The sequence below is a fragment of the Nocardioides sp. Z38_18 genome, assembly GCF_058215695.1.
The window spans coordinates 169,991-394,083 of the sequence record NZ_JBZAJE010000001.1 but is presented as its reverse complement, the minus strand read 5'-3'; the positions used below and the strand labels follow the sequence as shown (position 1 = coordinate 394,083).

Here is a 224,093-nt window from a genome sequence, read left to right as displayed (position 1 = left end):
CGCCGCACTGGCCTACGGCGGTGGCGGGGCCTCGGTGCTGGGCGCCTCGGTCTACGGCCTGCTGCGGGCCGAGGCGAAGCTCGCCCGACGCACGATCGGCAACGCCGTGGGCCGGACGCCGGACGCCACCGGGTGGTACGGCCGCGGCCGTCCCGGCCCCGCGATCAGGATCGCCCTGCTGGGCGACTCCAGTGCCGCCGGGTACGGCGTGGACACGGTGGAGCAGACCCCCGGCGCCTGGCTGGGCTCCGGGGTGGCCGAGCGCGCCGACCAGCGCGTGCACCTGCGGGAGTTCGCTGCGGTCGGCGCCCAGTCCAAGGACCTCGAGCAGCAGGTCACCCGCGCCCTGCTCACCGACCCGCACGTGGCAGTGATCCTGATCGGCGCCAACGACGTCACGAACACCGTGCTCCCCTCCGCGTCGGTGCGCTTCCTCTCCGCCGAGGTACGCCGCCTGCGGGAGGCCGGCGTCGCGGTGGTGGTCGGCACCTGTCCCGACCTCGGCACCGTCTCGCCGATCCCGTTCCCGCTCCGTCAGGTGGCCAGGACCTGGTCACGACAGCTGGCGGCCGCGCAGACGGTCGCCGTGGTCGAGGCCGGTGGGCGAACCGTCTCGCTGAGCTCCATCCTCGGACCGGAGTTCGCGGCCGCCCCGGCGCTGCTGTTCGGACCCGACCAGTTCCACCCCTCGGCCGCGGGCTACGAGTCCCTCGCCCGGGTGCTGGTGCCCTCGGTGCTCTCCGCCCTCGGCAAGGGCGAGGCCGAGGAGGAGACCCCGCGGGTAGGCCGGGGCGAGGCCGTGCTGCCGATCGGGTACGCCGCGGTCAAGGCGAGCCGCAACCCCGGCACCGAGATCGACGGCACCGAGGTCGGTGGCGCGAAGCGGGGCATGGGTGGTCGCTGGGTGACGCTGATGCGGCGCCGCCTGCTGCCCACCGGCGAGGCGGAGACCCCCGAGGACGGCGTCGCCGACGCCGCAGATGGCCCGGAAAGCCCAGACGCCCCGGCCGACGAATCGACCGAGGCGCCTGCGTAGCTGGCTGGGTGACCCGAGGGTCAGTCGCCGCGCATGATCGCGAGCAGCCGGAGCAGCTCGATGTAGATCCACACGATGGTGACGGTCAGGCCGAAGGCCGCACGCCACGACTCGCGCTCGGGGAGCCCGGCAGCGATGCCGCGCTCCACGTAGTCGAAGTCCAGGATCAGCATCAGCACACCGAGGCCCAGGCCGATCAGGCTGGAGACGAAGCCCATGGGGCCGAAGCCGTTGAAGCCGAAGCTGCTGCCGAAGAAGCCCAGCACCATGTCGAGCAGGCTGACCGCGACGAAGCCGAACAGCGCGCCGATCACCCACATGCGGAACTTGGCGCCGACCTTGATGTTGAAGAACTTGTAGGCGGCGAGGGTGCCCGCGACGGCGGCCATCGTGCCGACGACCGCACCGATCACCAGGCCACCCTGGCTGGAGTCGGGGCTGGCGAACATCGCCTCGATCGCCTTGCTGAACGCACCGATGAAGATGCCCTCGACGGCGGCGTAGGCCAGCACCAGCGCGGGGCTGACGACCTTCTTGAACGAGTTGACCATCGCCAGGACGAAGCCGACCAGCGCGCCCACCAGGGCGAGGCTGTAGAGCGAGCCGAGCGAGGTCTCGCTGGTCACCTCAGGGGTCATGAACCAGGTGATCGCGGCCGTCAGGACCACGACACCCAGCGTGAGGCCGGTCTTCTGCACCACCGAGTCGATGGTCATCCGGCCCTGGTCGACCTGCGGCGCGGGCTGTCCGGGCGCCCCGATCCCCCACTGGGAGGGGTCGTTGCCGTAGCCGGCGTACTGCTGCCCGCCGCCCGGGTAGGCGGCCGCGCCGTTGCCGCGACTGTTGAAGCCCTCGGCTCGGGTGAAGATCGGGTTCTTGCTCTGCATGCTGTGTGTCCTCCTCGGAGGCTGTTGCGAAGCTCCCACCCTGGGGTTCGCGTGACGGGCCCGACCCTACCGGGGCGTCACCTGTGAAACGTCCGGGACCGGGGTGATGTTCCCGGCGCGTTCGTCCGGGTTCCTCACCAGTTGCGCCCCCGAGGCGTCCTGTGGTGCCCCGGGTGGGACTCGAACCCACACTGAGCGGTGTTTAAGACCGTTTCCTCTGCCGATTGGGACACCGGGGCTGGTCTCGCAGTGCTCGACCACCCCGTGATCATAGGGAGGCGCGACCGAGCTCCGCGGCCCGTCCGAGAACGGCGTCGATCATCGGCTCGGTGAGCCGGCCGGTGAAGGTGTTCTGCTGCGAGGGGTGGTAGCAGCCCAGCAGGGTGAGCGGGCCGGGGCCCGAGGACCCGTCCGAGAGCCGCACCTCGGCCGCATGGCCGAACTTCGGCCGAGGGCGCGGGATCGGCACCCCCGCCGACCCCAGGGCCCGCAGGGCGGCGTCCCAGCCGATGCCGCCCAGGCAGACCACCGCGCGCAGCCGGGGCAGCAGCAGCTCGATCTCGCGGGCCAGCCAGGGGGCGCAGGTGTCCCGCTCCTGCGTCGTGGGGAGGTTCTGCGGCGGCGCGCACTTCACCGCGGCGGCCATCCGGGCGCCGATCAGCCGCTGCCCGTCCCCTGCGTGGACCGAGGTGGGCAGGCTCGCGAGACCGACGCGGTGGAGCGAGGCAAACAGCCAGTCGCCGGACCGGTCACCGGTGAAGATCCGGCCGGTGCGGTTGCCGCCGTGGGCGGCCGGAGCCAGCCCGACGATCAGGATCGTGGCCTCCGGGTCGCCCCAGCTCGCGATCGGGCGGCCCCAGTAGCTCTCCCCGGCGTACGACGCCCGCTTCTCGTGCGCCACCTTCTCGCGCCACGCGACCAGCCGCGGGCACGCCGCGCACACGGAGCTGCGTGCCTCCAGGACCGGCAGCGAGGCTCGCGAGGACAGCCGCACCACGCCGGCGGCCGACCGCGCCACCGACGGCACCGGGTCACCGGGACCGACCGGGTCGTCGGGCCAGCCCGAGCCCGGGGGCACCGGGCTGGGGAAGCCCGCGGGCATCGGCGAGGCGCCGTCCGGCTCAGGCACGACCCTGGTCGCCGGCCGCGTCGGGCCCGGTCAGGGACCACGCGATCCCGTCGAGGATGTCGTGCTCGGAGACCAGCATGGAGCCGACGCCGGTGCGTCGCAGGATGCGGTCCAGGATCAGCCCGCCCGCGCCGATGACGTCGGCCCGGCCGGGGTGCATGTAGGGCAGCGCCTTGCGCTGGTCGACGCTCATCGTGAGCAGCCTGGTGACCAGTCCCTGGATCGCGTCGGGACGCAGCACGCTGTGGTGGATCACGGTGCTGTCGTAGAAGGACAGGTCGAGCACGCCCGCCGCCAGCGTGGTCACCGTGCCTGCGACCCCGATGACCGCGCCCGCGTCGGCGGGGTCCACCGAGCACCGGTCGAGCGCCTCGTCGATGTCCGCGATCGCCGAGGCGATCTGGTCCCGACCGGGCGGGTCGTCGTGGAGGTGGCGCTCGTTGAGCCGCACGGAGCCGATGTCGAGGGACTCCTGGGCGACGATGGTGCCGTCGGCCCGCCCGAGGACCAGCTCCGTGGACCCGCCGCCGATGTCCAGGACCAGGATCGGCTCGCCCAGCGGGGGCAGGTCGCGGGTCGCGCCCGCGAAGCTCATCGAGGCCTCGGCGTCACCGTCGAGGACCTCGGGATCGACCCCGGTGCGCTCGCGGATGCCGGTCAGGAAGTCCTCGGAGTTCTCCGCGTCCCGGGCCGCAGAGGTCGCGCAGAAGCGGATCGCCCGCACGTCGTGCTCCTCGACGACCGCCATGAACTCCTCGACCGCGCCGAACACGCGCGCCAGCGAGGCGTCAGCGATCCGCCCGGTGCGGTCCACCCCCTGGCCGAGGCGTACGACGCGCATCTCGCGGACCAGGTCCGTGATCGTGCCCGCCTCGGCGTCGATGTCGGCGACGAGCAGCCGCAGCGAGTTGGTGCCGCAGTCGAAGGCGGCGACCCGGGTCACTTGCCCTCCTCCTCGGGGACCGAGACGCAGGGTCCGCTGCGCCACCACTCCCCCAGCTCGGCCAGCACCTCGTCACCCAGCGGGTTGGTCCCCGGTCCCTGGGCCAGGGACTGCGCGGCGAGCACGTGCAGGCACTTCACCCGGTCGGGCATCCCGCCGGCGGAGACCCCCGCGATCTCGGGGACCTCGCCGATCTCCGCCCGGGCAGCGAGATAGGCCTCGTGCGCACGCCGGTACCCCGCGGCGAGCTCCTCGTTGTCCTGGAGCCGCTGGCTCATCTCGCGCATCAGCCCACTCGCCTCCAGCGTGCCGATCATCGACGCGGCCCGCGGGCAGGTGAGGTAGAAGGTCGTCGGGAACGGGGTGCCGTCGTCGAGGCGGGGCTCGGTGGTCACCACGTCGGGGTTGCCGCACGGGCACCGGTGGCCGACGGCGTGGATCGCGCGCGGAGGGCGCCCGAGCTGGGCCCGGACCACGGCGACGTCCCGGTTCGAGATGTGCCCCTCGTCCTGGCTCACTGGCCGGGAGTGGGGCTGGGGGTGGGCAGGGGCGCGGGGGTGATCTTGGCGACCGGGGTGGGCGCCTTCTTCGGGTGGTCGGCGGCCTCGAGGGAGCTGTAGACCTTGTCCCACCAGGGGTCGGGCACCGGACGCGCCACCGAGTCGGGGTCGGTCAGCGCGTCGTCGCGCTCCAGCGGCTTCCCGTCACGGTCGATCACCTGGTAGCTGGTCTCCCCGGGCATCACCCAGCCGAACCGCTCCCGGGCCTGGGCCTCGACGTAGGCGTCATCCTTCCAGCGCCGCTTCTCACGCTCCAGCGCGGAGATGTCCCGTTCGGAGGTGACGATCTTCGCGCGCAGGTCGGCGATGTGGGAGCGCTGCTGGAGGTAGGCGCGCATGGAGGAGGCGTAGGACACGACGAGCACCGCGAGGACGACGACCAGGATCGCCATCCGGTTGGTGAACCGGGGTCGCGGGGCGGGCTGGGCCGTCGTACGTGCGCGTTCGCTGCCCCGGGCGCCTGGCCGGTTGTTGCCCGGCAGCCGTCCGGGGCGGCTCCCCTTGCGGGGACCGCTCTGGGTACGACGGGTGGCCATGGCTCAGTCGCCCGGCTCAGGCCTGGTATCTGGGGAACGCGCCCCGGCCGGCGTAGCGCGCCGCCTCGTCGAGCTCCTCCTCGATACGCAGCAGCTGGTTGTACTTCGCGACCCGCTCGGAGCGCGCGGGGGCGCCGGTCTTGATCTGGCCGCAGTTCGTGGCAACGGCGAGGTCGGCGATCGTGGTGTCCTCGGTCTCGCCGGAACGGTGGCTCATCATGCAGCGGAACCCGCTGCGGTGGGCCAGGTCGACGGAGTCGAGGGTCTCGGTCAGGGAGCCGATCTGGTTGACCTTGACGAGCAGCGCGTTGGCCTGCCCGCCTGCGATGCCGCGAGCCAGCCGCTCCACGTTGGTGACGAACAGGTCGTCGCCGACGATCTGGATCTGGCCGCCGAGCCGGTCGGTCATCGCCTTCCAGCCGTCCCAGTCCTCCTCGTCGAGCGGGTCCTCGATCGAGACGATGGGGTAGGCGGAGACGAGGTCAGCGTAGTAGTCGACCATCTGCTCCGAGGTCTTCTGCGCACCCTCGAAGCCGTAGGCCTTGTCCTCGAAGAACTCGCTGGCCGCGACGTCGAGCGCCAGGGCGAAATCGGTGCCGAGCTTGAACCCGGCCGACTCCACGGCCTGCGCGATCAGGTCCAGGGCCGCCCGGTTGCTGGCCAGCTCGGGGGCGAAGCCGCCCTCGTCGCCCACCCCGGTCGCCAACCCCTGCTTCTTCAGCACGGCCTTGAGCGCGTGGTAGACCTCGGCGCCCTGCTGGAGCGCCTCGCGGAAGGAGGAGGCGCCGATCGGCGCGATCATGAACTCCTGGACGTCGACGTTGGTGTCCGCGTGGGCGCCGCCGTTGAGGATGTTCATCATCGGCACCGGGAGCACGTGGGCGTTGGGCCCGCCGACGTAGCGGAACAGCGGCAGCCCCGCGCTCTCCGCGGCGGCCCGGGCCACGGCCAGGGAGACGCCGAGGATCGCGTTGGCGCCGAGGTTGGCCTTGTTGGGGGTGCCGTCGAGGTCGAGCATCGCCTGGTCGACGAGGCGCTGGTCGCTGGCGTCGAGGCCGATGATCTCGGGCTCGATCTGGTCCTGCACGGCGCTGACGGCCTTCTCGGTGCCCTTGCCGCCGTAGCGGGAGCCTCCGTCACGGAGCTCGACTGCCTCGAAGGCGCCGGTCGAGGCACCCGAGGGGACGGCTGCGCGGCCCAGCGAGTCGTCGTCGAGGAGCACCTCGACCTCGACCGTGGGGTTGCCGCGGGAATCCAGGATCTCCCGGGCGATGACGGTGTCGATGGAAGCCAAGACGTTTGCTCCTGGGTCGAAGGATCGGCCGTTCGATCGGGCCTGCTGCGCAATCCACCCTAGCGCCGAGCGCCGGTGATCCCGGGCAGCACCCGCGCTCGGTCGGCGGCCGGTCGCACCTTCCGCGCGACCCCTCGGCGCGGCTGCCGCTCAGGTGCCGGTGCCGAAGCGGACCGGGAGCTCGGAGTCGACGGTGGCCACGGGCTCGCAGGAGCGCGTCGTCACCTCGCAGGCCACCAGCTCCGCGGGTCCCTCCCCCGCGCGGGCGAGTCCGTAGAAGGTGTCCGGGCCGGACCAGCCGGCCAGCTCGAAACCGACGGGGACCCGCACCCCGCTGCGGTCCGGGCCCCGGAGCCGGTCCCGGGCGGTGGCGGCGTCCACGTCCTCGGCGGGTACGGCGCGCCCGTCGCCGGTGTCGAAGGCGTGCACCGTCGGCGTGCCGGAGCCGGTCACGGTGACCTTGATCCGGCTGCCGTCGAGGGTGGACTCCAGGGCGGTCACGCCGGTGATCCCGGTGCCCTTGAGGCGCGAGAGGTCGGTGAACCAGAGCTCGCCCTGGTGGAGGAGGTAGATCCCGCCCGGCGCCGCGACGAACGCGTCCACCCCGACCGGCGAGAGGTCGACCTTGCGCCCCGAGACGTGCAGGACGTTGCCCTGGGCCCACACGACGTCCCCGGGCCGCACCACGTCCCGGCCCGCCGGCACCGAGTCCGGCACGGCGGTGGTGGGCGCTGCGGGCGAGGCGGTCACGGTGCGCGTGGGGGCCACCATCTCGTCGTCGTCACCGATCTCACAGCCACTGGTGAGCGCAGCGAGGGCACCGAGCAGGACCGTGGCGAGCACGAGCCTCGGTCGCGAGGTCATGCAGTGGCCCGGCGTACGGCGTCGCGCAGGGCCTGCTCGGGGTCCTGCCCCGTCTCACGGGCCTCCGCCACCAGGGCGAGGAGCCGGTCACCGAGGTCCGGGGAGCCCTGCGGCGCCGGCAGCGACCCGGCGCGCTCGAGCCGGTCCAGGACCTTCGCGGCCAGGGTGAGTGCGGGCAGCTCGAGCGGGATGCCGTCGAGCAGGCCGGGACGCTGCTTCTCGGTGGCCTTGAGCCGCTCCCAGTTCGCGTTGATCCGGTCCGGGTCGGTCTCCTGCACGTCGCCGAAGACGTGCGGGTTGCGGGTGATCATCTTGTGCACCAGACCGCGGGCGACGTCCTCGATGTCGAACTCGCCCGCCTCCGCGGCGATCGCCGCGTGCAGGTAGACCTGCAGCAGCACGTCACCGAGCTCCTCGCGGAGGTGGTCGGGGCTGCCGCCGGTCTCCAGCGCCTCGATGGCCTCGATGGCCTCGTAGGTCTCCTCCAGCAGGTGCTTGACCAGCGAGCGGTGGGTCTGCGCGGCCTTCCAGGCGCACTCGGCGCGGAGTCGGGCCATGATCTCGACAAGCTCGATCAACGGGGACTCGCCGTTCAACGGGGACTCATCGTTCGACGGGGACTCGCCGTTCAGCGGGGACTCGCCGTTCAGCGAGCCGACCACAGCGTCATCCGCACTTCTGGCTGGCCGGGAGGCCGGCCACCCACTCGGCGTCGGGCTGCTCGATGCTGGAGCCCTTGGCGAAGGCGGAGACCGGCTTGGACACCGAGCCGTCGCTGCCCGGGGTCGGGAAGCCTCGCGAGTCGGGGCCGTAGACCGGGTTGGTCTCGATCTTCGCCTCCTTCAGCCAGGCATCACGGGCCTGGAGGCCGGCGTTGAGCAGCTGCTCGAGGTTCTCCAGCGACGTCGGCTGACCGGTCTCCTTGCTGCCGACGGCGACCAGGGTCGCGCGGCCCTCGGACCACTTCTGGAACACGTCGGTGAACTCCGTGCGCGCCTTCTCGGGCAGCTGCTCGAAGACCGGCTCGACCTGGCCGAAGAACGCCTGCGCGAGCGCCTTGTCGCCCTTGACCTTCTCGTGCTCGCCGAACTGCTCGCTCAGCTCGGCGTCCATCAGCAGGCTCAGGGACTCCTGGTTGACGCGCGCGACCGAGGTCGCGGGAGCCGTGCCGTCCTTGGCCAGCGTGCCGCGGAGCTCGCACTGCGCGTCAGCAAGGTCGGTCACGTCCCCAGTGGTGATCCGGGTGCCGTTGACCACCGAGGCGGTGCCCGGTTGGATCTCGCCGCACCCGCTCAGCAGCAGCAGTGCGACCACCGCAGCCGGAGCTGCCCATCCCCTGGGGGTGGTTCGGCCTCGGAGCTTCACGATCCGGTCTCCTCACTGCCGCTGGTCGCGGCCCTACGCTGCTGCGTGTCCGGTTCGATCACGCTGTCGATCACCTGACGCGCCCAGTCGAGCAGCTCTTCGTCCCGGGGTGCCTGGGCGCCGAAGCCGGCCGGCTGTGGTCGCGGCACCAGCATCGTACGCACGGGGACCTTGTACAGGCTCTTGGGGTAGAGCCGGTTCAGGCGGATGACGCGTGACTCGGGCAGGTCGACCGGGTGGAACCGGATGAACTTGCCCTGCGCGGTGACCTCGGAGATCCCCGCGTCGCGGCAGCGGGCCCGGAAGCTGGCCACCGACAGCAGCCGCGTGACCGGGGCCGGCGGGGTGCCGTAGCGGTCGACCAGCTCGGCGCGCAGGAGCGCGACGTCCTCGTCGGAGCGGACCTCGGCCATCCGCTTGTAGATCTCGAGCCGCAGCCGCTCGCTCTGGATGTAGTCGTGCGGAAGGTGCGCATCGATCGGCAGCTCGATCTTGACCTCGATCGGCTGCTCGACCTCGGTGCCGTCCTGGCGGAACTCACTGACCGCCTCGCCGACGAGGCGCACGTAGAGGTCGAAGCCCACGTCGGCGATGTGGCCCGACTGCTCGCCGCCGAGCAGGTTGCCGGCGCCCCGGATCTCGAGGTCCTTCATGGCGATCGCCATGCCGCCGCCGAGGTCGGAGTGCTGGGCCAGCGTGGCGAGCCGCTCGTGGGCGGTCTCGGTGAGCGGCTTGTCCGCGGGGTAGAGGAAGTAGGCGTAGGCGCGCTCGCGGCTCCGGCCCACCCGCCCGCGCAGCTGGTGCAGCTGGGAGAGGCCGAGGGTGTCGGAGCGCTCGATGATCATCGTGTTCGCGTTGGAGACGTCGAGGCCGGACTCCACGATCGTCGTGCACACGAGCACGTCGAAGCGCTTCTCCCAGAAGTCGAGCATCACCTGCTCGAGCTGGTGCTCCCCCATCTGGCCGTGCGCGGTGGCCACGCGGGCCTCCGGGACGAGCTCCCTGATCCTCGCGGCGGCCTTGTCGATCGACTGCACCCGGTTGTGGATGTAGAAGACCTGTCCGTCGCGCAGCAGCTCGCGGCGTACGGCGGCGGTCACCTGGCGGTCCTCGTAGGCGCCGACGTAGGTGAGCACCGGGTGCCGCTCCTCGGGCGGGGTGGCGATGGTGGACATCTCCCGGATCCCGGTGATCGCCATCTCCAGGGTGCGCGGGATCGGGGTCGCGGACATGGAGAGGACGTCGACGCTGGTGCGCAGCCGCTTCATCTGCTCCTTGTGCTCGACACCGAAGCGCTGCTCCTCGTCGACGACGATCAGCCCGAGGTCCTTCATCCTGATGTCGGGGTTGAGCAGCCGGTGGGTGCCGATGACGATGTCGACGCTGCCGTCCTGGAGGCCGTCGATGACCTCGCGGGCCTCCTTGTCGGTCTGGAACCGGCTGAGCGCCTTCAGGGTCACCGGGAAGCCGCTCATCCGCTCGCTGAACGTCGCGAAGTGCTGGGTGACGAGCAGCGTCGTGGGGACGAGCACCGCGACCTGCTTGCCGTCCTGGACTGCCTTGAACGCGGCGCGTACGGCGATCTCGGTCTTGCCGTAGCCGACGTCACCGCACACGAGGCGGTCCATCGGTACGACGCGACGCATGTCGGCCTTGACCTCCTCGACCGTGCTCAGCTGGTCGGGGGTCTCGTGGAACGGGAAGGCGTCCTCGAGCTCGGTCTGCCACGGGGTGTCCGGCCCGAAGGCGTGGCCCTTGGTGGCCTGCCGGGCGGCGTACAGCTTGATCAGCTCGGCCGCGATCTGGCGCACGGCCTTCTTCGCGCGCCCCTTGCGCTTGGCCCAGTCGCCGCCGCCGAGCCGGTCCAGGCTGGGGGCCTCGCCACCGACGTAGCGGGTCACCTGGTCCAGCGCGTCGGCAGGCACGTAGAGCCGGTCCGGCGGCGCGCCGCGCTTGGAGGCGCCGTACTCCAGGACGAGGTACTCGCGGACGGCGCCCTGCACCTCGCGCTGCTTCATCTCCACGAAACGGCCGACACCGTGCTGCTCGTGCACCACGTAGTCGCCGGCCTTGAGCTCGAGCGGGTCGATCTGCTTCTTGCGCCGCGCCGGCATCTTGCGCATGTCGCGGGTGGTGGCCTTCTGGCCGGCGATGTCCTCACCGGTGAGGAGCACCAGGCCGGGCCGCTGGCCGTCGCCCTCGATGACCAGGCCGTGGTTGATGCAGCCCTGGGTGACCAGGACGAGGCCCGGGTCGAGGTCGGCCGGGTCGGTCGCGCTGATCTCGTCGACCAGGCGCGCGGGTACGTCGCGCTCCCCCAGCACCTCGACCATCCGCTGCGCGGGTCCGTGGCCCTGGTGGAGGGTGACCACGCGCCTGCCCTCGGCGAGGTGGGCCCGGATGTCGGTGACCACGGCCTCGATGTCGGCCCGGTAGGCCTCGGCGGGCTGCGCGGCGACGGTGCGGGTCTCCGGGGCCCGGGGGTCGACCTCGGCGAGCGCGTCGTCGCTCTCGATCCCGAACGGGCTGATCCCCCACCAGCCCAGGCCCTGTTCCAGGACCTGGGTGCGTACCTCGCCGATCGCTCGCAGGGACGCCTTGCCGAGGTCGATCGGCGCGGTCCCGCCCGAGGCGGCCGCGGCCCAGCTGGCCTCCAGGAACTCGTCGCTGGTGGCGACCAGGTCGTGGGCGCGGGTGCGGACGCGTTCGGGGTCGAGCACCAGGACGTGGCTCTGCTCGGGCAGCAGCTCGACCAGCAGCTCCATCTCGTCGACCAGCGCCGGGGAGAGCGACTCCATCCCCTCGACCGCGACGCCCTGGGCCAGCTTGTCGGTGAGCTCGGCGAGCTGGGGGTGCGCGGCGCCGAGCTCGGCGGCGCGGCGGCGTACGTCGTCGGTGAGGAGCAGCTCGCGGCACGGGGGCGCCCACAGTCGCGGCACCGGCTCGAGGGTGCGCTGGTCGGCCACGGCGAAGGCGCGGATCTCCTCGATCTCGTCGCCGAAGAACTCCACCCGCAGGGGGTGCTCCTCGGTCGGCGGGAACACGTCGACGATGCCACCGCGGACGGCGAACTCGCCGCGCTTCTCGACGAGGTCCACCCGGGAGTACGCAGCACCGGCCAGCCGGCGTACGACGTCGTCGAGCTCAACCTCCTGGCCCGGGGTCAGCTCGACGGGCTCGAGGTCCGCGAGGCCCTTGACCTGCGGCTGGAGCACCGACCGCACTGGCGCCACGATCACCTTCAGGGGGCCGTTGTTGGCCTCGGTGCCGGGGTGCTTCATCCGGCGCAGGACCGCGAGGCGACGGCCCACGGTGTCGCTGCGCGGGCTGAGCCGCTCGTGGGGCAGGGTCTCCCACGCGGGGTAGAACGCGACCGCCTCGGGGTCCAGGACGTCCTGCAGTTCCTCGGTGAGGTCCTCGGCCTCGCGCACCGTCGCGGCCACCACCAGCACCGTGCGCCCGGCGTCGACGAGCCCCTTGACCACGAACGGCCGCAGCGCCGCCGGCCCGGTCAGGTCGAGCGTCGCCAGACCGGCCCCGGCATCCTTCATCGACGCCGCGAGCGCGGGCTCGCGCAGGACGAGGTCGGCGAGGGACACGGCGTCTCCTTGGGATGGATCGAGGCAGCGCGCAGGCACGCATGCAGGCCCCCAGCCAGGCAGGACAGGGGGTTGCCCCCAGTCTACGAGGTGCGGCGAGTGCCGCCGCACGACGGCAACCGAGCAGGCAGCAGCCGGCCACACGGTGGTCGAGCAGCGAACGAAGTGAGCGGACAGTCGAGACCACACCGGGCGAGGCCGGAGCCAGACGTACGACGGATCGGGCCAGGCGTACGACGGCAGGGGCGCCTGCACGTGGCGCGTACGACGACCAGGCGACCCCAAGGTGGTCGAGCAGCGAGCGCCAGCGAGCGGCTAGTCGAGACCACACCTGGGTGAGGCCGGAGGCAGACGTACGACGGATCGGGCCAGGCGTACGACGGCAGGGGCGCCTGCACGTGGGGCGTACGACGGCCAGGCGACCACAAGGTGGTCGCGTGACCCCGGCGTACCCCCGGCCCACCACCCGGCGTACTTCTGCTTCCCGGCCCACTCAAGTGGTCTCGGCTATCCGCTCGTCTCGACTGACCACTCGCTGACGCTCGCTGCTCGACGCAAGGCTCCGCTCGCTGCTCGACCACCATGGGGTCGCGCTCACCGGCGTACCCCCAACCACCGCCGGCGTACTTCTGCCTTCCACCTCACCCAACGTGGTCTCGACTATCCGCTCGTCTCGACTGTCCACTCGCTGGCGCTCGCTGCTCGACCACCATGACGTCGAGACCGCCTCGGGTCAGACGGCCCAAGGGCCTTCCGGGGCCTGGACGCGGGCTTCGTCGGCTTCCTGGTCGGTGAGCTTCTCCTGGCTCTGTCGTTCGGCCTCGACGCGGCGGAGGTAGTGGTCGACCTCCTCGTCCAGGCGGGTCTGGTCCCAGCCGAGCTCGGCTGCCATCAGCTCCGCGGCGGGGCGGGCGGCGGCGGTGCCGCGGTCGAAGGACTCCACCGACAATCGCGTACGACGGGCCAGGACGTCGTCGAGGTGCCTGGCTCCCTCGTGGGTGACCGCATAGACGACCTCGGCCGCGAGGTAGTCCTCCGAGCCGGGCAGGAGCTCGGCCAGCTCGGGGCGAGCCCGCACCAGGTCGAGGACCTCGTCGACGAGACCGCCGTAGCGGCCCAGCAGGTGGTCGACCCGGACCAGGTCGAGGCCACTGGACCGGGCCAGCGCCACCCGCTGGTTCGTGCGGGCCTCGAACCCCGCAGCCCCCAGCAGCGGCACCCGCTCGGTGATGCTCGGGCCCGCGTTGTTGTCGAGGAACTCCTCGGCCGCGTCCACGGCGTCACGAGCCATCACCCGGTAGGTGGTCAGCTTGCCGCCCGCGATGATCACCATGCCCGGCGCCGGGGTGGCCACGGTGTGCTCGCGAGAGATCTTCGAGGTGGGCTCGGTGGCGCCCTTGAGCAGGGGTCGCAGACCGGCGTACACGCCCTGGACGTCGGTGTGGTCCAGCGGCGTCCGCAACAACCTGTTCACGTGCTCGAGCACGTAGTCGATGTCGCTGCGCGAAGCCGCCGGGTGGGCGAGGTCGAGGTCCCACGGGGTGTCGGTGGTGCCGATGATCCAGTGGCGGCCCCACGGGATCACGAAGAGCACTGACTTCTCGGTCTTGGTGATGAAGCCGGCCTCGCTACGGATCCGGTCCCGCGGAACAACGAGGTGGATCCCCTTGCTGGCCTCGACGTCGAGCGCCCCGCGCCCCCCGAGCATCTCCTGGACCTGGTTGGTCCAGACGCCGCCGGCGTTGACGACCACCTTGGCGCGCACGTCGAACTCCCGGTCGTTCTCGAGGTCCACGGCGCGTACGCCGACGACCCGGTCGCCCTCGCGCAGGAAGTCGATGACCTTGGTCCGCGAGGCAACGTGGGCGCCGTACGCCGCTGCCGTCCTCGCGATGGTCAGCACCAGGCGCGCGTCGTCGACCTGGCAGTCGTAGTACTGGATCGCGCCGGTCAGGTCCTCGCTGCGCAGGTCCGGGGCGATCCGCGCCAGCTGCTTGCGGAACAGGTGCCGGTGTCGCGGCACCCCCATCTCGTGCCTGCCCGCGCGGGCGCCGGCCAGCGCCATCCCGTCGTAGAGCACCAGCCCGGCGCCGACGTACGGGCGCTCCCAGGTGTGGTGCAGCGGGTAGAGGAACGGCACCGGCCGCACCAGGTGCGGCGCCAGCCGGGTCAGCAGCAGCCCGCGCTCCTCGAGGGCCTCCTTGACCAGGGGGAAGTCGAACATCTCCAGGTAGCGCAGCCCGCCGTGCACCAGCTTGGAGGAGCGCGAGGAGGTCCCGCTGGCGAAGTCGCGCTGCTCCACCAGCGCGGTGGAGCGTCCCCGCGAGACGGCGTCCAGCGCGGTGCCGGCACCCACGACACCGGCGCCGACCACGAGCACGTCGAGCTCGCCCGCCTGCATCGACTCCAGCGCCTTCGCGCGCGAACCCGGACCGAGATCAGCCGTCAGCGTCATGCATCCAGTCTGTCAGCGGGGTGTTCCTGCCTCGTGGATCAGGAGGTCTTGCGCTTCGCGGCCGGCTTCCGCGGCGTCGGGCGTACGACGAGCACCGGGCACGGCGCGTACTGCTGCACCCGCTGGGCCGTGCTTCCCATCAGCACGTGCTCGCTGATCCCGCGACCACCGCTGGCCACCACCACCAGCCCGGCGTTGAGCTGCTTGGCGGCCTTGATGATCTCGTTGGCCGGCGACCCGCTGCGCAGCCGGCGGTGCACCTTGGGGCCCCAGCCGTCGAACTCCTCCGCGACCTTCGCCACGGCTGCCTCCGCGGCCTCGCGGAAGGTGCGCATGTCGGGGTCGTCGGCGCTCTTCGACGTGCTGATCTCGTCGGCGAAGGAGACGGCAGCCAGTGGCCGGACGACCGCCAGGATGGAGATGTCGGAGATCTTCGCTGGGTCGGCGAACGACTTGAGGTGGCGAGCCGCGCTCAGCGACTGCCGTGATCCGTCGATCGCGATGATCACGTGCATCTCAGATCTCCTTCGGTGCGTTCGAGGTTTCCTTGGGTTCCGGCCTGCCGAAGAAGTACTCCGCCAGGTAGAGCGCACCGCCCAGGGCGAGGAGCCCAGCGCACCACACCAGCGAGAACGGGTCGTCTACGACGACGTAGATCAGCAGCAGGAAGTTGCCCACGATACCCAGATAGAGCAGCGGGCGGGACGCACGGAAGGAGTCGTCGTGGTTGTCCTGGTCGCCGAGCTTGAGGCAGGCCAGGATCACCATCACGTAGATCGCCAGGGTCAGCACGACGGTGACCAGCGAGAGCCGCTCCACCACGTCGACTCCCACGCCCGCCTTGTTCAGCGCGGCCCCCACCAGCAGCAGGCCGATGACGACGATCGCCGAGAAGATCAGCGCCACCCACGGGCTGCGGCGCGAGGCGTGGATCTTGGAGAACATGCCGGGCACCACGTCCTCGCGGGCCATCCCGTAGAGGATCCGCGACTGGGTGACCACGGCCACCAGCGTGGTGTTGGTGATCGCGACCATCGCGATCACCGCGAACAGCATCGTCATCACGCCCACCGGCACGGGCAGGATGCCCTCCTTGACCACCTCGAGCAGCGCGGCGTCGGAGTCGGCGAGCGTCCTGGTGGGCACGGTCAGCGCGGCGGTGACCGCCACGATCACGTAGATGACACCGGCGGCGATCATGCCGCCGATGAGCGCACGCGGGAAGTTCTTGGAGGGGTTGATCGTCTCCTCGGCGACGTTGGCGGCGTTCTCGAAGCCGGTCATCGCGAAGAACGCGAGCGCGACGCCGGCGACCAGAGCGAAGACCGGGTTCCCCTCGGCCTCGAACTCCACCAGGCTGCCGAAGTCCGCGTTCCCCTCGGCGACGTAGATGATCCCGATGATCATGATGATGATCAGCCCGGCGATCTCCACGAACGTCATCAGCATGTTGGCCACCACCGACTCGGTGATGCCGATGAAGTTCACCACCGCCAGCAGCAGGATGAACACCAGGCTGATCAGCAGTGCCGGCGGCAGGTCCCACACCTGGGAGAAGTACGCGGAGAAACCGGTCGCCAGGGAGCCCGCGGCAGCGAAGCTGGCGGACAGGAACGTGACGGTGACCAGGAAGGTCAGCGCCTTGTTCTTGAAGGCCTTGTTGACGTAGAGCGCCGCACCGGCGGCCTGGGGGTACTTCGTGACCAGCTCTGCGTAGGCGAGCCCGGTGATCGTGGCGATCGAGACACCGACCGCGAACGCCATCCAGAAGGCCCCGCCGATGGCACCGGCGACCGCGCCGATGAGCACGTAGATCCCCGAGCCGAGGACGTCGCCGAGGACGTAGAAGAACAGCAGTCGACCGGTGATGGACCGTTTCAGCTCACTGTCGGAGCCTGAGTCGGCGGGGTCCGCCCGCTCTGCGGTGGTGTCGGACATGAGCGCCTCGCATCCAGGAGTGGTGCAGCGTGTTTCGCTGACCGTTCCCGAGGAGCCCGAGGAGGAAACCTCCCCGGATCACCCATCTCGTCGCGTGCCGATCAGCTGACGACGACCTCGATGCGCTGGAACTCCTTGAGGTCGGTGTAGCCGGTCGTCGCCATCGCCCGGCGCAGCGCGCCCATCAGGTTCATCGTGCCGTCGGCAACCCGGGAGGGACCGAACAGGATCTCCTCCAGCGTCCCGACCGTCTCGAACCCGACGCGCTCGCCCCGGGGCAGCTCGGCGTGGTGCGCCTCCGCGCCCCAGTGGAAGCCACGGCCGGGAGCATCCGTTGCACGTGCCAGCGGCGAGCCGATCATCACCGCGTCGGCGCCACAGGCCACGGCCTTGGCGATGTCGCCGCTCTTGCCGATCGACCCGTCGGCGATCACGTGGGCGTAGCGGCCGCCGGACTCGTCGAGGTAGTCACGCCGCGCGGCCGCGACGTCGGCCACGGCACTCGCCATCGGTACGGCGACACCGAGCACCTGCCGCGTGGTGTGCGCGGCACCTCCGCCGAAGCCGACGAGGACACCCGCCGCGCCGGTGCGCATCAGGTGCAGGGCGGCCTGGTACGTCGCACAGCCACCGACGATCACGGGGACGTCGAGCTCGTAGATGAAGTCCTTGAGGTTCAGCGGCTCGGAGTGGGCGCTGACGTGCTCCGCGCTCACCGTGGTGCCGCGGATGACGAACATGTCGACCCCGGCGTCGACCACGGTCTTGGCGAACTCCTTGGTCCGCTGCGGGCTCAGGCTGCCGGCGACGGTCACGCCGGCGTCGCGCACCTGTCGGATCCGCTCGGTGATCAGCTCGGCCCGGATCGGCTCGGTGTAGATCTCCTGCATCCGGCGTACGGCGTCGGGACCGGTCAGCCCGGAGACCTCCTCGAGCAGGTCGGTGGGGTCGTCGTACCTGGTCCAGAGGCCCTCGAGGTTGAGCACGCCGAGCCCGCCGAAGGTGCCGAACGCGATCGCGGTCTCCGGCGACATCACGGAGTCCATCGGGGCCGCGAGGATGGGCAGCTCGAACCGGTAGGCGTCGATCTGCCAGGCGGTGGACACCTCCTCGGGGTCACGCGTGCGCCGGCTCGGCACGATCGCGATGTCGTCGAAGGCATAGGCGCGGCGGCCGCGCTTGGCCCGGCCGATCTCGATCTCAGTCACCCCGTGAGTCTTTCACGCCGCTGGTCCACCGAGGATCACCGAGCCTCGCGCGGGCGGACGATGAGCACGTCGCAGGTCGCACGGCGGACCACTTCGGCGACCACGGTGCCCAGGAGCCGGTCGGCGATCGAGGTGGCCTGGTGGGCTCCGAGCACGATCATCACCGCGTCGTAGAAGGTGCCGGTCCGCAGCAGCGCCTCGGCCGGGGTGGAGTCGAGCATCACCGCCGCCATCACGGTCGCCTTCTGCGACCGGGCGATCTCGACCGCCTCCGCCAGGGCCTGCTCGGCCCGCCCCTTCCCGAAGACGTGCCCGATCCTGCTGTCGCCCCCGCTGGTGGCGACCATCCGCGCGTCGTCGCGGCGCGACAGGTCGGAGTAGGCGCACACGATCACCAGGTAGGCCCCGTCCCGGTTCGCCAGCCAGGCCGCCCGGTCCACTGTCGGCCCTGCCAGGGGACCTCCGTCGGTCCCGACCACGATCGTGCGATCGCCGCTCCCCGCGGTCCCCACCTCGGCCCCGGCCGCGGTCATCGCTGCTTGGCCACGAAGACGTCGGGGTCGAAGAACTCGGTGAACACCTCGTCGGTCGTCACCCGCACCTGCGGATCGTCGTCGCGGACCTTCACGTGGTGGTACCGCCCACCCAGCCGCAGCTCGGAGGTGTAGCTCCCGGGCTCGACGTGCCGGCCGGGGCTCCGCGCTAGGGGACCGCCTGCTCAGGGTCGGTCCAGGCCTTGAACGACACTGCCCGCGGGACGTCGAACTGTCGTTCCACGACGACGATGACGTTGGTGGTCATGGCCTGCTCCCGCCGGTCGACCGCTGTTCCCCCGTCCTTGTCCAGAGTCGCGCGGGGACAAAGGGGTGCAGGCCGGTCCGAGTGGGCGCGGGTCAGCGGCCGCCGTTGACCGCGTGGTCGAGAGCGTCACGCAGCCAGTCGCGGTAGCGCTCCGGGCTCCAGCCAAGCGCCCGGAAGGCCAGGAACGTCTCCGCCGAGGTGAGCATCTGCACCACCGGCACCGCGTCGGGTGAGGGCGTGCCGTCGCGGACCAGGAGGGAGACCACGGCGCGTGAGGACCCCAGGCGCCGGAGCTCGGCGCCGTGACGCACGGCCAGCGCGGTGGCGTCGCTGCCGGCGGCCTCGTTGAGTACGGCGACCAGCGGCGCCATCTGCCCCAGCACGTCGCACGCGAACCCGGCCGCCCGCTCCAGGCGCTCCTCGACCCCCTCGACCTCGTCGAGCCGCAGGGCCGAGAGAGCAGCCTGCAGGTCGGGGTGCTTCCCGAAGCTCACCCGCCGGATCGCCGCGATCAGCAGCTCGGCGCGGGACCCGAAGGAGCGCGTGACGGTCTCCTCCGGGACCCCGGCGTCACGGGCCACGTCGGCGAACGTGGTGCGCCCCCAGCCGCGTGCGGCGAACTGCCTCGCCGCGGCCCCCAGGATGCGGTCCCGGTGCACGCCGGCGGGTTGAGCGGGAGTCGGGGGCAGCGGTGGCCGCAGGTCCAGGTGCATCACGTGCAGGTCGGCATGCTCGGTGTCGTGGCCCGGGGGCAGCCGGTAGGCGTCCGGGACGGTGCCCACGACGCGGAAGCCCAGCGACTGCCACAGCCGCACGGCGGCGACGTTGGTGGAGACGACCGCGTTGAACTGGATCCCGGCGTACCCGGCCTCCCGCAGCCACGCCACGGCGTACTCCCCCAACAGCCGGCCGATGCCTCGGCCGCGTGCCGCCTCGGTGACCATGAAGCTCGCGGTGCCGACGTGGGCTCCCTGGGCGGGCCGGTTGGGGCCCATCTTGGCGCTGCCGAGGATCTCGTCGCCGTCCACGGCGACGACCACGTGCTGGCCGGACCAGAACTGCTCCGTCTGCTCCTGCGAGGCGGGCACCTCCATCGCGTAGGTCTCCCCCGCCGTGGCGACCTCGACCACCAGGTCGTGCACGCTCGGCCAGTCCGAATCGCGGAGGGGGCGGAGGATCACGTCGTTCACGGGAGCAGTCTCACAGCCCGAAGAGCTCGCCGAGCACTGTTGCCACACCGTCGTCGTCATTGGTGGGCGCCACGTGGCTCGCGACCTCGAGGACGCTGGGGTGCGCGTTGCCCATCGCGTACGCCGTCCCGGCCCACGTCAGCATCGCCAGGTCGTTCGGCATGTCCCCGAACGCGACCACCTCATGCGCCTCGACGCCGAGCTCGGTGCTCACCCGCTCCAGGGTGGCGGCCTTGGTGATCCCCGCGGCACTGATCTCCACCAGGCCCTCCATCGACCACGACGGGGTCGCGAGGTCACCGACGGCGGCCGTCACGGCGTCACGGAGCTCCTCGAAGGGCACGTGCGGGTGCCGGACGAGCACCTTGACCGCGGCCTGGTCCCACACGTCCTCGAGCCGGCCGCTCGGGGTGTCGGGTGGGAAGGGACGCCGCCCGGCGAACCCGTCGCCCAGACGCGGTCCGTCGACGGTCTCGATCGCGAACGCCGAGCCCGCCAGCTCGGCGGTGATCGCCTCGACCAGCTCGAGCCCGGCCTCACGCTCGATGCCGGTGACGTCGCGGACCTTCTGGGCGGTCACGTCGTAGACCACTGCACCGTTGGCCACGATCGCCAGCCCGTGGGCGCCGACCGAGCCCCACAGCTCCTCCATCCACCGCAGCGGCCGCCCGGTCACGAACACGACGGGGACACCCGCGCTGTCCAGCTCGACCAGGAGGTCGCGCGTCCGCGGCGAGACGGTGCCGTCACTGCGCAGCAGGGTGCCGTCGAGGTCGGTGGCGACCAGGCGCGGGCGCCTCACCGCCACGAGTAGTTGGGCGCCTCGGCCGTGATCTGGACGTCGTGCGGGTGGCTCTCCTTGAGGCCCGCCGAGGTGATCCGCACGAATCGGCCCTTCTCGCGCAGCTCGGGGATGGTCCGGGCACCGACGTAGAACATCGACTGGTGCAGGCCGCCGAGCAGCTGGTGGGCCACCGCGGCGAGCGGCCCGCGGTAGGCGACCTGGCCCTCGATGCCCTCGGGGACGATCTTGTCGTCGCTGGTCACGTCGGCCTGGAAGTAGCGGTCCTTGGAGTAGGACTTCTTCCCGCGGCTCGACATCGCGGCGAGCGAGCCCATCCCTCGGTAGGACTTGTACTGCTTGCCGTTGACGAACACCAGCTCTCCGGGGCTCTCCTCGCACCCGGCCAGCAGGGAGCCGAACATCACCGACTCCGCACCGGCCACGAGGGCCTTGGCGATGTCACCGGAGTACTGCAGCCCGCCGTCGGCGATCAGCGGCACGTCGGAGGGCCCACAGGCCAGCGAGGCCTCGTAGACCGCGGTCACCTGGGGTACGCCGACCCCGGCGACCACGCGGGTGGTGCAGATCGAGCCCGGCCCGACGCCGACCTTGACCGCGTCCGCACCCGCATCGATCAGGGCCTGCGCCCCGCCTCGGGTGGCGACGTTGCCGCCGACGATCTGGACGTGCCGGGTCGCCGGGTCGCTCTTGAGCCGGCCGATCATGTCGAGCAGCAGCCGGGCGTGGCCGTGCGCGGTGTCCACCACGAGCACGTCGACGCCGGCCTCGACCAGGGTGGTGGCGCGCTGCCAGGCCTCGCCGAAGTAGCCGACGGCCGCACCGACGAGCAGCCGCCCGTCGGCGTCGTTGGAGGCGTTGGGGAACTGCTCGGACTTCACGAAGTCCTTGACCGTGATCAGGCCGGCAAGGCGGCCCTGGTCGTCGACGATCGGCAGCCGCTCGCGCTTGTGCTGGCGCAGCAGCGCGGTGGCGTCCTCGCGGCTGATCCCGATCGGTGCGGTGATCAGCGGCATCGGGGTCATCACCTCGTCGACCTTGGTGGTCGCCCACTCGGCCAGCGGGGTGAAGCGCAGGTCGCGGTTGGTGATGATGCCGAGAAGCCGGTTGTCGGTGTCGACCACGGGCAGTCCGGAGACGCGGTACTCACCGCAGATCTGGTCGAGCTCCTCCAGGGTCTTGTCCGGGGTGATCGTGACCGGGTTGGAGATCATGCCGGTCTGGGTGCGCTTGACCAGGTCGACCTGGTAGGCCTGGTCCTCGATGGACAGGTTGCGGTGCAGGATGCCGATGCCGCCCTCGCGGGCCATCGCGATCGCCATCCGCGACTCGGTGACCGTGTCCATGGCGCTGGAGATCAACGGCGTGCGCAGCGAGATCTCGCGCGTGAGCCTCGTGCTGGTGTCGACCTCGCTCGGGATCACGTCCGTCTCACCCGGCAGGAGCAGCACGTCGTCGTAGGTCAGTCCGAGCGGTGCGAACTTGCTGGGGACTTCTGAGGGGACACCTGGTGTCATCGGATCCGGGGCCCTTCCCGTGGAAACGTCTGGACCCTGAGTCTAACGACCGGAAGGGCTGCGATCTTCCCCCGGGACCGGTGCAGCGGTCGTGGAACGGTGCACTCCGGTCACCACGATCCGTGCCCGCAGCAGCCCGTCGCCGGCCTTGATCCTCGCCCGGAGGCCGACCTTGCTGAGCATGGAGACGAAGCCGGAGTCCTCGGGCAGCGCCAGCAGCACGATCTCGTCGGCTCCGGCGGCCGCCGCCTTCGACGCCGCCCGGGTGAGCAGCTGGGTGCCGATGCCGAGCCGGCGCCAGGACGGAGCCACCTCGATGGTCAGGTCGTGGTCCTCGGTGGGGCCGAACGTGGCGACGCCGACGACGTGTCCGCCGATCCGGGCGACCACGCCGCGGGGAGTCTCGTCGTACTCCACGGGGGTGGCGTTCCTGCGGGTCACGGGACGTCCCGCCGAGGAGGCGAGCGCGGTGAGCGCCGCGGCGCGGGAGTGCTCGGTGGCGCTCCACTTCTCCCGGTGCGGACCGAGCAGCTTCTCCAGCAGGGTCGGGAGCAGGTCGGGGTCCGCGACCACGTCGTGCGCCGCGGTCAGCCACCGGGTCGGCTGGTCGATCAGGTCGTGAGTGGTGCAGGGTTCGACGCTCACCTCGTCCCCGCCTGCACCACTCACGAGTTCGGCGACCGCTTTCGCGGTCCAGGTGTCGGGCGCACTGATCACCAGCTCGTCGGTGACGCGACCCAGGTCGGGAAAGATCTGCAGTCCGAGGATGTTCAGGCCGGCGTCTCCGCAGCGCGTGGACAGCAGCGCCAGCGCGCCGGGCCGCTCGGTGAGCGAGGCCCGAACTCGGAAGAACATGTGGCCACAGTGGCGGGAGTGTGTTGCGCGCTCGCTGCGCTTGTGTTGCAGGCATGTCAACAAGTTCGGCAACTCGGGCGGGGCCGGGTGGTTCAGTGGTGGGCATGGATCCGGTCACGGCCGCGTTCGACGCCGTCCCCCGAGCGGACTTCCTGCCGCGCCTGGCACGGCTCCGCTCCGGCCTCGACGCGCCCATCTCGATCGGTCACGGGCAGACCAACTCCCAGCCGCGCACGGTCGAGGCGATGCTGCGCCTGCTGGAGGTGCGACCGGGGCACCGGGTCCTCGAGGTCGGCGCCGGGTCGGGCTGGGTCACCGCCCTGCTGGCCCACCTCACCGGGGCCACCGGCTCGGTGGTCGGGGTCGAGCTGGTGCCGCAGCTGAGCGCGTGGGGCGCGCGCAACCTGGGGCGCCGGGACCAGCCGTGGGCCACGATCCGGCCCGCGGTCCCCTCGGTGCTGGGTCACCCCGAGGGGGCGCCGTACGACCGGATCCTGGTCTCCGCCGAGGCCGCCACCCTGCCCGAGGAGCTGCTCGACCAGCTCGGCGACGGCGGGCGCATCGTGGTCCCGGTCGCCGGCACGATGACCCTGGGAGTACGGCGAGGGGACGCCGTGGAGACCAGCGAGCACGGCAGGTACCGCTTCGTGCCGCTGCTGTGACGCCCGAACCCTCACAAATGTTGGGTTGTGAGGTCCCAAACTGCCGTTTCGACATCCCGACCCAACATTTGTGGGGTTGCGGCGAGCGGCTAGACGACCAGGCCGAGCAGGAGCACGAACACCAGGCCGGTGACCGACAGGGTGGTCTCCATCAGCGACCAGGACTTGATCGTCTGGCCGACCGAGAGCCCGAAGTACTCCTTGACCAGCCAGAAGCCGGCGTCGTTGACGTGGGAGAAGAACACCGATCCCGACCCGATCGCGAGCACCACCAGCGAGACCTCGCCCTGGCTGAGCCCCTCGACCAGGCCGAGCATCAGGGCCGAGGCCGTGATCGTGGCGACGGTGGCCGAGCCGGTCGCCAGGCGGATCAGCACCGCGAGGAACCAGGCCAGCAGCAGCACCGAGACGTTCGCGCCCTTGGCCCAGTCGGCCAGCAGGGTGCCGACGCCCGTGTCGACCAGCACCTGCTTGAACCCGCCGCCGGCCGAGACGATGAGCAGGATCCCGGCGATGGCCGGCAGCGAGCTCTCCACCGACTTGGTGATCGCGGCGCGGTCCATCCCGGACCCGCGGCCGAAGGTGAACATCGCCACGACGACCGCGATCAGCAGCGCCATGAACGGGTCGCCGATCACGTCGAAGACCTGCTGCACCCGGTTGTCCTCGTCGTCGATGGCGATGTCGGCGACCGCCTTGGCCATCATCAGCGCGACCGGCAGCAGGACGGTGGCCACGGTGACACCGAACCCGGGCCGGTCGCCCACATCGGTCTCCTCGCGGCCCGAGAACATCTCGGGGGCGGGTACGTCGACCCAGCGGGCGGCCACCCGGCCGAAGAGCGGCCCGGCGACCACGACGGTGGGGACGGCGACGATGATGCCGAGCATCAGGGTCGTGCCCAGGTCGGCGCCGAGGGAGTCGATCGCGACCAGCGGGCCGGGGTGCGGGGGCACCAGCCCGTGCATCGCGGAGAGCCCCGCGAGCGTGGGGATGCCGATCGCGATCACCGAGAGCTGGGCCCGCCTCGCCACCAGGTAGATCACCGGCATCAGCAGCACGAGGCCGATCTCGAAGAACATCGGCAGCCCGATCAGGGCGCCCACCCCGGCCATCGCCCAGGGCAGTCCCGCCTTCGAGGACCGCCCCACGATGGTGTCGACGATCTGGTCGGCGCCGCCGGAGTCGGCGAGCAGCTTGGCGAACATCGCGCCCAGGGCGATCAGGGCGCCGACGCCGGCGGCCGTCGTACCGAAGCCGGTGGAGAAGCTGCCGATCACGTCGCTGAGGTTCTGGCCGGCCACGATGCCCACCGTGAGCCCGCCGAAGATCAGCGCCAGGAACGGGTGCAGCTTGAGCCAGGTGATCAGCAAGACGATCAGCGCGATCGCCAGCAGCGTGGCGGTGACGAGCTGCCACCCCGCGGCGACGGGCTCGATGATCGGTGCGGCGTCGGCGAGGGGAACCATCACGCCTCCCGGCGGTGCTGGGCGAGGTAGGACTCCACGATCGCGTCGACGCCCTGGTCCACCTCGATCACGATCCCGTGCTCATCGGGCTCCAGCGGCTCCAGCGTCGCGAACTGCGAGCTGAGCAGCGAGGCCGGCATGAAGTGCCCCGGCCGGCTCGCCTGGCGACGGGTGATCACCTCGGGGCTTCCGTGCAGGTGCACGAACTCGACGGCGGAGGTGTGGCTGCGCAACTGGTCGCGGTAACGGCGCCGCAGCGCGGAGCAGCTGATCACTCCCCCGGTGGCCTCGTGCTCGTGCAGCCAGCGGCCGATCTCCTCGAGCCAGGGCCAGCGGTCGTGGTCGTCGAGCGCCTCCCCGGCGCTCATCTTCGCGATGTTGGCTGGCGGGTGGAAGTCATCCGCGTCGGCGTACGGCGCCCGCACCCGCTGAGCCAGCGCCGCCCCCACGGTGGACTTCCCCGAACCGGAGACGCCCATGACCACGACCAGCGGTGGCGGCACGCTGACTCCTCGCAGATCAGACGGTGGTGGCGCTCAGTCTGCTGGATGTGGGGCTCCAGGGCGAGGGTGTGCGGCGTCCGGTTTCCCAGGTGATGAACCAAAACTGCCTCTTCACACACCGGGTGAGGCGTGTGAAGAGGCAGTTCGGGTTCATCACCTGGGAAACCGTCAGGTCCCCCGGGTCAGTCGATCAGTGGCCGTGCCCGTGGCCGTGACCCGCGGCGGCGGGCTCTTCCTCTTCGGGCTTGTCCACGATCAGGGTCTCGGTCGTGAGCAGCATGCCCGCGATCGAGGTGGCGTTGGTCAGCGCGGACTTGGTCACCTTGACCGGGTCGAGCACGCCCTGGGAGACGAGGTCGCCGTACTCGCGGGTGGCGGCGTTGTAGCCGTTGCCCACACCGAGCTCGCGGACCTTGGCGACCACGACGTAGCCCTCCTGGCCACCGTTCTCGGCGATCCAGCGGAGGGGCTCGTCGGCGGCCTTGCGCACGATGCGCACGCCCATCGCCTCGTCACCGGTGAGGCCGAGGTCGTCCTCGAGCACGCTGACCGCGTGGATCAGGGCCGAGCCACCGCCGGGGACGATGCCCTCCTCGATCGCGGCGCGCGTCGCGGAGACGGCGTCCTCGATGCGGTGCTTCTTCTCCTTCAGCTCCACCTCGGTGGCGGCACCGACCTTGACGACGCACACGCCGCCGGCGAGCTTCGCGAGCCGCTCCTGCAGCTTCTCGCGGTCCCAGTCGGAGTCGCTGGCCTCGATCTCGGCCTTGATCTGGTTGACGCGGCCGTTGACCTCCTCGGCGTTGCCACCACCCTCGACGATCGTGGTGTTGTCCTTGGTGACCACGACGCGGCGGGCGGTGCCGAGCACGTCGAGACCGACCTGGTCGAGCTTGAGGCCGACCTCGGGGGCGATGACCTGGCCACCGGTGAGGGTGGCGATGTCCTGCATCATCGCCTTGCGGCGGTCACCGAAGGCGGGAGCCTTGACCGCGACGGCGTTGAACGTGCCACGGATCTTGTTGACCACCAGGGTCGAGAGCGCCTCACCCTCGACGTCCTCGGCGAGGATGAACAGCGGCTTGCCGGCCTGGATGACCTTCTCCAGCAGGGGCAGCATCTCGGCGATCGCGGAGATCTTGCCCTGGTGCAGCAGGATGTAGGGGTCGTCGAGGACGGCCTCCATCGACTCCTGGTCGGTGACGAAGTACGGCGAGAGGTAGCCCTTGTCGAACTGCATGCCCTCGGTGAACTCCAGCTCGGTGCCCATGGTGTTGGACTCCTCGACGGTGATCACGCCGTCCTTGCCGACCTTGTCGAAGGCCTGCGCGAGCAGGTCGCCGATGTGCTCGTCACGGCTGGAGACGGTGGCGACGGCCTCCATGTCCTTGCGGTCGTCCACGTCGCGGGCGGCCTTGCTCAGCGCCTCGTTGACCGCAGCGGTCGCCTGGTCCATGCCGCGCTTGAGGCCCATCGGGTTGATGCCGGCCGCGACGAAGCGCAGGCCCTCGTGCACCATCGACTGGGCGAGCACGGTCGCGGTCGTCGTACCGTCACCGGCGACGTCGTTGGTCTTGGTCGCGACCTCCTTGGCGAGCTGGGCGCCGAGGTTCTCGAACGGGTCGTCGAGCTCCACCTCACGGGCGACGGTCACACCGTCGTTGGTGATGGTGGGCGCGCCCCACTTCTTGTCCAGCACGACATAGCGGCCGCGCGGGCCGAGCGTCACCTTGACGGCGTTGGCGAGCTTGTCGACGCCACGCTCGAGCGAGCGGCGTGCGTCCTCGTCGAACTCGAGAATCTTGGGCATGTGTGCCTCCTACGAAAAAAGTTGAAGGCCCGAGCCGGGCAGGACGGGCCTGCGAGCTCTGGACCGGGGGACGTGCGGACTCAGGAGGCTGGGGCACACCGACGGCGTACGTCGGGTGCCCCAGCCGTCCGAGAAATCAGGAGACGACTGCGAGCACGTCGCGCGCGGAGAGGATGAGGTACTCCTCGCCGGCGTACTTGACCTCGGTGCCGCCGTACTTGCTGTAGATCACCTTGTCGCCGACAGCGACGTCCACCGGGATGCGCTCGTCGCCGTCCTCGTTCCACCGGCCGGCGCCGACTGCGATGACCTCGCCCTCCTGGGGCTTCTCCTTGGCGGTGTCCGGGATGACGAGTCCGGATGCCGTGGTCTGCTCAGCCTCGAGGGCCTTGACTACGATTCGGTCCTCGAGGGGCTTGATGTTGACCGACACTCTGATCAACCTCCATTTTCCACACAGTCGTTGGGATGTTAAAAGTTCTCGGCCTGCACTGACGGACGCCGTCGCGGGGCTCGTACGCCGGTACAAACGCAAACACTCACCGGGTGAGTGCCAGTTCAAAAACTAGCACTCGCACCCGATGAGTGCCAGAGCGGGGGCCTCAGACGGTTGTCGTCGAGGCGGCCCGGCGTGCGTGACGCAGACCCAGCAGGCCCAGCAGCAGCATCCCTGCGGCTCCCACGAAGGAGGCGATCGCGGCGTAGCCGGCGATGGTGCCCATCGTGGCGAAGGCGTAGCCGTAGAGGAGCAGGCCGCGGAGCGTGTTGCCCTGCAGGAGGCTCTCGCGCAGCGCGCCGGCCTCCTGGCCCTCCGGGGATGCCTTCTGCTCGTCGGTCATGGCCTGGAACTCGCTGCTGACCTCGGAGTAGGAGCGTCCTTCGCTGGAGTGGTTCATGTGGGTCAGGATGTAGTGGTCGGCGAAGGCACGCGCCTCGGGACCGGTGTCCATCTTGCTGCCCGCGAACTCCTTGAGGACCTTGGCGTCAGCGGGGGTGACGCTCTTCAGCGCATCGCCCTCGGGCATCGTGATGTCCTGCATGGTGAGCTGGTCATGCACCTGGTCAGCGATGAACGTGTTGGCCCAGGTGAGGAGCCCACCGGCTGCGAGGAGGACTGCGGCCAGGGCGAGCCCGGTCCACGAGATCAACTTGTCAAGTACAGAACGCATCGGTGACTCCTTGTCATGGCGGTTTCTCCGCCGGTTGTTCTTGTTTGATAAGCCTAGAAGTACGGATATCTACCGCCCAGAGGCGAAATCCCCCTGTTTATAGGGACCTATGGTTCCACCCGATGGGACCTTCACCGCGGTCCAGGACGGCCGTGGCGAGTCGCCCTCGGGGTCGGGTGACAGACTCCGCGCGTGGACCTCGACTCCTTCCGCTGGCTCCTGACCGGGGCCGGTCAACGCCTGCTCGAGCAGGCCGACGAGGTGACCCGCGGTGCGGCGCCCGGTGGCGCGGACAGCCTCCGCGCCCAGTCGGCGCTGCGGCGTGAGGCGTCCCCGGAGCACGTCGGCGCGGCGCTGACCCAGGTGGAGCTGCGCCGCCGTGCGGAGGCGAAGTTCGGTGACCTCTCCGCGCGGATGTACTTCACTCCCGAAGGCCTCGAGCAGGCCACCCGGCTCCCGGTCGCCACCCACCGCGCGGCCCGGGCACACGCCTCCGGGGCGGGCACGGTGATCGACCTCGGCTGCGGGATCGGCGGGGACCTCATCGCCTTCGCCGGCGCGGGCCTGACCGCTGCCGGGGTCGACCTCGACCCGGTCCGCGTGGCCGTCGCCGAGACCAACCTGCAGGTGCTCGGGCTCGGCGGCGCGGTGACCGTGGCTGACGCCACGACGATCGACACCTCCCCCTTCGCCGTCGCGTACGCCGACCCGGCCCGGCGCTCGGCCTCAGGCCGTAGCTTCAACGTCGACGAGTGGACGCCGCCGTGGTCGTTCGTGGAGACCCTGTTCGCCCGCGACTCGTGCGTGAAGCTCGCGCCCGGCATCCCCCACCACCTCGTCCCCGAGGGAGTCGAGGCCGAGTGGGTCAGCGACAACCGCGAGGTCAAGGAGGCCGTGCTCTGGTCGGGCCGCCTGGCCACCACCCGGCGCCGCGCCACGTTGATCACCGGCGGGGGCCTGGCGACGCTCACCGACGAGGACGACCCCGGTGCGGGGACCGGCCCGGTGGCCCGGTTCGTCTACGAGCCCGACGGCGCGGTGATCCGGGCGGGCCTGGTCACCGCGGTTGCGGCCGCGATCGAGGGACACCTCCTCGACGAGCACATCGCCTACGTGGCCTCGGACCTGGAGCGGCGTACGCCGTTCGCGCGGGGCTACCGGGTGGCGGAGGAGCTCCCCTACCGTGAGAAGCCGCTCAAGGCCGCCCTGCGCGCTCGTGGGGTCGGGCGCCTGACGATCAAGAAGCGCGGCGTCTCCGTGGTGCCCGAGGAGCTGCGCAAGCGGCTCTCGCTGCGTGGGGACCAGGAGGCAACGCTGGTGCTGACCCGCGTCGCAGGCAAGGGCACGGCGCTGCTCGTCGAGCCGCTGCCCTGAGCCGGCGGCTCAGGCGCCCAGCGACTCCTTCTCGGCGCCGATCGTGGTGTCGTCGCCGTGCCCCGTGTGCACGACTGTCTCGTCGGGCAGCGCGAACAGCTTGGTGCGGATCGACTCGACGATCAGGTCCTCGTCGCTGAACGAGCGGCCGGTGGCGCCCGGGCCGCCCTGGAACAGGGTGTCGCCGGTGAACACGCAGCCGAGGTCGTGCACGTAGAGGCAGATCGCACCGGGCGCGTGGCCCGGGGTGTGCAGCACCTTGAGCGCGGCTCCCCCCACCTTGATCGTCTGGCCGTCCTCGAGGTCGACGTCCCACAGCTGGTCGGGGTGGGTGAGCTCCCAGACCGGCTTGTCCGCGGGGTGCATCAGGATCGGCGCGGTGACGCGCTCCCGCAGCTGCGGCGCGACCCGCACGTGGTCGTCGTGGGCGTGCGTGCAGATGATGGCCTTGACCTGCCGGCCGCCGACCAGCGCCAGGATCTCGTCCACGTCGTGGGGCGCGTCGATGACCACGCACTCGTCGTCGTCGCCGATCACCCAGATGTTGTTGTCCACCTCGAAGGTCTCGCCGTCGAGGGAGAACGTGCCGCTGGAGACGGCGTGGTCGATGCGTACGGAGCTCATGGGTCGACCCTACGGCGCGTGCGAGCGGCGCCGGCACGGCCGGGTCGCCGGGCGTGAGTCAGGCCAGCGCGATGTTGACGGCCGATCCCTTGGTCGCCTGGTAGCCGGCCGACAGCTCGTCGTACGTCGTCGCGATCCGGGCCATCCGGCTCGCCAGCTCGGGTGAACCGGAGTCACGCACCTGTGCCGCGAGATCGGTGGAGGTGAAGAACTCGTTCACCCGGTTGTAGCGGTCGCGACCGGACGCCGGCTCGTCACGGTCCGGGTCGGGCACCGCAAAGACCGCACTCAGGATGGCCAGGTCGTGCGGGATCGCGAACGACTCGGCGGAGTCCTCGTGGCTGAACAGGTAGCTGAAGTTGTCGAAGCCCGACCACGTGATCCCCGACAGGCACAGCGAGCACGGCTCGTGCGTGGCGAGGAAGACGCAGTCCTTGACGTCGGGCCGACTCGGCAGGGCGAAGAACTCGCGCAGCGCGACGATCTCGCCGTGCCACAGAGGGTTTGCGGTCTCCTCGTTGGTGGCGGCCACCACCACCGACAGGTCGCTGGCGTCGAGGATCGCTGCACCGAAGAGCTTGTTCCCGGTCGCCACCCCCGCGCGGGTCAGCGGGACGATCGCCTGTTCGATCACCTCCAGGAGCCTCCCGACCTCCGCCTCGGACACCGGTGCGCGATCCGTCACGTGCTGCTCCCGTCGTCGGTGGTCCTCGGCCCGCCGCGGAGCGGGTCGGGCGACCTTACGGTGCGGCGCAGCAACGCCGCCAGGCCCAGCGCCACCAGCACCCCGGCGGCGTCCGCGAGGGCGTCGCGCACGTCGCCGTGGCGGTTGATCGGCAGCACGGACTGGAGCACCTCGGAGAGGCCGGCGTACGCCAGCAGGCCGAGCGCCAGCCACCGGACCGGCAGGCCGGCGAGGCGACCCGTGGCCGCCAGCGCCGCGAACAGGCAGAAGTGCACCAGCTTGTCGTTGACCTCGATGCCGCTCGGCACGTCGTCCGCCGGGGAGAACAGCATCACCAGGCTGAGCGCGCAGACCGCCGCGAAGACGAGCCTGCTCGTCCTCACCAGGCTCAGAGGATGACCACGGAGCGGAGCACGTCGCCGTGGTGCATCTTCTCGAACGCGGCCTCCACGTCGTCGAGGGCGATCTCCTCGGTGACGAACGCGTCGAGGTCCAGGCGGCCCTGCTGGTAGAGGTCGACCAGCATCGGGAAGTCGCGGCTGGGCAGGCAGTCGCCGTACCAGCTGGACTTCAGCGAGCCGCCCCGGCCGAACACGTCGATGAGCGGGATCTCGGGGATCTTCATGTCCGGGGTCGGTACGCCGACGAGGACGACGGTGCCGGCGAGGTCGCGGGCGTAGAACGCCTGCTTCCAGGTCTCGGGCCGGCCGACCGCCTCGATGACGACGTCGGCGCCGTTGCCGTCGGTGAGCGCCTGGATCGCCTCGACCGCGTCGTTGTCCTTGCTGTTCACGGTGTGCGTCGCGCCCATCTTGGTGGCGGCCTCGAGCTTCTTCTCGTCGATGTCGACGGCGATGATCTTGGCGGCGCCCGCCAGTGCGGACCCGGCGATCGCGGCGACGCCGACGCCACCGCAGCCGATCACTGCGACGCTCATCCCCCGGCCCACGTTGCCGGTGTTGATCGCCGCGCCGATGCCGGCCATCACGCCGCAGCCCAGCAGGCCCACCGCAGCGGGGCGGGCGTTCTCGTCGACCTTGGTGCACTGGCCGGCGGCGACGAGGGTCTTCTCGGCGAACGCGCCGATGCCCAGCGCCGCGGACAGCTCGGTGCCGTCCTCGAGGGTCATCTTCTGGGTGGCGTTGTGGGTGTTGAAGCAGTACCAGGGCTCGCCGCGCTTGCAGGCGCGGCACTCGCCGCAGACCGCGCGCCAGTTCAGCACCACGAAGTCGCCGGGGGCCACCTCGGTGACGCCCTCGCCGACGGACTCCACGACACCGGCCGCCTCGTGCCCGAGCAGGAACGGGAACTCGTCGTTGATCCCGCCCTCGCGGTAGTGCAGGTCGGTGTGGCACACCCCGCACGCCTGGATCTTCACCACGGCCTCGCCCGGACCGGGGTCGGGGACGTTGATCGTCTCGATGGAGACGGGCTCGCCCTTGGCGCGAGCGACGACGGCCTTGACCTGCTGCATGGTGGTCCTCCTGGGGAAACGCGGCATGTAAATCGGGGTTATGGACGCTCATCAAGGCTCGGGCCACGGCTTGGGTGTCCACGGGCCTTGCGAAGTCGTACGACGGGTCAGGGGGCCGTGAGCGACTGACGGCGATCCCTCGTCGCAAGGTACTCCCGTGCCAAACGCTCGAGAGCAGCGCGTCGCGCAGTACCGAAGAAGTCCGCCCAGATGATCCGCGAAACGCCGAAGCCCAGCGAGCGCAGCCAGTCCTCGCGCTGCTTCTCCTGCCACAGTGCCTCGACAGGATCAGCGGCCAGCCCTCCCCGGTCGGTCCCGATGAACTTCACCTTGCCGTCGACCTCGAAGACGTGCCCGTGCAGCAGCATGTCCACCCGGGCTCGACGTCCGCCGTCCTCGATCCACACCTGGGTGGCGGGAACGCCGAACCCCAGCTCACGCACCAGCATGCGACCGAGGCTCTCGGCCATGTTCTCGGCGCCCGGATCAGCCAGCTCGACCGCTTCCCGCGCCGTGGTGACGTAGGGCCAGGACCACATCTGTTTGAGCACCAGGCGCATCTGTGGCCGCGATCCGCCCAGCCGCAGCACCTCGTCACAGGCGATAACCCCGTCCTCGAGCCCGTGCTCCCTGGCGATGTCCACCGCGGTGCGCTCGCGACTCGTGACCAGGAGCCCGTGCACCGTCTCAGCCTGGGCCTCGGGGACGTGCGCCGGGTGGTGCTTGACTCCACCCTCGGTGCGACCGCCCTGCACCCGGGGGTGGGACACGTGCACCAGCTCGCGCCACCACGGCCGACAGCTCAGCCCGTGCACCACGGCAGCCGAGCTGTGGCTGAGCACGCTGGGCTCTCTCGCGCACAGGGTTGCCGCCGCTACGCGCATCAGGTGCTGTCGTGCCGGGTCGGCGGCCTCCCACTCCCAGCGCTCGGCGTACACCCCACGCCGTACGACGACCCAGGTCCCGTTCGGCCGAAGCGCGGTCTTCATCTGCCGTTCGCGAATCAGGGCATTGCGGGCCTGCTCGCGGGTGAAGACACCCAGCTGTGAGTTGGCAACGGCACGGAGATCGGGATTCACCCGACCGAGCGTGGCCCGAGCTGCGGAGCCCGCCCTCCGGTGCTGCGGAGTCTGGGGACGGAGCCTCGCCCCCGAGGTCCTGTGCACACGAACTGGTCCCGCGACTTCGCAAGGCCTGTGGACGCTGAAGCCCCGGCCCGGGCCTTGATGAGCGTCCATAACCCCGATTTACATGGGGTTCGCCAGGCTTACACCAGTATCTCGGTCACCGGCATCGAGGAGTCGGCGGGGAGGTCGAGCGCCGAGGGGGTCCGGCCGCGTGCGACCATCTCGGCCCCCAGGGCGGCCACCATCGCGCCGTTGTCGGTGCACAGGCCCGGGCGGGGGACGCGCACGCGGATGCCGTGTACGGCGGCACGCTCCTCGGCGAGCACACGCAGCCGGGAGTTCGCGGCCACGCCACCGCCGATCAGGATGTCCTCGACGCCCTCGGAGACGGCCGCGGCGACCGCCTTGCGGGTGAGCACGTCACACACCGCCTCCTGGAAGGAGGCTGCGACGTCGGCGACCGGGACGGGGTCCCCGGAGGCCTCGCGCGCCTGCACCCACCGAGCGACGGCGGTCTTGAGCCCGGAGAAGGAGAAGTCGAAGCGGTGCCGCTCGAGGTCGCGGTTGGTGGAGAGCCCGCGCGGGAAGTCGATGGCGACCGAGGACCCGGAGGCGGCGGCCCGGTCGATGTGCGGGCCGCCCGGGAACGGGAGGCCCAGGAGCCGGGCGACCTTGTCGAAGGCCTCTCCGGCGGCGTCGTCGATCGTGGCGCCCAGCGGCTCCACGGACGCGGTCACGTCGCCCACCCGGAGCAGCGAGGAGTGACCACCGGAGACCAGGAGCGCCAGGCAGGGCTCGGGCAGCGGACCGTGCTCGAGCTGGTCGACGGCCACGTGGGCCGCGAGATGGTTCACGCCGTACAGCGGCTTCTCCAGCGCCAGCGCCAGCGACTTGGCCGCCGCGACCCCGACCAGCAGCGCCCCGGCCAGTCCCGGCCCCGCGGTCACCGCGATCGCGTCGACGTCGCGCAGGGACACGCCCGCGGTGGCGCAGGCGCGGTCGAGGGTGGGCACCATCGCCTCGAGGTGCGCACGCGAGGCGACCTCGGGGACGACGCCGCCGAACCGCGCGTGCTCCTCGACCGAGGACGCCACCGCGTCCGCGAGCAGGGTGTGCCCGGAGACGATGCCGACACCGGTCTCGTCGCAGGAGGTCTCGATGCCGAGGACGAGGGGTGCGGAGGCCGAGAGCGAGGTCACGGCGCCATTGTGCCCGCTGCCCCGCAGCCGCGGCCCAGGCCCAGCCGCAGCACGACCGCGGTGGCCCCGTCGGCGTAGTACCGCGGACGCCGGTCGATCTCCACGAACCCGCTCCTGGCATAGAACGCGAGGGCGCCTCGGTTGTCCTCGCGGACCTCGAGCAGCAGCCGGTCGGCTTCGGTGCGCGCTGCGGCCGCCACCACCGCTGCCAGGAGGGCCGAGGCGACGCCGGTACGCCGGTGAGCCGGGTCGACGGCGATCCGCTGGAGCTCGGCGATGTCGCCCGCCGCCGAGGTGACCGCGTGGCCCACCACGACGCCGTCGGCCTCGGCCACGAGGTAGCTGACGGTGGGCAGCGTCCCGGCGATGCCCTCGGCGACCAGCCCCCGGCTCCAGGCGTCGGCGCCCAGGCACTCCGCCTCCAGGCGCGCGACCGCCTCCACGTCCTCGGGCTGCGCGGGCCGGACCGGGACGGGCGGAGTCACGGCGGGGGCGGGCACGCGCCCATCCTGCCTCGCCGCCGCGGGTCGGCTCACCCCGGCCGCCGGGCCGTCCCGAAATCTCCGGTCCGTCACCAATCCGCGGGAGGCGGCACTCCGAATCACCTGCGTGACCAGGCCTGCACATGTTGAGAAAGTGAGTCCGTGAACCCGATCAGTCCCGATCCCGCCGACCCCCCGCCCCGGGGTCGACCGGGTTCGCCCCCGGGAAGCACCGGGGACGCCGGCGAGCTCGCCGCCCTGCTCAGGCTCTCGGGCCGCGGCGACGAGCAGGCCTTCGCCCGGCTCTACGACGCGACCGCGGCACGTGCCTACGGGTTGGCGTTGCGAGTCGTCCGGGACCCGAGCCAGGCCGAGGAGGTCACCCAGGAGGCGTTCCTCGAGATCTGGAGGACTGCCGGGAGGTACGACGCGGGCCGCGGCAGTGCGGTCTCCTGGATCCTGACGCTGGTCCACCGCAAGGCAGTGGACCGGGTCCGGTCCGCGGAGGCCAGCACCCGTCGCGACACCAGGTACCACGCGGGAAACCAGTCCGTTGAGCACGACTCGACGGCCGAGGCGGCCCAGGCCTCGCTCGAGGCACGACGGGTCCGGCAGGCGCTGGACTCGTTGACCCAGGTCCAGCGCGAGGCGCTGGAGCTGGCCTATTTCAGGGGCTACACCCACACGGAGGTGGCGACGATGCTCGACCTACCGGTTGGGACGGCCAAGACAAGGATTCGAGACGGCCTGATCCGTCTCCGCGACACGATGGGAGTAGGACAGTGAACGAGTCCCTGCACGCGCTGTCCGGCGCCTACGTCGTCGACGCGCTCGACGACGCCGAACGCGCCGCCTTCGAGCAGCACCTTCCCGATTGCCTGGACTGCCAGCGCGAGGTCGCCAGCCTCCGTGAGGCGACCGCCCTGCTGGCCGACGGCGCCGCGACCACCCCGCCCCCGTCCCTGCGCGACTCGGTGCTGGCGGGGATCACCACGATCCGTCCCCTGGCCCCGGAAACCGGGTCCGGGACAGATTCGGCGACTGACCCGGCGACGGGCTCCGCGCCCGGTGCCGGCCCGGCCGAGGAGGACACGAGCCCGGACCGGCGCGCCAAGGTGCTGCCGTTTCGGCCGCGTGGTCCCCGGGTGGCGAAGCTGCTGGTCGCCGCCGCGGCCGTGGTGGCGATCGCGGGTGGGGCGATCTACCAGCCCTGGCAGGACGCGAACCCGCCCACCCAGACGCTGAGCGCCGCAGACCGGGTGCTGGCCGCGTCCGACGCCAAGCACTACTCGATCGACTTCAAGGACGGCTCCAGCGCCACCGTGGTCCGTTCCATGAGGGAGGGACGCGCGGTGCTGCTCACCCGGGACATGGCCGCTCCCCCGGCCGGCAAGGCGTTCGAGATCTGGTTGCAGGACGACAAGGGGACGATGCTGCCCGCCGGGATGATGAAGACCGAGGGCGACCACAAGGTGCTCCTGGAAGGTGCTGCCGACAAGGCGACCGGCGTGGGCATCACCGTGGAGCCCGCGTCCGGATCCAAGGAGCCGACCAGCCCGCCGATCGCGCTCTTCGAGCTCGACAAGGGCAGCGCATGACCCTTCCCCCGACGCGACGCGTTGCCGTGATCGGCAGCGGGGTCGCCGGACTGGCGGCTGCCCACGTGCTCAGCGGCGAGGCCCGGGTGACGCTCTACGAGGCGGACGCTCGGCTTGGCGGCCACGCCGACACCCACGTGGTCGACGGCCCGGGAGACACGTCCTGGGCGGTCGACACCGGCTTCATCGTGCACAACACCCGCACCTACCCCCACCTGGTCCGGCTCTTCGACGAGCTCGGCGTGCAGACCCAGGAGTCCGACATGTCGATGTCGGTGCGCTCGGACGCCGACGGCCTGGAGTGGGCCGGGGCGCTCGGGCTGCCGGGGCTGTTCCCCACGTGGCGCAACCTGCTGCGTCCGGCGTACCTGCGGATGCTCACCGAGATCCCCCGCTTCCACCGGATGGCACGGCGGGTGCTGGCGGAGGTTTCGACAGGCTCAACCACCGACGGAGCAAGCTCGACCACCGGTGCCGACGAGACGCTGCGGTCGGTGCTCGAGCGGGGCCGGTTCTCGCCCGCGTTCCGCACCCACTTCATGGAGCCGCTGGTCGCGTGCGTGTGGTCCTGCGACCCGGCACTGGCCCTGGAGTACCCCGCGCGCTACCTGTTCACCTTCCTGCAGCACCACGGCATGCTGCAGGTCTTCGGCTCCCCGCGGTGGCGCACCGTCACCGGCGGGTCACAGGAGTACGTCGGGAAGGTGGCCGCCCGCCTTCCCGACGTGCGCACCTCCACCAAGGTGACCACCGTCCTCGAAACGCCGACCGGGGTGCAGGTCACCGACGGCAACGGCCACGTGGACACCTTCGACGCCGTGGTCATCGCGACCCACCCCGGACAGGTTCTCGCGATGCTCGCGCAGCCGACCGCCGTGCAGCGCGAGCTGCTCGGCGCGATGCCGTACTCCGCGAACATCGCACAGCTGCACACCGACCAGGGCGTGCTCCCCCGCAACCCTCGAGCGCGCGCCTCGTGGAACTACCTGCGGCGGGGCTCGAGCGACGGAGGGGTCTCGACCGACGGCCCGCAGGCGGTGACGGTCAGCTACGACATGACCCGGCTGATGCGCCTGCCCGTGCCCGAGGACGGGCGGCGGTTCATCGTGACGCTGGGTGGCGCCGACCTCGTGGACCAGTCCCGGGTGATCGCGACGATGGAGTACGAGCACCCGATCTACACCCCCACCTCGGTGGCCGCCCAGCGACGCCTGCCGGAGTGCGACACCGACCGGGTGGTGCTCGCCGGCGCCTGGCACGGCTGGGGCTTCCACGAGGACGGCGCCCGCTCCGGTGTCGAGGCGGCCGCGAAGCTGGGCGTGGAGTGGAGCAGGAGTACGCCGCCGCCGACCGAGCCCACGACGTACGCCACCACGATCCGGCACCTGCGCCGCCGGCCGTTCCGTCGCAGCTTCACGCACCGTTCCCGGACGATGCTCGTCGACCTCGACCACCTGCCCGACGACGGGGTGCTGGGGCGCTTCGAGGCGCGCGACCACCTCGGCCACCCGGGCTCGACGATCAGGGCCAACGTCGAGAACTTCCTTTCCCTCAACGGGGTCGAGCCAGACGGCGGCCGCATCCTGATGGCCGCCAACGCCCGTGCCCTGGGCCACTGCTTCAACCCGATCAGCGTCTTCTGGTGCCACCGGGTCGACGGCGAGCTGGCCGGGGTGGTGGTCGAGGTGCACAACACCTACGGCGACCGGCACGCCTACCTGGTGAACCCCGACGAACAGGGCCGGGCGCGGACCGAGAAGCAGATGTACGTCTCCCCGTTCCACGGCACCGACGGCCACTACGAGATCGCCGTGCCGCGACCGGGAAACCGCCTGCACGTCACGGTGTCGCTGCACACCGACGACGGCGCCGTCTTCACGGCCTCGCTGGACGGCCAGCCCACCCGCACCTCCGCACTGCGCAGCGCGCCCTCCGCCCTGCGCGGCACCGTGCTGATCCATGCCCACGGCATCTGGCTGTGGGCCCGGCGACTCGGGATCCGGGCACGACCCGACCATCCCCGACAGGAAGGCGTCTGAGAGATGACGACGACTCCCCTCCACCGGCCCAGCACCCGCTGGGCCGGGCTCGACGACCCGCCCACCGGGCTGGTGTCCGACGTCTCCACGCGGGTCGCCCGGCGGCTGTTCCGGGCCGCAGTGAACCGGCTCCCGGTCACCGTGCGCGTTGGCAGCGACTCCGCCACGACCTGGGGCACCGGTGGACCCGAGATGACGATCCAACGCCCCACCGAGTTCTTCGCCCGGCTGGGCCGCGACGGCCTGATCGGCTTCGGCGAGGCCTACCTCACCGGCGCCTGGGACGCCGAGGACCTCGGCGGCTTCCTCACGGTGCTCGCGGCACGGATGCCGACGCTGGTGCCGGCACCGCTGCAGAAGCTGCGCTCTGCCTACGTACGCCGCCCGCCGCGCGCCCAGAGGAACACCCGGGGCAACACCCGCGGCAACATCGCGCACCACTACGACCTGTCCAACGAGCTCTTCCAGGAGTTCCTCGACGAGACGCTGAGCTACTCCGCGGCGCTGTTCGACACCTCGGTGGTCGACCGCGGCGACCGGCTCCAGGCCTCGCCGCCCGACCTCGACCACCCCGAGCCGCTGGCACAGGCGCAGGCCCGCAAGATCGAGCGCCTGCTGGACGAGGCCGGTGTCGGTGCGGGCAGCCGGGTGCTCGAGATCGGCACCGGCTGGGGCGAGCTGGCTGTCCGTGCAGCGCGCCGCGGCGCCAGCGTCCACTCCGTCACCTTGTCCAGCGAGCAGCTCGAGCTCGCCCAGGATCGCGTCGCGGCCGAGGGTCTCGCCGACCTGGTCACGCTCGAGCTGTGCGACTACCGCGACGTCCGGGGCAGCTACGACGCGATCGTCTCGGTGGAGATGATCGAGGCGGTCGGGCACGAGTTCTGGTCGACGTACTTCTGCGCTATCGACCGGTTGCTCGCCCCGGGCGGGCGCGTCGGGATCCAGGCGATCACGATGCCGCACGACCGGATGCTCGCGACCCGGAACACGTGGACGTGGATCAACAAGTACATCTTCCCCGGCGGGTTCCTGCCCTCGGTCACCGCGATCGACGAGATCACCAGGGCGGACACCACCCTGCGGCTCACCGGCCGGCTGTCCTTCGGCCAGCACTACGCCGCGACGCTGCGTCGGTGGGACCGGGCGTTCGGGCAGGCCGGGGACAGGGTGCACGAGCTCGGCTTCGACGCGACCTTCCGGCGGATGTGGCACTTCTACCTGGAGTACTCCCGGGCCGGGTTCGCGTCCGGCTACCTCGACGTGCAGCAGCTGACGTTCTCCAGGGAGGGCTGAGATGACCACCACCGTGTCCCGCCCCGCCGAGGCGCCGAGCCGCGCGGGCGGGGTCGCTGCCCGGCTGGAGGACGCGTTGCGCCCGTTCGTGGGAGGCGACCTCCCCGTCCGGCTGCGTGCCTGGGACGGCTCGGAGGCAGGTCCGGCGGAGGCTCCGCTCGTCGAGCTGCGCTCCCCCGACGCCGTACGCCGACTGCTGCTCCATCCCGGTGAGCTCGGCGCCGCCCAGGCCTACGTCACCGGCGAGATCGAGGTGCACCACGACCTGGACCGAGCACTGACCCACGTCTGGTCGGTCGCCGAGCAGCGGGGGCTCAGCGGCGTCCGACCCTCGCCCACGGCCTTCGCCCGGGCCCTGCGCACGGCGATGGCCGTCGGCGCGCTCGGCAGACCGCCGGCGACCCCGGCCTCACAGGCGCGGGTGAAGGGACGGCTGCACAGCAAGCTGCGGGACCGGAGCGCGATCAGCCACCACTACGACCTCTCCAACGAGTTCTACTCATTGATCCTCGACCCGCAGATGGCGTACTCGTCGGGCTACTGGCGGTCCGCGGAGCCGTCGTACACCGTGGAGGACGCGCAGCGCGACAAGCTCGACCTCGTCTGCCGCAAGCTCGGGCTGGGCCCGGGCATGCGCTTCCTCGACGTCGGCAGCGGCTGGGGCGCCCTGTCGCTGCACGCGGCCCAGCACTACGGGGCGCGGGTCACCGGCGTCACGATCGCCGCGGAGCAGAAGCGGTTCATCGACGAGCGGATCCGCGAGCGCGGGCTCGAGGGGCAGGTCGAGATCCGGCTGCAGGACTACCGCGAGATCCCCGAGGTGTCGGGGTCGGGTCTCAGCGCGGGACCCTTCGACGCCGTCGGCTCCCTGGAGATGGGCGAGCACGTCGGTGAGCAGAACTACGGCACCTACGCGCAGGTGCTGCACGACGCGGTCCGGCCCGGAGGTCGGGTGCTGGTGCAGCAGATGTCCCGTGCCGGCGGTCGTCGCTCGCACCCTGCTGGCGGTCCGTTCATCGAGTCGTTCATCGCACCCGACATGCACATGCGGCCCGTCGGCGAGACCGTGGCGTTCCTCGAGCGTGCCGGGCTGGAGGTGCGCGACGTCCACGGAATGCGTGAGCACTACGTGCGCACGGTCGAGGGGTGGCTGGCGAACTTCGAGGCCAACCTCGGCCGGCTCACCGAGCTGGTGGGCGAGGAGGTCGTGCGGGTGTGGCGGCTCTACCTGGTCGGGGGCTCGATGGCCTTCCGGGACGGCCGGATGGGCGTGGACCAGCTGCTGATGGTCAGGCCGGACGCCGGCCACTCGCTGCCCCCGGTGAGGAGCTGGTGAGCCTGCTGGCCGTGCTCCTCGCGAACGCGCTGGCCGTCACCGCACTGATGACGGTGACCGCGCTGGTCGCCCACCGCATCGGACGTGTCGCGGTGGTCGACCTGGCGTGGGGCCTGGGCTTCGTGCTGGTCGCGGTGGTCAGCGCACTGCTCGGCGTGGGTTCGCTGCGGTGGCTGCTGCTCGCGATGGTGGCGCTGTGGGGCGGCCGGCTGGCCTGGCACGTGGGCCGCCGGGTGCTCGCCACCGACGAGGAGGACCCGCGCTACGCGAAGATGCTCGACGGCAAGCCGTTCTCCTTCGCGGTGACCCGGGTCTTCGCGACCCAGGGCGCGGCGATGTGGTTCGTGTCGCTGCCGGTGCAGGTGGCCTCAGTCGCCGAGCAGGAGCCGTGGCCCTGGCTGGTCGCGGCCGGTGTGCTCGTCTGGGCGGTCGGGCTGGTGTTCGAGGCGGTCGGCGACCAGCAGCTGGCGGCGTACAAGCAGGATCCGGACCGCCGCCCGGTGATGGACCGCGGACTGTGGCGCTACACCCGGCACCCGAACTACTTCGGCGACGCCTGCGTGTGGTGGGGCATCTTCCTGGTCGCCGTCGGGGACAGTCGCCTCGCGCTCACCACGGTGCTCTCGCCGGTGGTGATGACCTACTTCCTGGTGTTCGCGACCGGCGCCAGGCTGCTGGAGCAGACGATGATGAAGCGCCGCGGCTACCCGGAGTACGCTGAGCGCACCTCGATGTTCTTCCCGCTGCCGCCGCGCAACCGGGTCAGCTGACCCGCTTCGGCTTCCCGGGCTCGACCGCGTCGGGGCGGCGCAGGTAGAGCGGGTTCGGCTCGGTGAGCTCGAACCGCTGGTTGACCACGACGTCGCACAGCACAGCGGCCGAGGGGTGCTCGGGGCCGGTGGCGTGCGGGAAGGCCTCGGGGTAGAGCACCGCGCCCCGACCCACCGTCGGCTGGTCGGTCGCAGCGTCGACGGGCTTGAGCACCTCCGGGCCCGAGACGCGTCGCCCTGCGGCGTACGACGCGATGTAGACCTCCTTGCGGCGAGCGTCCGTGGCCACCGCGAACTCTGTGAGGCCCTGGTCGATCGCCTCCGCCGCGAGGATGTCGAGCGAGCACACGCCGTGGACCGGGATCCCGCGCGCATGGGCGAGCGTCCGCGCGGTGACCAGCCCGACGCGGAGCCCGGTGTAGGGCCCCGGCCCGACCCCGACCGCGATCGCGGTGAGGTCCGCCGCCTTGGCGCCGGCCTCGTTGAGCACGTGCTCGATCCCCGGCGCCAGCATCTCGCCGTGCCGCATGGACTCGGTCGAGACGAACCTCGCCACCACCGACGTCCCGTCGTGCAGGGCGACAGTGACGTGAGGCGTAGCGGTGTCGAAGGCAAGCAGCACCCCCCGACCCTAAGCCGCCCCCCTCCCCACGCTCGGCAGGTGGTCGAGCAGCGAGCGCAGCCGTGCGTCGAGCAGCCCACCCCAAGGTGGTCGAGCAGCGAGCGCTAGCGAGCGGACAGTCGAGACCACGCAAGGCGAGGCGGGAGGCAGACGTACGACGACACTCCCCGCCCACGCAGACCTACCGGCACGCGACCCGCGGCCACGGCATGACGGCCCCAGCGGCTGATCGCCAGGACCGTCACCTGAGAACCGTTACCCGCCTCATTGGCGGCTCACCGTTCGCCTCCACGCTGACCAGACGGCCAGCACGCGGCAACCTCGCCATCCCCACGTTCGAGACGGTTACCGGTCAGGGCTGGGTAGCCGAAGGTGCCGACCTGCCCGACATCTCCTTGACCACCGGCTCGGAGATCGTGGAGGTGAAGAAGCTTGGCGGCATCGTTGGGCTGACCAACGAGTCCATCGAGGACACCGGCCTCAACCTCACCGACGAGGTCCGCCGCGTCGTGCAGGACGCGTTCTCAGCCGACCTCCATGACGGGCTTATCAACGGCAGCGGCCTGCTGAACACCCCGACCGGGGTGCTGTCTCGCGCCGAGGAGGTCACGGGCGAGACGTTGACCGAGGCCGTGGGAGTGGCCATGGCTGAGATGGGCGAGGCCGGCGGCACACCCACCCACCTCGCGATCAGCCCCACCGCCGCCGTGGCCGAGGCAACCCGCACCGATGGCCAGGACCGACCCCTCTACACCGGAGGAGTCCTGCCCAACCTCTGTGGTCTCACCGTGGTCCGGGTGCCTGGATGACCTAGCCGATGGTCTACGACAAGGCCCCGGTCTACCTGGTGGTCGCCCGCGACTTCGCGGTGCGGATTAGTCAGGACTACGCCCCTGCGTTCAAGTTCGACATGACCGCGCTACGGCTCACTGGGCGGTTCGGGGTTGGCATCCTCACGCTGACGAAATCAGTCCGCAAGGTGGCGGTGACGCCGTGACGCAGACACCTCCTGGCAGGGAGGTCACCTGGTCATGAGGTCGACAATCAACCGGACCAGGTTGACCACGAGGTTGCTCACCCCCACCACATCGCGCCAAGCATTCCTCGGGGTGGGGTCGTTCTTCTTCGGCACTTCCGGCACCATGGGAGGTGTCCTCTCGTTTCGCAGCGGGTCGGACATTGGGCGGCTCCGTTCCAGCGGGGCCGCCCATCCTCAATCCACCGCACCCGGCGAACAGATCGATTGGGGCGACCAGCCCTCGAGAGAAAACGCTACTTGCCCGCGTTGACAACCTCAGTGCAGTTCGCGCCTAGATGGGGACGGGGAAGCCGTCAGTAGCCGCTCCATGCCGGACCATGCCGGACTACGTGCCCCGTACAGCACGCCTAAATTGACGCGGAGATGGGCGTGTCGGAGCGCCTGTATGTTGATCTCCTTCGCGTCGATCTCATAGTCGGCGTCGTAGCCGATCTCCTCGGTGCCGTTGAGGTAGTAGTCGCGCACGATGGAGAAAATGGCCCACTGGTGCCGCCTGGGTGCGGGAAGGCCTTCTCGCTCATCCTTCGGGGGCAGATATGACGACGGGACGGCGACCGGCACCGACAAACGTCAAGAAGCTCCACGGCGTCCGAGCGAGCAGAATCCATCATGATGGGCCTGAGCCCCACGAGATCGACCCGGAGCCGCCTACGTGGGCCGAGGGCGAGTGGCTGGTCATCTGGCAGCGCACCTGCGATGTCTTGCGCGGCATGGGCATCCTCTACGCCGCCGACCGCGAGGCCCTGACCTGTTTCATGACTGCCGTCCACGAGCACGACCGGCTGGCGCGAGTGCTGGTGAAGGCTCCAGCGGTGGTGCGCGAAGGCAACGGGATGCCGATGGCCAACCCGTTGGGTCGGGCCCTGCGGCAGTGCTCCGGGGAGGTCTCCCGGTGGGCCTCCACTTCGGCTCACTCCAGCCGAGCGCAGCCGGGTCAGCAGGACCGCCACCACGTCCGGGCAGGCTGGCGAGACCGACGACCTGGCCGGGACGTACTACCGGTAGTAATCCCCGGGATTGAAGCGATACTGGGTCGGCCTGCCCCTCAATTCGAACTCGCCGTCTTTCAGGATCTCCGAGACTTTTTGCATGCTCTGCTTCACGACAGGATTGCCTTCCTGGTCGCTGCCCAGGATCAGGCCTCGGCCCCCATACCGGTCAGTCGCGTGTCCCCAAAAATCCATACTGTCGATCTCGGCGTCAGTCAGGCGACATACATCCTTGGTCTTGTGCCTGCGGAGAGTGAGCGCCGAGTCGATCTTCTTGATGCTTCGCCAGGCCTCGTAGCGCTCGAAGTCGTGCGTCAGAGAGGCGGGCGCCATGACCCGGTAGGGGGTATAGCGGACGATGAGGATCCATTTCCCGAGCCCGAAGATGTGCTGAATCGCAAACATCTCTTGGGTAGACAGTTCGGCGCCAAGGGCCGTCTCGGCCACGGGTCGAGACCCCTGAGCCACATTGGAGGCGCACACAAGAAACGTCCCGCTGCCAGGTGCTCGCGCCAGACCGAAGTACCAGGTTCCGGGAACATCGACGTTCCGGAAGACCGCTGACCTCATCGCATCCGTATTCACGCGGCGATCTGGCGGCAGGTAAGACTCGTGGGTGATGCATGTCTTCCTGCACCAACGGGCGAGCGTCGCGACCTCCTCCGTTGTCAACCGCCAGGTGCGCTCGCTCACCATGCGCCTGATTACGGCCTGCGTCGCGACCTCAAGTTCCGACATCCAACCGTTGTTGCATGTTCGACACACCGCTCGAACTTTGATGGCCGTTGACCGGATAGATGGGCGGCTGCCGACTGGCGCCATTGCCACAGTCGGTCCCATGGGGTCGTCCATCAGGAGGCGCTCTTCGAAGAAGGGTGGGACTTCTCGGTCCATGATTGGGGAAGACTTGTCGTCCGATCCGTGCGCATCTCGCCAAACCCACTTCGGCAGGACGTGTTCGTTCGACAAGTCGCCAGATGCTCCGCAGAACACGCAGCGCCTGGCGGACACCTCGGTGACACCTTCTGGATCGGATGTCTCCACAGACCAAGATTGCCATCGACAGTGGGCAAGCGTTAGCCAGCGTTCGTATGACGGTTTCCTAGTTTCTGGCAGTGCGCGAAAATCCCTGGCCGGGCGTTCTCCACGGTCGGTCCCGCCGCAGGGCCTCCCCTCCCCCTACGTGAGCGGTGCTGCTCTCCGACCACGGCATACTGAGTCATCGCGGTCGGGCACTCTGCCAGGACTCGCCCATCGACTCCTTGGCCCTAATGGGTACCCCGGTCAGTCTCCGGTCTTGAGCCGGTGATGCTTCCGGCACATCGGCGCCACACATTGCAATTGCACGTGGTTCTGCCCCGATCGTGCGGCACGCAGTGCTCGGAGTCGCACTTCCGCGCAGGCCGGGTGCACCACGGGAACACGCAGTTGTGGTCGCGCAACTGGGTTTGCTCGGCCAACCGGTCCGGGCCTCGTAGGCGTTCACACCGATGTGGTCGTTCAGATCGATCACCGGCTTCACGGTCACCGCCGTGTCCGGGTTGGCGCACCAGGTGCGGACCCGCTCGGCAGTGACCCCGGTGCGGGTGTTCTCCACCCGCACCAGGTGCAAGCCGTCGTCGCCTCGGAGTGCGGCGTCGGAGAGGTGGACGTAGAGGACCACCTGGCGGGGCTTGGGTGCCACGCCCGGCTTGCGTTGTGTGGTCTCGACTATCCGCTCGCTGGCGCTCACTGCTCGACCACCTCGTGGGTCGCGGGCCACCGTGCCTGGGTCGCGTGCCACGGCGTACCCCGGCCCACCACCACCCGGCGTACTTCTGCTTCCCGGGTCACCTTGCGTGGTCTCGACTATCCGCTCGCTTCGCTCGCTGCTCGACCACCTTGTGGTCGCACGGCCCGGCCGTACGCCTCGGTCGAACACCTTCAAGCTCACCCGCTGGTGAGTGATCCCACCGGCCCGAGGTCGAACTCTCGCCAGCGGGGGCCGACGGGGGTGAGGGTGATGGTGCGCTGGTCGTCGGGGGCCTGCTTGAGGCTGAGCTCGAGGCGGTCGACCGAGAGGGCCTCGGCCAGGCCCTCGCCCCACTCCACGACGGTGACGGCCTCGTCGAGGTCGGTGTCGAGGTCGAGGTCGTCGAGCTCGGCGGTGCCGCCGAGGCGGTAGGCGTCGACGTGAACCAGCGCCGGGCCGTCGGTGAGCGAGGGGTGCACGCGCGCGATCACGAACGTGGGCGAGGTGATGTCGCCGCGGACCCCCAGGCCCGCGCCGATCCCCTGGGTCAGGGTGGTCTTGCCGGCGCCGAGGTCGCCGGTCAGGATCACCAGGTCACCGGGGCCGAGGCGAGTGGCGAGGTGCTCGCCGAACTCACGGGTCTCCTCCGGCGTGTGCAGGGTCGCGGTGATCGGCAGCATCCGCAGCATGGTGAGGCGGTTGCCGTTGCGGTCCGCCTCCACGTAGCCGAGGTTGCGCCAGAAGTTGATCGTCCCCGGCAGCTCCACCCGCGCCTCGAGCTCGAGGCCGGTGAACCCGAGGTCCTGGGCGATCTCGCGGGCCCGGGAAGCCATCTGGGCGGCGACGCCGAGCCCCCTCACCTGGGGCAGTACGCCGACCCGGCGCAGCCCGAGCAGCCGCCCGCGCGGCTCGAACAGCAGCGCTCCCACGGGCGATCCGTCGTGCTCGACGAGCAGGCCACCGTGGGCGTCGAGCGCCTCGCCGATGGACTCGACCGACTCCTGCAGCGCGGTCGCGGGCGGGTCCAGCGGCGGACGGTTCGCGAACGCCTGGTGCACGATCTCGAGCACGTCTGCTGCCCGGGAGCCGTCCACGGTCTCGATCGTGGTCTCGTCACTCATCGCCGCTCCCCCGCTAGCTCCTGGAGTGCCGAGCTGATCGTCTCGTGGGCCTCGAAGATCACCATGTGTCCCGCGCCCTCGCACTCCACCAGCCGCGCCTCCGGCATCCGGGCAGCCATCTTGCGGCTGTGCCCGATCGAGGTGAGCTTGTCCCTGGTGCCGCAGATGATGGTCGTCGGGATCCCCGCGAACGCGGTGAGGTGCTCGAACTTGTCGAGGACCGAGAAGTTCGGGAAGAACTCGGCCAGCACGTCGAAGGACGTGCCCGCCAGCATCTCGTCGAGGAACTCCACCTGCGCGGCCGGGACGTCCTTGCTGCCGAACGCGAACAGGTCCGCCACGATGAAGCCGATGTTGGAGCCCGAGCGGCGCGCGGAGTCGACGAGCTCGGGTGCGCGCGCGAGCGCCGCGATCACCCGCGGGGCGAGCACCTCCCCCAGGCGGTCGGGGATCCAGCGGCCGAGCGTGCGGTGCGGCCGCAGGCCGCCGGCAGTGGTCGCGATCAGGGCCACGCCGCGCACCCGTCCCGCGAACAGGTCCGGGTGCCGCTCCGCGAACGCGATGATCGACATCCCGCCCATCGAGTGGCCCACCAGGATCACGTCGCCCTCGGGCGCGAGCGTCGAGATCACGCTCTCCAGGTCGTCGCCGAGCTGGTCGATGGTGGCGTGCTCCCGGTCGGAGCGCTGGGACCTGCCGTGGGAACGCTGGTCGTAGAACGCCATCCGGTACTTCCCGCGCAGGGCCTCGCGCTGGAAGTGCCAGCAGTCCAGGTTGAGTGCGTACCCATGCACGAAGACCAGGGTCACGTCGGCGAGCGGCGACCGGTTGCCCCCGGCGTACGGCGCGATCTCGTCGACCTCGGCGTACAGCACCGTGCCGTCGCTGCAGGTGACCTCCACCGGCGGCGAGCGCAGCGTGCCGAGCCGGTCGGCCTCCGCCGCACCGGCACGGCGGGCCTGCACCACCCGGCGCTCGAAGGCGACCCCCGTCGCGGTGGCGGCCAGGACCGCGGCGCCGAGGCCACCGGCTGCGTAGGCGAGGGAGCGTCGCTTGCTCATGCCTCTCCGATCCAGATCCGGTCGTGGCGACCGCCCATCCGGGTCACGATCTCGTAGTTGATGGTGCCGCACCATCGGGCCCAGTCGGTCGCGGTCGGCTCCCCCTCGGTGCCGGGGCCGAGCAGCACCACGTCGTCGCCGGGCTCGACATCCGCACCCTCGACGACGAACTGGTCCATGCAGATGGTGCCGAGCACGCTCCTCCTGCGCCCGCCGATCCAGACCTCCGCGGTCGAGGAGGCCGCACGAGGGACGCCGTCGCCGTACCCCATCGGGACGAGCGCGACCTGCATCGGCTCCGGGGCCACGAACCTGTGCCCGTAGGAGACGCCGTCGCCGGTGTCGAGCTCCTTGGTGAGTACGACGGAACCGCGCACCGTCATCGCGGGGACCAGCCCGAGCTCGTGGGCGGTGCTGATGTCCGGGGCGGGACTGAGCCCGTAGACCGCGATCCCGAGGCGGACGAGGTCGTAACGGGCGCCTGGGTGGAACAGCGCCCCGGCCGAGTTGGCCAGGTGCCGCAGCCGCGGGTCCAGCCCGACCTTCTCGCAGACCGCCAGGGCGTCGTCGAAGGCAGCCAGCTGGGCCGCGTTGGCGGGGTGGTCGGGATCGTCGGAGCAGGCCAGGTGGGACCACACCCCGGTGACCACGAGCGAGCCATCCTCCTCGGCGGCACGGGCCGCCTCGACCAGCGCCGGCCACTGCGCACTCGTCGCACCGCCACGGGAGAGGCCGGTGTCTATCTTCAGCTGCACCCGGGCGACCACGCCGGTGGCCCGGGCGGCGTGGAGGATCTCCTCCAGCTGGGACACGGAGTAGGCGGTGATGTCGACGCCCGTCGCGACGAGCCCGGTGTAGTCGGCATCGGGAGCGGCGAGCCAGCACAGGATCCGCCCGGTGTCGCCGGCGACGCGCAGGGAGAGGGCTTCGGCACCCGTCGCCACGCCGAGCCACTCGGCACCTGCGGCCCGAGCCGCCCGGGCGACCTGGATCATCCCGTGCCCGTAGGCGTCGGCCTTGACGACCACCATCACCGCGGGACCTGCCCCGGGCTCGGCGCCCTCGGAGACCAGCTCTCGCAGCCGCGTCACGTTGTGCCGGATGGCGCCGAGGTCGACGACGACCTGGGCGTGCGCGCTCGGCGGGGAGTTCATGGCAACGTCATCATCCCATTCTCACCGGAGCAGGCTGCGCACGACCTGCGGCACGGCCTCGGCCACGCCGCTCGCGGTGAGTGGTCCCCCGCCTCCGGCGACGGCTGCGGCAGCGCCGTGCAGCCAGGAGCCCACGGCCGCTGCGTCCCACGGCTCGAGCCCCGAGGCGAGCAGGGCGCCGATCACCCCGGACAGCACGTCACCCGCTCCTGCCACGGCCAGCCACGGGACGCCGCTGGTGGTGACGCGGACGCGTCCGTCGGGGCGCGCGACGAGGGTACGGCGACCCTTCAGCAGCACCACCGCGTCGTACTCGGCCGCGGCCCGCCGGGCGAAGCCGAGCGGGTCGGCCTCGATCTCCTCGCGCTCCACCGAGAGCATCCGGGCCAGCTCCCCGGCGTGCGGCGTCAGCACGAGGCCGGGGGTGCCCGCCTCGACGTGGACCAGAGCGTCGGCGTCCACCACGGTGGGGACGCCGTCCTCGAGCGCGTCGGCCAGCGCCTGCCGGGCGTCCGAGTCACCGCCGGAGCCGACGACCCACGCCTGGACGCGGCCCGCGGAGGCCACGATCTCGGGGTGCCGGGCCCGGACCGCGTCCGCGGCGGACCCGAGGTAGCGCACCATCCCGGCGAGGCCGCTGACGGCGCCCGACGTGCACAGCACCGCCGCCCCGGGGTAGGTCTCCGAGCCGGCGCGGACGCCCACGACCCCCCGGGTGTACTTGTGCTCGAAGGGACCCGGCACGCGCAGCAGGACGGCTACGTCCGCGGGCTGCAGCGCCTCGACGGGGGCCTCCGGCAGGTCGAGACCGATGTCCACGAGGTGTACGACGCCGCTCGCCTCGGCAGCCGGGTCCACGAGGTGGGCGACCTTGTGGGTGCCGAAGGTGACCGTCACGTCGGCGCGCACGTGCGCCCCCTCGAGACGGCCGGTGTCGACGTCCACGCCCGAGGGCACGTCCACGGCGACCACGGCGGCCTCCGGGAACGCCGCCAGGGCTGCCTCGGCCTCCGGGCGAAGGCCCGGCTGCCCCCCGATCCCGACGATGCCGTCGACGACCACGTCCGGCCGGTGGGCCTCGTCGATCGAGACGACGCGGCCGCCGCTGCTCAGCAGCGCCTCCAGGCCGTCCGGGCGGGCCTTCTCCGAGAGCAGCACCGCCTCCACGGCCACGCCGCGCCGGGCAAGGCGGGCCCCGGCCCACAGCGCGTCGCCGCCGTTGTCCCCCGCTCCGACCAGCAGCAGCACCCGGGCGGCGTACGACGAGCCCAGCAGGTCGGTGACCGCGACCGCCAGCCCCGTCGCGGCCCGCTGCATCAGCGTGCCCTCCGGGAGCTGCGCCATCAGCTCGGCCTCCACCGCCCGCACCTGCTCGACCGTGTGTGCGCTCCGCATGACCTCAAGTTATCTCGCGCCGCCCTCGCGGGCGGGTCTCAGCGGCCCGACTCGAGCACCACGAACGCCAGTGCGGTCCCTCCGTCATGGGACAGGGACAGGTGCACCCGCTCCACGCCGAGCTCGGCAGCCCGGGCGGCCACGGTGCCGCTGAGCTCGAGTCTCGGGCGGCCGTCCTCGTCCACGACGACCTCGGCGTCACGCCAGGACAGCCCTCCGGGGGCTCCGAGCGCCTTGGCCAGCGCCTCCTTGGCGGCGAAGCGTGCCGCCAGGGACTCGGCGGGGTGGTCCGCCTCGGCCGGGGTGAACAGCCGCTCGCGCAGCGTCGGTGTGCGATCCAGGGCCGCGCTCAACCGGGCGACCTCGACCAGGTCGGTCCCGACGCCCAGGATCAACGCGTGGTCACTCGACCGTGACCGACTTGGCCAGGTTGCGCGGCTGGTCGACGTCGTGGCCCATGGCCGTGGCCATCTCGCAGGCGAACAGCTGGAGCGGGACGGTGGCGAGGATCGGCTGCAGCAACGTCGGCACGACGGGCAGGGTGATCATGAAGTCGGCGTACGGCGCGACCTCGTCGTCGCCCTCCTCGGCGAGCACCAGGGTGTTCGCTCCACGGGCCCGGATCTCCTGGATCGCGCTGATCATCTTGTCGTGGAGCTGGTCGCGTCCCCGGGGCGGCACGATGCAGAACACCGGCAGCCCGGGCTCGACCAGGGCGATCGGGCCGTGCTTGAGCTCGCCGGCGGCGAACCCCTCGGCGTGGATGTAGGCCAGCTCCTTGAGCTTGAGCGCGCCCTCGAGCGCGACCGGGTACCCGGCGTGCCGGCCCAGGAACAGCACCGACCTGGCGCCCGCCAGCTCTCGTGCGAGTCCGTAGACCCTCTCGGCGTCGTCGAGGACTGCCTGCACGTGGTCGGGCATCCTCTCCAGCTCGCGGAGCACGTCGGAGATCTCGTCGCCGTACTTCGTGCCGCGCACCTGCGCCAGGTAGAGGCCCAGGATGTAGCAGGCGACCAGCTGGGTCAGGAAGCCCTTGGTGGAGGCGACCCCGATCTCCGGGCCGGCGTGCGTGTAGAGGACCGCGTCGGACTCACGCGGGATCGTGGAGCCGTTGGTGTTGCAGATCGCCAGCACCTTGGCCCGTTGCTGGCGCGCGTAGCGGATCGCCATCAACGTGTCCGCGGTCTCACCGGACTGGCTGATCGCGACCACGAGCGTGTGCCGGGTCAGGATCGGGTCGCGGTAGCGGAACTCGTGGGCGAGCTCGACCTCGCAGGGGATCCGGGTCCAGTGCTCGATGGCGTACTTGGCGACGAGGCCGGCGTAGTGCGCCGTGCCGCAGCCGATGATGATGATCTTGTCGACGTCGCGCAGCTCGTCCTCGTTGATCCGGGCCTCATCGAGCTGGAGCTGACCGGCCCCGTCGTGACGACCGAGCAGCGCGTCCGCCAGGGCCCGCGGCTGCTCGAAGATCTCCTTGCGCATGAACCAGTCGAAGCCGTCCTTCTCCGCCGCGGCGAGGTCCCAGTCGACGTGGAACGGCTTGCCCTGCGCCTCGACACCGTCGAAGTCGGTCACGCGTACGTCGTCACGGGTGATCGTGACGACCTGGTCCTGGCCGAGCTCCAGTGCGTCGCGGGTGTGCTCGATGAACGCGGCGACGTCGGAGCCGAGGAAGTTCTCCCCCTCACCGAGCCCGACCACGAGGGGCGAGTTGCGCCGCGAGGCGACCACCCGGTCGGGGTCCAGGGCGTCCACGGCGACCAGGGTGAACGCGCCCTGGAGGCGGCGACAGACCGCCTGCATCGCCGAGGTCAGGTCGCCCCTCTCCTCCAGCTCGATCTCCAGCAGGTGCGCCGCGATCTCCGTGTCGGTCTCCGAGGTGAACTCGTGCCCGGTCCGCTCGAGCTCCTCACGGAGCCGGGCGAAGTTCTCGATGATCCCGTTGTGCACCACCGCGACCCGTGCGTGCTGGCCGAGGTGGGGGTGGGCGTTGGTGTCGTTGGGCGCGCCGTGCGTGGCCCAGCGTGTGTGCCCGATGCCGGTCGTGGACGCAGGCAGCGGATTCTCCAGCAGCGCCTTCTCCAGGTTGGCGAGCTTGCCGGCCCGCTTGTCGCAGGCAAGGGCCCCGTCGGTGACCACCGCGATGCCCGCGGAGTCGTATCCGCGGTACTCGAGGCGTCGCAAGCCCTCCACGACCACGTCCTGGGCCTGCCGCTGACCGACGTACCCCACGATTCCGCACATGCGCGCCAGTCTAGGGTGGCGCGCATGTCCAACGGACAACCGAGCGAGAGCTCGCCGTACGTCGAGCTCGACCGGGATGCCTGGGCAGCCCTGGGCCGCGCGACCGAGCAGCCCCTGTCACCCGAGGAGATCGACCGTGTCCGCGGCCTCGGGGACGAGCTGGACCTCCAGGAGGTCCAGCAGGTCTATCTGCCGCTGTCTCGCCTGTTGAGCCTCTACGTGGGAGCGGCGAGCCAGCTGCACCGCAGCCAGGAGGAGTTCCTCCACCAGCGGCAGCCACCGCGTACGCCGTTCGTCATCGGCCTCGCCGGGTCGGTGGCCGTGGGGAAGTCGACCACCGCGCGCGTGCTGCAGCAGATGCTGGCGCACTGGCCCGAGCACCCCCGCGTGGCGCTGGTGACCACCGACGGGTTCCTGTTCCCCAACGCCGAGCTGCGCCGCCGCGGGCTGATGCACCGCAAGGGCTTCCCGGAGTCCTACGACCGCCGGGCGCTGCTGCGGTTCGTGATCGACATCAAGTCCGGCAAGGACGAGGTGGAGGCGCCGACGTACTCCCACCTGGTCTACGACGTGGTGCCGGAGGAGAAGGTGGTGATCAGCCACCCCGACATCGTCATCATCGAGGGCCTCAACGTGCTCCAGTCCGCGGGGCCGCGGCCCGACGGGCGGCACGGGCTGGCCGTCAGCGACTTCTTCGACTTCTCGGTCTACGTGGACGCGGCCACCGCCGACATCCGTCGTTGGTACACCGACCGGTTCCTACGGCTGCGCGAGACCGCGTTCCGGGACCCCGCGTCGTACTTCGCCCGCTACGCCTCGCTCTCCCACGACGAGGCCGTGGACGAGGCCAGCCGGATCTGGGACGAGGTCAACGGCCCCAACCTGAAGCAGAACGTGCAGCCCACCCGCTCCCGCGCCACCCTGGTGCTGCGCAAGGACCACGACCACTCGGTCAGGTGGGTCCGGCTGCGCAAGCTCTGACCCTGCCCAGGCGGGGCCGGTGGACTGGTCGGTTCGCTGGTCTTGACCACCTGGCCGTGCCCGGAGCCATCGGCTGCCCGCGACCCTAGGGTGAGCAGGCATGGCACAGATGAGCATGAACAAGGTGATCCATGCGGCGGTACGCCGGGACCTCGACCGGTTCCATGCGGCGCTGACCGCCTTCCCCGACGGGGACGCGGACCGGGCACGAGCCCTCGGGCGGGCCTGGGACAACTTCGAGACCGAGCTCACCCATCATCACGAGGGCGAGCACGAGATCGCCTGGCCCGCGCTGGAGCAGGTCGGCGTGGACCGTGTGACGCTCGAGCAGATGGACGCCGAGCACCACGCGATGGCCGCCGCGATGACCGGAGCCGGGACCGCCCTCAGCCAGCTGCAGGCGTCGCCGGGGGCCGACCAGGCCGCGGCGGCCGCCACCGCGATGGACCGCCTGCGCGAGGTCACGGTGCTCCACCTCGACCACGAGGAGCAGGTGATCGAGCCGACCTACATCGCCAACCACGACTCACCCGCGATCAAGGCGATGAGCCGCAAGTTCTCCCGCGCCCAGTCGCTGCCCGAGGCGGGCCGCTTCATGGCCTGGCTCACCGACGGCGCCAGCCCCGAGGAACGGGCGGCCCTCGCCCAGAACGTCCCCCGTCCCGTCGTGGCGGTCCTCAGCGGCCTGTTCGGCAGGAGCTACCGCAAGCAGATCGCCCCCACCTGGACCTGACCGGGTCAGGCCAGGGTGAGCTGGTCGCGTACGACGAGGGCCAGGCGGTCGGCGATCGCCTGGGCCTGCTCCGCGCTCGCGGCCTCGACCATGACGCGCACGAGCGGCTCGGTGCCGGAGGGGCGCAGCAGCACGCGGCCGGAGTCGCCCAGCTCGGCCTCGGCGTCCGCGACCGCCGCGGCGAGGACGAAGTCGTCCTCCGCGCGGGCCTTGTCGACGCCGGGGACGTTGACGAGCACCTGCGGCAGCCGGCGCATCACCCCGGCGAGGTCGGCCAGCGAGCGGCCGGTGGCGACCATCCGGTCCAGGACGTGCAGGGCGGTGAGGATGCCGTCACCGGTGGTGGCGTACCTGCTCATGATCACGTGGCCGGACTGCTCGCCGCCGAGGGTGAACCCGAGGTGCTTCATCGCCTCGAGGACGTAGCGGTCGCCCACCTTGGTCTGTCGTACGCCGATGCCGGCCGCCTTCATCGCCTGGACGAAGCCGAGGTTGCTCATCACGGTGGCCACGACCGTGTCGTCCTGCAGCTCACCGGACTCGCGCATCGACAGGGCCAGGATCGCGAGGATCTGGTCACCGTCGACGATCTCCCCGGACGCGTCCACGGCCAGGCAGCGGTCGGCGTCACCGTCGAGGGCGAAGCCCACGTCGGCGCCGTGCTCGAGCACCGCGCGCTGCAGCACGTCGAGGTGGGTGGAGCCGCAGCCGTCGTTGATGTTCAGCCCGTCGGGCTCGGCGCAGATCGCGACGACCTCGGCGCCGGCGTCGCGCAGCGCCCGGGGACCCGCCTGCCAGGCAGCGCCGTGGGCGCAGTCGAGGACGACCTTGATGCCGGCGAGGGGGTGCTGGATCGTGGAGACGAGGTGCGCGGCGTACTCGGCCACGGCAGTGGTGTGCTCGCGGACGCGGCCCACGTCGCCGCCGGTGGGGCGGTGCCACGGCTCGCGCAGGCGCTTCTCGATGGCCACCTCGATGGCGTCGTCGAGCTTGACCCCGCCGCGGGAGAGGAACTTGATCCCGTTGTCGGGCATCGCGTTGTGCGAGGCCGAGAGCATCACGCCGAGGTCGGCGCCGAGCTCGGCGGTCAGCCAGGCGACGCCCGGGGTGGGCAACTCCCCGAGGAGCAGCACGTCCACCCCTGCAGAGGCCAGGCCGGCGACGACCGCGGCCTCCAGGAACTGTCCCGAGATGCGGGTGTCGCGACCGACGACCGCTACCGGTCGGTGTCCGGCGAAGATGCCGCGCTCGCCCAGCACGTGGGCAGCCGAGACGGACAGGTCGAGGGCCAGCTCGGCGGTCAGGGACCCGTTGGCCAGGCCCCTGACCCCGTCCGTTCCGAAGAGACGCGTCATCGCACCTTCTCCGGGTGGATCAGCGCTTGCTGAACTGAGGTGCCTTGCGCGCCTTCTTCAGACCAGCCTTCTTGCGCTCGATGACGCGGGCGTCACGAGTCAGCAGGCCGGCCTTCTTCAGACCCGGGCGGTTGGCCTCTTCGTCGAGCCAGTTCAGGCAGCGGGCCACGCCGAGGCGCAGGGCGCCGGCCTGACCGGTGATGCCGCCGCCGTGGATGCGGGCGATGACGTCGAAGCGACCCTCGAGCTGCGTGGTGGCGAACGGCTCGTTCACGACCTGCTGGTGCAGCTTGTTGGGGAAGTAGCTCGCGAGCTCGCGACCGTTGACGATCCACTTGCCGGTGCCGGGGACGATGCGCACACGGGCGACCGCCTCCTTGCGGCGGCCGGTGGCCGCGGCGGGACCGATCGTGGCCGGCTTGAGGGGCGCGTCGGCGCTGGGGGCGCTCTCGGAGGAGTAGGCGATGCCCTGCTCGTTGACCTCGAAGGTCTCGGTCTCTACGTCAGCCACGGTGTTCCTTTGCGGGTTCGTCTCGGAAGATGAAGAAGTAGTCACTGGGAGATCTGCTTGATCTCGAAGGGCTTGGCCTTCTGGGCGGTGTGCGGGTGGTCGGGCCCGGCGTACACCTTGAGCTTCTTGAGGATCTGACGCCCGAGACGGTTCTTGGGCAGCATCCCCCACACGGCGTTCTCGATCGCCCGGCGGGCGTCCTTCTCCAGCAGCTCGCCCATCGGGATCGAGGAGAGGCCACCGGGGTAGCCGGAGTGCCGGTAGGAGAGCTTCTTGGTCGCCTTGTCACCCGAGAGGGACACCTTGGAGGCGTTCACGACGATGACGAAGTCACCGGTGTCGGCGTGGGGGGCGAAGATGGTCTTGTGCTTGCCGCGGAGGAGTCCGGCGACCTGGACGGCGAGCCGACCGAGTCGGACGTCGGTGGCATCGATCACGTGCCACTCGCGCTGGATGTCGCCGGGCTTGGGGCTGTACGTACGCAACGTCGTAGGCCTATCACTCGTTCGTGTCCGTCCCGGGCTGATTCCCGGGCCGGTGGTGGTACCGCGTCTTCTGACGAACACTGCCCGCACCCACGGTCCGGTGGACCGACGGCGAGTCTGCGACGGGGCCACAACGAAGGAGCCCTGACGCGGCAGGAGACGCGACCCTTGAGATTACCGGCCGTGCGGGGCGCCCGTCAAAACAGGGCGGGCTGGCCGGTCCCGACTGGGCTGGCATAGGTTGATCTTGGTGTACGCCGGGCATCCTCGACGTCGCCGCACGATCATGACATCGGGCCCACCGCCCCCCGACACGAGCACCCCCGAGGAGCCGACGTGACACCCACCGGTGACAACACCCTCACCGTCCGAGACAACCGGACCGGCAAGGACTACGAGATCCCGATCACCGACGGCACCATCCGCGCCGGCGACCTGGGACAGATCAGGATCGACGACGACACCCCCGGCCTGGCCACCTACGACCCCGGCTTCACCAACACCGCGTCGTGCAAGAGCTCGGTCACCTTCATCGACGGCGAGAAGGGGATCCTGGAGTACCGTGGCTACCCGATCGAGCAGCTGGCGGAGAAGTCCAACTTCCTCGAAGTGGCCTACCTGCTGATCCACGGCGAGCTGCCCACCAAGGAGCAGTACGACACCTGGGTGCACGAGATCACCCACCACACGTTCCTGCACGAGAACGTGAAGACCTTCATGCAGGGCTTCCGCTACGACGCCCACCCGATGGGCATGCTGATGGCCTCGGTCGGCGCGCTGTCCACGTTCTACCCCGAGTCGGGCAACATCCAGGACGCCGACAACCGGCACATGCAGATCGTCCGGATGATCGCCAAGATGCCGACGCTGGGCGCCTGGGCCTTCCGGCACGCGCAGGGCAAGCCCTACGTCTACCCCGACAACGAGCTCAGCTACACCGCCAACTTCCTCTCGATGCTGTTCAAGATGAGCGAGCAGAAGTTCGACGCCGACGAGCGCCTGGTCAAGGCCCTCGACGTGCTGTTCATCCTGCACGCCGACCACGAGCAGAACTGCTCGACCAACGCGGTCCGCTCGGTCGGTTCCTCACAGGTCGACCCCTACTCCGCCGTCTCGGCCGGGGTGGGCGCCCTCTACGGGCCGCTGCACGGCGGCGCCAACGAGGCCGTGCTGCGGATGCTGCGCCGGGTGGGCAGCAAGGAGAACATCCCCGACTTCATCAAGGGCGTGAAGGACGGCAACGAGAAGCTGATGGGCTTCGGCCACCGGGTCTACAAGAACTACGACCCGCGCGCCACGATCATCAAGAAGGCCTGCGACGACGTCTTCGAGGTCACCGGGGTCAACCCGCTCCTCGAGATCGCCCAGGAGCTGGAGAAGATCGCGCTCGAGGACGAGTACTTCGTCAAGCGCAAGCTCTACCCCAACGTGGACTTCTACTCCGGCCTGATCTACGAGGCCTTCCAGTTCCCGCCCGAGATGTTCACCGTGCTCTTCGCCATCGGTCGTACGCCGGGCTGGCTGGCGCAGTGGCTCGAGCTGGTCCAGGACAAGGACCAGAAGATCGCCCGTCCCAAGCAGATCTACACCGGCGACCGCACCCTGGACTTCGTCCCGGCCTCCGAGCGCTGGAAGTGAGCTGAGAGGTCCCGGCCGGTCGACCGGCCGGGACCTCCTCCGCAGATCCCACGCCTTGGATCACTCGGTGGCACGGGCGAGCGCGGCGCTCTCCTGCTCGAGCAACGAGGCGCTGCGTCGCGCGGCGACGAGCGCCGCATCCACCCCGCAGGCCGAACAGCCGCTTGGTCCACAGCAGGTAGGCCACGGCGAACACGTTGACGGCGCCAGGCCTCACCCACGGCGGTCTGGGCGCAGAGCCGGTCGGCGAGCACCCGGTCTTCCGGTCGGTAGGTCACGTGCCCCCGCCAGCCGCAGCACAGCGCATTCCAGTCGAGCTGCGCGAACGGGCGCCTCATCCCTCCAGCGTAGGCAGGCACTGTCCACAGAGTGGGAAGTGCCACAAACGGCGCCCCAACGGGGCGTAGTTGCCCAGTTCGGGCTGAAACGGTGGCTACCATCAGCCCCGTTCTGAACAGCAACTGATGCAGTCCAAGGAGTACGCCGTGCGCGAGAACGTCCTGGACAGAGAACTGTCACCGACCTTCACGTTGATCTCAGCGGTCTACAACGTCGAGAAGTACCTCGAGGAGTTCATCGCCTCCGTCGAGGCGCAGGACTACCCACTGAGCCGCGTCCAGGTCGTGATGGTCGACGACGGGTCGACCGACACCACCCCGCGGATCCTCGCCGAGTGGGCGGCTCGCCGGCCCGAGCTCGTCACCGTCATCACCAAGGAGAACGGCGGGGCCTCCTCGGCCCGCAACGCCGGCCTGCCCCTTGCCCGGGGCGCCTGGGTCAGCTTCCCCGACCCCGACGACCAGCTGGCGCCCGACTACCTGACGCAGGTGGCTGCCTTCGTGCACGGCCGGCCCGAGGTGGCCATGGCCGTCACGGTCCGGACGATGTTCTCCGAGGCCACGGGCGCCCGGACGCTGCACCCGCTGACGCAGGTGCATTTCCGCGGAGGCAACCGGGTCAGGAACCTGGACGAGGAGCCCGACTTCTTCCACGAGAGCGCGCCCACCGCGTTCTTCCGCACCGAGATCGTGGCCCGCACGGGCCTGCGCTTCGACGAGCGGGTCCGGCCCGCCTTCGAGGACGGGCACTTCTGCGTCCGCTACCTCCTGAGCCTGGAGCACCGTCTGGTCGCGTATCTCCCGAATGCGCACTACGACTACCGCAAGCGGCTCGACAAGAGCTCGGCGCTGGACACCAGCTGGTCCGACCCGGACCACTACACGGCCCAGCTCGAGTTCGGTTACCTCGACGTCCTCCAGCAGGCGCGGGCGCGGTTCGGGCACGTGCCGCACTGGCTCCAGACGAACATCCTCTACGGGCTCTCCTGGTACTTCCAGCACGACACGAACGGGCGCCCGATGGCCACCGCCCCTCACTGCGACATTGCCGGTGAGTTCCACCGGCTGCTGGGCCAGATCGCGTCGTTCCTCGACCCCCTGGTGGTGCAGACCTTCAGGCTGCGCCGGTTCGACCTGGCCTGGCGCACGATCCTGCTGCACGCCTACCGGCCCGAGCACTGGCACTCCGACTTCGTCTTCATCAGCAAGCTGGACGCCTGGCACCGGCTCGTGCGAGTCAGCTACACCTACACCCACGAGGCCCCGCACGAGGAGTACTTCAGCGACGGTGTGCCCGTGGAACCGGTCTTCGCGAAGACCCGGAGCGTGGTCGCCTTCGACCGCACCCTGATGTTCGAGCGGATCGTCTGGCTGCCCTCGGGGGCGATCCGGGCCCGCCTCGACCACACCGAGGTCGAGGCGCGGCTCGGTGGGCGGGAGGTGCCCCGGCACTCGCTGCCGCTGGCGGTGATCCGGTCGCGGCTGGTGCCGCGACTGGTGGCCAGGCAGCGAGACCGCGCACGGGCGAGCGCCCGGCGGGAGCCGCTGAGCGCCTTCGAGCGATTCGTGGTCTGGCTCTCCGCCACCGCGCTGGTGCGACGCTACTTCGGCAACGCCTGGGTGCTGATCGACCGGATCGACAACGCAAACGACAATGCCGAGTTCCTCTTCCGCTACATGCGCCGGCACCGGCGGAAGATCAACGCCTGGTTCGTGATCCGCAAGGGCACCGCGGACTACCGGAGGCTGCGCAAGGACGGCTACCTGCGGATCATCCCGCACGGTTCACTGCGGTGGAAGCTGCTGATGCTGAACTGCCGCCACCTCGTCTCCTCCCACGCCGACCCGCCGATCGACCGGCCGCCCGCGATCACCCGGCTGCGGCCACCCCGGTGGCGGTTCTCCTTCCTGCAGCACGGCGTGATCAAGGACGACCTCTCCAGGTGGCTCAACCCCAAGGACCTGGACCGGTTCTTCACCAGCACCCGTGCCGAGTACGAGTCGATCGTCGGCCACGGCTCGCCGTACCGCTACACCGAGCGGGAGACCAAGCTGACCGGCATGCCACGGCTCGACGTGCTGCGGGCGGCTGGTGAGCGTGTCGGGCCCGACGACCGCGACCTGCTCCTGCTCGCCCCCACCTGGCGCCGGTGGCTGATGACCTCGAGCACCGAGAGCGGAACCGGACAGCAGCCGATCGACCTGGCCGACTTCGTGCGTACCGAGTTCGCCCAGAACTGGCTCGGCCTGGTCACCGACCCGCGGCTGAAGCGGCTCGCCGAGGACCAGGGGGTGCGGGTGGGGCTGCTGATGCACCCGAACCTGCAGCCGCTGAGCGGCGAGCTGGACCTGCCCGAGCACGTCCAGGTGTTCACCTACGACGGCCAGGACATCCGCACGCTCTTCGCGCGCGCCCGCGTCCTGGTCACCGACTACTCCTCGGTGTCCTTCGACGCCGCCTACATCGACCGCCCGGTGGTCTACTTCCAGTTCGACCGGGACCGGGCTTGGAGCGGCGAGCACCCCGGCAGACCGGGCTACTTCGACTACGACCGCGACGGGTTCGGGCCGGTGGCCCTCACCGTCGGCGACGCCGTCTCGGCGATCATCGAGACCGTCGAGCACGGCCCCGAGCCGCGCCCGGAGTACCTCGCGAGGATCGCGGAGACGTTCCCGGTGCGGGACGGGCGCTGCACCGAGCGGGTCTTCCTCGAGATCCGGCAGTCCACCCGCCGCGCGCCGAAGGTCGAGGCGTCGTACCCCGCCGCGGCCCTGGCGCAGCCTCGTGAGCTGGCCGAAGTCAGCAGCTCGCGGCGTGCCGTCCTCCGGGGAATAGCCGTGCATGACCTCACGGAGGTCGAGGCCGGGCTCATGACGCGCTCCGAAGAGGAAGTGCGACGTGTGGGCCGCGGCACGCGCCAGGCTCCGGAGCCCCAGGACGAATCCGCCTGACACCAACCCGGCCGGGCCAACCGGCCCGCGAGCCGCTCGCTCAGACCGTGGAGCGGTCGCGCCCCTCCCAGTAGGGCTTGCGCAGGTCGCGCTTGAGGATCTTTCCGGTCGGGTTCCGGGGCAGGGCTTCGAGGATGTCGACCGACTTGGGGCACTTGAAGCTCGCCAGCTGCTCGCGGCACCACGCGATCAGCTCGTCCTCGGTGGCCGAGGTGCCGGGCTTGAGGGCGACCACGGCCTTGACCGTCTCCCCCCAACGCTCGTCGGGCACGCCGATGATCGCGACCTCCATCACGGCCGGGTGCTCGGCGAGCACCCGCTCGATCTCCGGGGAGTAGATGTTCTCGCCGCCGGAGATGATCATGTCCTTGAGCCGGTCCTCGACGTAGACGAAGCCGGCGGCATCGACCTTGCCCATGTCCCCGGTGCGGAACCAACCGTCCTCGGTGATCACCTGGGCAGTGTCCTCGGGCCGGTTCAGGTAGCCCTTCATCAGATGCGGCGTCCGGAACCAGAGCTCACCGTGCTCACCGGTGGCGACCTCCCGCTCGGTCTCGGGGTCCACCACCTTGACCTCGGTGCCCGGGATGCACTGGCCGGCGCTGACCAGCCGCTCCGGGTGCTCCTCGTCGCGGTGCGCCTCCGGCATCAGGTGGGTGATCACGCCGCAGACCTCGGTGAGGCCGTAGACCTGGATGAAGTCGGTGTCGGGCCAGGCCGCGATCGCCGCGCGCAGGAGCGGCAGCGGCATCGGCGCCGCGCCGTAGCAGTAGGTCTTCAGGTTGCCGAAGAGCTTGATCGCGTCATCGCCGGACTGGAGCACCTGCGCCAGCACCGCCGGCACCAGGAAGGTCCGGTTGGCGCCCTGCATGATCGCCCCGGCCAGCGACGCGCCGTCCGGGTCGCGCGTGACCACGCTCGGGACCCCGTCGTGGATGCCGAACAGCACGTACGACGAACCGCCCACGTGGAACAGCGGCATCGAGACCATGTTCTTGTCGCCCTCGTCGAACGCCCAACCGTCATGGGCGTTCACGGTGTGGGCGATCATGTTGTCCTGGGTGAGAGCAACGCCCTTGGGACGGCCGGTGGTGCCAGAGGAGTACATCACCAGGCAGACGTCCCCGGGCTCGACCTCCGGGTCGCGCCCGACCGGCTCGGCCCCCGCGAGCAGGGCCTCGTACTCGTCGCCGTCCGCGCCGTCGGGGGTGAGCTCGATGACGTGCTCGACCGTGGTCAGGCTGTCGCGGATCTTCTCCACCAGCGGCATCAGCTCGGAGCCGACCACCAGCACCTTCGCGCCCGCGTCGTTGACCGCGTAGTCGACCTCCGCGCCGGCGAGGCGGAAGTTGATGATCGCGTTGGCCGCCCCGAGGCTGGCCGCGGCCAGGGTCAGCTCGACGCAGGCCGGGTGGTTCTTGTCCAGGAACGAGACCACGTCGCCGCGACCGACGCCCATGGCCTTGAGGGCACCCGCGAGGCGGCGTACCCGCTCCTCCCACTGCGCCCACGTCCACGTGCGGCCCAGGTAGGTGAACGCCTCACCGTCGGGGTTTGCCGCCGCCCAGTGCGCCAGTCGGTCGTCGAGGAACCGGGGCGTGGCGAGCTCGGTGGCGGCGACGGTCATGGGCGTGCTCCTCGGTCCGGGGGTCGGGGTGCGCAGCAGCGTGACACACGTCACGTCACCGGGCAAACGACCCCCGGCCACCGGCACGGGTCAGGTCATCTCGATGTGTCCCGGCTCCTCCGGACGCCGCAGGCCCATCACGATCGCGCTGGCGAGCACGACGAGTGCGAGGCCCAGCAGCTGCAGTGGTTCGAGGCGCTGACCCAGCAGGAGCAGTCCGGCCAGTGCGGCCACCGCGGGCTCCAGGGACAGCAGGATGCCGAAGACGGCAGCGCTGAGCCGGCGCAGGGCGAGCAGCTCCAGCGAGTACGGCAGCAGCGAGGACAGCACGGCGAGCCCGAGCCCCTTGAGGAGGTGCTCGGGTGTCCAGAGGCCGGTGCTCCCGAGCCCGGCCGGGAGCACCACGACCGTCGAGACCGCAAGCGCGAGCGCCAGTCCCTCGAGTCCCTCGAACGCGGCGCCGGTACGCCGGCTCAGCAAGATGTACGCCGCCCACAGCGCCCCAGCGGTCGCCGCGAGCAGGAGGCCGATCAGGCTGAGCTCGTCGAAGGGGACCGTGAGGGCACCGGAGATGAGCACGACCCCGCACGCGGCGGCGGCGACCGCCAGGAAGTCGAGTGGCCGCCGGGAGAGCACCGTGGTGAGCACGAGCGGACCCAGGAACTCCACGGTGACCGCGACGCCGAGCGGCAGGTGGGCCAGCGAGCTGTAGAAGCTCCAGTTCATCAGTCCCAACGTGGTCCCGAACGCCACCACGGTGAGCCAGGCACCGCGCGAGTGCGCTCGCAGCCGCGGCCGGGCCAGGGCGAGCAGGATCAGCGCCGAGATCGTGATGCGCAGCAGCACCGACCCGCCGGCCCCGATCTCCGGCACCAGCGTGGCCGCGAGCGCTCCCCCGAACTGCACCGAGACCACTCCGCCCAGCACCAGGAGGGGGGCCGGCACGGAGGCGGCCGACGGGGTACGACGAAGCACGCAGGCCAGCGTAGGACCGCTCCCCCGGTCCTCGTCGAGAGGGCGGCGTCAGCGGCTGCGCCGGACGCGACCCTCGTCCCAGACCGGCCCATCGGACTCGTAGACCGACCCGTCGGCGCCGTAGACCAGTTGGCGGTCGAAGTCGGCTGGTTGACCGCTGCGAGGGGTCTCGACTGATCGCTCGCTGCGCTCGCTGCTCGACCGCCTAGGACCTCACTCGCAGTAGGTCTCGCGCTCCACCGACATCAGCCCGAGCTGGAGCATCAGCTTGTCGCGCGGATCGGCGAGGCTGCGCCCGGTGAGCTGCTCGATCTGCTTCATCCGGTAGATCACCGTGTTCCGGTGGCAGTAGAGCTCCTCGGCCGCGTGCTTGGCCGAGCCGTCGTGCCGCAGCAGCGCCGACAGGGTGTCCAGCAACGTCCGTGTGTGTCCGTCCGGCTGCGCCAGCAACGGGCCCAGGGTCCTTGCCAGGAGAAGTGGCGCGATCTGGGGACTGCCGGCGAGCAGGACCTCCGGCAGCCGGTCCAGCACGGAGACCACCTCGCGCTTTCCGTGCGCCACGGTCTCTGCGGCGCGCGTCGCCAGCTGGAAGGCGGTCGCGAAGCCGGCGAGGCCCTCCGGTGACGCGGCGACGCCCACTCGGCCCATCGAGTGCGGGGTGAACAGCTCCACCAGGCCAGGCTCCTCGGGCAAGGGGCCTGCCAGCAGCCCGAAGTAGACGCCGGCCCGGACGTGCCAGAACGACGCGATACCGAGCCGCTCCAGCCGGTCCTCGGCCGGGGTGAGTGGTTCGTCAAGCGCCCCGTCGAACAACGCCACGACACAGGCGATGGCGGCGTCGCCGCCGATGCCGAGAGCCTCGCGAGCGCCGGCATCGAACTCCAGATCGGCACCGCGCCCCTCGACCAGGGCGTCCAGGATGCTCTGCTGGCGCTGCAGGTCGCGACGCTGCAGCCGGGCGCTTTCTCGCCGGTACCCGTCGATCATCACGGCGTTCTGCACGTCGAGCGCTCCCCACACCGCCAGTCCCGCCTCCAGCAGGACGGCGTCGTCGATCTCGCTCCTCCGGGACTCCTCGACGAGGCTCTGCCACAGGATGCGCGAGCCCAGGGTGTAGGCACTGAGCACCAGCTCCAGAGGCACGCCTTGACGAGCCCGGCGACGACCCGTCTCGCGCCACAGTTCGACGGTGGAACCCTCCTGCACCCCGGTCTCCGAGAGCACCTCGAGTCCGCGACGGATGTGCACCCGGGTGCTCTCACGCACGTCGGCGCGCAGGTCCGGACCCACCCGGTCGTAGGTGTCCCGGTCGCGCTCGAACAGCACTGCCGAGATGGCGTCGGCGATCGCATCCGCCCGCGCGAACAGCAGGCCCCAGGCGGACGCCACTCGGGCCCGCGTCGGAGGCACTTGGGCCGGGCGCATGACAGCACCGTTGCACTCGTGGCCCGAACTGACCAGCACCTGCCGTCGATTCGAGCTCGGCCACCAAGCATTTTTGGGCGTTCGGCCCAATGCGCATTCTGTGCTCTGGGACCAAAGTGGTCCACATCACATGCAAGGCACCCGTCCCACGGGAAGGCGACCGGAATGGACCCGACGCACGCCCAGGCCACTCCCGGCCCCGCGAGCCAGGCCCCTGGGTTCGACCTGCGCGACGTCACGGTCACCTACGGTGGCCTCACCGCCCTCAGTGAGGTCAGCCTGAGCGTCTCCCGGCACCAGGTCCACGGCGTGATCGGGCCCAACGGGGCCGGCAAGACCACGCTGTTCAACGTCGCCTGCGGGTTCACGACACCGGACAGCGGTGTCATCGCCTGGCACGGGCAGGAGCTCAGCCGGCTCCGACCGCACGACCTCGCCGGGCTCGGTATCGCCCGCACCCTGCAGGGCGTCGGCCTCTTCGACCGGATGAGCGTGCTGGAGAACGTGGTCCTCGGTGCCGACGCGCACGCGAGAGCCGGCTTCCTCAGCTCCCTGTTCGGACTGCCCCGCTCGGCCCGGGAGGAACGTCGCCTGCACGCGAACGGCCTGGAGGTCCTCGACCGCCTCGGCATCGTGGAGTACGCCGACCGGCAACCCGCGAGCCTGCCCTACCCGGTCCGCAAGCGCGTGGCTCTTGCCCGAGCCCTGGCGGCCCAGCCCGAGCTGCTGCTGCTCGACGAGCCGGCGAGCGGGCTCTCCGCGGAGGAGATCGACGAGCTCGGCGCCCTCGTCGGTGAGCTGACCGGGGAGATGTCGGTGCTGCTCGTGGAGCACCACATGGACCTGGTGATGTCGGTGTGCCATGAGCTCACCGTCCTCGACTTCGGCCGGGTCATCGCCCAGGGGACTCCCGCGTCCGTGCGGGACGACCCGGCCGTGCTCTCGGCGTACCTCGGCACTGCGGTGGAAGGGACCTGAGGTGCTCACGATCCAGGGGCTGAAGACGAGCTACGGACCGGTGCGTGCGCTCGACGAGGTCAGCCTCACCGCCGAGCGTGGCAAGGTGACCGCTGTGCTGGGCGCGAACGGCGCGGGCAAGACGACCCTGCTGCGCACTGTCTCGGGGCTGGTGCGACCCCAGGCCGGCAGCGTCCGGTTCGGTGACCGGGACATCACCCGGACCCCGGCCGAGCAGCTGCCCGCCATGGGGCTGGCGCACGTCCCAGAGGGGCGCGGGGTGATCACCGAGCTCACCGTCTCCGAGAACCTCCACCTCGGCGGTCTCGGCCGCGGCCGGTCGGTGGCGAAGTCGGAGTTCGACCGGGTCTACGACCTCTTTCCGGTGCTCGGTGATCGCCGGTCGGCGAAGGCGCACACTCTCTCGGGAGGCGAGCGCCAGATGCTCGTGGTGGGACGGGCCCTGATGGCGCGGCCGACGCTGCTGCTGCTCGACGAGCCCTCACTCGGCCTTGCCCAGCGGATCGTCACCCAGATCTTCGAGCTCCTCCGCGGGCTGGTGCAGTCCGAGGGGTTGACCGTGCTCCTGGTCGAGCAGAACGCACGCAGCGCCCTGTCCCTGGCCGACCACGGCGTCGTGCTCAACCTCGGTCGGGTCGTGGCCGACGACCACGCCCACGTGCTGGCCGGCGACGACCAGCTCCGGCACGCCTACCTCGGGTTCTGAAGGCGGAGACCATGCAGCAGTTCATCAACACCGCGCTCGGCGGGCTCACGCTCGGCATGGTGTACGCCGCCTTCGCACTCGCGCTGGTGCTGATCTGGCGGTCCACCCGGATCGTCAACTTCGCCCAGGCGCCGATGGCGATGATGAGCACCTTCGTGGCACTCACGGTGATCGACGCCGGCTACTCCTACTGGCTCGGCTTCGCCGCCGCGCTGGTCTCGGGGCTCGTGATCGGCGCCTTCGTGGAACGAGTCGTGATCCGACCGGTCGAGGGCGGTTCCGAGATCAACGCCGTGATCTTGACCTTGGGGTTGTTCATCGTGCTGCACGCCCTCGCCTCGCTCCTGTTCGGCAACCGTTACCGGTCCTTCCCGGCGCCGTTCGGGATCCGCGGCCTGGAGGTTGGTGACACCACGATCGCGCTGACCGGGTCCGGCATCTTCACGATCCTCTCGGTGCTGCTCGTGATGGGCCTGCTGGTGCTGCTCTTCCGGTTCACCGACATCGGCCTGCGGATGCGGGCCTCCGCCTACAACCCCGAGGTGGCCCGCCTGCTCGGCGTTCAGGTGGGACGGATGCTGACCCTGGGCTGGGCACTGGCTGCGCTCGTGGGGTCACTCGCCGGACTGCTGATTGCCGGCGGCAGCCTGGTGCACCCGGGATACATGGACTCGATCGTGGTCTACGGCTTCGTGGCCGCGGTGCTCGGTGGGCTCGACTCACCCCTCGGCGCCGTGCTCGGCGGACTGCTGCTGGGGCTCTCGCTGAGCTTCGTCAGCGGCTACCTGGGTTCGGAGCTGGTCGCGCTGGCCTCTCTCGGGATCCTGATGGTGGTGCTGCTGCTGCGGCCCGGGGGCCTGTTCTCCCAGCCCGAGGAACGGCGGGTGTGATGAGCCGTCTCGCCAGTCGCGTCTGGGACCACTCGGCCAGCCGCCACCTGCTGGTGGCCGTTGTCGGGCTGCTCGTGGTCGTGCTCGTCCTCGAGAACGCCAGCGACTTCCGCAACGTCCAGCTCGCCTCGATGGCCTACCTGGGGATCGCCGTCGGCGGGCTGACCGTGCTGACCGGGCTGAACGGCCAGATCTCCCTGGGTCACGGCGCCCTGATGGCGATCGGCGCCTACACGGCCGCACTCCTGCTGCAGGACACTGAGCCCGCGCTCCCCCTGCTGGGCATCGTCGTGGTGGCGACCTTCACGACCGTCGTCGTCGGAGCGCTCGTGGGGGTGGCGGCCGCACGGCTGCACGGTCCCTACCTGGCCGGCGCGACCCTGGCCCTGGCCGTGGCCGTCCCCGGGCTCGCACTCAGGTTCAGCGAGCGGCTCGGCGGTGAGGCCGGCCTCCGGGTCCGGCTGCCGGAGATCCCGGTGTGGGTCCTCGACGCGGCGTACTTCGTCACCGGCAACGAGCTCACCCGCAGCCGGTACGTCGCCTACCTGGCCTGGCTGGTGCTGATCGTGACCTTCGTACTGCTGGCCAACCTCTCCCGCAGCAGGGTGGGGCGCCGTTGGCGCGCGGTGCGCGACGACCAGGTGGCCGCGGAGCTGGCCGGGATCAACCTGGGCCGCGCCCGGGTCTCGGCTTTCATGGTCAGTGCCGCAGCCACAGGTGCTGCCGGCGCCGTGATGGCGTTCGCGGTCCGCCTCGCGGCCCCCAGCGGGTTCACGCTCACCCTCAGCCTGACCCTGCTCGCCGCAGCCGTCCTCGGCGGCCTCGGCAGCCTCACCGGCGCCCTGCTCGGCGCGGCGCTGCTGACCTTCCTGCCCGACGTGGCGGCCGACGCCGGACGCAGCGCCGGCCTCAGCGACATCAAGGCCGCCGAGCTCGCGCCGCTCGTCTACGGGCTGGTGATGGTCGCGGTCGTGCTGGTCGCCCCCGCGGGCATCGTCGGCTCGCTCCGCATGCTCGCCGCCCGGACCAGGGCCACCCGGCGCGGCGCCCGTCGTACCGCACCCACCACCGCGCCACCGTCCGGTGCCGCGGTCACCTCGAAGGGAGAAGCCCGATGACCCACGACCAGGCCAGGAGGCCCCGCGCCAGGGGTAGGCGAAGCGCCGTCCTCGCAGGACTCGCTGCCGCCACGCTGCTGATCTCCGCCTGCGGCGGTGACCGCCCCGAGGGTGGCTCCTCGAGCCCCGGCGTCACCGAGAGCTCGGTCAAGATCGGCGGGCACTTCCCCCTGACGGGCGTGGCCGCCCCCGGGTACAGCGAGATCCCCACCGGAGCGCAGGCCTACTTCGACTACGTCAACGCGGCAGGTGGGGTGAACGGGCGCAAGATCGAGTACCTCGTGCGCGACGACGGCTACGACCCGACCAAGACGAGCACGGTCACCAACGAGCTCGTCCTCAAGGACAAGATCTTCGCCATGGTCGGCGGCCTGGGCACTCCGACCCACGGGGCGGTCGTGGACTTCCTCAACGACGAGGGGGTCCCCGACCTGTTCGTCTCGTCGGGGTCCCTGGCCTGGGGCCAGGACCCGAAGAAGCACCCGTGGACGTTCGGGTGGCAGACCGACTACGAGAGCGAGGGGAAGGTCATCGGGAAGTACATCGCCGACAACCTCCCCGACGCCAAGGTCGGCCTCTTCCTCCAGGACGACGACCTCGGGGCCGACGGTGAGAAGGGGCTGCGGCAGTACATCGACGACCAGATCGTCGAGACCCAGAAGTACACCAGCGGCAACACCGACGTGGCCCCGCAGGTCTCTGCCCTGCAGTCGGCCAAGGCCGACCTCGTGGTGGGCTTCAACACCCCGTCGTACACCGCACTCACGCAGCTGACGGCACTCAAGCTGGGGTACAAGCCGCAGTGGTTCTACACGAACGTGGGCTCGGACGCGAACCTCGTGGGGGCACTGCTCTCCCGGTTCTCCGAGGGAGCGGTCAAGGGCAGCGCGAGCTCGCTGGACGGCGTCCTGACCACCAAGTACATCGACACCGTCGACGACACCGACAGCGCGTGGATCAAGCTGTGGAGCAAGGTGTGGGAGCAGGAGGGCGACAGCCAGCCGCTGACGAACTACCGGGTCTACGGGATGGCCCAGGCCTACACGTTCGTCCAGGCGCTGCAGGCCGCCGGCAAGGACCTCACCCGCCAGGGCATCGTGGATGCCGTGGAGGAGCAGGGATCCGACTTCGAGGGTCCGATGCTGGCCCCCTTCGCGTACAGCAAGGAGAGCCACATGGGCACCACGGGGATGCGGGTGGCGAAGCTCGAGGGGGCGCTGGTCCAGCCCGCGACCGAGGTCCAGGTCACCGAGATCGGGGACAACCCGATCGAGGAGGACACCTCCGCGGCCGGGAAGGACGCACCCCCGGCGTCCGGCATCCCCGGGAGCGAGTGAGTCCCGCCGGAAGTGGCTGGAGGCGCGCTCAGCCCCGGCGGGTCTCCAGCACCCGGAACCCCTTGGCGCTCGCCGACTTCTCGGTGGGGTAGCCCTGCTCCCCCAGCCATGACGTGAGGGAGTCCGACCCCAGGTTCTTGCCCACCACGAGCACGGCACGGCCCTCGGGACGCAGCCGCGGCAGCCAGCGCAGCAGCAGCTCGTGCAGGGCCTCCTTGCCCACCCTGATCGGGGGGTTCGACCAGATCTCGTCGTACGACGCCTCGGGATCGACCTCGTCGGGGAGCATCGCCCGGAACCGGTCACTGACCCCGAGCCGCTCGGCGTTCTCCCGGGCGAGGAGCAGCGCGCGCTCGTTCACGTCGATCGCGGTCACGCGGACCTCGGGGACCGCGACGGCGATCGCCAGCCCGATCACGCCGTACCCACATCCGAGATCGAGCACCTCGCGCGCCCCCACCGGGGGTGCCGCCTCACGCAGCAGGACGCCGGTGCCGGTGTCGAGGCGTCCCTGGGCGAACACCCCGGACCCCGAGGTGAGCTCGAGCCAGTGCCCCCAGACGTTGGCGCGGACCGGGACCCGCTTGAAGGTGGAGGCCGGGTCAGCGGTGAAGTAGTGCTCGTCCACTGCTGTCCTCTCGACCCGTTGGCGCCCACAGGGGGCCAGAACCGCCAACCTATCCCCAGCCCCAGGGCCTCCCATGTCCGGGGAGGCCGCCGCCGCAGTGTGCTGGGCCCATGACACGTTCGGCCCCGGCCCCCGCCCACACCCCCGTCCCAGCGACCGATCCCGGTCCCGAGTCCCGCAACGAGGTCACGCTCGTCGGTCGGGTCAGCGCACCACCCGAGCGTCGTGAGCTGCCCAGCGGCGACACCCTCGCGACCCTGCGCCTCGTCGTCGACCGGCCCCCACGCAAGGGCACCACCAAGCGGGCGGTCGACGTGATCGACCTCGCCTGCTGGACCAGGCGCACCCAGCGCGCGGCGGCAGCCCTGGTCGCCGGCGACGCCGTCCGCATCGAGGGGTCGCTGCGGCGCAGGTTCTACGCAGCGGCGGGCGCCCGGGCCAGCCGCTACGAGGTGGAGGTGACCCGGCTGGTCCGGCTCAGCCGGCGTCCGGGGTCGGGCGCGCGCTCTGCCCAGGGCCAGGATCCGCGCTGAGGGTGCGCACGGCCCGGGACTCGCGGGCTCGCGCGGCGAGGTCGGTGTCGGCGGGGTACCCGACCTCCTCGAGGGTGAGTCCGTGGGCACGCGCGACGGTGACGGCCGGGTGGCGCTGGCGTCCGGCCAGGACCTCGGCAGCCCACGACGGCTCTTGTCGCCCCTCCCCCACGACGATGAGGCAGCCGACCAGGGCACGCACCATGCTGTGGCAGAACGCGTCCGCGCGCACGGTGGCGATCGCCCGGCCCGCGGGGTCCCGCTCCCAGTGCAGGTCGAGCAGCGACCGGATGGTGGTGGCTCCCTCCCGCTTGCGGCAGAAGGCAGCGAAGTCGTGCTCACCGAGCAGGCCGGCCGAGGCGACGTTCATCGCCTCGAGGTCCAGGACTCGCTGGTGGGTGAGCACGAACCCGCTCACCAGGGGATCGACGAGCTCGGGACGGTCGGCGATCCGGTAGACGTATCGGCGCCAGATCGCCGAGAACCTGGCATCGAACCCCTCCGGCGCCTCGCGCACGCGGCGGATGCGGACGTCGGGATCCAGGAGGCCGTTGAGGCGTCGCCGTACGGCGTCCAGCACCGGCTCGTCGCTGCGCCCGGCCGCCGTGACCACGGCGTCCGGGTCCACGTCGAGGTGGCAGACCTGCCCCCGGGCATGGACACCGGTGTCGGTGCGCCCGGCGACGGTCAGCGAGCTCCCGCTGGTCCTCAGCACGGTGTCGAGGGCCTTCTCGACCTCCGCCTGCACCGTGCGCAGGGACACCTGGCGAGCCCAACCGTGGAAGGCGGATCCGTCGTAGGCGAGGTCGATTCGCAGTCGCACCGACCCAACCTACCGTCAGCCGCAGCGAGCCCGTCTGGGATGCTGCCCCGGTGCCAATCCCCTCCCCGCAGCGCCTGCTGCAGCTCGTGCTCGGCTGTCTCACCCTGGGGCTCGGGGTCGCGCTGCTGCTCACGGCTGACCTCGGCTCGGATGGCTACTCCACCCTCGTCAACGGGGTCTCCATCGGCGCGGACATCCCGTTCCTGGTCTCCAACATCTCGATCAGCGCGGCGTTCCTGGCACTGGCAGCGGTGCGCCGCCTGCGCCCGGGCATCGGCACGATCGTCCAGATCGTGGTGGTGGGCTTCACCGTGTCCTGGCTGCTGCCGGCGCTCGAGACCCCCGGCTCGCTGCTGGGACAGGCGCTGATGCTGCTGGCTGCGCTCCCCGTGCTCGCGATCGGGATCGCGGCCTACCTCGGCACGCACCTGGGTGCCGGACCGGCCGAGGCGGCCGCGCTCGCCTGGGACCCGCCGCTGCCGTTCAAGTGGAGCTACAGCGTCGTCCAGGGGCTCGGTGCCCTCGTCGGGTGGGTGCTCGGCGCCACCATCGGCCCCGGGACGGTCGCGGTGATCGTGCTGCTCGGCCCTGCGGTCGCACTCGCCGGACGGCTGCTGCGCCTCGACGTACGCCAGGACCGGGCCGGGTGAAAAACTCGGTGACCGCGAGCCCCGCTGCTGGCTAGCATCGGCCGATGGACTCCCCGGCCCAGCCCACACCGCCCACGCAGCCACAGGGACTCCGCGCGCGCCTGACCGCAGGTCTCCCGGTGGCGATGAAGGCCCGCGACCGGTCAGCGGTCACCGCCATCCGGTCCGTGCTCGGTGCCCTCTCCAACGCCGAGGCCCAGGGGCTGGGCGCGGACGCCGACGGAGCCGGTGAGCAAACCGCGGGATCCGCCGACGTCGCCGGTTCCACGCTGGGCGTCGGCAGCACCGAGGCCCTGCGCCGAGCCCTGGCGGAATCCGAGGTGACCGCGATCGTGCTCGCCGAGGCGACCGAGCGCGAAGAGGCCGCCGGCGTGTACGACGACCGGGGCCATCCCGAGCGCGGCGACCGGTTGCGCGCCGAGGCAGCGGCGATCAGGGCCTTCCTCGACTGAGTCCGGCCGGACATGCGCCGGACATGCGCCAGGACATGCACCAGGGCCCGCCACCACTAAGTGGTGACGGGCCCTGGGGCGTTCTGTGCTTGTGCTGAGCCGGGCTCAGGCCTTCGCGTCGTCCTCGGACTCGGCGTCTGCCTCCGGTGCCTCAGCCTCTGACTCAGCCTCGGGCTGGGCCTCGGACTGGGCCTCGGCCGACTCGACGTCGGTCGACGAGGTGTCCAGCACCTGCTCCTCGCCGCTTGCGTCGGTCGCCTCCACCTCGGCAGGAGCGACGTCGTCGGCCTTCTCGACCTCGACCACCGGGGCGGCGGCTGCGGTCTTCTGCGTCTTCGGAGCCGAGGGCTTGAACTCCTCGTTCACCAGCTCGATGACCGCCATCGGGGCGTTGTCGCCCTTGCGCGGGCCGAGCTTGGTGATCCGGGTGTAGCCGCCGGGACGCTCCGCGAACTTGGGACCGATCTCGGTGAACAGCGTGTGCACGACCGACTTGTCGCGGATGGTCTTGAGGACCTCGCGCCGGTTGTGCAGGTCGCCCTTCTTGGCCTTGGTGATCAGCTTCTCCGCGACCGGACGCAGCGTGCGCGCCTTGGCCTCGGTGGTGGTGATCCGGCCGTGCTCGAACAGCGCCGTGGCGAGGTTCGAGAGGATCAGCCGCTGGTGCGCCGGGCTACCGCCGAGACGGGCACCCTTCTTGGGAGTAGGCATTTGCTTCTCTCACATTCTCCCCGGCCGTGTCAGGTACCGGAGTAGATAGATCGTCTGGTTCAGAGCTGGGCTTGACCACGGTTTCGGAACGCAACCATGGACGGGGGTCCGGGGGGCTTCATCCCCCGGTGTCGGGCATGAGCGAAGCTCATTCCGTTAGTACTGCTCGTCCTCGACGAAGGAGTCGTCGTCGTCGTCGTAGGCCGCGAGGGCGGTCGCCGGGTCGAAGCCGGGCGCGCTGTCCTTGAGGGACAGGCCCATCTCGACCAGCTTGGCCTTGACCTCGTCGATCGACTTCGCACCGAAGTTGCGGATGTCGAGCAGGTCCTGCTCCGAGCGCGAGATGAGCTCACCCACGGTGTGGATGCCCTCGCGCTTGAGGCAGTTGTAGGAACGCACGGTCAGGTTCAGGTCCTCGACCGGGAGGGCGAGGTCCTGGGCCAGCTGCTCGTCCACGGGCGAGGGGCCGATGTCGACACCCTCGGCCTCGACGTTGAGCTCACGGGCCAGGCCGAACAGCTCGACCAGGGTCTTTCCGGCCGATGCGATGGCGTCGCGCGGGGTGATCGACGGCTTGGTCTCGACGTCGATGACCAGCTTGTCGAAGTCCGTGCGCTGCTCCACACGAGTGGCCTCGACCTTGTAGGTCACCTTGAGCACGGGGCTGTAGATCGAGTCGACCGGGAGCCGGCCGATCTCGTTGTCAGCGCCCTTGTTCTGGACCGCGCTGACGTAGCCGCGGCCCCGCTCGACGATGAGCTCCATCTCGATCTTGCCCTTGGCGTTCAGGGTGGCGATCTTGAGGTCGGGGTTGTGCACCTCGACGCCCGCGGAGGACTCGATGTCCGCCGCGGTCACCACGCCGGCGCCCGACTTGCGGAGCACCATGGCGACCGGCTCGTCGTGCTCGCTGGAGACGACGAGGCCCTTGAGGTTGAGGATGATCTCGGTGACGTCTTCCTTGACGCCCTCGATCGTGGAGAACTCGTGCAGGGCCGTGTCCACCTTGATGCTGGTGACCGAGGCCCCCGGGATCGAGGACAGGAGCGTACGGCGAAGCGAGTTGCCGAGCGTGTAGCCGAAGCCGGGTTCCAGCGGTTCGATCACGAACCGCGAGCGGAACTCGTCGACGACATCTTCCGACAGGGTCGGGCGCTGAGCGATGAGCACTGTTTTTTCCTTTCCGAGCCCACCCGATATTTGACGGACTCGAACTTCATGCAGCGGTGGGTGGAGTTGTTACTTCTTCGAGTAGTACTCGACGATGAGCTGTTCCTGGACCGGCAGCTCGATCTGCGCGCGCACCGGCAGCGAGTGCACCAGGACCCGCATCCGCGAGGGGATCGCCTCGAGCCAGGCGGGGACGATCCGGTCGCCGTGGGTCTCACGAGCCACGATGAACGGGGTCATCTCCAGGCTCTTCTCCCGCACGTCGATGATGTCGTGCGCCGCGACCTGGTACGACGGGATGTCGACCTTCTTGCCGTTCACCCGGAAGTGACCGTGCACGACGAGCTGACGGGCGTGACGACGCGTGCGGGCGAACCCGGCGCGGTAGACCACGTTGTCCAGACGGCACTCGAGGAGCTGCAGCAGGTTGTCACCGGTCTTGCCGGGACGGCGGCTGGCCTCGTCGTAGTAGTTGTGGAACTGCTTCTCCATCACTCCGTAGGTGAAGCGGGCCTTCTGCTTCTCCTGGAGCTGGTTGCGGTACTCGCTCTCCTTGATCCGCGTGCGGCCGTGCTGGCCGGGCGCGTAGGGGCGCTTCTCGAACGCCTTGTCTTCACCGACGAGGTCGACACCGAGACGGCGCGACTTCTTGGTCATGGGGCCGATGTAACGAGCCATGGGTCAAAGTCTCCTTTTCAGTCTCGGGTCAGACGCGCCGGCGCTTGGGCGGGCGGCAACCGTTGTGGGGGGTGGGCGTGACGTCCTGGATGGTGCCGACCTCGAGGCCGATGGCACCCAGCGAACGGATGGCGGTCTCGCGGCCCGAGCCCGGGCCCTTCACGAAGACGTCGATCTTCTTCATGCCGTGGTCCATCGCCCGGCGACCGGCGGCCTCGGCGGCCATCTGCGCGGCGAACGGGGTGGACTTGCGCGAGCCCTTGAAGCCGACGGTGCCGGCAGAGGCCCACGAGATCACTGCGCCCGTGGGGTCGGTGATCGTGACGATCGTGTTGTTGAACGTGCTCTTGATGTGGGCTTCGCCCTGAGCGACGTTCTTCTTCTCCTTGCGGCGCACCTTCTTGGCGCCGGCCGCGGTGCGGCTCTTGGGGGGCATTCACAAACTCCTGGTGTGTGTTCGGTAGCTGAGGTGGGGGCGGTGAGCAGACCTACGTGCGGTGACGTGGCCTGGGGTCACTTGGCCTTCTTCTTGCCGGCGACGGTGCGCTTGGGGCCCTTGCGGGTGCGCGCGTTGGTCTTGGTGCGCTGTCCGCGAACGGGCAGTCCCTGGCGGTGTCGGCGGCCCTGGTAGCTACCGATCTCGATCTTGCGGCGGATGTCGGCCTGGACCTCGCGACGGAGGTCACCCTCGATCTTGTAGTCGGCCTCGATCGCGTCGCGGAGCTTGACCAGCTCCTCGTCACCGAGGGTGTGCACCCGAGCGTTCGGGTCGACACCGGTGACGGCGAGGATCTTCTGGGAGCGGGTACGGCCAATGCCGTAGATGTAGGTGAGTGCGATCTCGATGCGCTTGTCGCGCGGGAGGTCAACACCAACGAGGCGTGCCATGAATGGCGGTTCCCTTCAAGTGGGTCACGGTGGTCTGGTCGTGTCGCGTCCCCCGCATCAGCAGGAGCTCCGGCCATCCGTTCCGGAGGTGGTCCGGGTCCCGACGGTGGAGCTGTCGAGTCCCTTGAGCGAACACGTAGTGGATGTCTTCAGTTGTGGAGCACAGCGGCTGGGCTCAGCCCTGGCGCTGCTTGTGACGCGGGTTCTCGCAGATCACCATGACGCGGCCGTGGCGACGAATCACCTTGCACTTGTCACAGATCGGCTTGACGCTCGGGTTGACCTTCATGTCAGCCCTTTCTCATTGGTCGGCTGGTTTGGTTACTTGTACCGGTAGACGATCCGACCCCGGGTCAGGTCGTAGGGGGACAGCTCCACCACCACGCGGTCCTCGGGGAGGATCCGGATGTAGTGCTGGCGCATCTTGCCGCTGATGTGGGCGAGCACCTTGTGTCCATTGCTCAGCTCCACTCGGAACATCGCGTTGGGAAGGGCCTCCACGACGGAGCCCTCCATCTCGATCACGCCTTCCTTCTTCGGCATGTCCTCCACAATCTGGTCGCTGGTGTTGGTTGTCTACCGTTGGCCCGGGAACCGCCTGCCACGACCGGCGGACCGGGCGGGCAGTGGACCTCGTGGGCCGCCCAAGGAACCTCAACCCCGGGCACGCACAGACCCATTCCTTCGAGCGAGTCCGCTGGTGTCCGGGCAGCCGCGAGGCGCCACAAAACGAGCCCACGTTGGGCCGACTCCCCAGTCTAGGACGAAAACGGGGTGGAGCGTTAATCCGTCCGGCGCCGGCCGACCAGGGAGGCGGGGTTGAACGGCGCCCAGATCCGTCGTCGCAGCGGCTGGGTCCGGCCCAGCGCGGCGCGCTCCCCCAGCACCTGCTCCCAGTAGGCACCCACAGTCTCCTCCTCGGGCTCCACCGCGGCGAACACGCCCTCGTCCCCCTCGCGGGACAGCGCCCCCGCTCGCGCGAGCACCCGTGCCTGCGCCGGGCGGGAAGTGTGCCGCGGCACGGGGATGCCGAGGTCGCGTGCGTGGTCGACGAGCTCGTTCCAGGCGCCGGCCATCTGGTCGGAGGGGCGCCCGCGCGTACGCCGCAGCCGGCGGCGGACCAGCTTGGCCGCGGGGACCAGCAGCGCCAGGAGGAGGGCGAGCAGCCACGGCAGCGTGCGCACCACCGTGCCGCGGGTCTGGTCCTCGGCACGCTGCTCGGCCTTGCGCTTGGTGGCCCGGTCCCGCTTCACCAGGTCCTGCTTCTGCGTCTCCGTGCTCGCCGGCATCTGGGGCGGCGGCGGTGGCACGGGCGCGAGGTCGCGCAGCGGGGGCCGGCGGCTCATGAACTGCTCGGTCGGCAGCGTGCGCCAGATCCCGTCCGCTGTGCGGACCTCGACCCACGCCCGCACGTCGGAGCCTCGCACCCGGCCGTCCTTCGGGACGACCGCGCCCACCACCACCCGAGCCGGTACGCCGACCCGGTTGGCCAGCACTGCCATCGCCGCGGCGTACTGCTCCTCGTTGCCCACCATGAGCGGGGCGAACAGGAACCCCTCGAAGAGCCGCTTGCTGCCGTGGCCCGCGGTGTACTGCTGCTCGCCGGGGAAGGCACCGTTGCTGTACTGCCCGACGTCGCGCAGGTACTTGGCGAGCACGAACATCTTGCGCATCGGCTCGGCCGGGCTCGCCAGCAGCCGCTGCACGAGGGGGTCCGCCTTCTCCGCGTCCTCGACCGTGATCAGGTCACCGGGCCAGGCCCGCATGGACCGGGTGAGCCGCTGGTCGGGGATCACGGCAGTGAACTCGTAGGTGTTGCGCGGCTTGAGCCCGGCGGGGATCACGGCCGAGGAGGTCTCCAGGTCGTAGCGGACCTCGGTGCGCCGGGCCAGCCGGTCGGCGTTGAGGAACCGGAAGGACGTCAACGAGCCGACGGTGGGGATCCAGGCGCTGCGGTAGGCCCGGGTCACCGACACCCGCATCCGGTACTCACGACCGGGGTTGGAGTTCTCGATCCGGCTGTCGATCCGCAGGAAGCGGTCCAGGAGCGTGTCCGGCATGGTGTCGTTCTCCGCGCGCCACTCCTTGCCGTCGTACCGGTCCAGCGTCACCATCCTGATCCGGCTGCCCCGGGGCGCACCCGTGACGCTGAACAGCAGCTTCTGCCGCACGTTCTGCGGAGTGTCGGGCGGCTGCTCGGTGAAGGAGCGGAAGCGGCGCAGCGGCGAGTCGAGGGCGGCGACGTCCGGGACCTGGCCGATACGGCCCTGCAGGCTGGCGCCGGCCAGGCTGTCGCTGCCCGAGGTGACCACCGTTGCGATGGACAGGGCGACCGCCGCGACCACCACTGCGGCGACCCCGCGCTGCCCCCGGCCGTGCGCCGCGCCGGCGACCTGCCGGGAGTGGGGCGCCAGGCCGAGCCCGCGTGCCACCACCCACACCACGGACACCACGGCGAACGCGGCCGGTGCCCAGTCGTAGGGGCCGCCGTCGGTCCGACGCAGCAGCAGCACTACGGCCAGGACGGCGATCAGGGGCAGGAGGGGACCTCCGGCACTCCTGGTGCGCAGCGCCACCGCCGAGGCGGCCGCGCCCCCGAAGAGTCCGAGCAGGAACGGCACCAGGGCCGGGGCCCCGGCCAGGTCGACGCCGGGCAGGGTGGTGAGCAGCTCCCCCCAGCCGGTGACGCTGCCCTGCATCACCGCCACGAGCACGCCGAGGTCAGGGATCCCGGCGCCGAACCCGCCGCTGCGCAGCGCCATCGGACCAGCGAGCAGCAGTCCCGCGACGGGGACGGCGGCGAGCAGCACGACGATCGACTGGCGCAGGGTGAGCAGCACGAGGGCCACCCCCGTCGCGGCCGCGGCCGCTCCCAGGACGAGGTAGCCCCAGCCGGCGAAGATCGTGTGCAGCCCGAGCAGCGCCAGGAGCACCAGCACGAGCACCGCGACCAGGTCGGCCACCTCCACCGCGAGGCGGTACGGCGTCATGGCCGGGCTGCTCGTCAGGCCGCTCTCCGGGTGGCGCTCTGGGTGACTCTCCGGGCCGCTCATCGGGCCGCCCCCGCGGCCACGGCGCGCACGGCACGCGGCAGCTCGTCGAGGGTGCGCAGACCGACCAGCATCGCGTTGCCGGCCGCGGAGACGCTGGTGCTCGCCGTACCGTCCGCCCGGACCAGGAGGAGGTGGACCTCGGGCGGGAGCACGATGCGCAGGGCGCTGGTCAGCCCTTCGTCCGCGGCGCTCCCGGTCAGCAGGGCCAGCCAGCTGGTCTCGGGGGCCAGCCGCAGCGCCTGCCGGGCGGCGACGACGGGGTCGGAGGAGCTCGCGAGCTCGATGCGGCAGCACGCGTCCAGCACCCCGTCGAGGCCGCGTCCGGTGACGGCGTGCTCACCGCACAGCATGGAGAGGTCGACCCCGTCCTGGTGCGCGCGGGCGGCGAGCGAGGCCGCCGTCGAGACCACGGTCTCGAAGTCCTCCGGGTCGAGGTAGGAGTCGCGGTTGTCGTCGATCACCACGGTCAGGTGGCTGCGCCTGCTGTCGTGGTACTGGCGGATCTGTAGCTTCCCGGCCTTGGCCGAGGAGCGCCAGTGCACGTGCCGCAGCTCGTCCCCCGGCGCGTACTCCCGCAGGGCGTGGAAGGCGAGGTCGCTCATCGAGACCTCGTCGCTCGGCGTCCCCTCCTGGTCGCGGATCACCCCGGCGCCGACAGAGTCGACCGGCACCATCCGCGGCAGCACCAGGAGCTCGGTCGCCGGGGACCACCGCTCGGTCCACTGCAGCAGGCCGAGCGGGTCGCTGCGCCGCGCGATGACCGGGCCCACCGGCACCACCCCCCGGCGCAGCTGGGACAGCTCGATGCGCTCCTCGACGACCTTGTCCCGGCGCAGGACCGGCAGCCTGATCAGGTGCTCCTCGGACCCGACGGGCACGTCGACCACGGGGCCGAGGATCCGGAGCCGGCCGACGCTCGTCGCACCGAGCACCACCTCCGCGACGTCTCCGGCCACCGCTCGCGGCGGGGAGACCGTGAGGTCGACCCGGGCCCGCGTGGGCAGGAACACCGAGGCCACTGCCAGCAGGCCCATCACCAGGCAGGCCACCCACATCAGCTGGAAGACCGACCAGCTCCCCACGGCGTCCATCAGGTAGCACAGGAGGGCGACCAGGAGCAGCCAGCGCCCCGAGGGCGTGACCACCCGCAGAGGCGCCGGGAGCTTCACGACCTACACGCGTACCGAGGGGACCGGGACGCGGGCCAGCAGGTCGTCGACGACGTCGTCGATGCTCACGCCGCGGAACTGTGCCTCGCCGTCGAGGATCAGCCGGTGCCCCAGCACGGGGTGGGCGAGCTCGGCCACGTCCTCGGGCACGACGTAGTCCCGGCCGTCGGCGGCCGCCCAGGTCTTCACCACCCGCATCAGGGCCAGGCAGCCGCGCGCGGACAGACCGAGCCGCACGTGCTCCATCTCCCGGGAGGCCTCCGCCAGCTGCCGGATGTAGGTCACGATCGAGCGGTCCACGTGCACCTCGTCGGCGATCCGGCCCATCTCCTCCACCAGGGCGATCGCCATGATCGGCTGGACCAGCGTGGCGCGGTCGCGCAGCCGCGAGTTGAGCAGCAGCTCCTCGGTGGCCTCCGCGTCCGGGTAGCCCACCGAGGTCTTCATCAGGAACCGGTCCAGCTGGGCCTCGGGAAGGCGATAGGTGCCGGCCTGCTCGATGGGGTTCTGGGTGGCGATCACGATGAACGGGTGCGGCACGTCGTGGGTGATCCCGTCGACGGTGACGTGCCCCTCCTCCATCACCTCCAGGAGCGCGGACTGGGTCTTCGGCGAGGCACGGTTGATCTCGTCGGCCAGCACGATCGAGTGGAAGATCGGGCCGGGGTGGAAGGTGAAGGTCCCCTTGTTCTGCTCGTAGACGGTGATGCCGGTGACGTCGCTGGGCAGCAGGTCGGGGGTGAACTGGACGCGGGCGTGCGATCCCTCGAGCGTCCCGGCCAGTGCCCGCGCGAGCATCGTCTTCCCGGTGCCGGGGAAGTCCTCGAGCAGCAGGTGCCCACCCGAGACCAGGCAGGTCAGCGTCAGCCGGATCACGTGCCGCTTGCCGAGCACGGCGAGCTCGATGTTCCCGGTGAGCGCCTCGAAGGTCTCCTGGAACCACTCCACGCGCTCACGGCCGATCGTCATGGCCGTCATCGTAAGGGACCCTGAGTGCCCCGTCTTGGGCGATACGCCCGATCAGCGCCGGTGCAGCCGCACGAAGTTGGCGAGCATCGTCATCGGGTGGACGACCTCGACGGCACGGGAGGCCTCCTTGAGGCTCTCGGCCTCGCCGGGGTCGAAGTAGCCGGCGTCCTTGTACACCTCGATGCGGGTGCAGATCCCCTCGTCGTCGAGCTCGGGGTGGAACTGGGTGGCGTAGACGTTGTTGCCCACGCGGAAGGCCTGCACCGGGCAGGCCTGCGAGGTGGCGAGCTGCACCGCGCCGGGTGGCAGTCGCAGCATCGACTCCTTGTGACCGCCGTACGCCGCGAACTCGACCGGTAGGCCGGCGCACACCGGGTCCGCCTCCCCCTCCGGGGTCAGGCTCACCGACAGTGGGCCGACCGGCTCGGGCCAGCTGCGGTCGACCACCCCGCCCTGGTGCAGCCCCAGGGTGCCGATGCCGTAGCAGGCACCGAGGAACGGGAAGTCACGGCGGACCACCTCGTCGAGCAGCGCCGAGATCGCCTGCTCGGCGCGCACCTGCTCAGGCGACTTGGAGTCCTGGGGGTCGCTGGCGTTCCACGGTCCCCCGCCGAGCAGGATCCCGGACCAGTCGTCGAGGTCGATGCGGGGCAGGTCCTCGTGGGCGAGGTTCACCAGCGGCAGCTGGGCCTCGGCCAGGCCGGTGAAGCGTCGGAAGGAGTCGTACTCGTTCGCAGCGGCGGCTTCCTCACCGCGGATCGAGAGCAGCAGGAAGGGTCTGGTTTCGGGCATTCAGTCCCCGCCGTACGGGACCCCGAGCTCGGTCAGCTTCGCCTTGCCGCCGTCGACAGCGGTGAGGATCCACGCGCCGTCCGGGGTCAGGGTGAAGCTGTGCTCGAAGTGCGCCGCCCAGCTGCCGTCGTCGGTGACGACCGTCCACTCGTCCTCGGCGATGTCGGTGTACTTGCTGCCCAGGGTGATCATCGGCTCCACGGCCAGCGCCAGGCCGCGCTCCAGCTTGGGACCGCGACCGGCACGACCGTAGTTCGGGACGTTCGGCGGCTGGTGCATCGCGGTGCCGATGCCGTGCCCGGTGAAGTCCTCGAGGATGCCGTACTCCCCGCCGCCGGGATGGGGCTGGGAGCGCACGTAGCTCTCCACGGCGTGGGAGATGTCGGTGACCCGGCCGCCGAGGCGGGCCGCGGCGAACCCGGCCCACATGGACCCCTCAGTCACTCGCATCAGCTCCAGCACGTCGGGCCGGACCTCGCCGACCGCGACCGTGATCGCGGCGTCGCCGTGCCAGCCGTCGACGATCGCGCCGCAGTCGATGGAGATGACGTCTCCGTCCTCCAGCGTCCGGGCCCCCGGGATGCCGTGCACCACCTCGTCGTTGACCGAGGCGCAGATGCTGGCGGGGAAGGGCGGGTGCCCGTAGCCGAGGAAGGAGGGTACGCCGCCCCCGGTCCGGATGTTCTCCTCGGCGATGGCGTCGAGCTCGCCGGTGGTGATGCCGGCCCGTACCGAGGCGCGCAGCAGCTCCAGGGTCTCGCCGACGAGGCGACCGGCGACCCGCATCTTCTCGATCTGGGCGGGCGTCTTGATCTCCACGCCGCGGTCACGGAAACCCATGATCAGCTCTCGTTGACGTCCTGGAGCGCCTTGAAGATCCGCTCGGTGACCTCGCCGACCTCACCCATGCCGTCGACCTCGATCAGTCGTCCGCGCTTGCGGTAGACCTCGATCAGCGGCTCGGTCTGCTCGACGTAGAGCTCCTGGCGGCGCCGGATGACCTCTTCGGTGTCGTCGGAGCGGCCGTCGGTCTGCGCGCGCTGGAGCAGCCGCTGGACGAGCTCCTCGGGGTCGACGGTCAGCACCACGACGGCGTCGAGCTCGTGCCCGGTGTGCTTGATCATCCCGTCGAGCTCCTCGACCTGGGCCACCGTGCGCGGGTAGCCGTCGAGCAGGAACCCCGGTGCGGCGTCCGCCTCGTCGATGCGGTTGCGCACCATCAGGTTGGTGACCTCGTCGGGGACGTACTCCCCCGCGTCCATGAACTGCTTGGCCTTGACCCCGAGCTCGGTGCCCTCGGAGACGTTGTGGCGGAAGATGTCGCCGGTGGAGATGGCCGGGATGCCGAAGTGCTCAGCGACGCCCTTGGCCTGGGTGCCTTTGCCGGCCCCGGGGGGGCCCATCAGGATGATTCGCATTTATCGCAGGAATCCTTCGTAGTTGCGCTGCTGGAGCTGGCTCTCGATCTGCTTCACGGTGTCGAGTGCGACACCGACCATGATCAGCAGGGAGGTGCCACCGAAGGGGAAGTTCTGGTTGGCGCCGACAAGGACCAGGGCGACCAACGGGATCAGCGACAGCAGACCCAGGTAGAGCGCACCCGGCAGCGTGATGCGGGACAGGACGTAGGAGAGGTACTCCTCGGTCGGCTTGCCTGCCCGGATCCCGGGGATGAAACCGCCGTACTGCTTCATGTTGTCCGCGACCTCTTGGGGGTTGAAGGTGATCGCGACGTAGAAGTAGGTGAAGAAGATGATCAGCAGGAAGTACGCCAGCATGTACAGGGGGTGGGATCCGCTGACGAAGTAGGTGGAGATGAAGCGCACCCAGGGCGACGTCGAGTTCTGGTTGAACTGCACCGCCATCGCTGGGAGGTAGAGCAGGCTCGAGGCGAAGATGACCGGGATGATGCCGGCCTGGTTGACCTTGAGCGGGATGTAGGTCGAGGAGCCCCCGAACATCTTGCGGCCGACCATCCGGCGGGCATACTGCACCGGGATCCGACGCTGCGCCTGTTCGATGAAGACCACGGCGGCCATCACCACCAGGCCGATCAGGAGCACGGCGCCGAAGATCCAGGGGCCCTTGGCCTTCTGCACGCCCCACAGGGAGGCGGGGAAGGTGGCGACGACCTGGGTGAAGATCATGATCGACATGCCGTTGCCGATGCCGCGCTCGGTGATCAGCTCGCCGAACCACATGATGATCGCCGTGCCGGCGGTCATGGTGAGCACCATCAGCATCGCGATCAGCGTGGTGTCCTCGTAGAGCAGCGGCTTGGTGCACCCCTGGAGGAGGTTGCCGGTGCGGGCCAGCGCGACGATGCCGGTGGCCTGCAGGATCGCCAGGGCAAGGGTGAGGTATCGGGTGTACTGGGTGATCTTGGTCTGCCCGGACTGGCCCTCCTTCTTCAGGGCCTCCAGGCGTGGGATCACCACCACCAGCAGCTGCAGGATGATGCTCGCGGTGATGTAGGGCATGATCCCGAGCGCGAACACGGTCAGCTGCAGCAGCGCGCCACCGGAGAACAGGTTGATCAACCCGTAGATGCCGCTGTCCTTGGTCTGGTCGAAGCAGGCCTGGACGTTGGGGACGTGCACACCCGGCGTCGGGATCTGTGACCCCAGACGGAAAAGGGCGACGATGAACAGCACGAACAGCAGCTTGTTGCGCAGGTCCGGTGTCCGGAAAGCGTTGGCGAAGGCGCCTAGCACGTGCTCCTCTTTCGGAAATCGACTGGTCTAGCCGGCGGACTGACCCGCAGACAGGTTCAGTCGGGACCGAACCCGTGGAAGCCTAACAGGGCGGGAGGATCATCACGGGTCTAGGTGTGATGATCGTCCCGCCCTGTCGGCGATTGACGTCTCGCGCTCAGCGCTCGGTCGCGGTGCCACCGGCAGCCGCGATCTTCTCCTTGGCAGAGCCGGAGAAACGGTCAGCAGTGATCTGGACGGCCACCGTGATGTCGCCCTGGCCCAGCACCTTGACGGGCTGGCCCTTGCGGACGGCACCCTTGGCGACCAGGTCGTCGACGCTGATGGTGCCCCCCTCGGGGAACAGCGCGCTGACGCGGTCCAGGTTCACCACCTGGAACTCCACCTTGAACGGGTTCTTGAACCCGCGCAGCTTGGGGAGACGCATGTGGATGGGCATCTGGCCGCCCTCGAACCCTGCCGGGATCTGGTTGCGGGCCTGGCTGCCCTTGGTACCGCGACCGGCGGTCTTGCCCTTGGAGGCCTCACCGCGACCCACACGGGTCTTCGCGGTCTTGGCGCCGGGGGCAGGGCGCAGGTGGTGCAGCTTCAAGCTCATTTGGAGTCAACCTCTCCGTCAACTTCCGTGACCGTCACCAGGTGACGGACGGTGTGGACCATGCCCCGGAACTCGGGGCGGTCCTCCTTGACGACCACGTCACCGATCCGCTTGAGACCCAGCGAGCGCAGGGTGTCGCGCTGGTTCTGCTTGCAGCCGATGGTGGACTTCATCTGCTCGACCTTCAGGCGGGCCATCACTGCACCCCTGCCTTCTCGGTCCGGGCGGCCTCGATGCCCTCGGCCTGAGCCCTGAGCATCGCTGCCGGAGCAACGTCCTCGACGCGCATTCCGCGCCGGGCGGCGACGGCTGCGGGGTCCTCGAGGGAACGCAGGGCCTCCATCGTGGCGTGCACGATGTTGATCTGGTTCGAGGAGCCGAGCGACTTGCTCAGGACGTCGTGGATGCCGGCGCACTCGAGCACCGCGCGCACCGGGCCACCGGCGATCACACCGGTACCGGGGGACGCGGGACGCAGGAACACGACGCCGGCGGCCTTCTCACCCTGGACGGGGTGAGGGATGGTGCCCTGGATGCGGGGGACGCGGAAGAAGGACTTCTTCGCCTCCTCGACACCCTTGGCGATGGCCGCGGGAACTTCCTTGGCCTTGCCGTAGCCCACGCCGACCATGCCGTCGCCGTCACCGACGATCACCAGGGCGGTGAAGCTGAAGCGACGACCACCCTTGACGACCTTGGCGACGCGGTTGATGGCCACGACGCGCTCGATGTACTGGCTCTTCTCCTGCTGGCCGCCGCGACCACCGTCACGGCCGCCGCGGCCGCCACCTGCGCGCTGACCGCGCTGCTGGGATCCGCTCATGAGATAACTCCCTTGAATGTCATGTCTGCACCACTCGCCATCAGAAGGTCAGGCCGCCCTCACGGGCGCCGTCAGCCAGGGCCGCGACGCGACCGTGGTACTTGTTGCCGGCGCGGTCGAAGACCACGCCCTGGACTCCGGCCGACTTCGCGCGTTCGGCCACGAGCTCGCCGACCTTGCGAGCCTTGGCGGTCTTGTCACCCTCGCTCGAGCGCACGTCGGCCTCCATGGTCGAGGCATACGCGATGGTCTTGCCCACCAGGTCGTCGACGAGCTGCACGGTGATGTGCTTGGACGAACGGGTGACCACCAGGCGGGGACGCTCGGTGGTGCCGCTGATCTTCTTGCGACCACGGATCTGGCGACGCGTGCGCGAGGCGACGCGAGCCGACGTGTGCTTGCCAGTCTTGAGTGCGATAGCCATCGTCACTTACCAGCCTTTCCGACCTTGCGGCGAATGTGCTCTCCGGAGTAACGCACGCCCTTGCCCTTGTAGGGCTCCGGCTTGCGCAGCTTGCGGATCTTGGCCGCAGTTTCGCCGACGAGCTGCTTGTCGATGCCCTGGACACCGAGCTTCGTGGGTCCCTCGACGGTGAACGTGATGCCGTCAGGGGCGTTGAACGTGATCGAGTGCGAGTAGCCGAGCTGGAACTCCAGCTGGGTGGGGCCCTTGGAGAGCACGCGGTAACCCACGCCGACGATCTCGAGCTTCTTCTCGTAGCCGTCGGTGACACCGATGACCATGTTGTTGATGAGCGTGCGGGTCAGGCCGTGAAGGGACCGACTCTGGCGCTCGTCGTTGGGACGCTTCACCTCGAGGGCTCCGTCACCGTTCTCGACGGTGATCGGGGAAGCGACCGTGTGGCTCAGGGTGCCCTTGGGCCCCTTGACCGTGACGGTCTGGGAATCCACCTGCACGTCGACACCGGACGGAACCGGGACGGGCAGCTTGCCAATTCGTGACATTGCTATTCCTCCTGGTTCCTGGTCACCAGACGTAGGCGAGGACTTCCCCACCTACGCCCTTGCTGTTGGCCTGACGGTCGGTGAGCAGACCCTGGCTGGTCGAGATGATTGCGACGCCGAGGCCCCCGAGCACCTTCGGCAGCGCGGTGTGCTTGGCGTACACGCGCAGGCCCGGCTTGCTGATCCGGCGTACGCCGGCAATGGAGCGCTCGCGGTTGCGGCCGTACTTGAGCTGGATGTCGAGCGTCTTGCCGACCACGTCCTCGTGGTCGTGGACCTCGAAGGAGGTGATGTACCCCTCCTGCTTGAGGATCTCGGCAACGCCCTGCTTCAGCTTGCTGTAAGGCATCGACACCGAGTCGTGGTACGCCTGGTTGGCGTTGCGCAGACGCGTGAGCATGTCTGCGATCGGGTCAGTCATTGTCATGGCCGTCTCGGCCCTTTCTCCACTCCGGTTTCGCCCTGCGTCTCAGGGCGACCTGTAGCGATCATTGGTTGGTGGTCAGGCGGTGATCGAGCGGGTGGGGATCACCAGGAGCTCTTGGTCACGCCGGGCAGCTCGCCGGCGTGCGCCATCTCCCGCAGGCAGATCCGGCAGAGGCCGAACTTGCGGTAGACAGCCTTGGGCCGCCCGCACCGCTGGCACCGGGTGTAACCGCGCACCGCGAACTTGGGCTTGCGTGCGGCCTTGACCTTCAGTCCGGTCTTTGCCATGTCAGTTGCCTTCCTTGAACGGGAAACCGAGCTTCTTGAGCAGTGCCCGGCCTTCGTCGTCATTCGTCGCGGTGGTCACCACCGTGATGTCCATGCCGCGCGAGCGGTCGACCTTGTCCTGGTTGATCTCGTGGAACATGACCTGCTCGGTCAGACCGAAGGTGTAGTTGCCACGGCCGTCGAACTGGCGGTCCGAGAGTCCACGGAAGTCGCGGATACGGGGCAGCGCCAGCGCGAGCAGGCGGTCCAGGAACTCCCACATGCGGTCGCCGCGAAGCGTCACGTGGGCGCCGATCGGCATCCCCTCGCGCAGCTTGAACTGGGCGATCGACTTGCGGGCCTTGGTGACCTGCGGCTTCTGGCCGGTGATCGCGGTGAGGTCCTTGACGGCGCCCTCGATCAGCTTGGAGTCGCGAGCAGCCTCGCCCACGCCCATGTTGACCACGATCTTGGTCAGGCCGGGGACCATCATCACGTTGGCGTAGCCGAACTGCTCGCGCATCGCGGGGATGATCTCCTCGCGGTAGCGCACCTTCATCCGCGGTCCGGCAGACGCCTCGGCCGACTGGTCGCTGTTGATCTCGGTCATTGCTTCACTCATCAGATCTCTTCTCCGGACTTCCGGGAGATGCGCACGCTGCGCTCGGCCTGGTAGGTCGAGCCGTCGGAGCGGCGCTTCGTCGTCTCCACCCGCTTGGAGCCGAGGCGGGTGATCCCGTCGCCGTCGACGACCATCACGTTGGAGATGTGGATCGGCGCCTCGGCGGTCACGATGCCGCCGGTGCTTGCCGCACCGCCCTGGTTCACGACCTTGGTGTGCTTCTTGACTCGGTTCACGCCCTCGACGATCACCCGCTGCTCCTCGCGGAGCACCTGGATGACCTTGCCCTCGGCGCCCTTGTCCTTGCCGGCGATCACCTTGACGGTGTCACCCTTCTTGATCTTGACGCTCATCTCAGAGCACCTCCGGTGCCAGCGAAATGATCTTCATGAACTTCTTCTCGCGCAGCTCGCGGCCCACAGGGCCGAAGATGCGCGTTCCACGGGGTTCCCCGTCGCTCTTGAGGATCACTGCTGCGTTCTCGTCGAAGCGGATGTACGAGCCGTCCGCACGACGACGCTCCTTGACGGTGCGCACGATGACGGCCTTGACGACGTCGCCCTTCTTGACGTTGCCGCCGGGGATCGCGTCCTTGACGGTGGCGACGATGACGTCGCCGATGCCGGCGTAGCGCCGACCAGAGCCGCCGAGCACGCGGATGCAGAGGATCTGCTTCGCACCCGTGTTGTCGGCGACCTTGAGTCGCGACTCCTGCTGGATCATGTCTTAGTTCTCCTACTTCGCCTTCTCGAGGATCTCCACGACGCGCCAGCGCTTGGTGGCGCTCAGCGGACGGGTCTCCATGATCCGGACGCGGTCTCCGATGCCACAGTCGTTCTGCTCGTCGTGGGCCTTCAGCTTGCTCGTGCGCCGAAGGACCTTGCCGTACAGCGCGTGCTTGACGCGGTCCTCCACGGACACGACCACGGTCTTGTCCATCTTGTCGCTCACGACCAGGCCTTCACGGACCTTGCGCGCAGAGCGCTCCTCCACGGAGCCCTCGACTACCGGGTTCTCGCTCATGCGCCAACCTCCTCAGACTGTGCCTTGGAGCCCGGGGCCGTCCGGATGCCGAGCTCGCGCTCACGCACCACGGTGTAGATCCGGGCAATGTCCTTCTTGACCGCACTGAGGCGGCCGTGGCTCTCGAGCTGACCGGTGGCGGCCTGGAACCGGAGGTTGAACAGCTCCTCCTTGGCCTCACGCAGCTTCGACTCGAGGTCGACGTCGTTCAGGTCGTCGAGTTCATGGGCTGTCGCCATCAGAAATCACCTGCTTCACGGCTGATGAACCGGCACTTCATCGGGAGCTTGTGGATCGCGCGGCGCATCGCCTCGCGAGCGACGTCCTCGTCGACTCCGGCCAGTTCGAACATGACACGGCCGGGCTTGACGTTGGCCACCCACCACTCGGGCGAACCCTTACCGGAACCCATGCGGGTCTCGGCGGGCTTCTTGGTCAGCGGACGGTCGGGGTAGATGTTGATCCACACCTTCCCGCCACGCTTGATGTGACGAGTCATCGCGATACGCGCCGACTCGATCTGGCGGTTGGTGACGTACGCCGGCTCGGTCGCCTGGATGCCGAAGTCTCCGAAGGAGAGCTTCGTGCCGCCCTTGGCTGCGCCGGTGCGCTTGGGGTGGTGCTGCTTGCGGTGCTTGACCCTGCGGGGCATCAACATGGGACTCAGGCCTCCGTTCCGGTGGTCGCGGCGGCCGGTGCCTCGGCGGCGGGAGCCGCAGCGGTCTCGGTCGCGGGGGCGCCCGCACGGTCAGCGCGGGTCGGGCGGTCTCCCGCACCGGCGCCGCGGGAACCGCGGGTCGGGCGGTCGCTCGCACGGTCTCCCCTGGCGCCGCCGGCCGCTCCGCGGCCACGGCCGGGAGCACCTGCACGGGCAGCTGCCTGGGCCTCGCGCTCGGCACGGGTGCCGGCGACCTCGCCCTTGTAGATCCACACCTTCACGCCGATGCGGCCGAAGGTGGTGCGGGCCTCGTAGAAGCCGTAGTCGATGTCGGCGCGCAGCGTGTGCAGGGGCACGCGGCCCTCGCGGTAGAACTCCGAGCGCGACATCTCGGCACCGTTGAGACGGCCCGAGCACTGGATCCGGATGCCCTTGGCACCCGAGCGCATCGAGGTCTGCATGGCCTTCTTCATCGCGCGACGGAACTGCACGCGGCCGGAGAGCTGCTCGGCGACACCCTGGGCGACCAGCTGTGCATCGATCTCGGGCTGCTTGACCTCGAGGATGTTCAGCTGGACCTGCTTGCCGGTCAGCTTCTCGAGCTCGCTGCGCAGGCGGTCGGCCTCAGCGCCACGGCGACCGATGACGATGCCCGGGCGAGCGGTGTGGATGTCCACCCGCACGCGGTCCCGGGTGCGCTCGATCTCGACCTTGGAGATGCCGGCCCGCTCCATGCCCTTGGAGAGCAGCTTGCGGATCGCGACGTCCTCGCCGACGTAGGACTTGTAGAGCTTGTCGGCGTACCACCGGCTCTTGTGGTCGGTGGAGATACCGAGGCGGAACCCGTTCGGGTTGATCTTCTGACCCATCAGGCGGTCCGTCCCTTCTTCTTGGTCTGCTGCGTGGTCGACTCGACTGCGGGCTGCACCACCAGGGTGATGTGGCTGGTGCGCTTGTTGATCCGGGTGGCCCGGCCCTGCGCACGCGGTCGCCACCGCTTCATCGTGGGGCCCTCGTCGACGGTCGCCTTGCTGACCACCAGAGTGCCGCGGGCGAGGTCCTCGGTCGTCGTGGCGTTGGCCACGGCGCTCTCGAGCACCTTGTAGACGGTCTCGCTGGCGGCCTGCGGCGCGAACTGCAGCAGTGCCAGGGCATCGTCGACAGGGAGCCCGCGGACCATGTCCACGACTCGACGCGCCTTCATCGGGGTGATCCGGACGAAGCGCGCGCTGGCGAAGGCGCCCGGCTGGTCACCGAGCAGCGAGTCACGTCGGGCGCTCGTGCGCCTGCGATCTGTAACGCTCATTGCTGTATCTCTCCTTGCGACGCCGCGTCAGCGGCGGCGGCTCTTCCGGTCGTCCTTCACGTGCCCGCGGTAGGTGCGGGTCGGGGCGAACTCGCCCAGCTTGTGGCCGACCATCGAGTCGGTCACGAACACCGGGACGTGCTTGTGTCCGTCGTGCACGGCCAGCGTGTGACCGATCATGGACGGCACGATCATCGAGCGGCGCGACCAGGTCTTGATCACGGTGTGGGTTCCGGCGTCGTTCTGCGCGTCCACCTTCTTGATCAGGTGGTCGTCGACGAACGGGCCCTTCTTCAGGCTGCGAGGCATCTCTGGGCTCTACCTTCCGCGCTATCTCTTAGCGCTTCTTGCCGGACTTGCGGCGACGGACGATCAGGGCATCGCTGGCCTTGCGCTTGCGCGTGCGGCCCTCGGCCTTGCCCCAGGGTGAAACCGGGTGGCGACCACCGGAGGTCTTGCCCTCGCCACCACCGTGCGGGTGGTCGACCGGGTTCATGACGACACCACGGACGGTCGGGCGGCGGCCCTTCCAGCGCATCCGGCCGGCCTTGCCCCAGTTGATGTTCGACTGCTCGGCGTTGCCGACCGCGCCGATGGTGGCACGGCAGCGGACGTCGACGTAGCGCATCTCACCGGAGGGCATCCGCAGCTGTGCGCGGGACCCCTCCTTGGCGACGAGCTGCGCGCTGTTACCGGCGGAACGGGCGATCTTGGCACCGCCACCGGGCCGGAGCTCGATGCAGTGGATCGTCGTACCGACGGGGATGTTGCGCAGCGGCAGGTTGTTGCCCGGCTTGATGTCGGCGGTGGGACCGGCCTCGATCGCGGTGCCCTGGCTGACGCCGAGAGGAGCGATGATGTAGCGCTTCTCGCCGTCGGCGTAGTGCAGCAGCGCGATGCGTGCGGTGCGGTTCGGGTCGTACTCGATGTGGGCGATCTTCGCCGGGACGCCGTCCTTGTCGTAGCGACGGAAGTCGATCACCCGGTAGGCCCGCTTGTGGCCGCCACCCTGGTGCCGGGTGGTGATCCGGCCCTGGTTGTTGCGGCCGCCCTTCTTGGGCAGCGGCTTGACCAGGGACTTCTCCGGCGTGGTCCGGGTGATCTCGACGAAGTCAGCGACCGACGAGCCACGACGGCCCGGGGTGGTCGGCTTGTACTTGCGGATTGCCATGTCTTTACCTCAGTCAGTTCTCAGCGGATGCCGGTCAGGAGACCGGTCCTCCGAAGATGTCGATGCGGTGACCCTCTGCGAGGCTGACGATCGCGCGCTTGGTGTCCTTGCGCTTTCCGGTGCCGGTACGGGTACGCCGGGTCTTGCCGGTGCGGTTCATGGTGTTCACCGAGGTGACCTTCACGTCGAAGATCTTCTCGACCGCGATCTTGATCTCGGTCTTGTTCGCGTCCGGGTGGACCAGGAACGTGTACTTGTTCGCGTCGAGGAGGCCGTAGCTCTTCTCGCTCACGACCGGTGCGATCAGGACGTCGCGGTGGTCCTTGTGCAGGGTGCTCATTTCTCGTCCTCCACGGGCGTCTCAGCGGGGGCGTCCTCGATGACCGCGTCGTTGGCCGGGGCCTCGACGATGGTCGCCTTGCGAACGCTGGACGACGCGGTGCCGTTGACGAAGGCGTCGTAGGCGTCCTGGGTGAAGATCACGTCGTCGGACAGCAGCACGTCGTAGGTGTTGAGCTGGTCGACGGCGAGCAGGTGCACCGAGGCCACGTTGCGCAGCGAGAGCCAGGTCAGCGCGTCGTCACGGACGAGCACGACCAGCTGGCGACGCTCGCCGGCGAGGCCGGCCAGCGCTGCGACGGCGTCCTTGGTCGAGGGCTTGTCGCCACCGACGAGGGACTCCACCACGTGGACGCGTCCGGCGCGGGCCCGGTCGGAGAGGGCACCGCGCAGGGCGGCGGCCTTCATCTTCTTGGGGGTGCGCTGGTCGTAGTCACGCGGCTGCGGGCCGTGGACGACGCCACCACCGACGAACTGCGGGGCGCGGGTCGAGCCCTGACGGGCGCGGCCGGTGCCCTTCTGCTTGTGCGGCTTGCGGCCACCGCCGCGAACCTCGCCGCGGCTCTTGGTGGAGTGCGTGCCCTGACGGGCCGCTGCCTGCTGGGCCACCACGACCTGGTGGATCAGCGGGATGTTCGTCTCGACGTCGAAGATCTCGGCGGGGAGATCAACCTTGACAGTCTTCGCGGTCATGCGCCGGCCTCCTGGGTCTTCTTGGCTGCCGAGCGGATGATGACCAGCCCACCCTTGGCGCCGGGAACGGCACCCTTGAGGAGGATCAGGCCCTTCTCCACGTCCACGGCGTGCACGGTGACGTTCTGCGTGGTCACGGTGTCGCTACCCATGCGACCAGCCATGCGCGTGCCCTTGAAGACACGGCCCGGGGTCGCGCAGGCGCCGATGGAGCCCGGCTTGCGGTGGTTCTTGTGGGCACCGTGAGAGGCACCGACACCGTGGAAGCCGTGCAGCTTCATGACGCCGGCGTAGCCCTTGCCCTTGCTCGTCCCGGTGACGTCGACCTCCTGGCCGGCGGCGAACAGCTCGGGGCTGAGCTCCTGGCCGACCTCGTAGGTGGGGGCGTCACTGGTGCGGATCTCGACGACGTGGCGGCGTGGGGTCACGCCTGCCTTGCCGAAGTGACCAGCGGTCGGCTTGTTGACCTTGGCGCCGTCGATCTCGCCGAAGCCAACCTGGATGGCGTTGTAGCCATCCTTCTCGGGGGTCCGGACCTGGGTCACCACATTGGTGCCGGCCGCGACCACGGTTACGGGGACGACGCGGTTGTTCTCGTCCCAGGTCTGGGTCATGCCGAGCTTCGTGCCCAGCAGTCCCTTGACGTTGCGTTCGAAAGTGCTCACAGGAACCTCAGAGCTTGATCTCGATGTCGACACCGGCAGGCAGGTCGAGACGCATCAGCGAGTCAACCGTCTTCGGTGTGGGGTCAATGATGTCGATGAGGCGCTTGTGCGTGCGCATCTCGAAGTGCTCGCGGCTGTCCTTGTACTTGTGCGGCGAGCGGATGACGCAGTAGACGTTCTTCTCGGTCGGCAACGGCACCGGGCCGGCGACCTTCGCGCCCGTACGGGTCACGGTGTCCACGATCTTGCGCGCCGAGGTGTCGATCACCTCGTGGTCATAGGCCTTGAGCCTGATGCGGATCTTCTGTCCCGCCATCAAACAACGTCCTTACTTCGTAGTCCTGCGACTGGTCTCCAGACGTCCTCGGTGAGGATGTCCGCGCTGCTGCCACTCCGTCTCGTCCGACCCCCGCGGTCGGGCGTGTCGTGCGTCTTGATGAGCGCGCGACACACACAGAACTCGTGCGGGTCGTTGTTTCGGAGTGGTGCCCGGGGGTCCGGGCTGAACGGGATCTCCTGGTGCGGCGCGAACGCGCAACCACGTCTGCTGCGATGAGCAGCTCAGGAAAACCTGTTCAGTGGTCAATGTCCGCGCCCCGGCAATCCCGCCGGAGCAACCTGACTATCTTGTCAGAGACACCCGCCCTGCGCCAAATCGGGTGCACGCGGGGGCCTCGTGGGGGCTGCCGGAGAACTCAGATCTGCGGGTTCTCCTGGCCCACCTCGTCAAGGATAGCGCCGTGGGTGGCACGCATCCTGGGGATGGTCATGCACAGCAGCGCCGCTCCCAGGCACATCGCCCCCGCGGTCATCCAGGCCAGGAAGTAGTCGCCGGTCCCCTCCCGGATCCAGCCGGCGTACGACGCGGCGACGCCCGCTCCCACCATGTGCGAGGCGAACACCCACCCGAAGACGACGCCGGACCGCTCCAGGCCGAAGTGGTCGCGGCACAGCGCCACGGTGGGCGGCACCGTCGCCACCCAGTCCAGGCCGTAGAACACGATGAAGAAGAACAGGCTGGGCGCGACCTCAGGCCCCAGGAGCGAGGGCACCACGAGCAGCGAGAGCCCGCGCAGCGAGTAGTAGGCGAACAGCAGGTAGCGGGGATCGACCTTGTCGGTGAGCCAGCCGGACGCGACCGTGCCCACGATGTCGAAGACGCCGATCAGGGCGAGCAGCCCGGCCGAGGTGGTCGCCGGCATCCCGTGGTCGTGCGCCGCCGGGATGAAGTGGGTGCCGATCAGCCCGTTCGTCGACCAGCCACAGACCCAGAACGTGAGGAACAGCACCCAGAACGTCCATGTGCGGCCGGCCTCCCGCAGGGTCCGGACCGCCAGGGCCGCGGCACCCGAGCCGGCACCGGTCGCAGCGGGCGGCTCGACGTACGACGGTGGCGCGCCGTAGGGCACCTCCCCCACGTCGGAGGGCCGGTCGCGCAGCACCAGGAGCACCAGCGGGACCAGCAGCAGCGCGAACGCCGCGACCAGACCGGCCGCCCAACGCCACCCGGGCCCGGCCGCGAGGTGTGCGATCACCGGCAGGAAGACCAGCTGGCCCGTCGAGCTCGCCGCCGAGAACAGCCCGGTGACCAGGCCGCGGTGCCGGACGAACCAGCGGTTGGCCACGATCGCGCCGAAGACCAGCGCCATCGCCCCGGTGCCGAGGCCGATCGGCACTCCCCACAGGAACCACAGCTGCCACGCCTCGGTCATCACGAGCGTCAGGGCCGCCCCCAGCGAGACCAGGGCGAGCGCACCGGCCACCACCCGTCGCACGCCGAACCGCTCCATCACCGCAGCGGCGAACGGCGCGGTGAGGCCGTAGATGACGAGGTTCAGGGTGACGGCGCCCGAGGTCATGCCCCGGGACCAGCCGAACTCGTGCTCCAGCGGCTCCAGGAGGGCCCCTGTGGAGGAGCGGAAGCCCGCTGCGGCCACCAGGGCCGCCATCGTCGCCGCGGCGACCCACCAGGCCCGCCCGCTGATCCGGGCGTCGGGCACCACGACTCCGCTCACCCCCGAAGTCTAGGAACACCCATACCCGGGGCGCAGGCACGACAGCTGCCGGCTTGCACCGGTCCGGCGTCCAGACCAGCCTTGTCCGAGCCGCGATCGCGGCTTAGCGTCGCCTCATGGACGCCACCGTCCTCATCGGCTTCGCCAAGGTCATCGGGATCTCCCTGGTCCCGGTGGCCCTGTTCGCGGGCGCCCTGCACGCCCGTGCCGCGGTGGAAGGGTGCCGCTCGCTGGGCAGGCGGGCGAAGCTGCTCCCACCGGCACCAGATCCCTCGCCGCCGAGGCCGCCGCTGCAACGACTGGCCGCCGACCTGCGCCGGCTGCGTCCCGAGGTGCGCTCCCCCCGCGCCGGGGTGGCGATGGCCCGCCAGCGCGGGGTGGTCGCCGCCTACGACAGCGTGCTGATCAGCACCGCCGAGGCGCTGGACGTGCCCACGCTCCTCGGCGAGCTCACCGATGGCCTCGACCGCGAGGCGGAGCGGCTGCGGCTCGAGCACGCGCTCGAGCGGGCCGGCCTGAGCTGGCAGGTCGAGGACGGCTGAGCACAGGCCGCTGGGGGCGGATCAGCGCCGGCGGTAGGCGAGGTCGACGATCTCCCGCTCAGCGGCCACGCCCTTGCGCTCGAACTTGGTGACCGGCCGGTCCTCCCAGCGCTCGACCCGGCCACCCTCCAGGGCGGGCTCCTGGTCCAGGACCGCCCGCATCTGCTCGGCGTACTCCGCCCAGTCGGTCGCCAGCCGCCACACGCCGCCCGGGCGCAGCCGGGAGGCCGCCAGCGAGGCGAACTCCGGGGTGACCAGCCGCCGCTTGTGGTGGCGCTTCTTGGGCCACGGGTCGGGGAAGAACGTCCACAGCTCCTCGACCTCGCCGGGACCGAAGAGGTGCTCGAGGCACCAGACCGCGTCCACCGACAGCAGCCGGACGTTGTCCGCCCCCGCCTCCGCGAGCAGACCGAGCGTGTGCGCGACCCCGGGGCGCCAGACCTCCAGCGCCACGATGTTGCACTCCGGCCGCTGGGCCGCGAGCACAGCCGTCGCCTCCCCCACCCCGGACCCGATCTCCACGATCAGCGGCGCCGTCCGCCCGAACACCTCGCTCCAGCTGAACGCAGGGTCGTCGACCGCCTCCTCCGGAATCACCCAGTCGCGGTGGTGCGCGTCCCATGACTCCTGCTGTGAAGGCGTGAACCTCCCACCCCGCCGGGAGTAGGTGAGCACCTCGCGCATCCGCGTCCCGTCCTCGGTGTACTTCTGGCGCGGTCGAGCAGCAGGAAGGGTGTTGTCCACGCAGCACATTGTGTCCGACGGGGGCGAGCCGTTGATCGGCCGGTTGGGGGTCGGTTTGGGCTCGGCAGTTGGGCTCGGCAGTTTCCCAGGTCATGAACCCGAACTGCCTCTTCACACATGGGGTGGGGTGTGTGAAGAGGCGGTTGTGGTTCATAACCTGGGAAACCGGCAGCTGCGACGCCCTAGATTGCGGGGATGATCGACCGTCAGCACCTGGCCGAGCTCCGCAGCGTCGAGGAGCAACGGTTCGTCGAGCTCCATCCGCGTTCGGCCGAGCTCGCGGGGCGGGCCCACGGCCCCTTGCTTGCGGGGGTGCCGATGCCTTGGATGACCCGGTGGCCCGGGGCGTTCCCACTGTTCTTCGACTCCGCCGTCGGGGCTCGTCTGACCGACGTCGACGGCATCGAGTACGTCGACCTCTGCCTCGGCGACACCGGCGCGATGACCGGGCACGCCTTGCCGCAGGTCACGGAGGCCGTCGCCCGCCAGGCGTCGCGCGGACTCACCACGATGCTGCCTTCGGCCGACGCGGTCTGGGTCGGTGAGGAGCTGGCACGCAGGTTCGGGCTGCCGACCTGGCAGCTGGCGATGTCGGCAACCGACGCCAACCGGTTCGTGCTCCGGTTCGCCCGTTTCCTGACCGGTCGGCCCCGGATCGCGGTGATGGACTGGTGCTACCACGGCACGGTCGACGAGACCCTCGCCGTGCTCGACGGCGACCGGGTGGTCCCGCGGCCCGGGGCTCTCGGACCGCAGGTCGACGTGGCGCAGACCACCGCGGTCGTGCCCTTCAACGACCTGGACGCCCTGGACCGCCGCCTCGCCGAGGGCGATGTCGCCTGCCTGCTGATGGAGCCCGCCCTGACCAACATCGGCATCGTGCTTCCGGAGGAGGGCTACCTCGCCGGGGTCCGTGAGGTCACCCGACGGCACGACGTCCTGCTCGTCGTCGACGAGACGCACACCTTGTGCGCCGGTCCGGGCGGGTGCACGCGCGCCTGGGGGCTCGAGCCGGACTTCGTGGTGCTCGGCAAGCCGATCGGTGGCGGGGTGCCCTCAGCGGCGTACGGGATGAGCGCCGAGGTGGCCGATCGGCTCTCCGGGCCCATGCTCGGTCACGAGATCGACGTCGCCGGCGTCGGCGGCACGCTGACCGCCAACGCCCTGGCGCTGGCGGCGATCAGGGCGACCCTGTCCACGTGCCTGCGCGAGGAGGACTTCGCGGTCGCCGTACCCCTGGCCCAGCAGTTCGCCGACGGCGTCGCCGGGGTGATCGGCGAGCACGACCTGCCCTGGCACGTGCAGAGGTTGGGCTGCCGGGCGGAGTACTGGTTCTGTCCCCCACCGCGCGACGGCGCCGCGGCCGCCGCAGCCGTCGACGAAGACCTCGAGGGCTTCATGCACCTGTGGGCCCTGAACCGGGGTGTGCTGCTCACGCCGTTCCACAACATGGCGCTGTTCAGCCCGCAGCACAGCACGGCGGACGTGGAACGCCATACGGAGGTCTTCGCAAGCGCGGTCGCGGCGCTGACCGCCTGACCGGCCACAACGAGGAGCGTCAGTAGGACTCCGCGGCCTCGGCCTGGCTCGCCACACAGAAGTGGTTGCCGTCGGGGTCCGCCAGCGTCACCCAACTGAAGCTCTCGTCACCCCGCCGTGCGACCAGCGTCGCTCCGGCGCCCAGCAAGCGGTCCACCTCGGCTTCGACGTCTGGAGCCGTCACGTCGAGGTGGAGGCGGTTCTTGCCCGGCGTCGGGTCGGCCACCTTCTGGAACGCCAGCAGCAGCGGCAGGCTGCCCCCCGCGACGACGACGAACTCGCCGCCGTGGTTCTGCACGATCTGCGCGCCGGTCTGCTCGGCCCACCACCCGCCGAGCGCCTCGGCGTCGGCGGTGTCGAAGTTGATCATCCCCATGGTCAGTGTCATGGAGCGACGGTAACGACGGCCACCGACATTCGGCACTGGCGACGTTTTCCGGCAGCCGGAATAGCAGAACGGCCCCGGACCGTGAGGTCCGGGGCCGTTCGGTGAAGCGCTAGATCACTTGGTGATCTTGGTGACGCGGCCGGCGCCGACGGTGCGGCCACCCTCGCGGATAGCGAAGCGGAGGCCGTCCTCCATGGCGATCGGCTGGATCAGCTCGACGATCATGTCGGTGTTGTCACCGGGCATGACCATCTCGCGGCCCTCGGGGAGGGTCACGACGCCCGTCACGTCCGTGGTGCGGAAGTAGAACTGCGGGCGGTAGTTGTTGAAGAACGGCGTGTGACGGCCGCCCTCCTCCTTGGAGAGGATGTAGACCGAGGCCTCGAAGTTCGTGTGCGGGGTGGTGGTCCCCGGCTTGATCACGACCATGCCGCGCTCGACGTCCTCGCGCTTGGTGCCACGAAGCAGCAGCCCGACGTTCTCGCCGGCCTCGCCGGTGTCGAGGAGCTTGCGGAACATCTCGATGCCGGTGACGGTCGAGGTCTGCTTGGTCTCACGGATGCCGATGATGTCGACGGTCTCGTTGACCTTGACGATGCCGCGCTCGATGCGACCGGTGATGACGGTTCCACGACCGGTGATCGTGAAGACGTCCTCGACGGGCATCAGGAAGGGCTTCTCGGTCTCGCGCACGGGCTGCGGGATGTAGGTGTCCACCGCGTCCATGAGCTCGAGGATCGAGTTGCCCCACTTCTCGTCGCCCTGGAGCGCCGGGAAGGCCGCGACCTTGACCACGGGGATGTCGTCGCCGTCGTACTCGTACTCGGAGAGGAGCTCGCGCACCTCCATCTCGACGAGCTCGATGAGCTCCTCGTCGTCGACCATGTCGCACTTGTTCAGCGCGACGACCAGGGCGGGGACGCCGACCTGGCGGGCGAGCAGCACGTGCTCACGGGTCTGCGGCATCGGACCGTCGGTGGCGGCCACGACCAGGATCGCGCCGTCCATCTGCGCGGCACCGGTGATCATGTTCTTGATGTAGTCCGCGTGACCGGGGCAGTCGACGTGCGCGTAGTGGCGCTGCTCGGTCTGGTACTCGACGTGCGCGATCGAGATGGTGATACCGCGCTGACGCTCCTCGGGGGCCTTGTCGATCTCGTCGAAGGCCGAGGCGGCGTTCAGGTTGGGGTACTTGTCGTGCAGCACCTTCGTAATTGCAGCCGTCAACGTCGTCTTGCCGTGGTCGATGTGACCGATGGTTCCGATGTTGACGTGCGGCTTGGTCCGCTCGAACTTCGCCTTAGCCACTGGGGCTCCTCCTGTTGATGTACTTGATCGTCTGATTGAAAAGTTACGGGTGAAACTGTGCTGCCGACGGTGCGGGGAGAACCCTACTCGCCGCGGACCTTCTTGATGATCTCGTCGGCCACGTTCTGGGGAACCTCGGCGTACGAGTCGAACTCCATCGAGTACGACGCCTGACCGGAGGTCTTCGACCGCAGGTCACCAACGTACCCGAACATCTCCGAGAGCGGCACGAGGGCGTCGACGACGCGGTCCCCGGAACGCTCCGACATCGCCCGCACCTGACCGCGACGCGAGTTGATGTCACCGATGACGTCACCCATGAAGGTCTCAGGGGTCACGACCTCGACGGCGAACATCGGCTCCAGCAGAACTGGCTTGGCCATCCGCGCCGCTTCCTTGAACGCCTGGTTTCCGGCGATCTTGAAGGCGAGCTCGGAGGAGTCGACGTCGTGGTAGGCGCCGTCCTCGAGGGTGAACTTGACGTCCACCATCGGGTAGCCGGCGAGCACGCCGAACTCCATGGCGTCCTGTCCACCCTGGTCGACCGAAGGGATGTACTCCTTCGGGACGCGACCACCGGAGACGTTGTTGACGAACTCGTAGCCCGCGCCGTGACCGGTCTCGGGGTCGATGTTCGGCTCGAGGGAGATCTGCACCTTCGCGAACTGGCCGGACCCACCGGTCTGCTTCTTGTGGGTGTAGCCGTGCTTCTCGACCTTCTTGCGGATGGTCTCGCGGTAGGCGACCTGCGGCTTGCCGACGGTGGCCTCGACGCGGAACTCGCGCTTCATCCGGTCGACGAGGATCTCGAGGTGGAGCTCGCCCATGCCCGCGATGATGGTCTGGCCGGTCTCCTCGTCCGCCTTGACGGTGAACGTGGGGTCCTCGTCGGAGAGCCGCTGGATCGCGGTGCCGAGCTTCTCCTGGTCACCCTTGGTCTTGGGCTCGATGGCCACCTCGATCACGGGTGCCGGGAACGTCATCGATTCGAGGATCACCGGGTTCTGCGGGTCACACAGGGTGTGCCCGGTCTTGGTGTCCTTGAGGCCCATGACGGCCACGATCTGGCCGGCGCCGACCGACGCGATCTCCTCACGCTTGTTCGCGTGCATCTGGTAGACCTTGCCGATCCGCTCCTTGCGGCCGTTGACCGAGTTGAGCACCGAGGTGCCCGCCTCGAGCTTGCCGGAGTAGACGCGGACGTAGATCAGCTTGCCGAGGTGCGGGTCGGTCGCGATCTTGTACGCCAGGCCGGAGAACGGCTCGTCGTCGGACGGCTGGCGGACGATGACCTCTTCCTCGTCCTTGACCGAGTGCCCCTGGATGCCGTCGATGTCAAGCGGCGAGGGGAGGTACTTCACGACGGCGTCGAGCAGGGGCTGCACACCCTTGTTCTTGAACGCGGTGCCGCACAGGACGGGGTTGATCTTGTCGGCGAGCGTGGCGCGACGGATCGCGGCCTCGAGCTCCTCGACGGTGAACTCACCCTCCTCCAGGAACTTCTCCATGATGGCGTCGTCGGCGTCGGCGAGCGTCTCGAGCAGCTTCTCGCGGTACTCGGCGGCCTGGTCGGCGAGCTCGGCCGGGATCTCCTCGACCTCGTAGTCCTCGCCCATCTTGGTCTCGCCGCGCCAGGTCAGGGCACGCATGCCGACCAGGTCGACGACACCGATGAAGTCGCCCTCGGCACCGATCGGGAGCTGGAGGACCAGCGGGGTGGAGTTGAGCCGCTCGACCATCATGTCGACGCACCGCCAGAAGTCGGCACCGGTGCGGTCCAGCTTGTTCACGAAGCACATCCGGGGCACGGAGTACTTGTTGGCCTGGCGCCACACGGTCATGGTCTGGGGCTCGACACCGGCAACACCGTCGAAGACGGCGACGGCGCCGTCGAGGACGCGCAGGGAGCGCTCGACCTCGGCGGTGAAGTCGACGTGCCCGGGGGTGTCGATGATGTTGATCTGGTGGTCCTTCCACCAGCAGGTGGTAGCGGCGGACGTGATCGTGATGCCGCGCTCCTGCTCCTGCTCCATCCAGTCCATCGTGGCTGCGCCCTCGTGGACCTCACCGATCTTGTACGTGATGCCTGTGTAGAACAGGATCCGCTCGGTGGTGGTGGTCTTACCGGCATCGATGTGAGCCATGATGCCGATGTTGCGGACCTTGTTCAGGTCCGTGGTGATGTCGACTGCCACTGAAAGTCAGTTTCCTTAAGGTAGAGAAAGTCTGGGACTCGGGAGGAGAACGCCTGCGAGGAGCGAAGTGTTCCCCTCCCGGCGATCACCAGCGGTAGTGCGCGAAGGCCTTGTTGGACTCGGCCATCTTGTGCGTGTCCTCACGCTTCTTCACAGCAGCGCCGAGGCCGTTGGACGCGTCGAGGATCTCGTTCATCAGACGCTCGGACATCGTCTTCTCGCGGCGAGCCGCGGCGTAGCCCACGAGCCAGCGGAGCGCCAGCGTGGTGCTGCGGTTGGGCTTGACCTCGATCGGCACCTGGTAGGTCGCGCCACCGACGCGGCGGGACTTGACCTCGATGGCCGGCTTGACGTTGTCGAGCGCGCGCTTGAGGGTCACGACGGGGTCGGTGCCGGTCTTCTCGCGGGTGCCCTCGAGAGCGCCGTACACGATGCGCTGGGCAACCTGCTTCTTGCCGTCCTGGAGCACCTTCGAGACGAGCTGCGAGACGAGCTGCGACCCGAAGACGGGGTCCATGTCGATCGGCCGCTTGGTGGCCGGGCCCTTGCGAGGCATTAGCTCTTCTCCTTCTTCGCGCCGTAACGGCTGCGGGCCTGCTTGCGGTTCTTGACACCCTGGGTGTCGAGCGAGCCGCGGATGATCTTGTAGCGAACACCGGGAAGGTCCTTCACCCGGCCGCCGCGCACGAGCACGATGGAGTGCTCCTGGAGGTTGTGGCCGACACCCGGGATGTACGCCGTGACCTCGACGCCACTGCTCAGGCGCACGCGGGCGACCTTGCGGAGGGCGGAGTTCGGCTTCTTGGGGGTGGTCGTGTAGACGCGCGTGCAAACGCCGCGTCGCTGGGGCGAACCCTTCAGGGCAGGCGTCTTGTTCTTCGACACCTTGTCCTGGCGGCCCTTGCGGACCAGTTGGTTGATCGTGGGCACCTGGTTGGTTCCCTTTCTTTTCTGCTCTCAGTACACGGCGACTTGCCGGCACGAAAATACTTCGTTCCTTGGTGCAGTGGAGTGCGACGCCATCAGGGCACGCAGACAGGTCTGGAGATCCAGACACAAGGATTGAGATTACCGGGTCCCCGGTGATGGGTCAAAACGAGCGCTGCCGCACTCGATTTGCCCACGGGCCCGGATGTGCCGGAGGCTGCGCTCATGGCACTGACCTGGAAGCTGCACGGTGACGGACGCACGATCACCGAGGGCGAGATCGTACGTCCCGACGAGCGCCTGGCCTGGCCGGCCACGATCGGCCTCGGCCTGCAGCACGTCGTGGCGATGTTCGGCGCCACCTTCCTGGTGCCGCTGCTGACGGGCTTCCCGCCCACGACCACCCTGTTCTTCTCCGGCGTCGGCACCATCTTGTTCCTGCTGGTGACGCGCAACCGGCTGCCGAGCTACCTGGGTTCCTCGTTCGCGTTCATCGCCCCGATCACGGCCGCCACCGCCTCCGACGGACCCGGCGGGGCGCTGTTCGGGATCGTCGTGGTCGGACTCATCCTGGCGCTGGTCGGAGCCCTGGTGACGTTCACCGGCACCGGCTGGATCGACGTCCTGATGCCCCCAGTGGTGGCCGGCGCCATCGTGGCCCTGATCGGGCTCAACCTCGCGCCGGTCGCGAAGGACAACTTCGTCAAGGCTCCCTGGGTGGCGCTGATCACCCTGGTGGCGGTGATCGTGTGGACGGTCGCGTTCAAGGGGCTGGTGGCCCGCCTCTCGATCTTCTTCGGCGTGATGATCGGCTACGTCGCCGCTGTGGTCGCCGGCCAGGTGAACTTCACCCCGGTCGAGGACGCCGCCTGGTTCGGCTGGCCCGAGCTGTCCTCCCCCACGTTCGCGTGGTCGGTTCTTCCCGCGTTCATCCCCGTGGTCCTGGTGCTGGTGGCCGAGAACGTCGGGCACGTGCGCAGCGTCGCCCACCTCGCGGACCCGAAGCTGAACGCGCTGACCGGCCGAGCGCTGCTCGCCGACGGCGTGGCCACGACGGTCGCGGGCCTCGGCGGCGGGTCGGGCACAACGACGTACGGCGAGAACATCGGTGTGATGGCGGCCACCAAGGTCTACTCCACGGCCGCCTACTGGGTCGCAGGCGTCTTCGCGATCCTGCTCGGGTTCCTGCCCAAGGTCGGGGCGCTGGTGAACACCATCCCCTCCGGTGTGCTCGGCGGCGTCACCACCGCGCTGTACGGGCTGATCGGCGTGATCGGCATCAAGATCTGGATCGACAACCACGTGGACTTCTCCAAGCCCCGTAACCAGTTCACGGCCGCCACGGCTCTCATCGTGGCCATCGCCGACTTCACCTTCACCGCAGGCGACCTGAGCTTCAACGGCATCGCTCTCGGGACGGTCGCAGCGATCGTGGTCTACCACCTGATGGCAGGGGTGGAGCGCCTCCGCGCCTGATCCCGGGAGCTCGGGCGGCCCCACGGCGGGTCGTCCCCAGCGACGCAGGGGTGTTGTTCCCGTAGCATTAATGCTACAAATGGTGGCATGGGTCGGCAGCCGCGAGACGAGACGGACCAGGTGCACCACCGCATCGCCGTCCTGCGCGCCGAACGAGGGACGAGCCGCAAGGAGCTCGCGGACAGCGTGGGCGTGCATCCCCAGACGATCGGCTACCTGGAGCGCGGGGAGTACAACCCCTCGCTCGCGCTGGCCCTGCGCATCGCCCGATTCTTCGAGCTCCCGGTCGAAGCCGTCTTCTCCCTCGACCCGCTCCCATCGCTCAGCCACGAGATCTACCGGAGGCCGTCATGAAGACCATCGACCAGCGCACCTCGCTCACCGACACCTTCGACGACCAGCGCTACGCGCGGACGCGGAGCCGGCGCCTACGTCGTCGTCTCGTCGCCGCGGAGGCGCTGCTGCTGGCGGCACTGACCCTGGTGGTCCTGGTCGCGAGCGGCATCACCGAGGAGCCGCACACGGCGGCTCTCCTGGTAGTGGCCGCCGGCCTCGTCGGCTTCATCCCGCTGCACTCGCTGCTCAACCTCGGCATCCGGGGACTCTTCGACCGCGGGCGGGCCACGCTCGACGAGCACCAGCGCGGCACCCGGGAACGCTCGGCCAGCGCCACGAGGTCGGCCAACGCCGCCCTCACGCTCACGGCATGGCTCGGAGGTGTCGCCGTGGTCGCCGCCACCGGCCACACCGTGCTCGGCCTCTTCACGGGGTTCCTGCTCTGGTTCACCGCCGGGCTGTTGGCCTACTGGCACCTCGCCTGGACCCTGCCCGACGAGGTGCTCGAGACCGAGGACTGACCCGGCTCAGCGCCGGGCGCCCCGCAACAACAGCTCGGCGAGGTGCACTGCCTGACGCCCGGCGAGGTCCTCGAGCTGGGTGCGGCAGGAGAACCCGTCGGCCAGCACCACGGCCTCCGGCCCCGCAGCGCGTACGGCGGGCAGCAGGTCGTGCTCGGCGATGGCGACGCTGGTCTCGTAGTGCCCGAGCTCGACGCCGAAGTTGCCGGCCAGCCCGCAGCACCCGCCCACCCGCTTGACCGTCGCGCCGGTCCGGGCGAGCAGGGCCGCATCGGTCTGCCACCCGATCACCGCGTGGTGGTGGCAGTGCGGCTGGGCGACGACCTCGACCCCGGAGAGGTCGGGCGGGGTCCAGGTGCCGGCGGCCACGCGCCCGGCGAGGAACTCCGCCAGCGACTCGATCCCGGCGCTGACCTCGGCAACGCGGGGATCGTCGAGCAGCTGTGCCGCGTCCTCGCGGATCGCGGCCAGGCAGCTCGGCTCCAGGCCGATCACCGGCGTCCCGCTGCTGACGTAGCCGTGCAGCGTCTCGATCGCGCGACCCACGATCCGCCGCGCCGCACCCAGCTGCCCGGTCGTGATCCAGGTGAGCCCGCAGCAGGCGGGCTCGGGGATGACCGCCGCCCGCAGGCCCATGGACTCCAGCAGCTCGATCGCGGCCCGGCCGGTGTCGGCGGCGAACCGGTCTGTGAACGAGTCGGCCCAGATCCAGACGTCGACGTTGGCCGGCAGCGGCGACGCACCGGAGCGCAACGGCTTCTCGGAGAACTGCGGCAGGCTGCGGCGCTGGTCGACGCCGGCTGCCGCCTTCGCGATCCGGCCGGCGACCTTGCTCCGGAGCATCGCGTTGGCCAGCTTCGGCGGGGCCATCCGCGCCCACCGCGGCAGCTGGCCCAGCGTGTAGTGGGAGCGCGGGCGCACCTTGCCGGCGTACTTCTGGGAGAGCGCCTCGGACTTGTAGGTGGCCATGTCGATCCCGGTCGGGCAGTCACTGGCACACCCCTTGCAGGCCAGGCAGAGGTCGAGCGACTCCGCGACCGCCGGGTGGTCGAACCCGATCACGCCGGTCGCGACGTCCTGGAGCACGTGCGCCCGGCCGCGGGTGGAGTCCTTCTCCTCACGGGTCGCGACGTACGACGGGCACATCACCCCGCTCGAGGCGGTGTTGTCGGCGATGCACTTGCCGACGCCGGTGCACCGGTGCACGGCGCCGGAGAACGACCCGGCGTCGTGGGTCAGCCGCAGCGTCGTACGCACCGGCACCGCGGGCCGGGCCAGTCGCAGGTCGGAGTCGAAGGGGGCAGGGGCCACCAGCACCCCAGGGTTGAGCAGGTCCCCGGGGTCGAGGATCCGCTTGGCCTGCTCCATCATCGCGATCGCCTGCGGGGAGTACATCCGCGGGAGCAGCTCCGAACGCGCGCGACCGTCGCCGTGCTCCCCCGACATCGAGCCGCCGTAGGACGCCACCAGGTCCGCGGCGTCCTGGACGAACTCGCGGTAGGTCTCCCGGCCGCGGGTCCCGTCGAGCTCGAAGTCGATGCGCACGTGCACGCAGCCGTCGCCGAAGTGGCCGTAGGGAACGCCGTCGAGGTCGTGCTGGCGCAGCAGGGCGTCGAAGTCGCGGAGGTAGGCGCCGAGCTTCTCGGGTGGGACCGCGGCGTCCTCCCAGCCCGCCTGCGCGGGTCGGCTCAGCGAGCGCGCCGCCAGGCCCGCCCCCTCCTCGCGGATCTTCCAGATCGCCAGCTGCTCCAGGTTGTCGGTGACGATGCGGTGCGGCACCCCCGCCGTGCGGGCGACCTCCAGCGCCAGCGCCTCCGCCTCGGCCGGCGTCGCCGCGGTGACCTCGGCGAACAGCCACCCCGAGCCGGCGGGGAGGTCGGGCCGTCGCGCCACCAGGCCGGCGATGCGCTGGTCCAGCCCCTCCAGGGCCACCAGGGGGTGCTGCAGCAGGGCCGGTACGGCGTCCGCCGCATCGGCCATCGTCGCGTAGCCCAGCACCGCCAGTGCCCGCGCCGGGGCGTCCTCGACGAGCCGGACGGTGGCGTCGAGCACGACGCCGAGGGTGCCCTCGGTGCCTACCAGGAAGCGGTCGAACCGGCGGCCCCTCTCCGGGAGCAGGTGCTCGAAGGAGTAGCCCGACACCTGACGGCCGAACCGGCCGAACTCGGTGCGGACGACGTCGAGGTGGGCGTCGACCAGCGCGTTCAGGGCGCTCACCCCCGGGGCGTCCGCACCGGTGCCGGTGGTGACGATGCTGCCGTCGGCGAGCAGCACGGTGAGCGCCTCGACGTTGTCGACGGTGCGTCCGTAGCCGAGCGCGCGCGAACCGCAGGCGTTGTTGCCGATCATCCCGCCGATCGTGCAACGGGTGTGGGTCGAGGGGTCGGGGCCGAACCGGAGGCCGAGGGGGATCGCCTGGCGCTGCAGCGTCGCGTGCACGGTGCCGGGCTGGACCCGGGCGGTGCGAGCCTCGGCGTCGATCCCCAGGACCCGGTTGAGGTGCCTGCTGGTGTCGACCACGATGCCGGTGCCGATCGCGTTGCCGGCGATGGAGGTGCCGGCCCCGCGCATGGTCAGCGGGACGGAGTTCTCCCGTGCCACCGCCAGCGTCGCAGCGAGCTCGTCGGTGTCGCGCGGGCGGACCACGACCTGCGGCGGTATCCGGTAGATGCTGGCGTCGCTCGCGTACAGCGACCTGGCCAGCTGGGAGTCGTCCACCTCCGCGAGGCCCTGACGCCGCAGGGCGTCGACCACACCGGCGTTCACGCGCGGGTGCCGGAGGCGAGGACCTGGTCAGTGCTCATGGGACGAATCTAACCGGGACGACGCGACGGCTCTGCCCCAGCACCGGCTGGGCCGCTCCACGTCCGCGGCAGCGGGCTCGCTACCCGGTTGCCGGGCGCATCTCCAGCGCCGCCGACACCAGACCGGTCACCGCCACCGCGCCACTGCGCACGTCCGCCACCGGCACCCAGGCCGCGGCGTCGGTGGTGCCCCCCGACTCGCGCACCTGCGGTGTGCCGGCTCCGGCCGAGGCCTCGAAGACGAGGTGCACTGCGTGGAAGTCCTCCTCGCGGCCGCTGGGCGCGGTCCCGGTGAACTGCTCGTCGTGCACCCCGAGGAGTGCGCCGACGCTCACCCGCAGGCCGCACTCCTCCCAGGTCTCACGCACCACCGAGGCATCGGGGTGCTCGCCGTGGTCCACGCCTCCACCGGGCAGGGTCCAGACGCCCGGACGCGGCCCGCGATCGGAGTTGCGGGTCAGCAGCACCTCCTCCCCACGCCTCACCAGGGCGTAGGCCCCGAGTCGCTGGTGGGGCACGGGCCGGTGGCTCGCCAGCGCCTCGCGCACCATCGGGACCGTGGGGACGGTGCCGTCCTCCACGTCACCCAACGGGTGCCAGCGGGCGTCGACGGTGGATCCGTCCACCTCGAGGACCCGCGGCTCGGGCGCGTCGACGGGCACCCAGGCGTCGTACACGATCCGCACGGAGTGCAGCTCCGAGGCCGCCAGCTCCTCGCGGGGCCCGGTGTCGAGGAAGCGGTGCGCCGAGCCGACCCAGATGGGAGACCCCAGCTCACAGTCCAGACCGGTCTCCTCGCGGACCTCGCGGACCACCGCGTCCGCCGGGTCCTCGCCGAAGTCGATCCCGCCGCCGGGAAGCGTCCACTGCTCCCTCGCGGAGATCGCCGGCGCGATCCGGGCGAGCAGGATCTCCCCGGCGCGCACGATCACGGCGTACGCCGCCACGCGCTGGCGGCGACCGGGGACGGTGACGTCGGACATGGCGGGAAGTCTATGGAGGTCGGTAATTTGTGCGGGTGCAGGACACAGCGCGGACAGCCACCCAGCAAGCACCGAGCCCTGCCAAGCAGCGCGACCCGTGGTTCGACAACGCCAAGATGGCCCTGGTCGTCCTGGTCGTGATCGGGCACTCCTGGACGCTGCTGCCGGCCGAGCACCGCCTGGACAGCTGGAGCTACGACTTCCTCTACCTCTGGCACATCCCGGCGTTCGTGATCGTCTCCGGCTACCTGTCGCGGTCCTTCCAGTGGACCCGCAAGCGGATGTGGCTGCTGGTCACCACCGTGGCCGTGCCCTACGTGCTCTTCGAGGGCCTCTACGCGCTGTACCGCCACGAGCTCGGCGGCGTGCAGTTCGAGCGGCTCTGGGCCAACCCGCACTGGCCGATGTGGTACCTCGCCGCGCTGTTCTTCTGGCGGCTCTCGGTGCCGCTGTTCCAGTGGATCCCGGGGAAGGTGGTCGTCGCGGTCGCGATCAGCCTGCTGGCCGGGCTCTATGCGACCGACCTGTTCGACAACGCCCGGATCCTCGGCCTGCTGCCCTTCTTCGTCCTGGGCCTGAAGATGCACGAGGGCCACTGGAACCTGCTGCGCACCCGCCGGGCGCGCTGGTACGGGCTGGCCACCCTGGTGGCGCTGCTGGTGCTCGCCCGGTTCTCGGGGACGTGGGTGGAGACCGAGTGGCTGTACTACCGCACCCGCTACGACGAGCTCGACCCGGACAACCTGCGCGCCATCGTGATCCGGTTCGCGCTGCTGATCACCGGCCTGGTCGGCGCGTTCGCGTTCTTCGCCGTCGTGCCGCGGACCAAGACCTGGTTCAGCGCGCTGGGCGCCGCCACCCTGGTGGTGTACCTGATGCACGGCTTCGTCGTGCTCGGGGCCGAGTTCGCCGGGTTCCCCGCCTGGGCCGAGGGCCACATGCCCTACGCGTGGTTCATCACCACCGCGTGCGCGGCCGCGTTCGCACTGCTGCTGGCCTGGCGCCCGGTCGCCACCAGGCTCAACGTGTTGGTGGACCCTGTGGGGGCGTTGCGTCGTAGGCGTCGAGGTCAGGCCCCCAGCTCGGGGTGACCGCGTTGAACGGCACCACGTCGAGGCCCGCGGCGGCGCGCTGACGGGTGGGTGCGTGCCCGCCGAGGTGGGCGGGGTACCAGGTGGCCACCTCGCCGGGTCGTGGGCGGTGGTGCGGCAGCTGCTGGAGGCCCTCCAGGAGCCCCGTGAGCTCGTGACCGAGGGCATGGGTCCTCTCGGTCAGGTCATCGCCCTTCTCGACGTACACGGGCGCGCCGAAGGCGAGGTCCACCCGGCGCCGGCGCGTGAGGTCGGGCGGCGGCTCGGGCTCGCCCACGGTGAAGAGTCGTTGGGCACCCCAGATGGCCAGCGGTACGACGGGAGCGCCGGTCTCCTGGGCGAGGGCCGCGAACCCGCGCATCAGCGGGCGCACCGTGTAGGAGTAGGAGATCCCGGCCTCGGGGAACCCACCGACCGCCTCCCCCTGCTCCAGCAGCCGCCGCGCCCGTAGGTAGGCGTGCACCGGCGCCTCGCGGTCGACGGGGATGTGCCGCATCCCGCGCAGGAACCGCCCCGCGACGGGGTAGTTCCAGGCATCGTGGCGGCTCATGAAGCGGACGTAGCGACCCCGGCTCACCGCGGCGCGCTCGATGAACACGAAGTCGGGGTAGGAGACGTGCGTGGCCGCCAGGAGCACCGGCCCCTCCAGCGGCACGTTCTCCGCGCCGGTCCACCGCACGTCGACGTCGAGCGCCCACAGCGCCGCCCGGCCCACGCCGTTCACCAACCGATAGACAGCATCCACGCGCACAACCTAGAACAGCCCCCACCGACCGGGCACTCGCGTCCCACGTTGGTACGCCGACCGGGCAGTTGTGTCACGCCGTACGACGCCGACCGGGCACAAACGTCAGCTGAACGGGGGCCGCTCGTCGAGCCGGACCGAGCGCCGACCCGCCCAGCGCCACACCCGTGCCGCCCGGTCGCGGTCCTCGTCGGTGACCAGGTTGCCCATCCAGCGCAGCGCGAGCGTCATCAGCCAGTCCGATCGCATGCCGGCGGGACCCAGCGTGGGCAGCAGCCGGGGGACGGTGACCAGGCCCGCCAGCCGGCGGGCGATCGAGAACGACTCGCCGTAGTGCTCGCGGAGCAGGTCGGGCCAGGCGGTGGCGAGGTCACGGCGCTCACCGAGCAGGTCGACGACGAGCCGGCCACCCTCGAGTCCGTAGTCGATGCCCTCGCCGTTGAGCGGGTTGACGCACCCGGCCGCGTCGCCGACCAGGGCCCAGTTGGGCCCGGCGACGTTGGAGACCGCCCCGCCCATCGGCAGCAGCGCCGACGCGGGGGCGCGCAGCTCGCCGCGGAGCTGGAACTCGTCACGCCGCTGGTCGGCGTAGAACTGCATCAGCGGGCGCAGCGCCACGTTGGCGGGTCGCTTCTCGGTGGCCAGCGTGCCGACGCCGATGTTCACCTGGCCGTCGCCCAGGGGGAAGATCCAGCCGTAGCCGGAGAGGATCTCGCCGCCCTCGCCGCGCAGTTCGAGGTGGCTGCTGATCCAGGGGTCGTCGTGCTTGCCGGAGTCCACGTAGGAGCGGGCGGCGACGCCGTACGCCGTGTCGCGGTGCCAGACGCGTCCCAGCTTCTTGCCGAGCGTGGAGCGCACCCCGTCGGCGACCACGAGCCGTTCGCAGCGGATCTCGAAGCGCTCCCCGTCGCGCTCGAAGACCACGGCGGAGACCCGCTCGCCGTCACGGCGTACGTCGACGGCGCGGTCACCGTCCATGCCCACGGCGCCGGCCTTGATCGCGTTCGTGCGCAGGTGGTCGTCGAGCTCGGTGCGGGCGACCGCGGAGCCGTACGCCGGCAGCGTGCCGCCCGGCCACGGCAGCAGCAGCGTCTGGCCGAACCCGTGTGCCCGCAGGCCGTGGTTCACGGTGTGGGCCCGGACCCACTCCCCCAGGCCGAGCCGCTCCAGCTCACCGATGGCCCGCGGGGTGAGGCCGTCGCCGCAGGTCTTGTCACGCGGGAACACCGCGGCGTCCGCGAGCACCACGTCGAGCCCCGCGCGGGCCGCCCACGCAGCCGTCGCGGAGCCGGCAGGCCCGGCCCCCACGACGAGGACGTCGGTGCGCAGATCGGCAGGTGAGTTGGTCACCGGCACATTCTCGCAAGGGGGTGTGCGCAGGGTGTGGCGGGGCATCCCCCACCACAGCCGAAACGGCCCCCGGCAAGCGCCGGGGGCCGTTCTCGGTGGAGCGATCGATCAGTTCTGGTAGGACCCGAAGTCGAAGTCGTCCAGGGCCACGGTCTGACCGCTGCCGGAGCCGAAGTAGTCGTCTCCGTAGTTGTCGTAACCGGTGACGGCGTACGCCGCGGCGCGCGCCTCCTCGGTGGGCTCCACCCGGATGTTGCGGTACCGCTCGAGGCCAGTACCAGCCGGGATCAGCTTTCCGATGATCACGTTCTCCTTCAGACCCAGCAGCGAGTCCGACTTGCCGTTGATGGCAGCGTCGGTGAGCACCCGGGTGGTCTCCTGGAAGGAGGCCGCCGAGAGCCACGACTCGGTTGCGAGCGAGGCCTTGGTGATGCCCATCAGCACCGGACGACCCGAGGCGGGCTTGGTGCCCTCGGAGACCGCGCGGCGGTTCTCCTCCTCGTAGCGAACGCGGTCGACCAGGTCGGAGGGCAGCAGCTTGGTGTCACCCGACTCGATCACCGTGACGCGGCGCAGCATCTGCCGCACGATGATCTCGATGTGCTTGTCGTGGATCGACACGCCCTGGCTGCGGTAGACCTGCTGGACCTCGGCCACCAGGTGCTCCTGCGCCTTGCGGACGCCGAGGATGCGCAGCACGTCCTGCGGGTCGGGAGTTCCCTGCGTGAGCAGCTGGCCGACCTCGATGTGGTCGCCGTCGGCCACGATCAGGCGCGAACGCTTGCTGACCGGGTACTCCTGGACCTCGGAGCCGTCGTCGGGGGTGACGAGGACCTTGCGGGCCTTGTCGGTGTCCTCGATCTCGACTCGTCCGGCCGCCTCCGCGATCGGTGCACGTCCCTTGGGGGAACGCGCCTCGAACAGCTCGACCACACGGGGCAGACCCTGCGTGATGTCGTCGGCCGAGGCCACACCACCGGTGTGGAAGGTACGCATCGTCAGCTGCGTGCCGGGCTCACCGATGGACTGCGCGGCGATGATGCCCACGGCCTCACCGATGTCGACCATCTTGCCGGTGGCCAGCGAACGGCCGTAGCACTTCGAGCACGTACCGGTCCGCGCGTCACAGGTCAGCACGGAGCGGACCTTGACCTGCTCGATCCCGGCCGCGACGAGCTCCTCGATCTTCAGGTCGCCGAGGTCCTCGCCGGCGGCGGCAAGAACCTTGCCGGTCTCCGGGTGCAGGATGTCGACGGCCGCGCTGCGTGCGTACGCCGAGGTCTCGGCGTTCTCGTCCTTGCGGACCACACCGTCCTCGCCGCGCACACCGATGACCTTGGGCATGCCGCGCTCGGTGCCGCAGTCGTCCTCGCGGATGATCACGTCCTGCGAGACGTCCACCAGACGACGGGTCAGGTAACCCGAGTCGGCGGTACGCAGCGCGGTGTCGGCGAGACCCTTGCGGGCACCGTGGGTGGAGATGAAGTACTCCAGGACCGAGAGGCCCTCACGGAAGTTCGCCTTGATCGGACGCGGGATGATGTCGCCCTTCGGGTTCGCCACCAGACCACGCATGGCCGCAACCTGACGCATCTGCATCATGTTTCCGGACGCACCGGAGTCGACCATCATGTAGATCGGGTTGTTCTTGTCGAAGTTGGCTTCCATCGCCTTGGCGACCTCGTTGGAGGCCTGGGTCCAGATCTCGATGAGCTCCTGACGGCGCTCGTCGTCGGTGATCAGGCCCAGCTCGGCCTGCGACTGGACCTTGGCGGCCTTCGCGTCGTACTTCGCGAGGATCTCCGGCTTGTCCGCAGGAGTCACGACGTCCTCGATCGAGACCGTCACACCCGAGAACGTGGCCCACAGGAAGCCGGTGTCCTTGAGTGCGTCCAGGCTGTTGGCCACCTCGACCTTGGTGTAGCGCTCGGCGAGGTTGTTCACGATCCGGCCGAGCTCGCGCTTGCCGACGTTGAACTCGGCGTACTCGTAGTTCGCGGGCAGCGTCTGGTTGAACAGCGCCCGGCCCAGGGTGGTCTCGAGGGTGATCGGGTCACCCTCCTCCCAGCCCTCGGGAAGCGTCGTGCCGGCAGGCGGCACCACACCCGTGAGACGGATCCGGATCTTCGACTGGATCGTGATCTCGCCCTTGTCGAGCGCCATGATCGCCTCGGCGACCGAGGAGAACGCACGGCCCTCGCCGGGTGCACCCTCGTCCGCACGGGTCAGGAAGAAGATCCCGATGATCATGTCCTGGGTGGGCATGGTCACGGGGCGACCGTCGGAGGGCTTGAGGATGTTGTTCGTCGAGAGCATCAGGATGCGGGCCTCGGCCTGCGCCTCCGCGGAGAGCGGCAGGTGCACGGCCATCTGGTCACCGTCGAAGTCGGCGTTGAACGCCGAGCAGACGAGCGGGTGGATCTGGATGGCCTTGCCCTCGATCAGCTGCGGCTCGAAGGCCTGGATGCCGAGGCGGTGCAGCGTGGGTGCACGGTTGAGCAGCACCGGGTGCTCGGCGATGACCTCTTCGAGCACGTCCCAGACCTCGGGGCGTACGGCGCGCTCCACCATCCGCTTGGCGGACTTGATGTTCTGCGCGTGCGAGAGGTCGACCAGACGCTTCATCACGAACGGCTTGAACAGCTCGATCGCCATGTTCTTGGGCAGACCGCACTGGTGCAGCTTGAGCTGCGGACCGGACACGATGACCGAACGACCCGAGTAGTCCACGCGCTTGCCGAGCAGGTTCTGGCGGAACCGGCCCTGCTTGCCCTTGAGCATGTCGGAGAGCGACTTCAGCGGCCGGTTGCCCGGGCCGGTGACCGGACGCCCACGGCGGCCGTTGTCGAACAGCGAGTCGACGGCCTCCTGGAGCATCCGCTTCTCGTTGTTGACGATGATCTCGGGAGCACCGAGGTCAAGCAGGCGCTTGAGCCGGTTGTTCCGGTTGATCACGCGACGGTAGAGGTCGTTGAGGTCGGAGGTGGCGAACCGGCCACCGTCGAGCTGCACCATCGGGCGCAGGTCCGGCGGGATCACCGGGACGGCGTCGAGCACCATGCCCAGCGGGCTGTTCTGCGTCTTGCGGAACGCGTCGACGACCTTGAGACGCTTCAGCGCACGGACCTTCTTCTGACCCTTGCCGTTGGCGATGGTGTCGCGCAGCGACTCCACCTCAGCGGCGATGTCGAAGGTCTCCAGGCGCTTCTGGATCGCCGTGGCGCCCATGAAGCCCTCGAAGTACTTGCCGAACCAGTTCTTCATCTCGCGGTAGAGGAGCTCGTCGCCCATCAGGTCCTGGACCTTGAGGGTCTTGAACGTGTTCCAGACCTCGTCGAGGCGGGCGAGCTCGGCGTCCGAGCGCTTGCGCACGGCCGTCATCTCCCGCTCGGCGCCGTCGCGGACCTTGCGCTTGACGTCGGCCTTGGCGCCCTCTTCCTCCAGGGCGGCCAGGTCGGTCTCGAGCTTCTTGGTGCGCTCCTCGATCTGGACGTCACGACGGTTCTCCAGGCTCTTGCGCTGGAGGCCGATCTTGCCCTCGAGGTCGGAGAGGTCCCGGTGACGGGCCTCCTCGTCGACGCTGGTGATCATGTACGCCGCGAAGTAGATGACCTTCTCCAGGTCCTTCGGGGCCAGGTCGAGCAGGTAGCCCAGCCGGCTCGGCACACCCTTGAAGTACCAGATGTGCGTCACGGGCGCGGCGAGCTCGATGTGGCCCATGCGCTCACGACGGACCTTGGAGCGGGTCACCTCGACGCCGCAGCGCTCACAGATGATGCCCTTGAAGCGCACGCGCTTGTACTTGCCGCAGTAGCACTCCCAGTCCCGGGTGGGACCGAAGATCTTCTCGCAGAAGAGTCCGTCACGCTCGGGCTTGAGCGTGCGGTAGTTGATCGTCTCGGGCTTCTTGACCTCGCCGTGGCTCCACGCGCGGATCTCGTCCGCGGTGGCCAGGCCGATCTTGAGCTGGTCGAAGAAATTTACATCGAGCACAGTGGCTGCTTCCCTCGTTCTACTTCTTTAGCTGAATGTGTGGGGACTGAGGTGCCGGGCGGCGACCAGTGGTTGCCGCCCGGCGACATCTCAGACTTCCTCGACGCTGCTGGGCTCGCGGCGGGACAGGTCGATGCCGAGCTCCTCGGCGGCGCGGAAGACGTCTTCCTCCGCGTCGCGCATCTCGATCGCGGTGCCGTCCTGGGACAGCACCTCGACGTTGAGGCAGAGCGACTGCATCTCCTTGACGAGAACCTTGAACGACTCGGGGATCCCGGAGTCGGGGATGTTCTCGCCCTTGACGATGGCCTCATAGACCTTGACGCGACCAGGCACGTCGTCGGACTTGATCGTCAGCAGCTCCTGGAGCGCGTAGGCAGCGCCGTACGCCTCCATGGCCCAGACCTCCATCTCACCGAAGCGCTGGCCACCGAACTGGGCCTTACCGCCGAGCGGCTGCTGGGTGATCATCGAGTAGGGGCCGGTCGAACGAGCGTGGATCTTGTCGTCGACGAGGTGGTGGAGCTTGAGGATGTACATGTAGCCCACCGACACCGGGTCGGGGAACGGCTCCCCGGAACGGCCGTCGAACAGCTTGGCCTTTCCGTTCTCACCCACGACTCGGACACCGTCACGGTTGGGCAGGCTCGACCCGAGAAGACCGACGATCTCGTCCTCACGCGCGCCGTCGAACACCGGTGTCGCCACGTTGGTGTCCGGCTCGGCGGTGTCGGCGTGGATCTTGATCAGCCGCTGCTTCCAGTCGGCGTCTGCCTTGTCCTCGTGCAGGTTGAGGTCCCAACCCTGCTTGGCGATCCAGCCGAGGTGGAGCTCGAGGATCTGGCCGATGTTCATCCGTCGCGGGACGCCCAGCGGGTTCAGGATCACGTCGACCGGGGTGCCGTCCTCAGCGAACGGCATGTCCTCGATCGGCAGGATCTTGGCGATGACGCCCTTGTTGCCGTGACGACCCGCGAGCTTGTCGCCCACGGAGATCTTGCGCTTCTGCGCCACGTAGACACGGACCAGCTGGTTCACGCCCGGGGGCAGCTCGTCGCCGTCCTCGCGGTTGAACTCGCGGACGCCGATGACCGTGCCGGACTCGCCGTGCGGGACCTTCATCGAGGTGTCGCGCACCTCGCGCGCCTTCTCACCGAAGATCGCGCGGAGCAGGCGCTCCTCGGGGGTCAGCTCGGTCTCGCCCTTGGGGGTCACCTTGCCGACGAGGATGTCACCGGTGGTGACCTCCGCGCCGACCCGGATGATGCCGCGCTCGTCGAGGTCGGCGAGCAGGTCGTCGCTGACGTTCGGGATGTCGCGGGTGATCTCCTCGGGGCCCAGCTTGGTGTCGCGGGCGTCGACCTCGTGCTCCTCGATGTGGATCGAGGTGAGGACGTCCTCCTGCACCAGACGCTGGGAGAGGATGATCGCGTCCTCGTAGTTGTGACCCTGCCAGGGCATGAAGGCGACGAGCAGGTTGGTGCCCAGCGCCATCTCGCCCTCGTCGGTGCACGGCCCGTCGGCGATCGGCGAACCGACCTCGACCCGGTCACCCTCGGAGACCAGCGGACGCTGGTTGATGCAGGTGCCCTGGTTGGAGCGCGTGAACTTCAGCAGACGGTAGGACTTGTCCCCGCCCTCGTCGGCGAAGATCACGACCTCGTCGGCCGAGACCTCCTTGACGACGCCGGCCACGTCGGAGGTGACCACGTCACCCGCGTCCACCGCCGCACGGAACTCCATGCCGGTGCCCACCAGGGGGGCGTCGCTGCGGATGAGCGGCACCGCCTGACGCTGCATGTTGGCGCCCATGAGCGCACGGTTGGCGTCGTCGTGCTCGAGGAACGGGATCAGCGCGGTCGCGACCGACACCATCTGGCGCGGCGAGACGTCCATGTACTCGACCTCGTCGCGCGGGATGTCGACGGTCTCACCGCCGCGGGTACGGACAAGGACCCGCTCGTCGACGAAGTTGTCGTCGTCGTCGAGCACGGCGTTGGCCTGCGCGATGACTCGCGAGTCCTCCTCGTCGGCCGTGAGGTGGTGGATCTCGTCGGTGACGTGACCGTTGGTGACGACCCGGTAGGGGGTCTCCACGAAACCGAACGGGTTGATCCGCCCGTAGGAGGCGAGCGAGCCGATCAGGCCGATGTTCGGGCCTTCAGGCGTCTCGATCGGGCACATGCGGCCGTAGTGCGAGGGGTGCACGTCGCGCACGTCCATCTGGGCGCGGTCACGGGAGATACCACCCGGGCCGAGCGCGGAGAGACGACGCTTGTGCGTGAGGCCGGCGATCGGGTTCGTCTGGTCCATGAACTGGCTGAGCTGGGAGGTTCCGAAGAACTCCTTCAGCGCCGCCACCACGGGCCGGATGTTGATCAGCGACTGAGGCGTGATCGCCTCGACGTCCTGGGTCGTCATCCGCTCGCGGACCACCCGCTCCATCCGGGCGAGGCCCGTACGGAGCTGGTTCTGGATCAGCTCGCCGACCGTGCGCATGCGCCGGTTGCCGAAGTGGTCGATGTCGTCCTTGCGGACCTCGATCGACTCCCCGTTGGCGTTCTTGACCTCGTTGCCCTGCGCGTCGACGAGGTGCTTCTTGTCGGCGTGCAGCTGCACGATGTAGCGGATCGTCGCCACGATGTCGTCGATGGTCAGCGTCTGCTGGTCGAAGGCCTCGTGGGTGCCGAGCTTCTTGTTGATCTTGTAGCGACCGACCTTGGCCAGGTCGTAGCGCTTGGGGTTGAAGTAGTAGTTCTGCAGCAGCGTCTGCGCAGCCTCACGCGTGGGCGGTTCGCCCGGGCGGAGCTTGCGGTAGATGTCGAGCAGCGCGTCGTCCTGAGCCTCGGTGTTGTCCTTCTCGAGGGTCAGCATCATCGACTCGTACTCGCCGAACTCTTCGCGGATCTGCTCGTTGGTCCAGCCGAGGGCCTTGAGCAGCACCGTGACGTTCTGCTTGCGCTTGCGGTCGAGGCGTACGCCGACCATGTCGCGCTTGTCGATCTCGAACTCCAGCCACGCACCGCGCGACGGGATCACCTTGGCGGTGAAGATGTCCTTGTCCGAGGTCTTGTCAGCCGAACGCTCGAAGTAGACACCGGGCGAGCGGACGAGCTGGGAGACCACGACACGCTCGGTGCCGTTGATGATGAAGGTGCCCTTGCGGGTCATCATCGGGAAGTCACCCATGAAGACCGTCTGGCCCTTGATCTCGCCGGTCTCACCGTTGGTGAACTCAGCCGAGACGTAGAGGGGCCGGGAGTAGGTGAAGTCCTTGTCCTTGCACTCCTCCTCGGTGTACTTCGGGTCGAGGAACACGGGGTTCTCGAACGAGAGCGACATCGTCTCGGAGAAGTCCTCGATCGGGGAGATCTCCTCGAAGATCTCGTGGAGTCCCGACTTCTGCGAGAGCTCCTCGCCGAGGCTGCGGCGATCCGCGACCTTCTGCTCCCACTTCTCGTTGCCGATCAGCCAGTCGAAGCTGTCGGTCTGGAGGGCCAGCAGCTGCGGGACCTCGAGTGGTTCGGAGATCTTTGCGAAGGAGATGCGTCGGGGGGTCTTGATGTTGCTGTTCTTGCGGCGCGAGGCGGCCAAGAGTGGTCCTTCCGAGGCTCACATGTGTGGCGGCGCCGTCCCACCACGAACCAAGCCACCGGGCAGGCAGGACGTATTTGAGGGAGGGCGCAAAGATTCAGATTACAGCACGCCCCAAGCCAGACACAACCCGGGTCTTGCAGCGGATCGGCCTGGCGCCTCTTGGCCGAGACCCTACCCCGTCAGTAGCTCTTGAGATCGCCGACAAGCCAGTTGTTGCCGGCCTTCTCCATCGTCATCGCGACCCGGTTCTGGAAGATCTGGGGGTCGCGGCCGGGCCGGGTCGAGGTCTGGTTGACGTAGACGAGGACCTCGACTGTGTCGGCCTCCGCCTTCATCACGCCGGAGCCGAGCACGGCCGCGGTGACCGCCGTCTTGCTCTGCACGGCTGCACCCGGGGTGCCGTCCTTCTGCTTCTCGAGCAGCTCGAAGTTCTCGAGGTAGTCCTTGGCGAAGTCGTCGGTCAGGAAGGCCTCGGCCCGCTTCCGGTCCGCCGGCAGGTTCTTGTAGTCGTAGGCGAGCATCGCCTTCGCGGCCCGCTCGGCTGCGGCCGGGGCCTGGTCGCGCGCGTCGGCTACCCGGGCGTTCTCACGCACCTCGAGCCCGAACCAGCCTGCCGCGACCAGCACCGCGACGGTGAGGACGGCGAGCACGGCGGCGAGGATCACCGAGCCGCGCGTCGCCGGCTCCCCCGGTGGCCTCGCGGCCCGCGGAGTCCGCTGCTTGCGCTCCCGGCGGGGCTTGCGTCCCGTGACCGGCGCAGTGTCCGGTCCCGCGACCGGCGCGACAGGCGCCGGGGCAGCCTCGGCCGATCCGGAGTCCTCGACCTCGGGCCACGGGCGCTTGGCCAGGTCGACCGTCGTCCCGCCGGCGGGCGCCCCGAGGCTGCGGTCGTACGCCGCCCGGCTCGCCGGGTCCAGCAGCACGTCGGCGGCCTCGTTGAACAGCCGGAACTGCCCGGATCCGGAGCCGGGCTCGAACCGGTCGGTCGAGTTCCGCCAGGCGGCCTTGATCTGCTCGGGCGTTGCGTCCGGGTCGACGCCGAGGACGTCGTACCAGGTCGGGTTCGTGGAGGAGGTCATCTCGTCAGCTCACCGGGTTGAAGTCGTCGACGCGCCAGGATCCGTCCACCTTCACCACGTCCACCGTCCAGCGGTAGTGGTGCTGGAGCTTGCCCTGGGTGGTGGTCACCTCGGCGTCGTGGACGACGAGCACCGTCGCGGAGTCGTCGTCGGCACTGCCGACACCGGTGAGGAGGACCTTGCCCGAGCCCTTGACCTTGGCGGCCTCGTAGCTCTGCTTCATCACCTTGAAGACCTCTGAGTTCTTGGTCTGGGCCTTGGTGGTGAGCAGCTCGTTGACCTGCTTGATGTAGTCGTCGAACTTCGCTCCGTCCACCTTGTCCATCCGCAGCGCGAACTGGGTGGCGACGTTGACCGCGGCCGTGCGCTCCTTGTCCTGCTCGCGTTCGTCCCGGACCTGCAGCCCCAGCCAGACCGCCGCGACGGAGCCCGCGAGGAGGAGCACCGCCAGCACCAGGCTGAGGATGCGGATCGGGCGCGCTCCGACCCGGACGCGTCCGCGACGCGGAGGGGTGCCGAGGTCGTCGACCTCGGCACTGGTTGCCTTGCTCAAGAACTACTCCTGGTCTGCCATCGCCGGCTGCAGCAGCAGGGACTTCCAGGAGTCCTTGCCGTAGAGCTGGGCGGCACCGCCGTCGTAGGCGATCCTGGCGCTGTCGTCCTGGTCGGCCCAGGCTGTCTTGCCGGTGGCCGCATCGTACGTGGCCACCGGTGCCCGGTAGCCGGTGCCGGTGCGCCCGACCGGGGTCTTCTCGGCCCCTCGGTACGCCTTGCCCGGGTTGGTGCAGCCTGCCTTCACGTTCATCGGACGGTCGGCCGTGTCCTGGGGCTCGCGGCGGTCCGTGGACTCGTAGCCCTCGCGGCAGACCTCCGGGACAGGGTTGAGCACCAGTCCGAACTGGGCGTCGTAGCGGCCTTCACGATTCTTCTTGGAGACGGTGTAACCGCCGGCGACCACGTAGGGGTAGATGATCAGCAGCTGCTTGATGCCCTTGAGGTGCTTGACCACCACCTCGCCGGTGGTGACCAGGTTGTTGAGCAGCTCGCCGAGGTTCACCTGGTTCTGCTCCAGGAACGTGCGCAGCTCGTTGGCCGTGGCCGAGCCGTTGTCGATCACCGAGCGCAGCGAGGCGTCGTTGTCGGCGAGGGTCCCGGTGAACAGGGACAGGTCGCGGGAGAAGCTCCTGATCGCCGACCCCTTGTCCACCTGGGTCTGCAGCACCACGCGCGCATCACGGATCAGCGCAGTGGTCACGTCGAAGTTCGCGTTGGCAGTGTCGATGAACGACGTCGAGGTGTCGATGATCTGGCCCAGGCTGGGGCCGGCGTCCTTGAACGCGGTGCCGGTCTCGGAGATGACGGTGCGCAGGTCGGCCTGAGGCACCGAGCGCACCAGCTTGCTGAGGTTGGTGAGCAGCTCGGTGGTGGAGACCGGGGTCTCGGTCTTCTCCGCGGCGATCTCGGAGTCGTCCTCGAGGTAGGGACCCTCGTCGGTCTGCGGCTGCAGCTCGACGTACTGCTCACCGACCGCGGACTTGTTCCCGACCAGGGCCAGGGTGTCCCTGGGGATCTTCTCGCTGCTCTTCTCGATCGAGAGGAGCACGTCGACCCCCTCCTCGGTCAGCTTCATCGCCGAGACCTGCCCGACGCCGACGCCGCGGTAGGTGACCTCGGCCCCGGTGAAGATCCCGCCGGACTCGTTGAGGTGCACCTTCACGGTGTACGCCGAGTCGTAGAACAGCCTGTCCAGGCGCGCGTAGCGGGCGCCGACGAAGGTCACTCCCACCAGCGTGAGGATGACGAACGCGATCAGCTGCTTCTTCGTGCGTGAGGTGATCATCGGACCTCAGCCACCCCCTGCAGGAGCATCGTGCCGATCCCGGGGTGCCGGCCGTGGGCAGCCAGGCCGAACGGGTCGAGCGGACCGGAGGTGTCGCCCGGCGCGACCCGGGGTCGCAGTCCCAGGCCACCGGTGAGCCCACCGAGGAGCCCGCCGTTGGACTGGTTGCCGTTGGCCTTGTTCCCACCGAGCAGGCCACCGGCGGTGCCGCCCCTGATCGTGCCACCGGTCCCACTGGTGGCGCCGCCCTTGGTCAAGTTGGCAAGCGCATCTCCGAGCGGGCCTAGGAGGCCCTGGAGGAGCTGCTGGATCTGCGGGGGCGTGAGGATCTCAAGCGTGTTCAGCAGGTCCTGGACCAGGGTGCCCACGCTGCCGAGGAGCTTGGTGGGGTCCGGGGCGCGGCACTGCTTCTTGGCCTGCGACAGCGCATTGGCCAGCAGCCGGTCCACGATGGCGGCCCGCAGTTCTTCCCGCTCGTCGTCGGTGATCAGGGGGTTGGGTGGGAGCGCGTCGACAAGGGTCCTCGCCACCTGCCGCACGGCGGCCTCGGTCTGGTCGACCACCTCGTCGAGGATGTTGCACACCGGCGCGAGCACGTCGCCGAGCGTCTCCAGGCTGAGGTCGAGGTTGATCGAGAGGTTGGTGTAGTCGCCCATGTGCAGGTTGCGCGCCACCTCCGGGTCACGGCCCACCGCCTCGTCCACGAAGGGATAGGTCAAGAAGACCTGGAACGCCTTGGGGAGGTACTCCCCCGCCTTGGCGAAGCCGTCGAGCACGGGCGCGAGGTCGCGCAGGCTGTTGATCGTGGACTCCTTGGAGGCCTGGATCACCCGGACCCCGACACCGCTGAGGCGGTTCAGCGCCTCGAGCAGCTTGACGAGGTCCTCGCGCTGCCGGTTCACCGAGCGCAACGTGTCGGGCACGTTGTCCAGGGCGCTCTTGATGGTGGCGTCCTGGCGCTTGAGCTGCACCGCGAGCCGGTTGGTGTTCTCCAGGGCCTGGACGATCGCGCCCTTGTTGCGGTCGAGCTGACCCATGAAGGAACGGATCTGGTCGAGCACCGAGCGCACCTCGGACTCGCGTCCCTCGAAGGTGTTGTTCAGCTCGGAGACGATCGTCTTGAGCTGGGCGACGCCACCGCCGTTGAGCAGCAGCGACAACGCGCCGAGGACTTCCTCCACCTCGGGGTTGCGCCCGGTGCGGTCGAGGCCGATGACGTCCTTGTCGCCCAGCTTCCCGCTGCCGGGCTCCTGCGGCGGGCTGAGCGACACGAACTTCTCGCCGAGCAGGCTGGTCTGGCGGATCTCGGCGCGCGCGTTGTTGGGCAGGTCGACGTCCTTGCGCATCTCGATGGCGACCTCGGCGACGTACCCCTTGAGCTTGACCGACTTGACCTTGCCGACGGTGACGTCGTCCACCTTGACCGTGGACTGGGGAACCAGGTCCAGGACGTCGCGGAACATCACCGTGACCTTCATCGGGTCGTCGCCGGTATCTGCTCCACCGGGCAGCGGCACGTCGTAGACCGAGCAGCCGGAGAGCACCAGCGCAGCGGAGACGGTGCCCACCAGGCCGGTGAGGGCGCGCCGCCCCCACGAGCGGTGCGGTCGGGGCGTGCTCATCGCGACACCTCCATCAGGCCACCGAGCGACCGGTCGATCGGCTCCAGGACGCGCGGCTCCATCTCGACGCCATTGCCGGCGAAGGGTGCCGCACGGTTGAGGGCGCCCGGCTGCAGGACGGTCTTGATCAGGTCGCAAGCACGGTCACCGAGCCCGTCGTTGCCGTCCAGCTTGACGATCCCGCACAGCACGGAGGCGGGATCGGCGCTCAGCTGGCTGAACGTCTCGCCGATGTTGAGGCGGGTGTCCAGGGTGCCGTTGCGGACGTTGCCGGACAGGTACAGGTTGTTCAGCGCACCCGGAGCGATCCGCAGGATCTCGTCGAGTGCGGAGCGCCGCTTGACCAAGGTCTTCGAGAGCTGGTTGAGGCCGGAGATGTTGCTGGTCAGGGAGTCGCGGTTCTCCCGGACGAAGCCACGGACCTCGCGCATCGCCACGCTGAGGTTGCGCAGCGCGGTGGCGAGCTCCTCGCGCTCGTCGGCCAGCAGGTCGGCACCACTGGCCAGGGAGTCGTTGAACTTGCGCACCGTGGTGTCGTTGTCGGCCAGGGTCTTGGTGAAGTCCTCGACCTGGGCGATGGTCCCGAACAGCGCGTCCTTGTTGTCCGCGAGCGTCTTGGTGAACGCGCCGAGGTCCTTCAGCGTGGTGTTGAACTGCGCACCCTGTCCCCCGAAGTTGCGCGCGGTGGAGTCCAGGAGCCGGGTCAGCGGCCCGACCCCGCCCTCGCCGGGCTTGTTGGCGCCGTCGGGGCCCAGGGCGATGTCGAGGTCGTTGAGGCTGCCGAAGATCTCGTCGAGCTCCAGCGGCGTGCCGGTTCGGTCCAGGCCGAGCTTTGCCTTGTCGGCAAGCACTGGTCCGGAGTCGTAGGCGGGCGTCATCTGGACGAAGCGGTCGCCGACGATCGAGGGCGAGATCACCGCCGCCTGCACGTCCTCGGGCAGCTTGTGCTTGGCGTCGTAGGTCATCTCGACCCGCACCTTGGTGCCTATCGGGGTCACCTTGTCGACCTTGCCGACCGCGACGCCCAGGATCTTCACGTCGGAGCCCTCGTAGAGGGAGACCGTGCGCGGGAAGTCGGCGGTGACCGTCCTGGTCTCCGCGCCGGGCCAGAACGCGACGAGCAGGGCCGCCACCAGCGCCACCGCGAGCAGTACGCCGAGGATCGGGTTCACCTTGCTGAAGATCTTCATCGTCCCCCCACCCCCACTGAGGGGACCCCGATCGGGTTGGTCAGGTTGGCGAGCCAGACGTCGAACCAGGGACCGTTGCCGAGGGTGTTGGCGAAGACCCGGTAGAACGGGGCCATCAGCCGCAGGCTCTCGTCGAGGTTCGACTGGTTCTTCAGCAGCACGTTGACCACGCCTTGGAGGTTGGTCAGGGCCGGCTTGAGGTCGGCACGGGTCTGCCGCACCAGCAGGGTGAGCTCGTTGGAGAGCCTGCTGGTGGACACGAGCAGCTGGTGCACAGCCTCACGCCTGGCCACCAGCGCCCGCAGCAGCACGTCGCTGTCCTTCATCAGCGCGACGATGTCCTTGTCGCGCTTGGCCAACGTGCCCGAGACGGTGTTGAGGTTCTTGAGCAGCTCGCCGATCTGGTCATTGCGGCTGGCGACGGTCTCGGAGAGCCGGGAGAGCCCACGCAGGGTGCCCTGGAACGCCGCCGGGGTGTCCTTGGTCAGCTCCGCGAGGGTGTCGATGGACTCGCTGAGCTGGTCGACATCGATGTCCTCGGCGCGTTCGGCGAGGCCGGAGAAAGCGTCCACCACGTTGTACGGCGAGGAGGTGCGCTCGACCGGGATGGTCGAGTCCTCCTTGAGCTGGCCGGACCCGGCGGGCTCCAGGGCGACGTACATGGCGCCGAGGAGCGTCTTGACCTTGATGGCCGCTCCCGTCTCCTTGCCGAACTTCGAGGGCGTGTCGACCTTGAAGGTCGCCTTCACCTGGTTGCCGTCGAGCTCGACGCCGGTGACCTTGCCGACCCGGACCCCGGCGATGCGTACCTCGTCGTCGGGCTTGAGCCCACCCGACTCGGCGAAGGCAGCGTGGTAGGTGTCGCCGCCGCCGATGATCGGCAGGTCCTGGGCCTTGAAGGCGACCGCCATCAGCAGCGCCAGCACGGCGATGCTGATCGCGCCGATCGGCACTGGGTTGCGTTCGCGGAATGGCTTGCTCATCCGAGGTTGCACCTCGATTGCGCGATGTCGTACTTGATCTGGAACTCCGGCAGCGCGGGCAGGCCGGGAATCTTCGGCGGGACCACGTTCCCCTGGAACTTGCACAGGAAGAAGTTGAAGAACGAGCCGTAGATCGCGGTGCGGCCGATCTTCTCCAGCTTGATCGGCAGGACCTGCATCGCCCGGTCCAGCTCGGCCCGGTCCTTGTTCAGGTTGGTGGCCACCTGGCGCAGGCCCTTCACGTCCTTGACCAGCGAGGGCCGGATGCCCACCGCCAGGTCGGAGGTCTCGTCGGCCAGCGTGGAGATCGACTCCAGGGAGCCGAGGATCGCGTCCTTGTCCTCCACCAGCCCGGCCATGAACGTCTGGAAGGTGGTGATCAGCTCGTTGAGCTGCTTGTCCCGCCCGGCGAGGGTGACCAGGACGTCGTTGAGGTTCTCGATCACGTCGCCGATGACCCTGTCGCGGTCGGCCAGGGTGTTGGTCACCGACGCGGTGCTCTGCAGGAGGGCGTTGAAGTTGCCGCCCTCACCCTGGAAGACGGCGATCAGCTCACTGGAGAGCTTGTTGATGTCGGCCGGTGACAGGGCCGCGAACAGTGGCTTGAACCCGTTGAACAGCACGGTGAGGTCCAACGCCGGCTCGGTGCGGTCCATCGGGATCGTGGTCTGCGCCGCCATCGGCTGCAGGTCACCGACTCCCTGGGTGAGCTGGATGTAACGCTGGCCGACCAGGTTGCGGTAGCGGATGGTCGCGGTGGAGCTCTTGGTCACGATCGAGCTCTTCGCCACGTTGAACGACACCAGCGCCCGCTCCCGGTCGATCACCTTGATGTCGGTGACGCTGCCGACCTTGACGCCGGCGATCCGGATGTCGTCGCCCTTGACCACGCCGGTGGCGTCGGAGAAGACCGCCTTGTAGTCCCGGGTGGAGGTGAAGCTCAGGTTGCCGATCAGCACCACGAGCACGCCCGTGGCCATCGTGGTCACCAGGATGAAGATCACCAGCTTGACTAAGTCGGCGCCGGTCTTCTTGTCCAGGATGCTCATTCGACGCTCACCTCCGTGCCGGCGAGTGCGGGCACGAACAGCAACGAGGCGACGTCGGCCATCTCGTCGACGGGAACGCCCACCGAGGGACCCACGATCGAGTTGATCAGGGCCTTCTGCGAGGCAGTGCCCGAGGTGCCGACGGTGAGACCGGCGGGCTTCGCGGGCTTGTCCGTGGACTGTCCGCCGGCGAACCCGGGGGCGACCCGCTGGTTGTCGCCCTTGCCGATGTTGTCGCTGCCGTCGTTGAGGTTGGGGAGGTCTCCCATCGCCGGGTAGTACGGGATCGGCGGGCTGGGCAGTCCGGCGCAGTTGGGGTCGTTGTCGGCGCCGTACACCGGACGGTCGCTGGCGTTGTAGCCGCGCGGGCCGAAGGTCAGCGTCGTCGGCAGGACCACGACGTTGATGTGGAAGATGAAGTCGCGGAAGGTGTCGGCCAGCCGCGGCGCCTGCTTGACGATCCCCTCGAGCAGGCACGGGAAGGTGCTGGAGTAGCGCTTCAGCAGCGCTATCGTCGGCTCGCTGAGCTTGCCCAGCCGGATGACGTTGTTCCCGTTCTTGTCCAGGAAGCCCTTGGCGGTGTTGGAGAACGAGGTCAGGTCGGTGAGGAACGCGTTCAGCTTCTCCTCCTTGGTGACCAGGGTGTTGCCGGTCTTCACCGTGTTGCGCAGCGTCGCCGCGAGCTGCGGGACCACGTCGGCGTAGGTGTCGGTCACGGTCGCCAGCAGCTTGATGTCCGCGATCAGGTCGGGGATCCGCGGGTTGAGCCGCTTCAGGTAGCCGTCGAGGGTCACCAGGGACTCGCCGACCTTCTCGCCCCGGCCCTCGAGCGCGGTGGCGAGCGCGTTCAGGGTGTAGTTGAGCTCGGCCGGCTGCACCGTGCGCAGCAGCGGGTAGAGGTCGTTGAGCACCCGCTCCACCTCGATGGGGAGCTTGGTCTCGGAGATCTCGTCACCGGCCTTCAGCGACTTCGAGGAGGGCGAGGAGGGGATGGCGAGGTCGACGTACTTCTCGCCGAACAGGGTCTTGGGCAGCAGCGCCGCCGTGACGTTGGCGGGGATCGTGTCGATCACCTCGGGCTTGATGCCGAGCTTCATCGTGGCGCCGCCGCCCTCGGACTTGACCTCGTTGACCTGGCCGACGATGACGCCGCGCACCTTCACGTCCGCCTTGGCGGGCAGGTTGAGGCCGACCGTGCTGGACTTCAGGGTCACGGTGTCGAACGAGGTGAACTTCTGGGTGAAGACCCCGTTGACGACCCAGACGGAGAGCACGAGGAGGGCGACGAAGACAACGCCGAGGATGCGGTGGTGGTCCAGAGGTCTCATCTCAACCCGCCAACCTGACGGTGGTCGCCGAGCCCCAGATGGCCATCGAGAGGAACAGGTCGATCACGTTCACGGCCACGATCGAGGTCCGGACGGCACGGCCCACGGCCACCCCCACACCGGCGGGGCCGCCGCTGGCGGTGTAGCCGTGGTAGCAGTGGATCAGGATCACCACCACGGCGAAGACCAGCACCTTCCCGAAGGACCACAAGACGTCACCCGGTGGCAGGAACTGGTTGAAGTAGTGGTCGTAGGTGCCCGGACTCTGGCCGTAGAACTGCGTCACGGTCAGCCGGGTGGCGAAGTAGGAGGAGAGCAGGCCCACGACGTAGAGCGGCACGATGGCGACGAGCCCGGCCACGATCCGGGTGGTGACCAGGAACGGCATCGAGGGGATCGCCATCACCTCGAGGGCGTCGACCTCCTCGGAGATTCGCATCGCCCCGAGCTGGGCGGTGAACCCGCAGCCCACGGTCGCCGCGAGCGCGATGCCGGCGACCAGCGGGGCGATCTCCCGGGTGTTGAAGTACGCCGAGATGAAACCGGAGAACGCCGCGGTGCCGATCTGGTTCAGGGCGGCGTAACCGGACAGGCCCACCTGGGCGCCGGTGAAGAACGTCATCGCGGTGATCACCCCGACGGTGCCGCCGATGACCGCCAGCGCACCCGAACCGAGGGTGACCTCGGCCAGCAGCCGCAGGATCTCCTTGGGGTAGCGGGTGACCGAACGCGGCGTCACCCGGATGGCGCGCAGGTAGAACGCCAGCTCCTCCCCCATCGTGTCCAGGGAGGAGAGCGGCTTCTCGTAGATGCCCTTGAAGTTCGCCATCGCCTCAGCCCGTCTTCGGCGGGATCAGCTGGAGGTAGAGGGCGCTGATGATCAGGTTCACGATGAACAGCAGCAGGAACGTGATCACCACCGACTCGTTGACCGCGTCGCCGACGCCCTTGGGGCCACCGCCCGCGTTCGAGCCCTTGTAGGCCGCCACGATGGCCGCGATCATCCCGAAGATGAGCGCCTTGATCAGGCCGACCCACAGGTCGGGCAGCTGCGCGAGCGCGGTGAAGCTGGCGATGTAGGCACCTGGCGTGCCGTCCTGCAGGACGACGTTGAACACGTAGCCACCCGCGACGCCGACGACGGTGACCAAGCCGTTGAGGAAGACCGCGATCATCATGCACGCCAGCACGCGGGGTACGACGAGCCGCTGGATCGGGTCGATGCCGAGCACCATCATCGCGTCGAGCTCTTCGCGGATCTTGCGGGCACCGAGGTCAGCCGCGATCGCGGACCCGCCGGCACCGGCGATCAGCAGCGCGGTGGCGATCGGCGCCGCCTGCTGGACGACCGCCAGCACGGAGGCGGAACCAGTGAACGACTGTGCGCCGAACTGCTTGATCAGGCTGCCCACCTGCAGCGCGATCACCGCACCGAAGGGGATCGCGACCAGGGCGGTGGGCACGATCGTCACCGAGGCGATGAACCAGGCCTGCTGGATGAACTCGCGAGCCTGGAACGGTCGCTTGAACAGGTTGCGCGCCACGTCGAGCGCGAATGCGAACAGCTTCCCCGCGGTTCCGATCGGTGAGAGAACGCGGGTGGCCACAGCGGAGGCCATCAGCAGATCATCCTCCGGTGGTCATGGACATGTTCTCCTCGAACGAGCCGGGAGGCGGCTCCACGCCGTTCTCCCGGCACCAGGCACCGGGCTCGCGCTGGCTGCGCCGGGGCTGTCCGTTGGAGGGCTCGATCTGGAGGGGGATCGGCGGCAGCGGCGGCAGCTCCATGTCCTTCTCCGCCTCGAGCTCGTCGGCGTCCTTCTCCTCCGACATGCCGATCGGGCCCACGACCTGGGCGTTGAGGAACTGACGGACCACCGGCTCCTCGGAGGAGAGCAGCATCTCGCGGGGGCCGAACATCGCCAGGTGCTTGTGGTAGAGCAGGCCGATGTTGTCCGGCACCATCCGGGCGGTGTTGATGTCGTGGGTCACGATCAGGAACGTCGCGTCGATCTGGGCGTTGAGGTCCACGATCAGCTGGTTCAGGAACGAGGTGCGGACCGGGTCGAGGCCGGAGTCGGGCTCGTCGAAGAGCACGATCTCCGGGTCCAGCACCAGCGCACGGGCGAGGCCGGCGCGCTTGCGCATCCCGCCGGAGATCTCACCGGGCAGCTTGTCCTCGGTGCCGAGCAGCCCGACGAGGTCGAGCTTCTCCATCACGACCTCGCGGACCTGCGACTCGGTCTTCTTGGTGTGCTCGCGCAGCGGGAAGGCGACGTTGTCGTAGAGGTTCATCGAGCCGAACATCGCGCCGTCCTGAAACAGCACGCCGAACAGCTTGCGGATCTCGTAGAGCTCCTTCTCGGGACACGTCGCGATGTCGGTGCCCTGGATGACGACGCTGCCACGGTCGGGCTTGAGCAGCCCGATGATCGTCTTGAGCAGCACGGACTTGCCGGTGCCGGAGGGACCGAGCATCACGCAGATCTCGCCCGCGGGAACGGTCAAGGTGACGTCGCCCCAGATCAGCTGCTTGCCGAAGCTCTTGGTCAGATCCTTGATCTCGATCTCAACACCCATCGAAGGGCCTCCCTGTGCCTCGTCGAACAGCAATCCATGACTGGGCGTCGGCCAGCGCGCAAGCCTCCCCACCTACGCGTACCAACGAGTAGCCCGAGGACAAGTTACGCGTTCTAGTGTCGTGCGTCACCCCGGTGTGCCGGGAGTCTCATGAATGACCGCACTCGTCCCCGAGATTGAGTGAACGACCGTACACGATTCCGGGGACAGCGCAACGGCCGCTCCGGACCCGGAGGTCCGAAACGGCCGTTGCAGATGGTCCCGACCTGCCCGAGCAGGTGCGACCGTGATTCAGCTGTTGCTGGGGAGCAGCGTCACTTGAGGGTGACGGTGGCGCCGGCGCCCTCGAGGGACTCCTTGGCCTTCTCCGCGGCTTCCTTGCTGACCTTCTCGAGGATGGCCTTGGGGGCCGACTCGACGAGGTCCTTGGCCTCCTTCAGGCCGAGGCTCGTCAGGGCGCGGACCTCCTTGATGACGTTGATCTTCTTCTCGCCGGCTGCCTCGAGGACGACGTCGAACTCGTCCTGCTCGGCAACTTCCTCGGCAGCGCCGCCGCCGGCCGCCGGAGCGGCTGCGGCTGCAACCGGAGCGGCTGCGGTGACGCCGAAGGTGTCCTCGAACTGCTTCACGAACTCGCTGAGCTCCAGGAGGGTCATCTCCTTGAAGGCGTCAAGCAGCTCGTCGGTGCTGAGCTTCGCCATGGTGGCGTTCCTTTCAGTGGTGCTGATGGCATCTGCCACGAGCAGGTGGTCAGGCCTCGGTGGTCTCGGGGGCCTCGGTGGTGGTCTCCTCGGCCGCGGGTGCGTCCTCGGGTGCCTCTGGTGCTACGTCCTCGGTCGCGGCCGCCGGCGTACCGGCACCGCCTCCCAGGACACTCGGGTCCTGCTGGGCCTTGGCCTCCAGGGCGCCGGCGAGCCGGGCAACCTGCGAGATCGGGGCCTGGAGCAGGTAGACGGCCTGGCTGAGCGAGGCGAGCATCGCGCCCGCAAGCTTGCCCAGGAGAACCTCGCGGGACTCGAGATCGGCCAGCTTGGCGATCTCGGCAGCCGCCATCGGGGCACCGTCGACATATCCACCCTTGACGACAAGGGCGGGGTTGGCCTTGGCAAAGTCACGCAGACCCTTGGCCGCTTCGACCATGTCGCCGTTGATGAAGGCGATGGCGGTCGGGCCGTTGAGGAGGTCGTCGACGCCGTCGACACCCGCCTGCTTGGCAGCGATCTTGGTCAGCGTGTTCTTGACCACGGCGTAGTGGGCGTTCTCGCCGAGAACTCGCCGCAGTTCCTGCAGCTGCTTCACGGTGAGACCGCGGTACTCGGTCAGCACAGCGCCGGTGGAGTCGTTGAACGAGTCGACGATCTCCGCGACGGCTGCTGCCTTGTCTGGCCGCGCCATGGGTCTCCTTCCAGCTTGAGCACTGATGTGTGCACGGACGACGCGCGGGTTGCACGGCGTCCAGAAGCCGGGACCGACATGAAAAACGCCCTGTGCAGGTGCACAGGGCGGATGACGACTTCGTCGTCTCACTCGGTGTCACCTGGGCAGGTCGTCCGCTTGTCGCGAACCTTCGGATCCTTCCTGTGAAGGAGGGACCAACCGGCTGTCTTCGGCTTCAGGGAGTGACTCTACGGGCTGGGGGTGCCGGTGACCAAATCACGCTGGTGCCGGCCCCCCGGCCGTGGCTCACTCGTCGGCGGCAGCGACGTTCTTGGTGCGGTTCGGGTCGACCTGGATGCCGGGGCCCATGGTCGTGGAGACCACGACCTTGCGGATGTAGCGGCCCTTGGAGCTGGCCGGCTTGAGCCGCAGCACCTCCTCGAGGGCAGCGGCGTAGTTCTCCGCGAGCTGGAGCTCGCTGAAGGACGCCTTGCCGATGATGAAGTGCAGGTTGGCGTGCCGGTCGACGCGGAACTCGATCTTGCCGCCCTTGATGTCCGAGACGGCCTTGGCGACGTCAGGGGTCACCGTGCCGGTCTTCGGGTTGGGCATCAGGCCACGGGGGCCGAGGACGCGACCGAGGCGGCCGACCTTGCCCATCATGTCCGGGGTCGCGACGACGGCGTCGAAGTCGAGCCAACCGCCGTTGACCTTCTCGATCAGCTCGTCGCCACCGACCACGTCGGCGCCGGCCTCGCGGGCGGCGTCGGCCTTGTCACCGTTGGCGAACACGAGGACCTTGGCGGTCTTGCCGGTGCCGTGCGGGAGGTTGACGGTGCCGCGGACCATCTGGTCGGCCTTGCGGGGGTCGACCCCGAGGCGCATGGCCACGTCGACGGTCTCGTCGAACTTCTTCTTGGCGCCGTCCTTGGCGATCTTGATCGCGGCGAGGGGGGCGTGGGTCTCGTCCTGGTCGAACGACTTCGCCACCTCGCGGTAGGTCTTGCTGCGCTGCATGTCTGGTTCCTTTGCTTTCCAGTTGTGGTCTACGTGGGCCAGCGCGGCCCTGCCACTCTTGCTTGTCTGCTCGTGCCTGTCGGATCCGGGCGAGCGCCCGGCGCCGGGTCTCAGTCGGTGGTGATGCCCATCGAGCGGGCGGTGCCCTCGACGATCTTCATCGCCGCGTCGATGTCGTTGGCGTTGAGGTCGGGGAGCTTGGTGGTGGCGATCTCGCGCACCTGGTCCTTGCTCAGCTTGCCGACCTTGTCCTTCTGCGGGACGCCGGAGCCCTTCTGGATCCCGGCAGCCTTCTTGATCAGCTCGGCGGCCGGCGGGGTCTTCGTGATGAAGGTGAAGGACCGGTCCTCGTAGATGGTGATCTCGACGGGGACGACGTTGCCGCGCATGGCTTCGGTCTGGGCGTTGTAGGCCTTGCAGAAGTCCATGATGTTCACGCCGTGCGGGCCGAGTGCCGTACCGACGGGCGGGGCGGGGGTGGCCGCGCCGGCCTTCAGCTGCACCTTGACCAGCGCTGCGATCTTCTTCTTGGGAGGCATTGCTTTCTTCTTTCTCTTCTCGTGGTCAGGACGAGGGCCATGTGCCCTCTGCCACTGGTGTTTCGCGTTGCGGTATTGCGGGTCAGACCTTCTGGATCTGGGTGAAGCTGAGCTCGACCGGCGTCTCCCGGCCGAAGATCTCGACGAGCGCCTTGACCCTCTGGCTCTCCGCGTTGATCTCGGTGATCGTCGCGTGCAGGGTGGCGAACGGGCCGTCGACGACCATCACCGAGTCGGAGACGTCGAAGTCGGCGACCGCGACCTGGGTGCGGGTCGCGGTCTTGGCGGGAGCAGGTGCTCCCGACTGCGCCGCGGCCGCAGCGGCCTCGGCGTCGGCCTCTGCCTGGACTGCGGGGCCGAGCATGTTCTCGACCTCCTCCAGGCTCAGCGGGACGGGCTGGTGGCTGTGCCCCACGAACCCGGTCACCGACGGCGTGTGGCGTACGGCGGACCAGGACTCGTCGGTCAGGTCCATCCGGACCAGGACGTAGCCGGGGAGCACGGTGCGGCGGACCAGCTTGCGCTGCCCGTTCTTGATCTCCGCGACCTCCTCGGTGGGTACGACGACCTCGTGGATGTAGCCCTCCATGTTCAGCGAGGTGATCCGGTTCTCGAGGTTGGCCTTCACCCGGTTCTCCATGCCGGAGTAGGTGTGCACCACGAACCAGTCACCCTCCTTCTCGCGGAGGGACTGACGGAACGCCTCGAGCGGGTCGACGGCGGCGTCGTCGTCGCCTGCCGCCTCGTCGGACTCGGCAGCGTCGGCGTCGTCGCCGGCTGCGTCCTCGACCTCGTCCTGCGGCGTGTCGGTGGCCTCGACGGGCCCGCCGAGGACCGTCACGGTCTCCCCGGTCTCGGGGTCGGTGAGGACCTCGTCGGTGGGCTCGGTCGACTCGTCGACCGGCTTCTCGTCGTACTGCTCAGACACGATTGCTCCGTAACTAAATCCAGCTGGGAAAACTTCCTCGCGGCCCGGGACCCGGGCTCACGCGTGTGGCTACTCGCCGCCGAAGATCGCGAACACGGCCTTGCCGAAGCCGAGGTCGAGGAGCGATACGTAGGCGATCATCACGAGCACGAAGACCAGCACCACGATCAGGTAGGTGACCAGCTGCTGCTGGGTCGGCCACACCACCTTGCGCAGCTCGGCGACGACCTGCCGGTAGAACGTGACCGGGTTGGTGCGCTCACGCTTGTTCCCCGAGCGGGTTGGTGAGCTCTCCGACACGTTCTTCCTTCTTTCGTTGCCCCGATGACCTGGGTGACGAGGTTGGCTTGCCTGCTGCCTGGTGCATGGATCTGTGTTCGTGACTTCTCGCAGGGCACGAGGGACTTGAACCCCCAACCTTCGGTTTTGGAGACCGATGCTCTGCCAGTTGAGCTAGTGCCCTAGGGCGTATTCCGGGCATGGGAAAAGATTGGCCGGATTCACCAAAACGCGAGTCTACGGGGCCGGTCCACCCAAAGTCGAACCGGGAGGCCCTTCCAACCGAAGGATCCGGCAGGCACCCTGCCCTGCCCGTGGCGGCCTCTGCGAACATGGAGGCGTGACCGAGCAGAGCCAGCAGACCCGTCCCCTCGCAGACCTCGACCCGGCGGAGGTGGAGAAGTTCCACGAGGAGCAACGAACAGCCTACGAGGCGCTGCGTGAGCAGGGCCTGAGGCTCGACCTCACCCGCGGCAAGCCCTCGGCTGCCCAGCTCGACCTCTCCGACGGCCTGCTGGCGCTGCCCCGCACCACCAAGGACCCCGACGGCGTCGACGTGCGCAACTACGGCGGCCTCGAGGGCATCAAGTCGATCCGGGCCATCTTCGCCGAGCTGTTGGGCATCGAGACCGAGCAGATCGTCGCCGGCGGCAACTCCAGCCTGGTGATGATGCGCGAGGTGCTCACCGACCTGTGGCTCAAGGGCGGCGTGGACAGCCCCCGCCCCTGGGGAGCCGAGGAGAAGGTCACGTTCATCTGCCCGGTGCCCGGGTACGACCGCCACTTCACCCTGCTCAGCTGGTTCGGCATCGACATGGTCACCGTGCCGATGACCGATGACGGACCCGACGCCGAGGCCGTGGCAGAGCTGGCGGCGAGCGACCCGAGCATCAAGGGGATCTGGGTGGTGCCGACGTACGCCAACCCGACCGGCTCGGTCGTCTCCCCCGAGGTCGCCTCCCGGCTGGCGTCGATGGAGACCGCGGCGCCCGACTTCAAGATCTTCTGGGACAACGCCTATGCCGTGCACCACCTCACCGACGAGGAGGCACGCAGCGCCGACATCCTGGGCCTGGCCGCCGAGGCCGGGCACCCGCACCGCCCGGTGATGTTCGCCTCCACCTCCAAGATCACCTACGCCGGTGCCGGCGTGGCGTTCCTGGCCGGCTCGGTGGAGACCGTGCAGTGGTACGTCGGTCACCTCGGCAAGGGCGCGATCGGGCCCGACAAGCTCAACCAGCTGCGGCACGCGGAGTTCTTCGGCTCCGCGGACGGCGTGCGCGAGCACATGGTCCGGCACCGCGAGATCATCGCGCCCAAGTTCGCGGCCGTCGACGAGATCCTCACCGAGCGCCTCGGCGGCCTGGGGATCGCCAGCTGGACCCGCCCGACGGGCGGCTACTTCGTGAGCCTCGACGTCCAGGACGGGACGGCGTCGCGCGTCGTGGAGCTCGCCAAGGAGGCCGGGATCTCCCTGACCCCCGCGGGAGCCTCCTTCCCCGACGGCAACGACCCCCGCGACCGCAACATCCGTCTCGCCCCCACCTTCCCGGGCCTGCCCGAGGTCCGCGGGGCGATGGAGGCCGTCGCCACCTGCGTACTGCTGGCCGCTGCCGAGAAGGCCCGCGGCTAGTCGGATGGACTCGGCCGGACCAGACGCACCCCGACCCGGCCACGACGAGGGAGCGCAGCAGCCCACGACGCGCTTCCGCGACCTCGAAGAGCTCCCCAAGGCGCATCTGCACCTTCATTTCACCGGGTCGATGCGGCACTCCACGCTCCTCGAGCTCGCGGAGCGTGACGGGCACACCCTGCCCGAGAGCCTGGTCGAGGACTGGCCCCCGCAGCTCTCGGCGGCCGACGAGAAGGGCTGGTTCCGCTTCCAGCGGCTCTACGACGTCGCCCGCTCGGTGCTGCGCACCGAGGACGACGTCCGCCGCCTCGTCCGCGAGGCCGCCGAGGACGACAAGCGCGAGGGCTCCCGTTGGCTGGAGATCCAGGTCGACCCCAGCGGGTACGCCGCCCGGTTCGACGGGGTCACGGCGTTCACCGACCTCGTCCTGGACGCGGTGCGGGAGAGCAGCCGCGACGTCGGGATCGGCATCGCCGTGGTCATCGCCGCCAACCGGACCCGGCACCCGCTGGACGCGCGGACGCTGGCCCGGCTCGCCGCGCAGTACGTCGGGCGGGGCGTGGTCGGCTTCGGGCTCTCCAACGACGAGCGCCGCGGCAGCACCCGTGACTTCGCACCGGCCTTCCGGATCGCCGAGCGGGCCGGCCTGATGCTCACTCCCCACGGCGGGGAGCTGCTGGGCGCCGACGCGGCCCGGCTGTGCGTGGAGGAGCTGCACGCCGACCGCCTCGGCCACGGCATCCGCTCGGTCGAGGACCCCGCGCTGCTGGACCTGATCGTCGCCCGGGGGATCCCCCTGGAGGTGTGCCCGGTCTCCAACGTCGCCCTCGGGGTCTACAGCGACCTGTCCTCGGTGCCGCTGCCGGAGCTGATGGCTGCCGGGGCCACCATCGCCCTCGGCGCGGACGACCCGCTGCTGTTCGGCTCCCGGCTCGCGGGGCAGTACGCCACGATGCGCGCGGCCCACGAGCTCAGCGACGTACAGCTGGCCGAGCTGGCGCGGTCCTCGGTCCGGGCCTCCCGCGCCACGGACGAGGACAAGTCGACGTGGTTGGGTGAGATCGACGCCTGGTTGGGGACAATGGCCCCATGACCCTCCCCACAGTGGCCTGCCTGCGCCCACAGCCGTCCCGGACGCCTCGATGAGCACCTACCCCGGGGAGGACCCGCAGGAGCCCCGTGGGGAGCAGTCCGCCGAGGGCACCGGCACCGAGCCGACCCAGCCCGTGGGCTACTGGGAGCGGCTCGCCGCCGAGCAGGCGCAGTCTGGCCAGAGCGACGCCTACGGCCAGAGCGACGCCTACGGCCAGGCCCCCGCAACCACCCCCTACGGCACCTACCCCGCCGGGCAGCAGCCCTACGCCGCTCCGGCACCGGGCGCTCCCGCCAGTGGACAGGCGGGCGGCCAGCAGCCGTGGTACCCGCCGGCGCAGCCGCAGGCCTTCCCTCCCCCGCCGCCCGGCTACGGCGGGTACGCCGCAGCGCAGCCGGAGCATCCCCAGGCGACCCTCGCCCTGGTGCTCGGGCTGGTGGGCCTGGTCGGCGGTCTCGCCGTGTGCGGCCTCCCGCTCGTGGTCGCGCCGTTCGCCTGGGCGATCGGCCGCAAGGCGCTCAACGAGATCGAGGCCTCCCAGGGGCGCCTCGGCGGTGACGGCCTGGCGCGGTCCGGGATGATCATGGGCATCGTCGGGACGATCTTCCTGGTGCTGGCGATCATCGCCGTGATCGGGTTCGTGCTGCTGATCGCCGCGGGGCTCTGGACCGGCGGCAGCACCGTGAGCCAGGTCTGACACAGGACTGAAGCAGGCCTGTGGGCCCGCTGCGGGCCCCTCAGAGCGAGCAGCCCACCATGACGGGCTCGTTGACCAGGGTGATCGCGAACCGCTGCTCCACGCCGGCGCGCAGCTCGCGGGCCAGCTCCAGCAGCTCGGCCGTGGTGGCGCCGCCGCGGTTGGTCAGCGCCAGGGTGTGCCGGTGGGAGATCTGCACCCGCTCGGTGCCGTAGCCCTTGGCGAACCCGGCCTGCTCGATCAGCCAGGCGGCGCTGGTCTTCACCTGCCCGTCGGGCTGCGGCCACGCGGGGGCGCCGGGCGGGACCAGCTCGGCCGGTACCACCGGGTTGGTGAAGAACGAGCCGGTGCTCCACGTGTCGTGGTCGGCCGGGTCGAGCACCATGCCCTTGCTGCGGCGCAGGGCGAGCACCGCGGCACGTACGTCGGCGGCGGGGGCACGCTCCCCCACGGCCACCCCGAGGGCGCGGGCCAGCTCGGCGTACTGCACGGGCGCGCCGAGGTCGCCGAGCCGGAACGCGAAGGTCACCGAGAGGACCACGTGACGTCCGGGCTCCTCCTTGAAGCGGCTGGTCCGGTAGCCGAAGCCGCAGTCGGCGGCCGCGAAGGTCCGGACCTGACGGTCGACCCGGTCCCAGGTGCGCACCCGCGCGATCGTCTGGGCGACCTCCTGGCCGTAGGCGCCGACGTTCTGGATCGGGGTCGCACCGACGGTCCCCGGGATGCCGGAGAGCGCCTCGATGCCGATCCACTCGCGCTCGACGGCCGTGGCGACCAGGTCGTCCCAGCTCTCTCCCGCGCCGACCTCGACGTAGGCCCCGCCGCACAGGTCCGACTCGACCTGCAGGCCCCCGTTGCGGACCACGAGCACGCGCCCGGCATACCCCTCGTCGGCGACCACCAGGTTGCTGCCGCCCCCGACGACCAGGAGCGGCGTCCGGGCGTCGTCGGCCGTGCGGACCGACTCGACGAGCTCGGCCTCCTCGCGGGCCTCCACCAGGTCGGTGGCGGGGCCGCCGAGCCGCAGGGTGGTCAGGTCGGCCAGCCGCGCCCCGGACGCAGTGACTGGCTGGGAACCGGGCTCGGGACCGGGCTCGGGACTGGGCTGGGAGCGCACGCTCATGACGCTAGCCGGAGCGGGACCCGGGATACACAAAACGGCCCCGGCCGAGCCGGAGCCGTCTGTGCGATGGGTCAATCCGCTCGGATCAGCGGGTCTCGCGGTGGTCGGTGTGCGTGCGGCAACGCGGGCAGAACTTCTTCAGCTCCATGCGGTCCGGGTCGTTGCGGCGGTTCTTCTTGGTGATGTAGTTGCGTTCCTTGCAGTCCACGCACGCCAAGGTGATCTTGGGGCGGACGTCAGAGCTCTTGCTGGCCACTTTCGTGCCTTCTTCCTGGCTTGTGATGCTTGCTGCGTTCGACGAATCCGTAGCGGGGGCGGGACTCGAACCCGCGACACCACGATTATGAGCCGTGTGCTCTAACCACCTGAGCTACCCCGCCATAGGAACACGCCCGAGCACCCACACATTCCTGCTCGTCGTGTGGGTGGACCGGGCGCCACTTCCCTGAGCCCCTTTACGGAATCGAACCGTAGACCTTCTCCTTACCATGGAGACGCTCTGCCGTCTGAGCTAAAGGGGCGTGACCGTAGGGCCAGCGAGAAGACTACACAGCCTCGGTGGGATACCTGAAATCGGGCCCGGTCTGCCTTGACCTCGACGGGATGATCGAGCTGTGAACCCGCCTGCCACCACCTGGTACGAGCCCCTCGGAGAGGGGCGTTTCCTCTCCACCGAGGCCACCGCCGGCCCCTGGAGCCCGGACGCCCAGCACGGCGGTCCACCGGCGGCCCTGCTCGGCCGGGCCCTGGAGACCCTGCACGAGGGAGCCGACGGGAACGAGGGGCAGCCCCGGGTGATCGGCCGGTTCACGATGGACCTGCTCGGCCCGGTGCCGGTTCAGGAGCTGCAGGTCACCACGTCGGTGCTGCGGCCCGGCCGGTCGGTCTCGCTGCGCCAGGCCGAGCTCAGCGACCTCACCGGGCGCGTCGTGGCACGTGCCCAGGGGTGGGCCTTCCCCGCGGGAGCTGGGGACACGGCGGAAGGCGGCGCCGCCTCCGCGGCGACACCGTTGCCGCACCTCCCGCGCGACGGGCACCACGAGGAGCCGCCCTCGACCTGGTCCCGCGGCTACCTCGACTCCGTGGAGTGGCAGTGGATCGACGGAGCCGTCACCCGCCCCGGGGCGGCCGTGGTCTGGATGCGCCCACTGCTCCAGCTGGTCCCGGGCGAGGAGATGAGCCCCCTCCAGCGGCTGCTCGGGTGCGTGGACTCCGCGTCGGGCGCCTCGGCGGTGCTGGACCCCACCCGGTGGAACTTCCTGAACACCGAGCTCACCGTGCACGTGCTGCGCCCACCGGTCGGCGAGTGGGTGTGCCTGAGCGCCGAGACCACCATCGGTCCCGGCGCCGTGGGGCTGGCCTCCTCCGAGGTGTACGACGAGCTCGGGCTGGTCGCCCGGTCGGCCCAGGCGCTGCTCGTCACACCCAGGAGCCGCTGAGGCGCTACCCGGCGAGGTGGCGCCCGGCGAACCGCAGCTGCGCCGGGGCGATCCGGCGCCAGTAGGCCAGGTCGTGGGCGCCCCGCTGGAACCTGACCCGGAGGTCCGGCCGCTCGGAGAACCCGGCGACGTAGCTCCTCGTGGCCGGGTAGAACGGGTCGCCGGTCCCGCAGTCGATCCGGACCGGGATGCCGGCGAGCTCGTCCTGGTGACCGAAGACGCTGAACTCGGCGTACTCCTCGGCGTCGCGGAACCCCGACCTGGAGGCGCCGGCGCCGTCGGTCCACAGCGCCGGGCTCGCCGCGACCACCACGGCGCACCGTTCCGGGCCCAGGACGGCGCCGAGCCGCAGGGCGGCGTACCCGCCCATGGACCAGCCCAGGAGGCCGATCCGGCCGGTCTCCAGCCCGTGCCGGGCCAGGAGTGGCACGAGCTCCTCGAGGACCATGGCGCCGGCGTCCTCGCCGTCGGGCCGCCGGTGCCAGTAGCTCCGCCCGCCGTCGACGGACGCGATGGCGAACGGCGGGAGGGCACCCCGCTCCCCGGGTCGATCCTTGCGCCGTACCCCGGCCGTGAGGAAGCGGTCCAGGCCCAGGCGCGGAGCGAGGGCAGTGCGGTGGTCACCGCCGAGGCCGTGCATCACCACGAGCACCGGAAGCGGCCCGTCCGCGGGCACCGACGGAGGCCGGACGATCGCCCACCCGGTCGGCACGCCACCGCGTGCCCTGGAGACGAACGACCCGGTGACGACCTCCCCGGAGGAGACGGCCGGCACCCGGCCCGGCTCCCCGTTGAGCCCGAGCCGGTCCTGCACCCAGGGCCTGCCCGGAGCCACGCCCCGCTCCACCGCGAGCGCCAGTCCTCCGAGCCCTGCCACCCCGGCTCCCCCGCCCAGGAGGACACCTCGGCGGCTCACCCGGGTCATGGTCGGCCCCGCCTCAGGCCCGGTCCTGGATCCTCGCGAACGGCTGGGCGGCCTCGAGCTCGTAGGCGACCTGCAGCAGGCGGCGGTCGCGCCCCCGCTCGGCTGCCAGCTGTACGCCGATCGGGAGTCCCTTCGAGGACCGGCCCATCGGCAGCGAGATCGCGGGGTCTCCGGTGGCGTTCTGCAGCGGCGTGAAGCAGACCCACTCCAGCAGGTGCTCGATGATCGTCTCGTAGGGCTGGGAGGGGTCCAGCCAGCCGAGCTCGGGAGTCACCCGCGCGAGCGTCGGGGTCAGGACCACGTCGTGTTCGGCGAAGAACCGGCGGCTGGTGCGGTAGGACCTGTTCAGCCGCACGATCGCCCGCGGCAGCTTCAGGGAGTTCCGCAGCGCGTGCCGGGCCAGGCCCTTGGTGAGGTTGTCGTTGCGGCTGCGGTCGTAGCTGCGATTGAACCGCTGCTTGCCGGTGCTGCTCAGCGCGAGCGCGAGCGAGCTCCAGTAGAGCAGGAAGTCGTCCTCGAAGCTGGCGGGCACCGGGGCCGGGACCGGCTCGATCGTGTGCCCGAGGCCCTCGAGGAGGGACGCGGTGTGCAGCACCGCAGCGGTGGTCTCCTCGTCGGTGGTCCGGCCCCCGATCGAGTCGGTGACCAGGGCGACCCGCAGGCGCTTCCTGCCCGGGCCCGTGACGTCGCCCACCGGCGGGAGGCCCACGTCGCGGTAGACGCGCTCGGACTCGCGCAGGAAGGCGGCGGTGTCGCGCACCGAGCGGGTCACCACGCCGTCGTGGACGATCTTGACCGGCATCTCGCGGTTCGACCGGTCACCGGGGACGCGGCCCCGGGTGGGCTTGAGGCCCACCAGCCCGCAGCAGGCGGCCGGGATCCGGATCGACCCGCCACCGTCGTTGGCGTGCGCGATCGTCACCGCACCGGCTGCCACGAAGGCCGCCGACCCGGCCGAGGACGCCCCCGAGGTGTGCCCGGTCTGCCACGGGTTGCGCACCGGCGGGTCCTCGACGAACTCGGCGCTCGCGCTGAAGCCGTACTCCGAGAGCCGGGTCTTGCCCAGCGTGGTGGTCCCGATCAGGCCGTACATCCGTGCGAAGTCCCCGTCGGCGCGGGCCGGCTCGGCCACGTAGGCGCGGGTGCCCTGCTGCGTCGGCAGTCCGGCCACGTCGCTGTTGTCCTTGACGAAGCTGGGCTGGCCGGCGAAGAAGCCGCCGTGCGGGGCCGCGGCCTCGGTCCTCGCGGCGCCGAACCGGTCGACCGCCAGGCCGTGGAGATCCGGGTCGAGCAGCGTCGTACGCGCGATCGACGCCTCGACCGCCTCCTGGCGGGAGACCCTGCCGGAGCGGATCTCCTCGGCGAGGCCGACGGCGTCGTGCTCGCCGAGGGCGTCGTCACCGAAGGCGTGGACACGGGACTGCGAGGCCGCTGCGACGTCGGGCATGGGCCGAACCGTAGCCCGTCGCCGGGGCGTTTCGCGGCGGCGACGGGCCTCGTCCTCGGGCGTCACCGGGCGATGCCCCTGCGGTGGCAGCCGACGAGGTGGGTGTCCACCATCCCGGTGGCCTCCATCAGCGCGTGCACGGTGGTCGGCCCTACGAAGCCGAACCCACGCTTGCGCAGGGCCTTCGACAGCGCCGTCGACTCCGCCGAGAGCGTCGGGACCTCCGCGGCGACGTGCGGCTCGGGGTCGTGCTCGGGGGCGTAGCCGTCGAGGAACGCCTCCAGCCCGCCGTCCGCACGCAGCGTGATGGCAGCGGCGGCGTTCTTGCGGGTGGCCAGGATCTTGGCGCGGTTGCGCACGATCCCGGTGTCCTGCATCAGCCGGTCGAGGTCGGCGTCGGTCATCGCGGCGACCGTGTCGACGTCGAAGTCGTGGAACACCTCGCGGAACCGGTCGCGCTTGTTCAGGATCGTGGACCAGGACAGCCCCGCCTGGAAGCCCTCGAGGCTGAGCCGCTCGAACAGGCCCCGCTCGCCGCGGACGCGCACCCCCCACTCGGTGTCGTGGTAGTCGCGCATCGTGCCGGGCCGGCTCGCCCAGGGGCAGCGTGCGACCCCGTCCTCACCCACGACGGGCCCCTGGCTCATCCCCGCCCTCGGCCGATCGCCCGGCTGATGGCACTGATGTGTGCGGGGGTGGACCCGCAGCAGGCACCGATCAGGTCCACCCCGAGGTCGCGCAGCTCGGCTGCGTGGGCGGCGAGGTCGTCCGGCGACGCGTCGTACTCGAAGTGGTCACCGACGACCTGCGGCAGCCCGGCGTTGGACTGCGCCACGAGCAGCAGCCCCTCGGGCCGCGCCGCGACCATCTCGGCGGCGATCGCGGCCATCTCGGCGGGTCCGCGGCCGCAGTTGGCGCCGACCGCATCGGCTCCCGCCGCGGCCAGGGCGACCACGGCCTCCGCGGGCCGGACGCCCATCATCGTGCGCAGGTTGGTGTCGAAGCTCATCGTGGCGACCACCGGGAGCCCGGGGACGACCTCGTGTGCCGCAGCCACGGCTGCCTCGGCCTCGGCCAGGTCGCTCATCGTCTCGATCAGCACCAGGTCGATGCCGCCGGCACGGAGCCCCTCGAGCTGCTCGGCGAAGAGCGCCTGCGCGGTCAGCCCGTCCATCGTGCCGAGCGGGGCCATCAGCTCGCCGGTGGGACCCAGGCCACCCGCGACCAGGGCGCCGTACTGCTCGGCGACCTCGCGGGCGATCCGTGCCCCCGCTTCGTTCAGCTCGTGCACCCGGTCCCCCAGCCCGTGCATGTCCAGCCTCGGACGGGTCCCGCCGAAGGTGTTCGTGGTGAGGATCCGCGCCCCGGCCTCGGCGTACGCGCGGTGGGCCCCGCGCACGTCGTCCGGGCGCTCCACGTTCCACAGCTCACCGGAGCCGCCGTCGTCGAGCCCGAGGTCCTGCAGCAGCGTCCCCATGCCGCCGTCGACCACGACGGGACCGCGGGAGGCGAGGTCGGCGAGCGTGGGGCGGGTCTGGCTCAGCTGGTCATCGGTCACGAACCGAGCCTAGGGTGCCGCGGCAACACAGCCCGGCTCCGCGGTTCCCGCTAGTAGGAGTCGCCGGGGACCACCGTGCACGGCTTGACCGGACCGGCAGTCACGTCGAACTCCGTCCAGCCGCTGAAGCCGCCGAGATCCGTGCCGCTGGCCCCGGACTCCTCGCCCGACGGCGGGAGGGGCTCACCCGAGACGGCCATCACGAAGGTCTCCCCGTCGCGGACCGTGCCCGGCGGCAGGGTCACCCTGAGGAGCTCGGAGCCCATCGTCACGCCCATGCCGGAGAGCCTTCGGTCCACGGGGGCGTACCGGCCGGGTGCGCACTCCTGGTGCCCGGGCACGTAGGTGACGTCCGCGGCGACGCCGTGCTCCCGGAGCGCGGCCTCGAGCCCCCCAGCGTCCTCGAGCCGTCGCACCTCGACGGTGATCGTGCCGGAGTTGCCCTCGAGCACCGAGTACGCCGGGGTCTGCCCTAGGCCCGGAAGCACCACGACCAGCGCCGCTGCGGCTGCCACGGCGCCGGATCCGATCAGCACCAGTCGGGGTCGCAGGGCGCGTGCGGGTCGCGGAGGCGGCTGCTCCACGTGCTCGCGCAGCCGGCTCAGAAGGGCGGTCTCGAAGGAGTCGAGCGGAGCGTTCATGGAGTCACCTCGTGCAGGTCGGCCAGGGGATGGGTCAGGACTCCGGCGAGGCGTCGCCGGGCACGGTGGTAGTGCACCCGGGCGTTGCCGGGCGAGATGCCCAGGGCGGTGGCGGCCTCCACCAGCGACAGCCCGTCGAGCGCGACCAGCTCCACGACGCGCCGCTGACGCTCCGGGAGCGAGGAGAGGGACCGGTAGACCGCACGGGCCTCGCGCTGGCCGTCGATGCGGGCGATGATCCGGTCGGTCGCCTCCTCGTCGAGCAGCTCGCGGGCCTCGAGCCGCCCCGCGGCGCGCACGGCCCGGGCCGCGGACCGGTGGTGGCTGGCCACCACGCGGCGCGCGATGCCGTAGAGCCAGGCCCTCGGGACCGCGTCTCCCCGGTAGCTGCGGCTCGCGGCGATGGCGGCCAGGAACACCTCGGCGGTCAGGTCGGCAGCGTCCTCGGGAGTCTCCACCCGCCTGGCCACGAAGCGCTGCACCGCCTCCAGGTGTTCGCGGTAGAACGCCTCCAGGGCATCCGGGTCTCGTCCGATCTCGGCGAGACCGGCAACGGTCGTCATGCCTGATTGTGGTCGCAGACCCCGATCGCGTTACACCTCAGGGACCGCGCTGGACCATCCGGGCGTTGGGCAGGGGCGGGGAGTGCAGCGCCTCGAGGGGGTCGTCCTCCGGCAGGGAGAACCTGTCGCTGGCGCCCTCGTCGAGGAGACGCTCCCAGTCGGCCCGGTAGCCGACCACCTCGTCGTGGTCGCGGCCGATGTAGTTCCACCACATCACGATCCGCTCGCCGAACGGCGGCCCGCCGATGAGCAGCAGCCTGGTCGGCTCAGTGGCGCTGAGCTCGATCGAGTCCTGCCCGGGCGCCAGGAAGCCGAGCTCGTGGGCGCCCAGCGGCTCGCCGTCGACGCTCACGTTGCCGTGGTCCACGAGCACGCCCAGCTCGTACGCCGGGTCGACCGGCACCTGCAACGTCGTACCGACGTCCAGGGTGAGCTCCGCCCCGAGCAACGGGCTGAACGTCCGCACCGGGGAGGCGGACCCCAGCAGCGAGCCGATGAACACGCGTGCCTCCCAGCCCTCGCCACTGACCGGCTCCGGCGCGTGGTGCTCGAAGGCGGGATCCACCTGCCGGTGCGCGTCGGGCAGGGCCAGCCACAGCTGGGCTCCGTGCAGGATGGTGGTCTCGGGCGTGGAGTACTCGCTGTGGCTGATCCCGCGTCCGGCGGTCATCAGGTTGAGCTCGCCGGGGCGCACCGTCGCGTGGTGCCCCGCGGAGTCCCGGTGCTCGATCTCACCGGTGAACAGCCAGCTCACGGTCTGCAGGCCGGTGTGCGGGTGCGGAGGCACCACCATCCCGCCCTCAGGCGCTTCCCGCGAGCCGGTCGAAGGGACCTCGTCGGGACCGTAGTGGTCCAGGAAGCACCAGGCGCCGATCAGCGAGCGCTGGCGCTGCGGGAGCGTGCGCCGCACGTTCATCGCACGCAGACCGCCGAGCGGCACGTCACGCGGGGTCAGGATGTCCATGCGCCACAGGGTGACACGGACACAAAGACACCGAGGCGGCTCGCGTCCGATCGCTGGCGAGAGCGTCGGACGGGCGAGCCGCCTCGGTGGGTTCTGGGGGGATCAGCGCGTGCGGCCGCTGAACCCTGCTGCGCTGTGGCTGCTGCCCGAGGAGCTGCCCGAGGAGCTGCTCGAGGAGCTGCTCGAGGAGTAGGCCACGGACGAGCCAGAGCCGCCACGGCGACCGCCGGAGCGACCGCTCTGGCCGCCCTGGCCGCCGGAGCGGCCACCCTGGCCACCGGAGCGCGGCTGGCCCTGCGAGCGGCCGCGGCCACCGCCGCCACCGCCACCGCTGCGACGACCGCCGCCACCGGAGTTACTGGACTGGACGGGACGCTCGTCGGGCAATCCGCCGGCGACGAGGACCCGCTCGCCGGGAGCGAGCTGGCGCAGCAGCGCGTGCTCGGGACCCGAGACCTTGGTGGTGGTCGGCTTGATGCCGGCGGCACGCGTCAGCGTGCGCACGTCGTTGACCTGCTGGTCGGTCATCATCGTGATGACCGTGCCGGCGGCACCGGCGCGGGCCGTGCGACCGGAGCGGTGCAGGTAGGCCTTGTGCTCGGCGGGCGGGTCGGCGTGGACCACGAGGGCCACGTCGTCCACGTGGATGCCGCGCGCGGCGATGTCGGTGGCCACGAGGGTGCTGGCCTTGCCCGACTGGAACGCCTCCATGTTGCGGGTGCGGGCGTTCTGCGCGAGGTTGCCGTGCAGCTCCACCGTGGGCACGCCGCGAGAGTTCAGCTGCCGGGCGAGCGCCTTCGCGCCGTGCTTGGTGCGGGTGAACACGATCGTGCGGCCGGGCGCGCTGGTCAGGTCGACGAGCACGGGCACGCGCTGGTCGCGGTGCACGTGCAGGACGTGGTGGTCCATCTTCGCGACCGGCGACTGGGCGGAGTCGGCCTCGTGCGTGGCCGGGTTGCTCAGGAACTTCTTGACCAGGACGTTGACGCCGGCGTCGAGGGTGGCCGAGAACAGCATCCGCTGCCCGTTGCCGGGCGTCTTCTCCAGGATGCGGCGTACGGCGGGCAGGAAGCCCAGGTCGGCCATGTGGTCGGCCTCGTCGAGGATGGTGACCTCGACGGCGCCCAGGTCGCAGGCACCTTGCTGGATCAGGTCCTCGAGGCGTCCCGGGCAGGCGATCAGCACGTCGACACCGGCTCGCAGAGCCTGCACCTGCGGGCCCTGGCCGACCCCACCGAACACGGTGCGGGTCTTGAGACCGTTGACCTTGGCCAGCGGCTCGAGGGCTGCGGTGATCTGGGTGACCAGCTCCCGAGTGGGGGCGAGGATCAGGGCGCGCGGGCGCTTCGGCGTACGACGGGCGCCGGACTTCTCGAGCCGGGCGATCATCGGCAGCAGGAAGGCGAGCGTCTTGCCGGAGCCGGTGCGGCCACGCCCGAGGACGTCGCGACCCGCGATCGAGTCAGGCAGCGTCGCCGCCTGGATGGGGGTCGGCTCGGTGATGCCCTGGGAGGTGAGGATGTCGCTGAGCCCTGCGGGTACGCCGAGCTCGATGAAGGATGTAGACAAGGGAATTGGTATCGCTAACTGTGTGAATGTCTCGCCACAGTCACGTCGAGGTTCTCGTCGTGAAGACTGGGCGTCGTGGAGCACTGGTGCCCGAAGGTCCGTGGAGCTGCAACACGCATCAGGGTCGAGGCAAGACTGGACGACCCTTGTGGTTGAACTGTAGGGCACTGCGCCCCTGTCTCCCGCATTTGCGGGAACTCCGCGACGTGTGACCTGGGACTCGTTGCGCGTTCGCGCAGCTCAGCGGAAGGCGTCCTGGCCGGTCAGCGCCTTGCCGAGCACGAGCTGGTGGACCTCGGAGGTCCCCTCGTAGGTGAGCACCGACTCGAGGTTGTTGGCGTGGCGCAGCATCGGCCACTCCAGGGTGATCCCGGCGGCGCCGAGGATCGTGCGGCACTCGCGGGCGATCGCGAGCGCCTCACGGATGTTGTTCAGCTTGCCGAAGCTGACCTGCTCGGGGGTGATCCGGCCCTCGTCCTTGAGCCGGCCGAGGTGCAGCGCGAGCAGCATCGCCTTGCCCAGCTCCACGGTCATGTCGGCGAGCTTGGCCTGGGTGAGCTGGAAGCCGCCCAGCGGTTTGTCGAAGATCTCGCGCTCGGCGGCGTAGCGCAGGGTCGCCTCCAGGCAGTCGCGGGCCGCACCGACCGAGCCGAAGATGATCCCGAACCGGGCCTCGGTCAGACAGCTGAGCGGACCCCGCAGCCCGGTGACGTTCGGCAGCACGGCGTCCGCGGGCAGGCGGACGCCGTCGAGCACGAGCTCGCTGGTCACCGAGGCCCGCATGGACAGCTTCTGCTTGATCTCCGGGGCGGAGAAGCCCGGAGCGTCCGTGGGTACGACGAACCCCCGGATCCCGGCGTCGGGCCCAGTCCCGTCGACCCGGGCCCAGACCACTGCGACGTCGGCGACCGAGCCGTTGGTGATCCACATCTTGGTGCCGTCGAGGATCCAGTCGGCGTTCTCCCCCGACCCGTCGCGCCTCGCACGCGTACGCATCCCGGCCGGGTTGGACCCGAAGTCGGACTCGGTCAGCCCGAAGCAGCCGATCTTCTCCCCCTTGGCCATCTCCGGGAGCCACTGCTGGCGCTGCTCCTCCGAGCCGTGGGCGTGGATGGCATACATCGCCAGGCTGCCCTGGACCGAGACCAGCGAGCGGATCCCGGAGTCCCCGGCCTCGACCTCCAGGCAGGCCAGGCCGTAGGCCGTCGTGCTGGTGCCGGCGCAGCCGTAGCCCTCGAGGTGCATGCCCAGCGCCCCGATCGACCCGAGCTCGCGGGCCAGCTCGCGCACCGGCGTGCTGCCGTGCTCGTACCACTCCGCGATGTCGGGCCGGATCCGCTCGTCGACGAACCGCCGGACGGTCTGCTGGATCGCGCGGTCCTCCTCGCTGATCAACGAGTCGGTGTCGAGCAGTCCCAGGGGAGAACGATCAGCCATGCACCCTTTCTACCTGCCGGGGCCGCTGTCTGCTCGGCGTGCGACCGGACCTCAGGCGCTGGCGCCCGCCCGCCTGAAGGCGCGCAGGGCGATCGGGTGCATCCGGCGCCGGGCGGGGAGCCGGCGGTAGAGCGGGTCGAGGGCGCGGCACACCGCAGCGAACCGGCGGTAGCGCCGCTCCTGCGCCTCGGTCCACGGCAGCCCGAGGATCTCCCGGCCACGCGGCGGCATCCCGCCGATGGTGATCGAGGCGCTGACCGCGTTGACCGGCCGCTTGACCAGCCACCACACCGGCTTGGGCACCTTCGCGGGCCTGGGCCAGCCCTTGGTCGCGTAGCCCACGCCGTAGGACGCGGTGCGGTGGGCGACGAGTCGCTCGCTCAGCGCCTGCTCGAAGTAGGCCTCGAACTCGGCGTACGTCGAGGGCGTGCCGCGGGAGGAGACGCCGTACCGCTCGAACCAGGTGATCGACTCGGCGAAGATCTGCTCCTTGTCCGCGCGGCTGAGGCGCCGGATGAAGGTGTCGGTCGCGGTGATCAGGTGCTCGACGAAGCAGGCGTGCGCCCAGTAGTAGGTGTCCGGGTTCAGCGCGCTGTAGGGGGAGCCGTCGGGGAGCTTGCCCTTGATCGGGCGGTGGAAGTCGCGCACCTCGTGGCCGCTGGACTCCGGGTCGGCGCCGTAGACGGTGTTGAAGATCGGCGGGATGCTGCGCTGCAGCCGGGCCAGGGTCTCCGCGAACCACACGGAGTGGTCCTCCACCCCCTGCCCCAGCGAGGGGAGCATGTTCTGCAGCACGGCCGCGCGGGGCCCGAGGAGCACCTGCCGGTTGTCGGCGAAGTACCTCCAGGTCAGCGACTCCGGGCCGAGCGGGAGGGGCTCGTCCGTGGCTGCGGCGGCGTGCTGGAGAGAGGTCATGGTGATACATTGAAACAGATTTGTCTCATCATTCCAACGCCTCTGTGCGAGGCCGCATCCTCAGACCCGGAGGTCACCACCGGATGACTACGACGACACCCACCGCCCCGCGGAAGGTCCGCGGGCCGCTGCTCGGCATCCCGCACCTGCTCCAGCTGCGGGCGAACCCGATCGGGCACAACGAGTTCCTGCGGGAGTCGTACGGCGAGGTCTACCGGCTCAACGTGTTCGGCGTGAGGGTCTTCGTCACCGCGGGGGCCGACATGGCCGAGCAGGTGCTGGTCAACCGCGACCGCACCTTCGCGAACGGGCCGGCGTGGTCGCACTTCATCGGGCCGTTCTTCCACCGCGGGATCATGCTGCTCGACTTCGACGAGCACCTGCACCACCGCCGGATCCTGCAGCACGCGTTCACCAACGACGCCCTGCGCAGCTATCACGCGGTGATGGCCCCGCACGTGCGCCGGAACCTCGAGACGTGGAAGGACGTGGAGAACCCGCGCCTGCACCACATGTTCAAGGAGCTCACCCTCGACCTCGCGCTGGAGACCTTCGTGGGCGTGAAGCTGAGCGCCGAGGAGCAGCGGGAGGTGAACAAGGCGTTCATCGCCGCGGTCCGCGCGGGCACCTCGCTGGTGCGCAAGAACATCCCCGGCACCCCGTGGGCCAAGGGGCTGCGGGCACGCAGGTTCCTCGAGGACTTCTTCCGGTCGCACCTGCCGGCCAAGCGGCGCGACGGTGGCGACGACCTGTTCGCCCAGCTGTGCCAGGCGCAGAGCGAGGACGGCGAGCAGTTCAGCGACGACGACATCGTCAACCACATGATCTTCCTGCTGATGGCCGCGCACGACACCACCACGATCACGATGAGCTCGATGGCCTACCACCTGGCCACCCACCCCGAGTGGCAGGAGCGGGCGCGGGAGCAGTCGCTCGCCGTCGGCGAGACCGACTACGACGGCATCATGGGCCTCGACGTCCTCGACCGGGTGATGAAGGAGGCGCTGCGGCTGTGCTCGCCGGTGCCCTCGCTCCCCCGGGTGGCCACGCGGGACACCGAGATCGCCGGGTTCGCGGTCCCTGCCGGCTCGTTCGTCACCGTCTCGCCGTACATGAACCACTACCTGCCCGAGCTGTGGCCCGACCCCACCCGGTTCGACCCGGACCGGTTCGCGCCCGACCGGCGTGAGGACCGCTCGCACCGGCTGGCCTACGAGCCGTTCGGCGCGGGGGTGCACAAGTGCATCGGGATGCACTTCGCCGGGATGCAGGTGCGCGCGATCTTCCACGAGCTGCTGCGCAGCTACAAGTGGTCGGTGCCGGAGGGCTACGAGTGGCCGATCGACCTCACCGCGCTGCCCTACCCCCGCGACGGCGTACCCGTGACCCTGGAGCCCCTCACCGAGGGGGAGAAGATGCTCTCGTGACCACTGCGATCCTCGATGCCGCACAGCAGGTCTTCGAGCAGTACGGCGCCCGCCGGGCCAACGTGGAGGACGTGGCCCGCACCGCGGGGATCAGCCGCAGCACGCTGTACCGCGCCTACCCCAACAAGGAGGTGCTGCTCGAGGCGGTGCTGCTGCGCCAGCTCGACGACTTCCTGACCGCCCTGGACCGCGTCGCCGCGGACCTGCCTCCCCGGGAGGCCGTGGTGGAGTGCTTCACCCGCGGCCTGGCGCTGACCCGCGAGATCCCGCTGCTCGCCCGGCTGGCCCAGAGCGAGCCCGACGTCGTCAGCGCCGCGGGCGCCGCCTCCCAGAGCACGCTCGTCCTCGGCTCGGCGTCCCGCGTCGTCGCCACCCTGCGCCGCAGCGGCGCCACCATGCCCGACGACGAGCTCGCCACCGTGGCCGAGCTGATGCTCCGCGTCTCCTGGACCTACCTGCTCAACCCCCGCGGCGGCCTCGACGTCACCGACGAGCACGCCGTACGCGAGTACGCGCGGAAGTACCTCGCGCCGCTGGTCTACTGAGGCGCTCCGGGTAGTCCCTGACGTTCTGGTGGGCCGCTGTCCGGTTTGGGCGACCAATTCGTCAGGGACTATCCGGTGGCCTGGGCAGTAGCCGCTCCGGCACCAGCTCCTCGAGCGCCTTGCGGAGGGGTGCGGGGGCCCTGAGCTTTCCGTGCGCGAAGGCACGCATCAGGTCGACGACCTCGTCGCTGCCCTCGGGGGTGGGGGTGAGGGTGTAGTCGACGGCGCCGGCCCCGTTGGGGGTGGAGCGGAGCTCACCGCCGAGGTCGTGGAGTACGGCGACCATGGCCGCGTTGTCCGCCGCCACGAGCGCGGTGAAACGCCGGATGCCGTTGCCGCGGGCGAGCCGCATCAGCTGGGTCAGGAGCTCGGTGCCCAGCCCGCGTCCCTGCCAGCTGTCGACCACCGACACCGCGATCTCGGCGACTTCCGGGTCCTCGGTGTCGCGGATGTAGCGGGCGATACCGACCGCCTGGCCGTCGACCTCGTCCACAGCGCCCAGCGCCTCGTGGTCGTAGTGGTCGACCTGGGTGAAGTAGCGCAGCTCGCGCTGGCTGAGCCTCGCCTTCCCGGAGAGGAACCGAAGCCGGCGGGACTCCTCGCTGAACCTCGCGAACCCCTCGGCCAGCAGCGGCGCGTCCTCGCGGTGGACCTGACGGATCACCACTCCGGAGCCGTCGCGGAGCACCACATGGCCGGGGTGGCGCGGGCCCATCTCGTTCATGTCAGCTCGCGTCCCTACGTCGTCGGGTTCCTCCCAGCCTAGGGCTTATGTCCCGAGCCGGGACAGCTCGGTCGCGACCGTGGCGGCGACCGCGGTGGCGAGGGACTCGGCGTCGTCGTCGGGCAGCTCGGGTACGACGCGGTGCACGATCCCGGCCTCGACCAGCCTGGCCGAGCCGATCCCTTGGGACTCGGCCATCTCGGCGGCGTGCTCGGTGTCGCCGAAGCGGATCACGCTGGCTCCCTCGGGCGGGAGCGGGGAGAGCCACGCGTTCTCGGTCGCGAGGACGACCCGGGCCGGGAGCAGCGCGAGCGCTCCCCCGCCGCAGCCCTGGCCGAGGATCACCGAGACCGTCGGGACCGTCATCGTCACCAGGGCGGCGATGCAGCGGGCGATCTCGCCGGCGACGGCGCCCTCCTCGGCGGCCGCGGAGAGCTCGGCTCCGGGGGTGTCGATCACCGTGACCAGTGGCAGGCCCAGCTCCTCGGCGAGCCGCATCCCGCGGCGGGCCTCGCGCAGCGCGGCCGGTCCCAGCGGGGTGGCCGGGGTCTGCTGGTGCCGGTCCTGTCCGACCAGGACGCAGGGCTGCCCGTCGAGGCGGGTCAGGGCCACGAGCACGGCGGCGTCCTGCTCGCCCTCCTCGGTGCCGTTGAGCTCGAGGGTACGGCGGGCGCCGTACCTCAGCAGCTGGCGTACGCCGAGCCGCGAGCCGTCGCGCGTGTGCGTGACCGACTCCCAGACCCCGAGGCCGGTGCCGCCGCCGGAGGGCCGCGGCTGCAGCGCCGGCGGCACCGGCGGGTCGACCAGCACGGCCAGGGTGCTGTCGATCAGCGCGGGGAGGTCCTCGGTCGCCACGACGGCGTCGATGACGCCCTTCTCCGCGAGGTTCTCCGCCCTTTGGACGCCCTCGGGGAACGGCTTTCCCTCCAGCGCCTCGTAGACCTTCGGGCCGAGGAACCCCACGAGCGCACCGGGCTCGGCGACCGTGACGTGACCCAGCGACCCCCAGGACGCGTAGACCCCGCCCGTGGTCGGGTGCCGCAGGTGCACCAGGTAGGGCAGCCCCGCCGCCCGGTGGTCCATCACGGCGCGGGAGATGTCGACCATGGTGAAGAAGGCGGGCGTGCCCTCCTGCATCCGAGTGCCGCCCGAGGCGGTCGTCGCGAGCAGCGGCAGTCCCTCCGCGGTCGCCCGGCGGACGCAGGACACGATGCGTGCCGCGGCATCCCTGCCGATGGAGCCGCCGAGGAAGGCGAACTCGTTGACCACGACCGCAACCTCGCGCCCGCGCACCAGCCCCCGGCCGGTGAGCACCGACTCGTCGGTCCCCGCCCGCTCGGACGCCGCACGCAGCTCGGCCCGGTAGGCCTCGGAGTAGCCGCGAACGTCGATGGGCTGGTCCCAGGACTGGAACGACCCCTCGTCCAGCACCAGGTCGATCAGTCCCTGTGCCGACCACCGCTCCGCCATCAGGACTCCTCTCGGGAGGTCTCGTCGAGCCAGGCGCGCACGGTATCGCCGTGCTGGTCGAGGACGGGCGGTGCCTGGTGGCCCGTCCGGGTCACCTCGGTGCCGTCGCCCTCGAAGAACCGCAGCGGCGGGCCCGGGAGCGTGACCGGCCCGAGCACGGCGTGCTCGACGTCGACCAGCAGGCCCTGGCTGCGGGTCTGGTCCCAGTCGTAGACCTCGTCGATGCTGCGCACCTTGCCCGCGGGCACACCGACCTCGGCCAGGCGCGCCAGCAGGGGCTCGGGCTCCCAGTCGACGAAGACCCCCTCGACCACCTCGATGGTCCGCTGCCGGTTGGCGACCCGGTCGGAGTTGGTGGCCAGCCCCTCGACGGCCGGGTCGAGACCAAAGCCGTCGCAGAACCTCCGCCACAGCCCCTCGCTGCCCACGGAGATCTGCACGGCGCCGTCGCGGCAGCGGAACAGGCCGTAGGGAGCGATCGAGGGGTGGTGGTTTCCCTGCGCCCGGCCGACCTCGCCGGCCACGGTCCAGCGGGTGCCCTGGAAGGCGTGCACGCCGACGGTGGCGGCGAGCAGCGAGGTGCGGACCACCGTTCCGCGGCCGGTGCGGTCCCGCTCGTGCAGCGCGGCCAGCAACCCGTAGGCGCCGTACATCCCGGCGAGCAGGTCGGCGATCGGGACGCCCACCCGCTGCGGGTCCTCGGGCCCCGAGCCGGTCAGGGACATCAGCCCGGCCTCGCCCTGGGCGATCTGGTCGTAGCCCGCGCGGCCACCCTCCGGGCCGTCGTGGCCGAAGCCGGTCACGGAGAGCACGACGAGCCGTGGATTGCGCTGCTGCAGCAGCTCGAAGCCCAGGCCCAACCGGTCCAGCACGCCGGTGCGGAAGTTCTCCACCAGGACGTCGGCGCGGTCGACGAGCCGCAGCAGCACGTCGCGGTCGGCCTCGTCCTTGAGGTCGAGGGTGATCGACTCCTTGTTGCGGTTGGCGGAGAGGAAGTACGTCGACTGCCGGTCGTCCTCGGGCCCGACGAACGGCGGCCCCCAACCACGGGTGTCGTCGCCGTGCCCCTTGGCCTCGACCTTGATCACCCGAGCCCCGAGGTCGCCGAGCATCATCGTGGAGTGCGGGCCGGCGAGGGCCCGGGACAGGTCCACGACCAGGACGTCGTGGAGCGGTCCGCGTCCGGTGGAGCCGGTCATCGCGCTCACCACCCCGGCAGCACGAGGGCCGCCCAGACGAGGAGAGGTCCGACCAGGGTGACGATCACGCTGTAGGTCAGGACCTGCTTGTAGTAGACCGGCTCCTCGATGGTGTCGGGCTTGTTGGCCAGCATCAGGGCTCCGTTGGTGGAGAACGGGCTCACGTCAACGATTGTCGACGACACCGCCAACGCAGCCACGAACAGTGCGGCGTTGATGCCGCCGTCGGCGATCAGCGGCACGGCGATCGGGATGATCACCGGCAGCAGCGCGGTCGAGGAGGCGAAGGCCGAGACCACACCGCCGACGTAGCACAGGACCAGGGCGCCGATGGCGATCGCGCCCAGTCCCGCGGCCCAGCTGCCGACGAACTCCGGCGCCTCGGCAGTGGTCAGGATCGCGGCGTAGGTGCTCACCCCGGCGACCAGGAGCACGGTCGGCCAGGCGATCTGCCGCACGGCGTCCTTGTGCTCGTTGGGAGCCAGCATCGCGAGGACCACGGCTGCGGTGATCGCCACGAACCCGATGTTCTTGTCGAAGGCCAGCGCGATCACCGCGACCGCGACGAAGGCGACGAGGGTGAGCAGCTGGTCACGGCGTACGCCGAGCGCCTGCGTGCCGGTCGGGGCACTGGCACCCATGCCGCGGGCCGGGACGGTCGCGCCGCCCCGGTGCAGGTCCTCGGCGAGCGTGTCCGGGTCGTCGGGGTCGAGCCGGGCGGCCATCAGGTCCCGCCCGCCCAGGGTCACGAACAGCACGGCGGCCAGGACGAGGTTCACGACCAGGCTGGAGAAGAACACTGCCAGCTCGCTGGACGGGAGGCCGGCGTCGCGCATCACCGAGTTGGTGATCGTGCCGTAGATGCTGATCGGCGAGAACCCGCCGGCCTGGGCGCCGTGGACCACCATCATGCCCATCATCAGCGGGCTGATCCGGTACCTGCCCGCGAAGCCGAGGGCGATCGGGCCGATGATCGCGCACGCCGCGGGACTGGCCGCGCCGATGGCGGTGAGCAGCGCGGTGACGAAGAACATCACCCACGGGATCAGCGCCACCCGGCCGCCGACCGCCTTGATCGCGCTGCGCACGATCAGGTCCACGGTGCCGTTGTTCTTGGCGATCGCGAACAAGTAGGTGACCCCGATCAGCGTGAGGATCAGGTCACCGCTGACGCCGGCGAGGATCTCCTTCTCGTCGAGGTCGAGCGCGTACATCCCGACCAGCCAGGCGGCGACGTAGGCCAGCGCCCCCATGTTGATCGGCAGCACCGTGCCGATGACGAACAACGCCACCAGCGCGGTGATCGAAACCCATTCCGGTCCCATGCTTCTTCCTTCCGGTGCAGAGCCACCGGGCCGGCACGTCTGTGATGCCGATCACCCCACTGGTTCAGTGGCCTAGCCAATAGGTCAGTCGACCACCTGTCAATAGACTCGTCCACATGGACTCCACCTCGCGCCGACCGATGCCGGTCTTCCCCGAGCGACTGGTGCGCACCCGGCTCTACGAGCAGGTGGCCGAGCAGATCACCACCTGGATCGCCGAGAACGGTCTCGCCCCCGGCGACCGCCTCCCCCCGGAGCGCGAGCTCGCGACCCGGCTCGGGGTCAGCCGCGCGACGCTGAGCCAGGCCCTGGTCGCCCTCGAGGTGATCGGCGTGGTCGCGGTGCGCCACGGCGACGGCACCGTGGTCACCCAACCGCGGACGCGCCGGATCGTGGAGGCGATCCGCGAGCACGCCGACCGCCTCCCGGAGATCATCGAGACCCGGGACGCGCTGGAGACCAAGATCGCTGCCCTGGCCGCCGTACGCCGCACCGACGAGGACCTGCGTCGCATCGACGAGGCCCTGGACGCGATGGCCGCCGACATCGACGCGGGCGGCCGCGGCGTCGAGGGTGACGAGCGCTTCCACGGCGCCGTGACCACCGCCGCGCACTCCCTGCTGCTGGCCCGGCTGATGGACGAGATCGGCGAGCTGATCAAGGAGACCCGGATCGAGTCGCTGTCCCAGCCCGAGCGGCCGCGTGCCTCCCTGGCCGGGCACCGCGCGATCGCCGAGGCCATCCGCGCCGGCGACCCCGAGGGCGCCTCCGGCGCGATGCACGCGCACGTCGTCCTGGTCAGCGACGTGGCCCTGCTCCGCGACGACCGGTGACCGGCGCGGAGCAGCTGGCGGTCCTCGCCGCCGGCCTGGGTGCCGGCGTGCTCACCTCCACGGTGGGCGTGGCCTCGCTGCTCAGCTTCCCGGTCCTGGTCGCCGTGGGGCTGCCACCGGTGGTGGCCAACGCCTCGAACACCATCGGCATGACCCCCGCCGGCCTCAGCGGCTCGTTCGGCTACCGCCGTGAGCTGCGCGAGCACCCGCGGATCACCTTCCTCGTCCTGGTCCTGTGCGCCGGTGGCGCGGTGCTCGGCGCACTGCTGCTCCTGGCCCTGGACCCAGGCGTCTTCGAGGCCGTCGTCCCGTGGCTGATCCTCGGCACCAGCCTCCTGGTCGGCGTCCAGCCGCTGGTGACCAGGCGACTGCGCGCCCGGCGCGGCCCGGACGCCGCCGACCGCGTGCAGATGTCGCCCGCCACCGGGTTCTGGGCCGCGCTCACCGGGGTGTACGGCGGCTACTTCGGCGCCGGCTCGGGGGTGATGATGGTCGCCGTGCTCGGGTTCGGCCTCGACCTCGAGCTGCGCATCGTGAACGCACTGAAGACGCTGGCGGTGATGTCGGCCAACGTCGTGGCCTCGGTGATCTTCCTGTTCCTCGCCGAGCTCGACTGGGTCGCGATCGGCCTCCTGGCCGCGGGATCGGTGTTCGGCGGCTACCTCGGCGCCCACATCGGCCGCCGGCTGCCGCCCGCGGTGTTCCGGACGCTGATCGTGCTCGTGGGGGTCACCGCGGCGACCCTGATGCTGCTCGAGGGCTGACCGGGTCGGGGGCGGTCTGGGAGACTGGAGGGCGCTGCGGATCATCGGCACCCCCGGGATCGGAGACCCACATGACTGAGGACCACCTGCCCGAAGGCATCGACGTGGCCGCCCTGCCCAGCGGCACCGGGTGCGTGGAGTGCGACGCCGCCGATCCGGCCGGCTGGTGGGTGCACCTGCGCCGGTGCGCCGAGTGCGGGCACATCGGGTGCTGCGACTCCTCCCCGGGGCAGCACGCCACCGCGCACGCCGAGTCCAGCGGTCACCCGGTCATCCGCAGCTTCGAGCCGGGTGAGGACTGGTTCTACGACTACGAGACGGGCCAGCCCTTCGACGGCCCCGTCCTCGCCGGGCCCGAGTCCCGGCCGGTCGACCAGTCGGCACCGGGCCCCGCCGGGCGCGTCCCCCCGGACTGGTCCCAGCGCATCCACCCCTGAGGTCAGGCCAGCACGAGGGCCACCGCCGAGGCCACGGCGAGTCCAGCGATCGCAACCGCCAGACAGGTGAACGCGGTACCAGCGGGACGGATCCGATGGTCCGGCGTGGAGACCAGCCGGCCCCGTCGCCTCGAGTACGCCAGCACCAGCACCCCGAGGGTCACCCAGACGCCGGCGAGGGCGACCGCGAGCGGCATCGGGAAGGCCCGGTCGTGGCGGACCAGCACCAGTCCGCCGTTGGCGAACATGGCCAGCGAGGTCCGGGACCACGCGAGCACGGTCCGCTCCCGCTGCAGGCCGCTGTCCAGGGCCATCGCGGCCGGCCTCAGCCCAGCAGCTCGACGAGCAGCACGACCAGCACACCGATGCTGATCGCGGCCAGCCCGATGCCCAGCAGCACGGGGAGTCCGCCGACCTTGAGCCGCCCGCCCCGGGCCATCGCCTCCTGCACTGCGCGCCAGCGCCACAGGCCGCCCAGGCAGACCCCGCCGGCGAGCGCGGCCAGCACGATGCCGGCGGCGTCTCGGAAGACGTCGGATCCGAGGTCGGGGGCGAACTGATCCAGGGCCACGGCCGAGGCGATCAGCGCCAGCCCGGTGCGCATCCAGGCCAGGAAGGTGCGCTCGTTGGCGAGGGTGAACCGGTAGTCGGGCTCACGGCGCTCCCCCGTGTGGTGCTCGTCCTGCTGCTCCTGCGACATCCCGCTCCTCTGCGTGGCCGGACCGACGACCCTAGACGGGTGGGACGCCCCCCAGGATGCCCCGCTCGTAGGCCGTCGCGACCGCCGCCGCACGGTCGGTCACCGCGAGCTTCTCGTAGACGTGCACCAGGTGGGTCTTCACGGTCGCCTCGCTGACGAACAGCTCCTGGGCGATCGCGCGGTTGGAGTTGCCCTTGGCGACCAGTGCGAGCACCTCGCGCTCACGGGCGGACAGCGCGGCGCCGCTCGGCGGGCGGCGTACGTGCGAGGCCAGCCGGCTGACCACCGCAGGGGAGAGCACCGTCTCCCCCGCCGCGGTGGCGCGCACCGCGGCGAAGATCTCCTCCGCAGGGGTGTCCTTGAGCAGGTAGCCGGTCGCGCCGGCCTCGATCGCCGCGACCGTGTCGGAGTCGGTGTCGTAGGTGGTGAGCACCAGGACCGCGGCCCGGGAACCCTGGGCCCGCAGCGCGCGCACGGCCTCGACCCCGCCTCCGCCGGGCATCCGGAGGTCCATCACGACCACGTCGGGATCCAGCTCCAGCACGCGGGCCACCGCCTCGGGACCGCTGGCGGCCTCGCCGACGACCTCGAAGTCCGCCACCGAGCTGAGCATGCTGCGGATCCCGTCGCGTACGACGGGATGGTCGTCGGCGACCACGATCCGGATCGTGCTCACGCGGCCTCCCGGGGCAGCGCCGGGAGCCGGAGCGACACCGCGGTGCCGCCGCTCCTGCTCGACTCCAGGGTCAGGTCCCCGGCGAGCCGCTCGGCGCGCTGCCGCATGCCGCGCACGCCGAAGGAGGTCTCCTTGGCCGGCTGGCCGGGGTCGAACCCGGCCCCGTCGTCGCGTACGTCGAGGAGCACCTCCTCCCCCTCGTAGGAGAGCGTCACCCCCACCCGTTGCGCAGCGGCGTGGCGGGCGACGTTCGCCAGGGCCTCCTGCACCACCCGCAGCACCGTCGCCTCCACCTCGGGATGCAGCGGCCGGACGTCGCCGGTGACGACCACCTCGGCGCGGGAGGGGTGGTCGGCAGCCCACGCGGACACGATCGCCTGCACCGCCTCCGGCAGCCCGGTGTCGGCGAGTGCCGCCGGGGCCAGGTCCATCACCGACCGGCGGGCCTCGGCGAGCGCGGCGCGGGTCAGCTCGGTCGCCCGGGCGATCCGGGCGCCGGGATGCGCCTCCTGGCCGGCTGCCTGGAGCTGGGCGAGCACCCCCGCGAGCGACTGCGCGATGGTGTCGTGGATCTCGCGGGCCAGCCGCTGCCGCTCCTCGTGCACGCCGGCGACCCGGGCCTGGGCCACCACGGTGTCCTGCAGGGACTCGTTGCGCTGCAGGGTCTCCTCCAGGGCCCGGTTGACCCGCTCGAGCTCGGCGAGCGCGACCGCGCGCTCCTGGTGGGTCTGGTCGACGTGCAGCGAGTAACGGCCCATCGCGGCCGCGAGCCCGAAGTTCACCGCCATCAAGACCAGGAAGAACGCCAGGGAGGCGGCGACGCCCTCGCGCACGCCGCTCGACTGGCCCAGGGCCATCACCGCGGCCGTCGCGCCGAAGGCCCACCACACCCGTCGGCCCTTGAACGTCTCGGTGGCGTCGGCGAAGCCGATCCAGGCGAAGATGCAGAACAGCGGGTTGAGCAGGGTCAGCGCGAACGCGAGCAGGGTGCGGACGACGTAGCGCCGCGGCGTGGGCCCGCTCTGCGTGTGGCGTGCGCCGTAGGTCGTCCAGGCCAGCCAGGCCGCGGTGAGCGCGGCCAGCGCGAGCTGGGCGGCCAGGCGCCATCCCGGGGACGTGGCACCGGTCGCCGGGCCCGTGGCCAGGGCCACCACCGTGACCCCCGCGAGCAATCCCAGCGGCAGGTGCCGGAACCAGCGCTGCCAGTCCAGGGGGTCCGCGACGGTCGTGCTCACGCGTCGTACCCTCTCACTTCCTGGCTCAGTTCCTGGCTCACTTTCGACTCACTCATGCACTCACTCCCAGCGGAAGCTGCGCACCGCCACGACCGAGAGCACCGCTGCCCAGGCCGCGACCACCAGCAGGTGGCCCACGCCTGGGAAGTCGCCGGCCATCGCCTCGGTCATCGCCTCCGCCGCGGCGGTCAGGGGGGTGTAGCCGAGCACCTCCCGCAGGGTGTCGGGCAGCACCTGCACCGGCACCCAGAGGCCGGCGGTGAACATGGCGGGGAAGAACACGATGGTGCCGATCGCGGTGCCGATCCGCTGGTTCGGGGAGACGGCCGTGACCACCGCACCGATGGAGAAGGCCGCCACCAGGACGAGCAGATAGGCCAGCGCGTAGCCCAGGACGGACTCGGGCAGCGGGGTGCCGAAGACCACCCTTCCCACGGCCAGCACCAGCACGGTGGAGACGAGGACGGCCGCGGCGTGCAGCAGCACCTGCGCCCCCAGCACGGTGCCGGGACCCAGCGGGGTGGTGCCGAGCCGGCGGAGCACGCCGCTCTCGCGGTAGGCGAAGACAACCGGGGGCATCGCCATGATCGCCGCCATGATCATCGAGAGCAGGATCATCACCGGGAGGTAGACGTCCACGGTGCTCAGCCCGCCGAGGTCCGCGTCCGGCTCGCGGAAGCTCGGGATCGCCCCGAGGATGCACAGCAGCGCCGTCGGGAAGACCAGGATCCAGAACAGCGATGCCAGCTCGCGCGTGAACAGCCGCGCCTCGACACGTACGACGGCAGCGGCACCGGGCCGGGTCAGGGTGCTCATGCCGGCTCCTCCACCTGGTCGGCGGTCAGGCCGAGGTAGGCGCTGTCCAGCGAGCCGGAGCTCACCTGCAGCCCCCGGGGCGCGACTCCCTGCTCGCTGAGCCAGGTCAGCGACGCCAGCGCCACGTCCTCCCCGCCGGTCACCACGACCAGGCCGTCCTCGCTGCTGACCGAGCGGACAGCCGGGAGCAGGCCCAGCGACTCCAGGTCCACCGGCACCTCGGGCCGGAAGCTCATCACGGTCTCCTCCCCCGCGGTGCGGATCAGGCCCTCGGGGGTGTCCAGGGCCCGGAGCCGGCCCCGGTCGACGATCGCGATCCGGTCGCACAGCGCCTGGGCCTCCTCCATGGAGTGGGTCACCAGCAGCACGGTGACTCCCTGGTCCCGCAGGTCCCGGACGATCTGCCACACGTCGCGCCGGGCCCGGGGGTCCAGCCCGGTGGTGAGCTCGTCGAGGATCACCACCTGCGGGTTCGCCACGAGCGCCAGGGCGATGGAGAGCCGTTGCTGCTGGCCACCGCTCAGCGTGCCGAAGCGGCGGCCGAGGTGCTCGACGAGGCCGAGCCGCTCGGCGACCTCGCGCCAGGGCACCGGGTCGTCGTACAGCGCGGACCAGAGCTCGAACGCCTCCTGCACCGTGATCTTGGCCTGCAGGCGGCTCTCCTGGAGCTGGATCGACAGCACCCGGGTCAGGGCGTCGCGGTCGGTCCACGGGTCGATGCCCAGCACGCGTACGGCGCCGGCGTCGCCGGTGCGCAGCCCGGCGATCGACTCGACGAGGGTGGTCTTGCCGGCACCGTTGGGCCCGAGGATCCCGAAGATCTCCCCGCGCTCGACGGTGAGGCTGATGTCGTCGACGACGACCTTGGTGCCATAGGCCTTGCGGAGACCGTCGACCTGGACGGCGTGCTGTGCGGACGTGGTTGGAGGCATGCGCCAACCCTCGCCGCTCACCCCACCCCGGCACATCGGGCACCAGGCGGAGCCGCGGGGTCAACCGATCGGTTGACCCCGCGGCCGCGAGATCGTCAGCGTCAGGGGGCGATGCCGACGTACTTGACCGAGAGGTACTCCTCGATGCCCTCGGGTCCTCCCTCGCGGCCGAAGCCGGAGTGCTTGACCCCGCCGAAGGGAGCCGCGGGGTTGGACACGATCCCCTGGTTGATCCCCACCATCCCGAAATCGAGGCCCTCACTGACCCGGATGGTCCGGCCGAGGTCGGTGGTGAACGCGTAGGCGACCAGGCCGTACTCGGTGTCGTTGGCCATCCGGACCGCGTCCTCGTCCTCGGAGAAGGTGACGATCGGGGCGACGGGACCGAAGATCTCCTCGCGGAACAGGTCTGCGTCCGGAGACACGTCGGTGAGCACGGTGGGCTCGAAGAAGTAGCCGGCGTCGCCGGTGGTGGAGCCGCCGGTGACCACCGAGGCGCCCCTGCCCGTGGCGTCGCCGACCAGCTCGGCGACCTTGTCGAGCTGCTTGGCGTCGATCAGCGGGCCGACGGTGACGCCGTCCTCGGTGCCGCGCCCGACGACCTCCGCCGACATCTTCTCGGCGAACTTCGCGGCGAACTCCTCGGACACCGACTCGTGGACCAGGAACCGGTTGGCGGCCGTGCAGGCCTCGCCCATGTTGCGCATCTTGGCCAGCATCGCGCCCTCGACTGCCTTGTCGAGGTCGGCGTCGGCGAAGACCAGGAACGGCGCGTTGCCGCCGAGCTCCATCGAGACCCGCAGCAGCTGGTCGGCGGACTGGCGCACCAGCGTCTTGCCCACGGGTGTGGACCCGGTGAAGGTCAGCTTGCGCAGCCGCGGGTCCCCGATCAGCGGCTCCATCACCTCGCCGGTGTGCGCCGTCGAGACCACGTTGAGCACGCCGTCAGGGACGCCGACCTCCTTGAGGAGGTCCGCCAGGGCGAGCATGGTCAGCGGCGTCTGGGAGGCGGGCTTGACCACCATCGTGCAGCCGGCGGCGATGGCCGGGCCGATCTTGCGGGTGCCCATCGCCAGCGGGAAGTTCCACGGCGTGATCATCAGGACCGGGCCGACCGGCTGCTTCATCGTCAGCAGCCGGGTGTTCCCGTCCGGTGAGGACGCCCAGCGGCCGGCGATCCGGACGACCTCCTCGGAGAACCAGCGGAAGAACTCCGCCCCGTAGGTCACCTCTCCCCGGGACTGCGCCAGGGGCTTGCCCATCTCCAGGGTCATCAGCATCGCGAAGTGGTCGGCCCGCTCGGTGAGCAGCTCGAACGCGGACCGGAGCAGCTCGGCGCGCTCGCGCGGGGCCGTGCGCGCCCAGTCGGCCTGCGCCGCCACGGCGGCGTCGATGGCGGCCTTGCCGTCCTCGACGGTGGCCGAGGCCACGCTGGTCAGGATCTTGCCGGTGGCGGGGTCCTCGACGTCGAGCGTCGAGCCGTCGGAGGAGTCACGCCACTGCCCCCCGATGAAGAGGCCGGTGGGGACGCTGTCCAGGGTTTCCTTCTCGGTCATGGTCCCAACCTAGGACAGGATCGGTGGCGCGACGAGGGATGAGCCCGACCACCCGGTCGTCGGGCCCGGTGTCACTCCAGCCCGCGCGGGTCGGTCGGTACGTCCACGGCGTGCAGGCGCAGCGCGGACAGCGGCACGATCTGCAGGACCGTCTCGTTCGTCGAGGCGAGCACGACCGGGGCCGCGGCGCCGTCGAGGTGCGCCCGGGCCCAGTTGACCGCGGTGACGCACCACCGGTCGCCCGGCACGAGTCCCGCGAAGCCGTACTGCGGCATCGGTGTGGAGAGGTCGTTGCCGATGCTGCGCTGGTGCTCGAGGAACTCCGCCGTGACGACCGCGCAGATCGTGTGGCTGCCGCGGTCCTCGGGGCCGGTGGCGCAGCAGCCGTCGCGGTAGAACCCCGTCATCGGGTCCGTCCCGCAGGGCTGCAGCTCCTCGCCCAGGACGTTGCGCTCGGTCACTGGCTCCGGGGTCATCGGCTCCTCCGCTCCTTCGACCGGCTACTAGCGGCCGGGGACCGGAGCAGCTCGCGGTCGAAGGTCTGCTCGATGCGCTCGGACATCACCAGCTCGAAGGCGCCGAGCAGCGCCTCGGTGGCCAGGGTCCGGACCTCCTCGAGGGCACGCTGCACCTGGTCCCACTGCTCCTGGGGTCGACCGGCGTCGACGAAGGGCGTCCACACCCGCTTGAGGTAGAGCTCGAGGTAGACCCGGGCCACGCCCTCGGCGTGCTTGCGCAGCTGCCCGACGACGTCGAGGGCCTCCTCGAGCCCGAGGCCGAGGGTCTTGATGGCGTGCTCGCCGGCCTGGAGGAGTCGCGGGGCGAGCTCCTCGTAGGTGTTGTCCCCGACGGGACGGATCAGGCCGAGCTTCTCCACCCGGGCCAGCACCGGCGCCGCGGCGGCGGGGTCCTCGATCCCGAACCTGCGCACGAGGTCCTCGATCGTGGTGACCTGCCCCTCGGTGGTGCTGAACAGGCCGCGCACCGAGCGGGTGAACCGCAGCAGCTCGGCGTCGGAGAGACCGCCCTCGTCGAGCATCCTGGCGAGGCTGTCGAGCTTGAAGCCCTCGCTCTGCAGGTCCTTGATCAGCTCGATCCGGGCCACGTGCCGGTCGTCGTAGTACCCGGTCCTGCCCCGCACCTGCGGCGGTGGCAGCAGCCGGCGTGACTGGTAGGAGCGCAGCGAGCGCACTGTCATCCCGGTACGGCGGGAGAGCTCCTCGATCGTGAAGTCCTCCGCGCGTGCCTCGTCCGTCACACCCCGCACGCTACCCCTTGCTATGTGCCATTGAATATTGTTACATCCACGCATGACATCGTTCGGTCTCCTCGTGACCCAAGCCGACTCCCGGCCGGCGGGCGCCGCCCCGATCGACCAGATCGTGCTCGCCACCGGCGCCGCCGTGATCCTGATCGGCCTGCTGGGGGTGCTGGCCATCGGCCACCGCACCAGGCGCATCGACGTCCTGCAGCGACTGATGGACCGCACCGAGAAGTCCTGGTTCGGCACCGGCCTCGCCGGGTGGGCGATGTTCCCCCTGCTGCTGGCGATGGCCTCACTGGTGACCGCCCTGCTCGGGATGTACTGGGACATCTCGCTGCACATCGGGGTCGGACGCGACGAGGGCCCGCTGGCGAACCCCGCGCACTACCCGATCATGTTCGGCCTGTTCGGCATCTCCGCCTCCGGCGTGCTCGCGTGCGTGCTGGCCCGCGACGAGAAGCCCGGCCCCGCGTCGGTGCGGCTCAGCCGGACCCTGCACGCCCCCGTCGGCGGCGTGCTGCTCACCGGCGCCGGCTCCTACGCCCTGCTCGGCTTCCCCCTAGACGACGTCTGGCACCGGATCTTCGGCCAGGACGTCACCCTGTGGGGCCCCACCCACCTGATGCTGATCGGTGGCGCGGGCCTGTCCCTGGTCGCGATGGCGATCCTCTACGAGGAGGGCCGCGACGCGCGTGACCCCTCGGCGACACCGGGCGGGACTCGCGTGCGCACCTACCTGCACCGCAGCTTCATCATGGGCGGGATGCTGATCGGGCTCTCGGTCTTCCAGGCCGAGTTCGACTTCGGCGTACCCCAGTTCCGCCTGGTGCTGCAGCCGATGCTGATCGCCCTGGCCGCCGGACTGGCGCTGGTCGGAGCACGCCTGTGGATCGGCCGCGGCGGGGCCGTCGCCGCGGTGCTGTTCTACCTCGCGGTGCGCGGTGGCGTCAGCGTCGTGGTGGGCCCGGTGCTCGGCGAGCTCTGGGCCGCGGTGCCGCTCTACCTCGCCGAGGCGGTCATCGTGGAGATCGTCGTGCACCTGCTCCGGCAGCGCCCGGTCGTGGCCGGAGCCGTCAGCGGGCTGCTGATCGGCACCGCGGGCTTCTGGGCCGAGTACGCCTGGACCCAGGTCGCGTTCCGGCTGCCCTGGACCGGCGACGTCGCGCTCGAGGGGATGGCGATGGCCGTCGTCGGCGGCGTCAGCGGAGGTGTCTGCGGCGCGCTCCTGGTCCTCGGACTGCGTGGCCAGCTGCCTGTACGACGTGCACCCGCGATCGCGTTCGGGCTCAGCATCCTGGCCGTCGCCGCTGCCGCGACCAACGGCCTGGTCGTGACCCGGCCCCAGGACCTCGGCGCGACCATGGAGATCAGCCCGGTCGGCCAGGACGGCGCCCGCGCGAACGCCTCGTTCGAGTTCGACCGGGCCCCGGTCGACGGCGCCCCGGCCTGGATCATGATCACCGGCTGGCAGGGCGGCGGCTCCAAGGGCCTGCACATCGACCACCTCGAGAAGGTCTCCTCCACCACCTACGAGACCACCAAGCCGATGCCGGTCGCCGGCAGCTGGAAGACGATGGTGCGGATCCAGGACGGCCGCCACATCGCGGCGCTGCCGGTGTTCCTGCCCGAGGACACCGCGCTGGACAAGCCCGAGGTCAGCGCCACCGACGGCGCACAGCGCGAGGTCGGCAACGAGAAGCTGCTGCTCCAGCGCGAGCTCAAGGAAGGCGTACCCGGCTGGCTGTGGCTCGTCGCCGGATTGGTGGTGCTGGCCTGCTCGCTGGTCCTGGTCCTCGCGCTCGGCTGGGGGGTCGCCCGCTACTCCGCACTCCGGGCCCGTCCGGCCGGCGCAACCGAGCCCGTTCCCGCGCCGGATGACGGGCCCAGCGTGGGCGCCTCCCGGTGAGCGTCGCCGGGAGGCTCCCGGTGGCCGTCGGGGTGCCCCAGCACATGGGCCCGATGCACGGGTTCGAGGCGGCACTGTTCTACCTGCTGGTCTTCGGGCCGCTCCTGGCGCTGGCGGTCACCCTGGTCGTCGTACGCCGCCGGGACAGCAGGCTCGAGGAGACCGAGCCCGAGCACCACGGATGAGCCGGACGGGCCTGCCCGGCGCCGCGGAAAATGGGCACCGCCGCCTGCCCGAAGTCGGCCTACGCTGGAGAGCGTGGCAGAGCCGACCATCGTCCTCGTCGCAGAGCACCACACCGACGTGCTCCTCGAGGAGTTCCGGAGCAGGTACCAGCGCGACTACGACCTGCGCACCGCGACGGACGCCAGCGAGGCCGAGGAGACCGCCCGCGCGGTCCTCGACGCCGGCGGCCAGGTGGCGATGTTCGTCACCGACTCGCGGCTGCCCGACGTCGAGCACGTCTTCGAGGCGCTCCACCGCTGGCGCCGGCTGGTGCCCACGGCCCGACGGGTGATCGCCGCCCACCTGGACCACTTCCTCGCCGACGCCCCCGCCCTCCGGGTCGGCCTGGCCAAGGGCAAGTACGACGCCTACCTGCTGATGCCCCGCGGCAAGCGGGACGAGGAGTTCCACGGCGCGATCACCGACCTCCTCTCGGAGTGGACGGCCACGGTGCCGCGCCCCGAGGTCGTCACCGCCAAGGTCATCTCCCCGGCCCACGACTCCCTCACGATGGCGATCCGCGACTTCCTGGACCGGATGGGGATGCAGAACCGGGTGCACCACCCCGACGACCCGGAGATCGCCGAGTACCTCGCCGGCGTACGCGAACAGCTGGGCGTCGAGGACCTGCGCTGGCCCGTCGTCGTCTCGGCCAACCGCAGGCCGATCGAGGCGACCAGCGTGCGCGACGTGGCGATCTCGATCAACGGCAAGCCCGGCGACCTCAGGCTCGAGGAGGTCGTGGACCTCGCCGTGGTCGGCGGCGGCCCGGCAGGACTGGCAGCAGCGGTCTACGGCGCCTCCGAGGGCCTCTCGGTCGCGGTGCTGGAGGCCGAGGCCGTCGGGGGCCAGGCCGGCACCAGCTCGATGATCCGCAACTACCTGGGCTTCCCCCGGGGCATCTCCGGGATGCGGCTGGCCCAGCGCGCCCGCAACCAGGCACTGCGCTTCGGCACCCGGTTCCTCACCGGCTGGGAGGTGACCGGCCTGGAGCCCGGCGCCGACGGCACTCCGCACCTGCTGCGCACCGAGGGGGGCGAGGTGCACGCCCGCACCGTGCTCATCTCCAGCGGCGTCACCTACCGCAAGCTGGGGGTGCCCGCGCTGGAGGACCTGGTCGGCTCAGGGGTCAACTACGGCGCCGCCATGACCGCGGCCCGCGAGATGGAGGGCCGCGACGTGTTCGTGGTCGGCGGCGGGAACTCGGCCGGGCAGGCAGCGCTGCACCTGGCCCGGTTCGCGAGCACGGTCACGATCGTGGTCCGGCGGTCAGGCCTCGCGGAGACGATGTCTCGCTACCTGATCGACGAGATCGGCTACAGCGAACGGATCCGGGTGCGGCCCTGCACCCGGGTGGTCGACGGCGGCGGCGACGGGCAGCTGGAGTGGCTGTGCCTGGAGGACACCACCACCGGCGACCGCACCACCGAGCCGGCACAGGGGCTGTTCCTGCTCCTCGGTGCCGAGCCGCGCATCGACTGGCTGCCCCCGGAGCTGGCCTGCGACCGCGACCGCTTCATCCTCACCGGCCGCGACGTCCCCCGCGATCGCTGGATCGACGGGCTCCCCCCGGCCAACCTGGCCACCACCGTCCCCGGGATCTTCGCTGCCGGCGACGTCCGCTCGGGCTCGATGAAACGGGTCGCCTCCGCCAGCGGCGAGGGCGCCTCGGCCGTCCCGCTCGTGCACGCCTACCTCGCCCCGGCACCCGAGGACGGGGCCGTCACGATCAACCCGCCGGTGTCCTGAGGGGGACCGGCCCGCGCTAGAAGATGCTCTTCGGGTCGTAGTACTCCTCGATGTTCGCGCAGCCGATGCCCACCGCCTTGGTGAACGACTCCTCCGGGTAGTCGGCTGGCTTCTTGGCCCCGGTGCCGATCTCCAGCGCGATCTGCAGCGCCTTCTCGGCCGCCAGCGTGGGCGAGTTCAGCCCGGTGGAGATGTAGCGCCCGTCGCACCCGCCGTCCTTGATCAGCTTCAGGCCCTCCTTCTGGCCGTCGGCCGCGGCGGCGACGTACACGTCCTTGTAGCGCTCCTTGCCCTTGATCACGTTGTAGGCACCCAGGGCCATCGAGTCGTTCAGCCCCACGACCAGGTCGGTGTCCGGGTTGGCCGCCAGCATGTTCTCCGCGGCCACCTGCCCCTTGTCCTGGGCGTAGTCACCGCTCTGCGACCCCACGATGTCGTACTTCAGCCCGCCCTCGTCCAGCCCGGACAGGAAGCCCTTGCGCCGCGCAGGGCCGACGAACTCGTCGGTCGCCGGGCCGGTCAGCAGCGCCAGCTTGATGTTCTTCTTGCCCATGTCCAGGAAGCGCTTGGCGGTGATCTTGCCCGACTCCCGGCCGATGGTCAGGTTGTCGGACTGCACGCTGGTGGTCCCCGTGCCGGGCACGCTGGTGTCGATGTAGACGACCGGGATCTTGGAGGCGATCTGGGTCATCATCTCCTTCTGGCCCTTGACGCTGGTGGCGTTGACCACCAGGACGTCGGCGCCCTGGGCGAGCATCGCCTGCATCTGGTTCATCTGGACCACGGGATCCTTGTTGGCGGCCTGGAAGAGCAGCTTGAAGCCCTTCTCCCGGGCGATGTCCTGGGCCTTGACCTGCATCGCCGCGAAGTACGGCGCCTGCAGCTGCTGCTGCGCGAAGCCCACCACCACGTCCTTCGGATCCGACCTCACCCCGTTGGCCGGCGCGGACGCCGGCTTGCTCGACGGGTAGATCTGCCCACCGCAGGCCGAGAGGAGCACCAGCGCTGCGACGAGTGCGCCCGCACGCCCGGTCCCACGACGCCGTCTGCCTGCCTGCATGTCCGTCTCCCTCACCTCGCCGGCTACTTGGTCGCGGGCTGGGTCGAGTCGGTCTTCTTCCTCGACTTGATCTGCACCGTCGCCAGCGTGACCGCCACCAGGATCAGCGCACCGCGGAACGCGTCCTGGAGGAACGTGGAGACGTTGAGCAGCGAGAGCAGGTTGGCGATCACCGCGAAGATGATCGTGCCGACGACCGCGCCGAAGACCTTGCCGTAGCCACCCGCGAGCCGGGCACCGCCGATCACCACCGCCGCGATCGCCTCGAGCTCGAGGAGGTTGCCGGCCGTGGAGGTGCCGCTGGCGAACCGGGCGAGGAACATCCAGCCGCCGAGCCCGACCAGCAGCCCGGCCAGGATGTAGACCGACCACAACGTGGTGCGGACGGGGATGCCGGAGCTCCTGGCCGCCTCCTTGTTGGAGCCGATCGCGTAGACGCGGCGGCCCCACACCGTGCGGTTGAGCAGGAAGCTGACCAGGGCGATCATCAGGATCCAGATCAGCGCCAGCACCGGGATCCCCAGCAGCGTCGCCTGGCCGACGTCGGCGAACGTCGCCGCGGCCTCGGGGACGATCGGGATGCCGTTGCCGTAGGCGTAGACCAGTCCACGCGCGAGGGCGAGCATGCCGAGGGTGACGATGAACGGCTCCAGGCCGCGGTAGGAGACCAGCCACCCGTTCACGGCGCCGACCGCGCCGCCGATGAGCAGCGCCACCACGAGGGCGAGCAGGACCGAGGGCCCGCCGAACAGGCCGGCGGAGATGACGGCGGCCAGGCCGAGTGCGGAGCCGACACTGATGTCGATGCCACCGGTCAGTACGACGATCAGCTGGGCCAGGGTGACCACGCCGATGATGGACATCTGCAGCAGCAGGTTCGTGATGTTGGTCCCGCCCCAGAAGACGCTCCCCTTGGTGACCGTGGCCACCAGCAGGATCGCGACCAGGATGTAGAGGGCGTACTGGCCCTTGAGCCAGCCGACCAGGGCCTGTCCCCGGGAGTAGTTCTCCTCGTGGTCGTGCACTGCCGGAAGAGCTTCGCTCGCAGTCATGATCGAGTCCTCTGCTGGTGGGGTCGGAGCGGTGGGTTCAGTCCTCGTGGGAGAGGGCGGTGCGGATGAGGTCGTCGGTGTCCGCCTCCTCGGGGTCGAACTCGGCGACGATCTCGCCGTTGCGCAGGACGAGGATGCGGTGGCACAGCGACAACAGCTCCTCGGCCTCGCTGGAGACGACCAGGACCCCCCTGCCGCGGGCGGCGACGCGGTGGATGATCTCGTAGATGTTGGCGCGGGCACCGACGTCGATCCCCTTGGTCGGCTCGTCGAGGACCACGAACTCGGGGTCGGTCTCCATCCACTTCGCCACGACCACCTTCTGCTGGTTGCCGCCGCTCAGGGTGCGGGTGTAGGTCCTGGTGCCGCCCTTGACCTGGTACTCGCCGATCAGCTCCCGGACGCGCTTCTTCTCCTGCGCCGTCTGTACGACGCCACCCCGGGACAGCTTGGGGAGCACGACCAGGCTCATGTTCTCGCCGTTGTCGAAGTCCTTGACGAATCCCTCCAGCCGGCGATCCTCGGTGAGGTAGGCGATCCCCTTGGTCACCGCCGTCTGCGGGCTCGGCAGGTCGATCTCTTCGCCGTGCAGCCTGATCGAGCCACTCACCGCCGGGCGCTGGCCGGTGATCGTCCGGGCGACCGAGGAGCGCCCGCTGCCGACCAGCCCGTAGAGGCCGAGGATCTCGCCCTGGTTCACGTCGAACGAGACGCCCCTGGCCGCGCCACCGTAGAGGTCGCGCACCGACATCACCGGAACCTCGTTCTCGCCCACGTCGACCGGGGCTGGGCGGTCGAGGGCCTTGAGCGCCTGCCCGATCATCAGCGTGGTGACCTCGTCCGGATCGCTGTCGGCCGCGTCGAGCACCTTGACCAGCTTGCCGTTGCGCAGCACCGCGATCCGGTCGCACATCGCGAACACCTCGTGCAGGCGGTGGGAGACGAAGATGACCGAGGTCCCGGCCCTCTTCTCCCGCTCGACGAGCTCGAGGATGTCGTTGAAGTGCTCCTCGCTCGTCGAGGCGGTGGTCTCGTCGAGGATCATGATCTTGTGGTTGCTCACCGCGGCCCGGCTCAACGACAGCATCTGCCGCTGCCCCGGTCCGAGGTCGCGTGCCAGCTCCCGGGTGGACAGGTGCCCCAGGCCGACCCCCGCCAGGACCTTGCGGGTCTCCGCACTGTTCGTGTCGGTCTTCGTGGCCCACGGGCGAATGTCCTTGCCCGCACGCAGCTTGTAGAGCCAGACGTTCTCCCCCACGGTGAAGTCGTCGATGATCAAGGGCTCCTGGTGCATCATCAGCACCCCCGCCTGCTCGGCCTCCGCGGCGTCGCGGACCGGGTGCGGGTAGCCCGCGATGCTGATCTCGCCGTCGGTCAGCGTCTCGACCCCGGCCAGCAGCTTCGCGAAGGTCGACTTGCCGGCGCCGTTCGCGCCGCACACGCCCAGCACGCTGCCGGCGTACCCCTCGAGATCGACGCCGTCGAGCGCCTTGACACCGGGGTAGTGCTTCTTGACGCCCACCGCCCTGAAGGCCACGGTCCTGCCGTCTGCCTGGGCTGAGTCCTCGTCGAACTGCTGGGCGGTGGTCACGGCTCTCCTCACCTCACCCGGCGCCGCGCTCCCGTGAATCGCAGGCCCACCAGGTGACTCAGGTCACAGGGCAGTCTGCACCCACGGGGCCCGGTGTGGCTATGGGGGCGGGCCCGGACGTGCCTCGGAGGCGCAGGTGGCGGGGCGCGGCGGTGGGGACCGCCGGGGCATGTCACCGGGCACGACCGCCCACGGATGCTCCGATTCACCTGCCGACGTTCGGGACTATCCGGTTTGCTGGCCGGATCCCTGCCCCAGGGCCCGGCCGCGCCGACCCCGTCGCAGCACCAGCCATCCGGCCAGCACGAGGGCGGCGCCGAGCGGAACCGGCCACCAGACCGGTCCGCCCGTGTCCGGCAGGTCGTCGGACGACCCCGTGGCGATGGTGGCCGCCCCGGCGGCCGACGCCGCAGGATCACCCGGGATCAGGATCGCCGCCGACACGGCCATCGCCTGGCGAAGGCGCCATCCGCCCGTCACCGAGGCCACGTTGCGGATCGGGCCCGTGGCAGCGGGCGCGACGGCGGTCGTCAGCAGGATGGTCGAGCTGGCCCCGGCCGCCATGGTGCCCTCGTGCAGGCACGTCACCCGGCTCCCGATCTGCTGGCAGTCCCATCCCGGGCCACGAGCGGACTCGTACCGCAGGCCCGAGGGGATCTGGTCGACCACGGTGACCGGGTCGACCGTGGCGCTCGGTCCCTCGCTGGTGACGGTCAGGGCCCACGTGGCGCTGGTCGCGCTCTGACGGTGCACCGACTTGTCTAGGGACAGGTCCACCGCCGGGTGCACGGGCGCCTGGTCGGTCGAGGAGTTGTTCGCCGGCTCCGGGTCCTCGGCCGGGCTGGTCACGGTCGCGAGGTTGGTGACGGACGGGTAGGCGGCCGGCCCGACGCCCACCACCAGCTCGACGGTGCTGGTCTCGCCCGCCGCGAGTCCCGCACGCGTGCACGTGACCGTGCCCGCCGGCTCGGCGCAGGTCCAGCCCTTCCCCTGTCCCGAGACGAACGCGAGCCCGTCGGGCAGGGCGTCGCTCACGCTGACCGTCCCCGGCGCCTCGGTGGGGCCGGCATTGTGCACGGTGAGCGTGTACGCCGCCTGCTGCCCGACCTTCATCACCGCGCGGTGCTCCTTGACCAGCGAGAGGTCGGCCAGCGGCGGGACCTCCACCGTGTCCTCGTTGCTCAAGACCGGCACCGCGGAGGACAGGGATTCCACCGTGGCGAGGTTCGTGACCCTCGGGTAGGCCGCGGCCGTGACGGCAGCGGTGACCACTACCGGCTCGGCATCCTGCACGGCGGCCAGCGGACCGTCGTGCTCACAGGTGACGGTGGCGCTCGCACCGGCGTACTGGCACGACCAGTCGGGGCCCCCGTCGGCCGAGACGAACTCGAGCCCGGAGGGGACCTGGTCGGTGAGCACCAGTCCGCGTGCGGTGGATGGCCCTTCGTTGCGGACCGACATCGTGAACGCGACCTCCGAGCCGATCCTGCCGTCACCGGTGTGGCTCTTGGTGACCGTCAGGGCTGCTGCCCGGGTGATCGCCACGTCGACGCCGTGCGTGTTGTCGCTGCGGTCCGGGTCGGTGGTGGGGGTGGTGACGCCGGCCTCGTTGCGCGCCGCGGGGGTCTCGTCCGCGTCGGCCGCCACGTGGACCCGCATCCGCAGGGTGGGTGCATCGGCACCGGATGCGAGGCCCTCGGCCAGCTCGCAGGTCACCACGCGCCCGGCGGGCGTGCAGTCCCAGCCGTTGTCGGCCGCGAGGAAGCTCATCGAGTCCGGCAGCGTGTCGGTGACCACCAGGTCGGTGAGGGCGTCCGATGGGCCGTCGTTGTGGACGTCGATGTCGTACGTCGTGGCCTCCCCCGCCGTGACGGTCCCGGTGGCGTGGGTCTTCGCGATCACCAGGTCGGCGCGGGCGATCACGTCGATGTCGGCGCTGGCGGTGTTGTCCCGTGCATCGTCCCCGCCCGTCGAGGTGGAGATCCGTGCCGTGTTGGTCAGGGTCGAGCCGTCCACGACGGCGGCGTCGACCGCGACCACGACCTGGATCGTGGAGTCGGCCCCGGCGGCGAGGGTGGCGCGGGTGCAGGTGGCGGTCGCCGGCGTACAGGTCCAGCCGGTCCCGCTCATGCTGACCATGCTCATCCCGCTCGGGAGCAGCTCGGTGACCGACACCGAGTCGGCGTCCGAGGGCCCGTCGTTGTGGGCCGTCAGGGTGAACGTCTTCTCGGTCCCGGCGCGCACGGTGTCGCCGTCGGGTGACTTGGCCAGGCTGACGTTCGCGCGGTCCACGACCTCGGTGGGGTCCTGGGCGCTGTCGTTGGTCGGGTCCGTGTCGTCGGGACCGGCCACGAGGGCGCGGTTGGTGAGGGTCGCGGGCCCCGCGGAGGCAGCGGCACGGGCGACGACGACGACGCTGAAGGAGGCGTTCGGCGCCAGCGAGGCAACCCGGGTGAGCTGGGCAGTGCCTCCCTGGCAGGCCTCGCCGTCCACGGTGACGCAGCTCAGGCCCTCCGGCAGGGTGTCGGTCACCCGGATCGGCCCACCGCTCACGGAGGGTCCGTCGTTGGTGACCGTCACCGTGTAGGACACGGTCTCGCCGGCGACGACCTCGCCGGCGGGGTGGCTCTTGGTGATCCGCAGGTCGGCGTCGACGGCACCGGTGGTGTCGTCGGTGTCGCTGTTGTTGTCCCGGTCGCCGGCCGGCTCCGGGGTGTCCGCCTGGACCGTGGCGGTGTTGCGCAGGTTGCCGGTGTGCCCCGCGTCCACGTCGACGACCACGTCGAGCACCGCGTCCCCGTCGACACCGAGCGTCCCCGCGAGATCGCACCGCACGGCGCGGCCCGTGGCCGAGCAGTCCCAGGCGCCCTTGACCGAGGTGGCCCCGGAGTACGCCGTCCCAGCGGGCAGGGTGTCGCTCACGACCACGCCCCGCGCCACCGACGGCCCTGCGTTGCGCACGGTGATCCGGTAGGTGCCCGGCTGCCCGGCGGTGAAGGTCCCCCGGGAGACCTTGTCGACCGACAGGTCGGCAGCGGTGGCCGGGGTGGTGGTGGTCTGGTCGGAGTCGTTGCTGGTGACGCTGTCCGGCGTACCGCTGGTCCGGCCGTCGACCACGGCCCGGTTCACCACGGCCGCTGTACGTGCCGGGTCCACCCGGACCCGCACGCTGACCTGCCCCACGGGACCCACTGCCTGCTCGTCGGTGCGGCTGCAGGTGAGGGTTCCGGCAGCCTCCGCGCAGCTCCACCCCTCCCCGGTGGCGCCGACGAACGTCGTCCCGGCCGGGATCTCGTCGGTGACCGAGATCGAGCCCCGGTGGACCGAGGGGCCCCTGTTGGTCACGTCGAGGGTGTAGGTCGCCACGGTCCCGGCGGTCATCGCACCGGTGAGCTCCTTGTCGAGCGCCAGGTCCGCGTCGGTGGTCACGGTGACCTGGTTCGAGGTCTCGTTGTTCGCGGGGGCCGGGTCGTACGTCGGTCCGCCGATCGTCGCGCGGTTGGTCAGCTCGGTGCCCGTCGTGGTCCCTGCCGGGATCCGGCCCGTCACCTCGACCGTCGCCACGGCGCCGGAGTCGAGGCCGGCAGCTCGGGTGCACGTAACCGGCGCGGTGCCGCTGCAGGTCCAGCCCGTTCCCGTCGCGGTGACCGAGGTGAGCTGTGCCGGCAGCGTGTCCACCAGCGTGATCGGCCCCGCGGCCGTGTCCGGGCCGTTGTTGCGGACCGTCACCCTCCAGGTGAGGTCCCGGCCCGCCACCGGGGTGCCCACGGCAGCCTTGGTCACCTGCAGGTCCGCGGAGGCGACGCGGGCCACGGCCGTGGCTGCGGGACCGTTGTAGAGGACCCCGTCGGCGCTGGCCCGCTTGCCGTTGACGTCCTCGGCGGTGGTGGACACGGTGTTGGTGTGGGTGGCCGCCATCCCCACTCCCGGAACGGTCGTGACGGCAGCCCCGGGGACCGCCTGGAGGGTGATCACGACGGTGTCGTTACGAGACGGAAGGTTTCCCAGGTCGGTCCAGGCCAGGCGCTGCCCGGTTGCCACCGACCCGCTGATCGTGGGCTCGAGCGCGACCGGCGCCGCCCCGCGCACGGAGACCCGCGCCGAGTCCGGCACGTACTCCCAGTTGGGCGGCAGCGTGTCCTCGACGTCGACGCCGTACGCCGTGGACGCGCGGTCGTTGGTCACCGTGAGCTGCCACGTCTTGGGTGCACCGATGTAGGCGAGCACGCCACCGACGACCGACTTCGCGACCACGACGCGCGGCAGGGCCGCGTTGATCGTGGCAGTTCTGGACTCGCCCGGGTACACCCGCCCGGCCCCGGGCAGCGACCGGTAGCCGGTGATGCGCGCCGTGTTGGTCAGCTGGCCACTCGGGGTGGGAGTGGCCAGCTGGGCCCGGTAGGTGAGCGTCTGCGATGAGCCAGCTCCGACCTCGCCGCTCAGGGCCCAGGTGATCACGCCGCCCCCGCTGGCGGACGCTCCGGTGATGGTCCCGCCGTGACTGATGCTCGTGGGGTCCACGACGACACCGTCCGGGACCGTGTCGCTCAGGGTGACGTCATGCGCGGCGGACACGTTCGCCCCGGACGAGCTGGTGACCCGGACCGAGTAGCTGAAGACCTGGCCGGGCACGGGTGCGGAGGTGCTGGCGGTCTTGGCGAGGTTCAGCCTGGGCTCGGTGACCCTGACGCTCGCCGCCCCAGGGGAGCTGGCGCGGCCGCTCGTCTCCGAGACCGTGGTCCTGTCCGGCCCGTCGGTCAGGTCCCACCCGAGGACGGCCGTGTTCGCGAGCACGTCCCCCGCCTTGTTGCCGGCGACGTCCTGCACCAGGGCCGTGTAGGTCAGGGTCACGACGCGTTGCGCGCCGGAGGACAGCAGGTCGCCCAGGGACCAGCCGATCCTCTGGCCGTCCCCGGTCAAGGGCACCGGGGCGACGGCGCAGCCGGGTGAGCAGGTGCTCCCGGTGAGGACGACAGTGTCGGCCTCGAGGCCGTCGGGCAGGGTGTCCACGATGGCGCTGTCGTAGAAGTTGATCCCGGGCGGGAGCGTCGCCGTCGTGGTGAACACGGCGCGCTGGCCGATCGTCCTGGTCGGTGTGCTCGTGGACTTGGCCAGGCCCGCTCCGCCCACCGTGATCGTGTTCGAGGCCGAGGCGCCGTAGGAGCGCTCCTCCGGTACGGCGGCATCCGTGCCGTTGCGGAGGCTGGAGCCGGCCAGCGTCGCCGCGTTGCGGTAGCTCTGCAGACCGGCAGAGGCGCTGGAGACGACCACCGCGTAGCGCAGCACCTCCGCGCCCGACAGGTCGCCGATCTGCCACCGGAGCACCGTCTGCTCGGCAGCGCAACCGTTCTGCCCGTCCCCTGCCGTCTGGGTGGTGGTGTCGCCCCCGGGCACCGAGGTGACGCCGGTGAGGGTCAGCCCGTCGGGCACGCAGTCGACCACCCAGGTGTCGTGCAGGATCGGGCGACCGGTCGGGTTCCCGGCGGTCAGCGTGTAGGTGACCGTCTGGCCGGCGACGACCCGGTCGCCGGTGGTGTCGTTCGTCTTTTTGAGCGTGGGCGCCGGCTCGACGACTGTGACGCCCGAGGTCGCGGTCTCCGTCGTCGCGGTGCTGCCGGTCGCTGTGGTCGCCGTGTGCCTCAGGGTCGCGGTGTTGTTGCGCAGCACATTGTGGACGTTGACGGCCGTGGTCGTGGCGCGCGCCTGGATGGTGATCCGGAACATCTGCGGCTCGTCGCTCGAGTTCACGTAGGTGCTGCCGAGCGCCAGCGTCGCGGTCCCCGCGGCCCCGACTCCTGGGACCGGGGAGAACACCACCCCGGAGGGGAGTGCCGCGGTGAAGCTGGGCTCACTCTCGGGCTGACCGTTGCCGTCGGCGTCTGCGGAGTACTCCACGGAGGCGGAGCGGAGCTCGACACCGGTCGGCATCGGGTCGGTCACCGTCGCGTTGTGGATCGTGGTGTGGGCCGGCACGGTGAGCGAGACGGTGTAGGTGATGCCCTCACCGATGACGACCTGGTTCGCGGCGTTCGACGCGTCGGGAGACGTGCTGGTGGGGGTCGTCGCGGTCGTGCTCTCCTTCGCCAGGACCGGTGAGGGGACCACGCCGGTGAACGTGGCTGGCGCCGCGATGGTGTCCTCCATCGCGGGCGTGACCGACGTGTCGATGTTCTCGGCCGGGTAGTGCTGGCCGAGCCCCCCCGTGTTGTCGGTGGTGGCGAACGACGCGACGGCGGCGGTGTTGGTGTAACTCGTCCCCACACGCGGGTCGGTCGGGATGGTCATCGTGTAGGTCAGGGAGCGGGTCGCTCCGGCCTCGATGGTGACCGTGTCCGGCAGGTTCCAGCGCATCGCGCTGAGGGTGTTGTTGCCGGCGTACGACGGGGGCGAGTCCTGCGGGTCCGTGCACACCCCGAGGTCGGAGATGCCGGTGACGAGGGCGCAGCTGATGCCCGCGGGCAGCACGTCCCACACGTCCGGCCCCACGACCTGGACGGCGTTGCGGGTGGCCACCGACCCGTTGTTGCGGACGCCGACGGTGAACGTCAGGGCCTCGCCCGACCGCACGGTGCCGTTGTTCGCCACGGTGGTGCCCCCGCGGGTGGCCGTCTTGGTGATGGCGAGGGGCGGGTCGGCCGCGATCGAGAAGTCGACCTGGTCGCGCAGGAACCCGACCTCGCCGGCAGTGTCGGTCCAGCTCAGCTTGGCCAGGTTGGCGGTGATGTCGGGGGTCGGGACACTCGACGGCGCGGTGACGATTCCGGCCACGGTGTACTCGAAGACCGCCCCCTTGCCCACGAACCTCCCACCGCCCTCGGGAGAGCCGATGGTCCAGGTAAGGGGGCCGGTGGTGTCCAGGTCAGCAAGGACCGAGTTGTTCGCGGTCGCGGTTGCCGACCCGGCCTCGTAGGCGACGTAGCTGGGCAGGAAGTCGGTGACGACGGCATCCTTGGTCGCATTGCCCTCGGAGAAGTCGACCCGGATCTTGAAGCAGATCCGGTCGCCCTCGGCGAAGGTCAGCGCCGCACTGTTCGCGGCCGTGCGGTCGTTGTCGGTGTAGGTCCCGTCGAGGCCGCACGCATAGGGGCTGGCGACCGGCTTCATCGTCTTGGTCAGCCTGGGCGCGTCGGAGCTCAGCGAGACCTCGGACTCGTCGCGGACGTCGGTGAGTACCTCCCCCGGCTCGGGTGCCTCGACCTCGGCGCGCATGGTCGTGGTGCCCCGCAGGGAGACCCGGTTGAGGTACCCGTCGCCGGAGACGGTCGGATCGCCGTTGGCGGCGTACTCCGCACGCATGCGTGCCGGGAACGTCACGGTGGCCGTGCCGTCGTGGGCGAGGTCGATCGGGGCGAACCTGATCGAGTAGGTGCCGTCCGCGTGGGAGACCACCTCGTCGAAGGAGGTGCCCCCGGTGGTCGTGAAGCCCGGGCCGGGCGCGCACTCCTCGGGGCTTCCGGGGGCATGGTTGGTGGTCGTGTCCAGGGGGCACAGACCGTCCGGCAGCAGGTCGGTGAGGACGACGTCGGAGGCGTCGGCGTACTCCCCGGTCCGGAGCCGGAAGGTGAAGGTGGCGACCTGCCCGGCCTCGAAGCCGGTCGGGGCGACCGACTTCTGGAGCGCGAGGTCCTCGGCGGTGACCGTGAGCCGGGCGGAGTCGCTGACCGACCTCGACGCTCCACTCGCCACCGGACCCTGGTAGGTCCCGGTCACGGTCGCGAGACTGGTGAGCGCCTGCTCCGCCGAGCCCTCCCTGGTCGAGGGACCGGTGTTGTTGTCGAGGTTCGCGGCCTGGAGTCGGCTCCCGGCCGAGGGACCGTCGACGAAGGGGACGTTCGCGCGCTGGGGGATGCCTGCGCGGTAGCGGATGGTGGCGCTCGAGTTGGCCCCGAGGTTGGCCAGGCTCCACGTGACGACCGTGTACACGCCCGCGGAGAGACCCTGCGCGTTCCCGCCGGACAGCGTCACCGTGCTCACCGTGGCTGGGAGCGGACAGTCCCCGGCCAGGGACGGGGTGCTGACGTCGAGCCTCGGGGCCCCCGGGTACTCCACGGTGCCTGCGGCGGTGTTGTCGGTGGCGCCGCAGCCGAGGAACTCCAGCCCGGCCGGGAGGTACTCCACGACGCTCACGCTCTGAGTGACCTGTGTGGAGTTGTTCGTGACGCGCAGGGTGTAGACGGTGCTGTGCTCGTGGATGCCGCGCAGGAGCTCGTTCTCGGGACTGGGCTCGCTCTTCTCGATCCGCAGCGCGGTGATCCGGGTGGTCGCCGGGGACGAGCTCGCCGTCTCGGTGTAGCTGCTGGCCACCGGTACGCCGTCGGCCTCGAACCGGGGCAGGGTGCGTGGGTCGCTCTGGGCGAACCCCTGGGCCACGTTGCTGACGGTGGCGCCGACCGGATGGGTCGTGCTGGACGGAGTGGCCCGGAAGGAGAGTGCCGTGCTGGCCCCGACCGGCAGGTCGTTGAGGTTCGACCAGATCAGGGTCTGGACGCCGTTCGTGGCGGTGACCACCCTGGGCTCCCCGCTGGAGCTCGGCGTGGTGGATCCCGCGACGTAGGTGACGCCGGCCGGCAGCACGTCGCGGAAGGAGACGTTGTACTCCGGCCGCGCACCGGTCTGTGCCGGGTTGGTCATCCTCAGCGTGTAGCCGATCGCGCCACCCAGCAGGACCTGCCCGTCGCTGGTCTTCGCGACCACGATGGCCGGCCCCGCGGCCGCGGCGGGTGAGACCGGCAGCAGCGCCAGCAGCGATCCCACCAGCGCCAGCACCGTGACGTGCACGAGGCGGCGCCCGGTACGGCGGGGCAGCGGACGTCCAGCACGGGGGGCGAGCACCTAGGAGAGCTCCTTCTCGAACCGCGATGCGGCCGGAACGGTCTCGCCGCGCCCTGGAGAAGCCACTGATCGGATTGCATCCAATCCTGTCCCAGAGCCAACTGCCTTGTCCGGGGATCGGACGAAATGGCCTAGGTAAGGAGCCCTTGTACGAAAACTGCCGGATCACACAGTCATCTGTTGAACCGGCAGCTCACCGTGAACCGGTGTCTCTTCGGCGCTTCACGCCTGTGTTCTGCGGTCGGGATGGTGCTGGCAGACGAGGACCTGCTCTGCGAGGACATCGAGACCACCACACCACCGGGTTGGGACTCGGCCAAGCAGCGCGACGTTCGCCACCGCACCCGCACGCGGTGGCCCCGGTGACGAACGACGTACGGAAGTGAGACACGTCACCCCGGGCCTCGCCATGTCCCTCGAACGCGAAGACCCGCAGGTCAGCGACCTGCGGGTCTTTCAGCATCCAACTGGTGGCAGGTGCAGGATTCGAACCTGCGTAGGTATACACCGACGGATTTACAGTCCGTTTCCATTGGCCGCTCGGACAACCTGCCATGCGAACCGACCCACTAGAGTGGGCCAGCAGCGCAGCCGAGGATAGCGCAGCAGTGACCCAGAACTTAAATCGCATGGAGGACCCCCCACGATGGCCGATTCGTCGTTCGACATCGTCAGCAAGATCGACCGCCAGGAAGTGGACAACGCCCTGTCCCAGGCCGCGCGTGAGATCTCGCAGCGCTTCGACTTCAAGGGCACCGGCGCCGAGATCAAGTGGTCCGGCACCGAGGCGATCGAGATCTCCGCGAACGCGGAGGACCGGGCCAGCGCCGTGCTCGAGGTCTTCAAGGAGAAGCTGATCAAGCGCAACCAGTCGCTGAAGATCCTCGACGCCAGTGAGCCGCGGGCGTCGGGCCGCGAGTCCAAGATCAGCATCGCGCTCAAGGAGGGGATCAGCACCGAGGACGCCAAGAAGGTCGGCAAGCTGATCCGCGACGAGGGCCCCAAGGGCGTCAAGGTGCAGGTGCAGGGCGACGAGCTCCGGGTGACCAGCAAGAAGCGGGACGACCTGCAGGCGGTGCAGCAGCTGGTGAAGTCGCAGGACTACGACTTCGCAGTGCAGTTCACGAACTACCGTTGAGCACCCGCGAGGCGCTGGGACCGCTCCAGTCCTACGAGGACATGGTGTGTCCCCACGAGCTCCGCAAGCACCAGCGCGAGGCCCTCGACGCCTTCGAGGCGGCCCGCGCCGGCGGTTCCACTCGCTGGTGGGTGACGATGCCGCCCGGCGCCGGGAAGACGCTGGTCGGCACCGAGGTGGCTCGCCGGCTGGGTCGGCGCACGGTGGTCTTCTCGCCGAACACCGCGATCCAGGGCCAGTGGGCCCGCGCCTGGGACGCGTACGACGGCCCGCGGGCGGGCCTGCGGCGCGAGCTGCGCACGTCGTTCACCTCGCTGACCTACCAGTCGCTGGCCGTCTTCGGCGACGACGAGGCCGCCGGTGACCGGTCCCACGTGGACAGGCTGCACCCCAACGGACGCGCCCTGGTCGAGACGCTGCAGGCGGCCGGCCCGCTGACGATCGTCCTCGACGAGTGCCACCACCTGCTCGAGGTCTGGGGCGAGCTGCTGCGCGAGGTCCTCGACGACCTGCCCGAGGCTGTCGTCCTCGGGCTCACCGCCACCCCGCCCGGGGCGATGACCCGTTCCCAGGCCGAGCTCACCGCGACCCTGTTCGGACCGGTCCTCTACGAGGCCCGGATCCCGGCGCTGGTCAAGGAGGGTGCGCTGGCGCCGTACGCCGAGCTGGCATGGCTGACCACGCCCACCGCCGAGGAGGCGACCTGGCTCAGTGAGCAGTCGACCAGGTTCCGGGAGCTCACCACCGACCTGTTCGCCCCCGGCTTCGGGTCCACCCCGCTGCCGCAGTGGCTCACGCAGCGGTTCGTGCGGCCCGTCGCCGACGGCACCACGACCTGGGCCGAGGTCACCGCCCGCGAGCCCGAGCTCGCGGATGCGGCGCTGCGGCTCGCTCACGCCGGGCTGCTCGAGCGGCCCGCGGACGCCATGGTGCACGAGCAGCACCGGCGACCACCCTCCGCGGAGGACTGGCGCCGGCTGCTCGACGACTGGCTGGTGAACTGCATCGTGCCGGGCAGCGACGCCGAGGGCGACGCAGGCGCCGGTGACCGCGCCGTGCTCGAGGCCGTACGCCGCACGCTGCCCGCGATCGGCTACGTGTGGACCCGCACCGGCATCCGCACCGGACGCGGCACCGTCGACCGGGTCACGGCCCGGTCGGCCGCCAAGCAGGACGCCGTGCCCGTGATCGTGGCGGCCGAGCACGCCAGCCTCGGCGACCGCACCCGGGCGCTGGTGCTCTGCGACCACGAGCGCGCCACCCCGACCACGCGCCAGCGGATCTCCGACGAGCCGGACACCGCTCCCGACCCGGCCGGATCTGCCATCGGGGTGCTCTCCCGCCTCCTGGCCGACCCTGCCTGCGCCGGGCTCGCCCCGATGCTGGTCACGGGCCGGACCGTCGCGGGCGCCGAGGAGACCCTGGACCGGCTGATCACCTGGATCGACCGCACCCATCCCGGGATGGCCGCCAGCCTCGTCGTGGACGCCTCCGGCGAGGTCCCCACGCTGAGCGGGAGGTGGACCAGCGCGCAGTGGGTCGAGCACGTCACCGCGTTCTTCGCCGCCGGCGGCACCAGGGCGCTGGTCGGCACCCGGGGCCTGCTCGGCGAGGGCTGGGACGCGCCCGCGGTCACCAGCCTGATCGACCTGACCACGGCGACCACCCCCACCGCGGTGGTGCAGACCCGGGGCCGCGCCCTGCGCATCGACCCCGCCGACCCGGACAAGGTCGCCCTGATCTGGTCGGTGGTCTGCGTCCACGACGGCCACGTCGCCGGCGCCAACGACTGGGACCGCTACGCCCGCAAGCACCAGGGCTACTTCATGGTCGACGAGCTCGGCGCTGTCGTCGACGGCGTCGGCGGGGTGGACTCGACGTTCAGCAGCTACCGGCCCCCACCCACCTCGCAGTTCGAGGCGATCGACGCGCGGATGCTGGTGCGGGCGCAGGACCGCGACGCCGTGCGCGAGAGCTGGCGGGCCACCCCGGCGTACGCCGACAGGGTCGAGCACGTGGTGCGCCTGGTCGCGGACAGGCCCGCGGCCTCACCGGCTGCCTTGTCCACGGTGTCCGGCACGCAGGGACTGGTGCCCTGGAGCGACCGGGTGCAGCTGCACCCGGGGCGCCGCCTGGCCCTGCTCCCGCTCGTCCCGGTGCTGCTCCTGCTCGCCGCCGTGCTCGGGCTCGGGGTCTCTCCTGCCGTGCTGGTGCTCGCGCTTCCCCTGATCGCGTGGAGCGTGGCCCTGTGGGGCCGGGACGCGGTGCGCGTGGCCAGCGAGCACCGGGTCAGCCTCGGCCTGGTGGCGGCTGCCGTCGCGGACGGGCTCCGGAACGCCGGGCTCGCGCCGGTCGGCTCCGAGGCCCTGCACCGGTCGGTCTCCCCCGACGGGACCGAGTCGTTCAGCCTGGTCAGCGCCGACGAGAGCGCCTCCGCCCGGTTCGCCGAGGCGCTGGAGGAGGTGGTCTCCCCGATGTCGGGACCGCGCTACGTCGTACCCCGCTGGGTCACCTCGCCGCCTCGGGGCCTGGACGGCCTGCGGCGGGGCCTGCGATCACTGCGGGGCGACCGTCCCGACGGCGAGGTCTGGCACACGGTGCCCTCGGTGCTCGCGACGACCCGCCAGCGCGCGGACGCGTTCGCCGCCGCCTGGGGTCACTGGGTCCGCGGCGGCCCGGCCGTCTACGTGCACTCCCCCGAGGGAGCCGGGGCGCTCGCGGCGAGCCGCGGGCAGGACCCGTTCGGCGTCACCTGCGTGATCCGGCGCGTCTGGACCTGAGGTCCCGCGCCCCACATGCTGCATGTAACGCGGGGTTATGGACGCGAACGGGCCGGCAGGGCTCTTGATGAGCGTCCATAACCCCGATTTACATGCGCGGCGGCGCTAGTTCAGCGGACGCATGTTCCCGGGTACGCCGCCGCCGCGGTGGATCTCCTCGACCAGCTCCTGGAGCGCGGTCAGCGCGACCCGCTGGGGCATCGGGCCGTAGGAGACGCGGGCGACACCGAGCTGCTCGAGGCGCTCCAGCGACGGGAGGCCCGGCACGCCGATCAGAGTGAGGCGGCGGGGGCCGAACGCGTCGACCAGGGTGGTGATCTGCTCCTCGTCGAGCTTGCCGGGCACGAACACGACCGGAGCCCCGGCGTCGAGGTAGGCCTTGCCGCGCTCGACAGCCTCGGCCAGCACCTCGGCGGGGTCGCGGTCACCGGCCTTGAGGAACGCGTCGGTGCGGGCGTTGAGGACGAAGTCCGGGACGCCCTCGCTGATCGCCGCGTCCATGATCGCCTTCACGCCGGCGGCCGCCTCGCCGAGCGGGCGCATCTGGTCCTCGATGTTGGCGCCGACGATGCCCACGCCGATGGCCCGGCGGACGGTGTCGACAGCGTCGCCGTACCCGCCCTCGAGGTCGGCGGAGACCGGCAGGGTCGTCGCCTCCGCGATCCGGCCGACGGCCTCGATCATCAGCTCCACGGGGATCTTCTCGCCGTCCTCGTAGCCCAGCGAGGCCGCGATGGAGTGGCTGGCCGTCGCCAGCGCGGCGGTGCCGGGGGTGTCGGCGACCACCTTGGCGCTGATCACGTCCCACACGTTGACGACCGTGAGCAGCGTCGGATCCTCGTGCAGCCGGGACAGCTCCGCCGCCTTGCCCTCCAGGCTGTCTCCCGAGCTGTTCTGCGTGACGTGGTCAGGGCTCATGCGGTGTCTCCTCTAGAGGGGCCGGTGAAGCTCCACCGAGCCTAGACCCGGACCCGCTCAGGCCAGGCCGGCTCCCAGCACCTGGTCCACCAGCGGGCCCTTGGCGGCCGTGGTGGTCGCGCCGCCCTCGGGCGCCAGCCAGACGGCCGAGCCGTGGTCGAGCTCCAGGGACCGCGCATGAGCGCGGGTCATCACGACGATCACGTCCTTGGCGCCCTCGACCTCCACGGTCACCCTCACCTCGAAGCCGATCCGCAGCACCCGGGTCACCCGGCCCGCGATCCCACCGGCGAACGGCGAGACCTCGACCCGGATGTCGTGCGGCCGCAGAATGACGTCCCCGAGCTGGGTGACCTCGCCGAGGAAGCCCATCACGAAGTCGTTGGCGGGCTCGTCGTAGAGCTGGTCGGGCGTGCCGATCTGCTCGATGCGGCCCTCGTTGATCACCACGATTTCGTCGGCGACCTCGAGGGCCTCCTCCTGGTCGTGGGTCACGAAGACCGTGGTCACGTGCACCTCGTCGTGCAGCCGCCGCAGCCAGTCGCGCAGCTCCTTGCGGACCTTGGCGTCCAGGGCCCCGAACGGCTCGTCGAGGAGCAGCACCGTCGGCTCCACCGCCAGCGCACGCGCGAGCGCCATCCGCTGTCGCTGCCCGCCGGAGAGCTGCGAGGGGAGCCGGTGCGCGAACTGGGAGAGGTGCACCAGCTCGAGCAGCTCCTCGACCCGTCGCTTCACCTCGTCCTTGGGTCGCTTGCGGATCTCGAGCCCGAACGCGACGTTCTTGGCGACGGTCATGTGCTTGAACACCGCGTAGTGCTGGAAGACGAAGCCCACGTTGCGTTTCTGCGGTGGCAGCCGGGTGGCCTCGGTCCCCTCGATCTCGACGGTGCCCTCGTCGGCGGAGTCCAGGCCGGCGATGATCCGCAGCAGGGTGGACTTGCCGCCACCGGACGGCCCCAGCAGTGCGGTCAGCTGGCCGGTGGGGATGTTCACGGAGACGTTGTCGAGGGCGACGAAGTCCCCGAACCGCTTGCTGAGTCCCTTGACTTCGATGCTCATCAGTGTTGCTCCTTGGGGCGGAGGACGGCCACGACCACGATGCAGATCACCGAGACGGTCGCGAGCAGGAAGGCCACGGCGTACGCCGAGTCCTGCTGGAAGTTCTGGTACTGCTGCTCGACCACGAGGGTCGCGGTCTGGGTCTGCTGCACGACGTTGCCCGAGACCACCTTGACGGCCCCGAACTCACCCAGTGAACGCGCCAGGGCCAGCACCACGCCGTAGATGACGGCCCACCGGATGCTGGGCAGGGTGATCCTGCGGAAGGTCTGGACGGCGTTGGCGCCCAGGCTGCGGGCAGCCTGCTCCTGCTCGTCGCCGATCTCCTCCAGCACCGGGACGACCTCACGGATCACCAGTGGCAGCGCCACGAACACCGTGGCCATCACGATGCCCGGCGTGGAGAAGATGATCTGGATGCCGAGGTCCTGCAGCGGCCCACCCAGGGTCCCGTCCCGCTTGTAGACCAGCAGCAGGGCCAGCCCGACGACGACCGGGGACACCGAGAGCGGCAGGTCGACCAGCGCCGAGAGCGCCCGCTTGCCGGGGAACTCGTAGCGCACGAGCAGGATCGAGATGGTGACGCCGAAGACCAGGTTGATCGCGACCGCCCAGAAGGCGACGATCCCGGTCAGCTGGAGGGCGTCGGTCACCACGGGGTCCGCGAACGCCTCCCTGAGGCTGGTGAGGCCGTCGGCGAAGGTGTTCCTGACCACCAGCGAGACCGGCCAGGCGACCAGCAGGAACAGGTAGGCGACGGCGACCAGGCGCAGCAGCCACTTGATCACCACGGGGGGCCTAACCACGACGCGCCACCCTCCGCTGGACGATGTCGAGCACCACGATCACCAGCAGGGCGATCACCAGCATCACCGTGGCCACGGCCGCGGCGGCGGCGGTGTTGCCGTTCTCGATGTAGCTGAGCACGCGCACCGAGACGACCTCGGTACGGAACGGCAGGTTCCCGCTGAGCAGCACCAGGGAGCCGTACTCGCTGATCCCGCGCGCGAAGGACAGCGCCGCGCCCGCGAAGATCGCGGGCACCAGCGCGGGCAGGATCACCCGGCGGAACGTGGTCAGCTGGCTGGCTCCCAGCGAGGCTGCGGCCTCCTCGACCTCGGCGGAGAGCTCCTCGAGAACCGGCTGCACCGTGCGCACGATGAACGGCAGCGTCACGAACGCGAGCGCCAGGTAGACGGCCTTGCGGGTGTTGGCCACGTCCACGCCCAGCGGGCTCTGCGGACCGTAGAGGGAGAGCAGCACCAGGCCGGCGACGATCGTGGGCAGGGCGAACGGGATGTCGATGACCACGTTGAGGATCGACTTGCCCCAGAACCGGTCCCGGACCAGCACCCACGCGATCAGGGTTCCCATCACCACGTTCACCAGGGTCACCAGGGTCGCCTGGACCACCGTCAGGGTGATCGCGGAGCGGGTCTGCTGGCTGGCGATGACGTCGACGAAGTTCTCCCACCCGCCGGAGACGGTGGTGCCGACGATGGCGGCGAGGGGGATCAGGACGAGCAGGCTCAGCCACATGACCGCGACCCCGAGACCGATCCCCGCCCCGGTGGTGAGCGACCCCGGACGGCCCGACCAGCGCTTGCGCGTGGTCGGGCCATCAGGAGCGGTGAGGACAGTTGTCACTGCTTCCCGGTCTCAGCCTGGATCTTGGTCACGATGCCGTCCTTCTCGTCGAAGAACTTCGTGTTGGCCTCCGACCAGCCCCCGAAGTCCTTCTCGATGGTGAGCAGCTTCGCCGGGGCCGGGAACGGCTTGGCCGGGTCGTTGGCGCCCTCGACCTCGTAGTCGACGTCGTCGCCCGAGAGCGGCCGGAAGCCGGACTTGCCGAAGAGCGCCTGGGCCTCGTCGGTCAGCACGAACTCGAGCCACTTCTTGGCCTTGGGGTCGGCGTCCTTCAGCACGGCGCCGGGGTTCTCGATGAGCAGGGTCTCCTCGGGCACGACGTAGTCGAAGTCCTCGCCGTTCTGGCGGGCCAGGATGGCCTCGTTCTCGTAGGAGATGAGGACGTCGCCGTTGCCGGAGGTGAAGGCGGTGGTGGCGTCCCGGCCGCCGCCCGGCAGCGCGACGGTGTTGCCGAAGAACTTGGTCAGGTAGGCCTTCGCGTCGGCCTCGGTGCCGCCGTTGGCGATCACGCTGCCCCAGGCGGCGAGGATGTTCCAGCGCGCGGATCCCGAGGAGCCCGGGTTGGGGGTGATGATCCCGACACCCGGCTTGACGATGTCGGCCCAGCTCTTGATGTTCTTCGGGTTGCCCTTGCGGACGACCAGCACGACCGTGGACTGGGAGACGATTCCCTTGTTCTCGCCGGCATTCCAGTCCTTCGCGACGAGGCCGGCGTCCACGAGCCGGGTGACGTCGCCCTCGAGCGAGAAGTGCACGTAGTCGGCGTCGAGGCCGTTCTCCACTGATCGGCTCTGGTCGCCGGAGGGGCCGTAGGAGGACTTCCAGGTGACGCCCTTGCCCTCGTCGGTCTTCGCCCAGGCGGCCTCGATGGTCTTGTTCGCGGCCTCGGGAACGGCGAAGCCGACCAGGCTCAGCTGGGTGCCGCCCTCACCGCCGCTGTCAGAGCCACCGCACGCGGCGGTGGCGAGCAGGGCCAGGGAGAGCGTGGCTGCGCTGAGCAGACGGAAGCGTGACGTGCGGGCCATGGGTGGACCTTTCGGGGGGAACGTCGAGGACTCGACTCGGTGCGGAGGAGCAATACTGCTGTAAGTTACTACATTTTAGTGAAGTGCCCGTCTATTGGGACGGCGTGCCGCAGCACGTGGTCCAGACCTGTGCAACCCCGTCTTGGCAGCAGAGACGGGCGTCGAGGGTGCGCGCGGGCCGATTACCGTTGCCCAGGCGGGCATCGCGCCGTACCGGCGGCCCCTGCGGATTAGAACCTGTTCTAGTTCTAGGCGTAGGATCTCCCCGTACCATAGGAACGCGGGGCACTTCTGTGCGCCGCGATTCGCCTCAGAAAGAAGGACACCCAAGGTGACCAAGCAGGTCAAGCAGCTCGACCGCGTGATCATCCGGTTTGCCGGGGACTCCGGCGACGGCATGCAGCTCACGGGGGACCGTTTCACCCAGGAGTCCGCTGCCTTCGGCAACGACCTCCAGACCCTGCCGAACTTCCCCGCCGAGATCCGTGCGCCCCAGGGCACGCTGCCTGGCGTGTCCTCGTTCCAGGTGCACTTCGCCGACCACGACATCCTCACCCCGGGCGACTCCCCGGACGTGCTGGTCGCGATGAACCCGGCGGCCCTGAAGGCCAACCTGCCCGACATGAAGCCGGGCACCTCGATCATCGTGGACAGCCACGACTTCAGCGGACGCAACCTGATCAAGGCCGGGTACGCCGGCAACCCGCTCGAGGACGACTCCCTGAGCGACTACGCGCTCAACGTCGTGGACCTCACCGGCATGACGGTCGCCGCGGTCAAGGAGTTCGGCCTCTCCCGCAAGGACGCCGCCCGCGCGAAGAACATGTTCGCCCTCGGGCTGCTGTCGTGGATGTACGGCCGCCCGACCGAGACGACGACCGAGTTCCTCACCAAGCGGTTCGCCAAGGCCCCCGACATCCGCGATGCGAACATCACCGCGTTCAAGGCCGGCTGGAACTTCGGTGAGACCACCGAGGCCTTCGCGGTCCAGTACGAGATCAAGCCCGCGCCGATGTCGGCCGGGGTCTACCGCAACATCACCGGCAACCTGGCGCTCGCCTACGGCCTGGTGGCCGGGTCGGTCCAGTCGGGCCTGCCGATCTTCCTGGGCACCTACCCGATCACCCCGGCCTCCGACGTGCTGCACGAGCTGAGCAAGCACAAGCGGTTCGGGATCACCACCTTCCAGGCCGAGGACGAGATCGCCGGCGTCGGCGCGGCGCTCGGCGCCTCGTTCGCCGGCCACCTCGGGGTCACCAGCACGTCGGGCCCCGGCATCGCGCTGAAGTCGGAGACCATCGGGCTCGCCGTGATGACCGAGCTGCCGCTGGTGATCATCGACGTCCAGCGCGGCGGCCCCTCCACCGGGCTTCCCACCAAGACCGAGCAGGCCGACCTGCTGCAGGCCATGTTCGGGCGCAACGGCGAGTCGCCGGTGCCGATCGTGGCCCCGCAGTCCCCCGGCGACTGCTTCACCGCGGCGGTGGAGGCGGTGCGGATCGCAGTCACCTACCGCACGCCGGTGATGCTGCTCTCCGACGGCATGCTGGCCAACGGCTCCGAGCCCTGGGCGATCCCGGAGATCGACGAGCTGCCGGTGATCGACCCCGGCTTCGCGACCGGCCCCAACCACGAGTCCACTGACAAGAACGGCGACCCGGTCGCCGACTTCTGGCCCTACCTGCGCGACGAGGAGACCCTCGCGCGCCCGTGGGCGATCCCGGGTACCGCCGGCCTCGAGCACCGCATCGGCGGGCTGGAGAAGGGCGACGGGCACGGCAACATCTCCTACGACCCGGGCAACCACGACTACATGGTCCGGATCCGGCAGGCCAAGACCGACCGGATCGCCGACTCGCTGCCCCCGCTGGAGGTCGACGACCCGTCGGGTCGGGCCAAGGTCCTCGTGATGGGCTGGGGTTCGACGTACGGTCCGATCGGCGCGGCCTGCCGCCGGGTCCGCAAGGCCGGCATGGACGTCGCCCAGGTCCACCTGCGCCACCTGAACCCGTTCCCCAACGACCTCGGCGAGATCCTGAAGCGGTACGACGCCGTGATGATCCCCGAGATGAACCTCGGCCAGCTCTCCCTGCTGATCCGGGCGAAGTACCTCGTCGACGTGGTCGGCTACAACCACGTCCGCGGCCTGCCGCTCAAGGCGGCCGAGCTCGCCGAGGCGATCACCGACCTGATCGAGACCACCGACTCGTCCTCGTCGGTCGAGCCGTCGTCGCCGGTTGAGCCTGTCGAAACCACGACCTCCCAGGAGTACGCGCGATGACCGCCACCCAGCCGCTGCCCTTCCCCGGCCTCAAGGGCGTTCCCACGACCGACCTCAAGCAGACCGGCAAGGACTTCACCTCCGACCAGGAGGTGCGCTGGTGCCCCGGCTGCGGCGACTACGCCGTGCTCAAGGCCGTGCAGTCCTTCCTGCCCGACCTCGGCCTGCTCCGCGAGAACATCGTGTTCGTCTCCGGCATCGGCTGCTCCTCGCGCTTCCCGTACTACCTCGAGACCTACGGGATGCACTCCATCCACGGGCGTGCCCCCGCGATCGCCACCGGCATCGCCACCGCGCGCGAGGATCTCTCGGTGTGGGTCGTCACCGGCGACGGCGACGCGCTCTCCATCGGCGGCAACCACCTGATCCACGCGATGCGCCGCAACGTGAACATGACGATCCTGCTGTTCAACAACCGCATCTACGGCCTCACCAAGGGGCAGTACTCCCCCACCTCCGAGCCCGGCAAGGTCACCAAGTCCACGCCGGCCGGATCGGTCGACCACCCGTTCAACCCGGTGTCGCTGGCGCTCGGCGCCGAGGGGACCTTCGTGGCGCGCACGATCGACTCCGACCGCAAGCACCTCACCTCGGTGCTCGCGGCCGCCGCCGCCCACCGCGGCACCTCGCTCGTGGAGATCTACCAGAACTGCCCGATCTTCAACGACGGCGCCTTCGACGCGATCAAGAACCCCGACACCAAGGCCGACGCGATCATCCCGCTCGTCCAGGGTGAGCCGATCCGGTTCGGTCTCCAGGACGAGCACGGCAACCCCAGCAAGGGGATCGCCCGGTCCGCGACCGGTGGCGTCGAGGTGGTCGACCTGGCCACGACCGACGAGGCCGACCTGCTCGTCCACGACGCCCACGCCGACGACCCGACGACCGCGTTCGCGCTGTCGCGGCTGACCGATGCGGGCGTGCTGCACCAGTCCCCGATCGGCATCTTCCGCCAGGTCGAGCGGCCGACGTACGACGACCAGGCGCGGCAGCAGATCGCCACCGCCTCGTCCGCTCAGGACGACCCGCGGCAGGCGCTGGGCCGGCTGATCAGCGGCAGCGACACCTGGACCGTGGTCTGACCCCGTTCCCGGGCCGTTAGGCTCCGGAGGTGACAGAGCAACGTCGTGGATTCCTGCTCGGCGCTGCGGCGTACACGATGTGGGGCGTCTTCCCGCTCTACTGGGGGCTGCTCGAGCCCGCCGGCCCCGTGGAGATCCTCGCGCACCGGATCGTGTGGTCGCTGCTGGTGCTGCTCGGGCTCACGTTCGCCCTGCGGCGTACCTCCCAGCTGCGGGCCATTGTGCGCAGCCCGCGGCTGGTCGCGATGCTGAGCGTCGCCGCGGTCGTGATCGCGATCAACTGGGGTGGCTTCATCTACGGCGTGAACCAGGACAGGGTCGTCGAGGTCTCCCTGGGCTACTTCATCAACCCGCTGGTCACCGTCCTGCTCGGCGTCCTCGTCCTCAAGGAGCGCCTGCGCCCGCCGCAGTGGGTGGCGATCGGGATAGCCACGCTGGCGGTCGTCGTGCTGACCGTCGACTACGGCCACCCGCCGTGGATCGCGTTCATGCTGGCGTGCTCCTTCGGGACCTACGGGCTGGTCAAGAAGAAGGCCAACCTCGAGGCGGTGGAGAGCCTCACCTTCGAGACGTTGGTGCTCACCCCGGTCGCGCTGGGCTACCTGGTCTGGCTGTGGTCCCAGGGGTCCGCCAGCTTCGGCGCCCACGGCCTCTCCCACGAGCTCCTGCTGGTCTCCACCGGCCTGGTCACCGCGGTGCCACTGATCTGCTTCGGAGCCGCCGCGATCCGGGTCTCGATGACCACGATCGGCCTGCTGCAGTACCTCGCCCCGACGATCCAGTTCGCCCTCGGCCTGCTGGTCTTCCACGAGGCGATGAGCCCGGTGAAGTGGATCGGCTTCTCCCTGGTCTGGGTCGCCCTGGCCATCTTCACCGTCGAGGCGATCCGCAACCGGTCCATCCAGCTCCGCCTCGCCGCGGAGGCAGCCGCCCTCTGACCCCGAGCGGGCAGGAACGTCACGCCCGGCGTGACACACTCGCGGGATTCCGGACAGGTACGAGGCATGAAGACACCACGTGGCAGACCCGAAGAGGACGCCGAGGCACGGTTCCGGGCGCTCTACGAGTCCACGTACGACGACCTCGTCCGGTTCGCGCAGCGGCGAGCCGACCGCAGCCGCGTCGAGGACATCGCCGCCGAGACGATGCTGGTCGCGTGGCGCCGCCACGACGAGCTGCCGGTGGCGGCGGGTGACGCGCGGGCCTGGCTCTTCGGGATCGCCCGCAACCTGCTGCTGAACGCCCGCCGTGGCGAGCGGCGGCGGGGTGCGCTCGACGTACGGATCGCCGACGCAGCCGCCGACCGGGTGGCCCCCGACGACGCCGACCTCGTCGCCCACCGGGTCGACCTCGCTCGCGCCTGGCAGCTGCTCGCTCCGCAGCACCAGGAGGCCATCGCCTTGGCGGTCTGGGACGAGCTCACCTCGTCGGAGGCCGCCATCGTCCTGGGCATCTCCGCGACGGCGTACCGCCTGCGGCTCTCCCGCGCCCGGCGCGCGTTGCGTGCCCTGGCCGAGCACCTGCCCACCTCTGAACCGACCGTCACCGAACGGAGCCCCGCATGAACGACACCCTCCTGCGCCAGCTCGACCCCGCGGACCCGCCGAGGGCCGGACTCTCGGAGCGCGCACGCGCGGACCTCGCCCACATCGTGACGACCGACCGCGCGCCGCTCCCCCTCGACCAGCGTCGGCGCCCGAGCGTCCGCGTCGGCATCGGCCTCGCCGCCGCGGCCTCGCTCGCGACTGTCGCAGTCCTTGCACCGAGCGCTCTGCGCGGCGGCGACACCGCGTTCGCATCCTGGAAGCCGACTGCCACGACGCTGTCCGCCGACCAGGCCGCAGAGGCCGGACAGAGCTGCCGCGACAGGCTCGCCGAGTCCGGTCCCGCCCCGACCGAGGTCGACGTGGTGCTCGCCGACCGCCGCGGAGCCTGGACCACGGTCTTCTTCAGCGGAGCCGGCGGCTTCAGCGGGCTGTGCATCACCGACTCGAGCGCAGGATGGTTCCGTCACGACATGATCGGCTCTGCCGGCGTTGCGACCGGCCTCGACCGCTCCGGCGAACGAGCGGTCGAGGCCACCGATCTCGGCACCGGCCTGATGGCGGCCGGAGAGATCTTCGTCGCGGCCGGCGTCGTGGGCCCCGAGGTCACCGGCATCACGCTCCACACCACCTCGCACGGCCCCGTCACCGCAACCATCAGCGACGGGCACTTTGCCCTCTGGTTCCCCGGAGACGAGCTCGCGGGGCTCTCCGTCATCCCCGTGCAGGCGACGTACGCCGACGGCAGCACCGCCACGGTGCAGCTAGGGCTCTGAGCCGCTGGCGATCAGGGCCGACCATTTCCGCCCGGTCACGGCCTCAGGCCGGGGAGAGCCAGGTCCAGCCGGGAAGGTTGCGCAATACGCCGAAGGCGAGCACCAGGGCGAGGAGGGTCCAGATCGTCCAGGGCGGCAGGGAGGTGGACCGGGGGGCGGGAAGGCCGGCGACTCGGAGCACCCAGGTGAGGAACGCGAGCGCGAGGTAGGGCACCGCCAGCACCGCGAGGGGGTTGCGGGCCAGTGCTCCCGCCACGTCGCCGTGCAGCAGGTCGTGGGTGGCGCGCAGGGCACCGCACCCGGGGCAGTAGAGACCGGTCGTGGCGAGCAAGGGACAGGTCGGGTAGTGGCCGGGCTCGTTGGGGTCCACCACGAACAGCGTCACACCGGCAGCGAGGCCACCGAGGGTCACCGCCGCGATCGCCAACGCCCCGCCCCGCCGGCTGCTGCCGACAGGTGCGGGGCGTTGCGCGAGAGCCACGTCGGGCTACGGCGCGGTGGTGGTGTCCATCGACACTGCGCCGACAGCGATCAGCACGATGTAGAGCAGCACGAAGATCGCGCCGATGACCGTGGCCCACAGGGCGAAGGTCTTGGCCTTCTTCGAGGCGGCCTGGGCTCCGGCGACGTCACCGGCGGTGAACTTGCTGTTCACCTGGGCCGAGAACACGATCGCGGCGATACCGAGCGGCAGGCAGCAGAACAGCGTGCTCAGGATCGACCAGACCAGGTAGTTCGGGGGCGGGGTGCCCCCGTAGCCACCGCCGTAGCCGGGCGGCGGGGGCGGCGGGGCCGCCGACCCGTAGTCGCCGTATCCGCCGCCGGGCGGTGGTGTGTTCGCAGACATCGACATCAGTACTTTCTCTCGGACACGCTGCTGGATTCACGTGATCGGGAAACGCACCCTATCCACATCCACCGGTCGCAGCGGACATTTCACCCCGGACACACGGCGGGTCAGCTGGTGCGGAGCGCGACCGCGTCCGCGAAGCCCTCGAGAGCTGTCCGGATGGCACCCTCGGGCAGGACCTTGAGCAGGTCCTTGGCCTCCGCGGCCAGCTCGACGACGTAGGCCTGGGCCTCACGCATGGCCGGGTGGGCGCGCAGCAGCGCCAGCGCCTCCGCGTGCAGCGTGTCGTCGGAGAGGTCGGCGTCGAGCAGCTCCAGCAGCCGGGCGTCGGCCGGGTCCTGCGAGCGCTTGGCGATCAGCACCGGCAGGGTGGGCACGCCTTCACGCAGGTCGGTGCCGGGGGTCTTGCCGGAGTCCTCGGAGTCCGATCCGACGTCGAGGATGTCGTCGGAGAGCTGGAAGGCGACGCCGACCTTCTCGCCGTACGCCGTGAGCGCCTCCTCGACCTCCAACGGGGCCCCGGAGAACCGGGCGCCGTAGCGGGCGGAGGTCGCGATCAGGGAACCGGTCTTGCCGGCCACCACCCGCAGGTAGTGCTCCAGCGGGTCCTGCTCGGCCGTGGGGCCGAGGGTCTCCAGGATCTGTCCCTCGACCAGGCGGCCGAAGGTCTGGGCCTGGACCCGGACCGCCTCCGCCCCGAGGTCAGCGGTCAGCTCGGAGGCCCGCGCGAACAGGAAGTCGCCGGTGAGGATCGCGACGTGGTTGTCCCAGCGGGCGTTGGCCGAGGCCGCCCCCCGGCGCAGGTCGGCCTCGTCCATCACGTCGTCGTGGTAGAGCGAGGCGAGGTGGGTCAGCTCGACGACGCACGCGGCAGTCAGCACACCGTCGGCGTCCGGGTCGCCGGTCTCGGCGGCCAGCAGCACGAGCAGGGGACGGAACCGCTTGCCCCCGGCGCTCATCAGGTGCCGGGCGGCCTCGGTGACGAACGGCGCCTCGCTCCTGACATGGCCGACGAGAGCTTCCTCCACCTCCTCCATCCGCGCCCGCAGCCGTGCCTCGAGTGCCGGATCGACGATGGGGAGGGCCAGGGACGTGCTCACTGGGAGCCCCGGTGGGATCGTGCGGTGATGCTCACCGGATGAATACTCCCACGCGCCCGAGCATGTCGAGCAGGGCACCCGGGACGAGCCCGAGGAGCAGGGTCATCGCGACACCGACGGCGATCACGGTCCCGGTGAGCACGCTCGGGGTGGTGACGCTGGGCCCCTCCCCGACCGGCTCGGCGAAGAACATCATCACGATGACCTTGACGTAGAAGTACGCCGCCACGGCGGACGCGATCACCGCCACGATCACCACGGGCCAGGCGCCCGCCGCCACTGCCGCGGCGAACACGGCCCACTTGCCGGTGAACCCACTGGTCAGCGGGATGCCCGCCATCGCGAGCAGCAGGAAGGCGAACAGGCCCGCGACGAGGGGCGACTCCTTGCCCAGTCCCTGCCAGCGGGCGAGACCGGTGGCCTCTCCGCCGCCGTCGCGGACGACGGTGACCAACGCGAACGCGGCCAGCGTGGTGAAGGCGTAGGTGGTCAGGTAGAACAGCACCGCCGAGACGCCGGTCAGGCTGCCCGGCTCGACCACGTCGAGGGAGCGGATGCCCAGGAAGCCGGTGAGGATGAACCCGGCGTGCGCGATCGAGGAGTAGGCCAGCAGTCGCTTGATGTCGGTCTGCGTGAGCGCCAGCACCGAGCCGACGACCATCGTCAGGATCGCGATCACCCACACCATCGGGAGCCAGTCCACCCGGTTGGCACCGAAGGCGACGTAGAACAGCCGCAGCAGGGCACCGAAGGCAGCCACCTTGGTCGCGGCCGCCATGAACGCGGTCACGGCGGTGGGGGCGCCCTGGTAGACGTCCGGGGTCCAGGCGTGGAACGGGACCGCGCCGACCTTGAACAGCAGGCCGACGGCCATCAGCGCGATGCCACCGAGGAGCAGGCCGGCGCTGCCGGTGTCGCCGGAGACGGCCTCGGTGATCTCCGCGAAGCCCATCGACCCGGCGTACCCGTAGACCAGGGCGATGCCGTAGACGAAGAAGCCCGAGCTGAACGCACCGAGCAGGAAGTACTTCATCGCCGCTTCCTGGCTCAGCAGGCGACGACGACGCGCCAGCCCGCACAGCAGGTACAGCGGCAGGGAGAGGACCTCGAGCGCCACGAACATCGTGAGCAGGTCGTTGGCCGCAGGGAACATCAGCATGCCGGCGACCGAGAACATCAGCAGCGGGAAGACCTCGGTGTGCTCGAGACCCTTGGTCGACGCCTCGCGCTCGGCATCGGTGCCCGGCAGCGCAGCAGCCTGTCCGGCGAAGGCGGTGACGCCGCCTTCGAGCCGCCGCTCCGCGAACAGCAGCACGCTGAGCAGGGCCAGCACCAGGACGAGCAACCAGCAGAACAGCGCCGGGCCGTCAGCGGCCAGGGCCCCCATCGCGACGACCTTGCCGCTCTTGGGGGTGTCCGCGCCGGGGTCGAGCCGGGCGAACACGATCACGGTGGTGGTGATCGCGGCGATCAGCCCGACCAGGGCGACGAGGACCTGCAGCAGGTACCGGCGGCCGCGCGGGACGAAGGCCTCGATGAGTACGCCGATCACGGCGATCCCGAAGACGATCAGGATCGGCGAGACGGTGAGGTACTCGATTTTCGGAGCTTCGAAGCCGTTCACTTCGCCGCCTCCCCTTCACTCACCCGCGGCTGCGGGTCCTGCAGGCCGACCTCGGACATGGTGTGCTCGACGGCCGGGTTGATCACGTCGAGCAGCGGCTTGGGGAAGAACCCGAGCACGATGATCAGCAGCACCAGCGGCGCCAGCGAGGACACCTCGCGCACGTTGAGGTCCGTCATCCCCGCGACGCCCTCACGGACGGGGCCGGTCATCGTGCGCTGGTAGGTCCACAGGATGTAGATCGCGGCCAGCACGATCGCGGGCACGGCGAACGCCGCCACCCACGGGGAGTAGACGAACGCGCCCACGAGCACCAGCAGCTCCGAGACGAACGGCGACATGCCCGGCAGGGACAGGGACGAGAGCCCCGCCACCAGGAACAGGCCCGCGAGCACCGGGGCGACCTTCTCGACCCCGCCGTAGTCGCTGATCAGCGCGGAGCCGCGCCTGGAGATCATGAAGCCGGCGACCAGGAACAGCGCCGCGGTCGAGAGACCGTGGTTGAACATGTAGAGGTTGGCGCCGGCGAGGCCCTGGCTGTTCATCACGAAGATGCCCAGCACGATGAAGCCGAAGTGCGAGACCGACGTGAACGCGATCAGCCGCATGATGTTGTCCGAGCCGATGGCCATGAACGCGCCGTACAGGATGCTGATGATCGCCAGCACCACGACCACCGGGGTGGCCCAGCGCGACGCCTCGGGGAACAGCTCGAGGCAGAACCGGATCATCCCGAAGGTGCCGATCTTGTCCAGCACGCTGACCAGCAGCACCGAGGTGCCGGGGGTGGCGTTCTCGGCCGTGTCGGGCAGCCAGGTGTGCACCGGGAACATCGGGGCCTTGATCGCGAACGCGATGAAGAAGCCGACGAACATCCAGCGCCCGACCGAGGTGCCGAAGTCGATGTCGGCCAGGTCCGAGATGAGGTACGACGGACCGCCTGCCGTCTTCGAGGACTCGACGTAGAGGCCGATCACCGCGGGCAGCATGATCAGCCCGCCGGCCAGCGAGAACAGCAGGAACTTCACCGCTGCGCGGACCCGGTTGGCCCCGCCGTACCCGGCGATCAGGAAGTAGACCGGGATCAGCGTGGCCTCGAACAACACGTAGAACAAGAACACGTCGGTGGCCGCGAAGACGCCGATGGAGAGGCCCTCGAGGGCGAGCACCCAGGCGAAGAAGCCCTTGGCGCCCCATCGACCCTGGTCGGCGTCGTGCCACGAGGCCAGCATCACGATCGGGGTGAGGATCACCGTGAGCAGCACCAGGATCAGGCCCAGGCCGTCGAGCCCCAGCGCGTAGTGGGCGCCGAAGAGCCCGATCCAGGTGACCTGCTCGGTGTACTGGAAGCCGTCACCGGCGTCGTACCCCAGGGCCAGGGCGATGCCCAGCGCGAGGGTGAGCACGGAGAACCCGATCGCGACCTGCTTGATCGCAGCCGATCCCGGGCGTGCGGGCATGAACAGCAGCACCAGCGACCCGATGATGGGCAGCAGGAGGAGGAAAGTCAGCCAGGGGTAGTTCATGCGAGGTTCACCACCACGAGCGCGAGAAGGACCAGGACGGCGCCGGCGAGCAGCGACAGCGCGTAGGAGCGGACGAAGCCGTTCTGTCCGAGCCGCATCAGGGTGGAGAGCCCACCGAGGGCGCGCGCGGTGCCCTCGACCCCTCCGTCGACGGTGTTCCGGTCGAAGGTGGCCAGCCCCTGGGTGAAGCTCTTACCCGGGTTGACGACCACGAGGTCGTTGAACGCGTCGCCGTAGAGGTCGTTGCGTCCGGCCCGGGTGAGCACGGAGACCTTCTCGGGAGCCTCGCGGGGCACGTCACGCTTGCCCACCAGGAACCAGGCCAGGGCGACACCTGCGGCGACGACCGCCACGATGAGGATGGTGATGACGATCGCGGGCAGCGGGGGCTCCTCGTGGGGGGTCGCACCGGTGACCGGTGCGAGGAACTTCAGGATCCAGTCGTTCAGCAGCAGGAACCCGCCCAGCACCGACAGCGCGGCGAGGACGATCAGCGGCACGGTCATCACCTTGGGCGACTCGTGCGGGTGCACCTCGGGCTCCCAGCGCTTGTCGGTGAAGAAGGTCATCAGCATCAGCCGGGTCATGTAGAAGCCGGTGACACCAGCGCCGAGCAGCGCGCAGATGCCGAGCACCGGGTTCTGGGCCAGGGCCGTCTCGATGATCTTGTCCTTCGACCAGAAGCCGGAGAAGCCGGGGAACCCGATGATCGCGAGATAGCCCATCGCGAACGTGGCGAACGTGACCGGCATCGCCTTGCGCAGTGCGCCGTAGTGCCGCATGTCCACGTCGTCGTTGGTCCCGTGCATCACCGAACCGGCGCCCAGGAACATGTTCGCCTTGAAGAAGCCGTGGGTGATCAGGTGGAAGATCGCGAACGCGTAGCCGGCGACGCCGAGCCCGGAGGCCAGCACCATGTAGCCGATCTGGCTCATCGTGGAGCCGGCGAGCACCTTCTTGATGTCGTCCTTCGCGCAACCGATCCAGGCGCCCATCAGCAGCGTGATCGTGCCGATGATCGCCACGGCGAGCCGGGCGTCGGGGGTGTACTCGAAGATGAACTGCGAGCGCACGATCAGGTAGACGCCGGCGGTGACCATGGTGGCCGCGTGGATCAGGGCCGAGACCGGGGTCGGGCCCTCCATCGCGTCCAGCAGCCAGCTCTGCAGTGGGAACTGCGCGGACTTGCCGCAAGCGGCAAGCAGGAGCAGCAGGCCGATCGCGGTCATCACGCCCTGCGTGGCGCCCTCGGTGAGCCCGCTGACCTTCTCGAAGGAGGTGGTGCCGAAGGTGACCAGGATCAGGCCGATGCCGAGCGAGAGCCCGATGTCGCCGATCCGGTTGATCACGAACGCCTTCTTGGCGGCGGCTGCGGCGGTGGGCTTGTGCTGCCAGAAGCCGATCAGCAGGTACGACGCCAGGCCGACGCCCTCCCAGCCGAGGAACAGCCCGACGTAGTCGGAGGAGAGCACCAGCACCAGCATCGCGGCGACGAAGAGGTTCAGGTAGGCGAAGAAGCGACGACGACGCGGGTCGTGCTCCATGTAGCCGATCGAGTAGACGTGGATCAGCGCCCCCACCCCGGTGATCAGCAGCAGGAACAGCGCCGACAGCGGGTCGTAGAGCAGCCCGAGCTCGACCGTCCAGTTGCCGGCCTCGAACCAGGTCCACAGGTTCAGGCTGATCTGCCGCTCGGCGGCGTCACGGCCCAGGATGCCGAAGAACAGCACCAGCGAGCACACGAACGAGCCGATGACGGTGGCCGTGGCGAGCAGGTGCCCGAAGCGGTCGGTACGACGACCGCCCAGGAGCAGCACGGCAGCGCCGATCGCCGGCAGGGCGATGACGAGCACCAGCGGAAGTCCCAGCGACCCCGCCGAACCGGGATCCACCACGGGGACGTGTCCCTCGTGGCCCCCTTCGGCGAGGACGCTGATGGCAGATGTGATCACTTCTTTACCTCAGTACTTCAGCAGGCTGGCGTCGTCGACCGAGGCCGACCGGCGGGTGCGGAAGATGGTCATGATGATCGCGAGCCCGATCACGACCTCGGCGGCGGCCACGACCATGACGAAGAACGCCGCGATCTGCCCCTCGAGGTTGCCGTTGACGCGGGCGAACGTGATCAGGGCGAGGTTGCTCGCGTTCAGCATCAGCTCCACGCACATGAACACCACGATCGCGTTGCGCCGGGTGAGTACGCCGACCGCGCCGATGGTGAACAGGATCGCGGAGAGCACGATGAAGGGTGTGGCGCTCATCGGCCTGCACCCCCGTGGTCGTCACGCGGCTCGACGCTCTCGTCGTCGCCGAAGCTCTCCACCTGCCGGGCGCTACCGGGGTCGCGGTTGACCGACCCACGGGCGAGCAGCACACGGGAGATCGACGACTGGGCGACGCTCCCGTCGGGCAGCAGCGCCGGGGTGTCGACCGCGTTGTGCCGGGCGAAGACGCCGGGCGCGGGAAGCGGGCCGAGGTGCTTGCCGTGCTCGGCGTAGTCACGCATGCGCTGGGCGGCGGTCTCCGCCTGTCCGGCCTTCGGGCTGAGTCGCTCCCGGTGGGCGAGCACCATCGCGCCGAGCGCAGCGGTGATCAGCAGTGCCGAGGTGACCTCGAAGGCGAAGACGTACTTGGTGAACAGCAGCTGGGCGATGCCCTGGACGTTGCCCTCCGCGTTGGCGTTCTCCAGACCGGTGATCATGCCGACCGAGACCTGGGCGACGCCGAGGACGAGGATGGCGCCGAACGCGAGCCCGACCAGCACGGCGAAGAGCCGCTGCCCGCGGATCGTCTCGACCACGGAGTCGGAGGCGTCGACGCCCACGAGCATCACCACGAACAGGAACAGCATCAAGATCGCGCCGGTGTAGACGATGATCTGCACCGCGAACAGGAAGGGCGCGTCCTGCACGGCGTACAGCACGGCGAGGCTGATCATCACGACCGCGAGCAGCATCGCGCAGTGCACGGCCTTGCGCGCGAACAGCAGCCCGAGGGCGCAGATCACCATCACCGGGGCGAGGATCCAGAACGCGGTCATGACGTGGTCACGTCCTGACCGTCGTCCTTGCGACGCATCGTGCCGCGGTAGTAGTCGCCCTCGTCGTCGCCGAGCCGCATCGCGTGCGGCGGCGGCTCCATGCCGGGCAGCAGCGGTGCGAGCAGGTCGGACTTCTCGTAGATCAGGTCCGAGCGGTTGTTGTCGGCCAGCTCGTACTCGTTGGTCATCGTGAGCGCACGCGTGGGGCACGCCTCGATGCACAGACCGCACAGGATGCACCGCAGGTAGTTGATCTGGTAGACGCGGCCGTAGCGCTCACCGGGGCTGAACCGCCCCGAGCCGTCCTCGGTGTCGACGTTCGAGGCACCCTCGACGTAGATCGCGTCGGCCGGGCAGGCCCAAGCGCACAGCTCGCAGCCGATGCACTTCTCCAGCCCGTCGGGCCACCGGTTGAGCTGGTGCCGGCCGTGGAAGCGCGGCGCTGTCGGCTGCTTGTCCTCGGGGTACTGCTCGGTGACCACCTTGCGGAACATGGTCCGGAACGTGACTCCGAACCCGGCGACCGGGTCCCAGAACTGTTCTTTCAGGGACGCCATCAGCGCACCTCTCTCTCAGGCATGGGGGGCACCGGGTAGCCGCCGGCGAAAGCGTCGAACGGTTCGTCGGAGGTCGTCTCGGCCTCGGCCGGCTTCTGCCGGTCCTCGAAGAAGAGCAGCGCCACCACCAGCACACCGAGCACCGCGGCGATGCCGATCAGCCAGTTGCGGTCGAAACCACCCTGCAGGTCGACCACGCGGATCGCAGCGACAGCGACGATCCAGACGATGGAGATCGGGATGAGCACCTTCCAGCCGAACGCCATGAACTGGTCGTAGCGCAGCCGGGGCAGCGATCCACGCAGCCAGATGAAGATGAAGATGAAGAAGAGCACCTTGCCCATGAACCACAGGAACGGCCAGTAGCCCTCGTTGGCGCCTTCCCAGATGTGGGCGATGCCGAAGGGCGCCCGCCAGCCTCCGAGGAACAACGTGGTCGCGAGCGCCGAGACCGTGGCCATGTTGATGTACTCGGCGAGGAAGAACAGGGCGAACTTCAGCGAGGAGTACTCGGTGTGGAAGCCGCCGACGAGCTCGCCCTCGGCCTCGGGCAGGTCGAACGGCGCCCGGTTGGTCTCCCCCACCATCGCGATCATGTAGATCACGAACGAGGGGATCAGCGTGAACGCGAACCAGATGTCCTTCTGGGAGTTCACGATCTCCGAGGTCGACATCGAGCCGGCGTGCAGGAAGACCGCGACCAGGGCCAGGCCCATCGCGACCTCGTAGGAGATCATCTGCGCGCTCGAGCGCAGGCCGCCGAGCAGGGAGTACGTCGATCCCGACGACCAGCCGCCCAGGACGATGCCGTAGATCCCGATCGAGGCGATCGCCATCACGAAGATGACAGCGACCGGCATGTCGGTGAGCTGCAGCGGCGTACGCAGGTCGGTGAACGGGACGTCGACCACCGGACCGAACGGGATCACCGAGAAGGTCAGGAACGCGGGGATCACCGCGATCACCGGCGCGAGGACGAAGACGACCTTGTCGGCCGCCGTCGGGATGATGTCTTCCTTCAGCGCCAGCTTCACGCCGTCGGCCAGGCTCTGCAGGAGGCCGAAGGGACCGTTGCGGTTCGGACCGATCCGGTGCTGCATCCGGCCGACCACGCGGCGCTCCCACCAGATGTTGAACAAGGTGAGGAGCACCAGGACCACGAAGACCAGCACGGCCTTCACGATCACCAGCCACATCGGGTCGTGCCCGAAGTCCTTGAGCGTGACGCTGGTCTCGAGGGCGACGACTGCACTGGTCACTGGATGCCTCCGGTGATGGTGACGGGACTGCCGGCCGGCCCGACGTGGTGCCGGACCGAGGCGCCGGGGGCGCTGGCAGGCGCCCAGACCGTGCCGGGAGCCAGGTCGGCGACGCCGACCGGGAGCTCGAGGGAGCCCAGCGGGCCGGTCAGGGTGACCAGGTCACCGGCGAGGACGCCGATCTCGGCCAGCGTGGTCTCGTTGACCAGGACCACCGGCTTGCGTGCGGTACGGCGCAGGTCGTCGGCGCCGTCCTGCATCCGGCCGTCGTCGATGAGCTGCTTCCACGAGGCCAGGACCAGGGTGCCGTCCCCGTGCGTGCTCGACTGCCCGGTCGGGCGGTCGAGCGCAGTCCCCTGGTGGTCGGACGTAGTCCCGTGGTGGTCGAGCAGAGTCGAGACCCGCTCGCCGTCCCAGGGACCGACGTGGCCCATCTCGGTCCAGACCTGGTCGGAGGTGCGGAAGCCCAGTCCCTGCGCGAGACCCGTGTCGAGCTCCTCGGCGATGCCGGCGAGCACGCGCAGGTCGGGCAGCGAGTTCGGGTTGTGCAGGACCTTGCCGAACTGGCGGATCCGGCCCTCCCAGTTCACGAACGTGCCGGAGCGGTCGGTGACCGGGGCGACCGGGAAGACCACGTCCGCGGCCCGGGTCACCTCGGAGGCACGGACCTCCAGGGAGACGACGAAGCCGGCGTTGGCGATGGCCTCGCGGGCCAGCGCCGGGTCGGCGAGGTCGGCGGGGTCGACGCCACCGATGACCAGGCCACCGAGCTCGCCGGCCGCCGCGGCCGCGATGATCGCGTCGGCGTCGCGACCCGCCGTCCCCGGCAGGTCCTCCACGCCCCAGACACCGGCCAGGTCGGCGCGCGCCGCGGCGTCGGCCGCGGGTCGTCCACCGGGAAGCAGGTTGGGAAGCGCACCGGTCTCGATCGCTCCACGGTCACCGGCACGCCGGGGGATCCAGGCGACGCGGGCACCGGTGACAGCAGCGAGGCGGGAGACCGCCGAGAGCGCACCGGGTACGGCGGCGAGCCGCTCGCCGACCAGGATGAGGCCGCCGCTGTCGAGGGCGACGTCGCCGTCGTGGGCCAGGGCGTCCAGCGCCGCTGCCTCGTCGCCGGGCCGGGTCGGGATCAGCGTGCCGGACATCTTGTGCAGTCCGCGCGAGGTGAACGGGGCGATGGAGTAGATCGGCAGCAGGCGGCCCCGCGCGGTCTTGCGCAGCCGCAGGAAGACGGTGCCGGCCTCGTCCTCGGGCTCGAACCCGACCATCACGATCGAGCGGGCGGACTCGAGGTCGGCGTAGGTCACGGCGCCCGTCTCGGGGACGGTGAGCACGACGTGCGCAGCGAGGAACTCGGCCTCCTCGGCCGAGTGCGGCCGGGCGCGGAAGTCGATGTCGTTGGTGCCGAGGGCGACGCGGGCGAACTTGGAGTAGGCGTAGGCGTCCTCGACGGTGAGCCGACCCCCGGGGAGCACGCCGACACCGCCGGCGGCACGGGCGGCGGCGAGGCCGCGGGCTGCCACGAGGAACGCCTCCGGCCAGCTGGCCGGGCGGAGCTCGCCCCGCTCACCATCGGCAGAGGCCTCGTCGCGGACCATCGGGTAGGTCAGCCGGTCGTCGAGCATCGCGTAGTTGAACGCGAACCGGTCCTTGTCGGTGATCCACTCCTCGTTGACGGCGGGGTCGTCACCGGAGAGCCGGCGCATCACCTTGCCGCGACGGTGGTCGGTGCGGATCGCGGAGCCGCAGGCGTCGAGCTCGGCGATCGTCGGCGTGGAGATGAGGTCGAAGGGCCGGGCGCGGAAGCGGTACGCCGAGGAGGTGAGCGCACCCACCGGGCAGATCTGGATGGTGTTGCCGGAGAAGTAGCTCTCGAAGGGCTCCTTCTCGTAGATGCCGACCTGCTGCAGGGCGCCGCGCTCGAGCAGCGCGATGAACGGGTCACCGGCGATCTGCTCGGAGAAGCGGGTGCACCGCGCGCACAGCACGCAGCGCTCACGGTCGAGCAGCACCTGCGCGGAGATGTTGATCGGCTTGGGGAAGACGCGCTTGCTCTCGGTGAACCGGGTCTCGCCGCGTCCGTTGCTCATCGCCTGGTTCTGCAGCGGGCACTCGCCGCCCTTGTCGCAGACCGGGCAGTCGAGCGGGTGGTTGATCAGCAGGAACTCCATGATCCCCTGCTGGGCCTTGTCCGCGACCGGGGACGTGGCCTGGGTGTTCACGACCATCCCCTCTGCGACCGTGATCGTGCAGGAGGCCTGGGGCTTGGGCATGGCGCGGCCGTTGCCGGCGTCGGGGACGTCGACCAGGCACTGGCGGCAGGCGCCCACGGGCGCGAGCAGCGGGTGGTCGCAGAAGCGCGGGATCTGGACGCCGATCTGCTCGGCAGCCCGGATCACCAAGGTGTTCTTGGGGACCGAGACCTCGACTCCGTCGATGGTCAAGGTGACCTCGTCGGACTTCTCCACCTCGGTCGTCGAGTCCTTCGTGACCGTCATGCGTGTGCCTCCACCTTCGCGAAGATCGTGGACGCCTCACGGTCGAAGGGACAGCCGCCGTGGGCGAGGTGAGCGAGGTACTCGTCGCGGAAGTACTGGATCGAGGAGCTGATCGGGCTGGTCGCACCGTCGCCGAGGGCGCAGAACGCACGACCCAGGATGTTGTCGCACTGGTCGAGCAGCAGCTCGAGGTCGTTCTCCGAGCCCTGCCCCTGCTCGAGCCGGGCCAGGGTCTGGGCCAGCCACCAGGTGCCCTCACGGCACGGGGTGCACTTGCCGCACGACTCGTGCTTGTAGAACTCGGTCCACCGCAGCACCGCGCGTACGACGCAGGTGGTCTCGTCGAAGATCTGCAGCGCCCGGGTGCCGAGCATCGAGCCCTCCGCCGCCACGCCCTCGAAGTCGAGCGGGATGTCGAGGTGCTCGGCGGTGAGGATCGGGGTGCTGGACCCGCCCGGGGTCCAGAACTTGAGCTCGTGGCCCTCGCGCATCCCGCCGGCGAGCTCGATCAGCTGGCGCAGGGTGATGCCCAGCGGCGCCTCGAACTGTCCCGGGTTCGCGACGTGGCCGGAGAGGGAGAAGATGCCGAAGCCCTTGGACTTCTCGGTGCCCATCGAGGCGAACCACTCGGCTCCGCGGTCGATGATGCTGGGGACCGAGGCGATCGACTCGACGTTGTTGATCACGGTCGGGCTGGCGTAGAGGCCGGCGACGGCGGGGAACGGCGGTCGCAGTCGCGGTTGGCCCCGGCGGCCCTCGAGGGAGTCGAGGAGCGCGGTCTCCTCGCCGCAGATGTAGGCACCGGCACCGGCGTGGACGACGAGGTCGAGGTCGTAGCCCGAGCCGTGGATGTCCTTGCCGAGGTGACCGGCGAGGTAGGCCTCCTGCACGGCGCGCTGGAGGCGGCGGATCACGTGCAGCACCTCGCCGCGGACGTAGATGAACGCGGTGTTGGCGCGGATCGCGTAGGCGCTGATGATCACGCCCTCGACCAGCGTGTGCGGGGTGGCCATCATCAGCGGGATGTCCTTGCAGGTGCCCGGCTCGGACTCGTCCGCGTTGACCACGAGGTACTTCGGGTTGGGGTTGTCCTGCGGGATGAAGCCCCACTTCATCCCGGTGGGGAAGCCCGCGCCGCCCCGGCCGCGCAGGTTGGAGGCCTTGACGACCTCCACGACGTCGGCCGGCGCCATCGCGAGGGCCTTGCGCATCCCGGCGTACCCGCCCTGCTGCTCGTAGGCAGCCAGGGTCCAGGAGCGGTCGGAGCCCCAGTTGTCGGTCAGGACAGGGGTCAGCGTGTCTGTCATGCGTCGTCACCACCGGTGTTCGCGGGGTTGTCCTCGTGCTTGGCCTCGATGCCGGACTTCTCGACCTCGGACTCGGATTCGGTGTGCTCGGCCTCGTGGCTCCCGTCCGCCTTGTCGGCGGCCGTGGAGCCCTCGGCGACGTCCGCCTCGTCGCTGCTCTGCTCGGCCTCCTCAACCGAGGGTGCCGCCCAGCCCTGCTCGCGTGCGATCACGCGGCCGACCAGCGAGGAGGGTCCCGCGGAGGGGCCCTCGTCGGCGAGGTCGTCGGGGAAGCCGGCCAGCACGCGCTCGGCCTCGCGCCAGGTGCCCAGCCGCGGTCCGCGGGTGGAGTGAACCTCCACGCCGGTGCGCAGGTCGTCCACGAGCTGGGTGGCCGACTCGGGGGTCATGTTGTCCATGAACTCCCAGTTGACCGTCATCACCGGTGCGTAGTCGCAGGCCGCGTTGCACTCGATGTGCTCGAGGGTGATCTTGCCGTCCTCGGTGGTCTCGTCGTTGCCGACGTCGAGGTGGTCCTTGAGCCGCTCGAAGATCAGGTCGCCGCCCATGATCGCGCACAGGGTGTTGGTGCACACCCCGACGTGGTAGTCCCCGACGGGACGGCGCTTGTACATCGTGTAGAAGGTCGCGACGCCGCTGACGTCGGCGGCACTGATGCCCAGGATCTGGGCGCAGGCCTCGATGCCGCGAGCGGTGACCCGCCCCTCGGCGCTCTGCACGAGGTGCAGCATCGGGAGCAGGCCGGAGCGCGCCTGCGGGTAGCGGGCGGCGATCTCCTCGAGCTCGGCGTAGGTCTTGGGGTCCAGCGGCGCCTCGCGGGTGACCTCGCTGGTGGAGACCCCGGTTGCGGTGGTGCCGTCGTCGATGCCGGGGATCCGGCCCTCGCTGCTGTCGGAGGTCATCTGTCCACTCCTCCCATGACGGGGTCGATGGAGGCGATGGCCACGATCACGTCGGCGACCATGCCGCCCTCGCTCATCACCGAGGTGCCCTGCAGGTTCACGAACGACGGGTCGCGGAAGTGCGCGCGGAACGGGCGGGTGCCACCGTCGGAGACGAGGTGCGCGCCGAGCTCGCCGCGCGGGGACTCCACGGGGACGTAGACCTGGCCGGGCGGGACCCGGAAGCCCTCGGTGACCAGCTTGAAGTGGTGGATCAGGGCCTCCATCGACTCGCCCATGATGTGCTTGATGTGGTCCAGGCTGTTGCCCATCCCGTCACTGCCGATCGCCAGCTGGCTGGGCCAGGCGATCTTCTTGTCGCCGATCATCACCGGGGCTCCCTCGAGGCCGGCGAGGCGCTCGACGGCCTGCTCCACGATCCGCAGCGACTCCCACATCTCGTTGAGCCGGATCCGGAAGCGCCCGTAGGCGTCCGGGGTGTCCCAGGTCTGGACCTCGAAGTCGTAGTCCTCGTAGCCGCAGTACGGCTCGCTCTTGCGCAGGTCGTGGGGGTAGCCGGTCGAGCGCAGCACCGGGCCGGTGATCCCCAGCGCCAGGCAGCTGGCCAGGTCGAGCTGGCCCACGCCGACGAGTCGGGCCTTGAAGATCGGGTTGGCGTTGCACAGTGCGGCGTACTCGGGCAGCCGCTTCTTCATCAGCGCGATGAAGGACCGGATCTCCTCCAGGGCGCCCGGGGGCATGTCCTGGGCGACGCCGCCGGGGCGGATGAACGCGTGGTTCATCCGCAGGCCGGTGATCAGCTCGAAGAGGTCGAGGACGAGCTCGCGCTCGCGGAACCCGATCGTCATCACGGTCAGCGCGCCGATCTCCATGCCGCCGGTCGCGATCGCGACCAGGTGGGAGGAAAGGCGGTTGAGCTCCATCAGGAGCACCCGCATGACCTGGGCCTTCTCGGGGATGTCGTCCTCGATGTCGAGCAGCCGCTCCACGCCGAGGCTGTAGGTCGCCTCGTTGTAGAACGGGGAGAGGTAGTCCATCCGCGTGCAGAACGTGACGCCCTGCACCCAGGTGCGGTACTCCATGTTCTTCTCGATGCCGGTGTGCAGGTAGCCGATGCCGCAGCGGGCCTCGGTGACCGTCTCGCCCTCGAGCTCGAGGATCAGCCGGAGCACCCCGTGGGTGGAGGGGTGCTGCGGGCCCATGTTCACGACGACCTTGTTGTCGTGCTCCTCGTTGATGCCGGAGACGACGGAGTCCCAGTCCTGCCCGGTGACGGTGAAGACCCGTCCCTGGCTGGTCTCGGACTGCGGGGCGTAGGCGTCTTGTTCGGTGGTCATCAGCTGTAGCTCCTCCGCTGATCGGGCGGCGGGATGGTGCCGCCCTTGTACTCGACCGGGATGCCGCCGAGCGGGTAGTCCTTGCGCTGCGGGTGGCCGGGCCAGTCGTCGGGCATCTGGATGCGGGTGAGCGCCGGGTGGCCGTCGAAGATCAGGCCGAAGAAGTCGTAGGTCTCGCGCTCGTGCCAGTCGGCCGTGGGGTAGGTCGCCACCACGCTGGGCACGTGCGGGTCCGACTCAGGGGCGGTGACCTCGACGCGGATCCGGCGGTTGTGGGTCATCGAGAGCAGGTGGTAGACCGCGTGCAGCTCGCGTCCGGTGTCGTCGGGGTAGTGCACCCCGCTGACGCCCGAGAGCAGCTCGAAGCGCAGCTTCTCGTCGTCACGGAGCAGCTTGGCCATCGCGGCCAGCTCCTCGCGGCGGACGTAGAAGGTGATCTCGCCGCGGTGCACGACGACGCGCTCCACGGCCGACTCGAGGCCGGCAGCCCGGGTGGCCTCGGTGAGCGCGTTGGCCACGTCGTCCATCCAGCCGCCGTACGGCGGGTGCGAGGCGCCGGGCATCTCCACGGGACGGGTCAGGCCGCCGTACCCGGAGGTGTCGCCGCTGCCGTGGACGCCGAACATGCCCTTGCGACGGCCGATCTGCTCGCCGGTGCCGTCGTCGGGGAGGTTCTCCGGCATCTTGTCGGTGGAGTCCACCTCGGTGCCGGGGCTGGTCTCGCGGTTGATCTGGGGGTTCTTCTCGGCGCTGTTGTCCGGCTTGTCTTCTGGGCTCACCTCATCAGCCCCTTCATCTGGCTGGAGGGGATCGCCTTGAGGCCGGTCTCCTCGTTGGCCTCGATCTCGGCGAGCCGGTTCACCCCGAGCTTGGTGGCCTGCACCTGGTCGTGGAGCTTGAGGATGGCGTCCATCAGCATCTCGGGGCGCGGCGGGCAGCCCGGCAGGTACATGTCCACGGGGACGATGTGGTCGACGCCCTGGACGATCGCGTAGTTGTTGAACATCCCGCCCGAGCTGGCGCAGACGCCCATGGCGAGCACCCACTTGGGCTCGGCCATCTGGTCGTAGATCTGGCGCAGCACCGGGGCCATCTTCTGGCTCACCCGGCCGGCCACGATCATCAGGTCGGCCTGCCGCGGGCTGGCGCGGAAGACCTCCATGCCGAAGCGGCCCAGGTCGTACTTCGGGCCGCCGCTGGTCATCATCTCGATGGCGCAGCAGGCCAGGCCGAAGGTGGCCGGCCAGAACGACGCCTTGCGGAAGTAGCCCGCGACGCCCTCGACGGTGGTGAGGAGTACGCCGGCCGGGAGCTGTTCTTCAATGCCCATGACTTTCAGTCCCTGCTAGTCGGGAGGTGTCCGGAGATTCGTTCGGAGAGACCCATGCTCAGTCCCATTCCAGGCCGCCGCGGCGCCATACGTACACGTAGGCGACGAAGACGGGCACGATGAACAGCACCATCTCGACGAGGCCGAACAGGCCCATGTCGTCGAAGGCCACCGCGATCGGGTAGAGGAACACGATCTCGATGTCGAAGATGATGAACATCATCGCGGTGATGTAGTAGCGGACCGGGACCCGGCCGCCGCCGACGGGCTGCGGCGTGGGCTCGATCCCGCACTCGTAGGAGTCGAGCTTGGCGCGGTTGTACCGCTTGGGGCCGGTGAGGCTGCTGACCACCACGGAGAAGACCGCGAAGCCGGCCGCGAGGACCATGAGTGCGATGACCGGCGTGTAGAGCGCGTTGTCCATGGTCCTCCTCGATCATGTCGCTTCGTGAACATGTGAATACGTTCACGAACTCTCGACGGTGTCAGCATAGAGGTCTCGATCACATCATGCGAACCCGCCCTGTCCGGGTCGCGCAAGCCTCTGACCAGCGGATTTAGGGCACGTTCGTGTTGCCTATATGAGGCCTGGCGAAGTCGCTGGTCAGGCCCTCGCGCGGTGCAGCGCGACGATGCCGCCGGTGAGGTTGCGCCACTGCGGAGCGCTCCAGCCCGCGGCCGCGATCCGCTCGGCGAGGCCGGCCTGGTCGGGCCAGGCACGGATCGACTCGGCGAGGTAGACGTAGGCGTCCGGGCTCGAGGAGACCGCACGGGCGATCGAGGGCAGCGCCTTCATCAGGTACTCCAGGTAGAGGGTCCGGAACGGCGCCAGGGTCGGCGAGCTGAACTCGCACACCACGAGGCGGCCGCCCGGCCGCGTGACCCGCAGCATCTCGCGCAGTCCCGCGTCGGGGTCGACGATGTTGCGCAGCCCGAAGGAGATCGTCACCGCGTCGAAGGTGTCGTCGGCGAACGGCAGCCGGGTGCCGTCGCCGGCCGTGAACGGCAGGTGCGGCCGGTTGCGCTTGCCGACCTGGAGCATGCCGACCGAGAAGTCGCACGGGACGACCATCGCGCCGCGGTCCAGGAACGGCTGGGAGGAGGTCCCGGTGCCGGCCGCGAGGTCGAGCACCCGCTCCCCCGGCTGGGGGTCGACCGCCTCGACGACGTCGTGCCTCCAGCGACGGTCCATCCCCAGGGAGAGGACGTCGTTGGTGAGGTCGTAGCGGCGGGCGACGTCGTCGAACATCGCTCGCACCTCGGCAGGCTTCTTGTCCAGGTCAGCGCGAGTCACGACTGCAGCCTATGCAGCGCCGGCGTGAACACCGGGGCTGGTCCCGGGAAAACCGGGTTCGCCACCGCGTAGGCTTTTTCCGTGACCAGCCCCAGCCAGGCGAGCGCAGCTCCCGTCAGCAGGCTCGTCGCGCACACCTTCGAGGTCACCTCCGGCGACACGCTGCCCGCGAACCTGCTGGACCTGCTCCCCGGCACGGACCCCGTGGCGTGGCTGCGCCGGGGCAAGGGCCTGGTCGCGTGGGGCGTGGCCGCACGCTGCGTGACCTCGGGCCCGGACCGCTTCGCCGACGCCGACGACTGGTGGCGCGCGGTCACCGACGCCGCCGAGATCCACGACGAGGTGCGCGTCCCCGGCACCGGCCTGGTGAGCTTTGGCAGCTTCGGCTTCGCCGACGACCCCGGCGACAGCGTCCTGGTGGTCCCCCGCGTGCTCGTCGGTACCCGCGAGGACCGGGCCTGGGTCACCGTGATCGGCACCGACGAGCGGCCGGCGGTACCCGACCTGGTGCGCCAGGGACCCGTCCCGGCGCCCCGCGGCGTGACCTTCGCCGACGGCGCGATGAGCGGCGCGGCGTGGGAGTCGGTGGTGGCGCAGGCCGTGCAGCGGATCGCCGCCGGTGAGCTGGAGAAGGTCGTGCTGGCCCGCGACCTGATCGCCACCGCGACCGAGCCGATCGACGTGCGCTGGCCCCTGCGACAGCTCGCCGAGTACTACGAGATGTGCTGGACCTTCCACGTGGAGGGCCTCTTCGGTGCCACCCCCGAGATGCTCGTGCGCCGGGAGCGGGGCCTGGTCACCTCCCGGGTGCTGGCCGGCACCATCCGGCGTACCGGCGACGACGATCACGACCTGGCACTCGCCGGGCAGCTCGCCCGGTCCTCGAAGGACCTGGAGGAGCACGAGTACGCCGTCCGCTCGGTCGCCGACTCGCTGGCGCCGTACTGCTCCTCGATGAACGTCCCCGAGGTGCCGTTCGTGCTGCACCTGCCCAACGTGATGCACCTGGCCACCGACGTCGCGGGCGTGGTCCACGCCCCCTCCTCCGGGGCCGGCGGCGCCACCGTCCTCGAGCTCGCCGCCGGGCTGCACCCCTCGGCCGCGGTCGGCGGGACGCCGACGAAGGTGGCGACCGAGATGATCACCGAGATCGAGGGGATGGACCGCGGTCGCTACGCCGGCCCGGTGGGCTGGATGGACGCCGCCGGCGACGGCGAGTTCGGCATCGCCCTGCGCTCCGCCGAGCTCGACGGCAACCAGGTGCGCCTCTTCGCCGGCTGCGGCATCGTCGCGGACTCCGACCCCGAGGCCGAGCTGGCCGAGGCCCAGGCCAAGTTCCTGCCCGTCCGCGACGCGCTGGCGGACTGAGCCCGCTCCCTCTTGGCCGGGGGGTGTTCGCATACGCGCGGACACAAGTCGGCGCGATCGGGGCTGCTGAGCGTCGCGCCACCCGTTTTTCAGGACTTGTGTCCGCGCGTCTGCGAGAAACGGCCTGCGAGAAACGGCCTGCGGGATCGCCGTCCTAGTAGGAGCGGCCGGGTCCCCCGCGGACCCGCGGCCGCGTCCCCACCATGGGCGACCGGGTGCCGGGAGCAGTGGCAGGCGGGATGTCCGGCGGGGCGTGCGGCTCCACGTCGAGGTGCTCGCGCTCGTGGACGGCCCGCTTGATCTGGTCGAGGTTGTTGCGCAGCAGGTCGGCGACCAGCTCGTCCATCCTCGGGTCGCCGAGCATCTCGATGACCACCCGCAACGTGGTCTCGCTGGCCTGGCTGATGATCGTGTCGTAGCCGGGCAGCAGGCCGACCACCCGCGACGCGGGGTCGGCGCGGACCTTCTCGGCCACCAGCGCAACCAGCTCGTCGCGGTTCTCCAGCAGCGCCGCGGAGATGTTCTTGGTGTAGTGGCCCGTCTGGATCACGTCGGCCACCTCGTCGAGCACCGCGACGGTGATCGGCCGCTTGACCAGCTCCACCACCCAGAGCGAGAGCCGGTTGATCCGGCGTACGACGAACGGTGCGCGCAGCCCACGCCGCACCAGGGCCCGCGTGGTCAGGGCGGCACCCAGGGCCAGGACGAGGAAGGCGCCCAGCGCCAGCAGCACCAGCTCGACGACGGAGCGGTCCCGGAGCCAGTCGATCACCCGCGGCCGCTCAGAGGTCCTGACCCGGCTCGAGGCGCACGTAGGTCTGCTCGCGCTCGCCCAGGAAGCGGTCCAGCTGCGGGCCGATGACCTTCAGCCCGATCTCGCTGTAGATCGAGTCGTGGATCGCGAGAGAGCGCGGCGCCCCGACGTCGCGGGCGAAGTCGATGCACTCACTGACCTTCAGCCACGGCGCGCTGACCGGGAGCAGCAGCAGGTCGACGTCGACCTCCGGCACCACCAGCGCGTCACCGGGGTGGAAGATCGTCATCCCCTCGACCTCGAGCAGGTAGCCGCTGTTGTCGAAGCGCGGCAGCTCGGGGTGGATCACCGCGTGCTTCTCCCCGACCACCCGGGTCGGCACACCCGGGTCGAGCTCCTGGCCGGGCTCGACCACGTTGACCCGCTCGACGAGGTCGGGGGCGTCCTCGCGGATCTTCGCCGCGACCGCGGCGATGGTGTGGATCGGGGCGTCCGTACGCCGCAGGTGGTCGGCCAGGTAGTGATCGGGGTGCTCGTGGGTGATCAGCACGGCGGTCGCCCCGGCCACCGCCTCGGCGTCGGTGAACGCGCCGGGGTCCAGCACGATGGTGTGGTCGCCGGTCTCGATTCGCACGCACGCGTGCCCGAACTTCGTGATTCTCATGGGGCGACGGTAGCGACCACCGAGGAGAACGGGGAGACCGCGCGCGTCACCGGTCGAGGTTGACGCCGCTCGGCGGTGCCGGGATGTTGGCGCCCACGACGCTCTGCACGTTCAGGCACCCCTGGTTGCCGCCCGCGGCGCACACCGTGGGCGCCGCGCTGGTGCCGCAGGTGCCGCGCTGGTGCCGCGCTGGTGCCGCGCTGGTGCCGCAGGTGCCGCAGGTGCCGTACAGCGTCAATCGTCACCGAGCCAGGGCCCGGAGCCGTTCGTCGAGCTCGCGCCGGTTGTCGCGGCGTACCACGGCCTCGACCACCTCGATGCCGCCGTTGGGGCTGGCCAGGGCGTGCTCGAGCTCGGCCCGCTCGGTGACCCTCCAGTGCGGGGTCCGGGTGGCTGCGCACAGCGCAGCCAGGTCGACCCCGTGGGGGGTGCCGAAGAGCTTGTCGTAGGCGCCCGCGTGCTCGGGTCCGCCCTGCTCCAGGGTGGCGAAGATCGAGCCGCCGTCGTCGTTGGCCACCACGATGGTCAGGTCAGGACGGGCCTCGGCGGGCCCGGCCACCAGCGCGGTCAGGTCGTGCAGGAACGTGACGTCGCCGAGGTAGGCGATCGCGCGGGTGCTCCGCGGCCGCCCGAGCGCTGCGCCGATGGCGCTGGACACGGTGCCGTCGATCCCGGCGAGCCCCCGGTTGGCCAGCACCATCCGCCGTTCCCCGACGGGGTGGGCGCTGGCCATCAGGTCGAGGTCGCGGATCGGGTTGCTCGCCCCGACGAACAGCAGCCCACCGGGTGGGTTCGCGGCGTTGACCACCGCGGCCACGTCGTACGGCGTGAGGCCGGGCTGGGCCGCGACGAAGGCGTCGACCCGGCGGCCCACCTCCCGGTCCGCCGTACGCCACTCGTCGAGCCAGCGTTGGTCGTCGCTCTCCGCGACCGAGACGGCGTCGTGCTCGGCGT

General features: G+C 70.2%; 219 protein-coding genes, 5 tRNA genes and 1 pseudogene (2 of these 225 running past the window's edge). 50 read left to right on the top strand and 175 right to left on the bottom strand.

All coding sequences use genetic code 11. The features are described from left to right. Positions 1-1,036, top strand: partial view of an SGNH/GDSL hydrolase family protein gene (locus tag AC4BGC_RS01915; RefSeq protein WP_490546426.1) — the 3' portion only. The gene continues 32 nt to the left of window position 1, outside the view; 1,036 of the gene's 1,068 nt are visible here — the last part of the coding sequence; its start codon lies off the left edge, out of view; it ends in the stop codon at positions 1,034-1,036. Between the two features lie 20 nt (positions 1,037-1,056). Here the strand turns inward: AC4BGC_RS01915 and AC4BGC_RS01910 are convergent, their stop codons facing one another. From AC4BGC_RS01910 to AC4BGC_RS01815, 20 genes are all read right to left on the bottom strand, one after another. Continuing rightward, complete coding sequence (locus tag AC4BGC_RS01910) at positions 1,057-1,923, bottom strand: Bax inhibitor-1/YccA family protein (protein ID WP_490546427.1); 867 nt, start codon at positions 1,921-1,923, stop codon at positions 1,057-1,059. A gap of 162 nt (positions 1,924-2,085) precedes the next feature. Then, positions 2,086-2,162: transfer RNA gene (locus tag AC4BGC_RS01905), tRNA-Leu, on the bottom strand. A gap of 29 nt (positions 2,163-2,191) precedes the next feature. Continuing rightward, positions 2,192-3,025: a uracil-DNA glycosylase gene (locus tag AC4BGC_RS01900; RefSeq protein ID WP_490555703.1), complete on the bottom strand. Its 834-nt coding sequence runs from the start codon at positions 3,023-3,025 to the stop codon at positions 2,192-2,194. A 19-nt stretch (positions 3,026-3,044) separates the two neighbouring features. Continuing rightward, on the bottom strand, positions 3,045-3,995 hold the full coding sequence (locus AC4BGC_RS01895) for a Ppx/GppA phosphatase family protein (protein WP_490554079.1): 951 nt from the start codon (positions 3,993-3,995) through the stop codon (positions 3,045-3,047). Beyond that, positions 3,992-4,513 (bottom strand): DUF501 domain-containing protein, encoded by a 522-nt coding sequence (locus AC4BGC_RS01890; RefSeq protein ID WP_490554078.1) that lies wholly within the window; start codon positions 4,511-4,513, stop codon positions 3,992-3,994. Before AC4BGC_RS01890 ends, AC4BGC_RS01895 begins: the two co-directional genes overlap by 4 nt. Then, positions 4,510-5,091, bottom strand: a complete 582-nt coding sequence (locus tag AC4BGC_RS01885; protein ID WP_490554077.1) for an FtsB family cell division protein — start codon at positions 5,089-5,091, stop codon at positions 4,510-4,512. Before AC4BGC_RS01885 ends, AC4BGC_RS01890 begins: the two co-directional genes overlap by 4 nt. Before the next feature lie 16 nt (positions 5,092-5,107). Further along, positions 5,108-6,385: a phosphopyruvate hydratase gene (eno, locus tag AC4BGC_RS01880; protein WP_490554076.1), complete on the bottom strand. Its 1,278-nt coding sequence runs from the start codon at positions 6,383-6,385 to the stop codon at positions 5,108-5,110. A gap of 150 nt (positions 6,386-6,535) precedes the next feature. Further along, on the bottom strand, positions 6,536-7,249 hold the full coding sequence (locus tag AC4BGC_RS01875; RefSeq protein WP_490554075.1) for a hypothetical protein: 714 nt from the start codon (positions 7,247-7,249) through the stop codon (positions 6,536-6,538). Further along, on the bottom strand, positions 7,246-7,911 hold the full coding sequence (locus AC4BGC_RS01870; protein WP_490554074.1) for a nucleoside triphosphate pyrophosphohydrolase: 666 nt from the start codon (positions 7,909-7,911) through the stop codon (positions 7,246-7,248). The genes AC4BGC_RS01875 and AC4BGC_RS01870 overlap by 4 nt, the downstream gene beginning before the upstream one ends. Positions 7,912-7,915: 4 nt before the next feature. Next, the gene (locus AC4BGC_RS01865) at positions 7,916-8,614 is read right to left on the bottom strand and encodes a hypothetical protein (protein WP_490546433.1); all 699 of its coding nucleotides are present in this window, start codon (positions 8,612-8,614) and stop codon (positions 7,916-7,918) included. After that, complete coding sequence (mfd, locus tag AC4BGC_RS01860; protein WP_490555702.1) at positions 8,611-12,165, bottom strand: transcription-repair coupling factor; 3,555 nt, start codon at positions 12,163-12,165, stop codon at positions 8,611-8,613. Before mfd ends, AC4BGC_RS01865 begins: the two co-directional genes overlap by 4 nt. Positions 12,166-12,946: 781 nt before the next feature. Continuing rightward, complete coding sequence (locus tag AC4BGC_RS01855; protein ID WP_490546434.1) at positions 12,947-14,668, bottom strand: glycerol-3-phosphate dehydrogenase/oxidase; 1,722 nt, start codon at positions 14,666-14,668, stop codon at positions 12,947-12,949. Positions 14,669-14,706: 38 nt separating this feature from the next. Next, positions 14,707-15,183 carry a universal stress protein gene (locus AC4BGC_RS01850; RefSeq protein WP_490554073.1) on the bottom strand — a complete coding sequence of 159 codons (477 nt, stop codon included), beginning with the start codon at positions 15,181-15,183 and terminating at the stop codon, positions 14,707-14,709. A gap of 1 nt (position 15,184) precedes the next feature. Then, positions 15,185-16,606 carry an APC family permease gene (locus AC4BGC_RS01845; RefSeq protein ID WP_490546436.1) on the bottom strand — a complete coding sequence of 474 codons (1,422 nt, stop codon included), beginning with the start codon at positions 16,604-16,606 and terminating at the stop codon, positions 15,185-15,187. A gap of 101 nt (positions 16,607-16,707) precedes the next feature. Further along, the gene (locus tag AC4BGC_RS01840) at positions 16,708-17,814 is read right to left on the bottom strand and encodes a GuaB3 family IMP dehydrogenase-related protein (protein WP_490546437.1); all 1,107 of its coding nucleotides are present in this window, start codon (positions 17,812-17,814) and stop codon (positions 16,708-16,710) included. Positions 17,815-17,849: 35 nt separating this feature from the next. Further along, positions 17,850-18,347, bottom strand: a complete 498-nt coding sequence (locus AC4BGC_RS01835) for a universal stress protein (RefSeq protein WP_490554072.1) — start codon at positions 18,345-18,347, stop codon at positions 17,850-17,852. A gap of 360 nt (positions 18,348-18,707) precedes the next feature. Beyond that, on the bottom strand, positions 18,708-19,805 hold the full coding sequence (locus AC4BGC_RS01830) for a GNAT family N-acetyltransferase (RefSeq protein WP_490554071.1): 1,098 nt from the start codon (positions 19,803-19,805) through the stop codon (positions 18,708-18,710). Between the two features lie 10 nt (positions 19,806-19,815). Further along, entirely contained in the window at positions 19,816-20,607 is a 792-nt protein-coding gene (locus AC4BGC_RS01825; protein ID WP_490554070.1) for an HAD family hydrolase, read from the bottom strand. After that, positions 20,604-22,124, bottom strand: coding sequence for an IMP dehydrogenase (gene guaB, locus AC4BGC_RS01820; protein WP_490554069.1), 1,521 nt, complete (start codon positions 22,122-22,124; stop codon positions 20,604-20,606). Before guaB ends, AC4BGC_RS01825 begins: the two co-directional genes overlap by 4 nt. Before the next feature lie 42 nt (positions 22,125-22,166). Then, positions 22,167-22,979 carry a GNAT family N-acetyltransferase gene (locus AC4BGC_RS01815; protein WP_490546443.1) on the bottom strand — a complete coding sequence of 271 codons (813 nt, stop codon included), beginning with the start codon at positions 22,977-22,979 and terminating at the stop codon, positions 22,167-22,169. A gap of 104 nt (positions 22,980-23,083) precedes the next feature. Here AC4BGC_RS01815 and AC4BGC_RS01810 point away from each other — a divergent pair, with 104 nt between their 5' ends. Beyond that, positions 23,084-23,641: a protein-L-isoaspartate O-methyltransferase family protein gene (locus AC4BGC_RS01810; RefSeq protein WP_490554068.1), complete on the top strand. Its 558-nt coding sequence runs from the start codon at positions 23,084-23,086 to the stop codon at positions 23,639-23,641. An 89-nt stretch (positions 23,642-23,730) separates the two neighbouring features. Here AC4BGC_RS01810 and AC4BGC_RS01805 read toward each other — a convergent pair whose 3' ends face one another. The 5 genes from AC4BGC_RS01805 to AC4BGC_RS01785 all read right to left on the bottom strand — a co-directional run bounded on the left by AC4BGC_RS01805 (position 23,731) and on the right by AC4BGC_RS01785 (position 28,592). Continuing rightward, positions 23,731-25,110, bottom strand: a complete 1,380-nt coding sequence (locus tag AC4BGC_RS01805; protein ID WP_490554067.1) for a GntP family permease — start codon at positions 25,108-25,110, stop codon at positions 23,731-23,733. Next, positions 25,110-25,613 (bottom strand): gluconokinase, encoded by a 504-nt coding sequence (locus AC4BGC_RS01800; protein WP_490554066.1) that lies wholly within the window; start codon positions 25,611-25,613, stop codon positions 25,110-25,112. The genes AC4BGC_RS01805 and AC4BGC_RS01800 overlap by 1 nt, the downstream gene beginning before the upstream one ends. Positions 25,614-25,803: 190 nt before the next feature. Beyond that, positions 25,804-27,423, bottom strand: coding sequence for a chaperonin GroEL (gene groL, locus AC4BGC_RS01795; protein WP_490546447.1), 1,620 nt, complete (start codon positions 27,421-27,423; stop codon positions 25,804-25,806). Positions 27,424-27,559: 136 nt separating this feature from the next. Continuing rightward, positions 27,560-27,856 (bottom strand): co-chaperone GroES, encoded by a 297-nt coding sequence (groES, locus tag AC4BGC_RS01790; RefSeq protein WP_490546448.1) that lies wholly within the window; start codon positions 27,854-27,856, stop codon positions 27,560-27,562. A gap of 169 nt (positions 27,857-28,025) precedes the next feature. Beyond that, positions 28,026-28,592 carry a hypothetical protein gene (locus tag AC4BGC_RS01785; RefSeq protein ID WP_490554065.1) on the bottom strand — a complete coding sequence of 189 codons (567 nt, stop codon included), beginning with the start codon at positions 28,590-28,592 and terminating at the stop codon, positions 28,026-28,028. A gap of 192 nt (positions 28,593-28,784) precedes the next feature. Between AC4BGC_RS01785 and AC4BGC_RS01780 the strand changes: the two genes are divergently transcribed. Continuing rightward, positions 28,785-29,966, top strand: a complete 1,182-nt coding sequence (locus AC4BGC_RS01780) for a class I SAM-dependent methyltransferase (RefSeq protein ID WP_490554064.1) — start codon at positions 28,785-28,787, stop codon at positions 29,964-29,966. A 9-nt stretch (positions 29,967-29,975) separates the two neighbouring features. On the opposite strand, the gene AC4BGC_RS01775 is transcribed toward AC4BGC_RS01780, so the two are convergent. The 7 genes from AC4BGC_RS01775 to rimI all read right to left on the bottom strand — a co-directional run bounded on the left by AC4BGC_RS01775 (position 29,976) and on the right by rimI (position 35,575). Beyond that, positions 29,976-30,590, bottom strand: coding sequence for an MBL fold metallo-hydrolase (locus tag AC4BGC_RS01775; RefSeq protein ID WP_490546451.1), 615 nt, complete (start codon positions 30,588-30,590; stop codon positions 29,976-29,978). A 58-nt stretch (positions 30,591-30,648) separates the two neighbouring features. Next, positions 30,649-31,275, bottom strand: a complete 627-nt coding sequence (locus AC4BGC_RS01770; RefSeq protein WP_490546452.1) for a nucleoside deaminase — start codon at positions 31,273-31,275, stop codon at positions 30,649-30,651. Continuing rightward, the gene (locus AC4BGC_RS01765; protein ID WP_490554063.1) at positions 31,272-31,658 is read right to left on the bottom strand and encodes a VanZ family protein; all 387 of its coding nucleotides are present in this window, start codon (positions 31,656-31,658) and stop codon (positions 31,272-31,274) included. Before AC4BGC_RS01765 ends, AC4BGC_RS01770 begins: the two co-directional genes overlap by 4 nt. A gap of 5 nt (positions 31,659-31,663) precedes the next feature. Then, positions 31,664-32,749, bottom strand: coding sequence for an S-(hydroxymethyl)mycothiol dehydrogenase (locus AC4BGC_RS01760; RefSeq protein ID WP_490546454.1), 1,086 nt, complete (start codon positions 32,747-32,749; stop codon positions 31,664-31,666). Positions 32,750-32,856: 107 nt separating this feature from the next. After that, the gene (locus tag AC4BGC_RS01755; protein WP_490554062.1) at positions 32,857-33,828 is read right to left on the bottom strand and encodes a type IV toxin-antitoxin system AbiEi family antitoxin; all 972 of its coding nucleotides are present in this window, start codon (positions 33,826-33,828) and stop codon (positions 32,857-32,859) included. 188 nt (positions 33,829-34,016) lie between these two features. Further along, the gene (tsaD, locus tag AC4BGC_RS01750; RefSeq protein ID WP_490546455.1) at positions 34,017-35,075 is read right to left on the bottom strand and encodes a tRNA (adenosine(37)-N6)-threonylcarbamoyltransferase complex transferase subunit TsaD; all 1,059 of its coding nucleotides are present in this window, start codon (positions 35,073-35,075) and stop codon (positions 34,017-34,019) included. Continuing rightward, positions 35,072-35,575 carry a ribosomal protein S18-alanine N-acetyltransferase gene (gene rimI, locus AC4BGC_RS01745; RefSeq protein WP_490554061.1) on the bottom strand — a complete coding sequence of 168 codons (504 nt, stop codon included), beginning with the start codon at positions 35,573-35,575 and terminating at the stop codon, positions 35,072-35,074. The genes tsaD and rimI overlap by 4 nt, the downstream gene beginning before the upstream one ends. A 144-nt stretch (positions 35,576-35,719) precedes the next feature. Between rimI and sigK the strand changes: the two genes are divergently transcribed. From sigK to AC4BGC_RS01715, 6 genes are read left to right on the top strand one after another with little or no spacing between them, the layout of a single operon-like run. After that, the gene (gene sigK / locus AC4BGC_RS01740) at positions 35,720-36,343 is read left to right on the top strand and encodes an ECF RNA polymerase sigma factor SigK (protein ID WP_490554060.1); all 624 of its coding nucleotides are present in this window, start codon (positions 35,720-35,722) and stop codon (positions 36,341-36,343) included. Continuing rightward, positions 36,340-37,155, top strand: coding sequence for an anti-sigma factor (locus tag AC4BGC_RS01735; RefSeq protein WP_490554059.1), 816 nt, complete (start codon positions 36,340-36,342; stop codon positions 37,153-37,155). Before sigK ends, AC4BGC_RS01735 begins: the two co-directional genes overlap by 4 nt. Then, positions 37,152-39,194: an FAD-dependent oxidoreductase gene (locus tag AC4BGC_RS01730; RefSeq protein ID WP_490554058.1), complete on the top strand. Its 2,043-nt coding sequence runs from the start codon at positions 37,152-37,154 to the stop codon at positions 39,192-39,194. Before AC4BGC_RS01735 ends, AC4BGC_RS01730 begins: the two co-directional genes overlap by 4 nt. A 3-nt stretch (positions 39,195-39,197) precedes the next feature. Continuing rightward, a complete protein-coding gene (locus tag AC4BGC_RS01725; RefSeq protein WP_490554057.1) occupies positions 39,198-40,487 on the top strand; it encodes a class I SAM-dependent methyltransferase in 1,290 nt (429 codons plus the stop codon). Position 40,488: 1 nt separating this feature from the next. Next, positions 40,489-41,823: a class I SAM-dependent methyltransferase gene (locus tag AC4BGC_RS01720; protein ID WP_490554056.1), complete on the top strand. Its 1,335-nt coding sequence runs from the start codon at positions 40,489-40,491 to the stop codon at positions 41,821-41,823. After that, a complete protein-coding gene (locus AC4BGC_RS01715; RefSeq protein ID WP_490554055.1) occupies positions 41,820-42,593 on the top strand; it encodes a DUF1295 domain-containing protein in 774 nt (257 codons plus the stop codon). The genes AC4BGC_RS01720 and AC4BGC_RS01715 overlap by 4 nt, the downstream gene beginning before the upstream one ends. Here AC4BGC_RS01715 and tsaB read toward each other — a convergent pair. Next, the gene (tsaB, locus tag AC4BGC_RS01710; RefSeq protein ID WP_490554054.1) at positions 42,586-43,215 is read right to left on the bottom strand and encodes a tRNA (adenosine(37)-N6)-threonylcarbamoyltransferase complex dimerization subunit type 1 TsaB; all 630 of its coding nucleotides are present in this window, start codon (positions 43,213-43,215) and stop codon (positions 42,586-42,588) included. The genes AC4BGC_RS01715 and tsaB overlap by 8 nt on opposite strands. 209 nt (positions 43,216-43,424) lie before the next feature. Between tsaB and AC4BGC_RS01705 the strand changes: the two genes are divergently transcribed. Both AC4BGC_RS01705 and AC4BGC_RS01700 read left to right on the top strand, forming a co-directional pair. Beyond that, positions 43,425-44,024 carry a phage major capsid protein gene (locus AC4BGC_RS01705; RefSeq protein ID WP_490554053.1) on the top strand — a complete coding sequence of 200 codons (600 nt, stop codon included), beginning with the start codon at positions 43,425-43,427 and terminating at the stop codon, positions 44,022-44,024. Positions 44,025-44,032: 8 nt separating this feature from the next. After that, entirely contained in the window at positions 44,033-44,212 is a 180-nt protein-coding gene (locus AC4BGC_RS01700) for a hypothetical protein (protein WP_490554052.1), read from the top strand. 24 nt (positions 44,213-44,236) lie between these two features. On the opposite strand, the gene AC4BGC_RS01695 is transcribed toward AC4BGC_RS01700, so the two are convergent. Together AC4BGC_RS01695 and AC4BGC_RS01690 are read right to left on the bottom strand one after the other, a co-directional pair. Then, positions 44,237-44,359 (bottom strand): hypothetical protein, encoded by a 123-nt coding sequence (locus AC4BGC_RS01695; RefSeq protein WP_490554051.1) that lies wholly within the window; start codon positions 44,357-44,359, stop codon positions 44,237-44,239. 150 nt (positions 44,360-44,509) lie between these two features. Further along, on the bottom strand, positions 44,510-44,719 hold the full coding sequence (locus AC4BGC_RS01690; RefSeq protein WP_490554050.1) for a hypothetical protein: 210 nt from the start codon (positions 44,717-44,719) through the stop codon (positions 44,510-44,512). A gap of 71 nt (positions 44,720-44,790) precedes the next feature. On the opposite strand from AC4BGC_RS01690, the pseudogene AC4BGC_RS01685 reads away from it, so the two are divergent. Then, positions 44,791-45,144: pseudogene (locus tag AC4BGC_RS01685) on the top strand (P27 family phage terminase small subunit); the annotation flags it as partial. A 105-nt stretch (positions 45,145-45,249) separates the two neighbouring features. Here the strand turns inward: AC4BGC_RS01685 and AC4BGC_RS01680 are convergent. From AC4BGC_RS01680 to glmS, 7 genes are all read right to left on the bottom strand, one after another. Beyond that, positions 45,250-45,981, bottom strand: a complete 732-nt coding sequence (locus tag AC4BGC_RS01680; RefSeq protein WP_490555744.1) for a hypothetical protein — start codon at positions 45,979-45,981, stop codon at positions 45,250-45,252. A 1,191-nt stretch (positions 45,982-47,172) separates the two neighbouring features. Beyond that, a complete protein-coding gene (gene tsaE / locus AC4BGC_RS01675) occupies positions 47,173-48,096 on the bottom strand; it encodes a tRNA (adenosine(37)-N6)-threonylcarbamoyltransferase complex ATPase subunit type 1 TsaE (protein ID WP_490554049.1) in 924 nt (307 codons plus the stop codon). Continuing rightward, positions 48,093-49,157: an alpha/beta fold hydrolase gene (locus AC4BGC_RS01670; protein WP_490554048.1), complete on the bottom strand. Its 1,065-nt coding sequence runs from the start codon at positions 49,155-49,157 to the stop codon at positions 48,093-48,095. Before AC4BGC_RS01670 ends, tsaE begins: the two co-directional genes overlap by 4 nt. After that, a complete protein-coding gene (alr, locus tag AC4BGC_RS01665) occupies positions 49,154-50,311 on the bottom strand; it encodes an alanine racemase (RefSeq protein ID WP_490554047.1) in 1,158 nt (385 codons plus the stop codon). Before alr ends, AC4BGC_RS01670 begins: the two co-directional genes overlap by 4 nt. A 21-nt stretch (positions 50,312-50,332) precedes the next feature. Continuing rightward, positions 50,333-51,706 carry an NAD(P)H-hydrate dehydratase gene (locus AC4BGC_RS01660; RefSeq protein WP_490554046.1) on the bottom strand — a complete coding sequence of 458 codons (1,374 nt, stop codon included), beginning with the start codon at positions 51,704-51,706 and terminating at the stop codon, positions 50,333-50,335. A gap of 38 nt (positions 51,707-51,744) precedes the next feature. Beyond that, a complete protein-coding gene (locus tag AC4BGC_RS01655; protein WP_490554045.1) occupies positions 51,745-52,101 on the bottom strand; it encodes a holo-ACP synthase in 357 nt (118 codons plus the stop codon). Between the two features lie 7 nt (positions 52,102-52,108). Further along, the gene (gene glmS, locus AC4BGC_RS01650; protein WP_490554044.1) at positions 52,109-53,953 is read right to left on the bottom strand and encodes a glutamine--fructose-6-phosphate transaminase (isomerizing); all 1,845 of its coding nucleotides are present in this window, start codon (positions 53,951-53,953) and stop codon (positions 52,109-52,111) included. Between the two features lie 24 nt (positions 53,954-53,977). On the opposite strand from glmS, the gene coaA reads away from it, so the two are divergent. Both coaA and AC4BGC_RS01640 read left to right on the top strand, forming a co-directional pair. Further along, positions 53,978-54,934, top strand: a complete 957-nt coding sequence (gene coaA / locus AC4BGC_RS01645; protein WP_490546488.1) for a type I pantothenate kinase — start codon at positions 53,978-53,980, stop codon at positions 54,932-54,934. Positions 54,935-55,034: 100 nt separating this feature from the next. Further along, positions 55,035-55,667, top strand: a complete 633-nt coding sequence (locus AC4BGC_RS01640; protein WP_490554043.1) for a hemerythrin domain-containing protein — start codon at positions 55,035-55,037, stop codon at positions 55,665-55,667. Between the two features lie 5 nt (positions 55,668-55,672). On the opposite strand, the gene glmM is transcribed toward AC4BGC_RS01640, so the two are convergent. From glmM to rplM, 3 genes are read right to left on the bottom strand one after another with little or no spacing between them, the layout of a single operon-like run. Beyond that, positions 55,673-57,022, bottom strand: a complete 1,350-nt coding sequence (gene glmM, locus AC4BGC_RS01635) for a phosphoglucosamine mutase (RefSeq protein ID WP_490546490.1) — start codon at positions 57,020-57,022, stop codon at positions 55,673-55,675. Between the two features lie 19 nt (positions 57,023-57,041). Further along, complete coding sequence (rpsI, locus tag AC4BGC_RS01630; protein ID WP_490546491.1) at positions 57,042-57,533, bottom strand: 30S ribosomal protein S9; 492 nt, start codon at positions 57,531-57,533, stop codon at positions 57,042-57,044. A gap of 41 nt (positions 57,534-57,574) precedes the next feature. Beyond that, positions 57,575-58,018, bottom strand: a complete 444-nt coding sequence (gene rplM / locus AC4BGC_RS01625) for a 50S ribosomal protein L13 (protein ID WP_490546492.1) — start codon at positions 58,016-58,018, stop codon at positions 57,575-57,577. A gap of 336 nt (positions 58,019-58,354) precedes the next feature. On the opposite strand from rplM, the gene AC4BGC_RS01620 reads away from it, so the two are divergent. Further along, complete coding sequence (locus AC4BGC_RS01620) at positions 58,355-59,656, top strand: citrate synthase (protein ID WP_490546493.1); 1,302 nt, start codon at positions 58,355-58,357, stop codon at positions 59,654-59,656. A 485-nt stretch (positions 59,657-60,141) separates the two neighbouring features. Beyond that, on the top strand, positions 60,142-62,946 hold the full coding sequence (locus AC4BGC_RS01615) for a bifunctional glycosyltransferase/CDP-glycerol:glycerophosphate glycerophosphotransferase (RefSeq protein WP_490554042.1): 2,805 nt from the start codon (positions 60,142-60,144) through the stop codon (positions 62,944-62,946). A 40-nt stretch (positions 62,947-62,986) separates the two neighbouring features. Here the strand turns inward: AC4BGC_RS01615 and AC4BGC_RS01610 are convergent, their stop codons facing one another. The 3 genes from AC4BGC_RS01610 to AC4BGC_RS01600 form a co-directional block, all read right to left on the bottom strand. After that, positions 62,987-64,573, bottom strand: a complete 1,587-nt coding sequence (locus tag AC4BGC_RS01610; RefSeq protein ID WP_490554041.1) for a long-chain-fatty-acid--CoA ligase — start codon at positions 64,571-64,573, stop codon at positions 62,987-62,989. A gap of 90 nt (positions 64,574-64,663) precedes the next feature. Then, positions 64,664-65,548: an EamA family transporter gene (locus AC4BGC_RS01605; RefSeq protein WP_490554040.1), complete on the bottom strand. Its 885-nt coding sequence runs from the start codon at positions 65,546-65,548 to the stop codon at positions 64,664-64,666. 213 nt (positions 65,549-65,761) lie between these two features. Beyond that, complete coding sequence (locus AC4BGC_RS01600) at positions 65,762-66,973, bottom strand: PucR family transcriptional regulator (protein ID WP_490554039.1); 1,212 nt, start codon at positions 66,971-66,973, stop codon at positions 65,762-65,764. 165 nt (positions 66,974-67,138) lie between these two features. Here AC4BGC_RS01600 and AC4BGC_RS01595 point away from each other — a divergent pair, with 165 nt between their 5' ends. Genes AC4BGC_RS01595 through AC4BGC_RS01575 form a run of 5 tightly spaced genes read left to right on the top strand, consistent with a single transcriptional unit; the run spans position 67,139 to position 72,002 of the window. After that, positions 67,139-67,951 carry an ABC transporter ATP-binding protein gene (locus AC4BGC_RS01595; protein WP_490554038.1) on the top strand — a complete coding sequence of 271 codons (813 nt, stop codon included), beginning with the start codon at positions 67,139-67,141 and terminating at the stop codon, positions 67,949-67,951. A 1-nt stretch (position 67,952) separates the two neighbouring features. Continuing rightward, positions 67,953-68,657, top strand: a complete 705-nt coding sequence (locus AC4BGC_RS01590; protein WP_490554037.1) for an ABC transporter ATP-binding protein — start codon at positions 67,953-67,955, stop codon at positions 68,655-68,657. A gap of 11 nt (positions 68,658-68,668) precedes the next feature. After that, positions 68,669-69,547 (top strand): branched-chain amino acid ABC transporter permease, encoded by an 879-nt coding sequence (locus tag AC4BGC_RS01585; RefSeq protein ID WP_490554036.1) that lies wholly within the window; start codon positions 68,669-68,671, stop codon positions 69,545-69,547. Further along, the gene (locus AC4BGC_RS01580; protein WP_490554035.1) at positions 69,547-70,665 is read left to right on the top strand and encodes a branched-chain amino acid ABC transporter permease; all 1,119 of its coding nucleotides are present in this window, start codon (positions 69,547-69,549) and stop codon (positions 70,663-70,665) included. Before AC4BGC_RS01585 ends, AC4BGC_RS01580 begins: the two co-directional genes overlap by 1 nt. After that, the gene (locus tag AC4BGC_RS01575) at positions 70,662-72,002 is read left to right on the top strand and encodes an ABC transporter substrate-binding protein (RefSeq protein ID WP_490546503.1); all 1,341 of its coding nucleotides are present in this window, start codon (positions 70,662-70,664) and stop codon (positions 72,000-72,002) included. The genes AC4BGC_RS01580 and AC4BGC_RS01575 overlap by 4 nt, the downstream gene beginning before the upstream one ends. Positions 72,003-72,030: 28 nt before the next feature. Here AC4BGC_RS01575 and AC4BGC_RS01570 read toward each other — a convergent pair whose 3' ends face one another. Continuing rightward, positions 72,031-72,630 (bottom strand): class I SAM-dependent methyltransferase, encoded by a 600-nt coding sequence (locus AC4BGC_RS01570; protein ID WP_490546504.1) that lies wholly within the window; start codon positions 72,628-72,630, stop codon positions 72,031-72,033. Between the two features lie 110 nt (positions 72,631-72,740). Between AC4BGC_RS01570 and AC4BGC_RS01565 the strand changes: the two genes are divergently transcribed. Next, entirely contained in the window at positions 72,741-73,163 is a 423-nt protein-coding gene (locus AC4BGC_RS01565) for a single-stranded DNA-binding protein (protein ID WP_490546505.1), read from the top strand. Here the strand turns inward: AC4BGC_RS01565 and truA are convergent. Continuing rightward, the gene (truA, locus tag AC4BGC_RS01560) at positions 73,108-73,986 is read right to left on the bottom strand and encodes a tRNA pseudouridine(38-40) synthase TruA (protein WP_490554034.1); all 879 of its coding nucleotides are present in this window, start codon (positions 73,984-73,986) and stop codon (positions 73,108-73,110) included. The two genes, AC4BGC_RS01565 and truA, sit on opposite strands and share 56 nt — an antisense overlap. A gap of 50 nt (positions 73,987-74,036) precedes the next feature. Between truA and AC4BGC_RS01555 the strand changes: the two genes are divergently transcribed. Beyond that, positions 74,037-74,636 (top strand): DUF6198 family protein, encoded by a 600-nt coding sequence (locus AC4BGC_RS01555; protein WP_490554033.1) that lies wholly within the window; start codon positions 74,037-74,039, stop codon positions 74,634-74,636. A 44-nt stretch (positions 74,637-74,680) separates the two neighbouring features. Continuing rightward, a complete protein-coding gene (locus AC4BGC_RS01550) occupies positions 74,681-75,088 on the top strand; it encodes a GatB/YqeY domain-containing protein (protein ID WP_490554032.1) in 408 nt (135 codons plus the stop codon). Positions 75,089-75,193: 105 nt separating this feature from the next. Here the strand turns inward: AC4BGC_RS01550 and rplQ are convergent, their stop codons facing one another. From rplQ to AC4BGC_RS01370, 36 genes are all read right to left on the bottom strand, one after another. After that, a complete protein-coding gene (gene rplQ, locus AC4BGC_RS01545; RefSeq protein ID WP_490554031.1) occupies positions 75,194-75,799 on the bottom strand; it encodes a 50S ribosomal protein L17 in 606 nt (201 codons plus the stop codon). 156 nt (positions 75,800-75,955) lie between these two features. Continuing rightward, positions 75,956-76,969, bottom strand: a complete 1,014-nt coding sequence (locus tag AC4BGC_RS01540; RefSeq protein WP_490554030.1) for a DNA-directed RNA polymerase subunit alpha — start codon at positions 76,967-76,969, stop codon at positions 75,956-75,958. Positions 76,970-77,038: 69 nt separating this feature from the next. Then, positions 77,039-77,647 carry a 30S ribosomal protein S4 gene (rpsD, locus tag AC4BGC_RS01535; RefSeq protein ID WP_490546511.1) on the bottom strand — a complete coding sequence of 203 codons (609 nt, stop codon included), beginning with the start codon at positions 77,645-77,647 and terminating at the stop codon, positions 77,039-77,041. 28 nt (positions 77,648-77,675) lie between these two features. Beyond that, positions 77,676-78,083: a 30S ribosomal protein S11 gene (gene rpsK, locus AC4BGC_RS01530; protein ID WP_067441111.1), complete on the bottom strand. Its 408-nt coding sequence runs from the start codon at positions 78,081-78,083 to the stop codon at positions 77,676-77,678. Positions 78,084-78,160: 77 nt separating this feature from the next. Then, positions 78,161-78,535, bottom strand: coding sequence for a 30S ribosomal protein S13 (gene rpsM / locus AC4BGC_RS01525; RefSeq protein WP_490546512.1), 375 nt, complete (start codon positions 78,533-78,535; stop codon positions 78,161-78,163). A 175-nt stretch (positions 78,536-78,710) separates the two neighbouring features. Further along, on the bottom strand, positions 78,711-78,824 hold the full coding sequence (gene rpmJ, locus AC4BGC_RS01520) for a 50S ribosomal protein L36 (protein ID WP_004008316.1): 114 nt from the start codon (positions 78,822-78,824) through the stop codon (positions 78,711-78,713). Between the two features lie 32 nt (positions 78,825-78,856). Beyond that, on the bottom strand, positions 78,857-79,078 hold the full coding sequence (gene infA / locus AC4BGC_RS01515) for a translation initiation factor IF-1 (RefSeq protein WP_056536352.1): 222 nt from the start codon (positions 79,076-79,078) through the stop codon (positions 78,857-78,859). Between the two features lie 239 nt (positions 79,079-79,317). Further along, positions 79,318-81,525: a transglutaminase TgpA family protein gene (locus tag AC4BGC_RS01510; protein ID WP_490554029.1), complete on the bottom strand. Its 2,208-nt coding sequence runs from the start codon at positions 81,523-81,525 to the stop codon at positions 79,318-79,320. A 59-nt stretch (positions 81,526-81,584) separates the two neighbouring features. After that, positions 81,585-82,757 carry a DUF58 domain-containing protein gene (locus tag AC4BGC_RS01505; protein WP_490554028.1) on the bottom strand — a complete coding sequence of 391 codons (1,173 nt, stop codon included), beginning with the start codon at positions 82,755-82,757 and terminating at the stop codon, positions 81,585-81,587. Between the two features lie 3 nt (positions 82,758-82,760). Further along, positions 82,761-83,726, bottom strand: a complete 966-nt coding sequence (locus tag AC4BGC_RS01500) for an AAA family ATPase (RefSeq protein WP_490554027.1) — start codon at positions 83,724-83,726, stop codon at positions 82,761-82,763. A gap of 51 nt (positions 83,727-83,777) precedes the next feature. Continuing rightward, complete coding sequence (locus AC4BGC_RS01495) at positions 83,778-84,518, bottom strand: glutamine amidotransferase (protein ID WP_490554026.1); 741 nt, start codon at positions 84,516-84,518, stop codon at positions 83,778-83,780. Next, complete coding sequence (gene map / locus AC4BGC_RS01490) at positions 84,519-85,358, bottom strand: type I methionyl aminopeptidase (protein ID WP_490554025.1); 840 nt, start codon at positions 85,356-85,358, stop codon at positions 84,519-84,521. Positions 85,359-85,360: 2 nt separating this feature from the next. Beyond that, entirely contained in the window at positions 85,361-85,936 is a 576-nt protein-coding gene (locus AC4BGC_RS01485) for an adenylate kinase (RefSeq protein ID WP_490554024.1), read from the bottom strand. After that, complete coding sequence (gene secY / locus AC4BGC_RS01480) at positions 85,937-87,232, bottom strand: preprotein translocase subunit SecY (RefSeq protein ID WP_490546519.1); 1,296 nt, start codon at positions 87,230-87,232, stop codon at positions 85,937-85,939. A 157-nt stretch (positions 87,233-87,389) separates the two neighbouring features. Next, a complete protein-coding gene (rplO, locus tag AC4BGC_RS01475) occupies positions 87,390-87,830 on the bottom strand; it encodes a 50S ribosomal protein L15 (protein WP_490546520.1) in 441 nt (146 codons plus the stop codon). Then, complete coding sequence (rpmD, locus tag AC4BGC_RS01470) at positions 87,827-88,027, bottom strand: 50S ribosomal protein L30 (RefSeq protein WP_490546521.1); 201 nt, start codon at positions 88,025-88,027, stop codon at positions 87,827-87,829. Before rpmD ends, rplO begins: the two co-directional genes overlap by 4 nt. Further along, a complete protein-coding gene (rpsE, locus tag AC4BGC_RS01465) occupies positions 88,027-88,653 on the bottom strand; it encodes a 30S ribosomal protein S5 (RefSeq protein WP_490546522.1) in 627 nt (208 codons plus the stop codon). The genes rpmD and rpsE overlap by 1 nt, the downstream gene beginning before the upstream one ends. Before the next feature lie 40 nt (positions 88,654-88,693). Continuing rightward, the gene (gene rplR, locus AC4BGC_RS01460) at positions 88,694-89,077 is read right to left on the bottom strand and encodes a 50S ribosomal protein L18 (RefSeq protein WP_490546523.1); all 384 of its coding nucleotides are present in this window, start codon (positions 89,075-89,077) and stop codon (positions 88,694-88,696) included. Positions 89,078-89,079: 2 nt separating this feature from the next. Next, positions 89,080-89,619 (bottom strand): 50S ribosomal protein L6, encoded by a 540-nt coding sequence (rplF, locus tag AC4BGC_RS01455; RefSeq protein ID WP_490546524.1) that lies wholly within the window; start codon positions 89,617-89,619, stop codon positions 89,080-89,082. A gap of 22 nt (positions 89,620-89,641) precedes the next feature. After that, on the bottom strand, positions 89,642-90,046 hold the full coding sequence (gene rpsH, locus AC4BGC_RS01450; protein ID WP_490546525.1) for a 30S ribosomal protein S8: 405 nt from the start codon (positions 90,044-90,046) through the stop codon (positions 89,642-89,644). A 101-nt stretch (positions 90,047-90,147) separates the two neighbouring features. Continuing rightward, entirely contained in the window at positions 90,148-90,333 is a 186-nt protein-coding gene (locus AC4BGC_RS01445; RefSeq protein ID WP_027860504.1) for a type Z 30S ribosomal protein S14, read from the bottom strand. Position 90,334: 1 nt separating this feature from the next. Next, complete coding sequence (gene rplE / locus AC4BGC_RS01440; protein WP_490546526.1) at positions 90,335-90,934, bottom strand: 50S ribosomal protein L5; 600 nt, start codon at positions 90,932-90,934, stop codon at positions 90,335-90,337. Beyond that, complete coding sequence (gene rplX, locus AC4BGC_RS01435; RefSeq protein ID WP_490546527.1) at positions 90,934-91,287, bottom strand: 50S ribosomal protein L24; 354 nt, start codon at positions 91,285-91,287, stop codon at positions 90,934-90,936. The genes rplE and rplX overlap by 1 nt, the downstream gene beginning before the upstream one ends. A gap of 1 nt (position 91,288) precedes the next feature. Continuing rightward, the gene (rplN, locus tag AC4BGC_RS01430; RefSeq protein WP_490546528.1) at positions 91,289-91,657 is read right to left on the bottom strand and encodes a 50S ribosomal protein L14; all 369 of its coding nucleotides are present in this window, start codon (positions 91,655-91,657) and stop codon (positions 91,289-91,291) included. 12 nt (positions 91,658-91,669) lie between these two features. Continuing rightward, positions 91,670-91,957: a 30S ribosomal protein S17 gene (rpsQ, locus tag AC4BGC_RS01425; protein ID WP_490546529.1), complete on the bottom strand. Its 288-nt coding sequence runs from the start codon at positions 91,955-91,957 to the stop codon at positions 91,670-91,672. Next, positions 91,954-92,196: a 50S ribosomal protein L29 gene (gene rpmC, locus AC4BGC_RS01420; RefSeq protein WP_490546530.1), complete on the bottom strand. Its 243-nt coding sequence runs from the start codon at positions 92,194-92,196 to the stop codon at positions 91,954-91,956. The genes rpsQ and rpmC overlap by 4 nt, the downstream gene beginning before the upstream one ends. Further along, entirely contained in the window at positions 92,196-92,615 is a 420-nt protein-coding gene (rplP, locus tag AC4BGC_RS01415) for a 50S ribosomal protein L16 (protein ID WP_490546531.1), read from the bottom strand. Before rplP ends, rpmC begins: the two co-directional genes overlap by 1 nt. Before the next feature lie 5 nt (positions 92,616-92,620). Next, positions 92,621-93,484 (bottom strand): 30S ribosomal protein S3, encoded by an 864-nt coding sequence (rpsC, locus tag AC4BGC_RS01410; RefSeq protein ID WP_490546532.1) that lies wholly within the window; start codon positions 93,482-93,484, stop codon positions 92,621-92,623. Continuing rightward, positions 93,484-93,921 carry a 50S ribosomal protein L22 gene (gene rplV / locus AC4BGC_RS01405; RefSeq protein ID WP_490546533.1) on the bottom strand — a complete coding sequence of 146 codons (438 nt, stop codon included), beginning with the start codon at positions 93,919-93,921 and terminating at the stop codon, positions 93,484-93,486. Before rplV ends, rpsC begins: the two co-directional genes overlap by 1 nt. Positions 93,922-93,948: 27 nt before the next feature. Further along, on the bottom strand, positions 93,949-94,230 hold the full coding sequence (gene rpsS, locus AC4BGC_RS01400; protein ID WP_490546534.1) for a 30S ribosomal protein S19: 282 nt from the start codon (positions 94,228-94,230) through the stop codon (positions 93,949-93,951). 28 nt (positions 94,231-94,258) lie between these two features. Further along, positions 94,259-95,092 (bottom strand): 50S ribosomal protein L2, encoded by an 834-nt coding sequence (gene rplB, locus AC4BGC_RS01395; protein WP_490546535.1) that lies wholly within the window; start codon positions 95,090-95,092, stop codon positions 94,259-94,261. A gap of 34 nt (positions 95,093-95,126) precedes the next feature. Then, entirely contained in the window at positions 95,127-95,432 is a 306-nt protein-coding gene (gene rplW, locus AC4BGC_RS01390; RefSeq protein WP_490546536.1) for a 50S ribosomal protein L23, read from the bottom strand. Further along, on the bottom strand, positions 95,429-96,124 hold the full coding sequence (gene rplD, locus AC4BGC_RS01385) for a 50S ribosomal protein L4 (protein WP_490546537.1): 696 nt from the start codon (positions 96,122-96,124) through the stop codon (positions 95,429-95,431). Before rplD ends, rplW begins: the two co-directional genes overlap by 4 nt. Beyond that, entirely contained in the window at positions 96,121-96,789 is a 669-nt protein-coding gene (gene rplC / locus AC4BGC_RS01380; protein ID WP_490546538.1) for a 50S ribosomal protein L3, read from the bottom strand. Before rplC ends, rplD begins: the two co-directional genes overlap by 4 nt. Positions 96,790-96,796: 7 nt before the next feature. Next, positions 96,797-97,105, bottom strand: a complete 309-nt coding sequence (gene rpsJ / locus AC4BGC_RS01375) for a 30S ribosomal protein S10 (protein ID WP_008360994.1) — start codon at positions 97,103-97,105, stop codon at positions 96,797-96,799. 379 nt (positions 97,106-97,484) lie between these two features. Then, a complete protein-coding gene (locus AC4BGC_RS01370) occupies positions 97,485-98,804 on the bottom strand; it encodes an MFS transporter (protein ID WP_490554023.1) in 1,320 nt (439 codons plus the stop codon). Positions 98,805-98,920: 116 nt separating this feature from the next. Here AC4BGC_RS01370 and AC4BGC_RS01365 point away from each other — a divergent pair, with 116 nt between their 5' ends. Beyond that, positions 98,921-99,346: a hypothetical protein gene (locus tag AC4BGC_RS01365; protein ID WP_490546540.1), complete on the top strand. Its 426-nt coding sequence runs from the start codon at positions 98,921-98,923 to the stop codon at positions 99,344-99,346. A 21-nt stretch (positions 99,347-99,367) separates the two neighbouring features. On the opposite strand, the gene trmB is transcribed toward AC4BGC_RS01365, so the two are convergent. Next, complete coding sequence (gene trmB / locus AC4BGC_RS01360) at positions 99,368-100,099, bottom strand: tRNA (guanosine(46)-N7)-methyltransferase TrmB (protein WP_490546541.1); 732 nt, start codon at positions 100,097-100,099, stop codon at positions 99,368-99,370. A 186-nt stretch (positions 100,100-100,285) separates the two neighbouring features. On the opposite strand from trmB, the gene AC4BGC_RS01355 reads away from it, so the two are divergent. After that, entirely contained in the window at positions 100,286-101,629 is a 1,344-nt protein-coding gene (locus AC4BGC_RS01355) for a transaminase (protein ID WP_490554022.1), read from the top strand. A 19-nt stretch (positions 101,630-101,648) separates the two neighbouring features. Here the strand turns inward: AC4BGC_RS01355 and AC4BGC_RS01350 are convergent, their stop codons facing one another. The 5 genes from AC4BGC_RS01350 to rpsL all read right to left on the bottom strand — a co-directional run bounded on the left by AC4BGC_RS01350 (position 101,649) and on the right by rpsL (position 106,450). Beyond that, positions 101,649-102,017, bottom strand: coding sequence for a VOC family protein (locus AC4BGC_RS01350; RefSeq protein ID WP_490554021.1), 369 nt, complete (start codon positions 102,015-102,017; stop codon positions 101,649-101,651). Between the two features lie 114 nt (positions 102,018-102,131). Further along, positions 102,132-103,325: an elongation factor Tu gene (gene tuf, locus AC4BGC_RS01345; protein ID WP_490546544.1), complete on the bottom strand. Its 1,194-nt coding sequence runs from the start codon at positions 103,323-103,325 to the stop codon at positions 102,132-102,134. A gap of 83 nt (positions 103,326-103,408) precedes the next feature. Next, positions 103,409-105,469, bottom strand: coding sequence for an elongation factor G (gene fusA / locus AC4BGC_RS01340; RefSeq protein WP_490546806.1), 2,061 nt, complete (start codon positions 105,467-105,469; stop codon positions 103,409-103,411). A gap of 136 nt (positions 105,470-105,605) precedes the next feature. Further along, positions 105,606-106,076, bottom strand: coding sequence for a 30S ribosomal protein S7 (rpsG, locus tag AC4BGC_RS01335; protein WP_490546545.1), 471 nt, complete (start codon positions 106,074-106,076; stop codon positions 105,606-105,608). Then, positions 106,076-106,450 carry a 30S ribosomal protein S12 gene (gene rpsL, locus AC4BGC_RS01330; protein ID WP_179517431.1) on the bottom strand — a complete coding sequence of 125 codons (375 nt, stop codon included), beginning with the start codon at positions 106,448-106,450 and terminating at the stop codon, positions 106,076-106,078. The genes rpsG and rpsL overlap by 1 nt, the downstream gene beginning before the upstream one ends. 222 nt (positions 106,451-106,672) lie before the next feature. On the opposite strand from rpsL, the gene AC4BGC_RS01325 reads away from it, so the two are divergent. The 3 genes from AC4BGC_RS01325 to AC4BGC_RS01315 all read left to right on the top strand — a co-directional run bounded on the left by AC4BGC_RS01325 (position 106,673) and on the right by AC4BGC_RS01315 (position 108,780). Continuing rightward, complete coding sequence (locus tag AC4BGC_RS01325) at positions 106,673-107,923, top strand: uracil-xanthine permease family protein (protein ID WP_490546546.1); 1,251 nt, start codon at positions 106,673-106,675, stop codon at positions 107,921-107,923. Positions 107,924-108,010: 87 nt separating this feature from the next. Then, on the top strand, positions 108,011-108,277 hold the full coding sequence (locus AC4BGC_RS01320) for a helix-turn-helix transcriptional regulator (protein WP_490554020.1): 267 nt from the start codon (positions 108,011-108,013) through the stop codon (positions 108,275-108,277). Continuing rightward, positions 108,274-108,780, top strand: a complete 507-nt coding sequence (locus AC4BGC_RS01315) for a hypothetical protein (RefSeq protein ID WP_490554019.1) — start codon at positions 108,274-108,276, stop codon at positions 108,778-108,780. The genes AC4BGC_RS01320 and AC4BGC_RS01315 overlap by 4 nt, the downstream gene beginning before the upstream one ends. A 6-nt stretch (positions 108,781-108,786) precedes the next feature. Here the strand turns inward: AC4BGC_RS01315 and AC4BGC_RS01310 are convergent, their stop codons facing one another. Both AC4BGC_RS01310 and AC4BGC_RS01305 read right to left on the bottom strand, forming a co-directional pair. Beyond that, the gene (locus tag AC4BGC_RS01310) at positions 108,787-111,546 is read right to left on the bottom strand and encodes an FAD-binding and (Fe-S)-binding domain-containing protein (RefSeq protein ID WP_490554018.1); all 2,760 of its coding nucleotides are present in this window, start codon (positions 111,544-111,546) and stop codon (positions 108,787-108,789) included. A 118-nt stretch (positions 111,547-111,664) separates the two neighbouring features. Beyond that, positions 111,665-112,567, bottom strand: a complete 903-nt coding sequence (locus AC4BGC_RS01305; protein WP_490554017.1) for an NUDIX domain-containing protein — start codon at positions 112,565-112,567, stop codon at positions 111,665-111,667. A 35-nt stretch (positions 112,568-112,602) separates the two neighbouring features. Here AC4BGC_RS01305 and AC4BGC_RS01300 point away from each other — a divergent pair, with 35 nt between their 5' ends. Further along, complete coding sequence (locus AC4BGC_RS01300; RefSeq protein ID WP_490554016.1) at positions 112,603-113,658, top strand: acyltransferase family protein; 1,056 nt, start codon at positions 112,603-112,605, stop codon at positions 113,656-113,658. On the opposite strand, the gene AC4BGC_RS01295 is transcribed toward AC4BGC_RS01300, so the two are convergent. From AC4BGC_RS01295 to AC4BGC_RS01190, 22 genes are all read right to left on the bottom strand, one after another. Then, on the bottom strand, positions 113,588-114,403 hold the full coding sequence (locus AC4BGC_RS01295) for a lysophospholipid acyltransferase family protein (protein WP_490546552.1): 816 nt from the start codon (positions 114,401-114,403) through the stop codon (positions 113,588-113,590). The genes AC4BGC_RS01300 and AC4BGC_RS01295 overlap by 71 nt on opposite strands. A gap of 105 nt (positions 114,404-114,508) precedes the next feature. After that, positions 114,509-115,753 (bottom strand): geranylgeranyl reductase family protein, encoded by a 1,245-nt coding sequence (locus tag AC4BGC_RS01290; RefSeq protein ID WP_490554015.1) that lies wholly within the window; start codon positions 115,751-115,753, stop codon positions 114,509-114,511. Positions 115,754-115,861: 108 nt separating this feature from the next. Continuing rightward, complete coding sequence (locus AC4BGC_RS01285) at positions 115,862-119,746, bottom strand: DNA-directed RNA polymerase subunit beta' (protein WP_490546554.1); 3,885 nt, start codon at positions 119,744-119,746, stop codon at positions 115,862-115,864. Between the two features lie 90 nt (positions 119,747-119,836). Then, a complete protein-coding gene (gene rpoB, locus AC4BGC_RS01280) occupies positions 119,837-123,340 on the bottom strand; it encodes a DNA-directed RNA polymerase subunit beta (RefSeq protein WP_490554014.1) in 3,504 nt (1,167 codons plus the stop codon). Positions 123,341-123,522: 182 nt separating this feature from the next. Further along, a complete protein-coding gene (locus AC4BGC_RS01275) occupies positions 123,523-124,422 on the bottom strand; it encodes a J domain-containing protein (protein ID WP_490554013.1) in 900 nt (299 codons plus the stop codon). Between the two features lie 4 nt (positions 124,423-124,426). Beyond that, positions 124,427-124,975, bottom strand: coding sequence for a hypothetical protein (locus AC4BGC_RS01270; RefSeq protein WP_490554012.1), 549 nt, complete (start codon positions 124,973-124,975; stop codon positions 124,427-124,429). Positions 124,976-124,978: 3 nt separating this feature from the next. Further along, positions 124,979-126,262 (bottom strand): MCE family protein, encoded by a 1,284-nt coding sequence (locus AC4BGC_RS01265; RefSeq protein ID WP_490554011.1) that lies wholly within the window; start codon positions 126,260-126,262, stop codon positions 124,979-124,981. Further along, positions 126,259-127,884 (bottom strand): MCE family protein, encoded by a 1,626-nt coding sequence (locus tag AC4BGC_RS01260; RefSeq protein WP_490554010.1) that lies wholly within the window; start codon positions 127,882-127,884, stop codon positions 126,259-126,261. The genes AC4BGC_RS01265 and AC4BGC_RS01260 overlap by 4 nt, the downstream gene beginning before the upstream one ends. Continuing rightward, entirely contained in the window at positions 127,881-129,074 is a 1,194-nt protein-coding gene (locus AC4BGC_RS01255; protein ID WP_490554009.1) for an MCE family protein, read from the bottom strand. Before AC4BGC_RS01255 ends, AC4BGC_RS01260 begins: the two co-directional genes overlap by 4 nt. After that, complete coding sequence (locus tag AC4BGC_RS01250; RefSeq protein WP_490554008.1) at positions 129,071-130,057, bottom strand: MCE family protein; 987 nt, start codon at positions 130,055-130,057, stop codon at positions 129,071-129,073. The genes AC4BGC_RS01255 and AC4BGC_RS01250 overlap by 4 nt, the downstream gene beginning before the upstream one ends. Continuing rightward, entirely contained in the window at positions 130,054-131,106 is a 1,053-nt protein-coding gene (locus AC4BGC_RS01245) for an MCE family protein (RefSeq protein ID WP_490546562.1), read from the bottom strand. The genes AC4BGC_RS01250 and AC4BGC_RS01245 overlap by 4 nt, the downstream gene beginning before the upstream one ends. After that, complete coding sequence (locus AC4BGC_RS01240; RefSeq protein ID WP_490554007.1) at positions 131,103-132,434, bottom strand: MCE family protein; 1,332 nt, start codon at positions 132,432-132,434, stop codon at positions 131,103-131,105. Before AC4BGC_RS01240 ends, AC4BGC_RS01245 begins: the two co-directional genes overlap by 4 nt. 1 nt (position 132,435) lies before the next feature. After that, positions 132,436-133,263 (bottom strand): MlaE family ABC transporter permease, encoded by an 828-nt coding sequence (locus AC4BGC_RS01235; protein ID WP_490546564.1) that lies wholly within the window; start codon positions 133,261-133,263, stop codon positions 132,436-132,438. Between the two features lie 4 nt (positions 133,264-133,267). Further along, entirely contained in the window at positions 133,268-134,053 is a 786-nt protein-coding gene (locus AC4BGC_RS01230) for an MlaE family ABC transporter permease (RefSeq protein WP_490546565.1), read from the bottom strand. Between the two features lie 7 nt (positions 134,054-134,060). After that, positions 134,061-135,014, bottom strand: coding sequence for an ABC transporter ATP-binding protein (locus AC4BGC_RS01225; RefSeq protein WP_490546566.1), 954 nt, complete (start codon positions 135,012-135,014; stop codon positions 134,061-134,063). A 314-nt stretch (positions 135,015-135,328) separates the two neighbouring features. After that, positions 135,329-135,715, bottom strand: a complete 387-nt coding sequence (gene rplL / locus AC4BGC_RS01220; RefSeq protein ID WP_490554006.1) for a 50S ribosomal protein L7/L12 — start codon at positions 135,713-135,715, stop codon at positions 135,329-135,331. Positions 135,716-135,764: 49 nt separating this feature from the next. Then, a complete protein-coding gene (gene rplJ / locus AC4BGC_RS01215) occupies positions 135,765-136,409 on the bottom strand; it encodes a 50S ribosomal protein L10 (protein WP_490554005.1) in 645 nt (214 codons plus the stop codon). Positions 136,410-136,697: 288 nt separating this feature from the next. Further along, on the bottom strand, positions 136,698-137,408 hold the full coding sequence (gene rplA / locus AC4BGC_RS01210; RefSeq protein ID WP_490546569.1) for a 50S ribosomal protein L1: 711 nt from the start codon (positions 137,406-137,408) through the stop codon (positions 136,698-136,700). Between the two features lie 110 nt (positions 137,409-137,518). Then, positions 137,519-137,947, bottom strand: a complete 429-nt coding sequence (gene rplK / locus AC4BGC_RS01205) for a 50S ribosomal protein L11 (RefSeq protein WP_490546570.1) — start codon at positions 137,945-137,947, stop codon at positions 137,519-137,521. A gap of 82 nt (positions 137,948-138,029) precedes the next feature. After that, positions 138,030-138,875: a transcription termination/antitermination protein NusG gene (gene nusG / locus AC4BGC_RS01200; protein ID WP_490554004.1), complete on the bottom strand. Its 846-nt coding sequence runs from the start codon at positions 138,873-138,875 to the stop codon at positions 138,030-138,032. 69 nt (positions 138,876-138,944) lie between these two features. Further along, a complete protein-coding gene (gene secE / locus AC4BGC_RS01195; RefSeq protein WP_490546572.1) occupies positions 138,945-139,175 on the bottom strand; it encodes a preprotein translocase subunit SecE in 231 nt (76 codons plus the stop codon). Between the two features lie 90 nt (positions 139,176-139,265). Further along, positions 139,266-139,338, bottom strand: a tRNA-Trp gene (locus AC4BGC_RS01190). Between the two features lie 156 nt (positions 139,339-139,494). On the opposite strand from AC4BGC_RS01190, the gene AC4BGC_RS01185 reads away from it, so the two are divergent. Genes AC4BGC_RS01185 through AC4BGC_RS01175 form a run of 3 tightly spaced genes read left to right on the top strand, consistent with a single transcriptional unit; the run spans position 139,495 to position 142,577 of the window. After that, on the top strand, positions 139,495-140,787 hold the full coding sequence (locus AC4BGC_RS01185; RefSeq protein ID WP_490554003.1) for an aspartate aminotransferase type Ic: 1,293 nt from the start codon (positions 139,495-139,497) through the stop codon (positions 140,785-140,787). 4 nt (positions 140,788-140,791) lie between these two features. After that, positions 140,792-141,880 (top strand): adenosine deaminase, encoded by a 1,089-nt coding sequence (locus AC4BGC_RS01180; RefSeq protein ID WP_490554002.1) that lies wholly within the window; start codon positions 140,792-140,794, stop codon positions 141,878-141,880. A gap of 49 nt (positions 141,881-141,929) precedes the next feature. Further along, on the top strand, positions 141,930-142,577 hold the full coding sequence (locus tag AC4BGC_RS01175; protein WP_490554001.1) for a hypothetical protein: 648 nt from the start codon (positions 141,930-141,932) through the stop codon (positions 142,575-142,577). Between the two features lie 40 nt (positions 142,578-142,617). Here the strand turns inward: AC4BGC_RS01175 and AC4BGC_RS01170 are convergent, their stop codons facing one another. The 4 genes from AC4BGC_RS01170 to AC4BGC_RS01155 form a co-directional block, all read right to left on the bottom strand. Next, entirely contained in the window at positions 142,618-143,694 is a 1,077-nt protein-coding gene (locus AC4BGC_RS01170; protein WP_490554000.1) for a UDP-N-acetylmuramate dehydrogenase, read from the bottom strand. A 91-nt stretch (positions 143,695-143,785) separates the two neighbouring features. Beyond that, the gene (rpmG, locus tag AC4BGC_RS01165; RefSeq protein WP_183407901.1) at positions 143,786-143,956 is read right to left on the bottom strand and encodes a 50S ribosomal protein L33; all 171 of its coding nucleotides are present in this window, start codon (positions 143,954-143,956) and stop codon (positions 143,786-143,788) included. A gap of 50 nt (positions 143,957-144,006) precedes the next feature. Beyond that, a tRNA-Met gene (locus tag AC4BGC_RS01160) sits at positions 144,007-144,080 on the bottom strand. A 68-nt stretch (positions 144,081-144,148) separates the two neighbouring features. Then, positions 144,149-144,221, bottom strand: a tRNA-Thr gene (locus tag AC4BGC_RS01155). A 93-nt stretch (positions 144,222-144,314) separates the two neighbouring features. Here AC4BGC_RS01155 and AC4BGC_RS01150 point away from each other — a divergent pair. Beyond that, positions 144,315-145,139, top strand: coding sequence for a thioesterase family protein (locus AC4BGC_RS01150; protein WP_490553999.1), 825 nt, complete (start codon positions 144,315-144,317; stop codon positions 145,137-145,139). A 4-nt stretch (positions 145,140-145,143) separates the two neighbouring features. Here the strand turns inward: AC4BGC_RS01150 and AC4BGC_RS01145 are convergent, their stop codons facing one another. From AC4BGC_RS01145 to AC4BGC_RS01100, 10 genes are all read right to left on the bottom strand, one after another. Then, the gene (locus AC4BGC_RS01145; RefSeq protein WP_490553998.1) at positions 145,144-146,064 is read right to left on the bottom strand and encodes an alpha/beta hydrolase; all 921 of its coding nucleotides are present in this window, start codon (positions 146,062-146,064) and stop codon (positions 145,144-145,146) included. A 13-nt stretch (positions 146,065-146,077) separates the two neighbouring features. Beyond that, positions 146,078-147,511: an amidase gene (locus AC4BGC_RS01140; protein WP_490553997.1), complete on the bottom strand. Its 1,434-nt coding sequence runs from the start codon at positions 147,509-147,511 to the stop codon at positions 146,078-146,080. 62 nt (positions 147,512-147,573) lie between these two features. After that, positions 147,574-148,158 carry a DNA-3-methyladenine glycosylase I gene (locus AC4BGC_RS01135; protein WP_490553996.1) on the bottom strand — a complete coding sequence of 195 codons (585 nt, stop codon included), beginning with the start codon at positions 148,156-148,158 and terminating at the stop codon, positions 147,574-147,576. Next, entirely contained in the window at positions 148,155-149,069 is a 915-nt protein-coding gene (locus AC4BGC_RS01130) for a homocysteine S-methyltransferase family protein (RefSeq protein ID WP_490553995.1), read from the bottom strand. The genes AC4BGC_RS01135 and AC4BGC_RS01130 overlap by 4 nt, the downstream gene beginning before the upstream one ends. A gap of 50 nt (positions 149,070-149,119) precedes the next feature. Then, a complete protein-coding gene (locus AC4BGC_RS01125; protein WP_490553994.1) occupies positions 149,120-149,710 on the bottom strand; it encodes a hypothetical protein in 591 nt (196 codons plus the stop codon). Then, positions 149,707-150,273 (bottom strand): RNA polymerase sigma factor, encoded by a 567-nt coding sequence (locus AC4BGC_RS01120; protein WP_490553993.1) that lies wholly within the window; start codon positions 150,271-150,273, stop codon positions 149,707-149,709. The genes AC4BGC_RS01125 and AC4BGC_RS01120 overlap by 4 nt, the downstream gene beginning before the upstream one ends. 37 nt (positions 150,274-150,310) lie before the next feature. Next, a complete protein-coding gene (locus tag AC4BGC_RS01115) occupies positions 150,311-151,237 on the bottom strand; it encodes a pirin family protein (protein WP_490553992.1) in 927 nt (308 codons plus the stop codon). Positions 151,238-151,339: 102 nt separating this feature from the next. Next, positions 151,340-152,806 carry a DEAD/DEAH box helicase gene (locus AC4BGC_RS01110; protein ID WP_490553991.1) on the bottom strand — a complete coding sequence of 489 codons (1,467 nt, stop codon included), beginning with the start codon at positions 152,804-152,806 and terminating at the stop codon, positions 151,340-151,342. 240 nt (positions 152,807-153,046) lie between these two features. Then, a complete protein-coding gene (locus tag AC4BGC_RS01105; protein WP_490553990.1) occupies positions 153,047-154,243 on the bottom strand; it encodes an acyl-CoA dehydrogenase family protein in 1,197 nt (398 codons plus the stop codon). A gap of 51 nt (positions 154,244-154,294) precedes the next feature. Next, entirely contained in the window at positions 154,295-155,158 is an 864-nt protein-coding gene (locus AC4BGC_RS01100) for an oxygenase MpaB family protein (protein ID WP_490553989.1), read from the bottom strand. 83 nt (positions 155,159-155,241) lie between these two features. Between AC4BGC_RS01100 and AC4BGC_RS01095 the strand changes: the two genes are divergently transcribed. After that, a complete protein-coding gene (locus tag AC4BGC_RS01095) occupies positions 155,242-156,585 on the top strand; it encodes a cytochrome P450 (RefSeq protein ID WP_490553988.1) in 1,344 nt (447 codons plus the stop codon). Beyond that, positions 156,582-157,130: a TetR/AcrR family transcriptional regulator gene (locus AC4BGC_RS01090; RefSeq protein WP_490546588.1), complete on the top strand. Its 549-nt coding sequence runs from the start codon at positions 156,582-156,584 to the stop codon at positions 157,128-157,130. The genes AC4BGC_RS01095 and AC4BGC_RS01090 overlap by 4 nt, the downstream gene beginning before the upstream one ends. A 61-nt stretch (positions 157,131-157,191) precedes the next feature. Here AC4BGC_RS01090 and AC4BGC_RS01085 read toward each other — a convergent pair whose 3' ends face one another. From AC4BGC_RS01085 to AC4BGC_RS01070, 4 genes are read right to left on the bottom strand one after another with little or no spacing between them, the layout of a single operon-like run. Beyond that, positions 157,192-157,854: a GNAT family N-acetyltransferase gene (locus AC4BGC_RS01085; RefSeq protein ID WP_490553987.1), complete on the bottom strand. Its 663-nt coding sequence runs from the start codon at positions 157,852-157,854 to the stop codon at positions 157,192-157,194. A gap of 45 nt (positions 157,855-157,899) precedes the next feature. Continuing rightward, complete coding sequence (locus AC4BGC_RS01080; RefSeq protein ID WP_490546590.1) at positions 157,900-159,324, bottom strand: carboxyl transferase domain-containing protein; 1,425 nt, start codon at positions 159,322-159,324, stop codon at positions 157,900-157,902. Next, positions 159,324-160,523: a CaiB/BaiF CoA transferase family protein gene (locus AC4BGC_RS01075; RefSeq protein ID WP_490553986.1), complete on the bottom strand. Its 1,200-nt coding sequence runs from the start codon at positions 160,521-160,523 to the stop codon at positions 159,324-159,326. The genes AC4BGC_RS01080 and AC4BGC_RS01075 overlap by 1 nt, the downstream gene beginning before the upstream one ends. A gap of 5 nt (positions 160,524-160,528) precedes the next feature. Beyond that, positions 160,529-161,848, bottom strand: a complete 1,320-nt coding sequence (locus AC4BGC_RS01070; protein ID WP_490553985.1) for an SLC13 family permease — start codon at positions 161,846-161,848, stop codon at positions 160,529-160,531. A 116-nt stretch (positions 161,849-161,964) separates the two neighbouring features. Between AC4BGC_RS01070 and AC4BGC_RS01065 the strand changes: the two genes are divergently transcribed. From AC4BGC_RS01065 to AC4BGC_RS01055, 3 genes are all read left to right on the top strand, one after another. Beyond that, positions 161,965-162,681 (top strand): FadR/GntR family transcriptional regulator, encoded by a 717-nt coding sequence (locus tag AC4BGC_RS01065; protein ID WP_490546593.1) that lies wholly within the window; start codon positions 161,965-161,967, stop codon positions 162,679-162,681. Next, positions 162,678-163,445 (top strand): sulfite exporter TauE/SafE family protein, encoded by a 768-nt coding sequence (locus tag AC4BGC_RS01060; RefSeq protein WP_490553984.1) that lies wholly within the window; start codon positions 162,678-162,680, stop codon positions 163,443-163,445. The genes AC4BGC_RS01065 and AC4BGC_RS01060 overlap by 4 nt, the downstream gene beginning before the upstream one ends. Before the next feature lie 71 nt (positions 163,446-163,516). Further along, positions 163,517-163,882 carry a UBP-type zinc finger domain-containing protein gene (locus AC4BGC_RS01055; RefSeq protein WP_490553983.1) on the top strand — a complete coding sequence of 122 codons (366 nt, stop codon included), beginning with the start codon at positions 163,517-163,519 and terminating at the stop codon, positions 163,880-163,882. A gap of 2 nt (positions 163,883-163,884) precedes the next feature. Here the strand turns inward: AC4BGC_RS01055 and AC4BGC_RS01050 are convergent, their stop codons facing one another. The 9 genes from AC4BGC_RS01050 to AC4BGC_RS01010 all read right to left on the bottom strand — a co-directional run bounded on the left by AC4BGC_RS01050 (position 163,885) and on the right by AC4BGC_RS01010 (position 171,055). Next, a complete protein-coding gene (locus AC4BGC_RS01050; protein ID WP_490553982.1) occupies positions 163,885-164,196 on the bottom strand; it encodes a DUF202 domain-containing protein in 312 nt (103 codons plus the stop codon). A gap of 11 nt (positions 164,197-164,207) precedes the next feature. Further along, positions 164,208-164,582, bottom strand: a complete 375-nt coding sequence (locus AC4BGC_RS01045) for a YidH family protein (protein WP_490546597.1) — start codon at positions 164,580-164,582, stop codon at positions 164,208-164,210. A gap of 31 nt (positions 164,583-164,613) precedes the next feature. Beyond that, positions 164,614-165,258 carry a response regulator gene (locus tag AC4BGC_RS01040; protein WP_490546598.1) on the bottom strand — a complete coding sequence of 215 codons (645 nt, stop codon included), beginning with the start codon at positions 165,256-165,258 and terminating at the stop codon, positions 164,614-164,616. Beyond that, positions 165,255-166,493: a sensor histidine kinase gene (locus AC4BGC_RS01035; protein ID WP_490553981.1), complete on the bottom strand. Its 1,239-nt coding sequence runs from the start codon at positions 166,491-166,493 to the stop codon at positions 165,255-165,257. Before AC4BGC_RS01035 ends, AC4BGC_RS01040 begins: the two co-directional genes overlap by 4 nt. A 60-nt stretch (positions 166,494-166,553) precedes the next feature. Next, on the bottom strand, positions 166,554-167,309 hold the full coding sequence (locus tag AC4BGC_RS01030) for an ABC transporter permease (protein WP_490553980.1): 756 nt from the start codon (positions 167,307-167,309) through the stop codon (positions 166,554-166,556). After that, complete coding sequence (locus tag AC4BGC_RS01025) at positions 167,306-168,241, bottom strand: ABC transporter ATP-binding protein (RefSeq protein ID WP_490553979.1); 936 nt, start codon at positions 168,239-168,241, stop codon at positions 167,306-167,308. The genes AC4BGC_RS01030 and AC4BGC_RS01025 overlap by 4 nt, the downstream gene beginning before the upstream one ends. Positions 168,242-168,342: 101 nt before the next feature. Continuing rightward, positions 168,343-169,797, bottom strand: a complete 1,455-nt coding sequence (locus AC4BGC_RS01020) for an NAD-dependent succinate-semialdehyde dehydrogenase (RefSeq protein WP_490553978.1) — start codon at positions 169,795-169,797, stop codon at positions 168,343-168,345. Positions 169,798-169,868: 71 nt separating this feature from the next. After that, positions 169,869-170,273, bottom strand: coding sequence for a DUF2237 family protein (locus AC4BGC_RS01015; protein WP_490553977.1), 405 nt, complete (start codon positions 170,271-170,273; stop codon positions 169,869-169,871). Then, positions 170,270-171,055 carry a MerR family transcriptional regulator gene (locus tag AC4BGC_RS01010; RefSeq protein ID WP_490553976.1) on the bottom strand — a complete coding sequence of 262 codons (786 nt, stop codon included), beginning with the start codon at positions 171,053-171,055 and terminating at the stop codon, positions 170,270-170,272. The genes AC4BGC_RS01015 and AC4BGC_RS01010 overlap by 4 nt, the downstream gene beginning before the upstream one ends. A gap of 52 nt (positions 171,056-171,107) precedes the next feature. Here AC4BGC_RS01010 and AC4BGC_RS01005 point away from each other — a divergent pair, with 52 nt between their 5' ends. The 3 genes from AC4BGC_RS01005 (at position 171,108) to AC4BGC_RS00995 (ending at position 174,941) form a co-directional block, all read left to right on the top strand. Then, the gene (locus AC4BGC_RS01005; protein WP_490553975.1) at positions 171,108-172,967 is read left to right on the top strand and encodes a hypothetical protein; all 1,860 of its coding nucleotides are present in this window, start codon (positions 171,108-171,110) and stop codon (positions 172,965-172,967) included. Next, a complete protein-coding gene (locus AC4BGC_RS01000) occupies positions 172,964-173,152 on the top strand; it encodes a hypothetical protein (RefSeq protein ID WP_490553974.1) in 189 nt (62 codons plus the stop codon). Before AC4BGC_RS01005 ends, AC4BGC_RS01000 begins: the two co-directional genes overlap by 4 nt. Positions 173,153-173,225: 73 nt before the next feature. Beyond that, complete coding sequence (locus tag AC4BGC_RS00995) at positions 173,226-174,941, top strand: NAD(P)/FAD-dependent oxidoreductase (protein WP_490553973.1); 1,716 nt, start codon at positions 173,226-173,228, stop codon at positions 174,939-174,941. A 16-nt stretch (positions 174,942-174,957) separates the two neighbouring features. Here the strand turns inward: AC4BGC_RS00995 and AC4BGC_RS00990 are convergent, their stop codons facing one another. The 5 genes from AC4BGC_RS00990 to AC4BGC_RS00970 all read right to left on the bottom strand — a co-directional run bounded on the left by AC4BGC_RS00990 (position 174,958) and on the right by AC4BGC_RS00970 (position 188,030). Next, a complete protein-coding gene (locus AC4BGC_RS00990) occupies positions 174,958-176,001 on the bottom strand; it encodes a substrate-binding domain-containing protein (RefSeq protein WP_490553972.1) in 1,044 nt (347 codons plus the stop codon). Between the two features lie 23 nt (positions 176,002-176,024). Next, positions 176,025-177,053, bottom strand: coding sequence for an ABC transporter permease (locus AC4BGC_RS00985; RefSeq protein WP_490546609.1), 1,029 nt, complete (start codon positions 177,051-177,053; stop codon positions 176,025-176,027). 37 nt (positions 177,054-177,090) lie between these two features. After that, entirely contained in the window at positions 177,091-178,644 is a 1,554-nt protein-coding gene (locus tag AC4BGC_RS00980; protein WP_490553971.1) for a sugar ABC transporter ATP-binding protein, read from the bottom strand. 225 nt (positions 178,645-178,869) lie between these two features. After that, positions 178,870-187,476 (bottom strand): hypothetical protein, encoded by an 8,607-nt coding sequence (locus AC4BGC_RS00975; RefSeq protein WP_490553970.1) that lies wholly within the window; start codon positions 187,474-187,476, stop codon positions 178,870-178,872. Positions 187,477-187,944: 468 nt separating this feature from the next. After that, positions 187,945-188,030, bottom strand: a tRNA-Tyr gene (locus tag AC4BGC_RS00970). Between the two features lie 92 nt (positions 188,031-188,122). On the opposite strand from AC4BGC_RS00970, the gene AC4BGC_RS00965 reads away from it, so the two are divergent. Both AC4BGC_RS00965 and AC4BGC_RS00960 read left to right on the top strand, forming a co-directional pair. Further along, a complete protein-coding gene (locus AC4BGC_RS00965) occupies positions 188,123-188,614 on the top strand; it encodes a YajQ family cyclic di-GMP-binding protein (protein WP_490553969.1) in 492 nt (163 codons plus the stop codon). Then, complete coding sequence (locus AC4BGC_RS00960; protein WP_490553968.1) at positions 188,611-191,394, top strand: DEAD/DEAH box helicase family protein; 2,784 nt, start codon at positions 188,611-188,613, stop codon at positions 191,392-191,394. The genes AC4BGC_RS00965 and AC4BGC_RS00960 overlap by 4 nt, the downstream gene beginning before the upstream one ends. Before the next feature lie 105 nt (positions 191,395-191,499). Here AC4BGC_RS00960 and AC4BGC_RS00955 read toward each other — a convergent pair whose 3' ends face one another. The 5 genes from AC4BGC_RS00955 to AC4BGC_RS00935 are packed head-to-tail and all read right to left on the bottom strand — an operon-like array spanning position 191,500 to position 196,043. Further along, a complete protein-coding gene (locus tag AC4BGC_RS00955; protein ID WP_490553967.1) occupies positions 191,500-192,312 on the bottom strand; it encodes an isocitrate lyase/PEP mutase family protein in 813 nt (270 codons plus the stop codon). A gap of 57 nt (positions 192,313-192,369) precedes the next feature. Next, entirely contained in the window at positions 192,370-193,371 is a 1,002-nt protein-coding gene (locus AC4BGC_RS00950; RefSeq protein WP_490553966.1) for a sulfate/molybdate ABC transporter ATP-binding protein, read from the bottom strand. After that, on the bottom strand, positions 193,371-194,177 hold the full coding sequence (locus AC4BGC_RS00945) for a sulfate ABC transporter permease (RefSeq protein WP_490553965.1): 807 nt from the start codon (positions 194,175-194,177) through the stop codon (positions 193,371-193,373). The genes AC4BGC_RS00950 and AC4BGC_RS00945 overlap by 1 nt, the downstream gene beginning before the upstream one ends. After that, a complete protein-coding gene (gene cysT, locus AC4BGC_RS00940) occupies positions 194,170-195,018 on the bottom strand; it encodes a sulfate ABC transporter permease subunit CysT (protein ID WP_490546617.1) in 849 nt (282 codons plus the stop codon). Before cysT ends, AC4BGC_RS00945 begins: the two co-directional genes overlap by 8 nt. Further along, positions 195,015-196,043 carry a sulfate ABC transporter substrate-binding protein gene (locus AC4BGC_RS00935; RefSeq protein WP_490546618.1) on the bottom strand — a complete coding sequence of 343 codons (1,029 nt, stop codon included), beginning with the start codon at positions 196,041-196,043 and terminating at the stop codon, positions 195,015-195,017. Before AC4BGC_RS00935 ends, cysT begins: the two co-directional genes overlap by 4 nt. Before the next feature lie 331 nt (positions 196,044-196,374). On the opposite strand from AC4BGC_RS00935, the gene AC4BGC_RS00930 reads away from it, so the two are divergent. The 5 genes from AC4BGC_RS00930 (at position 196,375) to AC4BGC_RS00910 (ending at position 201,726) form a co-directional block, all read left to right on the top strand. Continuing rightward, positions 196,375-198,324: a 2-oxoacid:acceptor oxidoreductase subunit alpha gene (locus AC4BGC_RS00930; protein ID WP_490553964.1), complete on the top strand. Its 1,950-nt coding sequence runs from the start codon at positions 196,375-196,377 to the stop codon at positions 198,322-198,324. After that, the gene (locus tag AC4BGC_RS00925; RefSeq protein WP_490546620.1) at positions 198,321-199,406 is read left to right on the top strand and encodes a 2-oxoacid:ferredoxin oxidoreductase subunit beta; all 1,086 of its coding nucleotides are present in this window, start codon (positions 198,321-198,323) and stop codon (positions 199,404-199,406) included. Before AC4BGC_RS00930 ends, AC4BGC_RS00925 begins: the two co-directional genes overlap by 4 nt. 29 nt (positions 199,407-199,435) lie before the next feature. Next, the gene (gene rarD / locus AC4BGC_RS00920; RefSeq protein ID WP_490553963.1) at positions 199,436-200,344 is read left to right on the top strand and encodes an EamA family transporter RarD; all 909 of its coding nucleotides are present in this window, start codon (positions 199,436-199,438) and stop codon (positions 200,342-200,344) included. A 66-nt stretch (positions 200,345-200,410) separates the two neighbouring features. Then, positions 200,411-200,971: a sigma-70 family RNA polymerase sigma factor gene (locus tag AC4BGC_RS00915; protein WP_490553962.1), complete on the top strand. Its 561-nt coding sequence runs from the start codon at positions 200,411-200,413 to the stop codon at positions 200,969-200,971. Then, the gene (locus AC4BGC_RS00910; protein WP_490553961.1) at positions 200,968-201,726 is read left to right on the top strand and encodes a hypothetical protein; all 759 of its coding nucleotides are present in this window, start codon (positions 200,968-200,970) and stop codon (positions 201,724-201,726) included. The genes AC4BGC_RS00915 and AC4BGC_RS00910 overlap by 4 nt, the downstream gene beginning before the upstream one ends. Before the next feature lie 43 nt (positions 201,727-201,769). On the opposite strand, the gene AC4BGC_RS00905 is transcribed toward AC4BGC_RS00910, so the two are convergent. The 18 genes from AC4BGC_RS00905 to AC4BGC_RS00820 form a co-directional block, all read right to left on the bottom strand. After that, positions 201,770-202,207, bottom strand: coding sequence for a DUF2752 domain-containing protein (locus AC4BGC_RS00905; RefSeq protein WP_490553960.1), 438 nt, complete (start codon positions 202,205-202,207; stop codon positions 201,770-201,772). A gap of 6 nt (positions 202,208-202,213) precedes the next feature. Next, positions 202,214-202,579, bottom strand: a complete 366-nt coding sequence (locus AC4BGC_RS00900; RefSeq protein WP_490546623.1) for a CD225/dispanin family protein — start codon at positions 202,577-202,579, stop codon at positions 202,214-202,216. A gap of 104 nt (positions 202,580-202,683) precedes the next feature. Next, a complete protein-coding gene (locus AC4BGC_RS00895; protein WP_490553959.1) occupies positions 202,684-203,676 on the bottom strand; it encodes a polyprenyl synthetase family protein in 993 nt (330 codons plus the stop codon). Positions 203,677-203,707: 31 nt separating this feature from the next. After that, positions 203,708-205,300: an NADH-quinone oxidoreductase subunit NuoN gene (gene nuoN / locus AC4BGC_RS00890; protein ID WP_490553958.1), complete on the bottom strand. Its 1,593-nt coding sequence runs from the start codon at positions 205,298-205,300 to the stop codon at positions 203,708-203,710. Beyond that, the gene (locus AC4BGC_RS00885; protein ID WP_490553957.1) at positions 205,297-206,826 is read right to left on the bottom strand and encodes an NADH-quinone oxidoreductase subunit M; all 1,530 of its coding nucleotides are present in this window, start codon (positions 206,824-206,826) and stop codon (positions 205,297-205,299) included. Before AC4BGC_RS00885 ends, nuoN begins: the two co-directional genes overlap by 4 nt. Then, the gene (gene nuoL / locus AC4BGC_RS00880; protein WP_490555700.1) at positions 206,823-208,721 is read right to left on the bottom strand and encodes an NADH-quinone oxidoreductase subunit L; all 1,899 of its coding nucleotides are present in this window, start codon (positions 208,719-208,721) and stop codon (positions 206,823-206,825) included. Before nuoL ends, AC4BGC_RS00885 begins: the two co-directional genes overlap by 4 nt. A 66-nt stretch (positions 208,722-208,787) precedes the next feature. Then, positions 208,788-209,087, bottom strand: coding sequence for an NADH-quinone oxidoreductase subunit NuoK (nuoK, locus tag AC4BGC_RS00875; RefSeq protein ID WP_490546627.1), 300 nt, complete (start codon positions 209,085-209,087; stop codon positions 208,788-208,790). Continuing rightward, complete coding sequence (locus AC4BGC_RS00870) at positions 209,084-209,866, bottom strand: NADH-quinone oxidoreductase subunit J (RefSeq protein WP_490546628.1); 783 nt, start codon at positions 209,864-209,866, stop codon at positions 209,084-209,086. Before AC4BGC_RS00870 ends, nuoK begins: the two co-directional genes overlap by 4 nt. After that, positions 209,863-210,423 (bottom strand): NADH-quinone oxidoreductase subunit NuoI, encoded by a 561-nt coding sequence (gene nuoI, locus AC4BGC_RS00865; protein ID WP_490546629.1) that lies wholly within the window; start codon positions 210,421-210,423, stop codon positions 209,863-209,865. Before nuoI ends, AC4BGC_RS00870 begins: the two co-directional genes overlap by 4 nt. After that, positions 210,423-211,619 (bottom strand): NADH-quinone oxidoreductase subunit NuoH, encoded by a 1,197-nt coding sequence (gene nuoH, locus AC4BGC_RS00860; RefSeq protein WP_490546808.1) that lies wholly within the window; start codon positions 211,617-211,619, stop codon positions 210,423-210,425. The genes nuoI and nuoH overlap by 1 nt, the downstream gene beginning before the upstream one ends. Positions 211,620-211,678: 59 nt before the next feature. Further along, the gene (locus AC4BGC_RS00855) at positions 211,679-214,183 is read right to left on the bottom strand and encodes an NADH-quinone oxidoreductase subunit G (RefSeq protein ID WP_490553956.1); all 2,505 of its coding nucleotides are present in this window, start codon (positions 214,181-214,183) and stop codon (positions 211,679-211,681) included. Then, a complete protein-coding gene (gene nuoF, locus AC4BGC_RS00850) occupies positions 214,180-215,490 on the bottom strand; it encodes an NADH-quinone oxidoreductase subunit NuoF (protein ID WP_490546631.1) in 1,311 nt (436 codons plus the stop codon). Before nuoF ends, AC4BGC_RS00855 begins: the two co-directional genes overlap by 4 nt. Then, positions 215,487-216,392 carry an NADH-quinone oxidoreductase subunit NuoE gene (gene nuoE / locus AC4BGC_RS00845; RefSeq protein WP_490546632.1) on the bottom strand — a complete coding sequence of 302 codons (906 nt, stop codon included), beginning with the start codon at positions 216,390-216,392 and terminating at the stop codon, positions 215,487-215,489. Before nuoE ends, nuoF begins: the two co-directional genes overlap by 4 nt. After that, positions 216,389-217,729, bottom strand: a complete 1,341-nt coding sequence (locus AC4BGC_RS00840; protein WP_490546633.1) for an NADH-quinone oxidoreductase subunit D — start codon at positions 217,727-217,729, stop codon at positions 216,389-216,391. The genes nuoE and AC4BGC_RS00840 overlap by 4 nt, the downstream gene beginning before the upstream one ends. Next, entirely contained in the window at positions 217,729-218,508 is a 780-nt protein-coding gene (locus tag AC4BGC_RS00835) for an NADH-quinone oxidoreductase subunit C (RefSeq protein ID WP_490546634.1), read from the bottom strand. Before AC4BGC_RS00835 ends, AC4BGC_RS00840 begins: the two co-directional genes overlap by 1 nt. Continuing rightward, positions 218,505-219,059, bottom strand: coding sequence for a NuoB/complex I 20 kDa subunit family protein (locus AC4BGC_RS00830; protein ID WP_490546635.1), 555 nt, complete (start codon positions 219,057-219,059; stop codon positions 218,505-218,507). Before AC4BGC_RS00830 ends, AC4BGC_RS00835 begins: the two co-directional genes overlap by 4 nt. Before the next feature lie 58 nt (positions 219,060-219,117). Further along, a complete protein-coding gene (locus AC4BGC_RS00825; RefSeq protein ID WP_490553955.1) occupies positions 219,118-219,483 on the bottom strand; it encodes an NADH-quinone oxidoreductase subunit A in 366 nt (121 codons plus the stop codon). 180 nt (positions 219,484-219,663) lie between these two features. After that, entirely contained in the window at positions 219,664-220,353 is a 690-nt protein-coding gene (locus AC4BGC_RS00820) for a demethylmenaquinone methyltransferase (RefSeq protein ID WP_490546637.1), read from the bottom strand. Positions 220,354-220,434: 81 nt separating this feature from the next. Between AC4BGC_RS00820 and AC4BGC_RS00815 the strand changes: the two genes are divergently transcribed. Next, positions 220,435-221,721 (top strand): isochorismate synthase, encoded by a 1,287-nt coding sequence (locus AC4BGC_RS00815; RefSeq protein WP_490553954.1) that lies wholly within the window; start codon positions 220,435-220,437, stop codon positions 221,719-221,721. Between the two features lie 154 nt (positions 221,722-221,875). Here AC4BGC_RS00815 and AC4BGC_RS00810 read toward each other — a convergent pair whose 3' ends face one another. The 4 genes in view from AC4BGC_RS00810 to menD are tightly spaced (at most 46 nt apart) and all read right to left on the bottom strand, a layout consistent with a single transcriptional unit that may run on beyond the window. Further along, positions 221,876-222,493 (bottom strand): hypothetical protein, encoded by a 618-nt coding sequence (locus AC4BGC_RS00810; RefSeq protein ID WP_490553953.1) that lies wholly within the window; start codon positions 222,491-222,493, stop codon positions 221,876-221,878. Between the two features lie 10 nt (positions 222,494-222,503). After that, positions 222,504-223,139: an MBL fold metallo-hydrolase gene (locus AC4BGC_RS00805; protein ID WP_490553952.1), complete on the bottom strand. Its 636-nt coding sequence runs from the start codon at positions 223,137-223,139 to the stop codon at positions 222,504-222,506. Positions 223,140-223,185: 46 nt separating this feature from the next. Then, positions 223,186-223,377: a hypothetical protein gene (locus AC4BGC_RS00800; protein WP_490553951.1), complete on the bottom strand. Its 192-nt coding sequence runs from the start codon at positions 223,375-223,377 to the stop codon at positions 223,186-223,188. 3 nt (positions 223,378-223,380) lie between these two features. Continuing rightward, positions 223,381-224,093: the final stretch of a 2-succinyl-5-enolpyruvyl-6-hydroxy-3-cyclohexene-1-carboxylic-acid synthase gene (menD, locus tag AC4BGC_RS00795; protein WP_490553950.1), read on the bottom strand. It continues 904 nt past the right edge of the window; only the last 713 of its 1,617 coding nucleotides appear in the window; its start codon lies off the right edge, out of view; its stop codon occupies positions 223,381-223,383.

What these genes read in the sequence shown, in the direction of transcription:
- AC4BGC_RS01910 (WP_490546427.1), bottom strand. Translation starts at nt 1,923, where the DNA reads ATGCAGAGCAAGAACCCGATCTTCACCCGAGCCGAGGGCTTCAACAGT.
- AC4BGC_RS01900 (WP_490555703.1), bottom strand. Translation starts at nt 3,025, where the DNA reads ATGCCCGCGGGCTTCCCCAGCCCGGTGCCCCCGGGCTCGGGCTGGCCC.
- AC4BGC_RS01885 (WP_490554077.1), bottom strand. Translation starts at nt 5,091, where the DNA reads ATGGCCACCCGTCGTACCCAGAGCGGTCCCCGCAAGGGGAGCCGCCCC.
- AC4BGC_RS01875 (WP_490554075.1), bottom strand. Translation starts at nt 7,249, where the DNA reads ATGACCTCGCGACCGAGGCTCGTGCTCGCCACGGTCCTGCTCGGTGCC.
- mfd (WP_490555702.1), bottom strand. Translation starts at nt 12,165, where the DNA reads ATGAAGGATGCCGGGGCCGGTCTGGCGACGCTCGACCTGACCGGGCCG.
- AC4BGC_RS01855 (WP_490546434.1), bottom strand. Translation starts at nt 14,668, where the DNA reads ATGACGCTGACGGCTGATCTCGGTCCGGGTTCGCGCGCGAAGGCGCTG.
- AC4BGC_RS01850 (WP_490554073.1), bottom strand. Translation starts at nt 15,183, where the DNA reads ATGCACGTGATCATCGCGATCGACGGATCACGGCAGTCGCTGAGCGCG.
- AC4BGC_RS01845 (WP_490546436.1), bottom strand. Translation starts at nt 16,606, where the DNA reads ATGTCCGACACCACCGCAGAGCGGGCGGACCCCGCCGACTCAGGCTCC.
- AC4BGC_RS01835 (WP_490554072.1), bottom strand. Translation starts at nt 18,347, where the DNA reads ATGACCGCGGCCGGGGCCGAGGTGGGGACCGCGGGGAGCGGCGATCGC.
- guaB (WP_490554069.1), bottom strand. Translation starts at nt 22,124, where the DNA reads ATGACACCAGGTGTCCCCTCAGAAGTCCCCAGCAAGTTCGCACCGCTC.
- AC4BGC_RS01815 (WP_490546443.1), bottom strand. Translation starts at nt 22,979, where the DNA reads ATGTTCTTCCGAGTTCGGGCCTCGCTCACCGAGCGGCCCGGCGCGCTG.
- AC4BGC_RS01810 (WP_490554068.1), top strand. Translation starts at nt 23,084, where the DNA reads ATGGATCCGGTCACGGCCGCGTTCGACGCCGTCCCCCGAGCGGACTTC.
- AC4BGC_RS01805 (WP_490554067.1), bottom strand. Translation starts at nt 25,110, where the DNA reads ATGGTTCCCCTCGCCGACGCCGCACCGATCATCGAGCCCGTCGCCGCG.
- groL (WP_490546447.1), bottom strand. Translation starts at nt 27,423, where the DNA reads ATGCCCAAGATTCTCGAGTTCGACGAGGACGCACGCCGCTCGCTCGAG.
- AC4BGC_RS01785 (WP_490554065.1), bottom strand. Translation starts at nt 28,592, where the DNA reads ATGCGTTCTGTACTTGACAAGTTGATCTCGTGGACCGGGCTCGCCCTG.
- AC4BGC_RS01775 (WP_490546451.1), bottom strand. Translation starts at nt 30,590, where the DNA reads ATGAGCTCCGTACGCATCGACCACGCCGTCTCCAGCGGCACGTTCTCC.
- AC4BGC_RS01760 (WP_490546454.1), bottom strand. Translation starts at nt 32,749, where the DNA reads ATGCAGCAGGTCAAGGCCGTCGTCGCTCGCGCCAAGGGCGAGCCCGTC.
- AC4BGC_RS01730 (WP_490554058.1), top strand. Translation starts at nt 37,152, where the DNA reads ATGACCCTTCCCCCGACGCGACGCGTTGCCGTGATCGGCAGCGGGGTC.
- AC4BGC_RS01725 (WP_490554057.1), top strand. Translation starts at nt 39,198, where the DNA reads ATGACGACGACTCCCCTCCACCGGCCCAGCACCCGCTGGGCCGGGCTC.
- AC4BGC_RS01720 (WP_490554056.1), top strand. Translation starts at nt 40,489, where the DNA reads ATGACCACCACCGTGTCCCGCCCCGCCGAGGCGCCGAGCCGCGCGGGC.
- AC4BGC_RS01705 (WP_490554053.1), top strand. Translation starts at nt 43,425, where the DNA reads ATGACGGCCCCAGCGGCTGATCGCCAGGACCGTCACCTGAGAACCGTT.
- AC4BGC_RS01700 (WP_490554052.1), top strand. Translation starts at nt 44,033, where the DNA reads ATGGTCTACGACAAGGCCCCGGTCTACCTGGTGGTCGCCCGCGACTTC.
- AC4BGC_RS01695 (WP_490554051.1), bottom strand. Translation starts at nt 44,359, where the DNA reads ATGGTGCCGGAAGTGCCGAAGAAGAACGACCCCACCCCGAGGAATGCT.
- AC4BGC_RS01680 (WP_490555744.1), bottom strand. Translation starts at nt 45,981, where the DNA reads ATGTCGGAACTTGAGGTCGCGACGCAGGCCGTAATCAGGCGCATGGTG.
- tsaE (WP_490554049.1), bottom strand. Translation starts at nt 48,096, where the DNA reads ATGAGTGACGAGACCACGATCGAGACCGTGGACGGCTCCCGGGCAGCA.
- AC4BGC_RS01670 (WP_490554048.1), bottom strand. Translation starts at nt 49,157, where the DNA reads ATGAGCAAGCGACGCTCCCTCGCCTACGCAGCCGGTGGCCTCGGCGCC.
- alr (WP_490554047.1), bottom strand. Translation starts at nt 50,311, where the DNA reads ATGAACTCCCCGCCGAGCGCGCACGCCCAGGTCGTCGTCGACCTCGGC.
- AC4BGC_RS01660 (WP_490554046.1), bottom strand. Translation starts at nt 51,706, where the DNA reads ATGCGGAGCGCACACACGGTCGAGCAGGTGCGGGCGGTGGAGGCCGAG.
- glmS (WP_490554044.1), bottom strand. Translation starts at nt 53,953, where the DNA reads ATGTGCGGAATCGTGGGGTACGTCGGTCAGCGGCAGGCCCAGGACGTG.
- coaA (WP_490546488.1), top strand. Translation starts at nt 53,978, where the DNA reads ATGTCCAACGGACAACCGAGCGAGAGCTCGCCGTACGTCGAGCTCGAC.
- AC4BGC_RS01640 (WP_490554043.1), top strand. Translation starts at nt 55,035, where the DNA reads ATGGCACAGATGAGCATGAACAAGGTGATCCATGCGGCGGTACGCCGG.
- glmM (WP_490546490.1), bottom strand. Translation starts at nt 57,022, where the DNA reads ATGACGCGTCTCTTCGGAACGGACGGGGTCAGGGGCCTGGCCAACGGG.
- AC4BGC_RS01610 (WP_490554041.1), bottom strand. Translation starts at nt 64,573, where the DNA reads ATGACCGTCGCCGCCACCGAGCTCGCCACGCCCCGGTTCCTCGACGAC.
- AC4BGC_RS01600 (WP_490554039.1), bottom strand. Translation starts at nt 66,973, where the DNA reads ATGCGCCCGGCCCAAGTGCCTCCGACGCGGGCCCGAGTGGCGTCCGCC.
- AC4BGC_RS01595 (WP_490554038.1), top strand. Translation starts at nt 67,139, where the DNA reads ATGGACCCGACGCACGCCCAGGCCACTCCCGGCCCCGCGAGCCAGGCC.
- AC4BGC_RS01585 (WP_490554036.1), top strand. Translation starts at nt 68,669, where the DNA reads ATGCAGCAGTTCATCAACACCGCGCTCGGCGGGCTCACGCTCGGCATG.
- AC4BGC_RS01580 (WP_490554035.1), top strand. Translation starts at nt 69,547, where the DNA reads ATGAGCCGTCTCGCCAGTCGCGTCTGGGACCACTCGGCCAGCCGCCAC.
- AC4BGC_RS01575 (WP_490546503.1), top strand. Translation starts at nt 70,662, where the DNA reads ATGACCCACGACCAGGCCAGGAGGCCCCGCGCCAGGGGTAGGCGAAGC.
- AC4BGC_RS01565 (WP_490546505.1), top strand. Translation starts at nt 72,741, where the DNA reads ATGACACGTTCGGCCCCGGCCCCCGCCCACACCCCCGTCCCAGCGACC.
- AC4BGC_RS01550 (WP_490554032.1), top strand. Translation starts at nt 74,681, where the DNA reads ATGGACTCCCCGGCCCAGCCCACACCGCCCACGCAGCCACAGGGACTC.
- rplQ (WP_490554031.1), bottom strand. Translation starts at nt 75,799, where the DNA reads ATGCCTACTCCCAAGAAGGGTGCCCGTCTCGGCGGTAGCCCGGCGCAC.
- rpsD (WP_490546511.1), bottom strand. Translation starts at nt 77,647, where the DNA reads ATGGCTCGTTACATCGGCCCCATGACCAAGAAGTCGCGCCGTCTCGGT.
- rpsK (WP_067441111.1), bottom strand. Translation starts at nt 78,083, where the DNA reads ATGCCCCCCAAGAGCCGCACCGCGGCCGGCGCCAAGAAGGTGCGCCGC.
- rpsM (WP_490546512.1), bottom strand. Translation starts at nt 78,535, where the DNA reads ATGGCACGCCTCGTTGGTGTTGACCTCCCGCGCGACAAGCGCATCGAG.
- rpmJ (WP_004008316.1), bottom strand. Translation starts at nt 78,824, where the DNA reads ATGAAGGTCAACCCGAGCGTCAAGCCGATCTGTGACAAGTGCAAGGTG.
- infA (WP_056536352.1), bottom strand. Translation starts at nt 79,078, where the DNA reads ATGCCGAAGAAGGAAGGCGTGATCGAGATGGAGGGCTCCGTCGTGGAG.
- AC4BGC_RS01510 (WP_490554029.1), bottom strand. Translation starts at nt 81,525, where the DNA reads ATGACGCCGTACCGCCTCGCGGTGGAGGTGGCCGACCTGGTCGCGGTG.
- AC4BGC_RS01500 (WP_490554027.1), bottom strand. Translation starts at nt 83,726, where the DNA reads ATGACGATCGGCCGTGAGCGCGTGGAGTGGTTCCAGGAGACCTTCGAG.
- AC4BGC_RS01495 (WP_490554026.1), bottom strand. Translation starts at nt 84,518, where the DNA reads ATGCCCGAAACCAGACCCTTCCTGCTGCTCTCGATCCGCGGTGAGGAA.
- map (WP_490554025.1), bottom strand. Translation starts at nt 85,358, where the DNA reads ATGGGTTTCCGTGACCGCGGCGTGGAGATCAAGACGCCCGCCCAGATC.
- AC4BGC_RS01485 (WP_490554024.1), bottom strand. Translation starts at nt 85,936, where the DNA reads ATGCGAATCATCCTGATGGGCCCCCCCGGGGCCGGCAAAGGCACCCAG.
- rplO (WP_490546520.1), bottom strand. Translation starts at nt 87,830, where the DNA reads ATGAGCTTGAAGCTGCACCACCTGCGCCCTGCCCCCGGCGCCAAGACC.
- rpmD (WP_490546521.1), bottom strand. Translation starts at nt 88,027, where the DNA reads ATGGCCCGCCTGAAGGTCGAGCAGATGAAGTCCACCATCGGCTGCAAG.
- rpsE (WP_490546522.1), bottom strand. Translation starts at nt 88,653, where the DNA reads ATGAGCGGATCCCAGCAGCGCGGTCAGCGCGCAGGTGGCGGCCGCGGC.
- rplR (WP_490546523.1), bottom strand. Translation starts at nt 89,077, where the DNA reads ATGGCTATCGCACTCAAGACTGGCAAGCACACGTCGGCTCGCGTCGCC.
- rplF (WP_490546524.1), bottom strand. Translation starts at nt 89,619, where the DNA reads ATGTCACGAATTGGCAAGCTGCCCGTCCCGGTTCCGTCCGGTGTCGAC.
- rpsH (WP_490546525.1), bottom strand. Translation starts at nt 90,046, where the DNA reads ATGACAATGACTGACCCGATCGCAGACATGCTCACGCGTCTGCGCAAC.
- AC4BGC_RS01445 (WP_027860504.1), bottom strand. Translation starts at nt 90,333, where the DNA reads ATGGCAAAGACCGGACTGAAGGTCAAGGCCGCACGCAAGCCCAAGTTC.
- rplE (WP_490546526.1), bottom strand. Translation starts at nt 90,934, where the DNA reads ATGAGTGAAGCAATGACCGAGATCAACAGCGACCAGTCGGCCGAGGCG.
- rplX (WP_490546527.1), bottom strand. Translation starts at nt 91,287, where the DNA reads ATGAGCGTCAAGATCAAGAAGGGTGACACCGTCAAGGTGATCGCCGGC.
- rplN (WP_490546528.1), bottom strand. Translation starts at nt 91,657, where the DNA reads ATGATCCAGCAGGAGTCGCGACTCAAGGTCGCCGACAACACGGGTGCG.
- rpsQ (WP_490546529.1), bottom strand. Translation starts at nt 91,957, where the DNA reads ATGAGCGAGAACCCGGTAGTCGAGGGCTCCGTGGAGGAGCGCTCTGCG.
- rpmC (WP_490546530.1), bottom strand. Translation starts at nt 92,196, where the DNA reads ATGGCGACAGCCCATGAACTCGACGACCTGAACGACGTCGACCTCGAG.
- rplP (WP_490546531.1), bottom strand. Translation starts at nt 92,615, where the DNA reads ATGTTGATGCCCCGCAGGGTCAAGCACCGCAAGCAGCACCACCCCAAG.
- rpsC (WP_490546532.1), bottom strand. Translation starts at nt 93,484, where the DNA reads ATGGGTCAGAAGATCAACCCGAACGGGTTCCGCCTCGGTATCTCCACC.
- rplV (WP_490546533.1), bottom strand. Translation starts at nt 93,921, where the DNA reads ATGAGCGTTACAGATCGCAGGCGCACGAGCGCCCGACGTGACTCGCTG.
- rpsS (WP_490546534.1), bottom strand. Translation starts at nt 94,230, where the DNA reads ATGCCTCGCAGCCTGAAGAAGGGCCCGTTCGTCGACGACCACCTGATC.
- rplB (WP_490546535.1), bottom strand. Translation starts at nt 95,092, where the DNA reads ATGGCAATCCGCAAGTACAAGCCGACCACCCCGGGCCGTCGTGGCTCG.
- rplW (WP_490546536.1), bottom strand. Translation starts at nt 95,432, where the DNA reads ATGAGCACCCTGCACAAGGACCACCGCGACGTCCTGATCGCACCGGTC.
- rplD (WP_490546537.1), bottom strand. Translation starts at nt 96,124, where the DNA reads ATGACCGCGAAGACTGTCAAGGTTGATCTCCCCGCCGAGATCTTCGAC.
- rpsJ (WP_008360994.1), bottom strand. Translation starts at nt 97,105, where the DNA reads ATGGCGGGACAGAAGATCCGCATCAGGCTCAAGGCCTATGACCACGAG.
- AC4BGC_RS01365 (WP_490546540.1), top strand. Translation starts at nt 98,921, where the DNA reads ATGGACGCCACCGTCCTCATCGGCTTCGCCAAGGTCATCGGGATCTCC.
- trmB (WP_490546541.1), bottom strand. Translation starts at nt 100,099, where the DNA reads ATGTGCTGCGTGGACAACACCCTTCCTGCTGCTCGACCGCGCCAGAAG.
- AC4BGC_RS01355 (WP_490554022.1), top strand. Translation starts at nt 100,286, where the DNA reads ATGATCGACCGTCAGCACCTGGCCGAGCTCCGCAGCGTCGAGGAGCAA.
- AC4BGC_RS01350 (WP_490554021.1), bottom strand. Translation starts at nt 102,017, where the DNA reads ATGACACTGACCATGGGGATGATCAACTTCGACACCGCCGACGCCGAG.
- fusA (WP_490546806.1), bottom strand. Translation starts at nt 105,469, where the DNA reads ATGGCTCACATCGATGCCGGTAAGACCACCACCACCGAGCGGATCCTG.
- rpsG (WP_490546545.1), bottom strand. Translation starts at nt 106,076, where the DNA reads ATGCCTCGCAAGGGCCCGGCCACCAAGCGGCCGATCGACATGGACCCC.
- AC4BGC_RS01325 (WP_490546546.1), top strand. Translation starts at nt 106,673, where the DNA reads ATGGCACTGACCTGGAAGCTGCACGGTGACGGACGCACGATCACCGAG.
- AC4BGC_RS01320 (WP_490554020.1), top strand. Translation starts at nt 108,011, where the DNA reads ATGGGTCGGCAGCCGCGAGACGAGACGGACCAGGTGCACCACCGCATC.
- AC4BGC_RS01315 (WP_490554019.1), top strand. Translation starts at nt 108,274, where the DNA reads ATGAAGACCATCGACCAGCGCACCTCGCTCACCGACACCTTCGACGAC.
- AC4BGC_RS01305 (WP_490554017.1), bottom strand. Translation starts at nt 112,567, where the DNA reads ATGTCCGACGTCACCGTCCCCGGTCGCCGCCAGCGCGTGGCGGCGTAC.
- AC4BGC_RS01275 (WP_490554013.1), bottom strand. Translation starts at nt 124,422, where the DNA reads ATGACCTCCTCCACGAACCCGACCTGGTACGACGTCCTCGGCGTCGAC.
- AC4BGC_RS01265 (WP_490554011.1), bottom strand. Translation starts at nt 126,262, where the DNA reads ATGATCACCTCACGCACGAAGAAGCAGCTGATCGCGTTCGTCATCCTC.
- AC4BGC_RS01260 (WP_490554010.1), bottom strand. Translation starts at nt 127,884, where the DNA reads ATGAGCACGCCCCGACCGCACCGCTCGTGGGGGCGGCGCGCCCTCACC.
- AC4BGC_RS01255 (WP_490554009.1), bottom strand. Translation starts at nt 129,074, where the DNA reads ATGAAGATCTTCAGCAAGGTGAACCCGATCCTCGGCGTACTGCTCGCG.
- AC4BGC_RS01250 (WP_490554008.1), bottom strand. Translation starts at nt 130,057, where the DNA reads ATGAGCAAGCCATTCCGCGAACGCAACCCAGTGCCGATCGGCGCGATC.
- AC4BGC_RS01245 (WP_490546562.1), bottom strand. Translation starts at nt 131,106, where the DNA reads ATGAGCATCCTGGACAAGAAGACCGGCGCCGACTTAGTCAAGCTGGTG.
- AC4BGC_RS01240 (WP_490554007.1), bottom strand. Translation starts at nt 132,434, where the DNA reads ATGAGACCTCTGGACCACCACCGCATCCTCGGCGTTGTCTTCGTCGCC.
- AC4BGC_RS01235 (WP_490546564.1), bottom strand. Translation starts at nt 133,263, where the DNA reads ATGGCGAACTTCAAGGGCATCTACGAGAAGCCGCTCTCCTCCCTGGAC.
- AC4BGC_RS01230 (WP_490546565.1), bottom strand. Translation starts at nt 134,053, where the DNA reads ATGGCCTCCGCTGTGGCCACCCGCGTTCTCTCACCGATCGGAACCGCG.
- AC4BGC_RS01225 (WP_490546566.1), bottom strand. Translation starts at nt 135,014, where the DNA reads ATGGGTGTTGAGATCGAGATCAAGGATCTGACCAAGAGCTTCGGCAAG.
- rplL (WP_490554006.1), bottom strand. Translation starts at nt 135,715, where the DNA reads ATGGCGAAGCTCAGCACCGACGAGCTGCTTGACGCCTTCAAGGAGATG.
- rplJ (WP_490554005.1), bottom strand. Translation starts at nt 136,409, where the DNA reads ATGGCGCGGCCAGACAAGGCAGCAGCCGTCGCGGAGATCGTCGACTCG.
- rplA (WP_490546569.1), bottom strand. Translation starts at nt 137,408, where the DNA reads ATGCAGCGCAGCAAGACCTACCGCGAGGTGGCGAAGTCGTTCGACCAG.
- rplK (WP_490546570.1), bottom strand. Translation starts at nt 137,947, where the DNA reads ATGCCTCCCAAGAAGAAGATCGCAGCGCTGGTCAAGGTGCAGCTGAAG.
- AC4BGC_RS01180 (WP_490554002.1), top strand. Translation starts at nt 140,792, where the DNA reads ATGGACTCGGCCGGACCAGACGCACCCCGACCCGGCCACGACGAGGGA.
- AC4BGC_RS01175 (WP_490554001.1), top strand. Translation starts at nt 141,930, where the DNA reads ATGAGCACCTACCCCGGGGAGGACCCGCAGGAGCCCCGTGGGGAGCAG.
- AC4BGC_RS01145 (WP_490553998.1), bottom strand. Translation starts at nt 146,064, where the DNA reads ATGACCCGGGTGAGCCGCCGAGGTGTCCTCCTGGGCGGGGGAGCCGGG.
- AC4BGC_RS01140 (WP_490553997.1), bottom strand. Translation starts at nt 147,511, where the DNA reads ATGCCCGACGTCGCAGCGGCCTCGCAGTCCCGTGTCCACGCCTTCGGT.
- AC4BGC_RS01135 (WP_490553996.1), bottom strand. Translation starts at nt 148,158, where the DNA reads ATGAGCCAGGGGCCCGTCGTGGGTGAGGACGGGGTCGCACGCTGCCCC.
- AC4BGC_RS01125 (WP_490553994.1), bottom strand. Translation starts at nt 149,710, where the DNA reads ATGAACGCTCCGCTCGACTCCTTCGAGACCGCCCTTCTGAGCCGGCTG.
- AC4BGC_RS01120 (WP_490553993.1), bottom strand. Translation starts at nt 150,273, where the DNA reads ATGACGACCGTTGCCGGTCTCGCCGAGATCGGACGAGACCCGGATGCC.
- AC4BGC_RS01115 (WP_490553992.1), bottom strand. Translation starts at nt 151,237, where the DNA reads ATGGACATCCTGACCCCGCGTGACGTGCCGCTCGGCGGTCTGCGTGCG.
- AC4BGC_RS01105 (WP_490553990.1), bottom strand. Translation starts at nt 154,243, where the DNA reads ATGGCTGATCGTTCTCCCCTGGGACTGCTCGACACCGACTCGTTGATC.
- AC4BGC_RS01100 (WP_490553989.1), bottom strand. Translation starts at nt 155,158, where the DNA reads ATGACCTCTCTCCAGCACGCCGCCGCAGCCACGGACGAGCCCCTCCCG.
- AC4BGC_RS01095 (WP_490553988.1), top strand. Translation starts at nt 155,242, where the DNA reads ATGACTACGACGACACCCACCGCCCCGCGGAAGGTCCGCGGGCCGCTG.
- AC4BGC_RS01085 (WP_490553987.1), bottom strand. Translation starts at nt 157,854, where the DNA reads ATGAACGAGATGGGCCCGCGCCACCCCGGCCATGTGGTGCTCCGCGAC.
- AC4BGC_RS01080 (WP_490546590.1), bottom strand. Translation starts at nt 159,324, where the DNA reads ATGGCGGAGCGGTGGTCGGCACAGGGACTGATCGACCTGGTGCTGGAC.
- AC4BGC_RS01075 (WP_490553986.1), bottom strand. Translation starts at nt 160,523, where the DNA reads ATGACCGGCTCCACCGGACGCGGACCGCTCCACGACGTCCTGGTCGTG.
- AC4BGC_RS01070 (WP_490553985.1), bottom strand. Translation starts at nt 161,848, where the DNA reads ATGGGACCGGAATGGGTTTCGATCACCGCGCTGGTGGCGTTGTTCGTC.
- AC4BGC_RS01065 (WP_490546593.1), top strand. Translation starts at nt 161,965, where the DNA reads ATGGACTCCACCTCGCGCCGACCGATGCCGGTCTTCCCCGAGCGACTG.
- AC4BGC_RS01055 (WP_490553983.1), top strand. Translation starts at nt 163,517, where the DNA reads ATGACTGAGGACCACCTGCCCGAAGGCATCGACGTGGCCGCCCTGCCC.
- AC4BGC_RS01050 (WP_490553982.1), bottom strand. Translation starts at nt 164,196, where the DNA reads ATGGCCCTGGACAGCGGCCTGCAGCGGGAGCGGACCGTGCTCGCGTGG.
- AC4BGC_RS01045 (WP_490546597.1), bottom strand. Translation starts at nt 164,582, where the DNA reads ATGTCGCAGGAGCAGCAGGACGAGCACCACACGGGGGAGCGCCGTGAG.
- AC4BGC_RS01030 (WP_490553980.1), bottom strand. Translation starts at nt 167,309, where the DNA reads ATGAGCACCCTGACCCGGCCCGGTGCCGCTGCCGTCGTACGTGTCGAG.
- AC4BGC_RS01025 (WP_490553979.1), bottom strand. Translation starts at nt 168,241, where the DNA reads ATGCCTCCAACCACGTCCGCACAGCACGCCGTCCAGGTCGACGGTCTC.
- AC4BGC_RS01020 (WP_490553978.1), bottom strand. Translation starts at nt 169,797, where the DNA reads ATGACCGAGAAGGAAACCCTGGACAGCGTCCCCACCGGCCTCTTCATC.
- AC4BGC_RS01015 (WP_490553977.1), bottom strand. Translation starts at nt 170,273, where the DNA reads ATGACCCCGGAGCCAGTGACCGAGCGCAACGTCCTGGGCGAGGAGCTG.
- AC4BGC_RS01005 (WP_490553975.1), top strand. Translation starts at nt 171,108, where the DNA reads ATGACATCGTTCGGTCTCCTCGTGACCCAAGCCGACTCCCGGCCGGCG.
- AC4BGC_RS00990 (WP_490553972.1), bottom strand. Translation starts at nt 176,001, where the DNA reads ATGCAGGCAGGCAGACGGCGTCGTGGGACCGGGCGTGCGGGCGCACTC.
- AC4BGC_RS00985 (WP_490546609.1), bottom strand. Translation starts at nt 177,053, where the DNA reads ATGACTGCGAGCGAAGCTCTTCCGGCAGTGCACGACCACGAGGAGAAC.
- AC4BGC_RS00965 (WP_490553969.1), top strand. Translation starts at nt 188,123, where the DNA reads ATGGCCGATTCGTCGTTCGACATCGTCAGCAAGATCGACCGCCAGGAA.
- AC4BGC_RS00955 (WP_490553967.1), bottom strand. Translation starts at nt 192,312, where the DNA reads ATGAGCCCTGACCACGTCACGCAGAACAGCTCGGGAGACAGCCTGGAG.
- AC4BGC_RS00950 (WP_490553966.1), bottom strand. Translation starts at nt 193,371, where the DNA reads ATGAGCATCGAAGTCAAGGGACTCAGCAAGCGGTTCGGGGACTTCGTC.
- AC4BGC_RS00935 (WP_490546618.1), bottom strand. Translation starts at nt 196,043, where the DNA reads ATGGCCCGCACGTCACGCTTCCGTCTGCTCAGCGCAGCCACGCTCTCC.
- AC4BGC_RS00925 (WP_490546620.1), top strand. Translation starts at nt 198,321, where the DNA reads ATGACCGCCACCCAGCCGCTGCCCTTCCCCGGCCTCAAGGGCGTTCCC.
- AC4BGC_RS00915 (WP_490553962.1), top strand. Translation starts at nt 200,411, where the DNA reads ATGAAGACACCACGTGGCAGACCCGAAGAGGACGCCGAGGCACGGTTC.
- AC4BGC_RS00910 (WP_490553961.1), top strand. Translation starts at nt 200,968, where the DNA reads ATGAACGACACCCTCCTGCGCCAGCTCGACCCCGCGGACCCGCCGAGG.
- AC4BGC_RS00900 (WP_490546623.1), bottom strand. Translation starts at nt 202,579, where the DNA reads ATGTCGATGTCTGCGAACACACCACCGCCCGGCGGCGGATACGGCGAC.
- AC4BGC_RS00885 (WP_490553957.1), bottom strand. Translation starts at nt 206,826, where the DNA reads ATGAACTACCCCTGGCTGACTTTCCTCCTCCTGCTGCCCATCATCGGG.
- nuoK (WP_490546627.1), bottom strand. Translation starts at nt 209,087, where the DNA reads ATGAGCGCCACACCCTTCATCGTGCTCTCCGCGATCCTGTTCACCATC.
- AC4BGC_RS00870 (WP_490546628.1), bottom strand. Translation starts at nt 209,866, where the DNA reads ATGACCGCGTTCTGGATCCTCGCCCCGGTGATGGTGATCTGCGCCCTC.
- nuoI (WP_490546629.1), bottom strand. Translation starts at nt 210,423, where the DNA reads ATGGCGTCCCTGAAAGAACAGTTCTGGGACCCGGTCGCCGGGTTCGGA.
- nuoH (WP_490546808.1), bottom strand. Translation starts at nt 211,619, where the DNA reads ATGTGGCTGGTGATCGTGAAGGCCGTGCTGGTCTTCGTGGTCCTGGTG.
- AC4BGC_RS00855 (WP_490553956.1), bottom strand. Translation starts at nt 214,183, where the DNA reads ATGACGGTCACGAAGGACTCGACGACCGAGGTGGAGAAGTCCGACGAG.
- nuoF (WP_490546631.1), bottom strand. Translation starts at nt 215,490, where the DNA reads ATGACAGACACGCTGACCCCTGTCCTGACCGACAACTGGGGCTCCGAC.
- nuoE (WP_490546632.1), bottom strand. Translation starts at nt 216,392, where the DNA reads ATGACCTCCGACAGCAGCGAGGGCCGGATCCCCGGCATCGACGACGGC.
- AC4BGC_RS00840 (WP_490546633.1), bottom strand. Translation starts at nt 217,729, where the DNA reads ATGACCACCGAACAAGACGCCTACGCCCCGCAGTCCGAGACCAGCCAG.
- AC4BGC_RS00830 (WP_490546635.1), bottom strand. Translation starts at nt 219,059, where the DNA reads ATGGGCATTGAAGAACAGCTCCCGGCCGGCGTACTCCTCACCACCGTC.
- AC4BGC_RS00825 (WP_490553955.1), bottom strand. Translation starts at nt 219,483, where the DNA reads ATGGACAACGCGCTCTACACGCCGGTCATCGCACTCATGGTCCTCGCG.
- AC4BGC_RS00805 (WP_490553952.1), bottom strand. Translation starts at nt 223,139, where the DNA reads ATGAGAATCACGAAGTTCGGGCACGCGTGCGTGCGAATCGAGACCGGC.